Annotated in this window: 187 protein-coding genes, 1 tRNA gene and 2 pseudogenes (1 of these 190 running past the window's edge); 79 read left to right on the top strand and 111 right to left on the bottom strand. The window is 72.8% G+C overall.

From position 1 onward, the window contains the following. Positions 1 to 190 precede the first annotated feature (190 nt). Complete coding sequence (locus ACIBR0_RS10870; protein WP_396714324.1) at positions 191 to 481, top strand: hypothetical protein; 291 nt, start codon at positions 191 to 193, stop codon at positions 479 to 481. Between the two features lie 261 nt (positions 482 to 742). Here the strand turns inward: ACIBR0_RS10870 and ACIBR0_RS10865 are convergent, their stop codons facing one another. From ACIBR0_RS10865 to ACIBR0_RS10830, 8 genes are all read right to left on the bottom strand, one after another. Beyond that, on the bottom strand, positions 743 to 1,519 hold the full coding sequence (locus ACIBR0_RS10865) for a DUF559 domain-containing protein (protein WP_396714322.1): 777 nt from the start codon (positions 1,517 to 1,519) through the stop codon (positions 743 to 745). Positions 1,520 to 1,822: 303 nt separating this feature from the next. Beyond that, positions 1,823 to 2,818, bottom strand: a complete 996-nt coding sequence (speB, locus tag ACIBR0_RS10860; RefSeq protein WP_357040764.1) for an agmatinase — start codon at positions 2,816 to 2,818, stop codon at positions 1,823 to 1,825. A gap of 17 nt (positions 2,819 to 2,835) precedes the next feature. Beyond that, positions 2,836 to 4,038: a saccharopine dehydrogenase family protein gene (locus ACIBR0_RS10855; RefSeq protein WP_396714320.1), complete on the bottom strand. Its 1,203-nt coding sequence runs from the start codon at positions 4,036 to 4,038 to the stop codon at positions 2,836 to 2,838. Then, on the bottom strand, positions 4,038 to 5,465 hold the full coding sequence (locus ACIBR0_RS10850; protein ID WP_396714318.1) for an NAD(P)/FAD-dependent oxidoreductase: 1,428 nt from the start codon (positions 5,463 to 5,465) through the stop codon (positions 4,038 to 4,040). The genes ACIBR0_RS10855 and ACIBR0_RS10850 overlap by 1 nt, the downstream gene beginning before the upstream one ends. After that, entirely contained in the window at positions 5,462 to 6,301 is an 840-nt protein-coding gene (locus ACIBR0_RS10845) for an ABC transporter permease (protein ID WP_396714316.1), read from the bottom strand. The genes ACIBR0_RS10850 and ACIBR0_RS10845 overlap by 4 nt, the downstream gene beginning before the upstream one ends. Further along, positions 6,301 to 7,215: an ABC transporter permease gene (locus ACIBR0_RS10840; RefSeq protein ID WP_396714314.1), complete on the bottom strand. Its 915-nt coding sequence runs from the start codon at positions 7,213 to 7,215 to the stop codon at positions 6,301 to 6,303. Before ACIBR0_RS10840 ends, ACIBR0_RS10845 begins: the two co-directional genes overlap by 1 nt. Continuing rightward, positions 7,212 to 8,363: an ABC transporter ATP-binding protein gene (locus ACIBR0_RS10835; protein WP_396714312.1), complete on the bottom strand. Its 1,152-nt coding sequence runs from the start codon at positions 8,361 to 8,363 to the stop codon at positions 7,212 to 7,214. Before ACIBR0_RS10835 ends, ACIBR0_RS10840 begins: the two co-directional genes overlap by 4 nt. Positions 8,364 to 8,368: 5 nt before the next feature. Continuing rightward, positions 8,369 to 9,514: a spermidine/putrescine ABC transporter substrate-binding protein gene (locus tag ACIBR0_RS10830; protein WP_396714310.1), complete on the bottom strand. Its 1,146-nt coding sequence runs from the start codon at positions 9,512 to 9,514 to the stop codon at positions 8,369 to 8,371. A 246-nt stretch (positions 9,515 to 9,760) separates the two neighbouring features. On the opposite strand from ACIBR0_RS10830, the gene ACIBR0_RS10825 reads away from it, so the two are divergent. From ACIBR0_RS10825 to ACIBR0_RS10810, 4 genes are all read left to right on the top strand, one after another. Next, positions 9,761 to 10,273 (top strand): Lrp/AsnC family transcriptional regulator, encoded by a 513-nt coding sequence (locus ACIBR0_RS10825; protein WP_357035311.1) that lies wholly within the window; start codon positions 9,761 to 9,763, stop codon positions 10,271 to 10,273. 180 nt (positions 10,274 to 10,453) lie between these two features. After that, entirely contained in the window at positions 10,454 to 11,800 is a 1,347-nt protein-coding gene (locus ACIBR0_RS10820; RefSeq protein WP_396714308.1) for an aspartate aminotransferase family protein, read from the top strand. Beyond that, on the top strand, positions 11,785 to 12,441 hold the full coding sequence (locus tag ACIBR0_RS10815) for a pyridoxamine 5'-phosphate oxidase family protein (protein WP_396714306.1): 657 nt from the start codon (positions 11,785 to 11,787) through the stop codon (positions 12,439 to 12,441). Before ACIBR0_RS10820 ends, ACIBR0_RS10815 begins: the two co-directional genes overlap by 16 nt. Next, positions 12,441 to 13,817, top strand: coding sequence for an NAD(P)/FAD-dependent oxidoreductase (locus tag ACIBR0_RS10810; protein WP_396714304.1), 1,377 nt, complete (start codon positions 12,441 to 12,443; stop codon positions 13,815 to 13,817). The genes ACIBR0_RS10815 and ACIBR0_RS10810 overlap by 1 nt, the downstream gene beginning before the upstream one ends. 167 nt (positions 13,818 to 13,984) lie before the next feature. Here ACIBR0_RS10810 and ACIBR0_RS10805 read toward each other — a convergent pair whose 3' ends face one another. Continuing rightward, on the bottom strand, positions 13,985 to 14,353 hold the full coding sequence (locus ACIBR0_RS10805; protein WP_396714302.1) for a DUF3499 domain-containing protein: 369 nt from the start codon (positions 14,351 to 14,353) through the stop codon (positions 13,985 to 13,987). 156 nt (positions 14,354 to 14,509) lie between these two features. Between ACIBR0_RS10805 and ACIBR0_RS10800 the strand changes: the two genes are divergently transcribed. Further along, complete coding sequence (locus ACIBR0_RS10800) at positions 14,510 to 14,959, top strand: metallopeptidase family protein (RefSeq protein WP_120729946.1); 450 nt, start codon at positions 14,510 to 14,512, stop codon at positions 14,957 to 14,959. An 85-nt stretch (positions 14,960 to 15,044) separates the two neighbouring features. Here ACIBR0_RS10800 and ACIBR0_RS10795 read toward each other — a convergent pair whose 3' ends face one another. From ACIBR0_RS10795 to ACIBR0_RS10770, 6 genes are all read right to left on the bottom strand, one after another. Further along, the gene (locus ACIBR0_RS10795) at positions 15,045 to 15,302 is read right to left on the bottom strand and encodes a WhiB family transcriptional regulator (RefSeq protein ID WP_007455784.1); all 258 of its coding nucleotides are present in this window, start codon (positions 15,300 to 15,302) and stop codon (positions 15,045 to 15,047) included. Between the two features lie 469 nt (positions 15,303 to 15,771). Beyond that, positions 15,772 to 16,107 carry a phospholipase gene (locus ACIBR0_RS10790; RefSeq protein ID WP_396714300.1) on the bottom strand — a complete coding sequence of 112 codons (336 nt, stop codon included), beginning with the start codon at positions 16,105 to 16,107 and terminating at the stop codon, positions 15,772 to 15,774. 16 nt (positions 16,108 to 16,123) lie between these two features. Further along, positions 16,124 to 17,518, bottom strand: coding sequence for a DUF4331 domain-containing protein (locus ACIBR0_RS10785; RefSeq protein ID WP_396714298.1), 1,395 nt, complete (start codon positions 17,516 to 17,518; stop codon positions 16,124 to 16,126). Between the two features lie 93 nt (positions 17,519 to 17,611). Further along, positions 17,612 to 17,890, bottom strand: a complete 279-nt coding sequence (locus ACIBR0_RS10780; RefSeq protein WP_396714296.1) for a hypothetical protein — start codon at positions 17,888 to 17,890, stop codon at positions 17,612 to 17,614. A gap of 158 nt (positions 17,891 to 18,048) precedes the next feature. After that, positions 18,049 to 20,559: a bifunctional FO biosynthesis protein CofGH gene (locus ACIBR0_RS10775; RefSeq protein ID WP_396714294.1), complete on the bottom strand. Its 2,511-nt coding sequence runs from the start codon at positions 20,557 to 20,559 to the stop codon at positions 18,049 to 18,051. A gap of 199 nt (positions 20,560 to 20,758) precedes the next feature. After that, positions 20,759 to 21,646, bottom strand: coding sequence for a hypothetical protein (locus tag ACIBR0_RS10770; protein ID WP_396714292.1), 888 nt, complete (start codon positions 21,644 to 21,646; stop codon positions 20,759 to 20,761). A 98-nt stretch (positions 21,647 to 21,744) separates the two neighbouring features. On the opposite strand from ACIBR0_RS10770, the gene cofD reads away from it, so the two are divergent. Both cofD and ACIBR0_RS10760 read left to right on the top strand, forming a co-directional pair. Continuing rightward, positions 21,745 to 22,746, top strand: a complete 1,002-nt coding sequence (gene cofD / locus ACIBR0_RS10765) for a 2-phospho-L-lactate transferase (protein ID WP_396714290.1) — start codon at positions 21,745 to 21,747, stop codon at positions 22,744 to 22,746. Beyond that, on the top strand, positions 22,743 to 23,831 hold the full coding sequence (locus tag ACIBR0_RS10760) for a coenzyme F420-0:L-glutamate ligase (RefSeq protein ID WP_396714288.1): 1,089 nt from the start codon (positions 22,743 to 22,745) through the stop codon (positions 23,829 to 23,831). Before cofD ends, ACIBR0_RS10760 begins: the two co-directional genes overlap by 4 nt. Positions 23,832 to 23,849: 18 nt before the next feature. On the opposite strand, the gene ACIBR0_RS10755 is transcribed toward ACIBR0_RS10760, so the two are convergent. Continuing rightward, complete coding sequence (locus ACIBR0_RS10755; RefSeq protein WP_396714286.1) at positions 23,850 to 24,845, bottom strand: ArsR/SmtB family transcription factor; 996 nt, start codon at positions 24,843 to 24,845, stop codon at positions 23,850 to 23,852. Between the two features lie 280 nt (positions 24,846 to 25,125). Next, positions 25,126 to 26,160 carry a hypothetical protein gene (locus tag ACIBR0_RS10750; RefSeq protein ID WP_396714284.1) on the bottom strand — a complete coding sequence of 345 codons (1,035 nt, stop codon included), beginning with the start codon at positions 26,158 to 26,160 and terminating at the stop codon, positions 25,126 to 25,128. Positions 26,161 to 26,268: 108 nt separating this feature from the next. On the opposite strand from ACIBR0_RS10750, the gene ACIBR0_RS10745 reads away from it, so the two are divergent. Next, the gene (locus tag ACIBR0_RS10745) at positions 26,269 to 26,823 is read left to right on the top strand and encodes an NUDIX hydrolase (RefSeq protein ID WP_396714349.1); all 555 of its coding nucleotides are present in this window, start codon (positions 26,269 to 26,271) and stop codon (positions 26,821 to 26,823) included. Here ACIBR0_RS10745 and ACIBR0_RS10740 read toward each other — a convergent pair. Together ACIBR0_RS10740 and ACIBR0_RS10735 are read right to left on the bottom strand one after the other, a co-directional pair. Then, a complete protein-coding gene (locus tag ACIBR0_RS10740) occupies positions 26,792 to 27,883 on the bottom strand; it encodes a mannose-1-phosphate guanylyltransferase (protein ID WP_396714282.1) in 1,092 nt (363 codons plus the stop codon). The genes ACIBR0_RS10745 and ACIBR0_RS10740 overlap by 32 nt on opposite strands. Positions 27,884 to 27,942: 59 nt before the next feature. Next, on the bottom strand, positions 27,943 to 29,088 hold the full coding sequence (locus ACIBR0_RS10735) for a glycosyltransferase family 1 protein (RefSeq protein WP_357029947.1): 1,146 nt from the start codon (positions 29,086 to 29,088) through the stop codon (positions 27,943 to 27,945). Positions 29,089 to 29,240: 152 nt separating this feature from the next. On the opposite strand from ACIBR0_RS10735, the gene ACIBR0_RS10730 reads away from it, so the two are divergent. Next, entirely contained in the window at positions 29,241 to 29,921 is a 681-nt protein-coding gene (locus ACIBR0_RS10730; protein WP_396714280.1) for a TIGR03089 family protein, read from the top strand. Positions 29,922 to 29,962: 41 nt separating this feature from the next. Here the strand turns inward: ACIBR0_RS10730 and ACIBR0_RS10725 are convergent, their stop codons facing one another. Beyond that, entirely contained in the window at positions 29,963 to 31,951 is a 1,989-nt protein-coding gene (locus ACIBR0_RS10725; RefSeq protein WP_396714278.1) for an acetoacetate--CoA ligase, read from the bottom strand. A gap of 212 nt (positions 31,952 to 32,163) precedes the next feature. After that, positions 32,164 to 32,682 (bottom strand): hotdog domain-containing protein, encoded by a 519-nt coding sequence (locus tag ACIBR0_RS10720; protein ID WP_357029941.1) that lies wholly within the window; start codon positions 32,680 to 32,682, stop codon positions 32,164 to 32,166. Positions 32,683 to 32,705: 23 nt separating this feature from the next. Here ACIBR0_RS10720 and ACIBR0_RS10715 point away from each other — a divergent pair, with 23 nt between their 5' ends. Then, positions 32,706 to 33,335: a hypothetical protein gene (locus tag ACIBR0_RS10715; protein ID WP_396714276.1), complete on the top strand. Its 630-nt coding sequence runs from the start codon at positions 32,706 to 32,708 to the stop codon at positions 33,333 to 33,335. A gap of 58 nt (positions 33,336 to 33,393) precedes the next feature. Here ACIBR0_RS10715 and ACIBR0_RS10710 read toward each other — a convergent pair whose 3' ends face one another. After that, complete coding sequence (locus ACIBR0_RS10710) at positions 33,394 to 34,557, bottom strand: acyl-CoA dehydrogenase family protein (RefSeq protein WP_357029937.1); 1,164 nt, start codon at positions 34,555 to 34,557, stop codon at positions 33,394 to 33,396. A 252-nt stretch (positions 34,558 to 34,809) separates the two neighbouring features. Here ACIBR0_RS10710 and ACIBR0_RS10705 point away from each other — a divergent pair, with 252 nt between their 5' ends. Both ACIBR0_RS10705 and ACIBR0_RS10700 read left to right on the top strand, forming a co-directional pair. After that, on the top strand, positions 34,810 to 36,237 hold the full coding sequence (locus ACIBR0_RS10705; protein WP_396714275.1) for a UDP-glucose dehydrogenase family protein: 1,428 nt from the start codon (positions 34,810 to 34,812) through the stop codon (positions 36,235 to 36,237). Positions 36,238 to 36,411: 174 nt separating this feature from the next. After that, positions 36,412 to 41,364: an SCO7613 C-terminal domain-containing membrane protein gene (locus ACIBR0_RS10700; protein ID WP_396714273.1), complete on the top strand. Its 4,953-nt coding sequence runs from the start codon at positions 36,412 to 36,414 to the stop codon at positions 41,362 to 41,364. Between the two features lie 182 nt (positions 41,365 to 41,546). Here ACIBR0_RS10700 and purE read toward each other — a convergent pair whose 3' ends face one another. The 6 genes from purE to mca all read right to left on the bottom strand — a co-directional run bounded on the left by purE (position 41,547) and on the right by mca (position 49,293). Further along, entirely contained in the window at positions 41,547 to 42,038 is a 492-nt protein-coding gene (gene purE / locus ACIBR0_RS10695) for a 5-(carboxyamino)imidazole ribonucleotide mutase (protein ID WP_357033037.1), read from the bottom strand. Continuing rightward, on the bottom strand, positions 42,035 to 43,216 hold the full coding sequence (locus ACIBR0_RS10690) for a 5-(carboxyamino)imidazole ribonucleotide synthase (RefSeq protein ID WP_396714271.1): 1,182 nt from the start codon (positions 43,214 to 43,216) through the stop codon (positions 42,035 to 42,037). The genes purE and ACIBR0_RS10690 overlap by 4 nt, the downstream gene beginning before the upstream one ends. 38 nt (positions 43,217 to 43,254) lie before the next feature. Then, the gene (locus ACIBR0_RS10685) at positions 43,255 to 45,300 is read right to left on the bottom strand and encodes a thioredoxin domain-containing protein (RefSeq protein WP_396714269.1); all 2,046 of its coding nucleotides are present in this window, start codon (positions 45,298 to 45,300) and stop codon (positions 43,255 to 43,257) included. A 64-nt stretch (positions 45,301 to 45,364) separates the two neighbouring features. Beyond that, positions 45,365 to 47,890, bottom strand: a complete 2,526-nt coding sequence (locus ACIBR0_RS10680; protein WP_396714267.1) for a putative bifunctional diguanylate cyclase/phosphodiesterase — start codon at positions 47,888 to 47,890, stop codon at positions 45,365 to 45,367. A 179-nt stretch (positions 47,891 to 48,069) separates the two neighbouring features. Next, positions 48,070 to 48,363, bottom strand: coding sequence for a hypothetical protein (locus tag ACIBR0_RS10675; RefSeq protein WP_396714265.1), 294 nt, complete (start codon positions 48,361 to 48,363; stop codon positions 48,070 to 48,072). Positions 48,364 to 48,411: 48 nt separating this feature from the next. Further along, complete coding sequence (gene mca / locus ACIBR0_RS10670) at positions 48,412 to 49,293, bottom strand: mycothiol conjugate amidase Mca (protein WP_396714263.1); 882 nt, start codon at positions 49,291 to 49,293, stop codon at positions 48,412 to 48,414. A gap of 189 nt (positions 49,294 to 49,482) precedes the next feature. On the opposite strand from mca, the gene ACIBR0_RS10665 reads away from it, so the two are divergent. Further along, entirely contained in the window at positions 49,483 to 49,917 is a 435-nt protein-coding gene (locus tag ACIBR0_RS10665) for a DUF4307 domain-containing protein (protein ID WP_396714261.1), read from the top strand. A gap of 98 nt (positions 49,918 to 50,015) precedes the next feature. Then, positions 50,016 to 50,513: a transcription elongation factor GreA gene (gene greA, locus ACIBR0_RS10660; protein WP_396714259.1), complete on the top strand. Its 498-nt coding sequence runs from the start codon at positions 50,016 to 50,018 to the stop codon at positions 50,511 to 50,513. 91 nt (positions 50,514 to 50,604) lie between these two features. Here the strand turns inward: greA and ilvA are convergent, their stop codons facing one another. The 4 genes from ilvA to ACIBR0_RS10640 are packed head-to-tail and all read right to left on the bottom strand — an operon-like array spanning position 50,605 to position 55,292. Then, positions 50,605 to 51,825: a threonine ammonia-lyase gene (gene ilvA, locus ACIBR0_RS10655; RefSeq protein ID WP_396714257.1), complete on the bottom strand. Its 1,221-nt coding sequence runs from the start codon at positions 51,823 to 51,825 to the stop codon at positions 50,605 to 50,607. Continuing rightward, positions 51,822 to 52,682: a DUF4328 domain-containing protein gene (locus ACIBR0_RS10650; protein ID WP_396714255.1), complete on the bottom strand. Its 861-nt coding sequence runs from the start codon at positions 52,680 to 52,682 to the stop codon at positions 51,822 to 51,824. The genes ilvA and ACIBR0_RS10650 overlap by 4 nt, the downstream gene beginning before the upstream one ends. A 41-nt stretch (positions 52,683 to 52,723) precedes the next feature. Further along, positions 52,724 to 54,133, bottom strand: coding sequence for an amidase (locus ACIBR0_RS10645; protein WP_396714253.1), 1,410 nt, complete (start codon positions 54,131 to 54,133; stop codon positions 52,724 to 52,726). 16 nt (positions 54,134 to 54,149) lie between these two features. Further along, positions 54,150 to 55,292, bottom strand: a complete 1,143-nt coding sequence (locus ACIBR0_RS10640; RefSeq protein ID WP_357038688.1) for a cystathionine gamma-synthase — start codon at positions 55,290 to 55,292, stop codon at positions 54,150 to 54,152. A gap of 120 nt (positions 55,293 to 55,412) precedes the next feature. Here ACIBR0_RS10640 and ACIBR0_RS10635 point away from each other — a divergent pair, with 120 nt between their 5' ends. Further along, positions 55,413 to 55,832 carry an HIT family protein gene (locus tag ACIBR0_RS10635; protein ID WP_396714251.1) on the top strand — a complete coding sequence of 140 codons (420 nt, stop codon included), beginning with the start codon at positions 55,413 to 55,415 and terminating at the stop codon, positions 55,830 to 55,832. 99 nt (positions 55,833 to 55,931) lie between these two features. On the opposite strand, the gene ACIBR0_RS10630 is transcribed toward ACIBR0_RS10635, so the two are convergent. The 4 genes from ACIBR0_RS10630 to ACIBR0_RS10615 all read right to left on the bottom strand — a co-directional run bounded on the left by ACIBR0_RS10630 (position 55,932) and on the right by ACIBR0_RS10615 (position 58,704). Further along, complete coding sequence (locus ACIBR0_RS10630) at positions 55,932 to 57,530, bottom strand: PKD domain-containing protein (protein ID WP_396714249.1); 1,599 nt, start codon at positions 57,528 to 57,530, stop codon at positions 55,932 to 55,934. A gap of 221 nt (positions 57,531 to 57,751) precedes the next feature. Further along, complete coding sequence (locus ACIBR0_RS10625; RefSeq protein WP_396714247.1) at positions 57,752 to 58,228, bottom strand: GNAT family N-acetyltransferase; 477 nt, start codon at positions 58,226 to 58,228, stop codon at positions 57,752 to 57,754. Between the two features lie 3 nt (positions 58,229 to 58,231). Continuing rightward, positions 58,232 to 58,420: a DUF397 domain-containing protein gene (locus ACIBR0_RS10620; protein ID WP_396714245.1), complete on the bottom strand. Its 189-nt coding sequence runs from the start codon at positions 58,418 to 58,420 to the stop codon at positions 58,232 to 58,234. After that, a complete protein-coding gene (locus ACIBR0_RS10615; protein ID WP_396714243.1) occupies positions 58,411 to 58,704 on the bottom strand; it encodes a Scr1 family TA system antitoxin-like transcriptional regulator in 294 nt (97 codons plus the stop codon). The genes ACIBR0_RS10620 and ACIBR0_RS10615 overlap by 10 nt, the downstream gene beginning before the upstream one ends. Here ACIBR0_RS10615 and ACIBR0_RS10610 point away from each other — a divergent pair. The 8 genes from ACIBR0_RS10610 (at position 58,684) to ACIBR0_RS10575 (ending at position 67,699) form a co-directional block, all read left to right on the top strand. Beyond that, positions 58,684 to 58,815, top strand: coding sequence for a hypothetical protein (locus ACIBR0_RS10610; RefSeq protein WP_396714241.1), 132 nt, complete (start codon positions 58,684 to 58,686; stop codon positions 58,813 to 58,815). The two genes, ACIBR0_RS10615 and ACIBR0_RS10610, sit on opposite strands and share 21 nt — an antisense overlap. Before the next feature lie 74 nt (positions 58,816 to 58,889). Continuing rightward, the gene (msrA, locus tag ACIBR0_RS10605; RefSeq protein WP_396714239.1) at positions 58,890 to 59,552 is read left to right on the top strand and encodes a peptide-methionine (S)-S-oxide reductase MsrA; all 663 of its coding nucleotides are present in this window, start codon (positions 58,890 to 58,892) and stop codon (positions 59,550 to 59,552) included. Between the two features lie 201 nt (positions 59,553 to 59,753). Then, positions 59,754 to 61,538: an N-acetylglutaminylglutamine amidotransferase gene (locus ACIBR0_RS10600; RefSeq protein WP_396714237.1), complete on the top strand. Its 1,785-nt coding sequence runs from the start codon at positions 59,754 to 59,756 to the stop codon at positions 61,536 to 61,538. A gap of 2 nt (positions 61,539 to 61,540) precedes the next feature. Next, the gene (gene ngg, locus ACIBR0_RS10595) at positions 61,541 to 63,364 is read left to right on the top strand and encodes an N-acetylglutaminylglutamine synthetase (protein ID WP_396714235.1); all 1,824 of its coding nucleotides are present in this window, start codon (positions 61,541 to 61,543) and stop codon (positions 63,362 to 63,364) included. After that, positions 63,361 to 64,554 carry an osmoprotectant NAGGN system M42 family peptidase gene (locus ACIBR0_RS10590; RefSeq protein ID WP_396714233.1) on the top strand — a complete coding sequence of 398 codons (1,194 nt, stop codon included), beginning with the start codon at positions 63,361 to 63,363 and terminating at the stop codon, positions 64,552 to 64,554. Before ngg ends, ACIBR0_RS10590 begins: the two co-directional genes overlap by 4 nt. A gap of 321 nt (positions 64,555 to 64,875) precedes the next feature. After that, entirely contained in the window at positions 64,876 to 65,805 is a 930-nt protein-coding gene (locus ACIBR0_RS10585; protein WP_396714232.1) for a ribonuclease Z, read from the top strand. After that, positions 65,802 to 66,311 carry a GNAT family N-acetyltransferase gene (locus ACIBR0_RS10580; protein ID WP_396714230.1) on the top strand — a complete coding sequence of 170 codons (510 nt, stop codon included), beginning with the start codon at positions 65,802 to 65,804 and terminating at the stop codon, positions 66,309 to 66,311. Before ACIBR0_RS10585 ends, ACIBR0_RS10580 begins: the two co-directional genes overlap by 4 nt. A 431-nt stretch (positions 66,312 to 66,742) precedes the next feature. Next, positions 66,743 to 67,699 carry a S1C family serine protease gene (locus tag ACIBR0_RS10575; RefSeq protein WP_396714228.1) on the top strand — a complete coding sequence of 319 codons (957 nt, stop codon included), beginning with the start codon at positions 66,743 to 66,745 and terminating at the stop codon, positions 67,697 to 67,699. 43 nt (positions 67,700 to 67,742) lie between these two features. On the opposite strand, the gene ACIBR0_RS10570 is transcribed toward ACIBR0_RS10575, so the two are convergent. Both ACIBR0_RS10570 and ACIBR0_RS10565 read right to left on the bottom strand, forming a co-directional pair. After that, positions 67,743 to 69,113: a cystathionine beta-synthase gene (locus ACIBR0_RS10570; RefSeq protein WP_396714226.1), complete on the bottom strand. Its 1,371-nt coding sequence runs from the start codon at positions 69,111 to 69,113 to the stop codon at positions 67,743 to 67,745. Between the two features lie 76 nt (positions 69,114 to 69,189). Then, entirely contained in the window at positions 69,190 to 69,546 is a 357-nt protein-coding gene (locus ACIBR0_RS10565; RefSeq protein ID WP_396714224.1) for a YkvA family protein, read from the bottom strand. Between the two features lie 151 nt (positions 69,547 to 69,697). Between ACIBR0_RS10565 and ACIBR0_RS10560 the strand changes: the two are divergent. The 3 genes and pseudogenes from ACIBR0_RS10560 to ACIBR0_RS10550 all read left to right on the top strand — a co-directional run bounded on the left by ACIBR0_RS10560 (position 69,698) and on the right by ACIBR0_RS10550 (position 72,959). Further along, positions 69,698 to 70,815 (top strand): annotated as a pseudogene (locus ACIBR0_RS10560) (SGNH/GDSL hydrolase family protein). Next, positions 70,812 to 71,615: an SGNH/GDSL hydrolase family protein gene (locus tag ACIBR0_RS10555; RefSeq protein ID WP_396714222.1), complete on the top strand. Its 804-nt coding sequence runs from the start codon at positions 70,812 to 70,814 to the stop codon at positions 71,613 to 71,615. Before ACIBR0_RS10560 ends, ACIBR0_RS10555 begins: the two are co-directional and overlap by 4 nt. A gap of 81 nt (positions 71,616 to 71,696) precedes the next feature. Then, entirely contained in the window at positions 71,697 to 72,959 is a 1,263-nt protein-coding gene (locus tag ACIBR0_RS10550) for an acetyl-CoA C-acetyltransferase (RefSeq protein ID WP_396714220.1), read from the top strand. A 78-nt stretch (positions 72,960 to 73,037) separates the two neighbouring features. Here the strand turns inward: ACIBR0_RS10550 and ACIBR0_RS10545 are convergent, their stop codons facing one another. The 3 genes from ACIBR0_RS10545 to ACIBR0_RS10535 all read right to left on the bottom strand — a co-directional run bounded on the left by ACIBR0_RS10545 (position 73,038) and on the right by ACIBR0_RS10535 (position 74,543). Next, entirely contained in the window at positions 73,038 to 73,361 is a 324-nt protein-coding gene (locus ACIBR0_RS10545; protein ID WP_396714218.1) for a hypothetical protein, read from the bottom strand. 175 nt (positions 73,362 to 73,536) lie between these two features. Further along, a complete protein-coding gene (locus tag ACIBR0_RS10540) occupies positions 73,537 to 74,352 on the bottom strand; it encodes a Bax inhibitor-1/YccA family protein (RefSeq protein ID WP_396714216.1) in 816 nt (271 codons plus the stop codon). A 110-nt stretch (positions 74,353 to 74,462) separates the two neighbouring features. Continuing rightward, positions 74,463 to 74,543 (bottom strand) — tRNA-Leu (locus tag ACIBR0_RS10535). An 88-nt stretch (positions 74,544 to 74,631) separates the two neighbouring features. On the opposite strand from ACIBR0_RS10535, the gene ACIBR0_RS10530 reads away from it, so the two are divergent. Continuing rightward, entirely contained in the window at positions 74,632 to 76,449 is a 1,818-nt protein-coding gene (locus ACIBR0_RS10530) for a hypothetical protein (protein ID WP_396714214.1), read from the top strand. A gap of 68 nt (positions 76,450 to 76,517) precedes the next feature. Here the strand turns inward: ACIBR0_RS10530 and ACIBR0_RS10525 are convergent, their stop codons facing one another. The 13 genes from ACIBR0_RS10525 to ACIBR0_RS10465 form a co-directional block, all read right to left on the bottom strand. Then, complete coding sequence (locus ACIBR0_RS10525) at positions 76,518 to 77,849, bottom strand: NAD(P)/FAD-dependent oxidoreductase (RefSeq protein WP_357034729.1); 1,332 nt, start codon at positions 77,847 to 77,849, stop codon at positions 76,518 to 76,520. Between the two features lie 103 nt (positions 77,850 to 77,952). After that, positions 77,953 to 78,513 carry a hypothetical protein gene (locus ACIBR0_RS10520; RefSeq protein ID WP_396714347.1) on the bottom strand — a complete coding sequence of 187 codons (561 nt, stop codon included), beginning with the start codon at positions 78,511 to 78,513 and terminating at the stop codon, positions 77,953 to 77,955. Next, on the bottom strand, positions 78,513 to 79,907 hold the full coding sequence (locus ACIBR0_RS10515) for a DUF58 domain-containing protein (RefSeq protein ID WP_396714212.1): 1,395 nt from the start codon (positions 79,905 to 79,907) through the stop codon (positions 78,513 to 78,515). Before ACIBR0_RS10515 ends, ACIBR0_RS10520 begins: the two co-directional genes overlap by 1 nt. After that, a complete protein-coding gene (locus ACIBR0_RS10510) occupies positions 79,907 to 80,914 on the bottom strand; it encodes an AAA family ATPase (protein WP_396714210.1) in 1,008 nt (335 codons plus the stop codon). Before ACIBR0_RS10510 ends, ACIBR0_RS10515 begins: the two co-directional genes overlap by 1 nt. Next, positions 80,911 to 81,480 carry a hypothetical protein gene (locus tag ACIBR0_RS10505; RefSeq protein ID WP_396714208.1) on the bottom strand — a complete coding sequence of 190 codons (570 nt, stop codon included), beginning with the start codon at positions 81,478 to 81,480 and terminating at the stop codon, positions 80,911 to 80,913. Before ACIBR0_RS10505 ends, ACIBR0_RS10510 begins: the two co-directional genes overlap by 4 nt. Positions 81,481 to 81,493: 13 nt before the next feature. Beyond that, positions 81,494 to 82,279 carry a DUF4129 domain-containing protein gene (locus tag ACIBR0_RS10500; RefSeq protein WP_396714345.1) on the bottom strand — a complete coding sequence of 262 codons (786 nt, stop codon included), beginning with the start codon at positions 82,277 to 82,279 and terminating at the stop codon, positions 81,494 to 81,496. Between the two features lie 18 nt (positions 82,280 to 82,297). Continuing rightward, positions 82,298 to 83,038 (bottom strand): uracil-DNA glycosylase, encoded by a 741-nt coding sequence (locus tag ACIBR0_RS10495; RefSeq protein WP_396714206.1) that lies wholly within the window; start codon positions 83,036 to 83,038, stop codon positions 82,298 to 82,300. Continuing rightward, positions 83,031 to 83,714 (bottom strand): dienelactone hydrolase family protein, encoded by a 684-nt coding sequence (locus ACIBR0_RS10490; protein ID WP_396714205.1) that lies wholly within the window; start codon positions 83,712 to 83,714, stop codon positions 83,031 to 83,033. Before ACIBR0_RS10490 ends, ACIBR0_RS10495 begins: the two co-directional genes overlap by 8 nt. A 195-nt stretch (positions 83,715 to 83,909) precedes the next feature. After that, on the bottom strand, positions 83,910 to 84,392 hold the full coding sequence (locus ACIBR0_RS10485; RefSeq protein ID WP_396714203.1) for a hypothetical protein: 483 nt from the start codon (positions 84,390 to 84,392) through the stop codon (positions 83,910 to 83,912). A gap of 164 nt (positions 84,393 to 84,556) precedes the next feature. Next, a complete protein-coding gene (locus ACIBR0_RS10480) occupies positions 84,557 to 85,564 on the bottom strand; it encodes an HAAS signaling domain-containing protein (protein WP_396714201.1) in 1,008 nt (335 codons plus the stop codon). Beyond that, positions 85,561 to 85,893 (bottom strand): PadR family transcriptional regulator, encoded by a 333-nt coding sequence (locus tag ACIBR0_RS10475; RefSeq protein WP_357034836.1) that lies wholly within the window; start codon positions 85,891 to 85,893, stop codon positions 85,561 to 85,563. The genes ACIBR0_RS10480 and ACIBR0_RS10475 overlap by 4 nt, the downstream gene beginning before the upstream one ends. Positions 85,894 to 86,073: 180 nt before the next feature. Then, entirely contained in the window at positions 86,074 to 87,015 is a 942-nt protein-coding gene (locus ACIBR0_RS10470; RefSeq protein WP_396714199.1) for an exopolyphosphatase, read from the bottom strand. A gap of 436 nt (positions 87,016 to 87,451) precedes the next feature. Next, positions 87,452 to 88,495 carry an ArsR/SmtB family transcription factor gene (locus tag ACIBR0_RS10465; protein ID WP_396714197.1) on the bottom strand — a complete coding sequence of 348 codons (1,044 nt, stop codon included), beginning with the start codon at positions 88,493 to 88,495 and terminating at the stop codon, positions 87,452 to 87,454. Between the two features lie 95 nt (positions 88,496 to 88,590). On the opposite strand from ACIBR0_RS10465, the gene ACIBR0_RS10460 reads away from it, so the two are divergent. Then, on the top strand, positions 88,591 to 89,490 hold the full coding sequence (locus ACIBR0_RS10460; RefSeq protein WP_396714195.1) for an alpha/beta hydrolase family esterase: 900 nt from the start codon (positions 88,591 to 88,593) through the stop codon (positions 89,488 to 89,490). Between the two features lie 32 nt (positions 89,491 to 89,522). On the opposite strand, the gene ACIBR0_RS10455 is transcribed toward ACIBR0_RS10460, so the two are convergent. From ACIBR0_RS10455 to eno, 4 genes are read right to left on the bottom strand one after another with little or no spacing between them, the layout of a single operon-like run. Further along, positions 89,523 to 90,035, bottom strand: a complete 513-nt coding sequence (locus ACIBR0_RS10455; RefSeq protein ID WP_396714193.1) for an amino-acid N-acetyltransferase — start codon at positions 90,033 to 90,035, stop codon at positions 89,523 to 89,525. A gap of 2 nt (positions 90,036 to 90,037) precedes the next feature. Beyond that, on the bottom strand, positions 90,038 to 90,595 hold the full coding sequence (locus tag ACIBR0_RS10450) for a DUF501 domain-containing protein (RefSeq protein WP_396714191.1): 558 nt from the start codon (positions 90,593 to 90,595) through the stop codon (positions 90,038 to 90,040). 36 nt (positions 90,596 to 90,631) lie between these two features. Then, on the bottom strand, positions 90,632 to 91,270 hold the full coding sequence (locus ACIBR0_RS10445; RefSeq protein ID WP_396714189.1) for a septum formation initiator family protein: 639 nt from the start codon (positions 91,268 to 91,270) through the stop codon (positions 90,632 to 90,634). Positions 91,271 to 91,302: 32 nt separating this feature from the next. Next, entirely contained in the window at positions 91,303 to 92,586 is a 1,284-nt protein-coding gene (eno, locus tag ACIBR0_RS10440) for a phosphopyruvate hydratase (protein ID WP_396714187.1), read from the bottom strand. Between the two features lie 248 nt (positions 92,587 to 92,834). Here eno and ACIBR0_RS10435 point away from each other — a divergent pair, with 248 nt between their 5' ends. Both ACIBR0_RS10435 and nudC read left to right on the top strand, forming a co-directional pair. After that, entirely contained in the window at positions 92,835 to 93,527 is a 693-nt protein-coding gene (locus ACIBR0_RS10435; RefSeq protein ID WP_396714185.1) for a hypothetical protein, read from the top strand. Beyond that, positions 93,524 to 94,348 (top strand): NAD(+) diphosphatase, encoded by an 825-nt coding sequence (nudC, locus tag ACIBR0_RS10430; RefSeq protein WP_396714183.1) that lies wholly within the window; start codon positions 93,524 to 93,526, stop codon positions 94,346 to 94,348. The genes ACIBR0_RS10435 and nudC overlap by 4 nt, the downstream gene beginning before the upstream one ends. A 16-nt stretch (positions 94,349 to 94,364) precedes the next feature. Here nudC and ACIBR0_RS10425 read toward each other — a convergent pair whose 3' ends face one another. The 4 genes from ACIBR0_RS10425 to mfd form a co-directional block, all read right to left on the bottom strand. Then, complete coding sequence (locus tag ACIBR0_RS10425; RefSeq protein WP_396714182.1) at positions 94,365 to 95,984, bottom strand: DUF885 domain-containing protein; 1,620 nt, start codon at positions 95,982 to 95,984, stop codon at positions 94,365 to 94,367. A gap of 92 nt (positions 95,985 to 96,076) precedes the next feature. Beyond that, positions 96,077 to 97,060: a nucleoside triphosphate pyrophosphohydrolase gene (locus ACIBR0_RS10420; protein ID WP_396714181.1), complete on the bottom strand. Its 984-nt coding sequence runs from the start codon at positions 97,058 to 97,060 to the stop codon at positions 96,077 to 96,079. Between the two features lie 2 nt (positions 97,061 to 97,062). Beyond that, the gene (locus ACIBR0_RS10415) at positions 97,063 to 97,860 is read right to left on the bottom strand and encodes a hypothetical protein (protein WP_396714179.1); all 798 of its coding nucleotides are present in this window, start codon (positions 97,858 to 97,860) and stop codon (positions 97,063 to 97,065) included. A 51-nt stretch (positions 97,861 to 97,911) separates the two neighbouring features. Further along, on the bottom strand, positions 97,912 to 101,547 hold the full coding sequence (mfd, locus tag ACIBR0_RS10410) for a transcription-repair coupling factor (RefSeq protein ID WP_396714177.1): 3,636 nt from the start codon (positions 101,545 to 101,547) through the stop codon (positions 97,912 to 97,914). A gap of 153 nt (positions 101,548 to 101,700) precedes the next feature. Here mfd and ACIBR0_RS10405 point away from each other — a divergent pair, with 153 nt between their 5' ends. Next, the gene (locus ACIBR0_RS10405) at positions 101,701 to 102,606 is read left to right on the top strand and encodes a helix-turn-helix domain-containing protein (RefSeq protein ID WP_396714175.1); all 906 of its coding nucleotides are present in this window, start codon (positions 101,701 to 101,703) and stop codon (positions 102,604 to 102,606) included. A 271-nt stretch (positions 102,607 to 102,877) separates the two neighbouring features. Here the strand turns inward: ACIBR0_RS10405 and ACIBR0_RS10400 are convergent, their stop codons facing one another. Continuing rightward, positions 102,878 to 103,918, bottom strand: coding sequence for a S66 peptidase family protein (locus tag ACIBR0_RS10400; protein ID WP_396714173.1), 1,041 nt, complete (start codon positions 103,916 to 103,918; stop codon positions 102,878 to 102,880). Between the two features lie 106 nt (positions 103,919 to 104,024). Here ACIBR0_RS10400 and ACIBR0_RS10395 point away from each other — a divergent pair, with 106 nt between their 5' ends. Further along, positions 104,025 to 104,192 carry a hypothetical protein gene (locus ACIBR0_RS10395; RefSeq protein WP_396714171.1) on the top strand — a complete coding sequence of 56 codons (168 nt, stop codon included), beginning with the start codon at positions 104,025 to 104,027 and terminating at the stop codon, positions 104,190 to 104,192. A gap of 129 nt (positions 104,193 to 104,321) precedes the next feature. Beyond that, positions 104,322 to 107,108, top strand: coding sequence for a phosphoenolpyruvate carboxylase (gene ppc, locus ACIBR0_RS10390; protein ID WP_396714169.1), 2,787 nt, complete (start codon positions 104,322 to 104,324; stop codon positions 107,106 to 107,108). Between the two features lie 102 nt (positions 107,109 to 107,210). Here the strand turns inward: ppc and ACIBR0_RS10385 are convergent, their stop codons facing one another. Next, positions 107,211 to 108,035 carry a hypothetical protein gene (locus ACIBR0_RS10385; protein ID WP_396714167.1) on the bottom strand — a complete coding sequence of 275 codons (825 nt, stop codon included), beginning with the start codon at positions 108,033 to 108,035 and terminating at the stop codon, positions 107,211 to 107,213. Between the two features lie 55 nt (positions 108,036 to 108,090). Between ACIBR0_RS10385 and ACIBR0_RS10380 the strand changes: the two genes are divergently transcribed. The 3 genes from ACIBR0_RS10380 (at position 108,091) to ACIBR0_RS10370 (ending at position 116,186) form a co-directional block, all read left to right on the top strand. Next, complete coding sequence (locus ACIBR0_RS10380) at positions 108,091 to 109,275, top strand: DNA recombination protein RmuC (RefSeq protein ID WP_396714165.1); 1,185 nt, start codon at positions 108,091 to 108,093, stop codon at positions 109,273 to 109,275. Between the two features lie 134 nt (positions 109,276 to 109,409). After that, a complete protein-coding gene (locus ACIBR0_RS10375; protein ID WP_396714163.1) occupies positions 109,410 to 112,664 on the top strand; it encodes a S8 family serine peptidase in 3,255 nt (1,084 codons plus the stop codon). Between the two features lie 291 nt (positions 112,665 to 112,955). Then, positions 112,956 to 116,186: a S8 family serine peptidase gene (locus ACIBR0_RS10370; RefSeq protein WP_396714161.1), complete on the top strand. Its 3,231-nt coding sequence runs from the start codon at positions 112,956 to 112,958 to the stop codon at positions 116,184 to 116,186. 73 nt (positions 116,187 to 116,259) lie between these two features. Here ACIBR0_RS10370 and ACIBR0_RS10365 read toward each other — a convergent pair whose 3' ends face one another. Continuing rightward, positions 116,260 to 116,706, bottom strand: coding sequence for a hypothetical protein (locus ACIBR0_RS10365; protein ID WP_396714159.1), 447 nt, complete (start codon positions 116,704 to 116,706; stop codon positions 116,260 to 116,262). Positions 116,707 to 116,746: 40 nt separating this feature from the next. Continuing rightward, entirely contained in the window at positions 116,747 to 117,733 is a 987-nt protein-coding gene (locus tag ACIBR0_RS10360; protein WP_396714157.1) for a 4-hydroxy-3-methylbut-2-enyl diphosphate reductase, read from the bottom strand. Positions 117,734 to 117,859: 126 nt separating this feature from the next. On the opposite strand from ACIBR0_RS10360, the gene xseA reads away from it, so the two are divergent. After that, positions 117,860 to 119,026: an exodeoxyribonuclease VII large subunit gene (xseA, locus tag ACIBR0_RS10355; RefSeq protein WP_396714343.1), complete on the top strand. Its 1,167-nt coding sequence runs from the start codon at positions 117,860 to 117,862 to the stop codon at positions 119,024 to 119,026. A gap of 166 nt (positions 119,027 to 119,192) precedes the next feature. Continuing rightward, the gene (locus ACIBR0_RS10350; protein WP_357028478.1) at positions 119,193 to 119,405 is read left to right on the top strand and encodes an exodeoxyribonuclease VII small subunit; all 213 of its coding nucleotides are present in this window, start codon (positions 119,193 to 119,195) and stop codon (positions 119,403 to 119,405) included. Positions 119,406 to 119,526: 121 nt separating this feature from the next. Here the strand turns inward: ACIBR0_RS10350 and ACIBR0_RS10345 are convergent, their stop codons facing one another. The 3 genes from ACIBR0_RS10345 to ACIBR0_RS10335 all read right to left on the bottom strand — a co-directional run bounded on the left by ACIBR0_RS10345 (position 119,527) and on the right by ACIBR0_RS10335 (position 122,234). After that, complete coding sequence (locus tag ACIBR0_RS10345; RefSeq protein WP_396714155.1) at positions 119,527 to 120,363, bottom strand: hypothetical protein; 837 nt, start codon at positions 120,361 to 120,363, stop codon at positions 119,527 to 119,529. A 247-nt stretch (positions 120,364 to 120,610) separates the two neighbouring features. Next, the gene (locus tag ACIBR0_RS10340) at positions 120,611 to 121,405 is read right to left on the bottom strand and encodes a hypothetical protein (protein ID WP_396714153.1); all 795 of its coding nucleotides are present in this window, start codon (positions 121,403 to 121,405) and stop codon (positions 120,611 to 120,613) included. Between the two features lie 103 nt (positions 121,406 to 121,508). Further along, positions 121,509 to 122,234, bottom strand: a complete 726-nt coding sequence (locus tag ACIBR0_RS10335) for a DUF4245 family protein (RefSeq protein ID WP_396714151.1) — start codon at positions 122,232 to 122,234, stop codon at positions 121,509 to 121,511. Positions 122,235 to 122,391: 157 nt separating this feature from the next. On the opposite strand from ACIBR0_RS10335, the gene glpX reads away from it, so the two are divergent. Both glpX and ACIBR0_RS10325 read left to right on the top strand, forming a co-directional pair. After that, positions 122,392 to 123,426: a class II fructose-bisphosphatase gene (glpX, locus tag ACIBR0_RS10330; protein WP_357028491.1), complete on the top strand. Its 1,035-nt coding sequence runs from the start codon at positions 122,392 to 122,394 to the stop codon at positions 123,424 to 123,426. Further along, entirely contained in the window at positions 123,423 to 124,430 is a 1,008-nt protein-coding gene (locus tag ACIBR0_RS10325; protein ID WP_396714147.1) for a DMT family transporter, read from the top strand. The genes glpX and ACIBR0_RS10325 overlap by 4 nt, the downstream gene beginning before the upstream one ends. Before the next feature lie 3 nt (positions 124,431 to 124,433). On the opposite strand, the gene ACIBR0_RS10320 is transcribed toward ACIBR0_RS10325, so the two are convergent. Further along, on the bottom strand, positions 124,434 to 125,363 hold the full coding sequence (locus tag ACIBR0_RS10320; protein WP_396714146.1) for an NAD-dependent epimerase/dehydratase family protein: 930 nt from the start codon (positions 125,361 to 125,363) through the stop codon (positions 124,434 to 124,436). A 136-nt stretch (positions 125,364 to 125,499) separates the two neighbouring features. Here ACIBR0_RS10320 and ACIBR0_RS10315 point away from each other — a divergent pair, with 136 nt between their 5' ends. Next, the gene (locus ACIBR0_RS10315) at positions 125,500 to 126,189 is read left to right on the top strand and encodes a TetR/AcrR family transcriptional regulator (RefSeq protein ID WP_396714144.1); all 690 of its coding nucleotides are present in this window, start codon (positions 125,500 to 125,502) and stop codon (positions 126,187 to 126,189) included. A 21-nt stretch (positions 126,190 to 126,210) separates the two neighbouring features. Here ACIBR0_RS10315 and ACIBR0_RS10310 read toward each other — a convergent pair whose 3' ends face one another. The 6 genes from ACIBR0_RS10310 to ACIBR0_RS10285 form a co-directional block, all read right to left on the bottom strand. Then, the gene (locus ACIBR0_RS10310) at positions 126,211 to 127,179 is read right to left on the bottom strand and encodes an NAD(P)/FAD-dependent oxidoreductase (protein ID WP_396714142.1); all 969 of its coding nucleotides are present in this window, start codon (positions 127,177 to 127,179) and stop codon (positions 126,211 to 126,213) included. Between the two features lie 112 nt (positions 127,180 to 127,291). Then, positions 127,292 to 127,945 carry a rhomboid family intramembrane serine protease gene (locus tag ACIBR0_RS10305; RefSeq protein ID WP_396714140.1) on the bottom strand — a complete coding sequence of 218 codons (654 nt, stop codon included), beginning with the start codon at positions 127,943 to 127,945 and terminating at the stop codon, positions 127,292 to 127,294. A 112-nt stretch (positions 127,946 to 128,057) separates the two neighbouring features. After that, the gene (locus tag ACIBR0_RS10300) at positions 128,058 to 128,756 is read right to left on the bottom strand and encodes a lytic transglycosylase domain-containing protein (RefSeq protein ID WP_396714138.1); all 699 of its coding nucleotides are present in this window, start codon (positions 128,754 to 128,756) and stop codon (positions 128,058 to 128,060) included. Positions 128,757 to 129,023: 267 nt separating this feature from the next. Continuing rightward, positions 129,024 to 130,439 carry a PhoH family protein gene (locus tag ACIBR0_RS10295; protein ID WP_396714136.1) on the bottom strand — a complete coding sequence of 472 codons (1,416 nt, stop codon included), beginning with the start codon at positions 130,437 to 130,439 and terminating at the stop codon, positions 129,024 to 129,026. Between the two features lie 376 nt (positions 130,440 to 130,815). Next, on the bottom strand, positions 130,816 to 131,166 hold the full coding sequence (locus tag ACIBR0_RS10290; RefSeq protein ID WP_357028512.1) for a hypothetical protein: 351 nt from the start codon (positions 131,164 to 131,166) through the stop codon (positions 130,816 to 130,818). Positions 131,167 to 131,197: 31 nt separating this feature from the next. Next, positions 131,198 to 131,542, bottom strand: a complete 345-nt coding sequence (locus ACIBR0_RS10285) for a hypothetical protein (RefSeq protein WP_357028514.1) — start codon at positions 131,540 to 131,542, stop codon at positions 131,198 to 131,200. A 264-nt stretch (positions 131,543 to 131,806) separates the two neighbouring features. On the opposite strand from ACIBR0_RS10285, the gene ACIBR0_RS10280 reads away from it, so the two are divergent. The 3 genes from ACIBR0_RS10280 (at position 131,807) to otsB (ending at position 133,680) form a co-directional block, all read left to right on the top strand. Beyond that, positions 131,807 to 132,247, top strand: a complete 441-nt coding sequence (locus tag ACIBR0_RS10280) for a helix-turn-helix transcriptional regulator (RefSeq protein WP_357028517.1) — start codon at positions 131,807 to 131,809, stop codon at positions 132,245 to 132,247. A 160-nt stretch (positions 132,248 to 132,407) separates the two neighbouring features. After that, on the top strand, positions 132,408 to 132,761 hold the full coding sequence (locus ACIBR0_RS10275; RefSeq protein ID WP_396714134.1) for a hypothetical protein: 354 nt from the start codon (positions 132,408 to 132,410) through the stop codon (positions 132,759 to 132,761). Positions 132,762 to 132,855: 94 nt separating this feature from the next. Further along, positions 132,856 to 133,680: a trehalose-phosphatase gene (gene otsB / locus ACIBR0_RS10270; protein WP_396714132.1), complete on the top strand. Its 825-nt coding sequence runs from the start codon at positions 132,856 to 132,858 to the stop codon at positions 133,678 to 133,680. Between the two features lie 11 nt (positions 133,681 to 133,691). Here the strand turns inward: otsB and ACIBR0_RS10265 are convergent, their stop codons facing one another. From ACIBR0_RS10265 to ACIBR0_RS10250, 4 genes are all read right to left on the bottom strand, one after another. Then, positions 133,692 to 134,462, bottom strand: coding sequence for an isoprenyl transferase (locus tag ACIBR0_RS10265; RefSeq protein WP_357028526.1), 771 nt, complete (start codon positions 134,460 to 134,462; stop codon positions 133,692 to 133,694). 31 nt (positions 134,463 to 134,493) lie between these two features. Further along, a complete protein-coding gene (locus tag ACIBR0_RS10260) occupies positions 134,494 to 135,702 on the bottom strand; it encodes a geranylgeranyl reductase family protein (RefSeq protein WP_396714130.1) in 1,209 nt (402 codons plus the stop codon). Positions 135,703 to 135,840: 138 nt separating this feature from the next. Continuing rightward, positions 135,841 to 136,707: a hypothetical protein gene (locus ACIBR0_RS10255; RefSeq protein ID WP_396714128.1), complete on the bottom strand. Its 867-nt coding sequence runs from the start codon at positions 136,705 to 136,707 to the stop codon at positions 135,841 to 135,843. A 37-nt stretch (positions 136,708 to 136,744) separates the two neighbouring features. Beyond that, complete coding sequence (locus tag ACIBR0_RS10250) at positions 136,745 to 138,589, bottom strand: phosphoenolpyruvate carboxykinase (GTP) (RefSeq protein ID WP_396714126.1); 1,845 nt, start codon at positions 138,587 to 138,589, stop codon at positions 136,745 to 136,747. 135 nt (positions 138,590 to 138,724) lie between these two features. Here ACIBR0_RS10250 and ACIBR0_RS10245 point away from each other — a divergent pair, with 135 nt between their 5' ends. Continuing rightward, positions 138,725 to 139,537 carry a GtrA family protein gene (locus ACIBR0_RS10245; protein WP_396714124.1) on the top strand — a complete coding sequence of 271 codons (813 nt, stop codon included), beginning with the start codon at positions 138,725 to 138,727 and terminating at the stop codon, positions 139,535 to 139,537. 63 nt (positions 139,538 to 139,600) lie between these two features. Further along, on the top strand, positions 139,601 to 140,323 hold the full coding sequence (locus ACIBR0_RS10240; protein ID WP_396714122.1) for a GtrA family protein: 723 nt from the start codon (positions 139,601 to 139,603) through the stop codon (positions 140,321 to 140,323). A 19-nt stretch (positions 140,324 to 140,342) separates the two neighbouring features. On the opposite strand, the gene ACIBR0_RS10235 is transcribed toward ACIBR0_RS10240, so the two are convergent. Both ACIBR0_RS10235 and ACIBR0_RS10230 read right to left on the bottom strand, forming a co-directional pair. Then, positions 140,343 to 140,915 (bottom strand): PH domain-containing protein, encoded by a 573-nt coding sequence (locus ACIBR0_RS10235; protein WP_396714341.1) that lies wholly within the window; start codon positions 140,913 to 140,915, stop codon positions 140,343 to 140,345. A gap of 84 nt (positions 140,916 to 140,999) precedes the next feature. Next, the gene (locus ACIBR0_RS10230; RefSeq protein WP_396714120.1) at positions 141,000 to 141,875 is read right to left on the bottom strand and encodes a biotin--[acetyl-CoA-carboxylase] ligase; all 876 of its coding nucleotides are present in this window, start codon (positions 141,873 to 141,875) and stop codon (positions 141,000 to 141,002) included. Between the two features lie 86 nt (positions 141,876 to 141,961). Here ACIBR0_RS10230 and ACIBR0_RS10225 point away from each other — a divergent pair, with 86 nt between their 5' ends. Beyond that, entirely contained in the window at positions 141,962 to 143,545 is a 1,584-nt protein-coding gene (locus tag ACIBR0_RS10225) for an acyl-CoA carboxylase subunit beta (protein WP_396714118.1), read from the top strand. Between the two features lie 134 nt (positions 143,546 to 143,679). Here ACIBR0_RS10225 and ACIBR0_RS10220 read toward each other — a convergent pair whose 3' ends face one another. The 4 genes from ACIBR0_RS10220 to ACIBR0_RS10205 form a co-directional block, all read right to left on the bottom strand. Then, positions 143,680 to 144,555, bottom strand: coding sequence for a hypothetical protein (locus tag ACIBR0_RS10220; protein ID WP_396714116.1), 876 nt, complete (start codon positions 144,553 to 144,555; stop codon positions 143,680 to 143,682). Then, entirely contained in the window at positions 144,555 to 145,046 is a 492-nt protein-coding gene (locus ACIBR0_RS10215; protein ID WP_396714115.1) for a SigE family RNA polymerase sigma factor, read from the bottom strand. The genes ACIBR0_RS10220 and ACIBR0_RS10215 overlap by 1 nt, the downstream gene beginning before the upstream one ends. A 95-nt stretch (positions 145,047 to 145,141) precedes the next feature. Next, complete coding sequence (locus ACIBR0_RS10210; protein ID WP_396714113.1) at positions 145,142 to 146,125, bottom strand: ketopantoate reductase family protein; 984 nt, start codon at positions 146,123 to 146,125, stop codon at positions 145,142 to 145,144. Between the two features lie 56 nt (positions 146,126 to 146,181). Next, positions 146,182 to 146,925, bottom strand: a complete 744-nt coding sequence (locus ACIBR0_RS10205; RefSeq protein ID WP_396714111.1) for a M50 family metallopeptidase — start codon at positions 146,923 to 146,925, stop codon at positions 146,182 to 146,184. 230 nt (positions 146,926 to 147,155) lie between these two features. Here ACIBR0_RS10205 and ACIBR0_RS10200 point away from each other — a divergent pair, with 230 nt between their 5' ends. Further along, the gene (locus ACIBR0_RS10200; protein ID WP_396714109.1) at positions 147,156 to 147,911 is read left to right on the top strand and encodes a GH25 family lysozyme; all 756 of its coding nucleotides are present in this window, start codon (positions 147,156 to 147,158) and stop codon (positions 147,909 to 147,911) included. An 88-nt stretch (positions 147,912 to 147,999) separates the two neighbouring features. On the opposite strand, the gene ACIBR0_RS10195 is transcribed toward ACIBR0_RS10200, so the two are convergent. Further along, positions 148,000 to 148,230 (bottom strand): hypothetical protein, encoded by a 231-nt coding sequence (locus tag ACIBR0_RS10195; RefSeq protein ID WP_396714107.1) that lies wholly within the window; start codon positions 148,228 to 148,230, stop codon positions 148,000 to 148,002. 91 nt (positions 148,231 to 148,321) lie between these two features. After that, positions 148,322 to 150,274: a protein kinase gene (locus ACIBR0_RS10190; RefSeq protein WP_396714105.1), complete on the bottom strand. Its 1,953-nt coding sequence runs from the start codon at positions 150,272 to 150,274 to the stop codon at positions 148,322 to 148,324. Between the two features lie 91 nt (positions 150,275 to 150,365). Between ACIBR0_RS10190 and ACIBR0_RS10185 the strand changes: the two genes are divergently transcribed. The 5 genes from ACIBR0_RS10185 to ACIBR0_RS10165 all read left to right on the top strand — a co-directional run bounded on the left by ACIBR0_RS10185 (position 150,366) and on the right by ACIBR0_RS10165 (position 155,520). Then, a complete protein-coding gene (locus ACIBR0_RS10185; protein WP_396714103.1) occupies positions 150,366 to 150,578 on the top strand; it encodes an acyl-CoA carboxylase subunit epsilon in 213 nt (70 codons plus the stop codon). 134 nt (positions 150,579 to 150,712) lie between these two features. Further along, the gene (locus ACIBR0_RS10180) at positions 150,713 to 151,174 is read left to right on the top strand and encodes a hypothetical protein (RefSeq protein WP_396714101.1); all 462 of its coding nucleotides are present in this window, start codon (positions 150,713 to 150,715) and stop codon (positions 151,172 to 151,174) included. 1,435 nt (positions 151,175 to 152,609) lie between these two features. Then, a complete protein-coding gene (gene mycP / locus ACIBR0_RS10175; protein WP_396714339.1) occupies positions 152,610 to 153,707 on the top strand; it encodes a type VII secretion-associated serine protease mycosin in 1,098 nt (365 codons plus the stop codon). A 493-nt stretch (positions 153,708 to 154,200) separates the two neighbouring features. Further along, positions 154,201 to 154,857 (top strand): Maf family protein, encoded by a 657-nt coding sequence (locus ACIBR0_RS10170; protein ID WP_396714099.1) that lies wholly within the window; start codon positions 154,201 to 154,203, stop codon positions 154,855 to 154,857. Positions 154,858 to 154,866: 9 nt separating this feature from the next. Next, positions 154,867 to 155,520 (top strand): O-methyltransferase, encoded by a 654-nt coding sequence (locus tag ACIBR0_RS10165; RefSeq protein ID WP_357032990.1) that lies wholly within the window; start codon positions 154,867 to 154,869, stop codon positions 155,518 to 155,520. Between the two features lie 15 nt (positions 155,521 to 155,535). Here the strand turns inward: ACIBR0_RS10165 and ACIBR0_RS10160 are convergent, their stop codons facing one another. From ACIBR0_RS10160 to ACIBR0_RS10145, 4 genes are all read right to left on the bottom strand, one after another. After that, a complete protein-coding gene (locus ACIBR0_RS10160) occupies positions 155,536 to 156,837 on the bottom strand; it encodes an MFS transporter (protein WP_396714097.1) in 1,302 nt (433 codons plus the stop codon). Positions 156,838 to 156,897: 60 nt separating this feature from the next. Next, on the bottom strand, positions 156,898 to 157,653 hold the full coding sequence (locus ACIBR0_RS10155) for an ABC transporter permease (RefSeq protein ID WP_396714095.1): 756 nt from the start codon (positions 157,651 to 157,653) through the stop codon (positions 156,898 to 156,900). Between the two features lie 16 nt (positions 157,654 to 157,669). Continuing rightward, positions 157,670 to 158,629 carry an ATP-binding cassette domain-containing protein gene (locus ACIBR0_RS10150; RefSeq protein WP_396714093.1) on the bottom strand — a complete coding sequence of 320 codons (960 nt, stop codon included), beginning with the start codon at positions 158,627 to 158,629 and terminating at the stop codon, positions 157,670 to 157,672. Between the two features lie 136 nt (positions 158,630 to 158,765). Then, positions 158,766 to 159,374, bottom strand: a complete 609-nt coding sequence (locus ACIBR0_RS10145; protein WP_396714337.1) for a PadR family transcriptional regulator — start codon at positions 159,372 to 159,374, stop codon at positions 158,766 to 158,768. A gap of 147 nt (positions 159,375 to 159,521) precedes the next feature. On the opposite strand from ACIBR0_RS10145, the gene ACIBR0_RS10140 reads away from it, so the two are divergent. Next, positions 159,522 to 161,273, top strand: coding sequence for an acetyl/propionyl/methylcrotonyl-CoA carboxylase subunit alpha (locus tag ACIBR0_RS10140; RefSeq protein ID WP_396714091.1), 1,752 nt, complete (start codon positions 159,522 to 159,524; stop codon positions 161,271 to 161,273). Between the two features lie 60 nt (positions 161,274 to 161,333). Here ACIBR0_RS10140 and ACIBR0_RS10135 read toward each other — a convergent pair whose 3' ends face one another. After that, positions 161,334 to 162,230 carry a LysR family transcriptional regulator ArgP gene (locus tag ACIBR0_RS10135; RefSeq protein WP_396714089.1) on the bottom strand — a complete coding sequence of 299 codons (897 nt, stop codon included), beginning with the start codon at positions 162,228 to 162,230 and terminating at the stop codon, positions 161,334 to 161,336. A 78-nt stretch (positions 162,231 to 162,308) separates the two neighbouring features. Here ACIBR0_RS10135 and ACIBR0_RS10130 point away from each other — a divergent pair, with 78 nt between their 5' ends. Together ACIBR0_RS10130 and ACIBR0_RS10125 are read left to right on the top strand one after the other, a co-directional pair. Further along, positions 162,309 to 162,905: a LysE/ArgO family amino acid transporter gene (locus ACIBR0_RS10130; RefSeq protein ID WP_396714335.1), complete on the top strand. Its 597-nt coding sequence runs from the start codon at positions 162,309 to 162,311 to the stop codon at positions 162,903 to 162,905. A 66-nt stretch (positions 162,906 to 162,971) separates the two neighbouring features. Then, positions 162,972 to 164,411 carry a GuaB1 family IMP dehydrogenase-related protein gene (locus ACIBR0_RS10125; protein ID WP_357032972.1) on the top strand — a complete coding sequence of 480 codons (1,440 nt, stop codon included), beginning with the start codon at positions 162,972 to 162,974 and terminating at the stop codon, positions 164,409 to 164,411. Positions 164,412 to 164,925: 514 nt separating this feature from the next. Here the strand turns inward: ACIBR0_RS10125 and ACIBR0_RS10120 are convergent. Next, complete coding sequence (locus ACIBR0_RS10120; RefSeq protein ID WP_396714086.1) at positions 164,926 to 165,498, bottom strand: TetR/AcrR family transcriptional regulator; 573 nt, start codon at positions 165,496 to 165,498, stop codon at positions 164,926 to 164,928. Between the two features lie 74 nt (positions 165,499 to 165,572). On the opposite strand from ACIBR0_RS10120, the gene ACIBR0_RS10115 reads away from it, so the two are divergent. The 4 genes from ACIBR0_RS10115 to ACIBR0_RS10100 all read left to right on the top strand — a co-directional run bounded on the left by ACIBR0_RS10115 (position 165,573) and on the right by ACIBR0_RS10100 (position 170,253). Continuing rightward, complete coding sequence (locus ACIBR0_RS10115; protein ID WP_396714085.1) at positions 165,573 to 166,019, top strand: DoxX family membrane protein; 447 nt, start codon at positions 165,573 to 165,575, stop codon at positions 166,017 to 166,019. Positions 166,020 to 166,043: 24 nt separating this feature from the next. Beyond that, positions 166,044 to 166,511 carry a MarR family transcriptional regulator gene (locus ACIBR0_RS10110; RefSeq protein ID WP_357034008.1) on the top strand — a complete coding sequence of 156 codons (468 nt, stop codon included), beginning with the start codon at positions 166,044 to 166,046 and terminating at the stop codon, positions 166,509 to 166,511. Further along, positions 166,505 to 168,235, top strand: coding sequence for an ABC transporter ATP-binding protein (locus ACIBR0_RS10105; RefSeq protein ID WP_396714083.1), 1,731 nt, complete (start codon positions 166,505 to 166,507; stop codon positions 168,233 to 168,235). Before ACIBR0_RS10110 ends, ACIBR0_RS10105 begins: the two co-directional genes overlap by 7 nt. A 119-nt stretch (positions 168,236 to 168,354) precedes the next feature. Continuing rightward, positions 168,355 to 170,253 (top strand): ABC transporter ATP-binding protein, encoded by a 1,899-nt coding sequence (locus ACIBR0_RS10100; protein WP_396714333.1) that lies wholly within the window; start codon positions 168,355 to 168,357, stop codon positions 170,251 to 170,253. Here the strand turns inward: ACIBR0_RS10100 and ACIBR0_RS10095 are convergent. Continuing rightward, positions 170,250 to 170,854: pseudogene (locus tag ACIBR0_RS10095) on the bottom strand (His/Gly/Thr/Pro-type tRNA ligase C-terminal domain-containing protein). The gene ACIBR0_RS10100 and the pseudogene ACIBR0_RS10095 overlap by 4 nt on opposite strands. A gap of 514 nt (positions 170,855 to 171,368) precedes the next feature. Here ACIBR0_RS10095 and ACIBR0_RS10090 point away from each other — a divergent pair. Next, positions 171,369 to 172,004 carry a DedA family protein gene (locus ACIBR0_RS10090; protein ID WP_396714081.1) on the top strand — a complete coding sequence of 212 codons (636 nt, stop codon included), beginning with the start codon at positions 171,369 to 171,371 and terminating at the stop codon, positions 172,002 to 172,004. Between the two features lie 61 nt (positions 172,005 to 172,065). Here the strand turns inward: ACIBR0_RS10090 and ACIBR0_RS10085 are convergent, their stop codons facing one another. Continuing rightward, positions 172,066 to 173,469, bottom strand: a complete 1,404-nt coding sequence (locus ACIBR0_RS10085) for an NAD(P)H-quinone dehydrogenase (protein ID WP_396714079.1) — start codon at positions 173,467 to 173,469, stop codon at positions 172,066 to 172,068. Positions 173,470 to 173,634: 165 nt separating this feature from the next. On the opposite strand from ACIBR0_RS10085, the gene ACIBR0_RS10080 reads away from it, so the two are divergent. Continuing rightward, a complete protein-coding gene (locus tag ACIBR0_RS10080; protein WP_357033998.1) occupies positions 173,635 to 174,090 on the top strand; it encodes a gamma-glutamylcyclotransferase in 456 nt (151 codons plus the stop codon). Between the two features lie 72 nt (positions 174,091 to 174,162). Here the strand turns inward: ACIBR0_RS10080 and ACIBR0_RS10075 are convergent, their stop codons facing one another. The 4 genes from ACIBR0_RS10075 to ACIBR0_RS10060 all read right to left on the bottom strand — a co-directional run bounded on the left by ACIBR0_RS10075 (position 174,163) and on the right by ACIBR0_RS10060 (position 177,660). Then, on the bottom strand, positions 174,163 to 175,125 hold the full coding sequence (locus ACIBR0_RS10075; RefSeq protein ID WP_396714076.1) for a GNAT family N-acetyltransferase: 963 nt from the start codon (positions 175,123 to 175,125) through the stop codon (positions 174,163 to 174,165). A 184-nt stretch (positions 175,126 to 175,309) separates the two neighbouring features. Beyond that, complete coding sequence (locus ACIBR0_RS10070; RefSeq protein WP_396714075.1) at positions 175,310 to 176,059, bottom strand: hypothetical protein; 750 nt, start codon at positions 176,057 to 176,059, stop codon at positions 175,310 to 175,312. 29 nt (positions 176,060 to 176,088) lie between these two features. Continuing rightward, positions 176,089 to 177,024, bottom strand: coding sequence for a hypothetical protein (locus ACIBR0_RS10065; protein WP_396714073.1), 936 nt, complete (start codon positions 177,022 to 177,024; stop codon positions 176,089 to 176,091). Between the two features lie 6 nt (positions 177,025 to 177,030). After that, positions 177,031 to 177,660: an MBL fold metallo-hydrolase gene (locus tag ACIBR0_RS10060; RefSeq protein ID WP_396714071.1), complete on the bottom strand. Its 630-nt coding sequence runs from the start codon at positions 177,658 to 177,660 to the stop codon at positions 177,031 to 177,033. Positions 177,661 to 177,783: 123 nt separating this feature from the next. Between ACIBR0_RS10060 and ACIBR0_RS10055 the strand changes: the two genes are divergently transcribed. Beyond that, positions 177,784 to 178,764, top strand: a complete 981-nt coding sequence (locus ACIBR0_RS10055) for a DUF4349 domain-containing protein (protein ID WP_396714069.1) — start codon at positions 177,784 to 177,786, stop codon at positions 178,762 to 178,764. A 65-nt stretch (positions 178,765 to 178,829) separates the two neighbouring features. Here the strand turns inward: ACIBR0_RS10055 and ACIBR0_RS10050 are convergent, their stop codons facing one another. The 3 genes from ACIBR0_RS10050 to ACIBR0_RS10040 form a co-directional block, all read right to left on the bottom strand. After that, complete coding sequence (locus ACIBR0_RS10050; RefSeq protein WP_396714067.1) at positions 178,830 to 179,825, bottom strand: hypothetical protein; 996 nt, start codon at positions 179,823 to 179,825, stop codon at positions 178,830 to 178,832. Next, positions 179,822 to 181,096, bottom strand: coding sequence for an amidohydrolase (locus tag ACIBR0_RS10045; protein ID WP_396714066.1), 1,275 nt, complete (start codon positions 181,094 to 181,096; stop codon positions 179,822 to 179,824). The genes ACIBR0_RS10050 and ACIBR0_RS10045 overlap by 4 nt, the downstream gene beginning before the upstream one ends. Positions 181,097 to 181,756: 660 nt before the next feature. Further along, positions 181,757 to 183,340: a methylmalonyl-CoA mutase gene (locus tag ACIBR0_RS10040; RefSeq protein ID WP_396714064.1), complete on the bottom strand. Its 1,584-nt coding sequence runs from the start codon at positions 183,338 to 183,340 to the stop codon at positions 181,757 to 181,759. A gap of 205 nt (positions 183,341 to 183,545) precedes the next feature. Here ACIBR0_RS10040 and ACIBR0_RS10035 point away from each other — a divergent pair, with 205 nt between their 5' ends. Both ACIBR0_RS10035 and ACIBR0_RS10030 read left to right on the top strand, forming a co-directional pair. Next, a complete protein-coding gene (locus ACIBR0_RS10035; RefSeq protein ID WP_396714062.1) occupies positions 183,546 to 185,576 on the top strand; it encodes a serine/threonine-protein kinase in 2,031 nt (676 codons plus the stop codon). 48 nt (positions 185,577 to 185,624) lie between these two features. Then, a complete protein-coding gene (locus ACIBR0_RS10030) occupies positions 185,625 to 187,349 on the top strand; it encodes a phospho-sugar mutase (RefSeq protein WP_396714060.1) in 1,725 nt (574 codons plus the stop codon). Positions 187,350 to 187,456: 107 nt separating this feature from the next. On the opposite strand, the gene ACIBR0_RS10025 is transcribed toward ACIBR0_RS10030, so the two are convergent. Both ACIBR0_RS10025 and upp read right to left on the bottom strand, forming a co-directional pair. Continuing rightward, the gene (locus ACIBR0_RS10025; RefSeq protein WP_396714058.1) at positions 187,457 to 188,134 is read right to left on the bottom strand and encodes a GPP34 family phosphoprotein; all 678 of its coding nucleotides are present in this window, start codon (positions 188,132 to 188,134) and stop codon (positions 187,457 to 187,459) included. Between the two features lie 107 nt (positions 188,135 to 188,241). Continuing rightward, positions 188,242 to 188,874 (bottom strand): uracil phosphoribosyltransferase, encoded by a 633-nt coding sequence (gene upp / locus ACIBR0_RS10020; RefSeq protein WP_396714056.1) that lies wholly within the window; start codon positions 188,872 to 188,874, stop codon positions 188,242 to 188,244. A gap of 122 nt (positions 188,875 to 188,996) precedes the next feature. Between upp and deoC the strand changes: the two genes are divergently transcribed. The 10 genes from deoC (at position 188,997) to ACIBR0_RS09970 (ending at position 200,436) form a co-directional block, all read left to right on the top strand. Continuing rightward, positions 188,997 to 189,956, top strand: coding sequence for a deoxyribose-phosphate aldolase (gene deoC, locus ACIBR0_RS10015; RefSeq protein ID WP_396714054.1), 960 nt, complete (start codon positions 188,997 to 188,999; stop codon positions 189,954 to 189,956). 5 nt (positions 189,957 to 189,961) lie between these two features. Continuing rightward, positions 189,962 to 191,392 carry an aldehyde dehydrogenase family protein gene (locus ACIBR0_RS10010; protein ID WP_396714052.1) on the top strand — a complete coding sequence of 477 codons (1,431 nt, stop codon included), beginning with the start codon at positions 189,962 to 189,964 and terminating at the stop codon, positions 191,390 to 191,392. Beyond that, entirely contained in the window at positions 191,385 to 192,209 is an 825-nt protein-coding gene (locus ACIBR0_RS10005; protein ID WP_396714050.1) for an aldehyde dehydrogenase family protein, read from the top strand. The genes ACIBR0_RS10010 and ACIBR0_RS10005 overlap by 8 nt, the downstream gene beginning before the upstream one ends. 151 nt (positions 192,210 to 192,360) lie before the next feature. Then, positions 192,361 to 192,792 (top strand): BlaI/MecI/CopY family transcriptional regulator, encoded by a 432-nt coding sequence (locus tag ACIBR0_RS10000; protein ID WP_396714048.1) that lies wholly within the window; start codon positions 192,361 to 192,363, stop codon positions 192,790 to 192,792. A gap of 10 nt (positions 192,793 to 192,802) precedes the next feature. Continuing rightward, positions 192,803 to 193,708 carry a M48 family metalloprotease gene (locus tag ACIBR0_RS09995; protein WP_396714046.1) on the top strand — a complete coding sequence of 302 codons (906 nt, stop codon included), beginning with the start codon at positions 192,803 to 192,805 and terminating at the stop codon, positions 193,706 to 193,708. 196 nt (positions 193,709 to 193,904) lie between these two features. Continuing rightward, positions 193,905 to 195,158, top strand: a complete 1,254-nt coding sequence (locus ACIBR0_RS09990) for a cytochrome ubiquinol oxidase subunit I (RefSeq protein ID WP_396714044.1) — start codon at positions 193,905 to 193,907, stop codon at positions 195,156 to 195,158. A gap of 10 nt (positions 195,159 to 195,168) precedes the next feature. Further along, entirely contained in the window at positions 195,169 to 196,176 is a 1,008-nt protein-coding gene (locus ACIBR0_RS09985; protein WP_396714042.1) for a cytochrome d ubiquinol oxidase subunit II, read from the top strand. Next, positions 196,173 to 197,846, top strand: a complete 1,674-nt coding sequence (gene cydD, locus ACIBR0_RS09980; protein ID WP_396714040.1) for a thiol reductant ABC exporter subunit CydD — start codon at positions 196,173 to 196,175, stop codon at positions 197,844 to 197,846. The genes ACIBR0_RS09985 and cydD overlap by 4 nt, the downstream gene beginning before the upstream one ends. Continuing rightward, entirely contained in the window at positions 197,843 to 199,609 is a 1,767-nt protein-coding gene (gene cydC / locus ACIBR0_RS09975) for a thiol reductant ABC exporter subunit CydC (protein WP_396714038.1), read from the top strand. Before cydD ends, cydC begins: the two co-directional genes overlap by 4 nt. Positions 199,610 to 199,740: 131 nt before the next feature. Further along, positions 199,741 to 200,436 (top strand): permease prefix domain 1-containing protein, encoded by a 696-nt coding sequence (locus ACIBR0_RS09970; RefSeq protein ID WP_396714036.1) that lies wholly within the window; start codon positions 199,741 to 199,743, stop codon positions 200,434 to 200,436. A gap of 8 nt (positions 200,437 to 200,444) precedes the next feature. On the opposite strand, the gene ACIBR0_RS09965 is transcribed toward ACIBR0_RS09970, so the two are convergent. Next, complete coding sequence (locus ACIBR0_RS09965) at positions 200,445 to 200,786, bottom strand: helix-turn-helix transcriptional regulator (protein ID WP_357039876.1); 342 nt, start codon at positions 200,784 to 200,786, stop codon at positions 200,445 to 200,447. Positions 200,787 to 200,904: 118 nt separating this feature from the next. Between ACIBR0_RS09965 and ACIBR0_RS09960 the strand changes: the two genes are divergently transcribed. Together ACIBR0_RS09960 and ACIBR0_RS09955 are read left to right on the top strand one after the other, a co-directional pair. Then, the gene (locus tag ACIBR0_RS09960; RefSeq protein ID WP_396714034.1) at positions 200,905 to 201,840 is read left to right on the top strand and encodes a DNA primase; all 936 of its coding nucleotides are present in this window, start codon (positions 200,905 to 200,907) and stop codon (positions 201,838 to 201,840) included. Between the two features lie 39 nt (positions 201,841 to 201,879). Continuing rightward, complete coding sequence (locus ACIBR0_RS09955) at positions 201,880 to 204,276, top strand: transposase (protein ID WP_396714032.1); 2,397 nt, start codon at positions 201,880 to 201,882, stop codon at positions 204,274 to 204,276. A gap of 223 nt (positions 204,277 to 204,499) precedes the next feature. On the opposite strand, the gene ACIBR0_RS09950 is transcribed toward ACIBR0_RS09955, so the two are convergent. From ACIBR0_RS09950 to ACIBR0_RS09935, 4 genes are all read right to left on the bottom strand, one after another. Continuing rightward, entirely contained in the window at positions 204,500 to 205,093 is a 594-nt protein-coding gene (locus tag ACIBR0_RS09950) for a GTP-binding protein (protein WP_396714030.1), read from the bottom strand. Between the two features lies 1 nt (position 205,094). Beyond that, the gene (locus ACIBR0_RS09945) at positions 205,095 to 205,472 is read right to left on the bottom strand and encodes a DUF742 domain-containing protein (protein WP_357040254.1); all 378 of its coding nucleotides are present in this window, start codon (positions 205,470 to 205,472) and stop codon (positions 205,095 to 205,097) included. A gap of 101 nt (positions 205,473 to 205,573) precedes the next feature. Beyond that, entirely contained in the window at positions 205,574 to 205,978 is a 405-nt protein-coding gene (locus ACIBR0_RS09940; RefSeq protein WP_120730092.1) for a roadblock/LC7 domain-containing protein, read from the bottom strand. Beyond that, positions 205,975 to 209,556, bottom strand: a complete 3,582-nt coding sequence (locus ACIBR0_RS09935; protein ID WP_396714028.1) for a nitrate- and nitrite sensing domain-containing protein — start codon at positions 209,554 to 209,556, stop codon at positions 205,975 to 205,977. Before ACIBR0_RS09935 ends, ACIBR0_RS09940 begins: the two co-directional genes overlap by 4 nt. Positions 209,557 to 210,057: 501 nt before the next feature. Between ACIBR0_RS09935 and ACIBR0_RS09930 the strand changes: the two genes are divergently transcribed. Next, complete coding sequence (locus ACIBR0_RS09930) at positions 210,058 to 210,354, top strand: hypothetical protein (protein WP_396714026.1); 297 nt, start codon at positions 210,058 to 210,060, stop codon at positions 210,352 to 210,354. Between the two features lie 69 nt (positions 210,355 to 210,423). Here the strand turns inward: ACIBR0_RS09930 and ACIBR0_RS09925 are convergent, their stop codons facing one another. Beyond that, positions 210,424 to 210,541, bottom strand: the 3' portion of a protein-coding gene (locus ACIBR0_RS09925) for an adenosine deaminase (protein WP_396714024.1). Its footprint extends 962 nt past the window's final position; 118 of the gene's 1,080 nt are visible here — the last part of the coding sequence; its start codon lies beyond the right edge, outside the window; it ends in the stop codon at positions 210,424 to 210,426.

Below are 210,541 nucleotides of genomic sequence, written 5' to 3'. Positions count from 1 at the left end.
TCACCCGCTGCCTCAAGCGCTACATCGCCCGACAGCTCTACCGCACCATCACCACCCACCACCGAACCCCTTGACAACCCCCACTCACAGATCGCCGGGGGCGGGTGGGCTCAAATGGGGTATAGCTCTTTTTTGTCTGGCTTGGGGGTTGTGATGCTTCTGCGGTTCTTCCTGCCGACAGGGGTGTCTGATGCTGACCATTCGTTCCTCGTCACGGCTCGTCCTGGCCGGGGCAGTACTGCTCGCGGCGACCGCCGTCGCCGGCTGCGGCCTTCACGCCGGGCCGTCCGGCACGTCGGCGGGGCGGGCAGCTGAGGTATCCGCGACCACCGGACCGGACCGGCCGACCGACGTGCTGACCCGACTCCGCGACCAGCGGCAGGTGCGGCTGCTCCCCGACGATGCGCCGCGCACCTTCGCCGAGCCGTACGACCAGGTGCCACTGATCGAGAGACGCTCAGCGACGCCGCCTTCCTGGTAGCCCGCTACGGCCTCCTCCCGGGTGACCTGCCGAACCACTGCGAACGCACCCCGTCAGTCAACGGCCTGGGCTGACACCCCCACCCCACCCCACCCCACCCCCACCCCACCCCCACCCCACCCCCGCCCCCGCCCCCGCTCCCGCCCCCGCTCCCGCTCCCGCTCCCGCTCCCGCTCCCGCGATCTTGCACTTTCGGCCCTCGATATGCGGTGTATGAGGGAGATGCCGGGGCAGGAAGTGCAAGATCGCGGGGGCCGGGGATTAGGAGAGGGCGGCGCGGATCGTTGCGACGATGTGGGTAGGGCGGGCGTAGAGGTCCCGGTCGGTGAAGTAGCGCATTCGCCAACCGTTGGCGTCGAGCCAGTTGATGCGGCTCCGGTCGTACCGGAGACGATCGCGGTCCAGATGGGATCCGCCGTCGTACTCGATGCCGATCCGGCGCTCGCGATAGCCCAGGTCCAACCGGTAGCGCGGAATGCCGAGGCCGTCGTACACCCACAGCTGCGGCTCCGGAGGCGGCAGTCGCCCGTCGATGATGACCAACCTCAGTTGACTCTCCTGCCGACATTCGGCCCGACCGTCCGCCAGCGGTATCAGCTCCCTCGCCTGGCGCACCCCGCGCAGCGCCCGGTGAGCGCCCACCTCGGCGAGCAGTTCCTCAGCCGTGACCGCTCCCGCTCGGATGGCGGCGTCCAGGACCGGCAGGGCGTCCAACCGTCGTACGGTCCGGGCGAGGTCGATCGCACACCGGGCCGCCGGCACGCAGGGCAGCCCGCCAACGAGCACCGGATCCACCGGAAGGACCGAGTGGTGTACGACAAGCCCTGGCAGCCGGGGCTTCGGCACCGTGACCGGTAGCTGGACATGTACGACGTCGTCCCGCAGCACACCGAAGCCGTACCGGCGGGCCGCGCTCTGCCGGGTGAGCACCGCCTCCTTGGGCAGACACAGCAGGAGAGCCCGCAGTTCATCCTCGTCGTCGCAGGGCTGGTCGGCATAGACGCCCCTACGGACGCGGCGCAGTTCCTCCCGGTTCACGCGGGTCCTCAGCCGCTTCACCGTAAGCGTTCGCGTCAGAGAACCGATCCGCCACAGCCGCGTAGTCATGTGGGCAGGATCACGAAGCGAAACCCAGCGCACCGCCCCACCCGCCGCCCCTGTGGACAAGACCCACCCCTGTGGAGAACGCCCGCCCCAACCGGTGATCTGCTATGGCGCCCCCCACCCCCTCCCCCGCGATCTTGCACTTACGGCCCTCAATACAAGGCTTATGCCCGGAATGCCGGGGCAGAAAGTGCAAGATCGCGGGGGCGGGGGGTGGGGGCGGGGGCAGAAACGCGGTTAGCGGTTGTCGAGGAGGGGTTGGGTGGGGTTCCATGGGGGGCCGCCGGTCGCGTCCTTGCGGCGTCTGGCTATCGCGGACAGGGCCTCCAGCACCACCCGGTTGCCGAGGTACGCGGTGATGTCGGCGTGGTCGTACGGCGGGGCGACCTCGACGACGTCCACACCGACCACGGGCAGCTCGTAGCAGACGCGCCGGACGGCGTCGAGCAGTTGCCGGGAGGTGAGTCCGCCCGGTTCGGGGGTGCCGGTGCCGGGGGCCATGCCGGGGTCGACCACGTCGACGTCGACGGAGAGGAAGACGCCCTCGCACTCGTCGGTGGCGATCCCGAACGCCTCGGTCAGACAGGTGTCGAGTCCACGGGAGACCAACTCGGTCATCTCGTACGAGCGCATCCGCTGCTGCGCCATCCACTGCAACGTGTCCGGGCCGGGCCAGTAGCCGCGCAGGCCGATCTGGAGGAAACGGTCGCCGCGGACCGCACCGGACTCGATGAGCCGCCGCATCGGCTGGCCGTGCCCGTGCAGCGACCCGAACTCGACGTCCCCGGTGTCGGCGTGCGCGTCGAAGTGCACCAGCGACACCCGGCCGAGCCCGTGGTGGCGGGCCACCCCGGTGGCGTCGGGCAGGGCGATGGAGTGGTCACCGCCGAGCACCACCGGGATCGCCCCGGCGGACGCCACCGCGAAGACCGCCGATTCCAGGGCGGACAGCGATCGCTCGATGTCGCCGGAGAACATCTCGACGTCGCCGGCGTCGTACACGCAGAGGTCCTGCAACGCGTCGACGCGCAGCGCGAGGGACGGTCGGGAGCCGTCGTGCGGCAGGTAGCAGGCCTGGCGGATGGCCGACGGGCCGAACCGGGTGCCGGGGCGGTGCGAGGTGCCACCGTCGAAGGGTGCCCCGATGACGACGACGTCGGCGTCGGCGTACGTCACCGGCTCGCCGAGAGTGCACGGCGGCACCCCGAGGAAGGTCACGTCCGGACCGAACATCGGGCCGTAGCGCGTCGTCACCGCTCCTCCATTCCCCACGGCGAACCGTAGCTGTTCAGCAGGTCGAGGAAGGGTACCGGCGGCAGCGCCTCCGGACCCAGCACGCCGGCACCGGACCAGGGGCCGGTGGCGAGCAGTTCCAGGGCGACGACGGGGTTGACGGCGGTCTGCCAGACCACGGCCTGGTGCCCGTACTCGCGCATGGACCACTCGTTGTCGACCACGTGGTAGAGGTAGACCTCGCGCGGGCTCCCGTCGACGCCGACCCCGCGGACCCAGGTGCCCGCACAGGTCTTGCCGCGCATCCGGTCCCCGAGCGTGGCCGGGTCGGGGAGGCAGGCGGCGACCACGTCGCGGGGTGACACCGGGACGCCGCCCACCCGGACCGGGGCGGTCGAGTCGAGGCCGAGCTTGTGCAGCGTCCTCAGCACCTCGATGAACTCGTTGCCGAGGCCGTACTTGAAGGTGACCCGCTTCGCCTTCACCCAACGCGGGATCAGCAGCACCTCCTCGTGCTCCACGTTCACGCACTCGACCGGCCCGATGCCCTCGGGGAAGTGGAACACCTCCGGCTCGGAGAAGGGCGGCGTGGTGAACCAGCCCCGCCCGGCCTCCCACACGACCGGCGGGTTGAGGCACTCCTCGATGGTGGTCCAGATGGAGAACGACGGCGCGAAGTCGTACCCGTCGACGGTGAGGTTGGCGCCGTCGCGGACCCCGATCTCGTCGATCTCGGCGAACAGTTCGTCGGCGGCGTACCGGGCGAAGACGTCGGACAGGCCCGGCTCGACACCGATGCCGCACAGCGCCAGCCGGCCCGCGTCGGCCCACTGGTCGGCGACGGCGAACTGGTCGTCGCCCAGCTTCACGCCGGTCTCGGCGTGCGGCCGGTCGGGGTGCGGGTGGGACAGCGACATCGCCATGTCCAGGTAGTCCGCGCCGGCCGCGTACGCACCGTCGAAGATCGGCATGACGAAGCGCGGGTCGACGGCGTTGAGGACATGGGTGATGCGGTGCGCGCGGCACAGGTCGGCGACCGCGTCCGCGGAGGACGCGTCGACCTGCGCCGCGACGAAACGGGAGTCGTGGTCGGCGATCGCGCGCGACGCGCGGCCGAGGTCGTGGTCGGCGACGACCATGGTCTCGAAGAAGGAACGGCGGGCGGCGATGGCGACAGCGGCGGAGCCGACGCCGCCGGCGCCGACGAGCAGGATGCGCATCAGGAATCAAACCCCAAACCAAGACGGTCGAGCGTACGGAGCCACAGGTTCCGCCGGCCGTCCCGCGCGTCGGCGCGGGCCAGCGACCAGCGGGTGAGATGGATGCCGGCGGCCCGGACGGGCTCCGGCGGGAACGGCAACGGCTTGCGGTACACCAGGTCCAGCCGGGTCAGCGGGGTGTCCCCGCCACCGAGCAGGTCGAGCATCACCCGGGCGCCGAACCGGGTCGCGCCGACACCGAGGCCGGTGTAGCCGGCCGCGTACGCGAGCCGACCGTCGTACGCGGTGCCGAAGAACGGGCAGAACCGGGTGCAGGTGTCGATGACGCCACCCCACCGGTGGCTGAAACGCAGGCCGTCGAGCTGCGGGAACGTGGTGAAGAAGTGGTCGGCGAGGGCGGTGAAGGTGGCGTCCCGCTGTTCGAGCGACGGCGCGACCCGGTTGCCGTAGTGGTAGACCGCGTCGTAGCCGCCGAAGAGGATCCGCCCGTCGCCGGTGATGCGGTAGTAGTGGAACTGGTTGCCGGTGTCCGCGAGCCCCTGCCGGTTCGCCCAGCCGATCGACGTGCGCTGCGCGTCGGTCAGCGGTTCGGTCATCAGCGCGTAGTCGTACACCGGCACCAGCCAGGCCCGTAGCCGCCGCAGCAGAGGCGGGAAGGCGTTGGTGGCGAGCACGACCTGCCGGGCGCGCACCGAGCCGGGGATCGCGTCGGGCCCGCCGGCGGTCTCCGCCCGCAGCGCCGCGCCGTCGGCGCGCAGGCCGGTGACCCGGGTGTGCTCGTGGATCCGCACGCCGAGGCCGAGGGCGGCGCGGCGCAGGCCCCAGGCCAGTCGCGCCGGGTCGAGCATGGCGACCCGGTCGCGGTCCCAGAGCCCACCCAGGTACGTCGGGGAGTCCACCTCGGCGCGCACCTCGTCGGCGTCGAGCAGGCGTACGTCGTGGCCGTACCGCCGGGCCAGCGCCGCGTCCTCGGCCAGCGCGTCGAGCTGGTACGGCTCGACCGCCACCGCCAGCTCACCGGTGCGCTCGAAGTCGCAGTCGATCCCGAGGTCCGCCACGGCGGTGGCGATGGCGTCCAGGTTCTCCCGGCCGAGCCGTTCCAGCTGGTCGATCTCGTCCGGGAAACGGTCGACGCCGTTGGCCAGGCCGTGCGTGAGCGACGAGGCGCAGAAGCCGCCGTTGCGCCCGGAGGCGGCCCAGCCGCAGGTGCCGGCCTCGACCAGCAGCACGTCCCGGTCCGGGTCGTCCTGCTTGGCGAGCAGGGCGGTCCAGAGCCCGGAGTAGCCGCCCCCGACGACGAGCAGGTCGGTCCCGGTCGCGCCGTGCGACGGCGGGAGCGGGTCGGGGCGTTCCGGACGGTCCAGCCAGTAGGGCACGCGCACCGCGTCCGCCAGCGCGCGCGCCCGGCCGGTATGGGAGCCGGTCACGACCGCCCGCCGGCCTGCCCGGCGACCACGGGTGCCGCGACGGCGGCCCGGCTCGCCCGTCGCCCGCGCAGTGAGCTGGCCAGGACCAGCAGCAGCGCGATCACGAACATCGCCGTCCCGATGACGTTGACCTGCGGCGGGATGCCCCGCTGGGCGGCGCCCCAGACGTACATCGGGAACGTGACGGTGGTGCCGGAGTTGAAGTTCGTGATGATGAAGTCGTCGAACGACAGGGAGAACGCGAGCAGCGCGGCGGCCACGATGCCGGGCAGCACCAGCGGCAGGGTGATGCGGCGGAACGTCTGCCACTCGTTGGCGTAGAGGTCCATCGCGGCCTCCTCCAGTCGCCGGTCCATGCCGGCGAGGCGGGCCTTCACGGTGACCACCACGAACGACACGCAGAACATCACGTGCGCGATGACGACGGTCCAGAAGCCGAGCTGCACCCCGCCGGCGACGAAGAGGGCGAGCAGCGAGGTGCCCATCACCAGCTCCGGCGTCGCCATCGGCAGGAAGATCAGCACGTTGATCCCGGACCGGCCGCGGAAACGGTGCCGCACCAGGGCGAACGCCATCAGCGTGCCGAGCACGGTGGCAGCCACGGTGGCGATGAACCCGATCTGCACGCTGCGCACCACGGCGTCGCACATGTCGCTGGTGGCGCACGGCTGCCGCCAGTTGTCCAGGGTGAACTCGTTGAAGTCGTACGACAGGCGGCTGGACGGGCGGTTGAAGGACAGTGCGGCGACCACGGCGATCGGCAGGAACAGGTAGCCGAGGACCAGCAGGCCCACGCCCATCACCCAGCGGTCGGCCAGCCAACGGGAGAACCTCATCACAACACCTCGTCCGTGCCGGCCCGGCGCAGGTACACGAAGACCACCGCGAGGATCGCCGCCATCAGCAGGAAGGACAGCGCCGCGCCCTGCGGGTAGTCCAGCCGGACCAGGAAGGCCGAGTCGATGACGTTGCCGATCATGTACTCGTTCGGGGTGCCGAGCAGTTCGGCGTTGATGTAGTCGCCGCTGGCCGGGATGAAGAACAGCAGCGTGCCGGCGACCAGGCCGGGCATCGACAGCGGCAGGGTGACCCGCCGGAACGTCTGCACCGGGCTGGCGTACAGGTCGCTCGCCGCCTCCAGCATCCGGTAGTCCAGTCGCTCCAGGCTCGCGTACAGCGGCAGCACCAGGAACGGCAGGAAGTTGTACGTCAGGCCGAGGATCACCGCGACGGGAGTGGCGAGCAGCCGGCCGTCGGGACCGAGCAGGTGCACGTCGCGCAGCAGCCCGACGAGCCAGCCGTTGTCCGACAGGATCGTCTTCCACGCCAGCGTGCGGACCAGGAAGCTGGTGAACATCGGCGCGACCACGCACACCAGCAGCAGGTTCTTCCACCGGCCGGCCTTCTGCGCGATCGCGTACGCCAGCGGGTAGCCCATCAGCAGTGCCAGCACCAGCGCGATGCCGGCGTAGAGGAACGACCGGGCGAACTGCGGCCAGTACGCCTGCAGCGCGTCCGGGTAGTTGCCGAACGCCCAGGTCAGCGCGTAGCCGGTGGAGAGCGAGCCGCTCGGGTCGTAGAGGCTCGCGGCGGCGAGTTGGAGCAGCGGCAGGCCGAAGAACAGCAACAGCCAGGCCGCGCCGGGCAGCAGCAGCAGGTACGGCAGAAGGCGGTGCCGCCCGGACCGGGCCGCCGGCGGTGGGGCCGCCGACTGCCCGGATCCCGTGGGCACGTGGGCGAGGGCGGTCATGAGCTGACGCCCACCGGCTCGTCGAGCACCGGAGTCGTGCGGTCGTGCTCGCCCGGCTCGCGGTGCAGCAGGAACGCGTGCCGCGGATCCCAGTACGCCACGGCCTGTGTGCCGGGTGCGAGCTGACCGTGGGCGCCGCTGTTGGCGACGAACACCGACAGCTCGCTCCCCCAGGCCGTCCGCAGCAGGTACTGGGTGCTGACCCCGACGTACGAGGCGTCGGTGACGGTCCCGGTGACGTGGTGGTGTCCGGCGGGGACCTGGTCGGCGGAGCCGGCCAGGTGCAGCTTCTCCGGGCGTACGCCGAGGAAGACCGGACCCCGGTCGGCGCGTGCCCGGCCGACGGGCACCGAGAAGCGACCGCCGTGCGCCGAGACCGGCACCTCGCCTCCGGCGGCCCCGGCGGCCTCGGCGGCCAGGAGGTTGGACTGGCCGAGGAAGTTCGCGACGAAGGCGGTGGCCGGGAACTCGTAGATGTCGGCCGGCGCGCCGAGCTGCTCGATGCGCCCCGCGTTCATCACCGCGACCGTGTCGGCCATGGTCATGGCCTCCTCCTGGTCGTGGGTGACGTGCACGAAGGTGATGCCCACCTCGGTCTGGATGCGCTTGAGCTCGATCTGCATCTGCCGGCGCAGCTTCAGGTCGAGCGCGCCGAGCGGCTCGTCGAGCAGCAGCACCTGCGGGTGGTTGATCAGGGCGCGGGCCAGGGCGACCCGCTGTTGCTGCCCACCGGAGAGCTGGGCGGGTCGGCGCCGGTCGTAGCCGTCGAGCTGCACCAGCGACAGCATCCGGCGGACCTGGTCGTCCACCTTGCGGATGCCGCGCCGGCGCAGCCCGAACGCCACGTTCTCGGCGATGTCCAGGTGCGGGAAGAGCGCGTAGGACTGGAACACGGTGTTCACCGGCCGCTTGTACGGGCGCAGCCGGGCGATGTCCCGGTCGCCGAGCAGGACCTGCCCGCTCGTCGGCTCCTCCAGCCCCGCGATCATCCGCAGGGTGGTGGTCTTGCCGCAGCCGGACGCCCCGAGCAGGGCGAAGAACGAGCCCTGCGGGATGGTCAGGCTGAGGTCGTCCACCGCGGTGAAGACGCCGAACCGCTTGGTGAGGTCGGCCAGCCGCAGGTCACCGGCCGGTGCATCGTGTCCCATGGTTCTCACGCCCCGATTACCTGCTGGAACTTGCGCTCGTACTCGGTCTCCTGCTTCTCGTCCAGGGCCATGAACACCTTGGACTTCGACAGCATGGCCTCGTCGGGGAAGATCAGCGAGTTGGCCGCCAGTTCCGGGTCGATCTTCTCCATCTCGGCCTGGGCGCCCTTGACCGGGCAGATGTAGTTGACGTAGGCGGCGAGCCTCGCGGCGACCGCGGGGTCGTAGTAGTAGTTGATGAGCTGCTCGGCGTTCGCCTTGTGGGTGGCCTTGTTCGGCACCATCATGTTGTCCGACCAGAGCATGACGCCGGACTCCGGCACCACGAACTTGATCTTCTCGTCCTCGAAGCCGAGCTGGATGACGTCACCGGACCAGCCGATGCACGCGGCGATGTCGCCCTTGGCCAGGTCGGGGGCGTAGTCGTTGCCGGTGAACTTGCGGATCTGGCCGGAGTCGACGGCCTTCTTGAGCTTGTTGAGCGCGTCGTCGAACTGGGGTCCGGTGAAGTTCGCCGGGTCATGGCCGTTCGACTGGAGCAGCAGGCCCATCGTGTCGCGCATTTCCGACAGCGCGGTCACCTTCCCCTTGAGATCGGGGCGGGTGAGCAGCTCGTCGACCGTACGGATCTCCTTGGTCACCTTGCCGTTGTAGGCGAGGCCCGCGAGGCCCGACTGCCACGGGATCGCCAGCTGGTTCTCCGGGTCGAAGGAGCGGTTGCGCAGCGAGGGCAGGAGGTTCGCCTCGACGTTGGGCAGCTTCGACTTGTCGAGCTTCTGGATCCAGCCGAGCCGGATCATCCGGGCCGCCATCCAGTCGGTGACGGCGAACATGTCCCGGCCGGTGCTCTGACAGGCGGCGAGCTGGTTCTGCACCTTGCCGAAGAACTCGTTGTTGTCGTTGACGTCCTCGGTGTAGGTGACCTTGATGCCGGTCTTCGTGACGAACTCGTCGAGGGTGGGACGCTTCGACTCGTCCTTCTCGTCGACGTCCATGTACTGCGGCCAGTTGGAGAAGGCCAGGGTCTTCTCGGTGCCGGAGAGGTCGTCGCTGACGCAGCCGGCCTCGGTCTGGGTCGCGGCCTTCGTGCCGCAACCGGCCAGCGAGCCACCGGCGGCGAGCAGCGCTGCGGAACCCAGAGTGCCGGTCAACAGCCCACGTCGGGAAAGGGGGCGGAGGGGAGATCGCATATGACGACTCCTAAGGGGTCTTTCGTCGGCGGCGGGACGGGGGTGGCGCGCCGGCGGGAGGGTCAGGTCGCGGTGGACGACTGATCCTGACATGAGGTGACCTTCCTTACAAGGGATTCCGTTGCGGGAATAGCTCTCGACGACGAAATACGCCAGACTGCGCGATGGCACTAGGCTCAGGCCCGGGAACCGGCAAGGGGAGCGTCGATGACGAACCGGCACAACGACAACGGCAACGGCGGACGGCGCGTCACCGTCCGTGACGGGGCCAGCCACGCGCTGCTCGACGACGTGGCGAAGCAGATCATCGAGCAGCTCCAGGAGGACGGCCGGCGCCCGTACGCGACGATCGGCAAGGCCGTCGGGCTCTCCGAGGCGGCGGTACGCCAGCGGGTGCAGCGCCTGCTCGACGCGGGCGTCATGCAGATCGTCGCGGTCACCGACCCGCTCCAGCTCGGCTTCCCCCGGCAGGCCATGATCGGCCTGCGCACCAACGGCGACCTGGAGACCGTCGCCGACCGCCTCGCCGAGTTGGAGGAGGTCGACTACGTGGTCATCACCGCCGGATCGTTCGACCTGCTCACCGAGGTCGTGTGCCGCAACGACGACCACCTGCTGGAGATCCTGCAGCGGCTCCGGGCCGTCGAGGGCGTGCTGTCCACCGAGGCGTTCGTCTACCTCAAGCTGCGCAAGCAGACGTACACGTGGGGCACCGCCTGACCGCCGCTCGACGCGCATCGTGCGGAATCCGTTGCTCTGCCGACGCACTCTCGCTGAATCCGTCGCCATTGCCGCCCTTCACGACTGATACCACTTGCTTTCGGGCGTGCGGCTGTGGGATAACCGTGGGCAGAGCGGCCGGTGTCCACCCCTACCGGCCCGAAACCCGATGGGGCTGACATGGCCAACGCCACCGACCACCTCTGGATGCACTTCACCCGGATGGCGAGCTACTCCGCCGGCGAGGTGCCGACCATCGTGCGCGGCGAGGGCGCGTACGTCTGGGACTCGCAGGGCCGCCGCTACCTGGACGGGCTCGCCGGGCTCTTCGTCGTCAACGCCGGGCACGGCCGGACCGAGCTGGCCGAGGCGGCCGCCAAGCAGGCGGGCGAGCTGGCCTACTTCCCACTGTGGTCGTACGCCCACCCGACCGCCGTCGAGCTGGCCGAGAAGATCGCCTCGCTGACCCCCGGCGACCTGAACCGGGTCTTCTTCACCACCGGCGGCTCGGAGGCCGTCGAGGCGGCGTGGAAGCTGGCCCGGGCCTACTTCAAGCGCACCGGCCAGCCGAACAAGCACAAGGTGGTCAGCCGCTACATCGCCTACCACGGCACGTCGATGGGTGCGCTGTCGATCACCGGCCTGCCCGGCATCAAGAGCGACTTCGAGCCACTGGTGCCCGGCGGCATCAAGGTCCCGAACACGAACTTCTACCGCGCACCCGAGCACGGCGACTCCCCCGAGGCGTTCGGCCGCTGGGCCGCCGAGGAGATCGGTCGGGCCATCGAGCGGGAGGGGCCCGACACCGTCGCCGCCGTCTTCCTGGAGCCCGTACAGAACTCCGGCGGCTGCTTCCCGCCACCACCCGGCTACTTCGAGCGGGTCCGGGAGATCTGCGACGCGTACGACGTGCTGCTCGTCTCCGACGAGGTGATCTGCTCGTGGGGCCGGCTCGGCGAGTACTTCGGCGCCGTCCGCTACGGCTACCAGCCGGACATCATCACCACGGCCAAGGGCATCACGTCCGGCTACGCCCCGCTCGGCGCGATGATCGCCAGCGACCGGCTGATGGAGCCGTTCCTGACCGAGACCGGCATGTTCGCCCACGGGGTCACCTTCGGCGGCCACCCGGTCTCCTGCGCGGTGGCCCTGGCCAACCTGGAGGTCTTCGCCCGCGAGGACCTCATCGGGCACGTCCGCGCCAACGAGGGCGCCTTCCGGTCCACCCTGGAGAAGCTGCACGACCTGCCGATCGTCGGCGACGTCCGCGGCGACGGCTACTTCTACGGCATCGAACTGGTCAAGGACAAGACGACCCGGGAGACGTTCGACGAGGCGGAGTCCGAGCGGCTGCTGCGCGGGTTCCTCTCCACCGCGCTGTTCCAGGCCGGCCTCTACTGCCGCGCCGACGACCGGGGCGACCCCGTCGTGCAGCTCGCGCCGCCGCTGATCGCCGACCAGCAGCAGTTCGACGAGATCGAACAGATCCTGCGGGGCGTCCTCACCGAGGCATGGTCCCGGCTCTGAGCGGCGACGGGACCGAAGGGGTCGGGCGGACGGCACGCACCCGCGTACGCCGGCTGCCCGACCTCGCGGTGCACGACCGGGCGACGCTGTACGCGATCCTCGACGCCGGCCGGGTCGGCCACCTGGCGATCGTCGACGGCGACCAGCCGTACGCCGTGCCGGTGGCCTGCGCCCGCGACGGCGAGCGGGTTCTGGTCCACGGCTCCACGGGCAGCCGGCTCTTCCGGCACCTCGCCGCCGGGGCGCCGGCCTGCCTCACCGTCACCCTGCTCGACGGCCTGGTGCTCGCCCGCAGCGCCTTCGCCTCCTCGATGAACTACCGCTGCGCCATGGTGCTCGGTCGGGCGGCCACGCTCGACGACGAGGCGAAGCTCGCCGCGCTGGAGCGGATCACCGAGCATCTGCTGCCCGGACGCTGGGCGCAACTCCGCCCGCCGTCGGCGAAGGAGATGGCGGCCACGCTGGTGCTGGCGCTGCCACTCGCCGAGTGCTCCGTGAAGGTCAGCGCCGGCCCGCCGGACGACCCCGACGAGGACCTGGACCATGCGGTCTGGGCCGGTGTCGTGCCGGTGGTCGAGTCCCTCGGAGCTCCGGAGCCCGACCCGGCGCTCCGCTTCGACCTGCCGCCCCCGGAGTGGTGATGCGCTACCAGGACCTGTCGTACTGGTTTTCCACGGTGGACGAGGCGCTGACGCCGCGCCCACCGCTGCCGGGCGACGCCGACGCCGACGTGGTGATCGTCGGGGCGGGCTACACCGGGTTGTGGACGGCGTACTACCTGGCCGCCGCCGACCCTTCGCTGCGGATCGTGGTGCTGGAGGCGGAGATCGCCGGGTACGGCGCCTCCGGCCGCAACGGCGGCTGGTGCTCGGCGTTGTTCCCCACCTCGCTGCCCGCCTTGGCCCGCCGGCACGGCCGCGACGCGGCGATCGCCATGCAGCGGGCCATGCACGCCACGGTCGCCGAGGTCGGCCGGGTCGTCGCGGCCGAGGGCATCGACTGCGACTGGGCGTACGGCGGCACGGTCACGCTCGCCCGCACCGGCCCGCAGTTGGAGCGGGCCCGCGCGGCGGTGGCCGAGGCACGGGAGTTCGGCCTGGGGCCGGACGATCTCGCCCTCCTCGACGCCGACGAGGCCACCGCACGCTGCGCCGCCGAGGGGGTACGCGGTGGCACGTACACCCCGCACTGCGCGGCGGTGCACCCGGCCCGGCTGGTGCGCGGGCTGGCCGCGGCGGTCGAGCTCCGCGGGGTGACCATCCACGAGCGCACGCCGGTCACCCGGATCCGGGCCGGCGCGGCGGTGACCCCGGCCGGGACGGTCCGGGCGCCGGTGGTGGTCCGGGCGACCGAGGGGTACACGCCGGCGCTGCCCCGTCAGCGCCGCACGGTCGCCCCGGTCTACTCGCTGATGGTGGCGACCGAGCCGCTGTCCGCGTCGACGTGGGCCGAGATCGGGCTGGCCGCACGGGAGACGTTCTCCGACCACCGGCACGTGATCATCTACGGCCAGCGGACCGCCGACGGGCGGCTCGCCTTCGGCGGGCGGGGCGCGCCGTACCACTTCGGCTCCCGGGTCTCCCCCGCGTACGACCGGGAGCCACGGGTGTTCGCCGCGCTGCGCCGAACGCTCGGCGAGCTGTTCCCGGTGCTCGGCCCGGACGTGCCGGTGACGCACACCTGGGGCGGCCCGCTCGGGGTGGCGCGCGACTGGGCCGCCTCGGTCGGCCTCGACCGGGACAGCGGACTGGCCTGGGCGGGCGGCTACGTCGGCGACGGCGTCGGCACCAGCAACCTCGCCGGCCGCACGCTGGCCGACCTGATCCGCGGCGCCCGCACCGACCTGACCCGGCTCCCCTGGGTCAACCACCGCTCCCCGAGGTGGGAGCCGGAACCGCTGCGCTGGCTCGCGGTCAACGCCGGCCTCCGCGTGATGCTCACCGCCGACCGTGCGGAGCTACGCACCGGCCGCCCCTCCCGGCGCGCCACCCTGTTCACCCGCCTCCTGGGCCACTAACCCGCCCCCGTCCCCACCCCCAACGCGTTGATCAAGGGGTTTGGGTCAGGAGGCGCGCGGATTTCGACGCAAACCCCTTGATCAACGCGGGCAGTGGCCTGCGCGCGTGGGGAGAACTGGGGTGGGGGGGTGACCCGGGGGGTGACCCGGGGGGTGACCCGGGGGGGTTAGTGGTTGGGGGGGATTACGCGGAGGTGGCCGCGGCGGCCGGTCTGCGGGGAGCCGTGGTGGTGCTGGTCGTCCTCGGGGGGGCGGGGGGCGACCGGGCGGGCGGCCTCGCGGACCGCCTCGGCCAGGGCCACCAGGTCGTCCGTGGTGGGCGGCGGCGGCTCGAACTCGCCCTCGTGGCGGACCACGTCCCAGCCGCGCGGGGCGGTCAGGCTCCGGGCGTGCGGCTCGCAGAGGTCGTACGTGTGGGGCTCGGCGAAGGCCGCCAGCGGGCCCACGACCGCGGTCGACTCGTTGTAGACATAGGTCAATGTGGCGACCGCTTGCCGGGGGCAGCCGTTACGGGAGCAGCGCCGTGGTGACCTCACGTGCGGCAGGGTATCTCCATTACCGGGTCCGGCGCACCGCTTCGCGTTGCGACACGCCCGTCACGGTGATCACAAAATCCGGTCCCGCGGAACCCGGCACGCCAACCGGGCGGCGCTGCCGCAGGCCATGGCGTCGCGGGGGCTACCCTGTCCGTCATGGGAAGCCCGGAACACCGCCGCCCCGGCTCCGGTCGGCGCGTACGCCGCGACCGGCACGGCCGCGGTCTGCGCGGGCGGCTGGTGCCGGCGACGGTGCCGTTGGCGCGTACCAAGGCCGAGATCTTTGACGACCTGGTCCTGGACACCGTCGAGACCCTGGAGCGGCGGTTCGCCAAGGAGTTGGCGGGTGTCGAGTTCGCGGTCGAGGACGTGCCGCCGGACCTGAACGTGTACGACTCCGACGTGCTGGAGGACGGCGAGGTGCCGCTGGCCCGGCTGCTTCCGGGCCGGCCGGGTCGGCAGGAGGTGCCGCCCCGGATCGTGCTCTACCGTCGTCCGCTGGAGTTCCGGGCCATGGACCGCGAGGACCTGGCCGACCTCGTCCACGACGTGATCATCGAGCAGGTCGCGAACCTGCTCGGGGTCGATCCCGACGAACTGGCCTGAGCCGGCGCCCCCTGGGCGGCACATCGTCGGATCACCCCATCGGCCCGGACCGGGCGGCCCCCACCGCCCCGGCCCGGCACCGCGCTCAGGCGGCGCGCCGCTTGAGCTTGCGCCGCTCCCGCTCGGAGAGCCCACCCCAGATGCCGAACCGCTCGTCGTGCCCGAGAGCGTATTCGAGGCATTCGGTCTTGACCTCGCAACGCGAGCAGATGCGCTTCGCCTCGCGGGTCGAGCCGCCCTTCTCGGGAAAGAACGCCTCGGGGTCGGTCTGCGAGCACAGCGCCCGCTCCTGCCACTCCGGCGCGTTTCCGAGCAGGTCGGCCACCTCAAGCTGGCCGTCCATCAATTGCCTCCTTGTCGCGCACCGGCGTCATCGCCGCTGCAACCCCCCACGCGAAAGGCGTGCTTGTCCGTCCGGTACTGATTTGTTGCGTTCCGTGCGAACAACCCCATTCAAATTACACGCGTGTAATGCGTGCGCCGTCAAGCCAAACTTGATAATGGAGTCGCCCTCCCGACACGCCCCGGACAGCCATCCGGCCACCCGGCCTCGCAACCTGCCCTATCGATTCAGACCCCGGCCGGGTAACGCCCTCTCCGGCGAGTTGCCCGGCTTTTCTCCCGTGGCGGGTCACCGGCGACGTACCGTGACGGGTCGAGGACGACCCGGAGGAGCACCCACCGAGATCGGTTGATCTTGGTGGGCCACAGGTTAACGCGACTCGTGCCGTACCGCTCGTCGAGGCGGGGAACGCCGACCGCGCCCCGTCCACACTGTGGACAGGGCGCGGTCGTGGGCGGACTCGGGAAGCTCAGTCGGCTCCCCGGGGTGTGCTGGTCGGCCACACGAATTCGGCGATCACGCCACCGGTGACGGCGATCGTGCCGGCCGGCGTCCGGCCGTCCCACCAGACGGTATAGAAGCCGGCGGGCAGGTCCGGGTAGACGGCACTGTGGAACGTGCCGTCCTGCACGCGGCGCTCCCGCACCGCCGAGTGGGTACGCGGCTCGTCGTCGCGACTGATCTCGATCTCCTGGCCGTGCTGGTCCCGTCCCGCGTAGATGATCAGAGCGCCGGTGTCACCACCGATGTCGAGGACGACACTGCCGGTCTCCGACGGCCCGTACGTGTGCTCGTGCTCGTGCATGACGACCTCCGACGGGTCAGGCCGACGCGGGCGGGTTGTTGAACCCGTCGTACGGCGTACCGAGGTAGGGGAAGGCGGCGAGGAACGGCGCGGTCACGTCGGCGGCGCTCAGCCCCGGCGTCACCGCCGCCGCCGCGGCATCGGGACGGAAGGCGCGGTCGACCAAAGGCACGGTCAGTCCGGCGATCGCCCGCAACGAGATGCTGACCACGTCGTCGGCGACCCGGCGGCCGTTCGGGAAGCCGGCGAGGTCGCCGCCGAGCACCCCGAACCGGTCCGGCTTGCGCGTCGGCGGAATCGCGGTGTTCAGCCGCAGCATGTCGGCCTGGATGTCGCCGGTGGCGTTGGTGAAGCCGTCGATCAGGCCCTCCGGGATGCCCGTGAGCAGGATGGCCACCAGGTCCGTGCGGGCCTTCTTGGACTTGTTCAGCTTGTCCAGGTTGGGGAAGACGTCCGGGTAGAGCACCGGCAGCAGCGCGGCCAGCTCCGGCTGCTCGACGAACCTCGCGAACCGCTTGTCCTCCGACGGCGGCAGCGTGTTCCACTCGTCCTTCCTGGACATCGGCACGACGACCTCGTTGAACAGCGGGTTCCCCAGCCGGGACACCTGGGTGAAGGGGCCGGCGGCGGTGTCGGTCGCGCCCCGGTCACCGAGCACCCGCACCTGGCGACGGGACGCCGTCGTCCAGACCCCGATCACCGAGGCGGCGTCGCCGCCGGCGTACCGGTTGGCCTTGCGGCGCACCTTGGTCAGCGGCACCTGGAGGGCGATGCTGTGCACGTTCATCCGGTCGGTGGCGTTGACCGGTTCGCCCTCCGCCTTGAATATCTTCTTGCCGGCCACGTGGAGCTGCTGGAACGGCCGCAGCGTACCGAGGTCGAAGATGGCGCCGAGGTCCACGAAGAAGCCGTCGGCCCGCTGCCCGGCGAAGACCCGCTCCCCCGTGGAGAGCGTGTACGTCGCCTGCCGCACGAGGTCGGCGTACGTCGGGGTGGACAGCGGCCCGACGTTGCACGGGGGGCAGGGCAGCTTGTGGGCGAGCCGGTGCTCCCGGCCGTCCGCGATGCGGGTCAGGCTGTAGAACTGCCGGCGGTTCCAGTTCCTGCTGTCGAGCGAGTCGATGGGCCCGGTGTTGTAAAGAAAGCTGTTCGCATTCGTGATCTCGGTCGTGAATTCGAACCGGTACGTGACATCGGCCTGCCCGTCACCGTTGTTGTCGATATTGATCTCGTACCGCACGTCGTCGCCGAACTCGAAGAAGTTCGGACCGCCGGACGGCAACTGCAACGGCACGTAGTTGGCGATCAGCGTGACCGTGTCGGGCCGGTCGGGGCTGACGAAGGCGTACAGGTCGGATGAGTCGGCGACCGGATCCTTGGCGATTTCCGGCGCCTCACGGTGCGAAGACATGGCGGAGCCACCTCACTGTGCGAAAGAGGGTTCCTCGGACCGGCGTCGAGAGCCCCCGCCGGCCCGAGCGAGGAGAAAGGGGAGGAAGTGGCGTCAGCGCCGGGCGGCGCGCCGCAGCCGATCCGCCAGGCCGCGGTCGCGTACCTCGATGCGGGACGTGCCGACGAAGACGTCCATGGTCCCGGAGGCGGCGTCGCGCAGGTGGACGACGATCGGGTCGTCGGTGTTGGCCGCCGCACCCGGTGCGTTCTGCGCGGCGGACAGGCCCGGCACGGTGAGGGCGGCCGCGCCGAGCGTGGCGCTCGCCGCGGCGGTCAACGTCTGCCGGCGGGTCAGTCGCGGCCAGGGCCGCTTCCGCTGATCACTGGTCATGGGCAACCTTTCCGGCGGTGGCGCGAAGCGCCCGCGATGGCGGTCGCGGGCCGAGCCGGCTTCTTCTCGCCCGTCCCGCGAGGGATGCCGGCGGCGGCTCTCGCCGTAACCACCGCCGGCACGCACTGGTACGGCCCGCGACGGGAAAAGGTTCGACGCTACGCCGAGGCGTGACCGTACGCGGTCGTCCGCTTGCGCGCCGGACGCCCGGCGGCCGTCGCGATGGCGACCAACTGCTCCTCGGTACGGGCCGATCCGTTGCCGGAGCCGGCCATCCGGGAGATGGTCTCCTCCATCAGCGTGCCGCCGAGGTCGTTGCAGCCGCCCTGGAGCATCGCGACGGTGCCCTCGTCGCCCAGCTTCACCCAGGAGCACTGGATGTTGTCGATCCGGCCGTGCAGCAGCAGCCGGGACATCGCGTGCACCACCCGGTTCTCCCGCCAGGTGGGCCCCGGGCGGGCGATCCCGGCCAGGTAGATCGGGGCGTTGGTGTGCACGAACGGCAGCGCCACGAACTCGGTGAACCCGCCGGTGCGGTCCTGCACCCCGGCCAGCACCCGGTAGTGGGCGAGCCACTGGCCCGGGTGGTCGACGTGGCCGTACATCATCGTGGAGCTGGACCGGATGCCCAGCTCGTGGGCCGTGCTCACCACCTCGACCCAGGCGGCGGCGGGCAGCTTGCCCTTGGTGAGCACCCAGCGCACGTCGTCGTCGAGGATCTCCGCGGCGGTGCCCGGGATGGTGTCCAGACCGGCCTCGCGCAGGCCGGTCAGCCACTCGCGCACTCCTACGCCGGCCTTCGCGGCGGCGGTGACGATCTCCATCGGCGAGAAGGCGTGCACGTGCATGTCCGGCACCCGCGCCTTGATCGCCCGGACCAGGTCGGCGTAGACGGTGACCGGCAGCTTCGGGTCGATGCCGCCCTGGAGGCAGACCTCGGTCGCACCGGCCGCCGACGCCTCCTGGGCGCGGTCGGCGACCTGGTCCACCGACAGCCGGTACGCGTCGGCGTCCCGCTCCCGCTGGGCGAAGGCACAGAACCGGCAGCCGACGTAGCAGACGTTGCTGAAGTTGATGTTGCGGTTGACCACGTAGGTCACGTCGTCGCCGACGGTGTCCCGCCGGACGTCGTCGGCGAGCCGGCACAGCGTGTCCAGGGCCGGTCCGTCGGCGGCGAACAGCGCCAGCGCCGCCGCCTCGTACCGGGGGTCCAGCAGCGCCGCCGGGTCGTCGGCCGCCAGCCGCAGCCCGGCGCGCAGGTCGTCGTCGCCCGCACCGGCGCTCACCCCGGCGCTGACCTTGCCGGCCACCTCCGACCAGTCACCGTAGACGTGGTCGAAGTCGCCGCGGCGGTCCCCGGTGCGGCCGGTGGTGTCGATCGTGGCGTGCAGATCGGTCCGGCCGCCGTACGCCTCGTCGGGCTCCTGCCACGGCCGGCCCACCGGGCGGGCGTCGGCGACGGCGAGCCCGGTCTCCGGGTCGGCCAGCGCGGTGACGTGCGGCAGCAGGCGCGGGTCCAGCCACTCCTCGCCGGCCCGGACGTACTCCGGGTAGATCGTGAGCCGCTCCCGCAGCGTGAACCCGGCCGTCGCGGTGTGCGCGGTCAGCTCGTCGAGCTGCGGCCACGGGCGCTCGGGGTTCACGTGGTCCGGGGTCAGCGGGGACACACCGCCCCAGTCGTCGATGCCGGCGCGCAGCAGCAGGTCGTACTCGCCCTCGATGAGGTTCGGCGGGGCCTGGATCCGCGCCTTCGGACCGAGCAGCACCCGGGTCACCGCGACCGTCGCGGCCAGGTCGTGCAGCTCGGCGTCGGGCATGCCGCGCATGGCCGTGTCCGGCTTGGCGCGGAAGTTCTGCACGATCACCTCCTGGAGGTGGCCGTACTCCCGGTGCGCTCGGCGGATCGCGAAGATCGCGTCCACCCGCTCGGCCGGGGTCTCACCGATGCCGATGAGGATCCCGGTGGTGAACGGCACGTTCACCCGGCCGGCGTCCTCGATCACCCGCAGCCGGACCGCCGGCTCCTTGTCCGGCGAGCCGAAGTGCGGGCCGCCCGGCTCCGACCACAGCCGCGTCGCCGTGGTCTCCAGCATCATGCCCATGCTCGGCGCGACCGGCTTGAGCCGCTGCAACTCCGCCCAGGAGAGCACCCCCGGGTTGAGGTGCGGCAGCAGCCCGGTCTCCTCCAGCACCGCGACCGCGCAGGCGCGCAGGTAGTCCAGCGTGGAGTCGTAGCCCCGCTCGTCGAGCCACCGTCGGGCCGCCGGCCAGCGCTCCTCCGGGCGGTCGCCCAACGTGAACAGCGCCTCCTTGCAGCCCTGGGCGGCGCCGGCCCGGGCGATCGCCAGGACCTCGTCCTGCTCCAAGAACGCGGCCGGTAGGCGGTGCGGCACCGTCGCGAAGGTGCAGTAGTGGCAGCGGTCGCGGCAGAGCCGGGTGAGCGGGACGAAGACCTTCTTCGAGTACGTGACCACGCCCGGCCGCCCCGCCGCGAGCAGCCCGGCGTCCCGGACCGCACCGGCGACCGCCAGCAGCTCGTCCAACGCCCCACCGCGGGCGGCCAGCAGCGTGGTGGCCTCGTCGGCGTCCAGCGCCCGCCCGCTCGCGGCCCTTCGCAGGGCCCGCCGCACGCTCGCCTCGGTCGGGCCCGGCCCGGTGCGATCAACCATCCGCCCAGCCTAAGCGCTCACCCGCCACACCTGACCCGCCCCGGCCCGCCCGGTGGGAAACCCCACCGCCCTCCCCGCGCTCGACCCCGCCCCGTCCTGGACGCGCTGTTTCACGGAAAGAGTGGCTATCCGGCGCGGAATAGCCACTCTTTCCGTGAAAGTGCGCGGGCGGCGGGCGGGGGGCGGGGGGCGGGGGGGGTTAGCGGGGGTGGTGGGGGTCCTCGGGGTTGAGGCGCTGGGTGCGGTCGGGCTCACCCTCGCGGGGATCGGCGGGCTGGCGCGGGATCGCCTGCGTGGGATCGGCTGACGGCGGCGGGCCGAACGGCGGGGTGGGGTTGGCCGGCGGCGGGGTGGGGTTGGCCGGCGGCGGGGTGAACGGCGGAACCGGGCTGCCCTGCGGGCCGGGCTGCGGGACGCCCGGGTAGGGCTGGCCGTACTGGCTTCCCGGCCAACCGGGCTGGCCGGGCGGGTACGCACCGGGCTGGCCGGCACCCGGGTGGGCACCCGGTTGGCCGGGCACCGGCGGTCCGCCGGGCTGGCCGGGGACGGACCAGCCGGACGGCGTCCCCCAGCCCGGCTGCGGCTGGCCGTACACGCCGGGCTGCGGCTTGGGCTTCGGCACGTGGTAGAGGGTGCGCCAGATCGTGTACACCGCCCACGCGGCCACGGCGAGCACCGCCAGCCAGGCGAGGCGCACCAGCAGGCCGAGGAAGGCGTCGAGCGCCTCGCCCTCGGCCAGCCGGCCGAACGTCCAGATCAGGAAGGTCAGTGCGCCGAGCCCGGCGCTGGCCGCGTACTCGCCGAGGGCTACCTGGGTGATCAGTTTCGCCCGGGGGACCACCGGGCGCACGTGCGTGGCCAGCAACACCGCCAGCAGCGGCAGCACCACCGCCTCGATCCCGACGAACGCGAAGAAGGCGGCGCCGGCCCGGCCGGTGAAGGTGCCGTACCGGCTGGCCAGGAGCAGCTGGAGCAGCCCGACGAAGAGGAAGACCGCGTTCGCGCCGAGGAGCACGAGCGCGGCGGGCTCCCGCAGTGGACTGGTCAGGTGCCGCGCGTCGGTGGACGCGGGGTCGGGGCTGGTCACGGACTCCCCCTCGGGCGTGGGCGGACGGTTGCCGACGTGAGCCTAGTCTCCCGGGCCACCGGCGGACCGGAGGCGACGCGTGCGCGAGGATGGTCGACATGCGCATCGTGGTTCTGACGGGTGGCATCGGGGGCGCCCGGTTCCTGCTCGGCGTCCGGGCGTACGCCCGGGAGGTGGGTGCCGAGGTGACCGCCGTGGTGAACGTCGGCGACGACCTGCTCCTGCACGGGCTCAAGGTCTGCCCCGATCTGGACAGCGTCATGTACACCCTGGGCGGTGGGGCCGACCCGGACCGGGGCTGGGGACGCGTCGGCGAGAGCTGGACCGTCAAGGAGGAGCTGGCCGCGTACGGGGCGGAGCCGACCTGGTTCGGCCTCGGCGACAAGGACATCGCCACGCATCTGGTCCGCACCACGATGCTCAACGCCGGTTACCCCCTGTCCCAGGTCACCGAGGCGCTGGCGACGCGCTGGCAGCCCGGCGTACGCCTGCTGCCGGCGACCGACGACCGGCTGGAGACGCACGTCGTGGTGAGCGGGAGGAGTGAGCTTGCGAGCCCCGCAGTCGCGAACAGGGCCGGCACAGCGGACCTCGACGGCGGCCAGCGGGCGATCCACTTCCAGGAGTGGTGGGTGCGGTACCGCGCGGAGGTCCCCACCCACCGGTTCGTCTTCGTCGGCGCGGAGACGGCGAAGCCGGCTCCCGGCGTGGTCGAGGCGATCGCCGGGGCCGACGTGGTGCTGATCGCCCCGAGCAACCCGGTGGTGAGCGTCGCGCCGATCCTGGCGGTGCCGGGCCTGCGCGAGGCGGTCGCGGACGGCCGTGCGCCGGTGGTGGGCGTGTCGCCGATCATCGGTTCGGCGCCGGTACGCGGCATGGCCGACCGGTGCCTGTCGGTGCTCGACGTCGAGTGCAGCGCGGCCGGTGTGGGCCGGCTCTACGGCGGCCGGCCGGCCGGCGGCCTGCTCGACGGCTGGCTGGTGGCCGAGGAGGACGCGGGCGCGGTGGTGCCCGAGGTGACCGTCCGGGCGGTGCCGCTGCGGATGACCGACGAGGCGGCGACGGTGGCGATGGTTCGTGCCGCGATGGAGCTGACGTGAGGCTGGAGATCCTGCCGGTGCCGGGCATCGGCCACGTGTCCGAGGGCGATGACCTGGCCGCCATGATCGCCGGTGCCGCGCCGTGGCTGCGCGACGGCGACGTGCTGGTGGTCACCAGCAAGATCGTCTCGAAGGCGGAGGGACGGCTGGTCGACGTGCCCGCCGACGGGCCGGAGCGGCTCGCCGCACGGGACGAGGTGCTCGCCGCCGAGACCACCCGGGTGGTGGCCACCCGGGGTGCGACCCGCATCGTGCAGACCCGCCACGGTTTCGTGATGGCGTCCGCCGGCATCGACGCGTCGAACGTGGACAAGACCCGGCTGGTGCTGCTTCCGGAGGACCCGGACGCGTCGGCGCGGGCGCTGCGCGCCGACCTGCGGGAGCGCTTCGGCGTCGACGTGGCGGTGATCGTCAGCGACACCATGGGCCGGCCCTGGCGTAACGGGCTCACCGACGTGGCGCTCGGGGTGGCCGGGATGGACGCCATCCGTGACCACCGGGGTGAGATCGACCCGTACGGCAACGAGCTCGAACTGACCCAGATGGCCGTGGTCGACGAGCTGGCCGCGGCCGGTGAGCTGATCAAGGGCAAGTGTGACCAGGTGCCGGTCGCGGTGGTCCGGGGCTACCTGCGGGCGACCCGGCCGGACGACGGGCCGGGCGCGCGGGTGCTGGTCCGCGACGCGGAGCTGGACCTGTTCTCCCTCGGCACCGCCGAAGCGAGGGCCGCCGGGCTGAACGCCGCCGCCACCCTGCCCGAGGGACCCGTCGCCGCCCGGCCGGATGCGGAGGCGGTCACCCGGGCGATCGCCTCGGTGAGCCGGGCGGTCACGCCCGGCACGGTCTTCGCCCTGGTCGCTGACGAGGACGTACGCGCCGCACTGGTCGACACCGTGCCGGGCTGGCCGGCGGAGGCCACGACCCTGGTCCTGGGCTCGCCGGCCACACCGGTCGAGCCGTTCGACCTGGTCCGGTTCGGCGCCGACGTGCACCGCCTGCGGACCGCCCTGGCCGCCGAGGGCTTCCCCTCCGTTCTCCTCCCCCCGCCGCCGGGCACCACCGCCGTCGCCGCGCTGGCCCTCTGAGCGGGCGGAACGGAGCCGTCAGGCGTCGAGGACCGCCCGGCCCAGCGGGGTCAGGGTGTGCAGGATCGTGTTGCGGTCGCGATGACTGACCAGCAGGCCGGCGTTGCGGAGCACGGTGGCGTGCTGGCTGGCCGCCGCCGCCGAGATGTGCAGCCGGCGGGCGATCTCACCGGTGGTGCAGCCCTCCTCGCTCGCCTCCAGCACGGCCGCCCGCGTGCGTCCGACCAGTGCCGCGAGCGCCTCCCGGCCGGGCGGCGCGGCGGGCCGACCGTCGGTCGAGGGGGTCAGGCCACCCAGCCGGTCGACCGGATAGACCAGGACCGGGGGCAGCGCCGGGTCGAGCAGCGCCACCGGCGTACGGGCGCAGAAGAACGACGGCACCAGCAGCAGTCCCCGCCCGTCCAGGTGCAGCTCCCGGCTGCGCGGGTAGTCCTGGACCTCGAGCACGCCCGACTCCCAGCGCACGGCCGGCCGCAGGCTGGCGAGCAGCCCCTCGACACCGCCGTCGAGCAGGGCGCGGGAGCGCCGGGCCCGGTCGGCCCCCACCGCCGCCTGGATGCGATCCCAGTACGGGCCGACCGCCAGCGCGTGGTACTCCGTCATGGCCTCGGTCAGCGAGCGCAGCGCGCCGGGCTCCCCCCGGAACAGCGACCCGGCGCCGTCCGGCAGCCCGCCACCAGCGGCGAGCAGCGACAGGTCCCGGCGCAGGAGTGACACGGGGGTGCTGCGGACGGCCTCCATGCCCGCCTCGAAGCCCGCGACGCTCTCGTGCGGGGTGAGGAAGTCGGGAAAGTAGCCGCGGGGCGGGTTCAGGGCCATCAGCAGGCGCAGGCCCGCAGAGCGGCTCTGGCTGCGCAGGCCCCGGGTCACACCGCGTCGCCACCCCGCCAGCAGCGGGTCCCGACTGCGCCCCGGCAGCAGGTGCAGGCTGAGGACCAGTTCCCAGACCGGATCCGGCGCCGGCGCCACCCGGGTCCGGAGAATGTCCTCACCGGAAAAGTGGATCTTCAGCATGGAGCACTCCCGTGCCACGGGCAGAGGGGTATGCCCGACGGCCGTTCGACTGTACCGGGGGTTACGTACCTCCATCTTTAAGCGTGGACTGAAAGACCTCGACGCCCCTGGGCCCAACTCGGCATGCTTCCCCTGGCCACCGGGACCGACGCCGCACCAGCGTCCGGCCCCGAGGGGGCCCCGGGGGGCGGGGAGGATCGGCGTCCGGGTGGCACCACGAGGGTCTGCGGCTTCTCTTCCGCGGAGGTGCCACCCGTTCGCCGGTCCGCGCCGGCCCGGCTCAGCCCACCCAGAGCGCCACCCGGTGGTCCTCGTCGGTGACGTAGAAGCAGCTCCCGTCCAGCTCCGCCAGGCCCTCCACGTGGTGGAACGGGGCCAGGTCGGCCACCAGCTCACCCCGGACCAGGTGCCCCGCGCCGGGGGCCGGGAAGCGCACGTGCCGGGACGCCACGTCCCCGCCGGCCGGGTGGTCCTCCAGCAGCACCGACCCCTTGCCCAGCGCGTCGATCGAGCCCACGATCGCCGCGTACCCGCCGTCCGCGGTGGGGGTCACCGCGCGGAGGCCGGCCAGCACACCCGGCGGGGTCACCCCGGTCAGGACGTACGCCCCCAGCGCGTCCGGCCAGACCGGCGTGGCGTCGAACATGCCCGGCACCCCGGCCAGCTCCACGAGGATCGGCTCGCCGTCGGCCGTGACCGGGAACCTCAGCCCGAGCAGGACCGTGCCGGCCGGCGTGAACGTCGCCGCCTCGATGTTCAGCGGCAGGTCGTCGAGGACCAGCCTGCTCACCCAGCCCTTGGACCGGGCGGCGCCCCGGGCGACGGTCTCGCCGACGAACCGCGCCCGGACCCGGTCGCCCGGCGGCAGCGGCGTGAACGGAGCCTTCAGCAGGGCGTCGTTGACCGCCCGGTGCACCCGGAACCGGTTGCGCACCACCTGCACCGGCACGCGGCCGGTCGCGGCGTCGTCCTCGGAGAACCGGGCGACGAAGGCACGGCGCGGGCGCAGTGGTCCCGCCTTGGACCCGAAGTGGGAACCGAAGACGTACACCCAGCCGTCGTGGTGGGCGAGCGCCTCGCCGTCCTCGGTCCGGCCGTTCTCCGCTCCGGCGTCGGCGTCGACGTGGTGGGCGACCCACCGGTCGTCGTCCTGCTCGAGCAGCAGGGCGAGGCAGTGCTCGACCGGCCCCTCGTCCAGCACCGTCCAGAAACCGCGCCGGGCGCCGTACGCGCGCAACAGCGCCGCCGACCGCACCGGCAGCAGATCGCTGGCCTCGTTGCCGGCCACCACGAATTCGAGCAGTCGCAGAGTCACCCGCCCAGCCTACGAACGGGCCGCACGTACAGTATCCGCGTGCCAGACGAAAGGAAGGGCCCCCCGTTAACGCCTCGGGTTGTAGAAGGGCCCCTTCTTAACGCCGGACTGCACGCCGACGCCCTCGCCGTGCTGAGCGGCTGGACGCCCACCTCGCCGGAGTCGGCCACCGCCCGCGACCGGACGCTGGAGTTGCTGGCCGCCGGGCCGGTGGCGATGAGCCGGGAGCACCGCGCCGGCCACGTCACCGCCAGCGCGCTGGTCCTCGACGCGACCGGCACCCGGGTGCTGCTGTGCCTGCACGGCAAGTTCCACCGGTGGGTGCAACTCGGCGGGCACTGCGAGCCGACCGACCGCACGCTGGCCGCCGCCGCCCTGCGTGAGGCGACCGAGGAGTCCGGGATCGACGGCCTGCGGATCGACCCGGTGCCGATCGACGTCGACATCCACGCGGTGGGCTGCCAGGGCGGCTCGTTCCACCACGACGTACGCTTCGCCGTCCTCGCCCCGCCCGGCGCGGTCGGCGCGGCCAGCGACGAGTCGGAGGACCTGGGCTGGTTCCCGCCGGACCGGCTGCCGGAACCACTGGCCGGCGGGACCGCGAAGCTGGTCCCACCGGCCCTGGCAGCACTCAGACGAGCCCCTCTTCGCCCCGTTCCTTGAGCTCGTCGACGATCTTCTTGACGTCCTGGGCGCGGTCACGCGGGCACACCAGCAGCGCGTCCGGGGTGTCCACCACGATGAGGTCGCGGAGCCCGATCGTGGCGACCAGCCGCCCGGACTGCGGCACCACCACCAGGTCGTGGCTGTCCCGCAGCAGCACGGCCGGCTTGCCGTCGGCACCGAGCACCACGTTGCCGTGGGCGTCGGCCGGCAGCACCTCACCGAGAGTGTGGAAGTCGCCGACGTCGTTCCAGCCGAAGTCGCCGGGGACGGTCGCGACCCGGCCGGCGGTCGCCGCACCCTCCATCACCGCGTAGTCGACGGAGATCTTCGGCAGGGTCGGCCAGACCGTGCCGAGCACGTCGTCCTGCTCCTCGGTGCCCCACGCCGCGGCGATCGCCACGATGCCGGCGTGCAGTGCCGGCTGCTGGCGCGCCAGTTCGGCGAGGAAGACGTCCACGCGCCAGACGAACATGCTGGCGTTCCACAGGTGGCGCCCCGAGCGGACGTACGTCTCGGCGACGTCGGCGCTCGGCTTCTCCTTGAACTCGGCGACGGGCCGCAGCGGGTTGTCACCGCTCGACTCACCGGTCTCCAGGTAGCCGTAGCCGGTCTCGGCCCGGGTCGGGGTGATCCCGACCGTCATCAACAGGCCCTGTTCGGCGCCCCGGACGGCCTCGCGCACGACCTCCCGCCAGCGCTCCGGGTCACCGATCAGGTGGTCGGCGGCGAACGAGCCCATGACCGCCTCCGGATCCCGCTGCGCGATGACCGCCGCGGCGAGCGCGATCGCCGCACAGGAGTCCCGGGGCGACGGCTCGACCAGGAAGTTCTCCTCCGGGAGCCCGGTCAGCTGGCGCGCCACCGCCGCCACGTGCGCAGCCCCGGTCACCACCAGCGTCCGCTCGGGTGTGGTCAGCGGGCCCAACCGCTCCACCGTCGCCTGGAGCAGCGAGGCGGCCGAGCCGGTGAGCGGGTGGAGGAACTTGGGATGGCCCGCGCGGGACAGCGGCCACAACCTCGTGCCGCTGCCGCCCGCCGGGATGACGGCGTAAATCACCCGCACATCATGCCCGACCCACCTGAAAGGAAGGGCCCGGTCATCCCCCGCGTCGCGGCTCAGGCCCGCGCCCGGGTCCAGGCGGCGATGTGCACCTCGGCGCTGGACTCCCAGGTGAACTCCTTGGCCCGGTCGAAACCGGCCTTCGCGAGGGTCAGGCGGCGCTGCTCGTCGTCGAGCAGGGCCACCAGGTCCGTGGCGATCTGGTCGGGCGCCTCGCTGGTGTACGCCACCGCGTCGCCGCCCACCTCGGGCAGCGACAGGCGGGGCGTGGTCAGCACCGGGGCGGCGCACGCCATCGCCTCGAGGATCGGCAGGCCGAAGCCCTCACCGTAGGACGGGTACGCGGCGACGAGCGCCCCGCCGAGGAAGCCGGGCAGGTCGGCGTAGCGCAGGTAGCCGGGGCGCAGCAGACGCAGGTGCGACGGGACCTCCGCCACCGCCCGGTCGATGTCGTCGTCGTGGCCCTGGCCACCGGCGATCACCAGCGCCGGCGGGTCCTCCCGCTCGGCAACCGCGCGAGCCCAGCCCCGGATCAGGTTGGGGACGTTCTTGCGCGGCTCCTTCGCCCCGAGGAAGGCCACGTAGCTGGAGCTGCCGAGCCCGAGCCGGGCGCGTACCCGTGCCTTCTCCTCCTCGCTGGGCGCGTGGAAGGCGGTGTGGTCGACACCGTGGTAGGCCACGTCGATCTTGGTCGGGTCGGCGTCGAGCAGCCGGATCAGCTCGTCGCGGGTGGCCTTGCTGGGCACGATCACCCGGTCGGCCCTCCGCAGCGACGTCTTGATCGCGCTGCGGAAGAAGGTGCGCCGTGACTTGTCGTAGTGCTCCGGCTCGGTGAAGAAGGTCGCGTCGTGCACGGTCACCGTGACCGGGCATCCGGCGCGCAACGGGCACGTGTAGAAGGGCGAGTGCAGCACCTGGGCGCCGACCTGCTGGGCAAGCAACGGCAGGCCGGTCTGCTCCCAGGCGAGCCGGGCCGGACGGTGCGCCACGGCGGCCGGGGCGGGGATGATCTCGGCGCCCGGCAGCATCCGGGTGTAGCGCTCCAGGTCGGTGCGGAGGCTGACCACGGCCAGCTCCACTCCCGACCCGCACACCTTACCGAGGGCGCCGAGCAGGCCGTCGACGTATCGACCGACACCGCCACGGTCGGCGGGGACACTCGTGGCGTCGATGAGCACGCGGGGCGGGCGACCGGCGGTCACGGGGCGACTCCTTGAACTGGCGGGTCTGTGGGGAACAACACTCCTGGGCAAGCCTACGCCGCAGCCCCCGAAGGGCGGTGACTGCGACCCGACGGTACGCCGACTTGTCGCTGTCATCTCCTACGGCCGGCGGAGGCGTATCGTTCGCGCCGATGGCCGAGAACATTGCCCGGGTCTTCGCCGACGCGATCGCGCCCGACCCCACCCGACCGTTGCTGACCTGGTACGACGACGCCACCGGCGAGCGGACCGAGCTGTCCGGCGCGACGCTGGCGAACTGGGTGTCCAAGACCGCCAACCTGCTCGTCGACGAGTTGGGCCTCGGCACCGGCGACACCGCCGGCGTGCTGCTCCCGCCGCACTGGCAGACCGCGGCGGTGCTGCTCGGTTGCTGGTCGGCCGGGCTGACGGTGGCGGAGACGCCGGGCGAGGTGGACGTGCTCTTCGCCGCTGCCGACCGGGTGGGCCAGGCGGAGGCCTGGTCGGCCGGGGACCGGTACGCCCTCGCCCTCGACCCGTTCGCGCTGCCCATGCGGCAGGTGCCGCCGGGCTTCGCCGACTACGTGCTGGAGGTCCGCGCGCACGGCGACCACTTCACGCCGTACGCCTCCGGGGCTGAGGACCTGGTGGAACGCGCGCGGCGACGCGCGGACGAACTCGGCCTCGCCCCCGGCGACCGCGTCCTGATCGACGCGGCGGCACATCCCGACCCGCAAGACTGGCTCCTGGCCCCGCTGGCCACGGCCGCGACGGTGGTCCTCTGCGCCAACCTCGACCCGACGCGTCTCCCCAGCCGGACCGAGACCGAAAAAGTCACCCGAACCCTGACCTGACCCGCCCCGCGGGTGCGGCGGGACGGGGCCGGGGGGGTCGGTCAGGCTGGGGTGGGGTTGTCGGTCGGGGTGCGGCGTTGGGCGAAGGTGGCGAAGGCCGTGAGGGACTCGGGGTTGGCCAGCGCGCCCCTGGCCGCCGCCGAGTCCACCGGGGTGCCCGTCAGGATCTTCTTCACCGGGACCTCCAGCTTCTTCGCCGAGAGGGTGCGCGGGACCGCCCGCACCTGGTGGATCTCGTCCGGGACGTGCCGCGGCGACAGGGCGGTACGCAGCTCCCGGCAGATCTTCCGCCGCAGGTCGTCGTCCAGCTCCAGCCCCTCCGCCAGCACCACGAACAGCAGCAGCTCGCCGGCGCCACCCTCGTCGTCCTCCAGGTGCACGACGACCGAGTCGACGACCTCGTCCAAGCCCTCCACCACCGAGTAGAACTCGGCGGTGCCCAGCCGTACACCGCCCCGGTTCAGGGTGGCGTCGGAGCGGCCGGTGATCACACAGCCGCCCCGGGAGTTGATCGTGATCCAGTCGCCGTGCCGCCAGACGCCCGGGTACAGGTCGAAGTACGCCTCCCGGTAGCGGCTGCCGTCGGTGTCGTTCCAGAACGCGACCGGCATGCTCGGCATCGGCTCGGTGATCACCAGCTCGCCCAGCTCCCCGATGACCGGGGTGCCGTCGGCGGAGCGGGCCTCCACCTTCGCGCCCAGCGCCCGGCAGGTGATCTCCCCGGCGTGCACCGGCAGCAGCGGCACCCCGCCGACGAAACCGGTGCACACGTCGGTGCCGCCGGACAGCGACTGGAGCTGAAGGCGGTCACCGACCGTCTCGTACACCCAGGTGAAGCCCTCGGCCGGCAGCGGCGCACCGGTCGAGCCGAGCCCGCGCAGCGCGGACAGGTCGGCGATCTCCCTGGGCACCAACCCGGCCTTCCGGCAGGCCAGCAGGAACGGCGCGGAGGTCCCGAAGTACGTGGTGCCGGTCTTCTCCGCGAGCCGCCACAGCGCGCCCAGGTCCGGGTGGCCCGGGTTGCCGTCGAAGAGCACGATGGTCGCGCCCACGGCCGGCCCGGAGACCAGGAAGTTCCACATCATCCAGCCGGTCGTGGTGAACCAGAAGAAGCGGTCGGCCGGGCCCAGGTCATGGTGCAGGGCGAGCATCTTCAGGTGTTCCAGCAGGATGCCGCCGTGGCCGTGCACGATCGGCTTGGGCAGCCCGGTGGTGCCCGAGGAGTAGAGCACGTAGAGCGGGTGGTCGAAGGCGACCGGGGTGAAGGTCAGCGGCTCGTCGGTGTCCGCGGCCAGATCGCCCCAGGCGAGGGCCCCCTCCGGCGGCGGGCCGGCCGGGTCCAGGTACGCGATGCCGACGGTGTGCTCCAGCGACGGCAGGGCCGCCCGGATCGCGGCCACCTCGCCCCGGCGGTCCACCGGCTTGTCGCCGTAGCGGTAGCCGTCCACCGCGACCAGCACCTTCGGCGCGATCTGCTGCCAGCGGTCGGTGACGCTGCGGGTGCCGAACTCCGGCGCGCAGGACGAGAAGACCGCGCCCAGGCTGCTGGTGGCCAGCAGCAGCACGTACGTCTCTGGAATGTTCGGCGCGTACGCGGCCACCCGGTCGCCGGCGGTGACGCCCAGCCGGCGCAGACCGGCCGCCACCCGGCGGACCTGCTCCCGCAGCTCGGCGACGGTGAGGGTGACCGGGGGGCGGGTCTGGCCGTGCGCGATCACCACCGGGTCGTCGTCGGCGCGGCCCGGCATCCGCAGCACGTTCTCCGCGTAGTTGAGGGTGGCGCCGGGGAACCAGCGGGCACCGGGCATGCCGCGGTCGGCCAGCGTGGCCGTGGGCGGCGTGTGCGCCACCACGTCGAAGTGGTCCCAGATCGAGCGCCAGAACGCGTCGAGGTCGGTGACCGACCAGCGCCACAGCTCGTCGTAGTCGGCGAAGTCCAGCCCCCGGTGCTCCCGCAGCCAGCCCAGGTAGTCACCGATCCGCGACCGCTGGAGTACGTCCGCCGGCGGCGTCCACAGCACGTCACCCACTGCTCCACCCTCCCTCGCGCCCCGTCACCACACTGTGCATGGGCCGTGGCGCCATCTTGCCCTACCTCGAAGCGCCATTCTCCGCACCGGGTGCCGACCAGGGGGCGTGCGCGGTCCACATGCCCGCTCGCCGACCTGTGTGGGCCCGCGTTGGGAAGGGCCCCTTGTTAACGCCAGGCGTTAACAAGGGGCCCTTCCTTACACGGCGAGCGTCAGCCGGCCCGGTGCGCCTGGATGGCGCGGCGACGGGCGAGCCGGTGGGCGCGGCGGATCTCCGCCTCCCGGAAGCGTCGCTCGTCCTCCGGGGTCTCCGGCAGCACCGGCCGGATCATCCGCGGGGCGCCGCCCACGTCGACGCCGACGAAGACCAGGTACGCGGTGGCCACCCGCACCGGCTCGGTCTCGGCCGAGTCCCAGCGTTCGGCCACCACCCGCACCCCCACTTCCATCGAGGTCTGCCCGGTCCAGTTCACCTGGGCGTGCGCGTGCACCAGGTCGCCGACCCGGACCGCCTCGGAAAAGACGATCTCGTCGATCGCGGCGGTGACCGCGGTGCCCCCGCTGTGCCGGGCCGCCGCCGCGCCCGCCACGTCGTCGACGAACTTCATCAGCACCCCGCCGTGCACCGTGCCGTAGAGGTTGACGTCGACGGCGGTCATGATGCGGCTCAGCGTCACCCGGGAGTACGCGGTCGGCTTGCCCGGCGGTGTGGTCGAGGGGTGCTCGGTCATGCCGGAAACGGTACGGTGCGCGGATGCGTCATCTCTGGAGCTTCCTCGCCGGTGTGGTGGTGGCACCCGTCACGTGGGTGCTGGTCACCCTCGGGCAGGACGGGTCGGCCCGGACCGTCGACCGATGGGTGGAGATCGGTAAGTTCAACTCTGCGAACCTGATCGAGCCGGCCGTGTGGCTCGCCGTCGGCGGCATCCTGCTCGGCCTGATCGGCACACTGCGCACCTCGCCGCTCGGCCCGCTGGTCGCGGGGCTGCTGCTCGTCACCCCGTACGTGGGGGTGTTCGTCGCGCCGTTCGGCATGCGCGACCGCATCCCGGACGGCTGGGAGGTGCTCGGGGATCCGCTGCCCCTGCGCCTGCCGGTCGAGAACGGCACGCTGTTCCTGATCGGCGTGATGCTGCTGATGGCCACGGTCAGCGCGCAGCGCTGGCGGCGGTGGCCCCGGCCCGTGACCGAGGCGGAGCTGACCTCGGCCACCGGCCCGGAGCGGCAGGACTTCACCCTCACCGACTGGCCACCGGCCAACCCGGCCGAGCGGGACACCGCACCACTGAACCTGGGTTACCCGGACCCGACCCCGACCGAGCCGCTGCCGCGGCGCCCCGGCGGCGAATCGCCCTGGTCGGCGCCGCCGCGCAGCCCGCACTGACCGCAGGACACCTTGATCCGCGCGGGCGGGCCGGGAGACCGGCCCGCCCCCGAGCGGGTCAGCCCTTGAGCAGCTGGCGGGCCATGACGATCCGCTGCACCTGGTTGGTGCCCTCGTAGATCTGCGTGATCTTGGCGTCCCGCATCATCCGCTCGACCGGGTAGTCCCGGGTGTAGCCGTAACCGCCGAGCAGCTGCACCGCGTCGGTGGTGATCTCCATGGCGGCGTCCGAGGCGTAGCACTTGGCCGCCGCACCGAAGTAGGTCAGGTCGGCGTCGCCGCGCTCGGACTTGCCGGCCGCCGCGTACGTCAACTGCCGCGCCGCCTCCAGCTTCATGCCCATGTCGGCGAGCATGAACTGGATGCCCTGGAACTCGGCGACGGCCTTGCCGAACTGCCGGCGCTCCTGCACGTACGTCTTCGCGTAGTCGAGCGCGCCCTGCGCGATGCCGACGGCCTGCGCGGCGATGGTGACCCGGGTGTGGTCCAGGGTCTGCATCGCGGTGGCGAAGCCGGTGCCCTCCGCGCCGATCATCCGGTCCGCCGGGATCCGGACGTTGTCGAGGTAGACCTCGCGGGTGGGCGAGCCCTTGATGCCGAGCTTCTTCTCCGGAGCGCCGAAGCTGACCCCGGCGTCGGACTTCTCGACCACGAAGGCGGAGATGCCCCGGGACCGCGCGGACGGGTCGGTCACGGCGAAGACGGTGTAGAACTCGGACACCCCGGCGTTGGTGATCCAGCGCTTCACGCCGTTGAGCACCCAGTGGTCACCGTCACGGACCGCGCGGGTCGTCATCGACGCCGCGTCGCTGCCCGCCTCCGGCTCGGACAGGCAGTACGAGAACATCGCGTCACCCGAGGCCACCTGGGTCAGGTACTTACGCTTCAGCTCCTCCGAACCGGCCAGCAGCAGCGGCATGGTGCCGAGCTTGTTGACCGCCGGGATCAGCGAGGACGAGGCGCAGGCGCGCGCCACCTCCTCGATCACGATGGCTGTGGCCAGGGCGTCCGCGCCCGCGCCCCCGTACTCGACGGGGATGTGTGGGGCGTGGAAGTCGGCGGCCCGCAGGGCGTCGTACGACGCCTTCGGGAACTCACCGGTCTCGTCCGCCTCGGCGGCGTGCGGAGCCACCTTCGCCGCACAGACCTCACGGACCGCCTCCCGGATCGCCTCGTGCTCCTCGGGCAACCGGTAGACGTCGAACGACTGCTCTGCGGCCATGTCGGCCCCTCCCCTTCACCGCTATCATGCGCAGGTCTGTAGCGTGAACTGACCGCCGACCGCGCAGACTGAAGGATAGCGACCACCGTTCAGGCGATGTTACCGCCGCGTAGGCCCGGAGATCGACCGACCGCCGAGGCCGCTCGGTGACCATCTGAAGAAGCACCACCACCCCACACCGGTGCCCCCTCAGGCGCCGCAGCAGAATGCGACACGAAGTTGTGGTCGCCAGTGCGAGCGGAGAAGACAGGCGTGACGATCCCGTACCCGAACACCCAGCCGACGCCCGCCATCGCGGCGGTGACGCCCCCCTCGGGTGCCGCCCGCCCCCGGGTGACCTTCCTGGGTACCGGCTACCTCGGCGCGACGTACGCCATCTGCTACGCGGAGCTGGGCTACGAGGTGCTCGGTTTCGACGTGGACGCCGAGAAGATCGACATGCTGAACGCGGGCGAGGTGCCGATCCACGAGCCGGGCCTGGACGAGCTGCTCAAGCGCAATCTGGCCGCCGGCCGGCTGCGCTTCAGCACCGACATCGCCGAGACCGCCGACTTCGGCGACGTGCACTTCATCTGTGTCGGCACCCCGCAGCGGGCCGACGGCATGGGCGCCGACCTGTCGTACGTCGAGGCGTCCGTCACCAGCCTCGCCCAGCACCTGAACCGCAAGGCCCTCATCGTGGGCAAGTCGACCGTGCCGGTCGGCACCGCCGAGTGGGTGGAGCAGCTGGTCAGCAAGCACGCCCCGGCCGACCTGGGCGTCGAGGTGGCGTGGAGCCCGGAGTTCCTCCAGGAGGGCTTCGCCGTCGACGACGTGCTGCGCCCCAACCGGATCGTGGTGGGCGTCAAGAGCGAGTGGGCCAACGGCATGCTCTACGCCGCCCACAAGGGCGTCTTCGACCTGGCCGCCACCGAGGACCGCGAGGTCCCGCTGGTGGTCACCGACTTCGCCACCGCCGAGCTGGTCAAGGTCGCCGCGAACGCCTTCCTCGCCACCAAGATCTCCTTCATCAACGCGATGGCCGAGGTCTGCGAGGCCTCCGGCGGCGACGTCACCCACCTGGCCCGCGCGATCGGCTTCGACCCGCGCATCGGCAACCGGTTCCTCCAGGCCGGGCTCGGCTTCGGCGGCGCCTGCCTGCCGAAGGACATCCGGGCGTTCCAGGCCCGGGCGCAGGAGCTGGGCGCGGGCGAGGCGCTGCGCTTCCTGCACGAGGTCGACCTGATCAACCTGCGCCGCCGGACCCGGGTGGTCCAGCTCGCCGCGGAGCTGCTCGGCCGTCGATCCGGGCCCGCCGGCCCGGACCTCTCCGGCACCCGTATCGCGGTCCTGGGTGCGACCTTCAAGCCCAACACCGACGACGTACGCGACGCGCCCGCGCTCGCCGTCGCCGCGCTGCTGCGCAAGGCCGGCGCCGACGTGCACGTCTACGACCCGCAGGGCATGGAGCGGGCCCGCGCGGTGGCGCCCGAGCTGACCTACGAGCCGGGGATCAACGAGGCGGTCACCGGGGCGGACCTGGTCTGCGTGCTCACCGAGTGGGCCGACTTCCGCAACGCCGACCCGGTCGCCCTCGGCGAGCTGGCCGCCGGCCGCAAGGTCGTCGACGGCCGCAACTGCCTCGACTCGGCACTGTGGACGCAGGCCGGCTGGGAGTACCGCGGCATGGGCCGCCCCTGATCGCGCACCCCTGACGGACGAACGGCCGGCCGGCCGCGGAGCACCCTCCGCGACCGGCCGTTCGCCGTACGCGCCGGCGATCTTTGCGCCGGACCCGCCGACAACTGTCGAAATCCGCGCCCGTATTGGGCATGCTGCGACAGTGGGAGTCCACAGTGCGGGTGGAGGGCAGTCGTGGCGACGTTCAAGTGCTCCTCGTGCGGCCGGGAGATCAAGCCGGCCGCCAACTGCCCGCACTGCGGTGCCCACCAGCCGCAGTGGCTGGAACACCTGGCGGAGATCGAGCGCTCGATCGCGGAGATGAAGGCCCGGGAGGCCGCCATCGCCAGCGAGCAGCGTCAGCTCGCCGTCAAGATGCAGGCCGCCCTGTTCCAGCGGGACATCCTCGCGCACGCCGGTGAGGAACGCGTCAAGCAGGCCACCCGCCCGCGCCGGGTACTGCGCCGCCGGCCCGGCCGGCGCCCGCCGACGGCCACCACCGGCGCCCCGCCCCGGGTTCCCCGGCAGGGCACCACTCCCGGCCCGGACGACCCGCCCCCGCCGCCGTCCCAGACCGCCACCTGGCTGACCGCGGACGACCCGGAGCACCCGCCGGAGGCGTCCTCGCGGGAGGTGCAGAACATCCCGCTCGGCCTCGGCGCGCTGCTCCTCGGGGTCGCCGCGGTGGTCTTCGCCGCGGTGGCCACCAGCTCGATGGACGCGCTGGCCCGACTGGGCATCCTGCTGCTCGCCACGGCCCTGCTCCTGCTCGTCCCGCCGGTGCTGGCCCGGCGCGGTCTGACCTCCACCGCCGAGACGATCTCCGCCGTCGGCCTGCTGCTGGTGCCGCTGGCGGGGTACGCGCTCTGGGCCGTGGACACGATCGGCGGGGGCGGCGCGTCGGGCGCCGTCTTCGCCAGCATGATCTTCGCGGTCACCGCCGGCGTGTCCTTCGGGTACGCCCTCTGGACCGGCCTGCGCGCACCCCGCTTTGCGGCCGTGCTCGCCGCCCAGCCGGTGCTGCCGCTGCTGGCGTACGACCGGCTGAGTGGCCCGGGCGGTTGGGCGCTGGTGCTGACCGCGGTCGCCGTACTGGACCTGTGGCTGGCCCGGTCGCCGGTCACCGAGGAACGGCCGGTGCGCCGGGACGTTCCGGCGGCGCCGGAGGGTGCGGACACGTCCACCGCCCCGATACCACCCGCCGGGCCGGACGGGGCCGCCGGATCGACGACCGCGCCGCGGCAGCGACGGGGCGGGGATCGGCCGGAGGCCGCGCCGGAGGAGTCCGGCGAGGTCCTCGCCGGCACCACCGGGGAGGAGATGCCGCCCGCCGTCCGGCCGGTGCCGTGGCTCGCCGAGCTGACCATCTCGCTGCACGGGGTGGCGGTGGCACTCGCCCTCGCGTACGCCGTCTCCGCGCTGCTGCGGGCGACCACCGTGCCGGGCGCGACCGGTGCCGGCACGGTGCTGGTGCTGGCCGCCGCCGTGGGCCTGGCCGGGGCGCTGGGCGTGCGCCGGCCCCCGCTGCCGGACATCGGCGCGGCGGTCCTCACGCTGGCCGTGATCGGTGCGCTGAGCCGGATCGCCTCGGTCGCGCTGCCCGGCCGGTCGCTGCTGGCGATCGCGGCGGTCATCACGCTCACCGGGCTGGCCGTCCGGGCGGTCCCGGAGGCGGCCCGGCGCGGTCCCCAGTTCGCCTCGGCGATCGCCCTCACCGTCAGCGGCGTCGTGGTGGCCGGTGGGGCCCTGCGGGCCGGCGTCGCCCCGGTGCGCGCCGCCCTGCCGGCCTGGGCCGCGGACCTGGACCGGTACCCGGTCGAGCTGGCGGCGGCGGTCGGCCCCACCGCCTGGCAGCTCGCCGCGAGCGCGTTCCTGTTGACCGTCGCGGCGGTGCTGTCGCTGCCGCCCGAGATCCGTCGCGAGTTCGCGGTGGCCGGTGCGGCGCTGACCGCGCTCTCCGTGCCGGCGTCCCTCGGTCTCGGCTGGGCGGCGGCGCCGTGGCCGATGGTGCTCACCGCCATCGGCATCGGCGCGGCCGGCCTCTCCGCCCGGACCGGGCGGGCCGCCGTGGCGCACGCCGTCGGCGCCGCGGTGGTGGGCCTGTTCGGGGCGGGGGCCGGGCTGAGCCGGCCCGCGCTGACAGCCGCCGTCCTGATCGCCCTCTTCGTCGCCGGGGCGCTGGTGGCGGTGGCCCCGCGGGTCCGGCTGGCACCGGCCAGCGCCGACACCCTCTCCGCGTGGGCGGCGGGTGGCGCCGCGTTCGCACTGCCCGGCGCGGTCGCCGCCTTCGTGGCCGCCACCGTGCCGTCCGGCTCGGCACCCACCCCTGGCAACCTCCGCGAGGTCACCGTCCCGGTGCTGGCGGCGAGCTTCCTGGCGGTCTGCGTCACACTCGGGTACGCCGCTTTCGTGCAGGTGTCCGAGCGACACATCCCGGCACCGTTGGCGGTCGGCACCGGCCTGGGCGCACTCGTGGTCGCCTCGGCCGGCTTCGGCGCTCCCGGCGCGACCGCCGCCGACGCCTGGGTGAGCGCGCTGCTGCTGATCGCGGGTGCCCTGCTCCTCCTCGCACCCAACATCGACGCCGGGCGCCGATCGGACCTGACGCTGGACGGGTCCGACCTGGCCACCGCGGCGGTGACCACCGCCCTCATCGCCACGATGGTGCGGATCACCGCCGTCCTCGCCCCCGGCGGTCAGCTCGTCGTCGCCGCCGGGCTGGTGCTGGTGGTCGCTGTGGCCGCCCGGGCGATGCCGGTGGAGTGGCGGCGCGGCCCGATCCTCGGCGTCGCCATCGGCGGGGTGCTGATCGGGGTGCTCGCCGGCTGGTCGGCACTGCGCGGCGGGTTCGGCGTGCTGGCCACGCCCGGACCGATCTGGGCCGGGGACCTGACCGGGTGGCCGGCCGCGCCGACCGGCGGTTCGACGTGGCAGGGACCCGTCGCCCTGGTCCTGCTCGCCGTCGCCGCGGCGATCCTGCTGCCGCCGCCCTGGCGGTACGACGTGTCGGGCGCGGCTGCCGCCCTGGCCGCCATGGGTACGCCGGCGGCGTTCGACCTGCCCTGGTGGTCGCCCGTCCTGGTGGGCGCCGCCGTGGCCACCGGGTACGGCATGGCGGCGGTGGCCTCGGTGGATCCCCGCGCCGCGCTGTCCCGGGCCGTGGTGGCCGGTGTGGTCGCCCTGCACGCGGCCGGCACGGGCCTGGTCCGCCCGTGGACCACGGCGCTGGCGCTGGGCAGCATCGCGCTGATCGGCGTCGTGGTGGCCGCCCTGGCCCGGTCCTTCGCCCCGCCCCTGGTGGACGACATCGACACCGAGGGCATGCCACCGCACCTCGCCCAGATCGGTGGTGCCGCCACGGCGGCCGCGCTGCTCGCGCTCCCCGGTGCGGTGGCCGCCCTGGCCGCCGAGTTCGGCCGTACGCCGCAGGTCGTGGTGACCGCCGCGTTGGCCGCGTCCAGTCTGGGCCTGGCCGGGGTGGCCGCCGTCCGGCGGCAGGTGCCGCAGTACCTGCCCTGGGCGAGCGCGGCGGTCGTCGGCGGGGCGTCCGTGAGCGCGTTCGCGGCCGTCCCCACCGACCTGCCCGTCGGGGTGTACGCCGCCGCCGCGGCGCTGCTCGGCGTGCTCGCCGAGCTGGTCCGCGGCGCCACCGAGCCACCGGCCGACGCGGCGCAGCCGGTGCGCCGCTGGTCGGTGCTGCTCGACGGGGCACTGCGCCGCACGGACACCGGCGCCCGCCGCTGGCGGTTCAGCCCGGCCGCCGGTGCGCTCGCCGCGGCGAGCGTGCCGACCCTGCTGGCGCTGGTCTCCATCGCGCCGACGCTGTTCGTGGCGCTGGTGGAGCCGCACCGCACCCTGTCCCGGGTCTGGCAGGGGCCGCCGCCGGAGCTGCTCACCCCGCCGCCCGGCGCGGTCGACGCCACCCACGTGCTGACCGCGCTGCTGCTGACGGCTACCGCCGCCCTGGCCGCCGTCGGCTTCAGCGGTGGCCGGCGGTCCCGCGCGGTGCCGGTGATCCTGCCCGGCGCCGCGGTCACCGTGCTGATCACGCCGATCGCACTGGGCCAGGGGTGGCCGGGGAGCAGCCTCGCGGCGCTCGCGGTGTTCACCCTCTCGATGCTGGGCCTGGCGCTGACACCACCCCCGGCGCTGGTCGAGCGGGCCCGCTCGCTGCGGCTGGCCCGGGTGCTGGTCTTCGTGATCGGGCTGGCCGCCGGGGGCGCTGGTCTGTCCGGTTCCCTCGCCACCCGGGAGCTGACCCTGTTCACCCTGGGCGGCGCGGTCGGTGTCGGCACGGTCGCGGCGCTGTTCGGGACCACCCAGCGGGCGCGCATCCTGGGCTGGCTCTTCGCCTCCCTGATGGCGCAGCTCTTCGTCCTCACGGCCGGCCTCGTCGCCGGTCTCGCCGCCGTCTGGTCGGCGTTCGGTGTGCTGGCCGTGGGCGCGGCCCTCCAGGTGTTCGCCGCGATCCTTCCCCGGTTGCGGCGCCCGGAGGCGCAGCGCGAGGCGGCCACCGTCGAGTGGAGCGGGTACGCTGCCGCGCTCATCGCGCTGGCACTGGCGTTCGACTCACCCCGGCACATCGCGGCGCTGCTGGCCGCCTGGGGTGCGGTGCTCGGGGTGGCGGCGAGCCGCCCGGGCCGGCGGCCGGTGGAACGGCGCATCCTGTTCTGGGCCGTCGTCATCTGCGAGATCACCGCCTGGTGGATCCTGATGCGGGTGGCCGACGTGGCACTGCCCGAGGCGTACACGCTGCCGTTCGCGGCGCTCGCGCTGCTCGTCGGCGTACTGGAGCTGCGCCAGCGGCCCGACCTGAACAGCTGGGTGGCGTACGGGCCGGCCCTGGTCGCCGCCTTCGTACCCACCCTGGCGATCGTCCTGGCCACCGACTCCAGCACGCTGCGTCAGGTCCTCCTGCTGCTCGGCGCGGTGGCCGTACTGGTCTTCGGCTCGATGAGCCAGCAGCAGGCGCCGGTGATCGTCGGCGCCACCGTCACCGCCATCGCCGCCGTCCACGCCCTGTTCAGTCTGGGACCGTGGCTCGCCCTGATCCCGGTCGGCCTGCTGCTGCTGATCCTCGGGGCCAGCAACGAACGGCGCCGCCGGACCCAGGAACGGCTCCAGACCGCGCTGCGAGGGATGCGATGAGCGGTCGCTACAGGACGGCGGTGCCTCGCCGGCACGGCCGCGGCGACCGGCATGTGTCGCCGCCTCGGTATGTCACACAGACATATTCATGTCCGTGTGAGACACCGCGAGGATGCCCGTTGCCTCCCGGCCGCCGTCACCGACCGTGACAGCCGGCGCGCGGGACGGCCGGGGTAGGGCGCTCAGGCGAGGGAGGCGCGGAGCGCGGCGTCCTTCTCGGCCACCAACTGCTCCAGGTCGGCCTGGTAGGCCGCCATCCGGTCGAGCAGGTTCCGGTCGCTGGCCCCGAGGATCCGGACGGCGAGCAGGCCGGCGTTGCGGGCGTTGCCGATCGACACGGTGGCCACCGGCACGCCGGCCGGCATCTGCACGATCGAGAGCAGCGAGTCCATGCCGTCGAGGTGCTTCAGCGGCACCGGCACACCGATCACCGGCAGGGGCGTCACCGAGGCGACCATGCCGGGCAGCGCGGCGGCACCGCCGGCACCGGCGATGATCACCTTGAGGCCCCGGTCGGCGGCGGCACGCCCGTAGTCGATCATCTTGACCGGAGTGCGGTGCGCGGAGACCACCTCGACCTCGTACGGGATCTCGAACTCGCCGAGCACGTCGGCGGCGGCCTTCATGGTCGGCCAGTCCGAGTCACTTCCCATGATCAGTCCGACGGTGCTCACTGGTGTCCCTCCCGCAGCCAGCGGGCGGCTCGGGCGGCCCGCGTCCGTACCTGGTCCAGGTCCTCGCCGAGCACGGTCACGTGCCCGATCTTGCGGCCGGGGCGCACCTGCTTGCCATAGAGGTGCACCTTGGCGCCCGGCTCCGCCGCGAACAGGTGGTGCAGCCGCTCGTCGATCGAGATCCCGCCCGGCTCACCGCCGAGCACGTTCGCCATCACCACGGCCGGCGCGGTCAGCGAGGTGTCCCCCATCGGGTAGTCGAGCACCGCCCGCAGATGCTGCTCGAACTGGGAGGTGCGGGCACCCTCGATGGTCCAGTGCCCCGAGTTGTGGGGGCGCATGGCCAGTTCGTTGACCACGACGCGGGCACCACCGGGGACGGCCGGGTCGGCAACCTCGAACAGCTCCACGGCCAGCAGGCCCACCACGCCGAGCGCGGTCGCCAGGTCGATCGCGAGCTGCTGCGCGGCGACCGCCAGCTTCTCCGGCAGACCCGGCGCCGGGGCGAGCACCTCGACACAGATGCCGTCGCGCTGCACCGTCTCCACCACCGGGTAGACGGCGACCTGGCCGAACGGTGAGCGGGCCACCTGCACGGCCAGCTCCCGACGCAGCGCCACCCGCTCCTCCACGATCAGGGAGGTGCCGCCGGCGAGCAGGGTGGCCGCCAGCTCCGCGGCCTGCGCCGCGTCCGCGACCATCCAGACGCCGCGGCCGTCGTAGCCGCCCCGGGCCGCCTTCAGCACCACCGGCCAGCCCACCTCGTCCCCGAAGGTCACCAGGTCCGCCGGTGCCGTCACCGGACGCCACGCGGGGTTCGGGGCACCCAGCTCGCCGAGGCGCTCCCGCATGATCCGCTTGTCCTGCGCGTGGAGCAGGGCGTCGGCCGGCGGAAAGAGCTTCACCCCCTCGGCGGCCAGCGTGCGGATGTGCTCGGCCGGGACGTGCTCGTGGTCGAAGGTGACCACGTCACAGCCCTTCGCGAAGGTGCGCAGCGCGGCGAGGTCGGTGTGGTCGCCGTACTGGACGTCGGCCGCGACGAGTGCGGCACCGTCGTCCGGGGCGAGCGCGAGCACGCGCAGCGACTGGCCGAGGGCGATCGCGGACTGGTGGGTCATCCGGGCCAGCTGGCCGCCACCCACCATGCCGACAACGGGCAGACCGGTACGGGAATCCATAGCGGGCGCCAGCCTATCCGGCCTGCGGTACCCCGCCCCTACCGGCCGGTGAGCTGCGCGACCAGGTCGCCCTCGTCGGTCACCGGGCGTTCGCAGACGAAACCCCGGCAGACGTACGCGGTGGGGCGCCCGTCGACCATCGGCCGGTCGGCGAGCAGCGGGATCCCCGGTGCGCCGGACGGGCCCGCCACGATCACCGCGCCGGGCGGGGCGTGCCGGTGCGCCGCCACGAGCAGCGGGTCCCCGGCCGGGTCCTCGGTGACCACGGCGACCTCGTACGGCCCGGAGAGCACCGCCTCCCCGACGGTGGCCGCGTAGCCGGTGAAGCGGGCGTGCCGGCCGACGATGGGCGCCACGGTCGACAGGGCGGCCTCGGCCGCCTCCCGGTAGCGGGTCTCCCCGGTCAGCGCCGTGTACGCGACGAGCGCCGCGACGATCGCCGACCGGCCCGACGGGGTGGCGTTGTCGGTGGGGTCGGCCGGTCGCGCGACGAGCTGCTCGGCGTCGTCGGCGGTGTCGTAGAAGCCGCCACCCGGCGCGGCGAAGTGCTCCAGGGCGACGTCGAGCAGCCGCCCGGCCGCGGTGAGCCAGCGGCCCTCACCGGTGAGCTGGTGCATGGCGCAGAACGCCTCGGCGACGCAGCCGTAGTCCTCCAGCACCCCGGCGGACTCGCCGACCCGCCCGTCCCGGGAGGTACGGCGCAGCCGGCCGTCCACCACGTGCACCCGGGCGAGGTGCTCGGCGGCGTCCCGCATCGCGCCGTCGGCGACGATCGTGACGCCCTCCATGAGGTTCGCGTCCTCGGCCGGGCCGGCCAGCGCGTACGCGGCGGCGACCTGCTGGAACTCGGCGATCGCGGTGATCGCCAACCCGTTCCAGGCGGCGACCACCTTGTCGTCGCGGGCCGGCTGCGGGCGGTTGTCCCGGACCGCCAGCAGTCGACGTGACACGTCCTGCCAGCGGCTTCGCACCTCGGGGTCGGCGTCGTCGATGTCCCGGGCCAGGCGTAGCACGCTGCTGCCGTGCTCGAAGGTGCCGGATTCGGTGACCCCGAACAGGTCGGCGGCGAAGCGGCCGTCGTCCTCGCCCAGCGTCTCGACGAGCTGCGCCGGCGTCCACACGTAGGTCAGACCCTCGACCCCGTCGGTGTCGGCGTCCAGCGCGGAGGCGAAGCCCTCGCCGGGGCGGTGCAGCTCGTCGGCGAGGAACCGGGCCGTGTCCCGGGCGACCCTGCGCGCCAGCGGGTCGCCGGTCAGCCGCCACAGCTGCGTGTACGTCCGCAGCAGCAGCGCGTTGTCGTAGAGCATCTTCTCGAAGTGCGGCACGGTCCAGTGGCCGTCCACCGAGTACCGGGCGAATCCGCCGGCGAGCTGGTCGTGCAGGCCGCCCCGCGCCATCGCCTCGCAGGTGTGCCGGACGATCTCCAAGCTGCGCGGCGAGCCGGTGCGCTGGTGGTGCCGCAGCAGGAAGAGCAGATTCATGTGCGGCGGGAACTTCGGCGCGCCGCCGAACCCGCCGTTCGTCGCGTCGTACTCCCTCCAGAGCTGCTCGGCCGCCGCGTCGAGCACGGCGGCGTCGAGCGGTGCGGTGGGGCCGCCCACGGCCTGGGCACCGCCGATCGCCTCGACCACGGCGGACCCCTGCTTGAGTACCGCCTCGCGCTGGTCGCGCCAGGCGGTGGCGACGGACTGCAGCAGGCGGACGAAGTTCTCCCGGGGGAAGTAGGTGCCGCAGAAGAAGGGGGTGCCGTCCGGCGTGGCGAAGACGGTCATCGGCCAGCCGCCCTGCCCGGTCATCGCCTGCGTGGCGGTCATGTAGACGGCGTCGACGTCCGGGCGCTCCTCCCGGTCCACCTTGATGCACACGAAGTCGTCGTTCATCAGGGCGCCGACGTGCTCGTTCTCGAACGACTCGTGCGCCATGACGTGGCACCAGTGGCAGGCCGCGTACCCCACCGAGATGATCACGGGCACGTCCCGCCGCTTCGCCTCGGCGAACGCCTCGTCGCACCAGGGCCACCAGTCGACCGGGTTGTCGGCGTGCTGGAGCAGGTAGGGCGAGGTCGAGTCGGCAAGTCGGTTCACCCGACGACCATAACCATCCCGACCGGCACCCGCCGGAGGAGTCGACCGTGTTCGCGGGGTGGGGTCAGCCGGCACCGTCGGCGCGGAGGGGGAAGACGTTGGGGCGGGCCTCGTCGAGGAGGGTGTTGAGGACCGCCCCGATCTTGTCGGCCGGCATGGGCTTGAAGAAGTGGTAGCCCTGGGCGGCGGTGCAGCCCAGCTCGGCCAGCACGGACCGCTGCTCGGCCGTCTCCACGCCCTCGGCCACCACGCGCAGCCCCAGCTCATGAGCGAGACCCACGGTCGTTCGGACGATCGCCGCCGCCTCCGGTGAGTCGGCCATCCGGATCACGAAGGAACGGTCGACCTTCAACTCGTCCACCGCGATCCGGGTGAGGAACGTCAGCGACGAGAAGCCGGTGCCGAAGTCGTCGACCGCGAGCTGCACACCCATCGTCCGTAGCGTGGCGAGCACCTCGTCGATGACCTCCAGCTCGCTCATCACCACGGTTTCGGTGATCTCCAGGACCAGCCGGCCCGGCGGCACCTGGTGCCGGCGCAGCGCGTCCGCGATGTCGGTCGGGAGTTTCGGGTCGAGCAGGCTGCGGGCCGAGAGGTTCACCGAGATCGGCACGTCCACGCCGTCCCGGGCCCACCCCGCGGCGACCGCCAGCGCCTTGTCCAGCACGTACCGCGTGAACGTGCCGAGCTGCTCGCTGTTCTCCACCGGGCGGATGAAGTCGTGCGGGCCGAGCCAGCCCCGGCGCGGATGCCGCCACCGGATCAGGGCCTCCACACCGGTCGGCGCCCCGGTGGCGAGGTCCACGGCGGGCTGGAGCGCCAGCACCAGTTGGTCGTCGGCGGCCAGTGCCTCCCGCAGCTCCGCGAGCAGCGCCAGCTGGTCGGTGCTGGCCGCGTCCCGGGCCGCGTCGTACGCGGCGACGCTGCCGCCGCCCTCCTTGGCCTGGTACATGGCGATGTCGGCCCGGCGCAGCAGCTCGGTCATGTCGGCGGTGCCCGCGTCGGCGACGACCACCCCGACGGAGACCTCGACCGACATCCGCACCCCGGCCACCTCGGTGGGGGCGGCGAGCCGCTCGGCGATCTCACGGGCCTGGCGCAGCGCGTACGCCATCGGTGCCGTGCGGTCGCCGACCACCGGGACCGACGTGAGCAGCAGGGCGAACTCGTCGCCGCCCAGCCGCCCCAGCAGGTCGCCGGTGCGGGCCAGGACACCCAGGCGGCTCGCGGTCAGTCGCAGCAGCTGGTCGCCGGCCGCGTGCCCGAGGGTGTCGTTGACCTCCTTGAACTGGTCGATGTCGAGCAGCAGGAGGGCCACCGGGTGGTCGTGGGCGAGCTGCCGCAGCGTCTGGTCGCCCTTGCCGAGCATCGCCGCACGGTTGACCAGCCCGGTCAGCGGGTCGTGCACCGCCTCGTACGACGACCGGGCGGTGACCAGCCGCAGCTCCCGGTGGGTCGCGGCGTCGTGCAGGGCGGCGGCGAGGGCGTCGCCGAACGCGGCCACCGCGTCGTGCTCGCGGGCCGTCGGCGGCGACGACCGGGGCAGGCGTACGCGCAGCGCCCCCACCTGTGTGGCACCCACGGTGAGGGTGCGGACCAGCTCGTACTCCGCCGGTTCGTCGGCGGCGGGCGGACCGACCTCGCGGTCGACGACCTGGCCGCTCGGATCGCCCCGGTAACGCCGCCACCGGCCCTCGCCGCGCGCCACGTCCACCTCGACCAGCTCGGCGTGGAACAGGGCCAGCGCGCCGGTCACGGCGGCGGTCGCGACCCCTCGCTCGTCGAGCTGGTTGAGCGCGGCGGTCGCGTCGGCGAAGGCCCGCCAGGCCCGCCGTTCCTGGTCGGCCCGGAGCCGGTGCCGGTAGGTCTGCTGGAGCAGCCAGAGCGGCGGCGGGAGCAGCAGCAGCCAGCGCGCGTCCAGTTCCAGCAGCGCGACCACGACCACGCCGACCGCGACGTTGCCGACGAACATGAGCAGCTTGCCGCGCAGCGCCGCGAGCATGAGGGGCCCGACGGGTACGCCGTACCGCAGGGCCAGCGTGCCGGCGCCCAGCAGGGCGCTGACGAGGAGGTACGCGACGCAGCCGGCGAGCAGCGCGAGCGCGAGGGCCGGGGTGGGCGGGGTGAGCAGCGGCCGACCCAGCGCGCTGGTGACCGCGACGGCGAGCGCGGTGGCGGCCGACAGCGAGGCCGCGATCCGGACGATCTCCCACACCGGCCGGCGGTCGGAGAACATCGACATGGCGGCCCAGGCGAGCCCGGCGCCGCACAGGGTCGCCGCGGGAAGCCAGCCCGCCGGCGCCAGGTAGAGGCAGACGATGAGGGCGGCCTCGCCCCAGGTGATGCTCACCAGGCCGGCGGAGGTGCGGAACCGCAGTCGGGCCAGTTGGGCGAGGGCGACGACGCCGACGGCGAGACCGAAGCGGGCCGGCCCGCCCAGCGGGTCGTCCGCCGGGAGACCGGTCGGCAGGGTCGCACCGAGCGCGGAGGCGACCAGGGCGGTCAGCGTTACCGCGGCGGTGAGCAGGAGCAGTCGAGCCCGGACGCCGGGCACCTCCCGCCAGGGTTCGCCGGCCCCGGCGGAGGTCACCGAGCCCCTCCTGCCGCCGGCCGTCCGGAGGTACGACGAGCCGCCGCTGCTGTGACGGTCATCGGCGCCCCCTTCCGCGCACGGCTCGGGGACTTCTGGTCCCCCCGGCGGAAGGCTAAGCCAAACCCGGTGGCCGCAACAGGGGGCGACCACCGGGTTCGGCGTGATTCATGGCCGGACTAGCCGTTCCGGTGCTGCTGACGCCCGTCGGGTGCGTTCGAGGATGAATCCTGCTTTTCCATGCCGTCTGTCGGATCACCGACTGCCGCGTCGGCCCTGGTGTGGTCGGTCGACTGCGGCTGCTGCGGGAACCGGTCGGGCAGCCGTCGGAGCCGGGCGTTCATGTTGCGGATCAGCAGGACGGTGGCGGTCGCCAGGAGCAGGATGAGGAACAGGCCCATCGGCCCGGCCAGCCCGCCCGTGCGGGTGTCCCCGAAGTTGTTCTGGGCGAGCACCTGGGTCGCGGTCAGCATGGTGTTCCTCCGATGTGCGGTTGGAGACCAGAGTAGCCCCGTGCCCGGTCAGCGGGCATGGGCCGTCTCGCGCACACCGGCGAAGAGGTCCGACTCCGGCAGCGGACTGTCGACCAGCGACCGGACCAGCTCGAAGTCCTCCGTCGGCCAGGCCCGCCGCTGGAGGTCCATCGGCACGTGGAACCAGAAGCCGTCCGGGTCGATCTGGGTGGCGTGGGCGCGCAGGGCGTCGTCCCGGACCGGGAAGTAGTCGGCGCACTCGACGCGGGTGGTGATGCGCGGGCCCTTGTCCGGCCGGTCCTCCCACCGCTTGATCCACTCCCCGTACGGCGACTCCAGGCCGGCGGCGAGCATCCCCTCGTGCAGGGCCATGATCTTGCCCTTGGAGAACCCGATGTCGTAGTAGAGCTTGAGCGGCTGCCAGGGCTCCCCGAGGTCCGGGTAGCGCTCCGGGTCACCCGCCGCCTCGAACGCCTCGACGCTGATCTTGTGCGTCATGATGTGGTCGGGGTGCGGGTAACCGCCCTCCTCGTCGTACGTGGTGACGACGTGCGGACGGAACTGCCGCATCAGGCGCACCAGCGGCCCCGCCGCGTCCTCGACCGTCTGGAGGGCGAAGCAGCCCTCGGGCAGCGGCGGCAGCGGGTCACCCTCGGGCAGCCCCGAGTCGACGAAGCCCAGCCAGGCCTGCTCGACGCCGAGGATGGCGCGGGCGGCGTCCATCTCGGCGCGACGGATCTCCCCGATGTCGGCCCACACGTCCGGTCGATCCATCTTCGGGTTGAGCACACTTCCGCGCTCTCCCCCGGTGCACGTCACCACGAGGACGTCCACGCCCTCGGCCACGTACTTGGCGGTGGTAGCGGCACCCTTGCTGGACTCGTCGTCCGGATGCGCGTGCACGGCCATGAGTCGCAGTCGCTCTGCCACCTTTGGCGCTCCTCGTCTCTGCCCGCCGGCGGTCACCCCCGGACCGCCCGGCTGACCTGCCGTAATCCTGCCCCGTGCCCGGACCTGCCGGCGCCGACCTGTCATGCTTGACAGCAGGGCCGGCTGGGAGAATGGAACTCTGCCATTCTTGCCGATCCAGCCGACAACAACGCCAGGAGATACCCGCCGGTGACCGAGACGCACGCCACAACCGGAACGGACGCGCCGGTATTCCCGCCCGGCCGTTACGGCCGTCGCCGGCAGCCCGGCCGCCGCCGTCCGCTGCTGGTCGCGCTGCTGGCGGTCGCGCTGGTGGCCGCGCTGGGCGTGGTCAGCCTCCGGCTCTACCAGCAGTACGGCGATCCGACCTACCGGGCCGAGGTGATCACCTACACGGAGATCACCGACGAGCAGGTGCTGGTCGACTTCCGGGTGACCGTGCCGGAGGGCGGCCGGGCCGTGTGCGTGCTGCGGGCCCGGGACCGCGCCGGCGCTCAGGTCGGCCTGGAACAGGTGACCGTGACCGCGTCGCCCGGGCAGCGGCACGTCACCACGCGGCACCGCCTGGCGACCAGTGGCCGCGCGTTCATCGGCGAGGTCCTGCGCTGCCGGCCCGCCGCCTGACCGGACCGGGCGCTTGATCACCGGCAACGTGTGTCGTACGGCACTGGTAACTTGGAACTTCACCTGTCAGCCAGCACGCACATATGAGGAGAACGCCTGTGTCCACTGGCAACGAGGCGCCCGCCACCTGGCTGTCCCAGGACGCGTTCAACCGCCTCCAGGCTGAGCTCGACGAGCTGATCGCCAACCGGCCGGTCATCGCGGCCGAGATCAACGCCCGGCGCGAGGAGGGCGACCTGCGGGAGAACGGTGGCTACCACGCCGCCCGCGAGGAGCAGGGCAAGGCCGAGGGTCGCATCCTCTACCTGAAGGAGCTGCTCCGCACCGCCCAGGTCGGCGAGGCCCCCACCGCCGACACCGTGGCGCCCGGCATGGTCGTGACGATCTACTTCGACGACGACAAGGACGACACCGAGACCTTCCTGCTCGGTTCCCGGGAGATCTCGTCGACCACGGACCTGACGGTCTACAGCCCGGAGTCGGCGCTGGGCAAGTCGATCCTGCACTGCCGTCCCGGCCAGACCTGCACCTACACCGCCCCCAGCGGCGCGGACATCAAGGTGACCGTGGTCAGCTTCGAGCCGTTCTCCGGCTGAGTCCCACCTCCGGGCGCCCCACCGGCCGAGCCGGTCGGAGCGGAGCACGCGACGTGCGACATCGAGGACCGAGGCGTGACACCGACCGGTGTCACGCCTCGGCCGCGAAGACCACCTGGTAGCCGCTCGCCCGCAGGGCGCTGATCAGCGTGTCCGAGTGCTCCACACCGCGGGTCTCCACCGACAGCGCGACCTCCACCTCGCCCAGTCGCAGGTGCGGGTTGGCCCGCTGGTGCTCGACGTCCACCACGTTCGCCCGGTGCTCGGCGATCTCGCTGAGCAGCGACGCGAGCTGGCCCGGCCGGTCCGTGCAGCGCACCGTGACCCGCAGGTAGCGACCGGCGGCGGCGAGGCCGTGCTCGATGACCCGCATCATCAGCAGCGGGTCGATGTTGCCGCCGGAGAGCACCGCCACGACCGGGGCCTCCACCTCCACCGCGCCGGCCAGCAGCGCGGCCACACCGACCGCGCCGGCCGGCTCGACCACCTGCTTGCCGCGCTCCAGCAGCATCAGCAGCGCCCGGGAGATGTCCTCCTCGGAGACCGTCACCACCTCGTCGACGAGCTTGCGGACGTGGGTGAAGGTCAGCTCCCCCGGCCGCCCGACCGCGATGCCGTCGGCGATCGTGCTGAACGCCGGGAGGCGTACCGGTTCGCCGGCCACCAGTGAGGGTGGGAAGGCTGCGGCGCTGGCCGCCTGCACGCCCACCACGCGGACGTCGGGGCGCAGCGCCTTCGCCACCACCGCGATGCCGGACACCAGGCCACCACCGCCCACCCCGGTGATGATCGTCTTCACGTCGGGGCACTGTTCGAGGATTTCCAGCGCCACCGTGCCCTGGCCGGCGATAACGTCGGGGTGGTCGAAGGGGTGGATCAGCACCGCACCGGTCCGCTCGGCGAACGTCTGCGCCGCGACCAGCGACTCGTCGACCGTGTTGCCGACCAGTTCGACGCGCGCGCCGTACCCCTTGGTGGCCGCGACCTTCGGCAGCGGCGCGTTCACCGGCATGAAGACGGTGGCGTGCGTACCGACCAGACCGGCGGCGAGCGCCACCCCCTGCGCGTGGTTGCCGGCGCTCGCGGCCACCACGCCACCGGCCCGCTCCGCCTCCGACAGCCGGGAGATCCGCACGTACGCGCCGCGCACCTTGTAGGAGCCGGCCCGTTGCAGGTTCTCGCACTTGAGCCAGGCCGGGCCCCCCAACTGCGCGCTCAGCGGCCGGGAGGGCTCCAGCGGGGTGGTACGGACGACGCCCGCGAGCAGCTCACGCGCGGCGCGTACGTCGTCCAGGCCGACCAGTTCCGTCATGCCCCGATCGTGCCACCCGCCGCCGGCGCGGCCGGCGGCGACGCCAGGTACACGCCGATGGGAGCGGACACGGTCGAGCCGGGCAGGACGGGACCGCTCGACGCCCGGGCGATGCGCGCCTCCTGCGCGGCGGAGATCCGGTGGATCAGCACGATCAGCGAGGTCCCGGCCACCGCGCACGCCAGGCCGACGACGGCATACGGGCCGATCGCGGCTGTGAAGTAGTCGGTGTACGCCTGGAACTGGGCGGAGGTCCGGGGGGTCGAGGCCAGGGCAAGGTAGGCCCGGAGGTCGTTCCGCCCGACGTACCAGTCGCCGAACAGGAACACCAGCCAGGCGCCCCACCAGAGCTTGACCAGCCCGGGGGTGGACAGCCGCCACAGGCTGTCCCGGGCGATGTTGGCGACCACCCGGTACGGCACGACGAAGTTGGCGAACGGCACGAGCCACCCGGCAATCGCCCAGCCGTCGGAGAGTTGGCCGCCCGCGCCGGGGAAGGCGTCCAGGTTCTTGAAAGCCCGCCAGGTCCAGATGATCATGAGGACGGCGGCGGTCAGGACGCCGACCAGGTACGGCAGGCCCGCCGCCGTCTGCAGCAGGTCCGCCGTCAGCACGAGGTCAGCGTCGAGCCGGCGGCCCGCCTCCGCCGTGATCGCCGCGCTGACCGGCAGGGCCAGCACCGTCAGCAGGTAGCCCAGGGTGGCCACGCCGACGGCCACCGCGGTGGCCCGCCCGATTCCGCGCACCGGCCGGACCTGCACGTCGGGCCGGAGGACGGGCGCACCGACGGGGGTGTGGCAGGTCGGGCACTCCTGGATCGTCGCCGTGTTGTCGTGGTCGCAGGTGGGGCACCGCATGGCCGGCCGTCCTCGCTCGAAGGTACGGGCAGGCTAGTCGATCATGCGGTGGCCGGCGACCCCGTTCCGACGCGGGGGTAGCCGGGGGCGTGCCGGGCCCAGGGGGCCTCCATCTCGAACTGGCCGGCGACGCCGAGGAGCAGCAGCTCCGAGCCGGGCGGACCGACCAGTTGCACCGCCACCGGCAGCCCGTCCGGACGGCGGCCCACCGGAACCACGATGGCCGGCAAGCCGGCGATGTTCCACGGCGCCGCGTACGGGGCGTACCGGATGTTGGTGACCATGTTCGCCCGCCAGGACCGGCCCCACCAGCCGGCCGCCTCCGGCGGGGCGGTGGCCAACGCCGGGGTGAGCAGCAGGTCGACCGAGTGGTCGGTGAAGAAGCCGATCGACCGTTCGCGCCAGGCGGCCCGGTCGGCCTCCCGCACGTACCCACGGCGCTGCGCCCACTCGCCGAGCGCGACGTGCCGGCGGTTGCGGCGCTGGAGGCCGGCCCGGTCGATGCCGGCCGCGCGCACGTCGGCGGCGGCCGCGGCGAACCACGTGGCGATGCCCTGCAGGCCCAGCGCGGTCGGATAGACCGGATCGGCCGGCACGGTGTCGTGGCCGGCGGCGGCGAGCAGCCGGCCCGCGGCGGCGACGGCGTCCCGGTTCGGCTGGTCGGGCTGCACGCCCCGCACCGGCGACCGGAGCGACACCCCAACCCGCAGCCGCTGCGGCGGCACCAGCTTCTCCTGCCGGCGACCGGCGAGCACCTGGAAACCGACCGCCGCGTCGGCGACGGTGGTGGCGAGCATGCCGTGCTCGGTGAGGCCGAACCAGTCGTCCGCCCCCAACTGGCACGGGATCACGCCGCGGCCCGGCTTCAGGCCGACCAGGCCGCAGCAGGCCGCCGGGATCCGGATGGATCCGAGGCCGTCGTTGCCGTGCGCGAGCGGCACCAGGCCCGCGGCCACCGCGGCGGCCGCACCCCCGGAGGAGCCGCCGGGCGTACGCGTCGAGTCCCAGGGGTTACGGGTGACCGCCGTCTCGTCGTCGGTGATGCCCCACAGGCCGAGTTCCGGCATCCGGGTGACACCGAGGATCACCGCCCCCGCGCCGCGCAACCGGCGGACCACCTCGTGGTCGGCCTCGGCGATCGCCGTGCGGGCCGCTGCCGAGCCGTTCCACGTCGGCAGACCGGCGACGGGGGTGTTCTCCTTCACGGCCACCGGCACGCCCGCGAGGGGGAGGTTGGCCAGGTCCTCCTGCTCGTCGACCTTCTCGGCCTCGGTGATCGCCTCCCCGCCGCGTACCGCGCGGAACGCGGCGAGGTCGGCGTCGGCCCGGGCGATGTGGTCGAGGTGGTCGGCGACCACCTGGGTGGCCGACACGTCGCCGCGGCGTACACCCCGGGCGATCTGCTTCGCGGTCGCCCCGACCCAGGTCGGCATGATGTCCTGCACGGCCACCCTCCCCAGTGCGCGGTCAGCCCAGCGCCTGCTCCAGATCAGCGAGCAGGTCGTCGACCGTCTCGATGCCGACAGACAGTCGCACGAGATCGCCGGGAACTTCAAGCGGCGAGCCGGCGGCACTTGCGTGTGTCATCCGGCCCGGGTGCTCGATCAGGGACTCCACGCCCCCCAGCGACTCGGCGAGCACGAAGAGCCGGGCCCGGTTGCAGATCTCCACGGCGTGGTCCTCGCCGCCGGCCGCCCGGAACGAGATCATGCCGCCGAAGCGGCGCATCTGCTTCGCGGCGACCTCGTGGCCCGGGTGCGAGGGCAGCCCCGGGTAGATCACCTGACCGACCTTGGCGTGCCCCTCCAGGTACGCGGCGATCCGCTCGGCGTTGTCGCAGTGCCGGTCCATGCGTACGCCCAGGGTCTTGATGCCCCGCAGGGTGAGCCACGCGTCGAACGGACCGTTGACGGCGCCCATCGCGTTCTGGTGGTAGCGCAGTTCCTCGCCGAGGCCCTGGTCGGCCGCGACCAGCGCGCCGCCGACCACGTCGGAGTGCCCGCCGACGTACTTGGTGGTGGAGTGCACCACGACGTCCGCGCCGTGCGCGATGGGCTGCTGGAGGTACGGCGAGGCGAACGTGTTGTCGACCACCAGCAGCGCGCCGGCGTCGTGCGCGACGGCCGCCAGGGCCGCGATGTCGGCGATGCCCAGCAGCGGGTTGGTGGGCGTCTCCACCCACACGATCTTCGTCGTGCCCGGGCGGATCGCGGCCCGCACGGCGTCGGGGTCGGAGACCTTCGCCGGGGTGTACGCGAGACCCCAGCGCTCGGCCACCTTGGCGAAGAGCCGGTACGTGCCGCCGTACGCGTCGTCGGGGATGACCACGTGGTCACCCGGTGCGCAGACGGTCCGCAGGAGCGTGTCCTCGGCGGCCAGGCCGCTGGCGAAGGCGAGCGCGACCGGCCCGCCCTCCAGCGCGGCGAGGCACTCCTGGAGCGCGTCGCGGGTCGGGTTGCCCGAGCGGCTGTACTCGTAGCCCAGCCGGGGGGCGCCGACGGCGTCCTGGGCGTAGGTGCTGGTCTGGTAGATCGGTGGGATCACCGCGCCGGTGCGGGCCTCGGGGTCCTGGCCGGCGTGGATGGCGAGCGTCTCGAAGCCGTGACTCATTCCGCAGACGTTAGTCCAGTGCAAGGAAGGGCCCCCGCTTAACGCCTCCGGTAGAGGAAGGGCCCCCGCTTAACGCGCGCCGGCAGGCAATCCTTCGACCCACGGCTCTACCATCCGGACGTGGCAGGGTGTGTGTTCTGCGGGATCGTGGCGGGTGACGTGCCGGCGTTCCGGGTCGTCGACGAGCCGGACGGGGTGGCGTTCCTGGACACCCGGCCGGTGTTCAAGGGCCACGTGCTGGTGGTGCCCCGCACCCACCTGGTCACCCTCGCCGACCTGCCGCCCGAGTCGCTGGCCGGCCACTTCGGGCTGGTACGGCGGCTGGCCGTCGCGGTGGAGGCCGGGCTCGACGCCGGCGGCACGTTCGTGGCGATGAACAACAAGGTGTCGCAGTCGGTGCCGCACCTGCACACCCACGTGGTGCCCCGGACCAAGGGTGACGGCCTGCGGGGCTTCTTCTGGCCCCGCACCCGCTACGCCGATGACGCGGAGGCCCGGCGGTACGCCGACCGGGTCGCCGAGGCCCTGGCCGGCCGCTGACCCACGGCGTCGCCCCGGCGTACGGGGAGCCAACGGGACGGGTCGACCCGGTGCCGTCCCGGACCGGTCGAGGCGGACCGGCCCGGGACGGCACGGTGCTCATGGCTGGAGGATGACCGTCCAGGTCGTCGTGGTGGTGCTGGCCGCCGCCCCGACGGCCGCCAGGCCGCCGTAGGTGCCGGTCGGCACCGAACCGCCCGAGTCGGCCAGCAGGCCGGTCACCCGGCCGCCGCCGGTCTGCGAGCTGTTGCTGCGCACCTGGACGCCGGACGGGGCGACGAGCGAGGTGGAGACGCTGTCGCCGTGCATCCAGTACGACATTCCCCAGTTCCGCTCCGCCGTGACCGGGGCGTACGGGGTGACGCGGACGGCGGTGCTGGCGGTGTCCGTGGAGCGGTTGAACGCGGCCACCGGCTGGGTCGGGTCCGTGCCCCGGTAGGCGGCGAGGACCAGGTTGCCCTTCGACTGCGACCCGAGCGTCACCCGTACGGTGGATCCCGCGTCGGCCGCCTCCGCCACCTTCCACCAGGCTGTGGTGGCGCCGTTGCCGCCGGCCACCCGGTCGAGCGGGGTCCATCCGGCGACCCCGGTGGGCGCGCCGGTGGTGGCCGGGGTGTTCTGGCTCAGGAACAGCAGCAGGGCGTCGCCGGGCTGGACGGTGGACGGCACCGTCACGGCGTGGGTGAGGGCGTTGGTGTTGCCGGTGGCCTGCCCGACGAACGAGATCGCCTCCGCGACCGGCGCGACCGTGACCTGCGCGGTGGCCGTGTCGGTGGCACCCCGGTCGTCGGTGACGGTCAGCGTGACGGTGTACGTGCCGGCCTGCGCGAAGGTGTGCGAGGTCGTCGGCACGCTGCCGGTGCCGGTGGTCGTACCGTCGCCGAAGTTCCAGGTGTGGTTCTGGATCGCGCCGTCGGCGTCGGTGGAGCCCGCGGCGGACAGCGTGCAGACCAGACCGGAGCAGGTCGGGGCGAGGTCGGCGACCGGAGCCTGGTTGGCGGCGCCGCCCGCGCCCTTGAGGATCCTGATGTAGTCGATGTCCCCGGCGAAGTAGTCACAGGTGACGTTGACGCCGTCGCAGCTGCTCTTGCCGCCGATCGACAGCTGCCAGTTGTTCGCGATGGTGCCGGTGGGGCCGGTCAGCCGACTCGTCCGCACCCCGTCGACGTACATCTCGACGTAGGCCGAGGTGCGGACGCAGGTCACGGTGTGCCACTGACCGTCGGCGATGGACACTCCGGTGTAGCCGGTACGCGAGGCGCCGTTGCCGCCCCGGAACAGGCACTTGGGTTTGCCCGAGGGCGCCTCGAACTTCCAGTAGCCGCCGGCCGTGGCCCCCTGCCCCTTCTGCATGATGTTCCCGAAGGAGTACGTGGTGCGGTAGCGGATGGTGAACGAGAAATCGCCGGCGTCCGGGTTGAAGGCGGTGCTCGCCGGCACCAGGTTCACGTGCCCCGGCACGTACTCCTTCTCGACGGGGTTGTGGAAGGCGAAGCGGTGTCCGGTCGCGCCGTCGTACAGGGCGCCGGTGACCACCTCCGACCCGATGGTGCCGTTGCGTCCGTTGCCGCTGCTGTCCTTGAGCACGGTCGCGCCCGCCGGTTCGTCCATGCTCCAGAAGGCGACGGTCCCGGTGGCGTCCGCGTACGCCGGTGCTGATCCGGCGAGGACCCCCACCGCCGTGAGAAGGGTCGCCACGGCCAGTCGTCCGGCCGCTCGCACCCCCCGCCGTCCCATGATCGAACGCATGCGAACCGCCTCCTCCGTGGCTGGAGCCTCACCCTGTCACGGCAGGCAGTACGACTCCATGACCCGATGGGCTGAGCGGAAGGGGCCCCTGCGGCGTCCGGTGGAAGCCGGGCATCCGGGAGGTGATCCACCGTTTCGGGACACCGGCGGACGCAAGGACGGGGCCGGCGTCAGCTCGGCCGGGCGTACCGGGTGATCCAGAGACCGGGGACGACCTCCTCCTCGGTGGCCGCCGCGAAGCCGAGAGTCTCGTAGAGGCGGCGGGCGGGCCGGTTGGCGCGACCGGTGGCGACCAGGACGCGGCGCGAGCCGGCGCGGTCCAGCACCGCGGTCACCAGGGCCCGCCCGACGCCGCGCCGGTGGGCCGCCGGGTCGACCACCAGGCGGTCGATGTCGACGACGGCGGCGTCCTCGGTCCAGGCGATCGCGCCGAGCAGCCGCCCGTCGACGCGGGCGCCGAGCCAGCGCAGGGGCGCCGCGGACAGGTCGGCCAGGGTCTCGTGCAGCGGCGGGATGCGGTCGTCGCCGATGAGGGCGGCCTCGACGGCGTACGCGGCGTGCTGCACCGCGAGCAGCGACCGCGCCAGGGCCTCGTCGGTGTCCGGGCGGACGGGGGTGACCGCCGGCAGGGCGGACGGGAGGGACACCCGTCAGCGGGCGGGCGGCGCGGCAACGAAGGCGCACCAGGCGGCCGGCGGGAAGGTCAGCGCCGGCCCCTGCCGGTTCTTGCTGTCCCGTACGGCGACGACACCGGGCAGGTTGCGCGCCACCTCCACGCAGTCGCCGGAGTTCCCGCTGCTGCGCGTGCTCTTCACCCACACCGCCCCGGTCAGGTCCATGCCTGTGCCGCCTCCTCGATCAGCTCGGCGCTCTGCCGGGCGGACAACGCCTCGGCGCGCACCGACTCCCAGGTCCGCACCAGTGATAGTACGTCCGGGCCGTGCGACACCACGTGCCCCTGGAGTTGGTTGTCCAGATAGGCCACATCGTCGCCGTCCGGGGTGGTGGCGACGACGAACGCGCCGTTCAGACCGGGGTAGGAGCCGACGGCGGCCGGCACCACGTGCAGGTGGATGTGGTGCCGGCCGCTCATCTCCGCCAGGTGGCGGAGCTGATCCCGCATCACGTCGGTACCGCCGACCGGCCGGCGCAGCACGTACTCGTCGATGACGGCGACGACTCCCCGGCGAACAACTCCACCATCGGCGAACCCACCATCCGCACGCGCGCCTGAGTGTGGAGACGACGGGTAAGGAAGCGGGGCCCGGCGGCGTTGCACGCTGCGAAGCGTACGAAAGGAGTCCCATCGTGTTCCTGCGCCGCATGAAGGCCGACATGATCACCCCGGACCAGGCGATCCCGGGCCGTCCGATCGCGATGCCGATCGCCGACCGGCACGAGGTGCTGGGCACCCCGCTGAAGGGTCCGTTCCCGGAGGGCGCGCAGGTGGCCGTCTTCGGGATGGGTTGTTTCTGGGGCGCCGAGCGCCTGTTCTGGACCCTGCCGGGCGTCGTCACCACCTCCGCCGGCTACGCGGGCGGCTACACCGAGAACCCGACGTACGACGAGGTCTGCTCGGGTCGGACCGGGCACGCCGAGGTGGTCCAGGTCGTGTACGACCCGAAGGGGATCAGCTACGAGGACCTGCTCAAGGTCTTCTGGGAGAACCACGACCCCACCCAGGGCATGCGCCAGGGCAACGACGTGGGCACCCAGTACCGGTCGACGATCTACGTGACCACCGACGAGCAGCTCGCCACCGCGCAGGCGTCCCGGGACGCGTTCGCGCCGATCGTGGCGCGGGCCGGCAAGGGTGAGATCACCACGGAGATCGACCGGCTCGGGGAGTACTACTTCGCCGAGGACTACCACCAGCAGTACCTGGCGCCGACGAAGAACCCGAACGGGTACTGCAACCACGGCCCGAACGGGCTGAGCTGCCCGGTCGGCGTGGCCCGTACCGCCGGCTGACCACAGGCGACGGCGTTGCCGGGCCTGCGGTGTTTGTCACATCGCAGGCCCGGGTCGATTCGGGCACCGGTCACGCCGGGGCCGTAAGCCCGGCGCAGATCACGCAGCGTGAGCAAGAGGTGCGCATCCTAGCAACGACGTCACGCAATCGTCATCATCTCAACAGGCGAATCGCAACATCCTCTGGCACCATTGCCTGCCATGTGCGGACTTGCGGGAGAGTTTCGCCGTGACGGCTCACGCGCCGACGTAGCGGCGGTGGAACGCATGGCGGCCACGATGAGTGACCGGGGACCGGACGACAGCGGGGTGTGGGCCCAGGGGGCGACAGCCCTCGGGCACCGCCGCCTCAAGATCATCGACCTCTCCGCCGCGAGCGGGCAGCCGCTGGTGGACGCGGACGCCGGCCTCACCGGTGTCTTCAACGGGTGCATCTACAACTACCGCGAGCTGCGCGCGGAACTCCAGGCCAGGGGCCACCGCTTCTTCTCCTCCGGAGACAGCGAGGTCGTCGTCAAGGCGTACGCCGAGTGGGGCCTCGACTTCGTCGACCACCTGATCGGCATGTTCGCCGTGGCGATCAGCGAGCGGGACACCGGCCGCCTGGTGCTGGCCCGGGACCGCCTCGGCATCAAGCCGCTGTACGTGGCCGAGACGCCGGGCGTCGTGCGCTTCGCCAGCACCCTGCCCGCACTGCTGGCCGCCGGCGGGATCGACACCTCCATCGACCCGGTCGCGCTCGCCCACTACCTGAGCTTCCACAGCATCGTGCCGCCGCCCCGGACCATCCTGCGCGGCGTCGCCAAGCTGCCCCCGGCGACCGTTCGGGTGTACGAGCCCGACGGTTCGACCTCCGAGCGGGTCTACTGGGACCCGTCCTTCACCCGGGACGCCGGGCGGGCCGGCTGGTCGGAGAAGGACTGGCAGGACGCCCTGCTGGAGTCGCTGACCACCGCCGTACGCCGACGGATGGTCGCCGACGTGCCGGTCGGCGTCCTGCTCTCCGGTGGCCTGGACTCCAGCCTCGTCGTGGCCCTGCTCGCCGAAGAGGGACAGCGCGGCCTCTCCACCTTCTCGATCGGCTTCGACTCCGTCGGCGGCCGGGAGGGCGACGAGTTCCGCTACTCCGACCTGGTGGCGAAGACGTTCGACACCGACCACCACCAGATCAAGGTGCCCACCGGCGACCTCGTGCCGCCGCTGGAGGCCGCCGTCGCGGCCATGAGCGAGCCGATGGTCAGCCACGACTGCGTGGCCTTCTACCTGCTCAGCCAGGAGGTGGCGCGGCACGTCAAGGTGGTGCAGTCGGGGCAGGGCGCGGACGAGATCCTGGGCGGTTACCACTGGTACCCGCCGCTGGCGCGCATCGGTCGCGAGGAAGCCCTCGACACGTACGCCCGGGCCTTCTTCGACCGCGACGCGGCCGGACTGGCGCAGGTGCTCAACCCGGCCTGGCTGGCCGACGGCGACCCGGCGCGGGAGTTCGTGGCCGCGCACCTCGCGCGGGCCGGCGCGGAGACCGCCGTGGACGCGGGCCTGCGCATCGACACGCAGGTCATGCTGACCGACGACCCGGTCAAGCGGGTGGACAACATGACCATGGCGCACGGGCTGGAGGCACGTGTGCCGTTCCTCGACCACGAGTTCGTGGAGCTCGCCGCGAGCTGCCCGCCGGAGCTGAAGCTGGCCCAGGGCGGCAAGGGTGTGCTCAAGGAGATCGGGCGCCGCGTGCTGCCGCACGAGGTGATCGACCGGCCCAAGGGCTACTTCCCGGTCCCCGGCCTCACCCACCTGGAGGGCAAGCTCCTCGACCGGGTCCGGGATGCGCTCTCCGCGCCCGAGGCCCGCCGTCGCGACCTGTTCCGCACCGGGTACGTGGACGCGCTCGTCGCCGACCCGAACGCCGAACTGACCCCGTTGAACGGAAACAAGCTGTGGCAACTCGGACTCCTGGAAATGTGGCTCCAGAGCCACGGAATCGACTGACCGTGACCGAGACCCTCGCGACCGGGGTGGCCCGGGCGGACCAGGTACGCGGCCGGACCCGCCGCTACGAGCGGGTCGGCCCGGGCGGCGACCCGGTGGCCGCGACCACCGGACCGGCCACCGACACCGGGTCGGACGGCGGCGCCGGCGTGGTGCTGGACTGCGGCTGGGGCCGCCTGGTCTTCGGCCAGACCTTCGCCGACCAGGCCGCCGTCGCCGACGTGCTGCGCTCGGAGGCCGCCGGCTCCCGGGACATCTGCATCTACCTGCGGGATCCCCACGTGCTGGTGTCCCGGCTGCCCGACGAGTTGTTCATCGACCCGTCGCTGACGTACCGGCTGCCGCTGGACCACGAGCTGCCGGACGACGGCGCGATCCCCGGCCTGACGATCCGTGCGCTGCGGGACGCCGCCGACGCGGACGCCGTCAACCGCATCTACGCGGCGAACGGCATGGTCACCGCGCCGGTCGAGGTGCTGGTCGACAACGCCGGCACCGACCGGTTCCTGCACCTGGTCGCGGAGAACGTCACCGGCGAGATCGTCGGCACCATCACGGGCGTCGACCACGTCGCCGTCTTCGACGACCCGGACAACGGGGCCAGCCTCTGGTGTCTCACCGTCGACTTCAACGCCGCTCCACCCGGCACCGGCCAGGCGCTGATCACCGCGCTGGCGGCCCGGCTGGTCGAGCGCGGCCGCGCGTTCGTGGACCTGTCCGTGCTGGCGGAGAACGCCGGGGCGATCCGGCTCTACGAGCGGCTCGGCTTCTACCGGACGTCCACCCTGTGCGTGAAGCGGAAGAACCCGATCAACGAGCGGCTGTTCCTGCCCGCCATGCCGGAGGGGTACGACCGGCTCAACCCGTACGCGAAGATCGTCGCGGACGAGGCGATGCGGCGCGGCATCCGGGTGGACGTGACCGACCCCGCCTGGGGCGAGTTGCGGCTCACCGTCGGCGGCCGGACCGTCCTCACCCGCGAGTCGCTGTCCGAGCTCACCTCGGCGGTGGCGATGAGCCGGTGTGACGACAAGCGGGTCACCCGCCGGATCCTCGCCGAGGCGGGGCTGCGCGTGCCGCGCGGCCGCACCGCGACCGGCGACGGGGCCGACGCGGCGTTCCTCGCCGAGGTCGGCGCGCTGGTGGTCAAGCCGGCCCGGGGCGAGCAGGGCAACGGCATCACGGTGGGTGTGCGGACGCCCGAGGCGCTGACCGCCGCCGTGGAGCTGGCCGCCCGGTTCTGCCCGGAGGTGCTGCTGGAGGAGCTGTGCTCCGGCGAGGACCTGCGGGTCGTCGTCATCGACCACGAGGTGGTGGCCGCGGCGGTCCGCCGGCCGGCCGCCATCACCGGCGACGGGGTGCACGACGTCGCCGAGCTGATCGACCGGCAGAGCCGTCGCCGCGCCGCCGCCACGGGCGGCGAGTCGCGGATACCGGTCGACGACATGACCCGCGAGGTGGTCGCCGAGGCCGGGTACGGGATGGACGACGTGCTGCCCGAGGGCGAGGTCCTCGTCGTACGCCGGACCGCGAACCTGCACACCGGCGGCACGATCCACGACGTCACCGCGGAGCTGCACCCGGTGATCGCCGAGGCGTGCGTGACGGCGAGCCGGGCCCTGGACATCCCGGTCACCGGGCTGGACCTGCTGGTGCCCGCCCCGGGCCAGCCCGAGCACGTGTTCATCGAGGCGAACGAGCGGCCCGGCCTGGCCAACCACGAGCCGCAGCCGACCGCCGAGCGCTTCGTCGACCTGCTCTTCCCGGGCACGCGGGCACCTCAGCGTCTGTGGTCCCCCGCGGGTGCGGCAAGCTCAGGGGCATGACCGTACGCAAGCCCGCCCCGCTCCCGCTCGACATGGACTACCTGCGCCAGGTGCTGGTGGAGCTGCTGGAGATCCCGAGCCCGTCGGGGCGTACCGACCATGTGCAGCAGTACGTGGGCGAACGCCTCTCGGCGCTCGGGATCTCCTCCACGCTCACCCGGCGCGGGGCGCTCAGCGCCTGCCTGACCGGCCCCCGGTCCACCGGCGCCGACCGGGCGATCGTGGTGCACACCGACACGATCGGCGGCATGGTCAAGCGGCTCAAGGAGAACGGTCGGTTGGAGCTGAAGACCATCGGTACGCACAGCGCCCGGTTCGCCGAGGGCGCCCACGTACGGATCTTCACCGACGACCTGGAGCGGGTGATCACCGGCCAGGTGCTCCCGCTCAAGGCCAGCGGGCACCGCTACAACGAGGACGTCGACGTCCAGGGCGTCGGCTGGCAGCACGTCGAGGTCCGGGTGGACGAGCCGGTGGAGGACATCGCCGGCCTGCGGGCGCTGGGGATCGACGCCGGCGACTTCGTCGCGTTCCTGCCGAACCCGCAGATCACCCCAACCGGGTTCGTCAAGTCGCGGCACCTGGACGACAAGGCCGGCGTGGCGGCGGTGCTGACCGCGTTCAAGGCGATGGTCGACGCGGGCGTCACCCCGGCGGTCACCGCGCATCTGCTGGTGACCGTCACCGAGGAGATCGGCCACGGGGCGTCCCACGGCCTCGACCCCGACGTCGCGGAGATCGTCTCGGTGGACGCGGCGGTGGTCGCCCCCGGCCAGCAGTCCCGGGAGGACGCGGCCACCCTGGCGATGGGCGACGGCGTCGGCCCGTTCGACTACCACCTGACCCGCAACCTCGCCTCGATCGCCCGCGAGCACGGGGTGGACCTGGTCCGGGACGTCTTCGAGTACTACCGCTCGGACGTGGCGGCGGCGGTCGAGGCGGGCGCGCACGCCCGGGTGGCGTTGCTCGGCTTCGGCGTGGACGCCACCCACGGACACGAGCGCACCCACCTCGACGGGCTGCGGCACCTCACCCAACTGCTCTGCCTCTACCTCCAGAGCGACCTGGTGTTCCCCGAGTGGGACGCCGAGCCGGAGGGCGACCTGGCCGACTTCCCGTCCCTGGCGGTTCAGCCGGCAGTCGGAGACGGCCCCCGCGAGGGCCCGATCGGCATCGCCGTCGCCTCCTGACGGTGTTCCCGCCGGGCCTGTGATCGAAATCCGTTGCCGGAGCCGCCGGGGAGTGGATAGCGTGGCGGTACACGGGAAAGGAGGTGGTCCAGACTTGTATAGCAATCGGACTCGTGAGGTGGCTGTCCGCTAGCCGCTGTCCTCGACAGTGATAACTCGTCCGCCGCGAGGCGGGCATGAACGATCGTCGAGACCGTGTGGCAGCGGTGCGGCGAAACCACGACAGCCACCCGACCCCCGGGGTGCCGACCCAGTCCAGTCGGCCCGCGCGCGAGCGCGGAAGCCCCGGGGGTCGTTTCATATGCGCGGCCGGAGGTCACCGTGGCGATGCGCGAACTGGTGGTGCTGGGGACGGCCAGTCAGGCGCCGACCCGCCGGCGCAACCACAACGGGTACGTGCTGCGCTGGGACGACGAGGTGATCCTCTTCGACCCGGGTGAGGGCAGCCAGCGGCAACTGCTGCACACCACGGTCACCGCCACCGACCTGACCCGGATCTGCGTCACGCACTTCCACGGCGACCACTGCCTCGGCCTGCCCGGGACCATCCAGCGCCTCTCGCTGGACCGGGTGCCGCACACGGTGGCGGTGCACTTCCCCGCCGAGGGCGCCCAGTACTTCGCCCGGCTGCGGCACGCCAGCTCCTTCTACGAGACCGCCGAGCTGGCCGTGCAGCCCATCGAGACCGACGGGCAGCGGATCCCGCTGCGCCGCGGCACGCTGGAGGCCCGCCGGCTGCGACACCCCATCGACACGTACGGCTACCGGCTCATCGAGCCGGACGGTTGCCGGATGCTGCCGGAGAAGCTGTCCGCGTACGGCATCGCGGGTCCGGCGGTCGGGGAGCTGCTCCGCGTCGGCCACCTCGACGTCGGCGGGCGTCGCGTCACCCGGGACGAGGTGAGCGTTCCCCGGCCGGGGCAGCGGTTCGCCTTCGTGATGGACACCGGCCTCTGCGACGGGGTGTACGCCCTCGCCGAGCACGCCGACATGCTCGTCATCGAGTCGACCTTCCTCGACTCCGAGGCCGCGCTCGCCGCCGAGGTCGGCCACCTCACCGCGGCGCAGGCCGCGCGGGTGGCGACCGAGTCGGGCGTACGCCAGCTCGTGCTCACCCACTTCTCCCAGCGGTACGGGGACACGAGCCGCTTCGTCGACGAGGCTCGCGAACACTTCAACGGCGATCTGGTCATCGCCGAGGACCTGATCACGGTGCCGGTGCCGCCCCGCCGGGTAGCCTCGGCCGGGTGACCGTCACGCTGCGTCCCGGTGTACCGGCCGATCTGATGGCGGTGGGCGCGCTGCACCACCGCTCCCGGGTGGCCGCCTACTCGGCCTTCCTGCCTCCGGAGGCGCTGTCCGACCCGTCGCCGGAGATGATGGGCCTCTGGTGGACGGAACGGTGGGGCTGGGAGCGTGACGACCACGCGCTGACCGTGGCCGAGCGGGACGGCGGGCTGGCCGGCTTCAGCTACGTCGGCCCGGACGACGAGGGGGACCCGTCGACCGGAATCCTGCACGCCATCCACCTGGACCCGGCGGAGCGGGGACGCGGGGTGGGCCGTGCGCTGATGGTCGACGCCCTGGCCACGATGCGGACGCGGTCGTGGCGACGCGCGGTGCTCTGGGTGCTCCGGGACAACGCGCACGCCCGCCGCTTCTACGAGCGCGGCGGCTGGGCGCCCACCGGCGTGGTACGCGAGGACTGGATCGGTTCCAGCCCCACGCCCCAGCTTCGCTACGCCCGCGACCTGTGACCCACCGGCCCGACCCATCGCCCGGCCCCGCCACCCGACCCATCGCCCGGCCCGCCGCGTGCACCACTCAGCGCGATCGTCACCCTCCGCAACCCAACGACCGTCCCCCACCTCTCCCACTGCACCACTTTGCTCTGCACCCCCATATGCGCCAGTAACCCAAGGTGAGCGACCTGCCCCGGCGACGAGCGGCCCTCCTTGCCTACGCACGCAGGCCAGGACCCGGCGCGCATGAGGGTGCAGAGCAAAGTGGTCGGCCGGATGACATCGCCCGGCGGCCAGCAATCACGCACGGTGTTGACTGTCGCTCTCACTCACGGTGACTGTCGGTCGGCATCCGTGGCAACCGGCGAGGGCGGCCCGGTGACCGGGGGACGTTCGCTCTGAGCGGATCGGGGCATGGGTGTCGGTCCGGTGGCGTTGCCCGGGGCATGGACACCGATCACACGACGCCCGAGCCGGCCGAGGTCGCCGCGCTCGACGCGTACTCCCGGGTGGTCACGACGGTGGCGGCGCGGGTGCTGCCCAGCGTGGCCGCGCTGTCGGTCCCGACCCCGCGCGGAGCCGGCGCCGGCTCCGCCGTCCTGATCGGCGCCGACGGCCTGTTGCTGACCAGCGCGCACGTGGTGCGGGGCGCCCCGGGCGGGTCGGCGGAGTTCGGCGACGGCACCGAGACCCGGTTCCGGGTGGTCGGCGCCGACCCGCTCTCCGACCTCGCGGTGCTGCGGGTCGAGGGAGCCACCGTGCCGGCGGTCGAACTGGGCGACGCGGACCGGCTACGGATCGGCCAGCTGGTGGTGGCGGTCGGCAACCCGATGGGGCTGGCCGGGTCGGTCACCGCCGGGGTCGTCTCCGGGCTGGGCCGGTCGCTGCCGGCCCGGGACGGACGGGTCACCCGTCTCATCGAGGACGTCATCCAGACCGACGCCGCGCTGAACCCGGGCAACTCGGGTGGAGCGCTCGCCGACGCGGCGGGCCGGGTCGTCGGGGTGAACACCGCCGTCGCCGGCTACGGGCTCGGACTGGCCGTGCCGATCAACGCCACCACCCGGCGGATCGTCGCCGACCTCACCGCACACGGCCGGGTACGCCGCGCGTGGCTGGGCGTGGCCGGCGTACCGGTGCCGCTGCCGCCGGAGATCGTCGCGCGCACCGGCCAGCGGCGCGGCCTGCGGGTCGTGGAGGTCGTGCCGGGCAGCCCGGCCGGGGTGGCCGGCATCTACCTGGGCGACGTCATCCTCTCGGCCGGCGGCCGGCCGGTCAGCGACGGCCAGGGCCTGCAGCGGCTGATGCTCGGTGACGCCATCGGCAGCCGCCTCCCGGTCACCGTGCTGCGTAAGGGCGCGCTGGTCGACGCGGTCGCTGTGCCCACGGAGCTGTCCCGGTGAGCCGTTGAGAGGGGCCCCTGCGTACAGGGGCCCCTCTCACGTCTCAGCGGGCGCCGAGGTGGGCGAGCAGGTCCTGTCGGGTCAGCACGCCCTTCGGCTTGCCGTCGACCAGCACCAGGGCGGCGTCGGACTTCTCCAGCATCGCCACCGCCTCGCTCACCGGCTGACCCCCACCGATCATCGGCAGCGGGTCGCCCATGTGGCGCTCGATCGTGTCGTGCAGGTGCGCCTGCCCGGTGAACAGCGCGTCGAGCAGGTCCTTCTCCGCGATCGAGCCGGCGACCTCGCCGGTCACCACCGGGGGCTCGGCCTTCAGCACCGGGAGCTGGGAGACGCCGTACTCGCGCATGTAGTCGATCGCGTCGCGGACCGTCTCGGTCGGGTGCACGTGGACCAGCTCGGGCAGGCCGCCCGGCTTGCTGGCGAGCGCGTCGGCCACGGTCGGCTCGGTGCCCGAGTCGTCGAGGAAGCCGTACCGGGCCATCCACTTGTCATTGAAGATCTTCGACAGGTACCCCTTGCCGGAGTCCGGCAGGAGCACCACGACCACGTCCTCCGGGCCGGCCTTGCGGGCCACCTCCAGCGCCGCCACCACGGCCATGCCGCAGGAACCGCCGACCAGCAGGCCCTCCTCGCGGGCCAGCCGCCGGGTCATCTCGAACGACGCCTTGTCGGAGACCTCGATGATGTCGTCGGCGACACCCCGGTCGTACGTCGTCGGCCAGAAGTCCTCGCCGACGCCCTCGACGAGGTACGGGCGTCCGGTGCCGCCGGAGTAGACGGAGCCCTCCGGGTCCGCGCCGACGACCGTGACCCGGCCCTCGGACGCCTCCTTCAGGTAGCGGCCGATGCCGGAGATGGTGCCGCCCGTGCCGACGCCCGCCACGAAGTGGGTGATCTGGCCACCGGTCTGCTGCCACAGCTCGGGGCCGGTCGTCTCGTAGTGCGAGCGCGGGTTGGCCGGGTTGCTGTACTGGTCGGGCTTCCACGCGCCGGGGATCTCGCGGGCCAGCCGGTCGGAGACGTTGTAGTAGGAGCGCGGGTCCTCCGGCGCCACGGCGGTCGGGCAGACCACGACCTCGGCGCCGTACGCGCGCAGCACGTCCTGCTTGTCCTGGCTGACCTTGTCCGGGCAGACGAACACGCACTTGTAGCCCTTGAGCTGCGCCACCAGCGCCAGCCCGACCCCGGTGTTGCCGCTGGTCGGCTCGACGATGGTGCCGCCGGGCTTCAGGATCCCCGCAGCCTCGGCGTCCTCCACCATCCGCAGCGCGATCCGGTCCTTCACCGAACCACCCGGGTTGAGGTACTCCACCTTCGCCAGCACGGTCGCCTGGATGCCCTCGGTGACGCTACGCAGCCGTACCAGCGGGGTGTTGCCGATCATCTCGACGACGTTGTCGTAGTACTGCACGTGGTTGTGCCCTTCTCCTCCGGCGCCGCCGGAGGCGGCCGGGCAGACGAATACTCGCCGCCCAGCCTACGTGCCGTCAGCCGATCACCTGCCCCGGGACGACGGAGCTGCGACGCGCCTCCCACTCCAGGAACCGTTCGGTCTCCGACAGCACGCTGCCGGCCAGCCAGGTGACCATGACCGCGTCGTCGGCCAGCCCGAACAGCCCCAGCGGCAGCTCCGGGAGCAGGTCGACCGGCGAGACGACGTACGCCGCGGCGGCCGTCATCAGCGCCAGCCGCAGCCCGCCGTCGTACTCCCTCCGGGCCGTGGCCCGGACCATCCGCGGCAGTGCCGCCAGCCGCTTCCCCAGCGACGGGCCTCCCCGCGCCCCGGCCATCAGCGCCCGCGCGAGCGCGGTGAGCGCCGCGCTGCGTTGCAGTGTCTTCCCCATGGTCTCCAGCCCCTCTCCGTCCGTCAGCGTGGCGGGTCCGCGCAAGCCCGCCGTCACCGGGGACAGAGGTACCCAGAAGCGTCGTCTTCCAGGCACCCGGGCGCCGTGACGACCACAGCGGCATGTCGTGCCGGCGCGATAATGTCGGTTCATGGAGGTCGCTGGTTCCCTCGTCGGAGGTGGTCCGCGCTGGCAGCGCGTCCGACAGATCGCCCGGGTCGCGGCGATCGGCACGGGCGCGACCGCGGCGGCCGCCGTCGCGACCGGCGGCGTCCTCATCGGCCAGGCCCGCCAGGCCCGCCGCACCATCCCGATGGCCGAGGCCCCGCCGCCGCGCTGCGACGGGCTGTACGGCGCGAGGCTCCCCGGCCCGGCCATCACGATGGTGGTGCTCGGTGACTCCTCGGCCGCCGGTTACGGCGTGCACCGACGCCGGGAGACGCCCGGCGCGCTGCTCGCCACCGGCCTGTCCCGACGGCTGCAACGGCCGGTCCGGCTGCACCGGTTCGCCGTGGTCGGCGCCATCTCCGCCGTGCTGCGCCACCAGGTGGACGCCGCGCTGGAATGCCAGCCCGACATCGCGGTGATCCTCATCGGCGGCAACGACGTCACCAACCGCACCCCGCCCGTCCTCGCCGTGCGCTACCTGGTCGACGCGGTGAAGGCACTGCGTGCCGTCGGCTGCGAGGTGGTCGTCGGCACCTGCCCCGACCTGGGCGCGATCCGTCCCATCCAACCGCCGCTGCGGTGGCTGGCCCGGCGCTGGAGCCGGCAGCTCGCCGCCGCCCAGACGGTGGCCGTCGTCGAGGCCGGCGGCTGGACGGTCTCCCTGGGCAACCTCCTCGGGCCCCGCTTCGCCGCCGAGCCCACCCGGATGTTCGCCTGGGACCGGTTCCACCCCTCGGCGGAGGGCTACGCCGTGGCCGCCGCCGCGCTCCTGCCGACCGTGCTGTCCGCCCTCGGGGCAGCGCAGGAACGGCGGGCCGCGCCGGCCCGGGGCGAAGGCGTACGGTCACTGCCGGAGGCCGCACAGGAGGCGGCCCGGCACGCGGGCACGGAGGTCAGCGGCGTCCAGGTCCGGGGCCGCGACCGCGGTCCCGGCGGCCGGTGGGCGCAGTTGCGTCGCCGGGCGTTCTTCGGTGTCGGCGCCGTCGCCCCGTCCGGTCCGGCCACCGACTCACCGACAGTGGAGGGACTGGCATGAGCGAGCCAACCATCTGCGACGGCGCCCTCACCGCCGGCGCCGACCACACGGAGGCCGCGGCATGAGCGAGCACCTCTCCCCCTCGACGCTCGCGGGCCGGCTCGGCCGGACCGCGGCGCTCTCCCTGGTCGCCGGCACCGTCGGCGGCGCGGCCGTCCTGGCCGGCCAGGCCTTCGTCGCCCGCCACCGCCGGTACGCCCAGCCCGAGCTGGGCCTGGCCCTACGGGCCACCGTCGGCCGTGCCGGAGCGCCCCCGCTGCGGCTGGTGCTGCTCGGTGACTCGTCGGCCCTCGGCGTCGGCGTCGACCGGCTCGACGACACCATCGGCGGTCAGCTCGCCAACCTCCTCGCCGAGGGCCCCACCGGCCGGCAGGTGCACCTGTCCAGCGTCGGTGTCTCCGGCTCCCGCTCGACCGACCTGGCCACCCAGGTGGCCCGTGCCCTGCTCGGCGAGCGACCCGACGTGGCGGTGATCCTCATCGGCGCCAACGACGCGACCACCCTGCGCCGGCCCGCCGACGCCGCCGCGTACCTCGGGGCGGCCGTGCACCGACTGCGCGAGGCGCGGGTCGAGGTCGTCGTCGGCACCTGCCCGGACCTCGGGGCCGTCCGTTCGATCGCGCCGCCGCTGCGGCACCTCGTCGGCTGGTCGGGGCGGTGCGTCGCCCGGGCGCAGACCGCCGCGGTGCTCGACGCGGGCGGCACCGTGGTCGACCTGGCCGCCGAGACCGGCCCGGTCTTCCGCGCCGACGCGGGGACGCTCTGCCACGACGGCTTCCACCCCTCGGCCGACGGCTACCGGGTGTGGGCACACGCGCTGCTGCCCGCCGTCGCCGCCGCTGCGGCGGTCGCCCCCCGCCACTGACCCGCGCCGCGGTCGCCCGGGTGACATTTCCCGCCGCCGGCGCGGCTTCCGCGCATGTTACTGACGGGTTAACGTTGGTTCATGCCGACTGAGTCGTCCCGCGACGCCGTCATCGTCGCCACCGCCCGCTCCCCCATCGGCCGGGCGCACAAGGGGTCCCTGCGCGACGTCCGTCCGGACGATCTCGCCGCGACCATCGTGCAGGCCGCCCTCGACAAGATCCCGCAGCTCGACCCGACGGAGATCGAAGACCTCTACCTGGGCTGCGGCCTGCCCGGCGGCGAGCAGGGCTTCAACATGGCCCGTGTGGTCGCCACCCTCCTGGGCCTCGACGGCCTGCCGGGCGCCACCCTGACCCGGTACTGCGCCTCGTCGCTGCAGACCACCCGGATGGCGATGCACGCGATCCGGGCCGGCGAGGGCGACGTGTTCATCTCCGCCGGTGTGGAGACCGTCTCGCGGTACGCCCGGGGCAACTCCGACGGTCTGCCCCCGGAGGCGCAGGCGCTGGTCGGCGGCGGCTGGGAGAACCCCCGTTTCGCCGCCGCGCGCGAGCGTTCCGCGCGGCGGGCGCAGGGCGGCGCCGAGGTGTGGTCCGACCCGCGCGAGGCCGGCGAGCTGCCGGACATCTACCTGACCATGGGCCAGACCGCCGAGAACCTGGCCCAGGCGTACGACGTGAGCCGCGCCGACATGGACGAGTTCGGCGTACGCAGCCAGAACCTGGCCGAGAAGGCGATCGCCGACGGCTTCTGGGCCCGGGAGATCACCCCGGTCACCACGCCGGACGGCACCGTGGTCAGCACCGACGACGGCCCCCGGGCCGGTGTGACGCTGGAGGCGGTCACCGGGCTGAAGCCGGTGTTCCGTCCGGACGGGCGGATCACCGCCGGCAACTGCTGCCCGCTCAACGACGGCGCCGCCGCCGTGGTGATCATGAGCGCCCAGCGGGCGCGGGACCTGGGCCTGACCCCGCTGGCGCGGATCGTCTCCACCGGCGTGACCGCCCTCTCCCCGGAGATCATGGGCCTCGGTCCGGTCGAGGCCTCGAAGCAGGCGCTCAAGCGGGCCGGCATGACCATCGACGACGTGGACCTGGTGGAGATCAACGAGGCGTTCGCCGCCCAGGTGATCCCCTCCTACCGGCAGCTGGGCATCCCGGAGGAGAAGCTGAACGTGATGGGCGGCGCGATCGCGATCGGCCACCCGTTCGGCATGACCGGCGCCCGGATCACCGGCACCCTGCTCAACGCCCTCGACTGGCACGACAAGACCATCGGTCTGGAGACCATGTGCGTCGGCGGCGGCCAGGGCATGGCCATGGTTCTCGAACGCCTGAGCTGACGCTCGCCCGACGGCCCGCCCACCCGCTCCCGGGTCGGCGGGCCGTCGCGTACGCGGCGGCGCCCCCGGGGCTTCTGGTCAGAGGGCGGCGCGGGTGGCGGTCACCTCGTCGGCGGCCCGGGCCAGCACGTCGGCCGGTGCGCCGGCCGCCAGGAGGTCGGCGGCGACCACGCGGAGCTGGTCGGGCAGGGCGAGGTCGTTGTCTAGCCGAGGGACCGTACGGCGGGGCAGGCCCTCCACGTCCGCGACCAGGTTGGCGATCTCCTGCACCAACCGGTGCACGAGGTCCGCCCGCGACACGTTCCCGGTCTCGGCGGGAGCCGCCCACCGGGGCTGCTGCCAGTGCCCCACCTGCCGCACGAGCAGCTCCACCGCCTGCCCCAGCCCTCCAGGTTCACCCACCCCGCGAAGTCTACGCACCCCCGTCCCCCGCGATCTTGCACTTGAGGTCGCCGTTATGCCAGCTGTGACCGTTTTCGCCCGGGCACAAAGTGCAAGATCGCGAGGGTAGGTGGGGGACGCGACGGCGCCCGCCCCCTCCGGGGGCGGGCGCCGTCGGGTTGGTGCGGGTGGGCGGTCAGTCGTCGCCCTGGAAGTAGCTCAGCAGGCGCAGGATCTCGATGTAGAGCCAGACCAGGCTGACCAGGATGCCGAAGGCGGCGACCCAGGAGTAGCGCTGCGGCAGCCCCATCCGGACGCCGTCCTCGACCTCCTTGAAGCTGAGCACGAAGCTCAGCGAGGCCACCACGATGCAGACCAGGCTGAAGCCGATGGCCAGCGGGCTGCCGTCACGCAGGCCGGTGTTGACGCCGAACAGCGCCAGCACCAGGTTGATCAGCATGACGGCGAACAGGCCGGCCATCACGGCGATCATGCCCTTGACGAACGCCGGCGTCGCCCGGATGACCTTCGCCCGGTAGAGGACGGCCATCAGGAAGAACACGCCGAACGTCGCGGTCACCGCCTGGAGCACGATTCCGCTGTAGAGGGACTCGAAGTACTTGCTGACCATGCCGACGAAGACGCCCTCGACGACGGCGTACGCGACGACGAGCGCCGGGTTCGCCATCCGGGAGAACGAGATGATCAGGCCGAGCACGAGACCGACCACCGCCGCACCGATCCACGCGACGCCGAGCAGCGCGTCCGGGACCAGCACCCAGGCGGCCGCGGCGGACAGGCCGAGGATGCCGAGAAGCGTGACCGTCTTGACCACCACGTCGTCGATCGACATGGTGTTGACGGCCGGCGGAGCGGCCGGGTAGCCGGCCTCCGTCGGGTACTGCTGGGGGTAGCCGGGCTGTCCGTACGGCCCGGTCGGGGCGTACCCGGCGGAACGCTCCCGCTCGGCCGCCTGGCCGAGCCGGGCGAGCACCGGGTTCGAAGTCTTCACTGTCAGGCCTCCCTCAGGGGGTCAATGCACGTCAACGTGCACTGTCAAGAGTAAACGGCGATGCGACTCCCGTGGAGATCACAACCCTGAGCGGAAGCTGAAAGGTTCGGTGCCCGGGGCGGGGGTCGAACCCGCACGCCTTGCGGCAGCCGCTTTTAAGGCGGCCGTGTCTGCCGTTCCACCACCCGGGCGGGTGAACGCACGCACGTGCAGTGTCACCGTAGCGGGTCAGCCGCGACCCGACGTACCCCGAGGCGGTCCCGGCACTAGGGTCGAGCCGTGAGCAGCGCAGCCCCCACGGCCCCCGACGCCGCCCCTCACCAGGACGTACGCCGAGCCGACCGCTCGCCGCGGTGGGGCCGGCTGCGGGCGGTCGTCGGCCGCTCCCGGGCGGACCTGGCGGTCGTGCTGCTCTTCGTCGCCGCGGCCGCGTGGCTGACCCACGGGCTGTGGCCGAACCCCGGCTCCCGGACGCTCGCGCTCAATCCGGCGGACCAGGCCCTCTACGAGTGGTTCCTCGCCGTCGACGCCCGGGCGCTGCTCGGCGACTTCGACCTGCTCACCGACCGGCTCAACGCGCCGGACGGGGTGAACCTGATGGCCAACACCACGATCATCGCGCTCGGTGTGCTCCTCGCCCCGGTCACCCTGACACTCGGCGCGCCGGTCACGTTCGCCCTCCTGGCCGGGGCGAACCTGGCCGGCACGGCCGCCGCCTGGTACCTGCTGTTCACCCGGCTGCTGGGCGCCCGCCGGTTCGCCGCCGGGCTGGGCGCGGCCCTGTGCGGCTTCGGCCCCGGGATGGTCTCCCAGTCCAACAGCCACCTGCACATGACCGCGCAGTGGCTGGTCCCGGTGATCGTCTGGCTGGTCGTCCGGATGCTGCGCGCCGCCGATCCCGAACGCGGCGGTCCGGACCAGCGACGACTGCTCAGCTCGGCCGTGGGGCTCGCCGCGGCGGTCAGCGCGCAGGTGTTCGTCGGCGAGGAGGTGCTCTTCCTGACCTTCGTCACCCTGCTGGTGATGGCGGTCACCTATGCCGTGGTGGACCGGGACCTGGCGCGGCGCGCCCTGCCCAGCTTCGCCGGCGGGATGATGGTCGCCGCCGGGCTGGCCCTGCTGGTCATCGGGTGGCCCCTGTGGTTCCAGTTCCTGGGGCGGCAGGGCGTCGCCACGGGCATGTTCAGCCCGCACTACTTCTCGGCCGACCTGCGCAGCTGGTGGACGTTGTCACCGCTGTCCGTGGTCGGCGGCGACGACGCCGCCCGCCTGACCACCGGCCCGGCCGAGTACAACACGTTCCTCGGCTGGCCGCTGCTGCTGGTCACCGTCGGCTGCGCGTTCTGGCTGGGGCGCCGACCCCTGGTGGTCGCCTGCCTGGTCTCCGCGCTGGCGATGGGCACGCTCTCACTCGGCCCCCGGCTCGTGGTGGACGGGCAGCGCACCGGGGTGCCGGGGCCGTTCGCGCTGCTGGCCGACGTGCCGGTGGTCGACGGTGCGCTGCCGATACGCTTCGCGCTCGCGGTGCTCCCGCTGGTCGCCACGCTGCTGGTCCTGGCCGTCGACCGGGCCTCGGCGAGCACCGGACGGGCCCGGCGGCTGGTCCCGGCGGCGGTCGGCGCGGCGCTGCTGCCGCTGTTCCCCGTGCCACTGCCCACGAGCGGTCGCCCGCCGGTCCCGGAGTTCGTCACCGGAGGGCACTGGCGTCAGTGCGTACCGCCCGGCGGGGTGCTGGTCCCGGTGCCGCCGGCCACCCCGCGCGACCCGTGGCCGATGCGCTGGGCGACAGCCGCGGACGTCGCGTTCGGGATGCCGGAGGGCTTCTTCATCGGCCCGCACGGGAGAAACGGCTCGACGGCCATCGGCACGTTCAAGCAGCCCACGTCGGCACTGCTCGCCGAGGTCGCCAAGCGGGGCCTGCGGCCGGTCGTCGGAGAGGAACAGCGCCGCCAGGCGGTACGGGATGCCGACTTCTGGGGCGCGTCCTGCGTGGCGCTCACCGTGGACACCCCGTACGCGGACAGCCTCCGGGGCACCCTGGAGGACCTCTACGGCCCGTCCACCCGGATCGCCGACGCCTGGATCTGGCGCGTCTGAGACACCCCGGACGTTAAGAAGGGGCCCCTCCTCTACCGGAAACGGTAAGAAGGGGCCCTTGCTTACACCTATACCGCGCGGGCGCCGACCGGCTGGGAGGCCTCGACGAACTCCTCGCGCGGGTCGTGCAGCTGCCCCAGGGCGACCACCTCACGCTTGAGGAAGAACGCCAGCGACCAGTCGACCACGACCCGGACCTTCCGGTTGAACGACGGGATCCGGCTCATGTGGTACGTCCGGTGCATGAACCACGCCGGCCAGCCGGTCATCTTGATGCCGTAGACCTGCGCGACACCCTTGTGCAGGCCGAGGCTGGCGACGCTGCCGGCGTGCTTGTGCTTGTAGTCCACCGGCTCGCGGCCACGGATGACGTTGACGATGTTGTCGGCCATCCGGGCGGCCTGCCGGACCGCGTGCTGCGCGCTCGGCGAGCAGTAGTTGCCCGGCTCCTTGGTCAGGTCCGGCACGGCCGCGCAGTCACCGGCGCTCCACGCGCCCTCGACGACCCGGTCGCCGTCGACCACCTGCAGCGTGGGCAGGCAGGTGATGCGGCGCCGCTCGTCACGCGGGAAGTCGGTCGAGTCCAGCATCGGCGACGGCTTGACGCCCGCCGTCCAGACGATGGTGTCCGAGGCGAAGCTGTCTCCGTCGGAGAGCTTCACCACACCGTCGACGCACGACTCCAGCCGGGTGTCCAGCCGGATGTCCATGTTCCGCTTGAGGAGCTGCTGCACGGTGTAGGCGCCCATGTCCCGGTCGACCTCCGGCAGCACCCGCTGGGTCGCCTCGACCAGCACCCAGCGCATGTCCTCGGGCTTCAGCTCCGGGTAGTACTTCAGAGCGTCCCGGGCCATGTCCTCCATCTCGGCGAGGGCCTCGATGCCGGCGTAACCACCACCGACGAAGGTGAAGGTCAGCGCCGAGCGCCGGATCCGCGGGTCCGCCGTGGCAGCTGCCACGTCGAGCCGGTCCAGCACGTGGTTGCGCAGGTAGATGGCCTCGCCGATGGTCTTGAACCCGATGCCGTGCTCGTGCAGGCCGGGGATCGGCAGCGTCCGGGACACCGAGCCGGGGGCGACGACGACGTGGTCGTACGGAATCTCCCGGGCCGGACCGCTGATCGGCTGCACCACCGCGGTCTTGCGGTCGTGGTCGATCCGCTTCACCGCACCGGCCACGACCTTGCACTTGCGCAACTCACGGCGCAGCGGCACCACGGAGTGGCGCGGCGAGATGTTGCCGGCCGCCGCCTCGGGCAGGAAGGGCTGGTAGGTCATGTGGGGCTGGGGGTCGACCACGATGACCTCAGCCTCACGGGAGCTGAGCTTCTTCGACAGGCGCAGGGCCGCGTACAGGCCGACGTGGCCGGCACCCACCACAAGGATCCGCTTCGGATTCACGTCATCTATCTTTCCCCGCGCGGCTCCGCTAATCCCGATCGCGGCCCCCATCTGTGACGGAGCACAACACCTGTGAGCTGCGTAACTCCCCCCGTTTCGGCGCTCACTTGCGGCGCAGTAGCCAGCCCAGCAACGCCGTCACCACGGCGGCGAGGGCCAGGCCGGCAACCGTCGCCGCCTGGACTCCCCGGCCGTCGCCGACGGCGGCGAGTTCGACCAGCAGGACGCCGAGGACCGACGTGGCGAGCAGCACGGCACCCGCCCGCAGCAGCCAGCGGACGATCAGCTCGGGGTCCACCACCGCGTCGTACGGCAGTACGGCGGCGAGCGCGCAGACCGTGTGGGTGAGGTACAGCACCGCCGCCACGGCGAGCAGCCGCCACAGGGCGATCGGACGGCCGTACCCGTCGGTGGCGACCAGCCACCCACCCACGGTGACCAGCGCCGCGAAGGTCGGCCAGACCCGGCGAGGGCTGAGCGCGGGCAGCACCGCCACCAGCAGCAGGCCGCCGAACGACCGGCCGAGGAGCACCTCCGCCGGGTACGCGAGGACCATGCCGAGCAGCACGCTGAGGAAGATGCCCACGCGGACCAGCAGCGGCGTGAGGCTGACCCGGGTCAGCGCGGTCCGCGCCCCGCGCAGCCGGTCGGCGACGACGGTGATCACCGGCCACCCACCCGGGGGGCGATGGCCAGGCGGGCCACGTCGCGCAGCACCTGGTCGAGACTGCCGGTGCCGGCCCAGCGGACCACCGGCACGCCGTGCTCACGCAACTGGTCGATCATCGTGTCCCGGTCCAGCCGCCACAACCGGTACGCGACCTCGGCCCACCCCCGGTCCTTCGGCGGTGGGAGGTCGGCGGGCAGGGTGTCCACGGCCACCACGAACCGCCCGGAACGGGCGAGCCGGGCCAGCATCTGCGCGGACCGCTCGTCCAGCAGTGGGGTGAGGACCACCACCAGCGCGTCGGCGGAGAGCAGCTGCGGGCCGAACAGGTGGTCGTACGACTCCTGGGGCGAGGACTCCGCGCGCACGTCGAGCAGCCACTCCAGCACGGTCAGGTACTGCCGGCGGCCGGTGGCCGGGCGGAGCCGGCGAGCGGCCGGACCGTGCTCCAGCAGGGCGACCCGGTCACCCCGGTACAGGTAGTGCTCGGCGATCGCGGCGGCGGCCCGGACGGTGGTGTCCAACACCGACGCCGTCCCCTTCACCCCGCCGGAGCGGCCCGCCTCGGCCAGCACGTCGAGCAGGACGACCACCTCGGCGTCCCGGTCGGACAGGGTGGCCGCCACGTGCAGCTGCCGCGCCCGCAGGGAGACCCGCCAGTCGATGCGACGCAACCGGTCCCCGGGGGCGAAGACCCGCACACCGGCCAGCTCGCCGCCCTCGCCGGGCTTGCGGGAGTGGTGCGCGCCGACCAGCCCGGCCGCCCGGGGCATCGCCTCCACGGCCTCGAACGGCTCGGTCACCGGGTAGACGCGCACCCGGGCCGGCTCGGCGATGACCACGCGGGAGACCAGCAGGCCCTGCGCGGCGCACACCCGGACACCGGCCGGGCCGACCGGGTGCCGCCCCCAGCGCAGCGCGCCGCCGCCCAGGACCAGGTCGACGGCGGTGTCGCGCGGTACGCCCGTCACGAAGGGCCGGTCGATGGCCGGCGAAGAGTCGGAGCCGAGCCGTGTCACGGCACCGGCGATGGTGGCCCGGTCGACCCGCAGCCACGACGAGACGCGGGTCCGGAGGACCGCCAGGTCGTAGTCGACCACATCCGGGTTGCCGACGGTGACCGTCGCGGTCAGCTCGCCGCCCTCCACCAGGTGCTCGTCGTCGTGCGAGACCCACACCTGCGGCAGCGCGGCCGGCCGGCGCCGCAGGGCGTACGCGGTGCCGACCGCGAACGGGGTGGCGAGCACGATCAGGTCGACCCGGCCCAGCAGCACGCCCGCGACGAGGAGCAGACCGGTCAGCAGCACGGCGCGGCCCAGCGCCCGGGTCGGCGCCCAGCCGGCGGCCGGCTCCGACACGTCGCTCAGGGGTGACACGACGGGCGCGGCCATCAACGTCCGGGCCGACCGGCGGCGTAGCTGGGCAGCGCGCCGCTGGCCGGGGCCGGCGTGGCATCCAGCACCTCACCGACCAGGAAGGACGGATCGACCCGGCGCAGCCACATCTCGGGGCGCAGCGTGATGCGGTGCGCCAGCGCGGGCACCGCCACCTCCTTGACGTCCTCCGGCACCACGTAGTCACGGCCGGCCATCACCGCCCGTACGCGGGACAGCAGCAGCAGGGCCAGCGAACCACGGGGGGACGCGCCGACCAGCACCGACGGGTGCTCGCGGGTGGCGGCGGTCAGCGACACGATGTAGTGGCCGACGGAGTCCTCGACCACGACGTCCTCCAGCGCCGTCTGCATGGCACGGAGCGTGGCGGCGTCGACCACCGGCTTGATCTCCGCCTCCTCCCGGCGGCGGGCCATCCGCCGGCGCAGCACCTCCCACTCCTCGCCGTGCTCCGGGTAGCCGAAGGAGACCCGCAGGAGGAAACGGTCGAGCTGCGCCTCGGGCAGCGGGTAGGTGCCCTCGTACTCGATGGGGTTGGCGGTGGCCAGCACGTGGAACGGCTCGTCCAGCCGGTACGTGACACCCTCCACCGACACCTGCTTCTCCTGCATCGCCTCCAGCAGGGCCGACTGGGTCTTCGGCGGCGTCCGGTTGATCTCGTCGGCGAGCAGCAGGTTGGTGAAGACCGGGCCGGCCCGGAACGAGAAGTCACCGCTGCGCTGGTCGTACAGGAACGAGCCGGTGACATCGGCGGGGAGTAGGTCGGGGGTGAACTGGAGCCGGCGGAAGTCCAGCCCGAGGGCCTGCGCGAACGAGCGCGCGGTCAGCGTCTTGCCCAGACCGGGCAGGTCCTCCAGCAGCACGTGCCCACCGGCGAGGATCCCGGCGAGCACCAGCTCCAGCGCATCCCGCTTGCCGACGACGACCTGGCCGACCGCCTCCAGCACCGCCCGGGCGAGGTGGCCCACCTCCGTGGCGGGCATGCTGCGGTCCACGTCGTTCATATCTTCTCCAGTTCGGCGACGATCGCCGCGAGGTCGCGCGGCGGCGGGGTGCGACGGGGCGGGGTTTCCAGGAAGGTCCAGAGCCGCTCGCCCAGCAGGGCGCGCGCGCGTACCGGGTCCGAGTCGCGGTTGAGGCCGTGCCGCAGCCGCAGCCGCTCGTCGGCGAGGTCACCGAGGCGCGGCAGGATCACCTCGGTGAAGCGCTCGGGGCGGTTCGCCGCCCAGTCGAGCGGCACCTCCCACCCGTTGATGGCGGTCCGCACCGCGTCCCGCGGAGCGGGGCCGTCACCGGTGAAGGTGCGGGTGCCGGCGCGGGGTGGGGACGACGGCGCGAGGCCGGCGGTCACCCGCCGCACGGCGAGCACCGCGAGCACACCGGCGACCAGCACCACCAGCGAGACCCGCAACCCGACCGCGCGCAGGCCGGCGACCAGGACGACCACCACGGCCGCCGTGACGGCGAGCGTACGCAGCACCCGCCGGACCCGTCCGCCGCGCGGGCGCTCGGCGCGTGCCGGCCCCTCCTCGTACGAGCCGAGCAGGTCGTCGATGCTCGTGCTGCTCACGTCGCCACCCCGCTCACGCCGCCACGACGGCGGTCAGCTCGCCGCGCAGCCGGCGGAGGGCGGCACGGGCCTGGTCCCGGGTACGTTCGTCGACCGGCCGGGTGGCGTACCGAGCCTCCCGGAAGACGTGGGCGAACTCGGCCAGCACGTCGGCGCTCGCGATCGCCGGGACACCGGCCGACGGGTCGCCGCGCAGCAGGCGGGAGACGAGGTCGGTGGGTGTGTCGCCGGCCAGCCGGGGCACGCCCGCGCCGGCCGCGGCCTCCTCCAGGCGTACCCAGCAGGCGATCACCGCGACACGCGGGTCGGTGTCCGTGTCGTCCAACTCGACCAGGCTGGCGTCGAGTGCGGCGACCATCTCACGGGCGGTGCCCTCGGTGTCGCGGCGGGGAGCCCGGGATGGCAACGCCCGGGTGGTCCGCCGGATCGCACCGCGGACCAGCGTCCAGGCGAGCCAGCCGAACACGACGAGGACGGCGAGACCCAGCAGGACCAGGGCCGCCGTGGCGATCCATCCCGGAACGGAGGCCCCGGTCGTCTCCACCGCGTCCCGCGGCTCCACCGGGATCGACGGGACCGGCTCGGCGGTGGGGTACTCGGGAAGGAAGGGCACCTCCTCGACCGCCGTCGGGATGCGGCTCGCGCCGAGCGACGAGTGGGCGGCCGCCACCGTGACGACGGCGAGCAGCACGGCCACCGCCGCGACCGGCCACCACCTGCGCAGCACGTTGAGGTCCACTGCGGTCACCTCCGGGCCGCCGGGGCGTACGGGTCGGGCCGGCGCGTTCTCCTCCGTCATCGTCACCGCCCCGCAGCCTCAGTCCACCCCGGCCAACACTTTCGCCCGGGCGAACACGTCGTCCAGCATCCCTGGTGTGAGCCGCCCGGTGAAGGTGTTCTGCTGGCTGACGTGGTAGCAGCCGAGGAGTTCCGGTGCGGCCGTGCCGGAACAGTGTGCCCCATGCCCGAACGCGGGTCGCGGACTGGGCGGACGCACGTCGTACACGTGGCGGAGCACCGGCCACCACGCGGCCCAGGCGAAGGCACCCAGCGCGACCACGACGCGCAGGGTGGGCCGGATCAGCGAGATCTCCCGGTGCAGCCACGGCGCGCAGGTGTCGCGCTCGGCCGGGGTGGGCTTGTTGTCCGGCGGCGCGCAGCGCACGGCGGAGAAGATCCGGGTGTCCCGCAGGGCCAGGCCGTCGTCGACGGCCACGCTGGCCGGCTGGTTGGCCAGCCCGGCGCGGTGCAGGGCGGCGAAGAGGACGTCGCCGGAGCGGTCGCCGGTGAAGATGCGGCCGGTGCGGTTCCCCCCGTGCGCGGCCGGGGCCAGCCCGAGGACGGCGATCCGGGCGGCCGGTTCGCCGAAGCCGGGCACCGGCCGGCCCCAGTACTCCTGGTCCCGGAAGGCGGCCCGCCGGGTCCGCGCGACCTCCTCCCGCCAGGCGACCAGCCGGGGGCAGGCGAAGCAGTCACTGACCGCGCCGTCCAGGTCGGCGAGGTCGGTCGCCCGCGCGGCGCGGGCGACGACCTCACCGGGGGTACGCGGCTCAGCCAAGCTTGGCCCGGAACAGTTCGAGGGTGCGGGCCCAGGCGGTCGCGGCGGCACGCTGGTCGAAGTTCTCCGGCCGGTCCTCGTTGAAGAAGGCGTGGTTGGTGCCCGGGTAGTCGTAGGTCTGGCAGGTGCCACCGGAGACCTCGATGGCCCGGCGCGCAGCCTGCACGCCGTCGTCGGCGGAGAGGCCGTCGGCCTCCGAGCAGTGGATGACGGCGGCCTTGCCCGCGTAGTCGGGCCACTCGGCGCGCATGTCCTCCCAGGGCAGCCTCGGGTAGAAGGCCGCGGTGGCGACGATCCGCTCGGAGCGGGTGGCCGCCCAGAGGGCGAGGCTGGCGCCCGCGCAGAAGCCGGCGGCGCCCACCTTGCCGGCCACCTCGGTACGCCCGGTGAGGTACTCCGCGGCGGCGGCGATGTCCGCCGCGGCCTCGTCCATCTGCGCGGCGTTCAGCATCTGCCGGGGCTCACTCGGCTTGACCGCCGGGCCACGTCGGAAGTCCGGGGCGAGAGCGACGAACCCGGCGTCGGCGAAGCGGTCCACCACCGACCGGACGTGGGGTACGAGGCCCCACCAGTCCTGGATGACGATGACCGCCGGGCTGGCCGCACCGCCGGAGGGTATCGCGAGATACCCCTCGCTCGTACCTCCGTTACCGCGGTACCTCACCATCTCGCCCATGGGCCCGTCCTCCTAGCGGTCAGTCAACGTTGGCTGGTCGCCCAGTGGTCCTACGTGCCGGTAGCCTGCCACGCCGGACCCGCGCCGGGAAGACGCGGGAACAGTGGCATTCACCTCCTGTTTGCCGAAAGGAAGGGCCCCTCCTTAACGCCTGGCGTAGAGGAAGGGCCCCTTCTTAACGGCTTGCAGGTCGGCTCAGGCCTTCTTGGTCAGGCAGAGCACGTAGCCCGTCTTGCCCCGCTCGACGCTGGAGAAGACGTAGCCGTCCTGTCCCTCGGTGAAGTACTGCTCGCACGCCTCGCCGGTGCGGGCCTGCTCGGTGGTCTGCCCGTCGGCCCGGCCGACCACCGTGTAGGCGGCGTCGGTGGAGGTGCACTCGACGACCTTGGCGCCGTCGACCTTCTCCTCCTTCGCGCCGGTCACCTTGGGCAGCTCGGCGATGCAGTCGCCGGTCTTGGCCTCGGCCGTCTCATCCTTGTTCAGGAAGTTGCCGATCGCCGTACCGAGACCGAACTTGAGACCGGCGATGACGAGGAACACGACGATCGCGCCGATGATGCCGAGCGCCTTGCCCCGGCCGGACTTCTTCGCCGGCGGCTCGACGGGCGGCGGCGCCTGCACGCCGGGCTGGGGCTGCGCGGCGTCCGCGGCGGGGGGCGGTGCGACCTGCTCTGACACGGGTTTTCCTTCCGAGGGGTTGATGAGCAGACGACACCGTAACGATCATCGACGTGCGCCGCCGCCCCGCTCACCTCATCCGTTCAGCCATTTCCCAGGAACGAGGTGTGAGGAAGGGTCCCCTGTTAACGCCTCGTGTAGAGGAAGGGGCCCTTCCTAACACCTCAGGTGGCGGCCGGCGCGGGCGGCGCGGTGGCGGTCGGCGCTGGCGGCGGCGCGGTGGCGGTCGGCGCGGGCGGGGTGCCGGTGGGACCCGGCGTCGCGGTGGGGGCCGGAGTGGACAGTGGCGGCAGCCCGGGCGCCGGGGGCGTTACCGCCGGCGGGCGCGGGGCGAAGGGTGCGCCCTGCGGGCAGTACGGGTACGGGCGCAGCAGCGGGTTGCCGTTGCCGGTCGGGTCGAGCGGATCGGGGCACTCCGGGTAGCCGAGCCGGATCGGGTCGCCGTTCTGGTCGAAGAGCCGGGCGTTCTCCACCAGCCGGCCCTCGCTGTCGTACACGTAGACGTCCCGGACGTGCTCGTAGCGGCCGTCGACGGAGATCTGCTCGTACCCGAAGTCGTAGCCGGCCCGGTCCTCCAGGTCCGCCAGCCCCATGAGGGCGAACACGACCAGGACCGCGTTACCGATCTGGAGTGCCTGCCGCGGCCAGCCGCGCAGCCCGCCGCTGCGGCGTCCCAGCCACACGGAAACGAGCACGAGGCCGGCCAGCATGACCAGACCGGTGATGAGTTCACCACCGAATCGGGGCAGCAGACCGAACGTTCCACCCGTGGTGGCGACGGTGACGAACATTGCCGCCAGGTAGGCACGGAGCACCCACCACCCGGGGCGCAGCAGCCGGACGAACTCGCCCGCCGTCGCATAGCCGAGAGGAGGGCCGAGTTGCCGGTCCAGGATGCGGATCTGGTCACGTGCCCGGTGCACCGTCCTGGTGAGCCGGCGGACGCGGCCTCCCCCGGCGGTGCCGACGCCGGCGGCGGCGCGCAGTTCGAGGGCGTACGCCTCGGGCGCGCCGAGCCGGTCCGTCAGCGAGCCCCCGGCCTCGGCGGCGACCTCGGCGAGGTGCTCCGGCAGGTCCTCGGTCAACTCGTCGCGGACCTGCGGCGGCAGGTCGGCCAGCGCGGCACGGACCCGGCCGACGTAGTCCGTGATGTCCTGCTCCGTGACGGTCATGCCGCCATCCCCCGATCGTCGAGCAGCGTGTCCATGGTGGTGGCGAACGAGCGCCAGAGCTTGCCGGACCGGGTGAGCTGGTCCCGGCCGGCGGCGTTGAGCGCGTAGTACTTGCGGTGCGGCCCGGACTCGCTGGGCACGACGTAGGTCGTCAGCAGGCCGGCGGCGAAGAGTCGGCGCAGCGTCCCGTAGACGGAGGCGTCGCCGACCTCCTCCAGTCCGGCCTCGCGCAGCCGGCGCAGGATGTCGTAGCCGTAGCCGTCGGACTCGCGAAGCACGGCGAGGACCGCGAGGTCCAGGACGCCCTTCAGCAGTTGTGTGGTGTCCACGCGAAGCACAGTACTGCGCAATGCGTAGTAGCACCAGCGCTTCGGGGCATCCGGAATGGCGGCCGGACAGCCCGCCTCGGCGTTGATCCACTCGACGTCAGTGATGTCGGGCTGAAACCGTCACTCGGGCACCCCGACATCAATGAAGCCGAGTCGATCATGCCCCCGGAACCAGGAACGCTAGAGCAGGCTCCAGGCGATGCCGTCGAGGATGTCGTGCTCGGAGGCGACGACCGCGTCCATCCCGGCCCGCTCCATGATCACCCGCAGCACCAGGGCCCCGGCGCCGATCACGTCCGCCCGGCCGGGGTGCATCACGGGGATCACCAGCCGCTGCTCGCGCGTCTTCGCCAGCAGGTCGGCGGTCACGTCGGCCACCCGGTCGTACGGCACGCGGACGTGGTGGATGCGCTCCGGGTCGTACTCCCGCAGGTCCTGGGCGATCGCGACGACCGTCGTGACCGACCCGGCGAGCCCGACCAGCGTGGCGGCCTCCCGGCCCGGGACGGCCTCCAGCGCGCGGTCCACCGCCACCGCGATGTCGGCCTGCGCGGCGGCGATCTCGTCCAGGCCCGGCGGATCGCCGTGCAGGTGCCGCTCGGTCATCCGGACGCACCCGATGTCCATCGAGATCGCCGCCTGGACGCCGCCGGAGCGGGTGCCCACCACGAACTCGGTCGAGCCGCCCCCGATGTCGATGACCAGGTACGGCTCCCGGGCGTCGGCCGGCAGCCCGCGCACCGCGCCGGTGAAGGAGAGCCGTGCCTCCTCGTCCCCGGTCACCACCTCCGGGGCCACGCCCAGCGTCTGCTCCACCATCGCCCGGAAGTCACCCGCGTTGGAGGCGTCCCGGGAGGCCGAGGTCGCGCACATGCGGACCCGCTCGGCACCCAGCTTCGCGATCTCCTCGGCGTAGTCGGCGAGCGCCACCCGCGTCCGCTCGATCGCCTCCGGCGCGAGGCGGCCGGTCCTGTCCACGCCCTGGCCGAGGCGGACGATCTCCATCCGCCGGCTCAGGTCGGTCAGCGGCGCCTCCGGCCCGGCGTCGGCGTCGGGCAGGTCGGCGACCAGGAGGCGGATGGAGTTGGTGCCGCAGTCGATGGCGGCGACGCGCGTCGTCACCCGGTCAACCCTACGGCAGCGGGAACGGCGGGGCCGCGTCGACGAGCGCCACGGTCACGCCCACCGGTAGCGGCAGCAGGCCGGCTGGGAATGAGACCCCAGGGCGCACGGACAGTGACACCTGGCTCCGTCACCGTGAGCAACGCTCCGCAGCACCCCCCACGACGCCCCTTCGACCACTTTGCTCTGCAGCCGAATGTGCACCACGCCCCCGAGCTGGGCAGATGCCCAGACGGCCTACTGCCCTCCCGGACCCGAACCGTCACTGCCGGTGGGTGGCGCGCATGGGGCAGCAGTGCAAAGTGGTCAAGGGTGTGTGATGGTTGCCGGTCGCGTCGGCACGCACTGTGACGGCGGGGTTGAGGTGGCGCACATCCCGGCATGCTCGACACGCGGCTACCCGACGGCGGCGGCGCGGTCGACGGCGGCGGCGCAGTCAGCCCTGCGGCAGGTCGTCCCGGGCCGTACCGGTCGCCGGAGGGGCGACGCCGGCCACCGACGCCTCGGTGACCTCGCCGAGCAGGTGCGCGCCGAGCGGCGTCAGCCGGTGCCGGACCGCCCCGCCGTGCCGGTTACTGATGACGAGGCCGGCCGCCCGCAACGCCGTGGCGTGCTCGGACGCCGACGACAGACCCACCCCGGCGGCGTCGGCGAGCGCGGTGGTGCTCAGCCCGCCGGACTCCGCGAGCCGGCGCAACACCACCGCACGGGTGGCACCGAGGAGACGGCCGAGCGCATCGGCGGTCGGACCGGCGCCGCGGCGCGGCATCGGTACGGGATAGACCAGCAGGATCGGGCGCCCCGGCTGGACCAGCACCCGCGGAAGCGGACCGGCCAACGGTGTCGGCAGCAGGAGCATCCCGTGACCGGTGCCGGTCACCTCCCCGCTCCACCAGGTCCGCACCTCCAGCACCGGGGGCCGCCACCGGATCGCCGGGTGCAGCCCGGCGAACAGGACGCCCAGGCCGCCCATGGTCAACCGATGGGCGGCACCCGCCACGTGCTGCCGGTGCGCCGCCGTCAACTCGGCCCAGTGCGGCGCGAGCACGGCCCCGAACCAGGTGTCCACGGCCCGGCCGAACAGGTCCAGCGCCTCCGGGTCCGCCGCCGCGAACCGGCGTCGCAGCGGCGTCGCGGCCACGTCGGCGTACGCCGCGGTGACCTCGGCGCGGATCCGCCGGGTCGGGGTGGCCCGGATCGCGTCCAGGCCGGCCGTCACGGACTCCAGCCCGTCGAACGGCGTGAGGAAGTCCGGCAGTCGTCCCCGGGCGGGCAGCAGGTGCCGCAGCATCATGGCGGCCGCGCCCGCCACGTCGTCCGCCCCAGCCGCCACCGCGCGGTCGGCCAGGGCCGGCGCCATGACGGACCCGGTGGGACCGTGCAGTGCCTGGCCGGCCATCATCACCATGCCGACCGGGTGCAGCCGGTCGACGAACCGCACCCGGCACAGGTCCGCCGACCCGAGCTGAAGGCGAAGCATACGGACAGCCTGCCGGGCTTCGGCCTGAACCGAAAGGGTTGAACGGGCCTGCGGTCGGGCTCCAGAGTGGACCGGGGTCCACGAGGGGGGCGGGCGTGCGGCAGACGATGGCAGTGCTGACGGGGCTGGTCCTGATCCTGGCCGCCGGGGCGTGCGGGGCCTCCGGGCCCGCCCCGGCCGGTACCACCCCGTCCTCCTCGGTTCCGGCCGAACGACCCGCCGCCGGCGAGCACCTGTTGAGCCTGGAGCACGGTGGGGTGAAACGCACCTACCTGCTGTACGCCCCGCCCGGTTACGACCCGACCCGGCCCACCGCGCTGGTGATCGCCCTGCACTTCTACCCGGGCAGCGGCGCCCTGATCCGCGAGATGGTGGGGCTGGACGCGGTGGCCGACCGGGAGAACATCCTGGTCGCGTACCCGGACGGACGGCACACTGCCTTCAACGCGTTGATCTGCTGCGGGTCGGAGGACGACGTCGGGTTCCTCCGGGCCCTCACGGACCATCTGGTGAGAACCTGGCGGGCAGACCCGGACCGGGTCTACCTGACCGGGATCTCCAACGGCGGTGACATGAGCTTCCGGGCCGCCGTCGAGGCCGACGGGCTCTTCGCGGCGATCGGCGTGGTCAGCGGCGGCTACAGCGGTCCCCTGACCGCGCCGGAGGACTACGTCCCCGACACCCCGGTCTCGGTGATCACGTTCATCGGCGGGCAGGACATCTACGCCGAGACCTTCACCGAGGGCATACGGACCTGGCAGCGGCGACTCGGCTGCAAGTCGATCCCTGAGCCCGGGGCGGGTGGGGCCGCGCGGATCAGCCGGACCGACGCGACGTGCGCCGACGGCAGCGAGGTCACCGTCTACACCCTGCCGGACATGGGGCACTCGTGGCCCGGCGCGCGGAGCGGTCAACTCGCCGCCCCCGAGGCCGGCCTCGTCGCCACGGACCTGATCTGGGACTTCTTCGCCACCCACCCCCGGCGGCCGGCCTGACCGCGCCGCCGGTGCGGGTCACGCGGACGGCTCTACAGGCGGAGCAGCATGCGGGTGTTGCCGAGGGTGTTCGGCTTGACCCGCTCCAGGTCGAGGAACTCGGCGACACCCTCGTCGTACGAGCGCAGCAGCTGCTCGTACACCGGCTGCGGCACCGGCGCGCCGTCGATCTCCCGGAAGCCGAACGAGGCGAAGAACCGGGTCTCGAAGGTGAGCACGAAGATCCGCGCCACTCCCAGCTCCCGGGCCGCGTCGATCAGCTCGCCGACGATCCGGTGCCCGATCTTCCGCCCCCGGCAGACCGGGTCCACCGCCACCGTGCGGATCTCGGCGAGGTCCTCCCACATCACGTGCAGCGCGCCGCAGCCGACCACGGTGCCGTTCCCGGTCGCCGCGACCCGGAACTCCTGCACGTCCTCGTAGAGGGTGACCGTCGCCTTGCTGAGCAGCCGCCGGTCGTCGGTGTAGGTGTCGACCAGCCGCCGGATCCCCCGCACGTCGGAGGTCCGGGCCCGCCGCACCACGATCTCGTCGGCGCCCGTCATGGTCACTCGTCCGCCGGCACGTCCACGCACGGGCCGGCGGTCCACCACGGCTCCAGGACGTCCAGCACCTCGTCACCGAACGGGTTCACTCCCGGCCCGGCGCCCAGCGCGTGACCGAGGTGCACGTGCAGGCACTTCACCCGGCCGGGCATGCCGCCGGCCGAGATGCCGGCGATCTCCGGCACCTGCCCGATCGCGTCGCGGCGGGCCAGGTAGTCCTCGTGCGCCGCCCGGTAGTGGGCCGCCAGCTCCGGGTCCTCGGCGAGCCGGTCGGCCATCTCCTTCATCAGCCCGGCCGACTCCAGCCGGCTGCACGCGGCGGTCGCCCGCGGGCAGGTCAGGTAGAACAACGTCGGGAAGGGCGTGCCGTCGGCCAGGCGCGGGGTCGTCTCCACCACGTCGGGCAGGCCACAGGGGCAGCGGTGGGCCACCGCCCGCGTGCCGCGGGGCGGGCGCCCGAGCTGCGCGGCCACCGCGGCCAGGTCGGCCTCGCTGGCCGGCTCACGCTGCGGCAGAGGTACGGAGGCCGCCGCCGGCTCCTGCGGTGGTACGACAGTCACGGTGTTTCCATCTCTCGTCTGCTGCTCAGGTGGTGCTCACTGGTCGGGTTGGGCGGCGTTCGCGCCCTGCACGCTCGACCACAGGGTGTCGTACCAGGGATCGGGCTCGGCGGGCCGCCCCGACGGCGCGGACTTCCCCGCGTCCCGCGCGGCGCCCTCCGGGTCGTCGAGCACGATCAGCAGCTTCTCGCCCGGACGGCCCATCCCGAAGCGCTCCCGCGCCTGGATCTCGATGTACCTGTCGTCCTGCCACTTCGCCGCCCGGACGGACAGCTCCTCGATCGCCTGGCGCTGGGCGGCCTGGGCCGCCTCCATCCGCTCGATGTCGGCCTGCTGGTCCAGGTAGACACGGACCGGATAGGTGTAGCCGAGGGCGAGCGCGATCAGCACCGCGAACAGCACGGTGGCACGCCCGGTGAAGCCCCGGGGGTGGGGAGCGGACAGCCGCTTGACGGTGCCGGCCGCGGTCCGCCGGGCCGCGGCGGGGCGGTTCGTGGCGCGTACGCCCTCGGTCGCCCGGGTGGCACCCGGAGCGCGGCCGGGGGTCGCGCGCGGCTCCGCGCGGACACCGCCCTCCCGGGCCGGCGTCCGGGCGCCGCGGGCACCGCCCGGCCGGCCGGGCTGACCCGGCCGGCGGGCGGGACGCTGACCACCCGGTGTGCGGCGCTGCTGCATCGTCACACCCCTCCCCCGAGGCTTCGCGTGGCTCAGGCCGAACGGTAACGCGGGAACGCGCCGGCACCCGCGTAGCGCGCCGCGTCGGCCAGCTCCTCCTCGATCCGCAGGAGCTGGTTGTACTTCGCGACGCGGTCCGAGCGGGCCGGCGCGCCGGTCTTGATCTGGCCGCAGCCGGTGGCCACCGCCAGGTCGGCGATGGTGGTGTCCTCGGTCTCGCCGGAACGGTGGCTCATCATGCACTTGAAGCCGGCCCGGTGGGCGAGGTCCACCGCGTCCAGCGTCTCGGTGAGCGAACCGATCTGGTTGACCTTCACCAGCACGGCGTTGGCGGCGCTCTCGGCGATGCCCCGGGCGATCCGCTGCGGGTTGGTGACGAAGAGGTCGTCGCCGACGATCTGGATCCGGTCACCGATGGACGCGGTCAGGGTCTGCCAGCCGGACCAGTCGTCCTCCGCCAGCGGGTCCTCGATCGACACGATCGGGTACTCGTCGGCGAGCTTGGTGTAGTAGGTGCTCATCTCCTCGGCGGTCTTCGCGGCACCCTCGAACGTGTAGGTGCCGTTGTCGAAGAACTCCGTGGCCGCGACGTCCAGCGCGAAGACGATGTCGGTGCCGAGGCGGTAGCCGGCCTTCTCGACGGCCTCCGCGATCAGGTCCAGGGCCGCGGCGTTGGTCGGCAGGGTCGGGGCGAAACCGCCCTCGTCGCCCAGGCCGGTGGAGAGGCCCTTCTTCTTCAGCACCGACTTCAGCGCGTGGTACACCTCCGCGCCGGAGCGCAGCGCCTCCCGGAAGCTCGGCGCGCCGATCGGCGCGACCATGAACTCCTGGATGTCGACGTTCGAGTCGGCGTGCGCGCCACCGTTCAGGATGTTCATCATCGGCACCGGCAGCAGGTGCGCGTTCGGGCCACCCAGGTAGCGGAAGAGGCTCAGCTCGGCGCTGCCGGCCGCCGCCTTCGCCACCGCCAGGGAGACGCCCAGGATCGCGTTCGCGCCCAGCCCACCCTTGTTGTCGGTGCCGTCGATGTCCAGCATCTTCTGGTCGATCAGCCGCTGCTCGCTGGCCTCGTAGCCGATGAGCTGGTCGACGATCTTGTCCTCGATGTTGGAGACCGCGTTCTCGACACCCTTGCCCAGGTAGCGGTCCTTGTCACCGTCGCGCAGCTCGATCGCCTCGAAGGCGCCGGTGGAAGCGCCGGACGGCACCGCCGCACGGGCGATCGTGCCGTCGTCGAGCCCGACCTCGACCTCGACCGTCGGGTTGCCCCGCGAGTCGAGAATCTCCCGGGCGACGATTCCCTCGATGGTTGCCACTGAGTCGCTCCTCGTTTGTGTGTGCCGGTCCGTTATGGGCCGCGACGGTGCGGCTGAGGCAGGTGTTGCCACGCAGCGTATCGGGCGCCGGCCGCCCGCGCCGCGTCGCCCGCCGTACCCGGCGGTACGTCGGTTGCCCGTGCCCGACGTACCGAGACCCGTCCCGCACGACGGACATTCCCGTATTCTCGGGCGTCAACCGGCAACGGGTTTGCGCGCGGTTGATCCCATCGGCAAGGCTGGTCGCCATGCCCGCCGCCTCGACCACCCTCCGCCTGCTCGCCGTGTCGGTCATCGCGTCGTTCACCATCACCGGCTGCCAGACCCTCGACGACGCCGGCCGGGCCATCGGGCGGTCCGACCTCGTCAACGACCTCGCCACCCGGCTCGACCAGTCGCTGACCCTGACCTACTCGGCCGAGTACCAGCTCCCCGCCGGGCAGACCGCCACCATCGCCCAGGCACAGGACCCGGCCCGCTCCGCGTACACGTGGCCGGGCGGGAAGCTGACCGTCACCGAGGAGGCCACGGCCCGCTGCGAGACGACCGCCGCCCGTGCGGTCTGCACCCTGGAGGCGCCGCCGGCCGCCAACACCAAGCCGTCGGTCACCCTCTTCACCGAGGCCAAGGAGCACGGCCTGGTCACCCCGCCGGTGGTCATGCAGCTGCTGACCACCGCGGCGCTCGACCCCCAGGCCGTGATCACGCAGAGTGACACCACCCTGGCGGGTCGGCACGCCACGTGCGTCGACGTTCAGCAGTCGGCCGGCGACTTCTCCGCCTGCGTGACGACCGAGGGCGCGCTGGGCAGCTTCACCGGGGACGTCGACGGTGAGCGGGTCGAGCTGGCCATGACCGACTACCGGGACGCCGTCGACGGCGACGCGTTCGCGCTGCCGCCCGGCGCCGGCGTGGTGGACCGCCGTACGGCCACCCCGTGACCGCACCCGGCTTCGTCCCCGGAGCCGACGGTTCCACACCCCCCGCGCCGGCCGACCTCGCCCTGCCCGTCGCCGGGCGCAAGCTCCGCACCCGGGACGACGGCGGCCTGCTGCGGATCGCCGACCTGCCGGCCGACACCGCCTGGGTGCCCCTCGGCACGCTCGACGGGCGGCCCGCCTGGGCGACCGAGGTGCCGTCCGCCGAGGACCGGCCCGGCCGCTGGCGGAGCTGGGCCGGCATCGCCGCGGAGCTGCCCGAGCCGCTCGCCACGCTCGCCGGGCGGGCCCTCGCGGTGGTCACCTGGCGGCGTACGCACCGGTGGTGCGGCGCCTGCCGGGCCGAGCTGGCCGACGTGCCGGGCGAGTCCGCGCGGCGCTGCCCCGACTGCGACCTGTACGTGCCGATGCAGCTCTCCGCCGCCGTCCTGGTGGCGATCACCCGCCCAGGACCGGCCGGCCGCCCCGACGAGCTGCTCCTGGTCCGGCACGCGTACGGGCCGACCGGGCTGTGGGCCCTGGTGGCCGGGTTCGTGGACGCCGGGGAGACGCTGGAGGCGGCCGTACGGCGGGAGGTCGGCGAGGAGGTGGGGCTCACCGTCGACGGGCTGCGGTACTTCGGCAGCCAGCCGTGGGCGATGTCCGGCCCGGGCACGCTGCTGGTCGGCTTCACCGCCCGCTCTGTTGATGCTGCCGCCGGGCCGGTGGTGGACGGGAAGGAGCTGAGCGAGGCGCGGTTCTTCCCGCTGGACGCGCTGCCGGCGGAGCTGCCCCCGGCGTACTCGATCTCCCGCTGGCTGATCGACGCGACCGCGCCGGTCTGACCCGCGGCGCCCTTCCCTACACGCCGAGCAGGGTGCGCAGGTGGCGCGGCGGTGGGCAGTCGTGGGCGAGCATCGCGTCGTGCCAGTCCCGCACCGACACGCCGTCCGGCCGGGCCCGGGCGATGTCGGCCATCTCGCTCCACCCGACGAAGTACGTGGACAGCTGGGTCGAGGTGAGCAACGCCCGACGCCACTTGCCGGCCGCCTCGCCCTCCTCCTGGAAGCCGCGCCCGGTCATCAGCGCCATCGCGTCGGCCTCGGTCATGCCCTCGCAGTGCACCAACTGGTCGAGCAGCGCGTTGATGGTCATCCGTAGCTGCATCTTGAGCTGTTGCATCCGCACCGGCAGACCACCGAAGCCGAGGCCGGCCATCACCTCCTCGGCGTGCACCGCCCAGCCCTCGATGAACACGCCGGACTCGGTGAGCGGGCGGACCCGGGTCGAGCCGACGTACCGGCGGGCGTGCGCGAGCTGGAGGAAGTGCCCCGGCATCGCCTCGTGCACCGTCAGGTTCCGGATCATGTGGTCGTTGTACTCGCGGTAGAAGGACTCCACCCGGTGCGCCGGCCAGTCCTCCGGCGTCGGCGCGATGCAGTAGAAGGTCGGCAGGGCCGCGGTCTCCAACGGTCCCGGCGAGTCGCAGTAGGCGACCGCGACACCCCGTGCGAACTCCGGCATCTCCTGGATCACGCACGGGTCGTCGACAAGCGTCACCAGGTCGTGCGCCCGGACGAAGTCACTCGCCTCGTCGAGGGTGACCGAGGCGAGGTCCACGATGGTCCCGTTGTCGGGGTGCTCGGCGGCGAGCAGGTCCAGCGCCCGGCGTACCGTCTCGTCGTCGGCGGGACCACCGACCAGCTCGACGGCCGCCGCGCGGATCTCCTCGGTGACCCGGTCCAGGTTGGCCCAGGCGCGGCGCTGGATCTCGGCGGCCCCCAGCTCGGTGTCGAGGGTGTGCCAGAGCCGCGCCTCCCACCGGCGGCGGCCGAGGCGCGGCTCCGGCCCGGGGCCGGCGTCGGCGGCCAGCCCGGCGCGGAGCCAGGCGACGAACTCCTCGCACGCGGCGATCGCCGCCGTGGCGGCCGGCTCGACCCGGTCGTAGGCGGCCGGCGCCTGGGCGAGCAGCGCCGGCACCTCGTCGCGGATCAGCGCCGCCGTGCCGGTGAACTGCCCGACCGCCGTCTCCGCGTGGACCCGCGGCATGTCCCGCAGCGTCGCGCGGGCGGTGGCGAGTGCGTCCGGTACGGCGGCGAGCCGTCCGGCGAGGCTCTCCAGCCGCACCTCGGCGGGCGCGTACGGGCGGGCCACCAGCGCGTGCAGCAGCGGCCCCGGGTTGTGCGCCAGCGGGTTCCACTCGTACGACCGGATCTCGGTGGTCTCGAACAGCGCCCGGTCCACCAGCGCGGTCAGCAGGGCGTGGTCGACGGACTCCTCGACGGCCAGGGCGTCCGGGTCGATCTCGGCGAGCGCGTCACCGGCGTCCCGCAGCATCGCCCGGTCGGCCGCGACGGCGTCGGCCGAGAGGTCCGGCAGCCGGTCGTCGTACCGATGATCCCCGGCCGAGCCGGCCAACCCCGGCCGACTGACGAGCAGAGCCTCGACTATCCGCTCCGCGAGCGGCCCAAAGTCCTCCACCCGCCGAACCCTACCGGCCCACCCCCCAGCCGCCTCCGTTGATCAAGGGGTTTGCGCCGTCGAGCGCGCTGATCCTGGCCCAAACCCCTTGATCAACCGGAGGGGGTGGACCGTTCGGCGGTGCGGACGGACTCGGCGTAGGCCAGGGTGGCGCGGCGGAGGGCGGCTTCCGGGTCCAGTCCTGCCTGCCTTGCCGCGGCTACCGTGGTCAGGAGGCTTGCGCCCAGTCTTGCTTCGGCGTCGACCTGGGTGTCGGCCAGTGGGGGCGGCACCGCCAGGCCGACGCGGGCGGCCCGGTCCAGGATCTTGGCGGCCAGGGCGAGCGCCGGCTGGCTCAGCGCGACGCCGTCCAACACCGAGTCCCGTGCCTTCTCGGCCCGCTTGATCCGCTCCCAGTTCGCCTCGATCTCCTCCAACGTGCCGCCGGCACCGTCCGCGAAGACGTGCGGGTTGCGCCGGACCATCTTGTCGACCAGGTCACCGGCCACGTCGTCGACGGTCCACCGCTGCTCCTCCGGCAGCTCCTCGGCGAGCCGGGCGTGCAGCACCACCTGGAGCAGCACGTCCCCCAGCTCCTCGCGCAGCGCGTCGGTGTCCCCCGCGCTGATCGCGTCGTACGCCTCGTAGCACTCCTCCAGCAGGAACCCGGCGAGGCTGCGGTGGGTCTGCGCCCGCTTCCACGGGTCGCCGCCCGGCGACGCCAGGCGGTCCATCACCGCCACGGCGTCGAGGAGGCGCGCGCCGGGCGGGTCCCACGAGCCGTACATCAGCTCCAGCTCGGCCAGGCCGGGCTGGCGGGCCAACCGCAGCCCCAGCTCCCGCGCCAGGGACTCGTCGCCGGCCGGGCCGGACAGCCAGACCGCCGTGCCGTGCGCGGCCACCGTGTCCAGCAACGCCTGCGTCGCCGGACCGTCCACCACGGTCACCTCGGCGCCCGTCGAGCGGATCGCCGTGGTCAGCTCACTCTCCGCCCCGGCCAGCACCGGAGCCTGGCGTACGACGTCCCAGGCGGCCGCCGTCAGCAACCCGGCCGGCAGCCGGGGTGAGGTGACCAGCAGGACGATCCGCGCCGACATGCTCAGCTGTCGGCCGGCCCGGCCGGCTCGGTCGGCTCGGCCGGCTCGACCGACGGCAGCGGATCCGGGGTGGTGACGTCGGTGACCGCACTGTCGCCCTCGACGTACGGCAGGTTGTACTGCCGGAAGCCACTCTCGGTCTCCAGCAGCGCCGGGATCGCCAGCGCTCCGAAGCGCGGGTTGACGGTGACGTCGAGCTTCTCCACCTCGTCCTGCAGGGCGCTGCTCACCGCGGAGACCTGCCGGGTGAACGGAGCCTGCGCGAAGTTCTGGCGCTGCTCGTCGACCGACCAGCCGGCCGGGGCCACGCCGGCGTCCACCAGCGCCTGGTACAGCGTCTCGCGCGCGTCGTCGGTCGGCTCGGCTCCCGGCAGCCCGGCCTCCAGCGCCAGGTAGACGTCGTACCACTCGGCGGCGAGCGTCGCATACTCGGTGCCCGGCACGCCCAACTCCTGACCGAGCTGCTCCGCGGTCAGCTGGTCCTTCACCTGGATCTGCTTCTCCTCGACGACCCGCTTGCCGAGGTCGATGCCGACCAGCAGGTTGAGGATGTCCTCCCGCTCCACCTTCAGCCGCAGCTGCTCCGGGGTCGGCTCCGCGCCGCTCTGCTTGGCGGCGGCGCGGACCGACTCCTCGTACCTCGTCTGGGCCTCGTCATGAATGGCGGCCACCCGGTCGACGGAGTACCTCATGTCCCCCACGTAGGCGGCGACGTCCGGCGCGGACCGGCCGCACGCGGCGAGTGAGCTGACAGCGAGGACCGCGACGCTGGCGGCGACGGCAAGACGGCGAGCACGCATGACGGTCACTCTCTCACGCCATCCCACCGCTGATGTGACGCCCCCCACCCCTCACCGGGTGGCCCCGACGAGGGCCGCAGGCTCACCGAGGACGTCGGAGAGCAGTTGGGCGCACCACTGGAGCAGCGCCTGGTCGCGCAGGGGCTCACCACCCACCCGTCGGGTGCTCGGGCGCGGCACGCTGACCTGGTCGGTGGCCTGCTTGTAGACCGAGTCCGGGTGGTAGCGCTTGAGCCGCAGCTGCTTCGAGTCGGGCAGCGGCAGCGGGCCGAACCGGATGTGCTTGCCCTGCATGCTCACGTCGGTGAGGCCGTACCGGCGGGCCAGCAGGCGGAACCGGGCCACCGCGACCAGGTTCTGCACCGGGGCCGGCGGCTCGCCGTACCGGTCCGTCATCTCGGCGACGACCTCGCGCAGCCGCTCGTCGTCGCGCGCCTCGGCGAGCTTGCGGTACATCTCCAGGCGCAGCCGCTCCACGCCGACGTAGTCGTGCGGCAGGTGCGCGTCGATCGGCAGGTCGATCTTGACGTCGACCTCCTCCTCCTGACGCTCGCCCTTGAACGCCGAGACCGCCTCGCCGACCATGCGCACGTACAGGTCGAAGCCGACACCCTCGATGTGCCCGGACTGCTCGCCGCCGAGCAGGTTGCCCGCGCCCCGGATCTCCAGGTCCTTCATCGCCACGTACATGCCGGCACCCAGCTCGGTGTGCTGGGCGATGGTGGCCAGCCGCTCGTGGGCGTTCTCGGTCAGCGGCTTCTCCGGCGGGTAGAGGAAGTACGCGTACGCCCGCTCGCGGGCCCGGCCGACCCGGCCCCGGATCTGGTGCAGCTGCGCCAGCCCGAGCAGGTCGGCGCGCTCCACGATCAGGGTGTTGGCGTTCGGGATGTCGATGCCGGACTCCACGATCGTCGTGCAGACCAGGACGTCGAACTCCTTCTCCCAGAAGCCGACCATGACCTTCTCCAGGGCGTCCTCGCCCATCTGGCCGTGCGCCACCGCCACCCGCGCGTCGGGCACCAGCTCCCGCAGCTTCCGGGCGGTCCGGTCGATCGACTCCACCCGGTTGTGCAGGTAGAAGACCTGCCCGTCCCGCAGCAGCTCCCGGTGGATCGCGGCGGCGACCTGCCGGTCGTCGTACGCCCCGACGGCGGTCAGCACCGGGTGCCGCTCCTCCGGCGGGGTGGCGATGGTGGACATCTCCCGGATGCCGGTGATCGCCATCTCCAACGTCCGGGGGATCGGGGTGGCCGACATGCTCAGCACGTCGACCGAGGCCCGCATCGACTTCAGGTGCTCCTTGTGCTCGACGCCGAACCGCTGCTCCTCGTCGATGACCACCATGCCGAGCGACTTGAACCGGGTGGCCGCCTGGAGCAGCCGGTGGGTGCCGATGACGATGTCCGCGGTGCCGTCCGCCGCCATCGCCAGGGTCTGCTCGGCCTCCTTCGCGGTCTGGAAGCGGGACAGCTGCCGGATGGTCACCGGGAACTGGCTCATCCGCTCGGCGAAGGTGTTGTAGTGCTGCTGCACCAGCAGCGTGGTGGGCACCAGCACCGCGACCTGCTTGCCGTCCTGCACCGCCTTGAAGGCGGCCCGGACCGCGATCTCGGTCTTGCCGTAGCCCACGTCACCGCAGATCAACCGGTCCATCGGGACGGTCTGCTCCATGTCCCGCTTGACCTCGTCGATGGCGGCGAGCTGGTCCGGCGTCTCCTGCCACGGGAAGGCGTCCTCCAGCTCCCGCTGCCACGGCGTGTCCGGGCCGAACGAGTGACCCTTGGAGGCCTTGCGGGCCGCGTACAGCTGGATGAGCTGGGCGGCGATCTCCTTGACCGCCTTGCGGGCCCGGGCCTTGGACTTCTGCCAGTCCGAGCCGCCCATCTTGTGCAGGGTGGGCTGCTCGCCGCCGACGTAACGGGACAGCTGGTCGAGCTGGTCGGTGGGGACGAAGAGACGGTCGCCGGGCTGGCCGCGCTTGCTCGCGGCGTACTCGATGACCAGGTACTCCCGGCTGGCGCCGTTGACGGTGCGCTGCACCAGCTCGACGTACCGGCCGATGCCGTGCTGCTCGTGCACCACGAAGTCGCCGGCCTTCAGCTCCAGCGGATCGATGGTGTTGCGCCGCCGGCTCGGCATCTTGCGCATGTCGCGGGTGGAGGTGCCCCGCCCGCCGGTGACGTCGTTGCCGGTGAGCAGCACGAACCGGGACGCCTCGTCGACGAAGCCCGAGGTCAGGCAGCCACAGGAGACGAGCACCTCACCCGGGACGGGGGCCGTCGGCACCTCCTCGGTCATCCGGGCGCCGAGGCCGGCGTCGCGGAGCACCTCGACCGCCCGCTGGGCGGGACCGTGGCCCTCGAAGACCAGCGCGATCGACCAGCCCTCGCCGGCCCAGCGCTTCAGGTCGTCGACCACCCGCGCGGTCTCGCCGTGGTAGAGCGGGGCGGGCTGGGCGGCCAGGGTCACCGCGATCGCGTCGTCGGGGGTGACGTCGACCTCGGTCGGCTCGTCCTCCCAGGGCTGCCGGGCCGGCGTCGCGTCCGCCTCGGCCAGCCCGAACGGCGACAGCGTCCACCAGGGCTGGTGCAGGACACGTGCCCGCGCGCGTACGTCGGCGAGGGTCTTGAAGGCGGCGGCGCCGAGGTCGACCGGGGCCTGGGCGCCGACGGCGGCCGCGGCCCAGCTGGCCTGGAGGAACTCCTCGGAGGTACGCACCAGGTCGTGCGCCCGCGTGCGGATCCGCTCCGGGTCACAGAGCAGCACGTGGGTGCCGGCGGGCATGGTGTCGACCAGCAGCTCCAGGCTCTCGTTGCCGAGCAGCGCCGGAACCAGCGACTCCATCCCCTCGACCGGGATGCCCTCGGCCAGCTTGTCGAGGATCTCGGCCAGCTCCGGGTGCTCCTGCCCGAGCGCGGCGGCCCGCTGCCGCACCGAGGGGGTGAGCAGCAGCTCCCGGCAGGGCGGCGCCCACAGCTGCGGCACACCCTCGATGGTGCGCTGGTCGGCGACCGCGAAGGTGCGGATCTCCTCCACCTCGTCGCCCCAGAACTCGACCCGGGACGGGTGCTCGTCGGTGGGCGGGAACACGTCCAGGATGCCGCCGCGCACCGCGAACTCGCCGCGCTTGGTGACCAGGTCGACCCGGGCGTACGCCATGTCGGTCAACCGGCGGGCCACCTCCTCCAGGTCCGCCTCCTCGCCGGCGGCGAGCTGCACCGGCTCCAGGTCGCCAAGCCCCTTGAGCTGCGGTTGCAGCAGCGACCGGACGGGCGCGACGACGACCCGCAGCGGCCCGGTGCGGCCGTGCGCGTCCGCCGACCCCGGGTGCGCCAGCCGGCGCAGCACGGCCAGCCGCCGGCCGACGGTGTCGGAGCGGGGCGAGAGCCGCTCGTGGGGCAGCGTCTCCCAGGAGGGGAACACCGCCACCTGCTCCGGGGGAAGCAGGCTGCCCAGGGCCGAGGCGAGGTCGTCGGCCTCCCGGCTGGTGGCGGTGACCGCCAGCACCGGTCGGCCCGCGCCCCCGCCGGACTCGTCGGCCGCCACGGCCGCCAACGCGAACGGCCGTAGCGCCGCCGGGGCGGTCAGGTCGAGACCGTCGAGGCGCGCCGCACCGGAACGCGCCAGGTCACGGGCCCGGGCGAGGGCCGGGTCGGCGAGGGCGGCGGCGAAGAGTCCGGTCAGCATGTGATCTGCTCCAGTGCGACGGCACGACGATCACCCCTCGTCCGGGCTGGACGGGGGGTCCCACCAGTCGACACTATCTCTCCGGTAGGACGATCGACGCCCGTGTGGGCTGGATCGGCCCACGCGCCGGTGACGACGACCTGGGGAGGACGGATGCCGGAAGGCGTCGGCAGTGACCCGCGCCGGAAGACCTCGCCCGCCCGCTGGCGGGTGCTGGGCCACCCGGACGGAATCCTGGCGTACCAGGTGCGCTGCATCGTCGAGGACCATGGCTGGTCCCGGACGGCCGTGGAGACGGGGCACAAGGTCATGCTGGGCCGGTCCGGGGTGTACCGGCACCGGGTCAACGGCCGCACCGGCTTCTCCGACGCGACGTCGGTGCTGCTCCTGCGGCCGGGCGACGAGATGGCGGTGGCCCACCCGTTGGGCTGCGGCGACTCGTACACCTGCCTGGAGATCGACACGGAGGTGCTGGCCGAGCGGCCGGACACGGAACGCTGGTTGCACACCGCCGGCTGGCAGGGCTCCTCCGACGGCCCGCTCGACCTGGCCCACCGGATGCTGGTCGCGCAGTTCCGGCGTGGCCTGGACCGCTTCGAGATGGGCGAACGGCTGCACCGCTTCCTCGACCGGCTGCTCGGCCACGTCTCCGCGGACCGCGAGCTTCCCGGGGCGGTGGACCTGGACCGGGCCGTCGGCCGGCGCGCGGCCACGCTGGCCGCCCACCGGCACCTGGCCGACCGGGCGCGGGAGGTGCTCGCCGAAGGGGACTACTCGCTCAGCCTGGACGAGGTCGCCCGCGAGGTGGGGGCCTCTCCGCACCACCTCAGCCGGGTCTTCCAGCGGGTCACCGGGAGCAGCCTCACCGCCTGGCGCAACCGGGTCCGGGTACGGGCGGTGCTCGACATGCTCGCCGAGATCGACGGGCCTCCGCTGCGGGTGGTCGCGTCCGAGTACGGCTTCGCCGACCAGGCGCACCTCACCCGGGTGGTCCGGGAGCAGGTCGGCCACCCGCCCGCCCGCCTCCGCCGGCTCCTCACCCCCGACCAGGCCGCCTGAGGTGCAAGGAAGGGCCCCCCGTTAACGCCTGCGGTATAGCAAGGGCACCCTTTTAACCGGGAGCCACAACCGAGCAAGGATGTTCAAGACCCCGCCCCCCGGCCGCCCGCAGGATGGACGACGTCCCCCGGACACCGCCGACGCGGCGGACGCCGGAGTGGGCGGGCCTGTTCGGGGAGGCCCGCAGCTCGGCATCCGGGATCCACGCCGGCGACGACCCGACGCCGGTTCGGGGCCGGAGGTGCGGTACGGCCTCCGGCCCGCCGCTCGGTCAGTAGCGCACCGAGATGCGCCGCTGCGCCCCGTCCACCCGGACGGTGCCGCCGTACGGGACGACCACCTGCGGGTCGGTGTGGCCCAGGTCGACGTCGAAGACCACCACCGCCTCCGGGTTGTACGCGGCCAGCGCCCGCGTCACCGCGTCCCGCTGCTCGGCGGCGTAGACCTCCTTCTCCGCCGGGGACAGCGGCTTGTCGAAGTGCCACGCCTTGGCCCGGCCGACTAGGACCGCCGGGAAGGTCCCGAGCAATCCCCGCTCCCCCAGGTTGCGCAGGATGCGGAACACCTCGGTGGCCGACGGCAACTCCTCGGAGGTCTCCAGCACGAACACCGAGCCGGCGAGGTCCGCCACGGGGGCGACCCGGTCGGCGGCGAGCAGCCAGTTCAGCACCTCCAGGTTGCCGCCCCAGGCCGGGCCCTCGACCACCGCCGACCGGCCCTGCCAGCGCCAGCCCGCCCCGGAGACCATCAGCGGTTCCTGCGTCAGGCTGCTCGGGTCGTTCCAGTCGCCGGGCTCGTCGCCCCACTCGGTCGCCGGGGTGAGGTCGTACCAGCCGGTGGTGAACAGCGCCGCCCGTAGGGAGTCGGTGGTCAGCGGGTGCAGCCGGCCCGGCCGGCCGAGGTGCACCAGCACCGACCCGCCGTGGTAGCTGACGATCCCCAGCCGGTGCAGGTGGTTGAGGACGTTGGTGTTGTCCGAGTACCCGAAGTACGGCTTGGGGTTGGCCCGCAGCACCTCGTCGTCCACGTGCGGGGTGACGGTGACCAGGTCGTCCCCGCCGATGGTGGCAAGCACGGCGGTGACCGACGGGTCGGCGAAGGCGGCGGTGAGGTCCCGCGCCCGGTCGCGCGGGTCGGCGCCGGACACGCGCGTCGTCGGGTACTCCACCGGCTCCAGGCCGAACTCCTCGCGCAGCCGGCGCAGACCCAGCTCGTACACGTGGGGGAAGAGGGCCGGCAGCCCGGCGGAGGGTGAGACGACCGCGACCCGGTCGCCCGGCTTCGGCTTGGGGGGATACCTCAGCGACGTCATGCCTGGACGCTACCGACGGCGGCCAGCGGTTTTCGTATCGGCCGTCCACCGGATCCCGGGGGGCGAAATGCCCTGTAACAACACGGATCCTCCCTACGCTGGCGGTGTGCAGGTGGGCGCGGTCGGGGCGGCAGCCGGTCTCATCGTCTGGACACTGCTCGGCGTGACCGGTGTGCTCACCGCCACGATCTTCCACGCCCGTCGCCGGGCGGGTCGCGCTGCCCGCCGGCGCGTCGGCCCGCCCACCAGCGCAAACATCGAGCCCGACGACTGAGGTGATAAGAGGGGGCCCTTTTACAACGCCAGGCGTTAACAAGGGGCCCCTCCTTACATCGGGGGCGGCGCGGATACGATCCAGGGGATCGGACAGCGCTGTCCTTCGTACTCACGTAAGGAGCGCACCGTGACCGACCAGCACGACCACGACGGCCCCGACGCCGCACTGCGCGCCGACATCCGCCGCCTCGGCACCCTGCTCGGTCAGACCCTCGCCCGGCAGGAGGGTCGGCCCCTGCTCGACCTGGTCGAGGAGATCCGCGCCCAGGTCCGGTCCGACCCACCGGCCGCCGCCCAGCGGCTCGGCGGCCTCGACGTCACCACCGGCACGAAGCTGGCCCGCGCCTTCTCCACCTACTTCCACCTGGCCAACATCACCGAGCAGGTGCACCGGGCCCGGGACCTGCGGCGGCGGCGCGCCACGCACGGTGGCTGGCTCGACCAGGCGGCGAAGATGATCGCCGAACGCGGGGTGCCGGCCGAGGAGATCGCCGCCGCGGCCCGCCGGCTCGCCGTCCGGCCGGTCTTCACCGCCCACCCCACCGAGGCCGCCCGCCGGTCCATCCTGTCCAAGCTGCGCGCCATCGCCGACGAGTTGGACACCGAGACGGCCAACGCGATCCTGTACGGGGCCAGCGACGAGGGCCCGGCCAACCGCCGCCTCGCCGAACTGCTCGACCTCATGTGGCAGACCGACGAGCTGCGGCTGGACCGGCCCGACCCCACCGACGAGGCCCGCAACGCCATCTACTACCTGCGGGACCTGTTCGCCGAGGCCGCACCGCAGGTGCTCGACGACCTAGCCGACACGCTGCGCACCCTCGGGGTGGAGACGTCCCCCACGGCCCGGCCGCTCACCTTCGGCACCTGGATCGGCGGTGACCGCGACGGCAACCCGTTTGTCACCCCGACCGTCACCCGCGAGGTGCTGGTCATCCAGCACGAGCACGGCATCGCCGCCACCGAGAAGGCGATGGACCAGCTCATCAACGAGGTGTCCGTCTCCCGGCGGCTCCGCGCGGTCTCGCTGGACCTCTCCGCCAGCCTCGCCACCGACCTGGACGCGCTGCCGGAGGTCGCGCCCCGGTTCCGCCGGGTCAACGCCGAGGAGCCCTACCGGCTCAAGGCGCGCTGTGTGAAGGCCAAGCTGGCGAACACCCGGCAGCGACTGCGGCAGGGCACCGCGCACGTGCCCGGACGGGACTACCGGGGGGCGGGCGAGCTGATCGCCGACCTGGAGCTGCTGCGCGCCTCGCTGGCACGCAACGCCGGGCAGCTCACCGCGGTCGGCCGGCTGGCGTCCACCATCCGTACGGTCTCCGCGTTCGGCCTGCACCTGGCGACCATGGACGTCCGGGAGCACGCCGAGAAGCACCACGAGGTGCTCAGCCAGTTCTACGAGGCGGTCGGCGAGGTCTCCGACTACGCGGCGCTCAGCCGGCTGGAACGCACCAAGCTGCTCGCCGACGAGCTGACCGGCCGCCGGCCGCTCTCCACCGCCGACACCCCGCTGACCGAGGCGGCCCGGAAGACCTTCGACGTCTTCAGCACCATCCGCGAGGCGCAGGACCGGTTCGGTCCCGAGGTGATCGAGTCCTACATCATCTCGATGACGTTGGGCGTGGACGACGTCCTCGCCACCGTGGTGCTGGCCCGCGAGGCCGGCCTGGTCGACGTGCACGGCCGCCGGGCCCGGATCGGCATCGTGCCGCTGCTGGAGACCCCGGCCGAGCTGAACGCCGGCGGTGAACTGCTCGACGAGTTGCTCTCGCTGCCCGCGTACCGGGCGCTGGTGGCGGCGCGCGGCGACGTGCAGGAGGTCATGCTCGGCTACTCCGACTCCAACAAGGAGGCGGGCATCACCACCAGCCAGTGGTCCATCCACCGGGCCCAGCGGGCGCTGCGGGACGTGGCCGCCCGGCACGGGGTGCACCTGCGGCTCTTCCACGGCCGGGGCGGCACGGTGGGTCGCGGTGGCGGGCCGACGCACGACGCGATCCTGGCCCAGCCGTACGGCACGCTCGACGGTGCGATCAAGGTGACCGAGCAGGGCGAGGTCATCTCCGACAAGTACACCCTGCCGGCGCTGGCCCGGGAGAACCTGGAACTGACCGTGGCGGCGGTCCTCCAGGCCACCCTGCTGCACACCGCGCCCCGGCAGCCGGCCGAGATGCTGGAGCGCTGGGACGCGGCGATGGACGTGGTGTCCGAGTCGGCGTACCGGCGTTACCGGTCGCTGGTCGAGGACCCGGACCTGCCCGAGTACTTCTGGGCGTCGACGCCGACGGAGCTGCTCGGCGCGCTGAACATCGGCTCCCGACCGGCCAAGCGGCCGAACACCGGGGCGGGCCTGGGCGGGCTGCGCGCCATCCCGTGGGTGTTCGGCTGGACACAGACCCGGCAGATCGTGCCCGGCTGGTTCGGGGTGGGCACCGGACTGGCCGCCGCGCGGGAGGCGGGCCTGGCCGACGTGCTGTCCGAGATGAACCGCAACTGGCACTTCTTCCGGACGTTCCTGTCGAACGTCGAGATGATGCTGACGAAGACCGACCTGGGCATCGCCCGCCGGTACGTGGAGACGCTGGTGCCGAAGAAGCTGCACCCGATCTTCCACAAGATCGAGGAGGAGTACGAGCTGACCAGGCAGGAGGTGCTGGCGGTGACCGCCTCGCCGGCCCTGCTGGACAACTCCCCGGTGCTCCAGCGCACCCTCGCCGTGCGGGACACCTACCTGGAGCCGCTGCACCACCTCCAGGTGGCCCTGCTGCGGCAGTACCGGGACTCGGGTGCCGCCGGACGGGCGGTGGTGACCGCGCCGGGTGGTCGCCGAGCGCCGAGCGACGGCACCGCGCTGGAGCGGGCCCTGCTCACCACGGTCAACGGCATCGCCGCCGGCATGCGCAACACCGGCTGAGGTGTAAGGAAGGGCCCCCTGTTAACGCCTGGCGTAGAGGAAGGTCCCCTTCTTAACAGCGACTGTTAAGAAGGGGCCCTTCCTTGCACCGCAGGGCGGGGATCACCAGTCGCCGCCGCCGAAGTCGCCCCCGCCGAAGTCGCCCCCGCCGAAGTCGCCGCCACCGAAGCCGCCGCCGAAGTCACCGGCGCCGCCGAGATCGCCGGCCTGGTCACCGGCACCGACGTCGCCGGCCTGGTCGCCGGCGCCGACCTCGTCGCCGTACCCGGTGCCGTCCTGGAAGCCCTCCTGGTAGCCCTCGCCGTAGCCGTAGCCCGGGTCGCCCCAGCCGGGTGAGAAGAGGGCGTCGGCGATCAGCAGGCCGCCGACGACGCCCGCGCCGGCGCCCAGCGCCGTCTTCCACCACGGCGTCGAGTACCAGCCGGCCGGAACGGGCCGCCCCTGGAACCGCCCGCCGGGGTAGTAGTAGGGCGTGTCCCCTCCGGGCTGCGGGCCGGCCTTGAAGGTCTGTCCCTGCACGTCCACCTGACGCTCGCGGGTGAGCTGGCCGGCACCCCGGGCCGCCGCCAGCGGTGGCAGCTCCGGGCCGGGGTCGATGCCGAGCGCCGTCCGGGCCGCCCGGATGTACGCCAGCCCCTCCAGCGCGGTCTCCCGGGCAAGCGCGAACTGCTGCGGCGTACGCGCCTGCTCCAGCTGCGAACCGGCGGCGTTGTACCGCTCACCGGCGTCGGCCAGTGCCTGCCGCACCGCCGGCTGCTCGCCGTGCAGGTTCATCAACTGGCCGCCCAACCGCTCGTACCACCGCTGCGCCTCCGCGCGCGCGTCACCGAGTTCGTCACCCCGGCGGGCCCTCGTCTGGGCGCTGACGACCGCGATGGCGACCACCGCACCGATGGCGAGGATGCCGAGACACAGCAGAGTCTCCATGCCCCGGTACGTACCCACCGTTCGTAGGTCGTACCCGTTTGGCAAGCTCTGCGGCATGAGCTTCTCGACGCTGGCCGTGGTGGTCGTCTGCCTCGCCGTGGGCGGCGCGCTGGGCTGGCTCGCCGCGCGGTCCCGCACGGCGGCGGAGATCGCCCGCCTGGAGGCCACCCTGCAGGCGACCCGCGACGGCGAGGGCCGGCTGGAGCAGTCCATGCGCGCGCTGAGCTACGAGGCGACGGCCCAGTCCCAGGAGGCGGTCGCCCGCGCGGTCGCCCCGCTGCACGACACGCTGCGCCGCTACGAGCTGCGGGTCGCCGAGCTGGAGCGGGACCGCGTCGACGCGTACGCGGAGCTGCGTGAGCAGGTCCGCGCGATGTCCTCCGTCTCCGGTGAGCTGCGCACCGAGACGAAGCAGCTGGTGGCGGCGCTGCGGGCACCCCAGGTGCGGGGCCGCTGGGGCGAGCACCAGCTGCGGCGGATCGTGGAGGCGGCCGGCATGCTGGAGCACTGCGACTTCGACGAGCAGGTGACCGCGTCCACCGACCACCAGGGGGTCCGCCCCGATCTGGTGGTACGGCTGCACGGGGGCCGGTCGGTGGTGGTGGACGCGAAGGCGCCGTTCGACGCGTACCTGACCGCGATGGAGGCGCGCGACGAGCGCGGCCGGGACACCCACCTCGACGCGCACGCGCGGCACCTGCGCGCGCACGTGGACGCGCTGGCCGCGAAGTCGTACTGGTCCGCCTTCGACATCACGCCGGAGTTCGTGGTGCTCTTCGTGCCGGCCGACCCGTTCCTCGACGTGGCGCTGCAGCGGGACCCGACGCTGCTGGAGCACGCGTTCACCCGCAACGTCGTGCTGGCCACGCCGGCCACCCTGGTCGCCCTTCTGCGGACCGTCGCCTACTCCTGGCGGCAGGAGGTGCTGGCCCGGAACGCGGCCACCGTGCACCTGCTGGCCCGGGAGCTGTACGGGCGGCTGTCCACATTGGGCGAACACGTCGGCAAGCTCGGGGCGTCGCTGGGTGGCGCGGTCACCGCGTACAACCGGGCGGTCGGTTCGCTGGAGGCGCGGGTGCTGGTCAGCGCCCGCAAGCTCGCCGAGTTGGGCGTCTCCGACCAGGAGCTGGCGACGCCGGCCCAGATCGAGTTGGCACCCCGCCAGCCGCAGGCACCTGAGCTGCTCGAACAGTCCGAAGAGGCCGGTCCGGCGGCCTCCACAGTGGAGCATCACATGTGACAATGCGTGTATCCGCATGTCACGAGATGGTCACAACGAACTCGCCGGTAGTGACACCGCCCATCGACACCGCGAAGTATTTCGCTCACGCGTGCCCTGCATCTGAGGGCCCTGTTCTCTGGAGGAAAGAGAACGTGAGCAAACCCCGAAACCTGAGCCGGCGTACCTCCGCCGCGCTCTTCGCGTCGGTCATGGCGGCAAGCGCCGTGACCGTCGCGGGCGGTGCCGCAACCGCGAGCGCCGCACCTTCCGGACCCGACACCGCACCGGCCACCCCGGTCGAGGTGCTGGGATCGCACGACGCCAAGCTGCTCGCCGAGGCCGAGGCCGAGAAGGCCCCCACCGTCACCCTGATCGTCGCAACCGACAAGGGTGAGGCCAAGGACGTCGCCGAGGACCTGAAGGGCCTCGGCGCCGCCGTCACCGAGCGGTACGACACCATCGGCTACGTCCTGGCCAAGGTGCCCACCGACAAGGTCGTCAAGGCGGCCACGCTGCCCGGCGTCTCCGCGGTCGACCTGGACGAGAAGATCCAGCGGCCGGACCCGAAGCCGGAGGCCGCACCCTCCGGACGGAAGGCGGCGGAGCAGGGCACGACCCTCCCGGGGCCCAGCGACGCCACCCGCGCCGCCAACCCCTACATGCCGACCAACGAGACCGGTGCCGTCCGCTTCGTGGAGCAGCACCCGGAGTGGGACGGTCGGGGCGTCACCATCGGCATCATGGACTCCGGTGTGGACCTGGACCACCCGGCTCTCCAGACGACCACCACCGGCGAGCGCAAGATCGTCGACTGGGTCACCGCCACCGACCCGCTCGAGGACGCAACCTGGCGTGCGATGAACACCGAGGTGGCCGGCCCGTCCTTCACGATCGCCGGCGCCACCTGGACCGCCCCGGCGGGCACCTACCGCTTCAACCTGTTCCGTGAGTCGATCACCGCCGGCAGCGAGCCGGGTGGCGACGTCAACCGGGACGGCGACACGACCGACGCGTGGGGCGTGCTCTACAACCCCACCACGCACGACATCTGGGTCGACGTCAACCAGAACAACGACTTCACCGACGAGGCCCTGATGCGGCCCTACAAGGAGAAGTTCGACGTCGGGCACTTCGGCACCGACAACCCGGCGACCGAGGTCCGCGACCAGATGCCGTTCGTCGTGGAGTACCGCGAGGACGTGCCGACCTCTTCCGGCCCGATCGACTTCGTCAACATCGGCATCGTCGAGGACGCGCACGGCAGCCACGTCGCCGGCATCACCGCCGCCAACGACATGCTGGGCAACGACGCCTTCGACGGCGCGGCGCCCGGCGCCAAGCTGGTCTCCGCCCGCGCCTGCACCTGGGGCGGCGGCTGCACCTACGCGGCCCTCACCACCGGCATGGCCGACCTGGTGATCAACCGCAAGGTCGACGTGGTCAACATGTCGATCGGTGGCCTGCCGGCGCTGAACGACGGCAACAACGCCCGCGCGGAGCTGTACAACAACCTGATCACCACCTACGGCGTGCAGCTGGTCATCTCGGCCGGCAACAGCGGCCCGGGCCTCAACACGGTCGGCGACCCGTCGGTCGCGGCCAACGTGATCAGCACCGCGGCCAGCATCAGCAAGGACACCTGGCTGGCCAACTACGGCTCGGTGGTGCGGGCGAAGAACGCGCTGTTCAACTTCTCCTCGCGCGGCCCGCGTGAGGACGGCGGTTTCAAGCCGAACATCGCCGCTCCGGGCTCGGCCATCTCCACCATCCCGGCGTGGCAGCCGGGCGGCCCCGTCGCCGAGGCGGGCTACGGCCTGCCCGCCGGCTACGGCATGCTCAACGGCACCTCGATGGCCTCCCCGCAGGCCGCCGGCGCCGCCGCGCTGCTGCTGTCGGCCGCCAAGGCGACCGACAAGGGCGTCACCCCGGCCGCACTGCGCCGGGCCCTGTACAGCTCGGCCAAGCCGATCGCGGGCGTTCCGACATACGGCCAGGGCTACGGCATGGTCAACGTGCCGGGCGCCTGGAACCTGCTGCGCAAGGGTGTCGAGACCCGCTCGTACACCTCCGAGGCCCCGGTCTGCACGGTGCTGTCGGAGCAGTTGGGTACCCCGAACCGGGGCACGGGCGTCTACAACCGCTGCGCGTCGGCCGAGGGCGGCCAGACGGTCGGCCAGAGCAAGACCTACCAGGTCACGCTCACCCGCACCAGCGGTCCGGCCCGCGGCGTGAAGCACAACATCACGCTGCGGGGCAACGACGGCACCTTCACCGCCCCGAAGACGGTCTGGCTGCCGCTGAACAAGGCCGTCACCGTCACCGTCAAGGCCAAGCCGAAGACGGCCGGAGCGCACGGTGCCCTGATGCTGGTCGACGACCCGGCGACCAACACGGTCGACTTCGAGGTCTCGCTCGTGGTGGTCGCGTCCACCGACACCCGCAAGCCGGACTACGCGTTCTCGGCCCGGGGCTCGGTGGACCGCAACGGCTTCACGTCGTACTTCGTGACCGTGCCGGAGGGCGCGGGTGCGCTGCAGGTCAACCTGGCCGGCATCGCCACCGGCTCGCAGACCCGGTTCATCGCCTTCAACCCGTACGGCGTTCCGGTGGAGAGCACGTCCAGCCTGGTCTGCTACACCAACTTCTCCGACGCCAACGCCTGCAAGCCGCAGGAGCGGGACTACCAGAACCCGATCCCGGGCGTCTGGGAGATCGAGGTCGAGTCGCGCCGCACCTCGCCGTCGCTGAACAACCCGTTCCAGCTCATGGCGCGGATCCAGGGCGTCGCGGTCGAGCCGGCCGTGGTCGAGCTGCCGGCGGTCGACGCCGGCGAGGCGACCGCGGTCACGTGGAACGTGACCAACACCTTCGGCCCGGTCTCGGTGACGGGCCAGGGCGGCCCGCTCTCCAGCGTCCGTGACGAGCGGCCGACCATCGCCGAGGGTGCGTCCCAGGAGTACCTGGTCGAGGTGCCGGCGGATGCCTCGCAGTTCACCGCCCGGATCGGCAACCCGGCCAACGCCAGTGCCGACCTGGACCTGTACGTGTTCCTCGGCGCCACCCGGGTCGGCTTCGCCGCCGACGGTGACTCCGAGGAGGCTGTCACCCTCACCAACCCGGCGGCGGGCACCTACCGGGTGGTCGTCGAGGGGTACGCGGTGGACGGTGCCGGCGGCAGCACGGCGTACGACTACCGGGACTCGTTCTCGGCGGCGGCGCTGGGCTCCCTGGCGACCCCGGCCACCCCGCTCACCCTGGCCAACGGCGACACCGCGACCCTCACCGGCACGGTGACCGCCCTGTCCACCCCGGCCGCCGGCCGGAAACTGTACGGCGAGCTGGCCGTGGTGACCACGGAAGGCGCGGTCGTCGGCCGCGGCGCGGTCTCCATCGGCGCCGTGAACTGATCCGCCCGTAACATCCGCCGGAGCCCGTCCCCGAACCTCGGGGGCGGGCTCCCGCACGTCCGGGGGAACCGCCGGGCGCGTCGCCCGTCCGTACGACCGGGGCCGTCCGATCGAGGTGTCTACCGTGGCCGTTCATTGCCGCATGGCAATCATTCGGCTTGATGTTACGGAGGGGCTCGTCAGGCGTAACGGAAGCGTCATAGTTGTCGCTGAATGAGTGGCGACGTGGTGTGTCTCACGTCCGTCGCCGGGTACGCCCCGCAACCCTTGCTCTCCCCCGGAGGAAGAGACGTGACAAACCCCCACAGTCGGCGCGGCCGGACCTCGGCCGCGCTCCTGGCGTCGGCACTGGCCGCCGGCGCCCTGACCCTGACCGGCTCGGCCAACCCCGCCGCCGCCGGCCAGTCCACCGAGGTGAACGCCGTCAAGAGCGCCACCGCCGGTTGGAGCCCCACCGACGTCGACCGGCTGGCCGAGGCACGCGCCGCCGGCCGTAAGGACGTCACCGTCCTCATCGCCGCGAAGGCCGGTCAGGCCCGTGCCGTCGCCGACGGTCTCGCCGCCCTCGGCGCCGACGTCCGCTACCGCGACGACGACCTCGGCTACCTGCGGGCGAGCGTGCCCGTCGACAAGGCCGACCGGGTCGCGAAGCTGACCGGGGTGCAGACGGTCGAGATCGACGCCCCCGTCGACCTGCCCGACCCGCGCCCGGACGGCTCGGAGGCACCCGCCCCGCAGCCCGCCCCCGGCGCCGGCACCCCCGCCGACAACCCGTACATGCCGATCGGGGACACCGGCGCGGCCGGTTTCACCGCGGCGAACCCCACCCGGGACGGTCGCGGCACCACCGTCGCCATCATCGACACCGGCGTCGATCTCGGGCACCCGGCGCTGCAGAAGACCACCACCGGCGAGCGCAAGATCGTCGACTGGGTCACCGCCACCCACCCGACCGACGACGGCGACCCGACCTGGATCAGCATGTCCGCGGGCGTGTCCGGCCCGACCTTCACCGCCGGCGGCCGCACCTGGACCGCCCCGGGCACCGGCGCGTACCGCTTCGGCACCTTCGACGAGCGCAACCCCAACCTCGGCGGCGAGGTCGGCAACGACGTCAACCGTGACGGCAACCCGACGGGCAGCAGCGGCGTCTTCGGCGTCCTGTGGGACGGCGAGTCCACCGTGTGGGTCGACACCGACCAGGACGGTTCCTTCGCCGACCAGACCGCGATGACCGACTACAAGGTCCGCAACGACGTCGGCACCTTCGGCAGCGACAACCCGGCGACCGTCGTCGCCGAGTCGATGCCCTTCGTCGTGCAGGTCGACGGCAAGGGCAAGTTCGTCAACATCGGCATCGTCTCCGGTGCGCACGGCTCCCACGTGGCCGGCATCGTGGCCGCCAACGGCATGTTCGGCGGCGCGATGACCGGCGCCGCTCCGGGCGCCAAGCTGATCTCCGTCCGGACCTGCCTCTTCGTCGGCGGCTGCACCGCGCACGCCCTCATCGAGGGCATGATCTACGCGGCCAAGCAGGCCGACGCCGACGTCATCAACATGTCGATCGGTGGCCTGCCCGCCCTCAACGACGGCAACAACACCCGCGCCGTGCTCTACAACCGCCTCATCGAGCAGTACGAGGTCCAGATGTTCTTCTCGGCCGGCAACAGCGGGCCGGGCACCAACACCGTCGGCGACCCTTCGGTGGCCGAGAACGTGGTCAGCGTCGGGTCGTACATCACCGACGCCACCTGGCGGTCGAACTACGGCTCCAGCTCCCCGTACGCGGAGAGCCTGCACTACTACAGCTCGCGCGGCCCGCGTGAGGACGGCGGCTTCAAGCCGAACGTGATCGCACCGGGTTCGGCCATCTCCACCGTGCCCACCTGGCAGTTGGGCGGCCCGGTCCCGGGCACCTACACCCTGCCCCCGGGCTACGCCATGTTCAACGGCACCTCGATGGCCGCCCCGCAGGCCGCCGGTGTCGGCGCGCTGCTGGTCGGCGCCGCCAAGGCGGAAGGCTTCCAGTCCCAGCCGGCGCAGATCCGGCAGGCCCTGATGTCCTCGGCGCGGTTCATCGACAACACCGGCGCGTACGAGCAGGGCGCCGGCCTGATCGACGTCAAGGGCGCGTACGACCTGCTGCGCACCAACCTCAAGCCGGTCGACATCAGCTCGTCGGTGGCGGTCAACACCGTCCTGTCCGGGTTCCTCGCGAAGCCGGGCGTGGGCGTCGGCATCTACGACCGGGAGGGCGTGACCGTCGGTACCGCCTACACCCGCACCTACACCTTCACCCGCACCAGCGGCGGGTCGAAGGCGACCACGTACAACCTGACCTGGGTGGGCAACGACGGCACCTTCTCCGCGCCGTCGTCGGTGTCGCTGCCGCTGAACAAGCCGGTCACCGTGGCGGTGCGGGTGAACCCGGCGACGCCGGGCGCCCACTCGGCGGTCCTGCGGCTCGACGACCCGGCCACCGCCGGCGTCGACCACCAGACCCTGAACACCGTCATCGCCCCGTACACCTTCGAGGCGTCGGCGAACCACCAGGTGAGCATCGACGGCACGGTCGGCCGCAACCAGTCCCTGCACTACTTCGTCCGGGTGCCGGCCGGCACCCCGGCGCTGAAGGTGGACTTCGCCGGCCCGACCGGCGCGGCGGGCACCGGCCAGGCCCGGTTCCTCCGCTACCACCCGTACGGGCTGGGGATCGACAGCAACGCGTCGACCTCCTGCTACGTCCCGGCGGCCGGGGCCTGCGCCACCGGTTCGCCGAACAGCCGGACGGTCTCCGACCCGTTCACCGGCGTCTGGGAGATCACGGTGGACGGTCGGCGCACCTCCGACGCGGCGTGGACGCCCTTCACCCTGACCGCCTCGGTGCTCGGTGCCACCGTCACCCCGAACCCGGACGACATCGCCGCCGCCACGGCGAACGTGCCGGTCAACCGGTCGTACACCCTGACCAGCACGCTGGGCTCGTTCACCGGTCGGGCGACCGGCACCACGCTGGGCAGCGCCCGGCAGGGTCCGTTCACCATCGCCAACCTGGAGACCAAGGAGTACGACCTGACGGTCACCCCGGGCTCGACCCAGCTCCGGGCGACCATCGGCGGCACCTCCGACCCGGGTGCCGACCTCGACCTGTACCTGCTCAACTGCACCTCCGGCACCTGTGTGGCGGCCGGGCAGAGCGCGGACGGCGACTCGGAGGAGTCGGTGACCGTGGCGAACCCGGCGGCGGGTGCCTGGAAGGTCCGCGTCGACGGCTACGCGGTGCCGGCCGGGTCGACGTCCTACCGGTACATCGACGTCTTCACCAACCCGGCCTTCGGGTCGGTGGCGGTGACCGACGCCAACGCGCTGCGGGCCAGTGGCGCGACCTGGACGGTCCCCGGCACGGTCACCGCGAAGGTGGCGCCGGCCGAGGACCGGGTGCTCTACGGCAACGTCCAGGTCCGCACCGACACGAACATCCTGATCGGCAGCGGCGACGTGGTGGTCCGCGCGGTCAACTGACCGGCGGCCATCACGAGCGGAGGCCCGCTCCCCGTCCGGGGGGCGGGCCTCCTGCCGTCGTGGGTGGGGCCGGTCAGGACCGGCGGGCACTCTCCACCAGGAACGGGGTGCCCTGCTGGCAGGTGGTCATCATGTCGGGCTGCACCCGGCCGAAGACGGTGACTCTCGTGCCGGGGGTCAGCACGTCACGCGGACCGCCGATCAGCAGGAAGTTGTCGAGGAGCACGCAGTTCGGTTCCACACCGGCCGTGACGGTGCCGGTGAGCTCGGTGGCTCCGACCGGCGGGGGCTTGGTCGGCCCGCCCGGCTTCGGGCTCGGGGGCAGGGCGGTCGGCGGGGGTGGGGTGGGCCCGGTCGACGGGACCTCCGAGTCGGTCGGGTCGGGCGAGGGTGCGCTGGTCACCGGCTGGGCTCCCGTCGGGGTCGGGGTGGGGGTGCCGTCGCCGCCGCCCTGGCCGCCGCAGGCGCTCAGCGCCATGCAGACGGCCAGCGCGGGGACGGCGAGCCGAAGGTTCCTCATACCGTCTCTGACGTGTGCGGGGCGGATGCCGTTCCCGTCGTCAGCCGCGCGCCGCCGCGGCCTTCATGTCCCGCTTCAGCTCCTGCGGGAGCGAGAAGGTGAGCCGCTCGTTCGCGGTGACCACCTCGTCGACGTCGGCGAAGCCGCGCGCGGCCAGGTACGCCAGCACGTCCTGCACCAACTCGTCCGGGACGCTGGCGCCGGAGGTCAGGCCGACCGTCGTGGCCCCCTCCAGCCACGCGTCATCGATCTCGTGGGCGAAGTCGACCAGGTGGCCGGCGCGGGCGCCGGCGTCCAGGGCGACCTCGACGAGCCGGACCGAGTTGGAGGAGTTGCGCGACCCGACGACGATCACCACGTCGCAGTCCGGCGCGATCTCCTTCATCACGTGCTGACGGTTGGAGGTGGCGTAGCAGATGTCGTCGCTGGGCGGCGACTGGAGCATCGGCAGGCGCTTCTTGAGCCGGGCGACGGTCTCCAGCGTCTCGTCGACCGACAGGGTGGTCTGGGAGAGCCAGACGACCTTGTTCGGGTCGCGGACGGTGATCCGGTCGGCGTCCTCGGGACCGTCGACGAGCTGGATGTGCTCGGGGGCCTCGCCGGAGGTGCCGATGACCTCCTCGTGCCCCTCGTGCCCGATGAGTAGGATGTCGTAGTCCTCGGCGGCGAACCGCTTCGCCTCCTGGTGCACCTTGGTCACCAGCGGGCAGGTGGCGTCGATCGCCTTCAGCGACCGCTCCTTCGCCTGCTCGTACACCTCGGGCGCGACGCCGTGTGCGGAGAAGATGACGGTGGCGCCCTCCGGCACCTCCTCGTTCTCCTCCACGAAGATGGCGCCCTGGGCCTCCAGGGTCTGCACCACGTGCTTGTTGTGCACGATCTGCTTACGCACGTAGATCGGGGCGCCGTAGAGCTTGAGCGCCTCCTCGACGGTCTGCACCGCGCGGTCGACGCCAGCACAGTAGCCGCGGGGCTTCGCCAGGAGCACGCGCTTGCCGGTCCGGGGGGTCGCCTCAGCCTGAGTCACCCGCCCATCGTACGTGCAGGCTCCCGAGGGGGCAGCGGCTGCGACCGTCGCCACAGCGTCCCGGCATAGGGTGGGCGGGTGACCGACGTCCCGCGCAGTACCTCCGAGGAGCCGTGGCCGGTCCGGGTGGTCAGCCAGAAGGTGGGGGCCTGGATCGCCCGGCTCGGCTGGGTGTGGGTGGACGGGCAGGTGGCGCAGATCAGCCGCCGCCCCGGCGCCACCACCGTCTTCCTGACTCTGCGGGACCCCTCGGCGGACCTGAGCCTCACCGTCACCACGAACCGCGACGTGCTCGACGCCGGGGCGCCGGAGCTGCGTGAGGGCGCCCGGGTGGTGCTGCACGCCAAGCCGGAGTTCTACGCCGCCCGGGGCACCCTCAGCCTGCGCGCCGACGAGATCCGCCAGGTGGGGCTGGGTGAGCTGCTGGCCCGCCTGGAGAAGCTGAAGAAGCTGCTGGCCGCCGAGGGGCTGTTCGACCGGGCGCGCAAGCGCCGGCCCCCGTTCCTGCCCCAGCGGATCGGGCTGATCACCGGCCGCGCCTCGGCCGCGGAACGGGACGTGCTCACCAACGCCCGGCGGCGCTGGCCGGCGGTGGAGTTCCGCACGGTCAACGTGGCGGTGCAGGGCTCGGGCGCGGTCCCACAGATCATGGACGCGCTCAAGGTGCTCGACGCCGACCCGACCATCGACGTCATCGTCATCGCCCGGGGCGGCGGCAGCATCGAGGACCTGCTGCCCTTCTCCGACGAGGCGCTGTGCCGGGCCGTCTTCGCCTGCCGTACCCCGGTGGTCAGCGCGATCGGTCACGAGACCGACGCGCCGCTGCTGGACTACGTCGCGGACGTACGCGCGTCCACCCCCACCGACGCGGCCAAGCGGATCGTCCCGGACCTCACCGAGGAGGTACGCCTCATCCGGCAGGCCCGGTCCCGGCTGGAACGCGCGGTCCGCAACCTTGTGGACCGGGAGTCGCACCGCCTCGACCTGCTCCGCTCCCGCCCCGTGCTGTCGCGACCGCAGGTGATGGTCGACCAGCGGGCCACCGAGCTGGCCGCACTGCGCCAGCGGGCGGACCGGTGCCTGGACCACCGGCTGACCGCCGGCGGCGAGGACCTGCGGCACACTCTCGCCCGGCTCCGCGCGCTCTCCCCCGCGGCGACCCTCGATCGGGGGTACGCGATCGTGCAGCGCGCCGACGGCCACGTGGTCCGTGCGGCGTCCGAGGTCGCCAAGGGCGACCCGCTGCGCGTACGCCTCGCCGACGGGGAACTGGCCGCGACCGTCGACGGCTGAAAGCCCGACGCCCGACGCTCATGATCGCGCTGGATCCACGAAGTAGTGGCCTCCCTGCGGCGTCGATGCCACTACTTCCCGGATCGAGCACGATCATGGACGCCGGTGAGCGGAGGCCGGTGAGCGGACGCCGGCGGCGTCCGGCCGGTGTGGTGGGATGGGTGTGATGACTGACGAGACGAAGGACGACCGGCCCAGCTACGAGCAGGCCCGCGCCGAGCTGGCTTCGGTGGTGGAGCGGCTGGAGGCCGGCGGGACGACGCTGGAGGAGTCGCTGGCGCTCTGGGAGCGCGGCGAGAAGCTGGCCGAGATCTGTCAGCAGTGGCTCGACGGGGCCCGCGCCCGCATCGACGCGGCCCGGCAGAACGGCGAGTCCTGACCCGTCCCCGTCGAGCAGGCGGCGACGGGGACGACCGGAGCGGCGCAGCCACGGGGACGACCGGACCGGCACAGCCACGGGTGCGGGCGGGTGGCCGGAGCCGCCCCGCCCGCCCGTCGCGTCAGTTGAAGAGGTTGTACAGCTCGGCCGGCGCCTCGACGACCTGGTCCGCCGGCGGCTTCTGGGCGGCGGTGGCGTTGCCGTAGTCCGAGTAGGTGATCCGGATCTCCTGGGCGGCGGTCTGACCGGCGGCCGGGATCTGGACGACCATCTCGTTGAGCCGCCCCTGCGGGTCCAGCTTCGCGGTGAACGGCACCGACTTGGCCTGCGGGCCGAGCGCGGTGACCACGGTCGGGTCGACCGACCCGGCGTCGGCCGCCTTCGACACGTCCAGCGCGCCCGCGTACGTGCCGGCGCCGGTGTCACGGACCTCGGTGATGCCCTGCGTGAGCACGGCGCTGCCGGCCGGGTCGACCTGGTCGAAGTCGAAGCCCAGGTTGCGGTTGCCCTTGATCCGGGTCTGGTCGAGGTGCTGGTACTTGCCGAGATTGAGCTTCTGCACGCCCGGCACGCTGGTGGCGGTCTTCCCGCCGAGCTCCAGCTTGACCCAGCTGTCCGGTTTGGCGTGGATCAGGTCGAGCTTCATCGACAGGTCGTCGGTGGGCTGACCGATGCTCACCCGCATCTCGGCGCTCTGGCTGGGCTCGTGCACCTGCCCCTCGGCGGTGGAGCCGGCGCCGGACATGGTGAACCGGAAGTTGCCCTTGCTGATCTCGCGAGTCGAGTCGAGCAGGGCCTGCTTGGCGTCGCCGGACACCGGGGCGCCGGTGCCGGACGCGGAGGCGGTCGGGCTGGCGGAGGAGCCCGCCTGCGGGGTCCCGGCGGCGTTGCAGGCGACGAGGCCGGGCGTGAACAACGCGGCGGCCACCAGGCCGGCGCTCAGGCGTCGAACAGTCATCTGTGTCTCCCGTGGGGGTCACCCGACGCGCCGGGGTGGCGGCCGGAAACCGGGCGACGCGGCAGTTGTCGGCTGCGCCGCACGAGCGCCGTCCGTTCGCCGTGGCAGCGCCGGTCGGGTCGCACGTACCTAGTTCCCTGCCGTCACGCCGCACAATCACCGGTTCGTCCGGTTCCCTCGCCAGGGGGACCCGCACAGCCACGAGAAAGGGGGCGGCCGGCCGGCCGCCCCCTTTCCGTGGTCGGTCCTACTGGAACATCTCGTACGTCTCGGGGGACGCCTCGATGACCTTGTCCGCCGGCGGCTTCTGTGCGGCGGTGGCCTTGCCGTAGTCGGCGTAGGTGACCTTGATCTCGTGCGCCTTGGTCTCGCCGGCGGCCGGGACCGGGATCGCCAGCTCGACGAGGCGACCCTGGTCGTCCAGCTTGGCGGTGAACGGCAGCGCCTTGGCCTGGTCGCCCAGCGCCTTGACCAGGTCGCTGTCGATGGCGCCGGCGTCGGTCACGCCGGAGGCGTCCAGCTTGCCGGTGTAGGTGTTCTCACCGGTCTTCTGCACGTCCGTCACGGCCTTGAACAGCTCCTCGGCGCCGGCCGGGTCCGGGTTCTCCAGGTCGACGGCGAGGGCGTCCGAGTCCTTGATCTTGGACTGGTCGATGTGCTGGAACTTGTCCTTGAGCTTGGCGAACTGCGGGACGGACTCGGCCAGCTCGCCGAAGTCGATCCGCACCCAGCTGTCCTTCTCGATCATGACCATCTCCATGGCCATCGACGAGCCGGAGCCGTCGTCGAAGGCCATGTCGAACTGGACGCTGTTGCTGGGCTTGTGCACCAGACCCTTACCGGTGAGGCCGTCACCGGCCATGGTGAAGGTGAAGTTGCCCGCGGCGAGCTCCTTGGTGGAGGCGCGCAGCGCCTCCTTCGGGTCGGCCGGGGCGGAGGAGGCGGCGGCGGTCGGCTCGGCCGACTCGGAGTTGCACGCGGCCAGGCCGGGCACGAACAGGGCGGCGGCGAGGACGCCGACGGTCCACCGTCGAATGTTCACAGTTGTCTCTCTTCACAAACAGGCAACACCAGGCCGGGAGGTACCGGCCGGGCACGAGCCGGGGCAGCCTAACGGATACCTCCGACGCCTGGGGGGCACGGGTTCAGCCGAGCGCCCCCGCCAACGCCCGAAGCTCGTTGTCCCGCGCGTCGCCGATCACGATCACCGTCCGGGTCGGTTCCAGCAGCACCAGCGCCTGCTCGTTGCCCCGCGCCGTGTACCGCTGCCAGGTCCGTCCGTCCAGGTCGGCCTGTCCCTGCGGCTGCCCCTCGTCGGTCAGTTCGACCGGCAGCAGCCGTTCCGGTGGGACGCTGCTCTGCACGACCTGCACCGCGCGACCCTCGGGCGTCAGGTAGCCGATCCGCAGGCTGGCGCCTCCCTCGACGGTCTGGAAGGTCGCGTTGACCGTGCGCCAGCCGTCGCCCAGTCCGCGTGGTTCGGAGACCGGGAAGGCGTCGGCGGCCCGGGCGGACTCGATCGCCGGTGCCGGGTCGACCGTCGTCGGCTGGTCGCCACCGAGGAAGCCCCGGTAGAACGCGAGCAGCAGCGCGATCGGGACCAGCAGCACCAGCAGCGAGACGGCCATGTCCTTGGGCGACCGCTCCGACCGGGCGGCCTCCTTCGAGGCCGGCGGCGCCGGCCGCTCCCCGGTCTCGGCCCCGGCGTCGGTGGGCGCGGCCGTGGGCGGGCCGGCGGGCTCGACCAGTGCCGGTTCTCCGGCGGGTACGGCCGGCTCGGCGGGGCCGGTGCGGCTGGGGGCCACCGGCGGCTGGCCGTCCGGTGGCGTCTGGTCGGCGGGTACGCGGTCAGCGGGCTGTGCGGGTTCCACCCCGCCATCTTCGCAGCCGCCGGATGTGGCGTATCGGGGCCATCACCGCCCCGCCACCGCGCCGTGTCCGTCATCGTGTGAGGATCAGCGACAAAGCCGGCAGCGGCGACGCCGCACACTGCCGGTCCACCCCGCAACGCCGCGAGGAGGAGCCGTCATGACGACGAACACCAGGACGCGCATCCCACAGGATCTTGACCGCAACCTTGCCCTCGACCTCGTCCGGGTCACCGAGGCGGCGGCGATGGCCGCCGGCCGCTGGGTCGGCCGCGGCGACAAGGAGGGCGGCGACGGCGCGGCCGTCGACGCCATGCGCAAGCTGATCAACTCGATCCAGATGCGCGGCATCGTCGTGATCGGGGAGGGCGAGAAGGACAACGCCCCGATGCTCTTCAACGGCGAGGAGGTCGGCGACGGCACCGGCCCGGAGGTGGACGTCGCGGTCGACCCGGTCGACGGCACCACGCTGATGAGCAAGGGGATGCCGAACGCTCTCGCCGTGCTCGCCGTCTCCGAGCGGGGCGCGATGTTCGACCCGAGCGCCGTCTTCTACATGGAGAAGCTCGCCGTCGGCCCGGCCTACGCCGACGTGATCGACATCAACGCCGGCCCGGCGGAGAACATCCGCCGGATCGCCAAGGTCAAGGGCACCGACGTCTCCGAGGTCACGGTCTGCGTCCTGGACCGCTCCCGCCACGAGGACCTGGTCAAGCAGATCCGGCGCACCGGAGCGGGTATCCGGTTCATCTCCGACGGCGACATCGCCGGCTCGATCGCCGCCGCCCGGGGCGAATCCGACGTCGACGTCCTGATGGGCATCGGCGGTACGCCGGAGGGCATCATCTCCGCCTGCGCGCTCAAGTGCATGGGCGGGGCGATGCAGGCCAAGCTCTGGCCGCGCGACCCCGAGGAGCGGGAGAAGGCGCTGGCGGCCGGGCACGACCTGGACCGGGTGCTGGGCACCGACGACCTGGTCACCGGGGACAACTGCTTCTTCGTGGCGACCGGGGTCACCTCCGGCGACCTGCTGCGTGGTGTGCGCTACCGCGCCGGTGGGGCGTACACGCAGTCGATCGTGATGCGGTCCAAGAGCGGCACCATCCGGGTGATCGACTCGTACCACCGCCTGGAGAAGCTGGCCCTCTACTCGGCGGTGGACTTCGACGGGCGGCCGCTGGCCGAACAGGAGTGAGCGCGACCGGGACGACGGCACCCCCCACCCTGTCGACCACGCGGCGGGCCACCGGCATCGGGCTGGCGGTCGCCTCCGGGGTCGCGGTGGCCGTGCAGTCCCGGATCAACGGCGAGCTGGGCGTACGGCTGGCCGACGGGATCGCCGCCGCGGTGGTCTCGTTCGGCCTCGGCCTGCTGGTGCTGCTGGTGCTGGTCCCGGCCACCCCGGGCGGCCGGCGGGGGCTGGTCGCCCTGCGGGCCGCCCTCCGGGAGGGGACGCTGCGGCCCTGGCAGTGCCTGGGCGGGGTGTGCGGCGCGTTCCTGGTGGCCACCCAGGGATTGACGGTGGGGACGCTCGGGGTGGCCGTCTTCACCGTGGCGGTGGTGGCCGGGCAGTCCGGCAGCAGCCTGCTCGTGGACCGGGCCGGCGTCGGTCCCCTCGGCCGACAGCCGGTCACCCCCGCCCGGCTGGTCGGCGCGGCACTGACCGTGCTGGCGGTGCTCCTCGCCGTCAGCGACCGGCTCGGCGACCCGGACGCCCTGGCGCTGGCCGTGCTCCCGCTGCTGGCCGGGGTGGGCATCGCCTGGCAGCAGGCCGTCAACGGGCGGGTCCGGGGCGCCGCCGGCAGCGCCCTCACCGCCACCCTGGTCAACTTCACCGTGGGCACGCTGGCGCTGCTGGCCACGTTCGCCGTGGAGGTGGCGGTCCGGGGCCGCCCGACCGGCAACGTCCCGGGCGAGCCGTGGCTGTACCTGGGCGGCCCGATCGGCATCCTCTTCATCGCCCTGGCCGCCGCCATCGTCCGCTTCACCGGCGTACTGCTGCTCGGCCTGGCCACCATCGCCGGGCAGATCATCGGTGCGGTCCTGCTCGACCTGGCGCTGCCCACCGCCGCCGCGCGCCCCGGCCCGGCCACCCTGACGGGCGCGGCGCTGACCCTGGTCGCCGTCCTCGTCGCCGCCGCAAGCGGTAAGGAAGGGCCCCTTCTTAACGCCTCCGGTAGAGAAAGGGCCCCCGGTTAACAACTAGCGGCGGGACGCGCCGCCGAGGGACGTGACCGTGGCCGCGAGGGCGTCGTCGACCGGGGTCGGCGCGATGCCGAGGGTCTCCGTCGCGGGCCGGGAGTCCATCACGAACGGCCGGTCGAACTGGTACGCGGTCTCCCGCAGCTCGCGCGCGAACGGGTTGACCAGCCCGCCCAGCCACAGCCCCGCGTACGGCAGCCGGGTGAGCTTCGGTGCCGGCGCCCCGGTCAGGGCCGCGGCCCGGGTCGCCAGGTGCCGTGCCGACACGGCCGGCGCGCTGGGCACGTGCCAGGCCCGTCCCCATGCCCGCTCGTCGGTGGCGGCCACGACGAGCGTACGGGCGACGTCGTCGATGTACGTCCAGGTGTGCGGGGCGTCGAAGTCGATCGGCAGCACCACCCGCCGCCCGGCGAGCACCCCGGGCAGCATCAGCATCGGCAGTGAGGTGCCACCGGCCCCCAGGTAGTCGGAGCCGCGCACCTCGGTGACCCGTGCCCGCCCGGCCCGGTGGGCGGCCAGCGCGTCGGCCCACATCCGGTTGCGGACCCGCCCCTTGACGCCGGTCGCCGCGAGCGGGGTGTCCTCGGTCATCGGTCCGTCGACCGGCCCGTAGCCGTAGAGGTTGCCCACGGTGGCGAGCACCGCTCCGGTGCGCTCGGCGGCGGTGAGCAGCGCGCCGGCCAGCGGTGGCCAGTCGATCGGCCACCGGTGGTACGCCGGATTGGCGCAGTTGTAGAGGGCCGTGGCCCCGTCGGTGAGTGCGATGAGGTGGTCGGCGTCGGACGCGTCGGCGGCCACCCGCTCGACACCCGGCAGGTCGGGACCGGTGCCGCGCCGGGTGACGAGCCGGACCTTCTCGCCGGCGGCGGTGAGGCGGTGGGCGGTGGCGGTGCCGACGGGACCGGCGCCGACGATGACGTGCAGGGACATCAGGAATCACCTTTCGGATCAGGGCTAGCTTTTGAGAGCACCGCTCTCGCAATGAGAGTGACATCCTCGACGCCCCCGCGTCAAGAGCACTGCTCTCGAATTTGATGTCCGCTCTCTCTCGTGGCAGGGTGGAGGCATGCCGGCTTCCTCCATCCGCGCCCGGGTCCGCGCCGAGATGATCGACGAGATCAAGGCGGTGGCTCGGCGGCACCTCTCCACCGACGGCGCCAACCTGTCCCTGCGGGCGGTCGCCCGCGACATGGGCATGGTCTCGTCGGCGATCTACCGCTACTTCCCGAGCCGCGACGAGCTGCTCACCGCGCTGATCATCGAGGCGTACGACGCGCTGGGTGACGCCGTGGCGGCGGCGGACGCCGGGCGCGACCGGCTCGACCTGCGCGGACGCTGGCACGCGGCCTGCCGCGCGGCCCGGGACTGGGCGCTGGCCCACCCGGCGGAGTACGCGCTGCTCTACGGCAGTCCGGTGCCCGGGTACGCGGCACCGGACGCCACCGTCGAACCGGCGCAACGGCCGCCGGTGACCCTGGTCGGCATCCTGCGCGACGGGCTCGCCGCCGGGCGGCTCGACCCGCCGGCCGAGGAACTGCCCGAGCCGGTCCGGGAGGACCTGGCGGTGATCGGTGCCGCGCTCTTCCCCGGACTGCCCGAGTCGCTCCTCGCCCGGGGCATGGCCGGCTGGACCCACCTCTTCGGGCTGATCAGCTTCGAGCTGTTCGGGCGGCTCAACCGGGCGGTGCCGCACCGCGACGAGTACTTCGACCACCAGACCGCCCTGATGGCCGACCTGATCGGCCTGCCGGCCTGATCGGGCCGGGAGGGGCGGCGCTCAGGTGCCGTCGGAGGAGTGCCCGGGGAACAGGTGCGCGGACGGGTCGATGGCCACGGCCGCGTTGTTCACGGCGGTCGCCGCCTCGCCGAAGCCGGTGGCGATCAGGCGCACCTTGCCCGGGTACTCGGTGATGTCACCGGCGGCGAAGACCCGGGGAAGGTTGGTGGCCATGGCGCTGTCGACGACGATGTGCCGCCGGTCCAGGTGCAGCCCCCACTCGGCCAGCGGCCCGAGATCGGCGGTGAAGCCGAGCGCCGCGATCACCGTGTCGACCGGCAGCAGCTCGGCCGCACCGCCGCGCACGGTGATCTCGGCGCCGTCGACGGCGCCGTCGCCGTGCAGCCGTGTCACCTCGGCGTTCACCACCACCCGCACCGGCGTGGCCAGCACCCGCGCGACCGTGCCGGCGTGCGCCCGGAACCGCTCACGGCGGTGCACCAGGGTCACCGAGCGGGCCAGCGGCTGCAGGGTGGACGCCCAGTCGAAGGCGGAGTCACCGCCCCCGACGATCAGCACGTCCCGGTCGGCGAGCTCGGCCGGCTGCGGTACGAAGTAGACGATCCCGGTGCCGGTGAAGTGCTCCGCGACCGGGAGCGGCCGGGGGGTGAAGCTGCCCAGCCCACCGGTGACGATCACCGCGCCGCAGGTCAGCTGCTCGCCGCCGGCCAGACCGAGCACCGGTCGCCCGTCGGCGTAGGACAGCTTCTCCGCCCGGGTGCCGAGCAGGTAGCAGGGGTCGTACGGCGCGGCCTGCGCGACCAGGTTGGCCACCAGGTCCCGCCCCTTGACCGCGGGGAAGCCGGCCACGTCGTGGATCAGCTTCTCCGGGTACATGGCGGTGATCTGGCCGCCGGGCTCGGGCAGCGCGTCGACCACCGCGACGGAGAGCCCGCGGAACCCGGCGTAGTAGGCGGCGAACAGACCGGCGGGGCCGGCCCCGATCACCGCGACGTCAACCTCGCGCATGCATCCACCGCCGCTTTCCGCTCACGGACCAACGCGTGTGGCCCCTGACGGTAGGGCGGCCGGGGCGACCGGGCAAGGACGTCCCACGCGCGGCGGCGAGCCGCCTCCGGCGTCAGGGCAGCGTCAGGGTGGACTCCGGGCGGTACGGCCCGTCGAGGTCCCGCCGGCGGCGCCGGAAGAGGATGGCGGCCACGACCCCGCCGAGGAGCCCGAAGAGGTGGCCCTGCCAGGAGATCCGCTCGTCGGTGGGGAGGATGCCGACCAGTTGCCAGCCGTAGAGGAGACCGACCAGCAGGAAGACGGCGAAGTTCCACCAGCTCCGCTCGACGATGCCGCGGGTGAGCAGGATGCCGAGGTACCCGAAGATGACGCCGCTGGCCCCGACCACGATCGAGTTCGACGAGCCGGTGAACCAGACGCCCAGGCCGCTGACCAGGACGATGATCAGGGTCGACCACAGGAACCGGCGGGCGCCGGCGGCGAGCACGAACGTGCCGAGCAGGATCAGCGGGATGCTGTTGCTGTAGAGGTGGTCGAACCCGTGGTGCAGGAACGGCGAGAAGAAGACGCCGTCGAGCCCCTCGATGCGCTGCGGGATGATGCCCGCCGCGGCGTCGAGACCGAACGCCAGACCCTGGTCGACGGCCTCGATGAGGAAGAGGAACGGAACCACCGCGCACATCGCGACGAAGGCGCGGCCGAGCGCGGCGTAGAACGCCTCGGTGCCGAACCGGTTCGGGTCGCCGCTTCCCGGGAGCAGGGTCACCCGTCAAGAGCTATCAGGTGTGGGCGACAGCCGCCACTCGGGCGGCCCTTCGGCGTACCGGCGACGGCGGCGGGGTGTGTGGACTCCCACACGCCCCGCAGCCGCTCGCCGATCAGTACCAGCCCACGTCCTGCGAGTGGGCCCACGCCTTGCACGGGGTGCCGTACCGGCCCTCGATGTAGCCGAGGCCCCACGTGATCTGGGTGGTCGGGTTGGTCTCCCAGTCGTCCGCGACCGAGCCCATCTTGCTGCCGGGCAGCGCCTGCGGGATGCCGTACGCCCCGGAGGAGGGGTTGCGGGCCTTGTGGTTCCAGCCGCTCTCCTTGTCCCAGAGCTTGTCCAGGCACGGGAACTGGTCGATCGCGAAGCCCTTCTCGAGCATGAGGGCGCAGCCGATCTTCCGGTTGCCGCTGAACTCGGCGCAGGAGGCGGGAATCGGCCCGTCGTACGGCTTGCTGACGGTCTTCTCCTCCTCGGCCTCGACGGCCGCCGCGGCCTTGGCGGCGGCCTCCTCGGCCTTCTTCCGGGACGCGGCGGCGACCTTGGCCCGGCGCGCGCGCTCCGCGGCCGCCTCGGCTGCCGCGGCGGACCGCAGCTTCGCGTGGTACTCGGCGGTCCGCTGCTGGACGGACTGCACGCCGGAGGCGGTCTGCTGGTCGTTCACGGCCTGTTCGGCCGCCACACCGACCCGTGCGGTCGGGTCCTGCCGGGTCTCGCGGTCGTCGCCCAGGTAGAAGCCGCCGGCAACGCCCACGGAGAGCAGCGCGACAGCAGCCGTGCGGGCGCCCAACCGGCTCCACAGCCGACTCACGAAGTGGTCCCTTCGTCGGGGGCACGGACACACGACGCGGAACCGCGGAGGACCCCGCGTCGTGAGCGCCCCGACCCTGCCGGTCGCAGCCGACGCACCGGTGGTCACCGATGCCGTCCGCCGGGTGACGAACGATCACCAACGATCTCTTCGGTGCGTGGGCGCCGTGGGACACCATCGCGCACAGTGAGGCTCTTGGGAAACCAAGGGATCAAATTGTGATCTGTGCCACACGAATTATGCGCATGAAGCCGCTCTAAACGGTCATCAAAGTGAGTTGTCCTCCAGAAGATCCGTCACCATGGCGGCGATCGGAGAACGCTCCGAACGGGTGAGGGTGACGTGGGCGAAGAGCGGATGACCCTTCAACGCCTCGATCACCGCCGTGACACCGTCGTGCCGGCCGACCCGTAGGTTGTCCCGCTGGGCGACGTCGTGCGTGAGCACCACCCGCGAGCCCTGACCGATCCGCGAGAGCACCGTCAACAGCACCCCGCGCTCCAGCGACTGCGCCTCGTCGACGATCACGAAGGCGTCGTGCAGGCTGCGCCCCCGGATGTGGGTGAGCGGCAGCACCTCCAGCAGGCCGCGCGAGGTCACCTCTTCCAGCACGTTCTCGTGCACCACCGCGCCGAGGGTGTCGAAGACGGCCTGCGCCCAGGGCGACATCTTCTCCGACTCCGAACCCGGCAGGTAGCCCAGTTCCTGACCGCCGACAGCGTACAGCGGGCGGAACACGATGACCTTCTTGTGCCGGCGGCGCTCCATGGCCGCCTCCAGGCCGGCGCAGAGCGCCAGGGCGGACTTGCCGGTGCCCGCCCGGCCACCGAGGGACACGATGCCCACCGAGTCGTCCAGCAGCAGGTCGAGGGCGATCCGCTGCTCGGCCGAGCGGCCGTGCAGGCCGAACGCCTCCCGGTCACCGCGGACCAGCCGTACCGTCTTGTCGGGCAGCACCCGGCCGAGCGCCGAGCCCCGGCTGGAGTGCAGCACCAGGCCGGTGTGGCAGGGCAGACCGGCCGCCTCGTCCAGGTCGAGCGCCTCACCGCCGTACAGCCGGCTGATCTGCTCCTCGCTCAGCTCCAGTTCGGACATGCCCGTCCAGGTCGGGTCGCTGGCCTGCCCGTGCCGGTACTCGTCGGCGTGCAGGCCGACCGAGGCGGCCTTGACCCGCAGCGGCATGTCCTTGCTGACCAGGGTGACCTGACGTCCCTCCGCGGCGAGGTTCAACGCCACCGAGAGGATCCGGGCGTCGTTGGACTCGGTGCGGAAGCCCGGCGGCAGCACCCCGTCGTCGGTGTGGTTCAGCTCGACTCGCAGGGTGCCGCCCTGGTCGTTGGCCGGAACCGGTCGGTCCAGCCGGCCGTTCAGGACCCGCAGGTCGTCCAGGAGGCGCAGGGACTGGCGGGCGAACCAGCCCAGCTCGGGGTGGTGGCGCTTGCCCTCCAACTCGGTGATGACCACCAGCGGCAGCACCACCTCGTGCTCGGCGAACCGGTGGAAGGCCGCCGGGTCGGAGAGCAGGACCGAGGTGTCCAGGACGAATGCCTGGCCGGATGGTCGGGGCTCCTGGGTCTCGACCGGCGCGGCGGCCGCGGCACGGCGGCCGCGGGTGGTCCGGCGGGTCGTGGCAGTCGCGGCCGGGGTCGGGTCGGCACCGGCAGAGGTACGGCGAGTCGTCACAGGCCTGCTCCGACGGATGGGCACCCGCCACCCGTGTTCCGCCTCGTCCGGTGCCCGGGTGGACACGGGGTCGGATGCAAACCCCGTGCGCGAGGTCGCAGGTCCGGGCGGGCCGGCTGGCCCGGGACAACCCCGCGCCATGCCTAGACGCTAGCGGCGTCCGCCCGTCCCGGCTAGAGGGCGATCGTGGATCTCCGGGGTCCGGCGTGTGAACGCACGGCGGAACCGGCCGGGATGCATGCCCCCTGCGCGCATCCCGGCCGGTGGGGACCCCCGTCACCGGTCTGACGTGGTCCCGACGGTGCGCGTCCGCCGCGGACGGCGCACCGCGTCATGGGTACGGCCGGCGGGTTCTCGGGTCACCCGCCGGCCGGGCTCAACCGGTCCGCCGGACCAGGGTCCCGGCCGGGTGCCGGCCGGCGACCGGGGCATCCGAGGTCGTGAAGGACGATCCGGTGTACGTCGTGCCGACCCGCGCCGCGGCCCCGGTGGTCCGGTCGGCCTTCGTGGTCGTCTCCACGACGGGAGGGCCGGCGAGCGCGGACGCGATGGCCGCCTGGGCGTCGCGCCGTCGCCGGTTCCACGCGCCCCGGTCCCCGTCGAAGTAGCCCTGCCGGTAGCCGAACCGGTAGCCGATGCGGTAGCTGAGCTGCCCGTGCAGCCGCCCCGCCGCGTAGCTCGTCGCGCCGAGCACGAGGACGAGGAAGACCGCGAGGAAGGGGCTCATCCGTCGACTCCGGTCCGCCGCGCGCGCCGTGTCATCGCTCCTCCGGCTCGGCCGAGGTCGGATCGACCACCAGGAGGCGGTCCAGGTCGTCCGTGCTGACCTCCTCGACCAGCTCGACGCTGATCCGGCAGCAGTCCAGGACGACCTCGGCGACCGAGGAGCGACGGATCTCGCCGCCCGCGTCGTACACCCGGACGCTGAGCTCCGGGCAGCCGAGGTGGGTACGCCAGGCGTTCCACTCGGCACGGTCGCCGACGCTGAGAGAGAGGTAACGACAGCCCCGGGCCAGGTAGAGGCGCCATGGCGCGCTCAGGCCGGCGGCGACCCCCTCCGCGATCAGGCCGAAGGCCTGGGCACGGGTGGCGAGCTCGGTCACCGCACCTCCTCCGCACCACTGGCGTGACGCATATGAGCACTGATCGTCTCCTGCACGTGACACACCGTAGATTGTCCCACGAGCGTGACAGTATCAGCTTTTCGTCCGCTTACCCCCGCACCTACGGCCATCTATTCTGCCCAGGTGACACCCCTCAGAAAGGCCGCCGGATCGTTTACCGGCGCACCGGAAACTACGTCTCGTTCACGTGACACCCGCGTGCCACCGGAGCCGGTCGCCGGCTCCTGGCCTTACGGTCGCGGGGTGACCGAGACCGCCAACGCACGGAAGATCGCCTTCGCCACCTTCGTCCGCCGCGCGCTCGACGAGGCACGGGCCACCCGGGCCTGGAGCGGCACCGAGGTGTCGCGCCGCACCGGCGTGTCCCGGCAGACGATCAACCGATGGGTGCGCGGCGACTGGGCCAGCGACCCGGAGGCCGAGCGCGTGGTCGCCTTCTGCGAGGGCCTCGGCCTGAATCCGGCGATCGCCTTCGCCGCGCTGGGCTGGGACCGGGCGACCTCCCCCCGCACCGCCCCGCCGCCCCCACCGATGGACCCGGACGTGGAGGCACTGCTGCGCCGCCTGGTCGACCCCACGGTGTCCGACGCCGAGAAGTTCCACATCCGCGAGACCATTCGCTACCTCGCATATCGGCCGACTCTGCCGGTCGAGGTCCGAAAACGAGGTAAAGAAGCCAGCTAGTTCCTCAGATGGCGAAAGAACGGCAGGTCAGACTCATTCGTTTCGCTCCCGGGCCCGAATCCGCGCGCTAGCGTCCGTTTGTACTGCTTGGGCTCGTCATCGGCGGGGGGACGGGACAAGGCCGAACCCAGCCCTGCGGGACAGAAGGAGGGGTCTGTCCATGACCCTGAAGTGGTTGGCAGTGATGGTCGCCACCGTGTCCCTGACACTGTGCGCGACCGGGAACGCGGTGACGCTGGCGGTCGACGGTGGGGAACTACCCCTGCTCGTCAACCTCCTCGCGCTCACCACCGCCGGCACCGCGGTCGTCCTGGCCGTGGTCGCCGAACTGCACGACCGGCTCAACGACCGGGTCAGCGCGCTCACCGAGTTCCTGGTGGCGCGGCTCAACGAGATCGAGACGCACACCGGCGACCGGAACAGCGGCTTCGTGGAGGGGTACCTGCTCAGCCAGGGCCAGGAAGCCGCCGTGGTGCCGTTCGGCCGGCGCGGACGCGGAGCCGCCGAACGCTGACCCTGCACCGACGCCGCACACCGACCGAACCGTCGGCCGGACGTCACTTTCGCGCTCGGGAATGGGCCGCCATCCCCGGGGTACGCTGTCGCGCGTGCCGCCGTTGAATCTGCGCAACCAACAGCCGGGGACTCCGTTGAACGCCGACCACGCCTGGCGAACGACCGCCGCCCGCGCGGCGGGGACCGTGCTCTTCTTCGACTTCGACGGCACGCTGGCGCCGGTCGACGACGACCCGACCGCGGTGCAGCCCGCACCGAAGGTGCTGGACGCGATCGAGGCGCTCGCCCCGGTCGTCCGCCGGGTGGCGATCGTCTCCGCCCGACCGGTGGAGTTCCTGCGCGACCACCTCGGCGGCCTTGGCGGCGTCGACCTCTACGGCCTCTACGGCCTGGAGCACAGCCACTCGGGCGGGGAGACCGTCACCGAGCCGGCGGCGTTGCCCTGGGTGCCCACCATGGCGGAGCTGGCCGACCTGGCCCGGGCCGAGCTACCCGCCGGCACGCTGGTCGAGTTCAAGCGGCTCTCCGTGGCACTGCACTGGCGCACCGCTCCCCGGCTGGGCGGGACGATCGAGGCGTGGGGCCGGGCACAGGCCGAGCGGCTCGGGCTGCGGGTCCAGGCCGGGAGGATGGTGCTGGAGCTGAAGCCCCCCGTCGACCGGGACAAGGGCATGGTGATCGACGAGGTGATCCGGGACGCCGAGGCCGCCTGGTACTTCGGCGACGACGTCTCCGACATCAAGGCGTTCGCGGCGCTGCGCGCGCGGGCCGCCGCCGATCCGCACTTCTTCGGCGTGTGCGTCGCCGTCGCCAATCCGGAGACCGGCCAGGAGGTCGCCGACGCGGCCGACCTGACCATCGACTCCCCCGCCGCGCTGGGTGACTTCCTCACCGCCGCGCTGCCCCGCCTGACCTGAGCCGACCGGGCTCAGCTGCCGAAGCGGCGGTGCCGGTTGGCGTACGCGCGCAGCGCCCGGAGGAAGTCGATGTGCCGGAAGTCCGGCCAGTTGAGTTCGCAGAAGTAGAACTCCGAGTGCGCGGACTGCCAGAGCATGAACCCGGACAGGCGCTGCTCGCCGCTGGTCCGGATGATCAGGTCCGGGTCCGGCAGGCCCCGGGTGTAGAGGTGCTCGGAGATGTGGTCGACGTCGAGCACCTCGGCCAGTTCCTCGATGCTGGTGCCGGCCCGGGCGTGTTCGTGCAGGAGCGAGCGCACCGCGTCGGCGATCTCCCGCCGGCCGCCGTACCCCACCGCGATGTTGACCTGGGCGCCACCGCTGCGCTCCTGGGTGCGCTCCTCCGCCGCCTTCAGCGCCGCCGCGTGGTGCGCCGGCAGGACGTCGAGCGCGCCGACCATGCGCAGCCGCCAGGGGTTGCCCTCCTCGGCGAGCTCGGTGGTGAGGTCCTCGATGATCTGGAGCAACGGGTCGAGCTCCGCCGCCGGCCGGGAGAGGTTGTCGGTGGAGAGCAGCCAGAGGGTCACGTGCCCGACGCCGGCCGCATCGCACCAGCGCAGCAGCTCCTTGATCCGCTCCGCACCGACCCGGTGCCCGTCGTTGGGGTCGACGAAGCCCATCTCCCTGGCCCATCGGCGATTTCCGTCACACATCACGCCGACGTGACGGGGCACCGGCTTGCCGGCGAGCTTCGCCGTGAGCCGTCGCTCGTACACCGAGTAGACAAGGTCCCGCAGAGTCATCACCTAGCAGCGTAGCGACCGGGGTCGCGCATCATCGGCGGGGAGGCCGATCCCGGGTCGCGAGTCCGAAGCCGATCATGCCCAGCGTGCGGGCGTCGAGCCGCCCGTCACCGAGCCCCAGCTCCACCACCGTCCGGTAGACCCGGTCGTCACGCCGGGCCGCCCGGACCGCCGCGTCCACCACCAACCGCCGGCGGGCCAGCCACGCCGCGGTCGAGCTGTGCCGCAGGTGTACGCCGAGCCGACGACGCAACGCGTCGGTGTAGCGCCGGCCGGCGTGCTCGGGCGAACGGGCCGCCGCCGCGCCGGCCAGCGCCCCGGACAGCAGGGCGTAGAAGATCCCCTCCCCGGTGAACGGGTTGATGAGGGAGAGCGCGTCACCGGCGAGCGCCACGCGACCCCGCCCCGGCGCCGGACGGTGGGTGGACAGCGGCAGGTGGTGGGCGCGTAGATCGGTGACCGTGGCCGGGTCGGTGCCGGGCAGCAGCGCGGCGAGCCGGTCGACCAGGTGCGCCCGGGTCAGCGGCTCACCCCGCAGGACCTCCCCGTACCCGACGTTCGCCCGCCCGTCACCGATGGGGAACGACCAGGCGTACGCCGGCCAGCGTGGCGCCGACGTGACGATGAGCTGTTCGGGTGGCCCGGGCCGGGCCGGCGCGTACCCCCGCAGGGCCAGCGCCAGGTGACGGTCCGGGTTCACCGGATGCCCGAGCGCCCGCCGGACCACCGATCCGGCCCCGTCCGCCCCGACCACCGCCGCGGCGGTGACCGCACCGTCCAGCACGACCCGGTCGGCGCGGACCTCGACCCGGCGTACGGCGTGCCGCCGCAGCTGCGCGCCGGCCGCGACCGCCGCCGCCACCAGGCGGGCGTCGAAGACGGTACGGGGCACCGTGTATGCCGGTCGGGGCAGCGTCCGGGCGACCTCGTCGCCTCCCGGGCTGACCATGCGCAGGGCGGGCAGTGGCGGGTAGCCGGCCACCGCGTCCGGTACGCCCAACTCGTCGAGCACGTCCAGCGCGTGCGCGGCGATGCCGTCACCGCACGCCTTGTCCCGGGGAAAGTCGGCCCGGTCCAGCAGCAGCACACGCGCACCGGCCCGCCGGGCCGCCAGCGCGGCGGCCGACCCGGCCGGCCCCGCACCGACCACCACCACGTCGAACTCGTCCCCTGCCCCGCCCTGCTCCCCTACCCCGACCTGCTCCACTGCCCCGCCCTGCTCCACGCCGCCGTCCGTCATGGCGTCCCCTCCCCGCGAGCCGGTCCGGGGCCGTGCCCGCGTCCGTCATCCTGCCTGGGACGAAAGATCGACTCGACTTCACTGAGGTCGGGGTGTCGGAGTCACTCGGATGGCCCGACTTCAAGGAAGCCGAGTCGATCATGCGCTTGGGGTGGGGGTGGGGGGATCGGCCCTGGTAGCGCGGTGGAGGGCGTAGAGGGTCACGGCGGCGGCGGTTGCCAGCGGGGCGCCGTCCCGGACGAGGCCGTCCCAGTCGAGCAGCCACCAGCAGAGCGGCAGGTCGACGGCGAGCACGACCAGGGTCACCACGACGAGCAGGCGGCGGGCCCAGTGCCGGCCGCGCAGCAGGAAGGCGGTGCAGAAGAGGACGGCGTAACTGGTGACGACCCCGGCGCCGAACCAGAACAGCACGGCGGGCACGGCGGCCAGCCGGTCGTCGAGCACGGCCGCTCCGGCGACCAGCGCGGGCACCAGCATGAGCGGGCTGTACGTGAAGGCGGCCACCCGGGCGGTGAGCAGCCACCCGCTGACCTCGGGCCGGCGCGGCGGGGTCTCCCGCCAGGAGATGCCCCGGCCGTCGATGACCAGGCGCGGGCGGTGCCTCCTCAGGTGGGACGCCACGGCCGGCGAGCGGTAGAGCAGCCACACCACGGCCACGCAGAGCGCGGTGAGCACGGCGAAGCCGAGCAGGCCGGGCAGCGGCGGCGTCCCCTGCCGGGGCACGATCAGCCGGCCGACGGCGAAGACCGTGGTCACCGCGAGGATCAGGCCGAACGGGCGGGCCACCGTACGGCCGCGCCGGACGTTCCCGATGAGCAGCAGGAAACCGAGTGAGCGGAGCAGCGCCCAGCCGGTGCGGACGGCCAGCGCGAAACCCTGCTCCGGGGCGTACACCCAGTTGAGCAGCTCGACCACGACGGTGGCCGCCGCGGTCGTCGCCAGCAGCGTGGTGAGCGCCCGGACGGCGGACGGCCGCCGGACCTCGGTCTCGGCGGCCGTCCTCATGGAATCCCGTGTTCCCCCGCGCGGGCGGGCGTCACACCTACTTCTGCGGCTGGGCCGCGTCGAGCCGCGCGCGCAGCGCGTCCAGCTCGGCCCACAGAACACCCGGCAGCTTGTCGCCGAACTTCTCGAACCACTCGGTGACCAGCGGCAGCTCGTTGCGCCACTCGTCGGCGTCGACCTTGAGCGCGATCCGGACGTCTTCCGGGGTCATGTCCAGACCCTCGACGTCCAGCGCGTCCTGGGCCGGGACCATGCCGATCGGGGTCTCGACGGCGTCGGCGCGACCCTCGAGCCGCTCGATGACCCACTTGAGTACGCGGGAGTTCTCGCCGAAGCCCGGCCAGAGGAAGTTGCCCTCGGCGTCCTTGCGGAACCAGTTGACGTAGTAGATCTTGGGCAGCTTGGACTCGTCGCCGTCGGCGCCCTTGCCCATCTCGATCCAGTGCCGGAAGTAGTCACCGGCGTGGTAGCCGATGAACGGCAGCATGGCCATCGGGTCGCGGCGGACGACACCGACCGCGCCGGAGGCGGCGGCGGTCGTCTCCGAGGAGAGCGTGGCACCCATGTAGACGCCGTGCACCCAGTCCCGGGCCTCGGTCACCAGCGGGATGGTGTCCCGGCGGCGGCCACCGAAGAGGATGGCGTCGATCGGCACGCCGTTCGGGTCGTAGTAGTCCTCGGCGAGGATCGGGCACTGGGTGATCGGGGTGCAGAACCGGCTGTTCGCGTGCGAGGAGAGGTTGTCGCTCTCCGGCGTCCAGTCGTTGCCCTTCCAGTCGATCAGGTGCGCCGGCGGCTCGCCCATGCCCTCCCACCAGATGTCCCCGTCGTCGGTGAGGGCCACGTTGGTGAAGATGGAGTTGCCGCGGTCAAGCGTCCGCATCGCGTTGGCGTTGGTCTTCCAGTCGGTGCCCGGGGCGACGCCGAAGAGGCCGTACTCCGGGTTGACCGCGTAGAGGCGGCCGTCCTCGCCGAAGCGCATCCAGGCGATGTCGTCGCCGATGGTCTCGACCTTCCAGCCCGGGATGGTCGGCTCCAGCATGGCCAGGTTGGTCTTGCCGCACGCCGACGGGAACGCGCCGGCGACGTGGTAGACCCGACCCTCCGGCGAGGTGATCTTGAGGATCAGCATGTGCTCGGCCAGCCAGCCCTCGTCGCGCCCCATGACGCTGGCGATACGCAGGGAGTAGCACTTCTTGCCGAGCAGCGAGTTGCCGCCGTAGCCGGAGCCGAAGGACCAGATCTCCCGGGTCTCCGGGAAGTGCGAGATGTACTTCGTCTCGTTGCACGGCCAGGCGACGTCCTGCTGGCCGGGGGCGAGCGGGGCGCCGATCGAGTGCAGCGCGTGCACGAAGTCGGCATCGTCGCCCATGGCCTCCAGGACCGTGGCGCCCATCCGGGTCATGATCCGCATGGACGCGACGACGTACGGGCTGTCGGTGATCTCGACGCCGAACATCGGGCTCTCGGCCTCGACCGGACCCATGCAGAACGGGATGACGTACATGGTGCGCCCGCGCATGCTGCCGCGGTACAGCTCCGTCATCGTCTGCTTCATCTCGGCCGGCGCCATCCAGTTGTTGGTGGGGCCGGCGTCCGCCTCGTCGACGGAGCAGATGTAGGTGCGCTCCTCGACCCGGGCGACGTCCGTCGGGTCCGTGCGCGCGTAGAAGGAGTTGGGCTTCTTCTCCGGGTTCAGGCGGATCAGGGTGCCGGCCTCGACCAGCTCGTCGGTGAGGCGGCGCCACTCCTCGTCGGACCCGTCCACCCAGACCACCCGGTCGGGGGTGGTCAGTTCGGCGACCTCACGGACCCAGGCGAGCAGTTTGGGGTGGGACGTCGGGGCCTGATCGATACCCCGAACAGTAGCCGGAGCAACCATGACACATCTCCTTGGTGGTCGACGCTGACCGATCTATGGGATGCACGAGTCTTGACGACTATGCGCCGCCTTCGTGGAAACCTGGGATTGGCCTCAGCGTAAACCGGGCGGCGTCGCCAGTCAGTGGGACTGGTTGTGAAGAACTGCACAAGGTACGGCCTCGCTGCGGCATCACGATCTGATACCCGCTTTCGCGCGCAGTTTCACGCAAATCTTGTCGCGGACCTCCCGGGCGGGGAACGTCGGGCCCGTCCGCCGGTGCGCGACGCGACCCGATCGCGGTTCGGAGGAAACGACTCCGGATCTCGTCACCGCCGGTTACGCTCCGCTCATCACCGTCTCCACCGCCCGCGCCCTCCGCCGTTGCTACCCGTACGGTGCGGCGGCAACCGGTACGCTCGCGGGGTGGCCGCCACAATGACCGGGGAGCCTGACTCCCGGCAGACCCGTCCGGGCCTGCTCCGCTCCCTGATCGACCGGTTCGGTCACCTCGTACGGGAGCTCAGCAAGTTCGCCACCGTGGGTGGCATCGCCTTCCTCATCGACTTCGCGCTGTTCAACTACATGACCGCCGCGCAGGACGTCGAGCAGGTGACCGCCAAGACCATCTCCACGGTGATCGCGGCGAGCTTCGCGTTCCTCGGCAACCGGTTCTGGACCTGGCGGCACCGCCGCGGCTCCAACCCGGCCCGCGAGTACGCACTGTTCTTCTTCTTCAACGGGGTCGGCCTGGGCATCACGGTGGCGTGCCTGGCCATCAGCAGGTACGGGCTGGGCAGTGTCTGGCCGGAGGTCTTCCAGACCCCGGTGGCGGACAACGTCGCCAGCTACCTCGTCGGCACCGGCCTGGCGACCCTCTTCCGCTTCTGGTCCTACCGACGGTTCGTCTTCGTCGAAGGGGGAACCCAGCCGGTTCCGGAAGTGAAGCAGGACCGACACGGGGCGTGAGCTGACGCCCACCTCGTCCAGTCGGGGCCGGCCGGTCCCGCCCACTGCCCTAAGGTGTTCCGCATGCGTCTTGTCCGTCTGCTGCCTGAGCGTTGGCAGAAGTTCATCCACGAGGCGCTCAAATTCGGCATCGTCGGTGGCATCAACACCGTCATCAATTACGCGGTGTTCAATGCTCTGGCACTCACCGTTTTTGTCGACGGCCAACTGAAGGCAACGGTCATCGCGACCGTCGTGGCGACGATCACGTCGTATCTAATGAATCGTCACTGGACGTACCGAGATCGCCCGAAATCGGCGATGAGACGCGAATACGTCCTCTTCTTCCTTTTCAACGGCGCGGGTCTGCTCATCGAGCTGGGCGTGCTGGCCGCCGCGAAGTACGGCCTCGGCCTGACCGGCCTGCTGGCCCTGAACGTGGCCAAGACCTTCGGCGTACTGCTGGCCACGCTCTTCCGGTTCTGGTCGTACCGGACCTTCGTCTTCCAGCCGGCGCCCGCCCACGCGGCGCCGACCTGGCACAGCATCCCGCGCGACGAGTGGGACACGATGGCCGAGATGGACCCGGTGGCGGAGCTGGCCGAGTCGGTCTCCGAGCTGGAGGAGGCCCAGGGTCAACCCGGTGAGCCCCGGGCCCGCCCGGCGGTGGCACCGGTGACCGGACCACCCGCACAGGGCCGCCCCGCGCCGCTCGACGCGGCGCTCGGCGAGTCGCTCGACCGGGAGCTGGCGGCCGAACTCGCCGCCGAACTCCAGGCCACCACCCGCCGCTCCCCCCACCGCTGACCGGCCCCGCCACCGGCGGTCAGGTGCTCGGATCGCGCAGCGGCTTGCCCTCGTTCATGTCGGCGAGGATGTCCCGCATCTCGGCGTCACCCAGCGAGTGCTTGTCGTGGTGGGCCTCCACCAGCTCGTAGAGCCTGGTCTGGACCTGACCGACCCGCGGCACGTCGTGCAGGACCGACTGGCCACGCTCCCCGGCCGACTCGATCGTCAGCGTGCCGCAGCCGAGCAGCCGCTCCATGACGCCCTGGCGCATCGCGTGGTCGTTGATCCGGGTGAGCGGGATGTCCCGCCGGTCCCGGGAGAACAGGCCCTCCTGGAGCAGCACCCGCTCGTTCGTGAAGAGGTAGTGGGTGCTCCGCCAGGCCAGGTACGGCCGGAGCGTCAGCCACAGCACCGCGACCAGCGCCAGCCCACCGATCACGGCCAGCGCCACCGAGCCGCCCCCGCCGGACGGGAGCAGGACCACGCCGGCCACCACCGCGGCGACGGCGAACACCAGCACCACGACCGGGCCGACGAGGGCCCTCCAGTGCGGGTGCAGGTGCAGCACGACATGCTCGTCCTCGGTGAGCACGTCCTCGGGAAACGCCACGGGTACCTCCATCGCGAGAAGCGGACGGGCAGACCGTAACGCCCCGTCGCCACCGAGGGGATCAGCCGCGCGGGGCCCTTCCTCTCACCTCAGGTGGAGGACGTCGCCGGCGGTGAGGCGGTGTTCGCCCGTCGCGGTGGCGACCAGGAGGTGGCCGTCGGCGTCCACGCCGGTGGCCGTCCCGGTCAGCTCGTCGCCCCCGGGCAGCAGCACGCGTACCTTCCGGCCGACCGTGGCGCAGGCGGCCAGGTAGGCGTCGCGCAGCCCGCAGGTGACCGCGTCCCCACCGGCGGACCGCCAGCGGTCGTACCAGTCGGCGACACCGCGGAGCAGGGCGCGCAGCAGCGGATCCCGGTCGGTGGCGGCGGCACCGGCCAGTTGCAGCGAGGTGGCCGGCAGTCCGGTGGGGTTCTCCGGCAGCTCGTCCGCGCGGAGGGTCACGTTCAGGCCGATGCCGAGAACGATCGCGGGCATCTCACCGGCCCGGGTCGGTGGGACGGCCTCGGCCAGGATGCCGGCGCACTTCGCCTCGTCGACCAGCAGGTCGTTCGGCCACTTCAGGCCCGCCTCCAGCTCCGCCAGCAGGGCCACCGCCTCCACCAGCGCGACGCCGGCGAGCAACGGCAGCCAGCCGTACCCCGACGCGGGAGCCGGCGGCCAGCCGCGGTCCGGGTCGGCCACGCCGGGCCGGAGCAGCACGCTGGTCGCGATGCCCGCGCGGGCCGGCGACTGCCAGGCCCGACCCCGCCGCCCCCGGCCGGCGGTCTGGCGCTCGGCGACCACGACGAGGCCCTCCGGCTCACCCGCCCGCGCGGCCTCCGCGACGTCCGCGTTGGTCGAGCCGGTCTCGGCACGCAGCTCCAGCCGGGCCCACGGGCCGTTCGGGGCGACCAGCGCGCGCCGCAGCCGCGCCACCGACAGCGGCGGGCGGTCGAGATCGGTGTACGGGGACCCCGGCATCCCGTCAGCCTACGGGCCACGCCGACGGAGGGTACTGAGGTGTACTGCACAGCAGCACCGGCCTGAACCATCGTTATATTCCCTGGGTGACTACCGAGACCGGGATCAACATCCACAGCACCGCGGGCAAGCTGGCGGACCTGGAGCGACGGGTCGACGAGGCGGTGCACGCCGGGTCGGCGCGCGCCGTGGAGAAGCAGCACGCGAGGGGCAAGAAGACCGCACGGGAGCGGATCGAGCTGCTGCTCGACGAGGGCTCCTTCGTCGAGCTGGACGAGCTGGCCCGGCACCGGTCCACGGCCTTCGGGCTGGAGCGGAACCGGCCGTACGGCGACGGCGTGATCACCGGCTACGGCACCATCGACGGCCGGCAGGTCTGCGTCTTCGCGCAGGACTTCACGGTCTTCGGCGGCTCCCTCGGCGAGGTCTTCGGCGAGAAGATCGTCAAGGTGATGGACCTGGCGATGAAGATCGGCTGCCCCGTCATCGGGATCAACGACTCCGGTGGCGCGCGTATCCAGGAGGGCGTCGCGTCGCTCGGCCTCTACGGCGAGATCTTCTTCCGCAACGTCCGCGCCAGCGGCGTCATCCCGCAGATCTCCCTCATCATGGGCCCGTGCGCGGGCGGCGCGGTCTACTCCCCCGCCGTCACCGACTTCACCGTGATGGTCGACCAGACCTCGCACATGTTCATCACCGGCCCGGACGTCATCAAGACCGTCACCGGCGAGGACGTGGCGATGGAGGAGCTGGGCGGCGCCCGCACCCACAACTCGCGCAGCGGCAACGCGCACTACCTCGCCACCGACGAGTCCGACGCGATCGACTACGTGAAGGCGCTGCTGTCGTACCTGCCGTCGAACAACCTCGACGAGCCGGTCGTGTTCGAGGCGCCCGCCGACCTCGCCGTGACCGACGAGGACCGGGAGCTGGACACGCTCATCCCCGACTCGGCCAACCAGCCGTACGACATGCACCGGGTCATCGAGCACGTCCTCGACGACGGCGAGTTCCTGGAGGTCCAGCCGCTCTACGCGCAGAACCTCCTGATCGGCTACGGCCGCGTCGAGGGCCGCCCGGTGGGCGTGGTCGCCAACCAGCCGATGCACTTCGCCGGCACGCTCGACATCGCCGCCTCCGAGAAGGCGGCCCGGTTCGTCCGTACCTGCGACGCCTTCAACATCCCGGTGCTGACCTTCGTGGACGTCCCCGGCTTCCTGCCCGGCACCGGGCAGGAGTGGGACGGCATCATCCGCCGGGGCGCGAAGCTCATCTACGCGTACGCCGAGGCCACCGTCCCGAAGGTCACCGTCATCACCCGGAAGGCGTACGGCGGAGCGTACGACGTCATGGGGTCGAAGCACCTCGGCGCGGACCTGAACTTCGCGTGGCCGACCGCGCAGATCGCGGTGATGGGCGCCCAGGGCGCGGTGAACATCCTGTACCGGTCGGACCTGGCGAACGCGGAGGACCCGGCGGCCGTGCGGGCCGAGAAGATCGCCGAGTACGAGGACACCCTGGCCAACCCGTACATCGCCGCGGAGCGCGGGTACGTGGACTCGGTCATCCCGCCGCACGAGACCCGGGCGCAGATCGTCCGCGCCCTGCGCGTGCTGCGCACCAAGCGCGAGACCCTGCCTCCGAAGAAGCACGGCAACATCCCCCTCTGATCGCCCGCTCCGCGGCGGGATCGCGCCCTGCTTCTCGGCTGGGTCCGGGGCCTGATCCGCGCGACTTCGGGGAAGTTGACCCCTCCCGACAGTGGGAAGGCGGCATCTTCCCCGAAGTCGCGCGGATCTTCGGGTCAGCAGGGCGGGTCGGCCACGGCGACGCAGAGCCGGGCGGCGGCGGTACGGGCGAGGTCACGCAGCTCCGCCTGGGTCAACAGCGGCGGGAAGTCGTCCGGGGCGGTCAGCTGGTAGCCCGCCGGCGTGAGCACCGTGACGAGGTCCCCGACCTGCACGACCGCCCGCAACGTCTCCGCGTGCGGCACGGCGACCCGCTCGCCGGGGACGGGCGACTCCCGGTAGCGCACCACCACGGACCGGTCACCGGCGAAGTTCCGGTCCAGCACCGTCCAGCTTCGCTGGATGGCCACCGGAACGATCTGGTCCCGCCATTCCGCCATCGCCGTGTCCCGCACGGTCGGACAGGCCCGGATCGCCCGGTCGAGGCCGTCGAAGACCTCACCGGCCGCCTCCGGCCGGATGCGGTAGAGCTCCTGACGGAGCAGCGGCTCCCCCGCGGGGTCGCCCGCCGGCCGGCTGCGCAGCACCGTCTGTGAGCGGGAGTACCGGGAGGTCGCCCACTCGGCGGCGATCCCCTTGCCCTTCAGGCACGCCATCAGCATGTCGTCCAGGCGGACCGGTTCACCGATCCCCGACTGGATGAGCGGCGGTTCAGCCGGCTCGGGAAGGTCGGCCGCGGGCACCAGGGCCTCCAGCGGTATCTCCGCCCGGCTCGGGCCGGCCGCCGGCCGCCCGCTGGCCGCCACCGGCTCCCTGATCCGCCCGGCCGTCAGGGCGGCGGAGCCCGACACCACGACCAGCACGGCGGCCGCCGCCAGCGCCGCCCTACGCCGACTGCGCCCGCGGGCCCGGGCCCGCAGCTCGGCCGCTTCGGGCCAGCGGACCCCGCTCAGCTCCCGGTGCACCCGCTCAAAGGTCAGGTGCTCGGACATCAGGCCTCCTCCAGGTCAGAGACGGCGAGCAGGCCGGCGAGCGCGGTGCGCCCCCGGGAAAGTCGGGCCTTGACCGTGCCGACGGGCGCCTCGGTCTCCCGGGCCACCTCCGCCACCGGCATGCCGAGCAGGTAGTACAGGGCCAGCGCGGTGCGCTGCTCCTCGGGCAGCCGGCGCAGTGCGGCGACCACCTCGACGGTGTCGGTGCCGGGACCGGGCGCGCTCGGTTCTGCCCCGTGCCGCAGGTAGGCGCGGGACCGGCTGCGCAGGCTCCGCCAGCGGCTCACCGCGATCCGGCTCGCCACCACCCGCACCCACGCCTCCGGGTCGTCGTACCCGCCCACCGTCGACCAGCGCTGCCATGCCCGGATGTACGCCTCCTGCACGGCGTCCTGGGCCTCGGCCAGGTCGCCGGTGAGCACGTAGACGTACCCGAGCAGCCGTTGCCGGCTGCCCCGGTAGAAATCGTCGAACCCGTCGACATCCGGCACCTGCTACCTCCCCCGTGGCGGTCGCAGGGGACACGCGCCGGCCGACCGGTCCGGTTGCCGGTGACGCGACGTTTCTCGCGCGTCTCGGCGGGCGGTCAGGCGAGCAGCTTCTCCACCTCGGCGAGCGGGAACTCACCGGCGGGGATGCCCTCGCGCAGCGCGCGGCGTACCCCGAGCTGCACGGCGGCGTTCGCCGGCGTCGGCACCCCGTGCAGCCGGCCGAGCAGCACGACCTCGCCGTTCAGGTGGTCGGCCTCGGCCGAGCCGGCCCCCCGGGCCAGGCTCTGCCAGGTGGAACCGCCGGCCCGGTCCGCACCACCCACCGGACGGTGCCCGACGAGGCCACCCCGCTCGGCGGCCTCCTCGGCCCGGCTGGTGTGCGGGATGCCGGCCGCCGCCAGCACCGCCTCGCCCTCGGCGCGTACCCGATCCTGCAGGTCGGCGGGGACGTCACGGCCCAGCAGCGCCTGGAGTCCGTTGCCGAGGTTGGCCAGTAGCTTGCCGTACTTCCAGCGCATCACGTCGTCCCGCACCGGAGCGACGAATCCGGCGGTGGTGAGGTCGGCGGCGACCGCCCGGTCGACGTCGTCCACTCCGGACGGATACCGGCCGAGGTGCAGCATCCCCGGGTGCGGATGACCGTTGGCCACCACCACGCCCGGGTCCAGGTGGGTGGCGGGCAGCCACACGCAGACCCCGTGCACGTCGGCGAAGAGCCGCAGCGCGGCGGCCTCGTTGGCCACCCCGTTCTGCGCGGTGAACAGGGGCAGCCGCTGTGCCGCCGTACCGCCGCCGGCCACCGGCGCGTCCGCCCACGCCGCCAGGGCGGCGTCGGTGTCCTGCGACTTCACGGTCAGCACCAGCACGGTGTCCGCCGGCAACGGCTCGGCGCCCGGCCCGTCGACCGCCGACCCCCGCCAGGTGGTATCGCCGTCCGGCCGGCGCAGGGTCAGACCCCGCCGACGGATCGCGTCCAGGTGCGCGCCGCGCGCCACCAGGGTCACGTCGTGGCCGCTCTCCCCCAGGCGTACGCCGATGGTCCCGCCGACCGCACCCGCCCCGATGATCACGTATCGCACGGGCCCATTCTGCCCTCTGGTCCCGCCCGTGCCCGCGCCCGTCCGGTCCGGACCGGTCAGACGGTGATGCCCGCGTCGGTGAGCAGCGGGCCGGCGAGCAGCAGGGCTCCGGCGACCAGGGCGACCAGGTTGACCAGGGCGAAGACGGTCACCCAGAAGAACGCCGGCAGCGGCGTGATGCCGGCGAGCTGGTCGGCGTCGGAGGCCGGCATGCGGCCCCGGGCCCGCAGCCGCTGCAGCTCCACCACCGGCCGCACGCCACCGAGCAGCAGGAACCACACCCCGGTGTACGCGAACGCGGCCTGGACCTGCGGGCTCGCGTACCAGGAGACGGCGAGGACGATCCCGCCGGTGACCAGCAGCGACAGCACTCCGTAGACGTTGCGGATCAGCACCAGCATGGCGAGCAGCAGCGCCACGGCGACCCAGAGCAGCAGGGTGATCCGGTTGCCGCCGAGCAGCCACGCGCCGGCGAGCCCCACGAGAGGTGGCGCGACGTAGCCCGCGAGCAGGGTGAGGATCATTCCGGGGCCGGTGGGCCGGCCGGCGGAGAGGGTCAGGCCGGAGGTGTCCGAGTGCAGCCGGATGCCGTGCAGCCGGCGACCGGTCAGCAGGGCGGCCAGCGCGTGCCCGCCCTCGTGGGCGATGGTCACCGCGTTGCGGGCGACCCGCCACGGCAGCCGGGCGGAGACCACCACCAGCGCGGCGAGCCCGGTCAGCAGCACCAGCAGCGGGGGTGGGTCGGGCTGTGCGCTGAGGAGGCGGTTCCAGAGGTCGGAGAGCCCGTCGATCGACACCATGGGGCGCGAGCCTACCGGCATGATCCGTGTCGGTCCGGGGCCACCGCCTCGTATCGTGTGAGGCTGACCGGGTGGCGAAGGCCGGCGAGGAGCTGAGCATGGCCGAGCCCTTCCGGTGGCGGCTCGATCCCGCAACCCTGCGCTGAAAGTTTTCTCAGCACCCCTTGCGGTGACAGGCACCTTCCTTCAAAGATAGGCGTCAATAGATGTCTGTCTCTCGGGAGGTTCTCGTGACCCGTACCCGATCATCCCTGCGTCGACTGCTCGCCGGCGGCCTCGCGGCCCTGGCCGCCGCGGCGGCGGCGCTCGTCGCCACCGCCACCCCCGCCGCCGCCGCCACCACGCCCGGCATCGACGTCTCGCGCTACCAGGGCACCATCAACTGGACGAGCGTCCGCAACGCCGGCATCCAGTTCGCGTTCATCAAGGCCACCGAGGGTACGAGCTACCGGGACCCGAACTTCAACAGCAACTACACCAACGCCTACTACGCCGGGGTGATCCGCGGGGCGTACCACTTCGCCCGGCCCAACATCTCCTCCGGGGCGACCCAGGCCAACTACCTGGCCTCCAACGGCGGTGCCTGGTCGGCGGACAGCCGCACCCTCCCGGCGGCCCTGGACATCGAGGCCAACCCGTACAGCGGCGGATACTGCTACGGACTCAGCACGAGCGGGATGCGGAGCTGGATCCAGGACTTCCTGAGCACCTACCGCTCGCGCACCGGCCGGTACGCGGTCATCTACACCACCACGAGCTGGTGGAACCAGTGCACCGGAAGCTGGACCGGCCCGTGGGCGAACCACCCGCTCTGGCTGGCCCGCTGGTCGAGCACGCCCGGCGCCCTGCCGGCCGGTGCCTCGGTGTGGAGCTTCTGGCAGTACACGGCGACCGGCCGGGTCTCCGGCATCAGCGGGGACGTGGACCGCAACTACTGGAACGGCGACCGCAGCCGGCTGATCGCCCTGGCGAACAACACCGCCTGACGCAGTTGGCGGCAGCGGGATCGGCTGTCACCGTACGGTCGACAACTGGTCCGGCTGCCGCCACGCAACCTGCCGGGCGGAAAGCGCCTCAGGCTCGTCGTCGCGCCACCACCGGAACGGCCACCGCGTCGTTCGACGTGAGCGCGCCACGTCGCGTCATCCGCCGGACGCCGAGCCCGCCGAGCGTGACCGTCACGACGCTGAGCAGCGCCACCAACAGCGGCATTCCCACGCTGGCCAGCAGGAGGACGATGTCGCCGAGGGCGACCAGCATCCACAGTGCCACCCGGGGTCGGGCGTTCTTCCGTCGATAACCCATGTCGAACCCTCCCTTCCGTCGTGACGTACAGGTACCCCGTACGACGGAAGGACATGCGAACGAATCTCGCAGGAGGCGCGAATCCCGGGTGTCAGTCCTGGCGGTCGGGCTTGAACCTGCTGGCGATCAGGTCGAAGCCGGCGAGGTTGGCCTGCCAGTCGGCGTCGGCGACCTCCCACCGCAGGGCGTACCCCCGGTTGCTGGCGGTGGCGAAGCCGCGGTTGCGGACGCGGATCCGGGTGTTCTCCCGGGTTTCCCGCCACTCCCAGTCGGCGCAGGTCTTCCAGAAGTCGCAGCGCTCGATGCTGATGAGCTCGTAGTCGTTGACGCGGCTCTTCCGCCCCGGCTCGATCCGCTTCCAGTCGGCGTACGCGTCCGGCTGCGGCGTGTCGGTCCACTGGACGAGCAGTTCGCGCACCCCGTCCGGCTCGTCGAAGACGACAGTCTCGCCGTCCACCTGCCGACGGACCCAGCCCTCCGGGATCGGCAGTTCGAACCCGCGCGCGTCCTTGTGGATCTTCCAGCCGGCGGGCAGCGCACCGGTCGACGGGGGCGCGGACGCGGACGCCGACGCCGACGCGCTCGGCGCGGCGCTGGTCGGAGCCGGTGCAACGGGCTCCGAGGCCGACGGTGCGGGTGCGGACGTCCCGGCGTCGCTGGTCGCACCGGCCTGCGGAGTGTCGGCACCGCCCTCGTCGCCGCCGCGGTTGAGCAGCGGCACGACCACGATCAGGGCGAGGAGCAGCAGCGCGACCAGCACGCCGATGAGCACGTTACGGCGGGTGCGGTCGGGTTTCGAACCGTCGCCGGCGATCACCGTCGCCCGACCGGACGGCGGGCTGACCGGCGCGGGCATTACCGAGGTCGGGTTGACCGGTGCCGGCTTCGCGGCGGCGGCCGGCTTCGGCGCGTCGACCTTCGCCGTCGGCGCGGTGTCCGACGTGGGCGCGGGGGCGTCGACCCGGGCGGTCGGCGCGGAGTCCGACGTGCTCGGTGTCGGGTCGGCCGGGGCATCCGGCGTCGGGTCGGCCGCGTTCGCGGCAGCGGCCCCCGCAGCGGCGGCGGCGCCGGCCGCGGCGGCATGCGGCGTCCGCTGGGCGGGCGGCGTGGCCGGCTTGGACACCTCCGCGGGCCGTGGCGCCGGCACCAGCGGTGGGCGCGGCTCACGCGGCCCGTTCGGCCCCGGCCGGCGTACGCCGTCGAGCAGCGAGATCCCGCGTGCCCGCTTGCCCCCCGCGCGGCGCAGCAGACGCTCCGCCTGCTCGGCGGTGATCCGCTCGTTCGGGTCCTTGTTGAGCAGCCCGGTCAGCACCGGCTTGAGCGGCCCGGCGTTCTTCGGCGGGGGCATCGGCTCGGTGGCCAGCGCCGCGAGGGTGGCGATCGCGGACGGTCGCGCGTACGGCGACTTGCCTTCGACCGCCGCGTAGAGGGTGGCGCCCAGCGACCAGAGGTCGGCCTCCGGCCCGGCGGTGCCGTCCCGGGCCCGCTCCGGCGAGATGTACGCCGGGGAGCCCAGCACCATGCCGGTGCGGGTCACGTTGGGATCGCCCGGGATGGTGGCGAGACCGAAATCGGTCAGCACCACACGGCCGTCGTCGCCGAGCAGCACATTGCCCGGCTTGACGTCGCGGTGCATGACGCCCGCCTTGTGCGCCGCCTTCAGCGCGCCGAGCACGCCCAGCCCGATCTCCACCGCGCGCGCCACCGGCACCGGGCCGTCCTCGGCGAGGGTGTCCTGAAGGGACTTCGACGGCACGTACTCCATGACGATCCATGGGTCGCCGTCGGTGCGCAGCACGTCGAAGATGCGGACGACGTTGATGTGGTTGAGCCGGGCGATGGCCCGCGCCTCCCGCAACGAGCGCTCCCGCATCTCGCGGCGCTCCTCGTCGGTGAGGCTGGGCGGGGGAACGAGTTCCTTGATCGCCACATCCCGGTGCAGCACCTCGTCGCGCGCCTTCCACACCCGACCCATGCCGCCCTGACCGAGCGGCGAAAGAAGCCGGTATCGGTCAGCGACGAGTTGGGGAAGCGCGTTCGACATCGCTGAGACGGTACCCGCAGCGCCCGGCGCTCACACCGCCGGCACGCCACTGTGCGGCGAAGGTCAAGTTCTGGACGCGTACCCTGACGGCATGTCTGCCGAAGAGCCGCTGTTCCGGGTCGTCCGCGGCGTACCCACCGCCGAGGAACTGGCCGCCCTGGTGGGCGTGATCGCCGTCCGGTCCCGACCGGCCGCCGCGCCCACCCCGGTCGCGACGTCGACGTGGGCGCGCAGCGCCCGCGCGGGCGGCGCGGCCAACGCCGCCGGACCGGGCGCGTGGCGCGCCTCCGGCCTGCCCCGCTGATTTTCTGGGGTACGGATCACCGCAGGTGACCCCCCACGGGGGCGGCTGCCGCGCCGGGGTGGGGGCTGCCCACATCGTCGGGGAGCCATTAACCTCACTCAGGGAAACGGTGCGGTGACGGGTAGGGAGGGACGATGATCCCCGAGGAGGACCGCCCAGCGGCGTGGCTCCGCGGCTACGGCGGCATCGAGGCCGACATCCGTCAGCTGCGCGAATTCGCCGACAGGTTGCAGGCCGAGGTGGAGCGGAACTACGCCCCGCACCTGTCGTACATCGCGGAGGACCTGAAGACACCCCTGCCCAACCCGGCCGACGCGTTCATCGAGCTGGTCGAGTTCCTGCGTGCCCACCACGAGACCCAGCAGGCCACCGCCGACACGGTCTGGGGCGTACGCGGAGCCACCGGCCACCTCGCTGCGGCTGCCGGGCAGGTCGCCGACCGCTACCACGACTCCGACGCCTTCTCGTCCGCCCGCGTGGTCGACGTCGAACGGGCACTCGCCACCCCGGCACCGGTCACGCCCCCCGGCCCCCCGCTCGTGCTCCGCGACCCGACCGGCACCGAGGGCGCACCGGGGCCGGTGGTGCTGCCGTGAACGAAGCAGGCGTCGGCCGCTCGGGCGGCCTCACCAACTGGCACCTGATGGACGTGGCCAGCATGTGGGCCTGCCTCGCCGACCAGGACACCACCAACCACTGGCGGCAGGTCGCCGGCTGGCGGAAGATCTGCGACCTCGCCCAGACACACCTGGGCCGGCTCCAGGAGTACCGGCGCGGCCTCGCCGAGGCGTGGCCACCGGAGACCAACGAGGCATCCCGCGCGTACGTCGCCGAACTGGACCAGCTGATCGATCAGGTTCGGCGCACCCACGACGCGGCCGCCACCAACTACACCGCGCTGTCCGCCGCCACCCAGGCCATCGGCACCACCCGCGAGACGCTGCGGAGCATCTACGACGAGTACGCGGTCAAGCTTCAGCAGAGGCGCGCGTACGAGGCGACGGCAGCGGACCCGAAGGCGGTCATGGGCAGTCGCGTGACCCAGCCTCCGGTGACGGACGTCGATCTGGAACGGCTGAACGTGCAGGCGCGCGGGATCATGTACGGGTTGAGCAGCGAACTCCAACAGGCGCAGGTCATGCTCCGCCAGCCCCCACCCGCGAAGCCTCTGGTTCGAGACCCCGCTGATCCCGACGTCTATGGCGCGGGGGTGGGGGCGCCAATAATCCCGCCAATTTTGCCGATAGCTGTAGCTGCCACGTCTGCACAGTCAGGCACTCGTACCTCGTCCCCCGCCCAGCCGCCACTACCGTCTCCCGTAACTGGAGTCGGACCCGTGCTTGGCGGAGCCAGTACAGGACTTGTCCAGACACCCGTCAACCTCGGCCAGCCGACCACTTCATCGAGTCCGGTGGCCGCACCGGGAAGCATTAGCAACCTGCCGACGCCCATGGCGGGCACTGGGCGAGCGACCGGGTCCGCTCCCCCACAACCCGCGAAGCCAGTCGCAGGAAGCGCTAGCAAGTTGCCGCAAGCGCCTGCACCCTCGTCACGAGCGCTGCCGCCTGGCGGCCTAATCGGCGGGCTGCCCGGGGCAGGTCTAGGTCAGCCCGCACCGAGCAACTCTCAGCCTCGCCGAGTCAACCCGATCGGTGGAGTCATTGGGGGCGGGGGCGCGGGTACTGCACCAACCGGAGGGGCAGGCTCTCGCCCTGGTGTCGGTAGAGGCATCGCAGGAGCCCACGCCGTGCCGCCCATCGGTGGCGCACCCTCCTTTGGCCTTCCGGGGTTGGGAGGAACTGCCCCAGCACCTGGGAGGGCAGTTCGGCGAGGTGGTACAGAGCCAGAAACCCGCCGCTGGGATCCCGATAGTCCTTGGGAGACAGATCGGGGTGTTGACCCGGTTGTTCGTCCACCAGACGACGAAGGACCGATCGACCCGGGACCTGCCATCGGTTGGAATAGGTGATCCGGTACAGATTGCGGAAATTCGCAGCACCTCTGGTCGCGTTTGCCGCACTCACCCATCCCATGCCAGTGACCAATGCTGGCCCAGCCCCGTCACCCGATGGCGCCCTTCGCATTAGGACAGACCAGTGGCATCTCCAATATTTGAAGGTTTTTGAAGCGCATAAGGTAAGCCAGGGCGAGGGAGTAACGGTTGCAGTCCTAGATACCGGCGTAGATCCTCACCCAGATCTCCGCGTCAACCTACTGCCGGGCGTGAGTCTAATTCCTGACGAGCCAGGAGACGGCCGATCAGATTCCGATAGTCACGGAACGGGCATGGCTGGCATCATCGCTGCCCATGGAGGCGTCGGCGAAACCGGGGCGCTCGGCATTGCACCTAAGGCGCAGATACTGCCAATTAAAGCCTTCGAGAACGACAGAGAAGGCGATAACGACCGCTTGGCCCGAGCGATCGAATACTCGATCTCAGAAGGCGCAGACGTGATCAGCATTTCAGCTGGTGGGGGTTTTAGTCAACGCCTCTCACGCGCCCTCGCTGCTGCCCGCTCGGCGAACGTCGTTGTTGTCGCAGCTGCCGGCAATCGCCCGGACGACATCGACGTCATTTACCCAGCATCGTCGGATGGGGTTATTGCTGTTGGGGGAGTCGACCGTGGCGGCCGCTACGCAAGCTTCTCTGTTACAGGCCCGGCGGTAAGTATTGTCGCGCCCGCTGTCGACATTTACAGCACGAGTTCTAGGGGCAGGTACCGCAAGGGAACCGGAACCTCTGACTCCACGGCCATTGTTGCGGGCGCGGCCGCTCTCGTACGGTCGAAGTACCCCGACCTGCCCGCATCCGAGGTGGTCCATCGCCTGACCGCCACCGCCGTCGACAAGGGACCTCCCGGCCGCGACGACCAGTACGGCTACGGCGTCATTGATCTGGTTGCGGCGCTGAGTGCTGACGTCCCGCCGCTCGGCTTCAACTCTTCGCCATCCGTACCCACCGCCGCGCAGTCATCGGCGGCTCAACCAGACACCGGCTCGGAGGATGGCGAGTCCACGGTTCGTGGGCTCCTGACGCTTGGCGTTCTGCTGGCGGTCGGAGGCGTGTGGGCAGCGGTTGCTCGGCGACGGCGTCACAGTGACGACCCACCCCCACGCATCAGCCGCTGATCGGACTTTTCGTCACAGATTTCGCTCGGGCGCCGTCGCGGCTACTTGATCCACTCGATGTCATTGAAGTCGGGGTGTCAAGGCGCGCAGGATGGCCCGACTTCAATGAAGGCGAGTCGATCAAGGTCTTCGCCCGGGATCAGTCGTCGAGACGTACGAGCAGGCTCACTCCACCCCAGCCGGGCCTTGCGACCCAGCGGACGGGTTGGCCCGTGACCTTGGCGATCTGGTTGAAGTCGCGGTCGTAGCGCAGCAGCGACGGGCCGTGGTACTCGGCGGTGGCCGATCAGTCGTTGTCCTGGCGGTGGACAGGAACTCCAACTTCACGAGCGGGCACACGGCGAGCCGGCCGGCGGTCAGGGCCGGCTCCCAGCGTGACCGCAGCGACTCGTCTCCAGGTTGTCGACGTCCGGCGCGAAACAACGGCGCGAAACAATGGGAGGACGCGCGGGGTGTACCGCGGAGGCACCGGTGGCCCGGTAACGTCGGCGACGTGCCTGAATCCATGCCCCTTCGTCTCGTGCTCGCGTCGGCGAGCCCCGCCCGCCGCAAGACCCTCCAGGCCGCCGGCATCGAGCCGGACGTGCTGGTGAGCGGCGTAGACGAGTCCCTGGTGGTCACCGACCGGGCCGAGGATCTGTGCCTGGAACTGGCGCGGCTCAAGACTCAGGCGGTGCTGACCCGGCTGCGTCCCGCCGACGACCAGCGCACGTTGGTGATCGGTTGTGACTCGGTGCTGGCCTTCGACGGCGAGATCCTGGGCAAGCCGGCGGACGCGGCGGATGCCGTCCGGCGGTGGGAGCGTATGCGTGGGCGCAGCGGCGTCCTGCACAGCGGGCACTGTCTGATCGACATCGAGGCGGGGCGGCGGGCCGAGGCGGTGGCCTCGACGACCGTGCACTTCGCCGACATCGACGATGACGAGATCGCCAGGTACGTGGGCACGGGCGAGCCGTTGGCGGTGGCGGGCGCCTTCACGATCGACGGGCTGGGTGGGCCGTTCGTGGAGCGGATCGAGGGTGACCCGGGGACGGTGGTGGGTCTGAGCCTGCCGTTGCTGCGTCGTCTCCTCGCCGAGTTGGACCTGCGGATCACCGATCTGTGGACGAAGGTCGCGCCGGGCAACCAGTCCGTCGATCCGCTGGGCTAGCGTCCGGTCATGACCACCAAGTCGATTCCGCTCACCGAGGACCTGCACGCGTACCTCGTCGCGCACGGCTCGCCACCGGACCAGATCATGCGGGAGCTGATCGAGGAGACGCGGGCGGCCCTGCCGGACGACGCGCAGATGCAGGTCGCCCCGGAGCAGGCCGCTTTCCTGACCTTCCTCACCCGGCTGCTCGGTGCCCGGCGGGCGGTCGAGGTGGGCACCTTCACCGGGTTGTCCTCGCTGGCGATCGCCCGGGGCCTGGTCGACGGTGGGCGGCTGACCTGCTTCGACATCTCCGAGGAGTACACCGGCATCGCCCGGCGGTACTGGACCCGCGCGGGGGTGGACGACCGCATCGACCTGCGGATCGGGCCGGCCGGGGAGACGCTGCGCGAGCTGCCGTACGAGCGGGAGATCGACGTCGCGTTCATCGACGCGGACAAGACCGGCTACCCCATCTACTGGTCGGAGCTGGTGCCGCGGATGCGCCCGGGCGGGGTGATCGCGGTGGACAACGTGTTGCGGGGTGGCCGGGTGATCGCGCCGGGGAACGCCGACGACCGGGCGATCGCGGCGTTCAACGACGAGGTCCTGGCCGACGTCCGGGTCGACGCGGTGATGCTGCCGATCGCCGACGGCCTCACCCTCGCGCGGGTGCACTGACACCACCGGAGTGGATCAACCGGCGCCAACCGGGGTGGGCTGGAGGTCGTCGGCCGGGGTGCCGGCGTGCAGCGCGCGGCCGAGTCGCGTGGCGAGCACCGCCGCCGCCGCGATGAAGCCCGGCAGCAGCAGGAAGGCCAGGTACGGTCCGACGCCGTCGGCCAACCAGCCCAGGGCCACCGGCGCGATGCCGAAGCCGACCCCCATCGAGTACGACGCCCAGCCCGCCGCCTTGTCCGCGGCCGGTCCGGCGACGGCGAGCGCGATGGAGATGGCCAGCGGGTAGTGCAGCGCGTTGCCGAGGCCGAGCACGACCAGCCCGACGACGGCGAGCCAGCCCACCGGTGCGGTCCAGAAGATCGTGAACCCGGCCAGCGACACGCCCAGTGCTCCGAGCAGCAGGGGCACCGGCCGGTACCGCAGGGCGAACCGTCCGCCGACCAGCCGCCCGACGAACATCCCACCGACGATCGCGGCCACGGCGGCGGAGGCGGCCCCGGCGTCGAGGCCGGAGTGGTCGCGCAGCACGTCGGCCGTCCACAGCGACAGGCACACCTCGATCGAGCCGGTCACGGCCATGAGGGTCCAGGCGATCCAGTACGCCCGTGGCAGCCGCTGCGAAAGGAAGGGCCCCCGCTTAACGCCTGGTGCATAGGAAGGGTCCCTTCCTAACACGGGGCTGGTGGGCGCGGAACGGCTCGTGACGGTCGGGGGCGCGGGCGCGGCGACCGGGCCGCCGGGAGCCGCGGCAGCGGGGGCGGTCTGCCGCGGGCGTACCCCGAAAGCAAGCGCGACCAGCGCGATCAGGCCGACCTCGACGGCCATCACCGGTCGCCAGCCCCAGCCGGCGTCCACGCTGGCCCCGATGACCACCGGGGCGAGGATGCCGAGGCCGGCGCAGGCGGCGTTGGCCTCGGTCAGCGCGGCCGGCGCGGCAGGCCCGTGCCGCGCGGTGAGCACGACGGCGACGCCGCTGATGACGATCATGCCGAAGGTGGCGATCACCACGACCGCGGCGATGGTGGCCGGCAGGGGACGCGCCACGCCGAAGGCGGTGACGCCGACGGCGACGCCCGCGAGGCCGGTCCAGATGGCCGCGCCGCGGCCGACGCGGCGCGCGAGCGGCGCGAAGAGCGCACCGCCGAGCAGCGATCCGACGGCGATGCCGGTGCTGTGCAGGCCCGCGACCGCCGCGGAGGTGCCCTGTTCGTCGCGGAGCAGCGGGACCACCGGGCCGAAGCCGTAGAGGAAGAAACCCCAGAGACCCAGCTGGGCGTACGCCAGCCAGGTGGTCCGGTCACGGGTGAAGCGGGGCACGCGCCTTACGCTACAAGCGCTCGATGCGTACCCCGCTCCTGGTGAGAGGCAGCTCTCCCGTCAGCGGACGCTGCGGGCGAACTGGCGGGCGGCCCAGAAGACGCCGGCGGCGGCGAGCACCGCGATGATGGTCAGCCCCTGCCAGACCTTGTCGTCGCCGAGGTCACCGGCGAACAGCGCGCGGGTGCCGTCGACCGCCCAGGAGAACGGGTTCCAGTCCGCGATGCCCTGCAACCAGCCGGGCGCGAAGGTCAGCGGGAGCAGGATGCCGGAGAGCAGGAGCACCGGCTGGGCGACGGTGTTCATCAGCGGTGCGAGGGCGTCCTCGCTCTTGACCTTGAGGGCGACCCCGTAGGAGACGGCGGAGGTCATCAGCGCGATGAGGGCCAGCATCAGGTACGCCAGGAGCAGGTCACCGATGAAGACCCGCAGGTCGAACAGGAGCGCGAGCAGGGTGATGATGATCGCCTGCACGATCAGCGAGACGACGTCGCGCAGGGAGCGACCGAGCAGCAGGGCCAGACGGCTGACCGGGGTGACCCGGGAGCGTTCGATGACCCCGGCGCGCAGCTCGGCGATCAGGCCGAAGCCCTGGAACAGGCCACCGAAGATGGCCAGCAGGACCAGCAGGCCGGGTACGAAGATCTTGTAGGCCTCGGCCTGGGTGGGCGCGTTGAGGGCCGGCTTGAGCAGCGGGGCGAAGAGGAGCAGGTACATCACCGGCTGGAAGACGCCGACGAAGACCCAGACCGGGTTGCGCAGGAGCAGTTGGAGCTGCCGCTCGAAGATCAGCCACGTGTCGCGGGCGAGTTTCACGATGTCTCCGGTGGTCTCAGGACTCGCGCAGCGAGCGGCCGGTCTTGGTCAGGAAGACGTCGTCGAGGCTGGGACGGTGCAGCTCGATCGAGGTGAGCGTGAGGCCGGCGCTGTCGACCCGGCGGAGGATCTGCGGGATGGCGGTAGCGCCCTCGTCGACGTAGAGGCGCAGGCCGCCCTCGTCGGCGGTCTCCAGCTTGTTGACGTACGGCTCGGTGTCGAGCAGCTCGGCGGCCTGCGGCGTGGCGACGGCGTCCAGCCCCACCAGGACCACGTCGCCGGAGATCTCCCGCTTGAGGTCGGCCGGGGTGCCCTCGGCGACGACCTCGCCGTGGTCCATGATCGCGATCCGGTCGCAGAGGGCGTCGGCTTCGTCCAGATAGTGCGTGGTGATGAAGACCGTCATCCCGTCGGTGCGCAGCCGCCGGATCTCGTCCCACATGTGGGCGCGGCTCTGCGGGTCGAGGCCGGTGGTCGGCTCGTCCAGGAAGACGATCCTCGGCTCGTGGATGATGCCGAGCGCGATCTCCACCCGGCGGCGTTGGCCGCCGGAGTAGGTCTTGCACTTGCGGTCGGCGTACTCGGTGAGCTGGAAGGCGTCCAGCGCACCGGCCGCGCGCCGGTGCGCCTCGGCCTTGGAGATGCCGTACATCCGCGCGTGCAGCACCAGCTCCTCGCGGGCGGTCGACTCGTCCCAGGTGCTGCCACCCTGGGCGACGTAACCGATGCGGCGGCGCACCTCGGCCGGGTCCTTGCGCAGGTCGGCGCCGGCGATGGTGGCCTCGCCGCCGTCCGGCTCGATCAGCGTGGCGAGCATCCGCAGAGTGGTGGTCTTGCCGGCACCGTTGGGGCCGAGGAAGCCGAAGATCTCCCCCTCGGTGACCTGGAGGTCGACCCCGCGCACGGCGTCGACCGTCTTCGTCTCCCGACCGGTGCGGGTGCGGAACGACTTCCGCAACCCTCTGGTCTCGATCATGTCTGGCTCCTGGTCGCCCCGGGCCGGCGACGGCCGGCCATCTCTCTGTCCACAGAAGACGGCACCGGACGGCGCGCTTCCCCGTTGTGCCGCGGTAAGGCTAACGCGATATAGCTCTTATGGTCAACGTTGATTATTAGGGGCCCGAGGTACGCGGTGGCAGACGCTCCTCCCACCCGGACCACCCGTCCGCACGCTCCAGCCCATCAGGCAGGTACGACATCCCTTCGTCGATCCGGTCGGCGATCCGCTCGCACCAGGCGATCTCCACCTCGGCGCGGTCCGACCAGAGCTCGAACATCCAGCCCACGTGCACCGGCTTGGTGGACCGCAGCCAATCCGAGTTCAACGACGTACGCATCCATCCGACACCGGCGCGGAGCTGGTTCGCCCGGTTGCGCAGGGCCGCCGAGGCTTCCTCGCGGGGCAGCGCCGGCAGGAAGGAGAAGGCCGCCGCGAAGGGATCGGCCGGCTCGTGCAGCCGCCACCACAACCCACGCAGGAGCGTCTCGAACTCGTCCTCGCCCTTCGGCGTGATCTCGTAGGTGGTGCGAGCCGGACGGGCACCCACCTGCTCGGTCGCGACCTCGCGCAGCAGTCCCTCCTGGGTCAGCTTGCGCAGGGCGTGGTAGATCGAGCCGGGCTGGACGTTGGCCCACTTGTCGGCGTTCCAGCTCAGCAGCTCGCGGCGGACGTCGTAGCCGTGCACCGGCTGCATCCAGCGGACCAGTCCCAGGATCATCATTCGCGTGGCGGACACAGGCACAAGCGTATTAGACAAGTTTGACTAGAACCCGGTGGGACAGTGCCACATCCCACACTGAGCGATCGTTAGGGACATCAGGGTGGCCGATACACTCCCGGTCAACGACCTCCCGGGAGGAGCCACAAGGTGCGCAAGGTACTCATCGCCAACCGCGGCGAGATCGCCGTCCGCGTCATCCGCGCCTGCCGCGACGCCGGCCTCGGCAGCGTCGCCGTCTACGCGGACTCCGACCGGGACGCCCTGCACGCGACGCTCGCCGACGAGGCGTACGCGCTGGGCGGCGACACGGCGGCCGAGAGCTACCTGCGCATCGACAAGCTGATCGACGTCGCCGCGAAGGCCGGCGCCGACGCCGTCCACCCCGGGTACGGCTTCCTCTCCGAGAACGCCGACTTCGCCCAGGCGGTCATCGACGCCGGGCTGACCTGGATCGGCCCCACCCCGCAGGCCATCCGCGACCTCGGCGACAAGGTGACCGCCCGGCACATCGCCCAGCGGGCCGGCGCACCCCTGGTCCCCGGCACCCCCGACCCGGTGGGCAACGCCGACGAGGTGATCGCCTTCGCCGTCGACCACGGCCTGCCGGTCGCCATCAAGGCGGCCTTCGGCGGCGGCGGTCGCGGCCTCAAGGTGGCGCGCACGATGGAGGAGATCCCGCACCTGTTCGAGTCGGCCACCCGCGAGGCGGTCGCCGCGTTCGGCCGGGGCGAGTGCTTCGTCGAGCGCTACCTGGACAAGCCCCGGCACGTCGAGGCGCAGGTCCTCGCCGACCAGCACGGCAACGTGATCGTCGTCGGCACCCGGGACTGCTCGCTGCAGCGCCGGCACCAGAAGCTGGTCGAGGAGGCCCCCGCGCCGTTCCTCACCGACGCGCAGCGCGCGCAGATCCACGACAGCGCCAAGGCGATCTGCCGGGAGGCCGGCTACCACGGCGCCGGCACGGTGGAGTACCTGGTCGGCGCGGACGGCACCATCTCCTTCCTGGAGGTCAACACCCGCCTCCAGGTGGAGCACCCGGTGACCGAGGAGACGGCCGGCGTCGACCTGGTCCGTGAGCAGTTCCGGATCGCCGACGGCGAGAAGCTGCGCTTCAGCGAGGATCCGACCCCGCGCGGGCACGCCATCGAGTTCCGGATCAACGGCGAGGACCCGGGCCGCAACTTCCTGCCCGCCCCCGGCACGATCACCGCGCTGCGGCTGCCCAGCGGCCCGGGCGTCCGGGTGGACACCGGCGTCTCGGCCGGCGACGTGATCGGCGGCAACTTCGACTCTCTGCTGGCGAAGGTGATCATCACCGGCGAGACGCGTACCGAGGCGATCGAGCGGGCCCGCCGCGCACTCGACGAGATGGTGGTCGAGGGCATGGCCACCGCGCTGCCGTTCCACCGCCTCGTGGTGCGGGACGAGGCGTTCACGTCCGAGCCGTTCCACGTGCACACCCGCTGGATCGAGACCGAGTTCGACAACACCGTGCCGGCCTTCACCGCCGCCGCCGGCGCCGCCGAGGGCCCGGCCGAGCGCGAGACCGTCGTGGTCGAGGTGGGTGGCAAGCGGCTCGAGGTGGTCCTGCCCGCCGGCCTCGGCGCGGGTACGGCCACCGCCGCGCCGGCCACCAGGAAGCCGGGCCGCCGGGGCGGCTCCGCGAAGGCCGGCGCCGCCGTCGGCGGTGACGCCCTCACCTCGCCCATGCAGGGCACCATCGTCAAGATCGCCGTCGCCGACGGGGACACCGTCGCGGAGGGCGACCTGGTCGTGGTGCTGGAGGCGATGAAGATGGAGCAGCCGCTGCACGCGCACAAGGCCGGCACGGTCAGCGGCCTCTCCGCCGAGGTCGGCGCGGTCATCACCGCCGGTGCCGCCATCTGCACCATCGCCTGAGGTGTAAGGAAGGGCCCCTTCTTAACGCCTGGTGCATAGGAAGGGTCCCCTCCTAACACTTCAGCGCAGCACGACCGCCGCCTCGGCGCGGACGGCGGCGGTCAGCGCACCCAGCACGGTCGAGTCCAGGCGCCAGTGCTGCCAGTACAGCGGCACGTCGACGTACCGGCCGGGCGCCAGGTCGACACACGTGCCGTCGGCCAGGTCGGCGGCGGCCAACTGCTCGGGCACCACGCCCCAGCCGAGCCCCCGGCGGATCGCCTCGCCGAACGCCGGCACCGACGGCACGTGGTGCACCGGCGGGTCCAGGTGCCGCCCCGTCACCGACCGCAGGAAACGGTGCTGCACGCGGTCCTTGCGGTCGAACGCGACCATCGGCGCCGCCGCCAGCGCCGAGGCGGTCAGCCCGTCGGGGAACCACCGTCCGGCCCGACCGGACGCTGCCAACGCGCGGTAGCGCATCGCGCCGAGCGGCATCGCCCGGCAGCCCTGCACCGCCTCCCGCTGCGCGGTCACCGCCGCCATGACGGCGCCGTCGCGCAGCAGGTCCGCCGTGTGGTCCTGGTCGTCCTGGCGTACGTCGAAGCGGACCGCCAGGTCGTCGGGCACCCGGGCCAGCGCGGCGACGAACCAGGTGGCCAGGGAGTCTGCGTTCACGACCACGGCCAGCCGGGTGCCCAGGCGGTCCCCGGTCAGCGCCCCGCGCGCGTCGGCCAGCGCCTCCCGTTCCAGCAGGTCCAGTTGTCCCGCCAGACGCAGCAGGGGCCGGCCCGCCTCGGTGGCCCGGCACGGCCGCGTACGCCGCACGAGGACCTGCCCGACCGCCTCCTCCAGCGCCCGGATCCGCTGGCTCACCGCGGACGGGGTCACGTGCAGGATCCGGGCCGCCGCGTCGAAGCTTCCCTCGGCCACCACGGCCGTCAGCGTGCGGAGCTGTGCCGAATCGAGTCCCTCCATAAGCTGAGCTTACGGAGCATCAGAAACGTGAGCTGGACTGGCCCAGGCGGACGACCATAGCCTCGTGATGTGCCTGATCTGCTGCCCTCGGCCCTCGCCGGGTTCTCCGTGTCCCTCGCCCTCATCGTCGCCATCGGCGCGCAGAACGCCTTCGTGCTGCGTCAGGGCCTGCGCCGGGAGCACGTCGTACCGGTGGTGGTGGCGTGTGCCGCCTCCGACGCCCTGCTCATCGCGGCCGGGATCGCCGGTCTCGGCACCGTCGTCTCCGGGCATCCGACACTGCTCACCGCCGTCCGCTGGGGCGGCGCGGTCTTCCTGTTCTCCTACGCGCTCCTCGCGGCCCGGCGCGCACTGCGCCCCGGCACGCTGGCGCCGACCGACCGACCGCCGGCCCCCCTGCGGGCGACCGTCCTCGCCTGCCTCGCGTTCACCTACCTCAACCCGCACGTGTACCTGGACACGGTGCTGCTCATCGGCGGGATCGCGCAGCAGCACGAGGACCGCTGGGCCTTCGGCGGGGGCGCCGTGCTGGCCAGCGTCGTCTGGTTCAGCGCGCTCGGCGCCGGGGCGCACCGGCTCGCGCCCCTGCTGGCGCGTACCCGGGCGTGGCGGGTGTTGGACGGGGCCGTCGCCGTCGTGATGGCCGCGGTGGGCGCGGCCCTGCTCCTGGGGTGAGCGTGCGGGAGGTGTTTTCCGTGACCACCGGCGGCGGTCCCGGCGGTTGCCAGGAATGATGGCCGGGTGCGGTTCCTACATGGCGCGGTCCCCGCGCACGACCTGACCTACAACGACGTCTTCATGGCGCCGGCCCGCTCCGAGGTGGGCTCGCGACTCGACGTCGACCTGGCCACCAGCGACGGTACGGGCACCACCATCCCGCTGGTGGTGTCGAACATGACCGCGGTGGCCGGACGGCGGATGGCCGAGACGGTCGCCCGCCGGGGCGCCATCGCGGTCATCCCGCAGGACATCCCCATCGAGGTCGTGGCGAACGTCGTCGCCTGGGTGAAGCAACGGCACCTCGTGCACGACACGGCCATCACCCTCGGCCCGACCGACACCGTCGGCGACGCCATCCACCTGCTGCCGAAGCGCTCGCACGGCGCGGTGATCGTGGTCGACCCGGAGAGCCGCCCCCTCGGCGTGGTGACCGAGGCGGACACCGTGGGCGTGGACCGGTTCGCCCAGCTCCGGCACGTGATGTCGACCGAGCTGCACACGGTGCCGGCCGACGCGGACCCGCGTACCGGCTTCGACCGGCTGTCGGCCGGGCGTCGGCGGCTCGCCCCGGTGGTGGACGCCGACGGGCGGCTGGTCGGTGTGCTCACCCGGCAGGGCGCCCTGCGGGCGACCCTCTACAAGCCGGCCGTCGACGACCGGGGCCGGCTGCGCATCGCCGCCGCCGTCGGCATCAACGGCGACGTGGCGGGCAAGGCCGCCGCGCTGCTCCAGGCCGGGGTGGACACCCTGGTCGTGGACACCGCGCACGGCCACCAGGAGCGGATGATCTCCGCGTTGCGGAGGGTCCGCGAGGTCGATCCGCACGTCCCGGTGGCGGCCGGAAACGTCGTCACCGCCGAGGGCGTACGCGACCTGGTCGAGGCCGGCGCGGACATCATCAAGGTGGGCGTCGGCCCGGGAGCGATGTGCACCACCCGGATGATGACCGGGGTCGGTCGGCCGCAGTTCTCCGCCGTCCTGGACTGCGCGGCGGCGGCTCGCGAGCTGGGTCGGCACGTGTGGGCCGACGGCGGCGTACGGCACCCGCGCGACGTCGCGCTCGCCCTGGCCGCCGGCGCGTCCAACGTGATGATCGGTTCCTGGTTCGCGGGGACCTACGAGTCCCCCGGCGACCTCTACACCGACGCCGACGGGCGGCGCTACAAGGAGAGCTTCGGCATGGCGTCGGCGCGCGCGGTCAGCGCCCGTACCGCCGACGACAGCGCCTTCGACCGGGCCCGCAAGGCGATCTTCGAGGAGGGCATCTCCTCGGCCCGGATGTACCTCGACCCGACCCGACCCGGTGTGGAGGACCTCATCGACGAGATCATCTCCGGGGTGCGCAGCGCCTTCACCTACGCGGGCGCGCGGAACCTGGACGAGTTCCACGAGCGGGCGCTGGTCGGCGTGCAGAGCGCGGCCGGCTACACCGAGGGGATGCCGCTGCCCACGAGCTGGTGACCGGCGGGAGGTCGGGACCGGCACCGCTGCTCGCCGGAGCCGTCCGTGCGCGCCCTCCCGGCCGGCATCCTCCTCTGCCCGACGCCCGTCCGTCCCGCGTCCTTCCGTCCCGCGCCCTCCCGTTCCGCGCCCTCCCGTCCCGCGCCCTCCCGTCCCGCGCTGTCGAGCTGCCCCGTCTGTGGGGCAGGGCATCCACCGTGACGCGCTGGCGCGGATGGGCCGGCGGGCGGCCGCGTTCAGCGGCGCGGGCCGGTTGGGCCGGGCAGATCGACTGCGGGTGCGACTTCCCGGCCGGGACGCACGGGGGCGGGGAAAGGGGTAGCCCCGCCCCACTGGTGGGGCAGGTCGACAGCACTCACGGTGGACGGGCGACCGGGTCCACCACGAACGCTGGCTGAGTCATCGACGACATCACCTCGACAGCGGGTGCGACTGCTACCGGCGATGGTCGGACGACGGGCCGGAGCCCCGCGCCGAGTGCCGGGCGTCGGTCCGCCGGACCGTTCCCCGCCCGTCAGTTCCGGGGGAAGAGGCGGTGGATGACGGCGCGGGCGGCTGCCCGGGGGTCGTCGCCGACCTCGGCGGGCAGGGCGCCGGCCAGCCACAGGGTGGCGAAGCCGTGCACGATCGACCAGGCGGCGAGGGCGTCCCCCTGGGGATCGGACGCCGTGGGGCGGTCGGCGGGCAGGCCGGCCACGCTGGCGTGCAGAGCGGCGCCGGAGCGCTCCTGGGCGGCCAGCAGCTCCGGGTCGTCGGCCCGGAGCAGGTCGGAGCGGAACATCACCTCGAAGTGCGCCCGGTGCTCCACGGCGAAGCCCACGTACGCCACGCCGACCTCCAGCAGTCCGCCGTCGGCGGCACGCAACGCGTCGGCCAGCAGGTCGAAGCCCTGGGCGGCGACCGCGGTGAGCAGGCCCGCCTTGTCCCCGAAGTGGTGTGCCGGCGCGGCGTGCGACACGCCCGCCCGGCGGGCCAGGTCGCGCAGGCTCAGGGCACCCGGCCCGGCTTCCCCGATCGCCTCGACGGCTGCCGCGAGCAGCGCCCGCCGCAGGTCGCCGTGATGGTAGCCACGCGTTCCGGAGGACATGCCCCACTCTAACTTGCCATTGACAAGATAAGCACCGAGGGGCCAATCTTGCCAATGACTAGATAGGAGAGGTCATGATCCCCCTGCTCGCCCTCGTGATCGGCGCCGCGCTCGCCCGGCTGGCCGGCCTGGCCGGCGTCGACGCCCTGGACGGGTGGCATCCCGCCCTCCGGGTGGGACTCGCCCTGATGCTCGTACTCACCGGCACCGCCCACTTCTCGCGGACCCGGCGGGCGGACCTCGTCGCGATGGTCCCGCCCGGGCTCCCCCGGCCGGACCTGCTCGTCACCGTCACCGGCGCCCTGGAGCTGGCCGGCGCGGCGGCGCTGCTCGTCCCGGCGACCGCGCGCTGGGCCGCCGCCGGCCTGGCCCTGCTGATGCTGGCGATGTTCCCGGCGAACGTCTCCGCCGCCCGGCGGGGGCTCACCCTCGCCGGCCGGCCGGTCACGCCGATCGGCACGCGGACGGTGCTCCAGATCGTGTTCGTCGCCACGGCCGCCGTAATTTCGTTTGGCCCCTGACGGTCTTGAGCTAACCTGTTCCGCGTGGATCTGGTGACCCTCTCGGACGTGCCGCTCGGTCGGCTGCTGGTGGTGGCCGGGCACGTCACCGGCCAGCGGTGGAACCGCTACCTGGCCGAGGAGCACGGGCTCACCCAGGCCGGCATGGTGGCCCTCATGACGCTCGCGCAGCACGGCGAGCTGCCGCACCGGGCGGTCGCCGAACGGTGCTTCGTCCGGCCGGCGACCCTCACCGGCATCGTCGACACGCTGGAGAAGGACGGCCTGGTCGAGCGGCAGCGCGACGAGACGGACCGCCGGAGCGTACGACTCACGCTCACCGACGCCGGACGCGCCCGGGCGGCGGCGCTCACCGCACTGATCCACTCGAAGCGCCCGCTCACCTCCGTCGACGCGGACCCCGCGAAGGCGGCGGTGATCCGGGAGTTCCTCCTGGAGGTCATCGCCGCCGGGGACGAGCCGAGTCCGACCCTGGAGGCCCCCACATGCTGATGCGGTTGCTGCGCACGTTCCTGCGCCCGTACCAGCGACCGCTGGCGGCGGTGGTGCTGCTCCAGTTCGTCGGCACGATCGCCTCGCTCTACCTGCCCAGCCTCAACGCCGACATCATCGACCTCGGGGTGGCCCGGGGCGACACCGGCTACATCGTGCGGACCGGTGGGTGGATGCTCGCGGTCAGCCTGGTGCAGATCGTCTGCTCGATCGCCGCCGTGTACCTCGGCGCGCGGACCGCCATGGGGTTCGGGCGGGACGTCCGGGCCGCGGTGTTCCGGCACGTCAACCGGTTCTCGGCCCGCGAGGTGGCCCGGTTCGGGGCACCGTCGCTGATCACCCGCAACACCAACGACGTGCAGCAGGTGCAGATGCTCGTCCTGATGAGCTGCACGATGCTGGTCGCCGCACCGATCATGAGCGTGGGCGGCGTCGTGATGGCCCTGCGCGAGGACGTCGGGCTGTCCTGGCTGATGCTCGTCAGCGTCCCGGTGCTCGCCGTCGCCCTCGGACTGATCATCCGGCGGATGGTGCCGCAGTTCCGCCTGATGCAGACGCGCATCGACACCGTCAACCGGGTGCTGCGCGAGCAGATCACCGGCATACGCGTCGTCCGGGCGTTCGTGCGCGAGCCGTACGAGACGGAACGCTTCTCCGGCGCGAACGCCGACCTGACCGCGACCGCCCTGCGCACCGGCCGGCTGATGGCCCTGATCTTCCCCGTCGTGATGCTGGTGCTCAACGTCTCCAGCGTCGCGGTGCTGTGGTTCGGCGCGCAGCGGGTGGACGAGGGGGCGATCCAGGTCGGCGCGCTCACCGCCTTCCTCCAGTACCTGATGCAGATCCTGATGGCGGTCATGATGGCCACCTTCATGCTGATGATGGTGCCCCGCGCGGCGGTCTGCGCCGAGCGGATCACCGAGGTGCTGGACACCGACTCCTCCGTGGTGCCCGCCGCCCGACCCGTGACCGACGTGCCGGGCCGGGCCGACCTGGAGCTGCGGGACGTGCGGTTTCAGTACCCGGGGGCCGCCGAGGCGGTGCTGCGGGACATCTCCTTCCGGGTGCGCGCCGGTACGACCACCGCGATCGTCGGCAGCACCGGCGCCGGCAAGACCACCCTGCTGTCGCTGATCCCCCGGCTGGTCGACGTGACCGCCGGCGCGGTCCTGGTCGACGGGGTGGACGTGCGGGAGCTGGCACCGGACGAGCTGTGGCGCCGGATCGGCCTGGTGCCGCAGAAGCCGTACCTGTTCACGGGCACGGTGGCGAGCAACCTGCGCTACGGCAATCCCGACGCCACCGACGCCGAGCTGTGGACGGCCCTGGAGATCGCCCAGGCGCGCGACTTCGTCGAGGCGATGCCGGAGGGGCTCGACGCGCCGATCGCGCAGGGCGGCACCAACGTCTCCGGTGGCCAGCGGCAGCGGCTGGCGATCGCGCGGGCCCTGGTCCGGCGACCGGAGATCTACCTCTTCGACGACTCGTTCTCGGCGCTGGACCTCGGCACCGACGCCCGGCTGCGGGCGGCGCTGCGACCGGTCACCGCGGACGCGGCGGTGGTGATCGTGGCCCAGCGGGTCTCCACGGTCGCCGACGCCGACCAGATCATCGTGCTGGAGAACGGAGGCGTGGTCGGGATGGGCCGACACGACGACCTGCTGGTCGACTGTCCGACGTACGCCGAGATCGTCGCGTCCCAGCAGACCGGGGTGGCGGCGTGACCGGGCGGGATGGGACGGCTCCCGCCGTACCGGAGCAGAAGTCGGCGGGCGAGACGGGAACGCCGAAACGGCTGCCGCCCGGAGGGCAGCGCGGCGGCCCGCCGTGGATGTCCGCCGGGATGCCCGCCGAGCGGTCGATGACCTTCGTGCCGTCGGCCCGGCGGCTGCTCGGCCGGCTCCGGCCGCACCGGGCGCACCTGGTCGCGATCATCGCGCTGGCGCTGCTCAGCGTGGGCTTCAGCGTGATCGGGCCGTTGATCCTGGGCCGTGCCACCGACATCATCTTCAGCGGCGTGATCGGCCGACAGCTTCCCGCCGGCACCACCGCCGACCAGGCCGTCCAGGCGGCGCGGGCGGCCGGTGACGACAGCTTCGCCGACATGCTCGCCCGGATGGACGTGGTGCCCGGCGTCGGCATCGACGTCGACGCGCTGGGCCGGGTCCTGCTGCTCGCCCTGGCGCTCTACCTCGGGGCGAGCCTGTTGATGTGGTGGCAGGGCTGGCTGCTCAACGGCGTGGTGCAGCGGACCGTCTACCAGCTGCGCGCCGACGTCGAGGCCAAACTCAACCGGCTGTCGCTGCCCTACTTCGACCGGCAGCCGCGCGGTGAGCTGCTCAGCCGGGTCACCAACGACATCGACAACATCTCCACCAGTCTCCAGCAGACCCTCAGCCAGTTGCTGACGTCGGTGCTCACCGTCGTCGGCGTCCTGGCCGCGATGTTCTGGATCTCGCCGCTGCTGGCCCTGGTGGCGCTGGTCGCCGTACCGCTGTCGGTCGCCGTCACCGGGCAGATCGCCAAGCGGTCGCAGAAGCAGTTCATCGCGCAGTGGACGCACACCGGCGAGCTGAACGGCCACATCGAGGAGGCGTTCACCGGCCACGAGCTGGTCAAGGTCTTCGGCCGGCAGCGCGAGGTGGAGGCCGCCTTCACGGCCCGGAACGACGAGCTGTTCCGGGCCAGCTTCGGGGCGCAGTTCATCTCCGGGATCATCATGCCGGCGATGATGTTCATCGGGAACCTCAGCTACGTGGCCATCGCCGTGGTCGGCGGCCTGCGGGTCGCCACCGGCGCGATGAGCCTCGGCGACGTGCAGGCCTTCATCCAGTACTCGCGGCAGTTCACGCAGCCGCTGACCCAGGTGGCCTCGATGGCTAACCTGCTCCAGTCCGGGGTGGCCTCGGCCGAGCGGGTCTTCGCGGTGCTCGACGCGCGGGAACAGAGCCCGGACCCGGAGCCGCCGGCCCGGGTGACCGAGCCGCACGGCCGGGTCGAGTTCGAGAACGTCTCCTTCCGGTACGCGGAGGACAAGCCCCTCATCGAGGACCTGTCCCTGATCGCCGAGCCGGGGCACACCGTGGCGATCGTCGGGCCGACCGGGGCCGGCAAGACCACCCTGGTCAACCTGGTCATGCGCTTCTACGAACTGGACGCCGGCCGGATCACGCTCGACGGGGTGGACGTCACCACGATGAGCCGCGACGACCTGCGCGGCCGGATCGGCATGGTGCTCCAGGACACCTGGCTCTTCGGCGGCACCATCCGGGACAACATCGCCTACGGGCGGCCGGGCGCGAGCGAGGAGGAGATCGTCGCCGCCGCCCGGGCCACCTTCGTGGACCGGTTCGTCCGCAGCCTGCCCGACGGGTACGACACCGTCATCGACGAGGAGGGCAGCAACGTCAGCGCGGGGGAGAAGCAGCTCATCACCATCGCACGGGCGTTCCTCGCCGAGCCGTCGCTGCTGATCCTGGACGAGGCGACCAGCTCCGTGGACACCCGTACCGAGGTGCTGCTCCAGCGCGCGATGGCGGCCCTGCGGTCGGACCGGACCAGCTTCGTCATCGCCCACCGCCTCTCCACCATCCGCGACGCCGACCTGATCCTGATGATGGAGAACGGCCGGATCGTCGAGCAGGGCACCCACGAGGACCTGCTCGCCGCGAAGGGCCCCTACCACCGCCTCCACGAATCCCAGTTCACCGCCGCGGCGTCCCCGACCCCCGCGTCGGTCTAGGGCAGCGGGACATGGGAGCGGGAACCGACCACGCCGCGGATCAACGCCACGGCGTCGGCGGCGGGCATCGGATCCAGGCCGCGGCCCCCGCGCAGGCGCAGCGAGACCGCGCCGGCCGCGGCCTCGCGGGGGCCGACCACTCCGACGTACGGCACGCGTCTCCGGGCGGCGTCGCGGATCCGGGCACCCAGCGACCCGGCCCGCTCCACCTCCACCCGCAGTCCGCCGGCCAGGGCGTCCGCGGCGAGGGCGTCGGCCCGCGCCCACCGGGCGTCGTCACCCACGTACTTCTCCCCCGGCCCGCGCAGCGACAGGCGGAAACCCGCCGGCCGTACGCCGAGAGCGGCGTGCGCCTGGTGGATCAGCCGCAGGATGTCGCGTACCTCCTCGCCGACCTGCTCCAGCGCGCAGAAGTTGTGCGAGTCGTTGAGCGAGATCGCGCGTACCCGGGACAGGCCGCCGAGCACCCCCGACCGACGTACTCCTCGACGGCGTGGCGGGCGGCGGCGCCGGCCGGCAGCCAGAGCGGCAGGCCCGCGCCGGCCAGCGGGTCGGAGACGAAGAGGTCCAGCTCGCGGCCGAGCCTACGGTGGTCGATCATGTCGCGCTCCTTGATCGGGTACGACCCGGGAGCGACCGGCGTCCGGAAAGCCGCGAGGCCCCGGGGCGGATCGCCCGGGGCCTCGTCGACGGATTCGTCAGTGCGGCGCGCCGGGGTTCCCCGGCGTCGTGGTCCGTTCCGCACTGTGCATGGGGCGACGGTACGCACGTGTCGCCACGTCGGGCATCCGAATTTCCGGCACGCCCGGAGAAAGGGGCGGGCCGCCGGCACGGGACCTGCCGACGGCCCGCGGCGGCCCGCTCGTCGAGAACGGGGGACCCGACGGTCGTGGGGCCGCGCGCCGACAACGGTACGCCGATGAACGCCGATCCGGCGACCGTCCGGCGTACGGGGTTCATCGATGACACCCGCAACCCCGGGCACCCCTCGCTCGTTGATCTCTGGTGGCCCTGTCGTGTCGGCGGTCACCACCGGCCAGGGCCGTCCCCGGTGACCCGGGCCACGTCGTCAGGCTCTGCAACATCCGATCGGCCCGTCCGGTGAGGTGGCAGCCGTGCCCGAACTACTGACCGAGGTCGCGTCCCCCATGTGGGCGTACCTGGCGCTGCTCGGCCTCCTCGTCGTCGACGCCTTCGTGCCGGTGGTGCCCACCCAGGTCCTGATGATCACCGGTGGAGCGCTCACCGTGTACGGCGGGCTGAACCTTCCGGTCACCATCGCGGTCGGGGCGCTCGGCGTCTTCGCCGGGGACCTGGCCTGCTACCTGCTCGGTCGCCGGGCCCCGACGTCGCGGCTCGCGGCCCGGCTCCGTGGCAGCCGCCGCCGGCTGCTCCGGTCCCGTGAACCGGGTCGAGCCCGCCGCGTCGCGGGACGGGTAACGGAGGGCCTGCGGCGTCCCGGCCCGCTGGTGATCCTGCTCTGCCGTTTCGTGCCCGGCGGCCGGATGGCGGCCTGCTTCTCCGCCGGACGCCGCGGTTACCCGTACCGGCTCTTCCTGCTCTACGAGTCGATGGCGGCGCTCGGGTGGGCGGCGTACGGCGCGCTGGTCGGCCACCTGGGCGGGACCGCGCTGACCGAGTCGACGTGGCGGCTGGCGTTGATCGCCGGCGCCGCCGCGGTGGGCTTCGCCGCCGCCGGCTGGGTGATGACGCTGGTCAACACCCGCACCGTACGCCCCACCGCCGAGTGACCAGGAGCGCTTGACCTGTCCGTCCCGGCCGGTGTACGGACCGGCCGGGACGACGGGCGGGTCACTCCAGTTCGTGGAGCATGAGCTGGCGGGCCGCCTCGGTGATCGACCCGGACAGGCTCGGGTAGATGGTGATGGTCTGGGCCAGCTCGTTGACCGTGAGGTTGTTCTCCACGGCCATGGTGATCGGCAGGATCAGCTCGCTCGCCTTCGGTGCGACCACCACGCCGCCGATGACCTGCCCGCTGGCCGGCCGGCAGAAGAGCTTCACGAAGCCGTCGGAGACCTCGTCCATCTTGGCCCGGGCGTTGCCGCCCAGCGTCAGCATGACCTGCCGCGCGGGCACCTTGCCGGCGTCGACCTCGTCCTGGGAGACGCCGACGGTGGCCAGCTCCGGGTCGGTGAAGACGTTCGCCGCGACGGTACGCAGCCGCAGCGGCCGGACCGCCTCCCCGAGCGCGTGCCACATCGCGATCCGGCCCTGCATGGCGGCGACGCTGGCCAGCGGCAGCACGCCGGTGCAGTCGCCGGCGGCGTAGATACCGGGGACGTTGGTGCGGGAGACCCGGTCGACGGTGACGTACCCGCCCCGGGCCAGCTCGACGCCGTACTCGGCCAGGCCCAGGTCCGCGGTGTTCGGGATCGAGCCGACCGCGATGAGCGCGTGCGAGCCGGTCACCGTACGGCCGTCGGACAGCTCGACCTCGACGCCGTCGGCGGTGCGGCGGACGGCGTCGGCGCGGGAGTTGTTGAGGATGCTCATGCCCCGGCTGCGGAAGACCCGCTCGATGGCCATCGCCGCGTCGGCGTCCTCGTGCGGCATCACCCGGTCGCGGCTGGAGACCAGGGTGACCTGGACGCCCATGGCGAGGTATGCGCTGGCGAACTCGGCGCCGGTGACACCGGAACCCACCACGATCAGGTGCTCGGGCAACTCGGGCAGGTCGTACACCTGCCGCCAGGTCAGGATCCGCTCGCCGTCGGGTACGGCGGTGGGGAGCTGGCGCGGGGTGGCTCCGGTGGCGACCAGGACGGTGGACGCGGCGATCGAGTACTCCTCGCCGCCCTCGGCCGGTGTGACGATCACCCGGTGGGTGTGCCCGAGGGTGTCCTCGCCGAGCCGGGCACTGCCCGCGACGAAGGTCACCCCGGCCTTCACCAGCTTGGCGTGGATGTCGCCGGACTGCGCGAGGGCGAGCCGCTTGACCCGCCCGTTGACGGCGGTGGCGTCGACCGTGACGGCCTCCAGGCCGTCGGAGTGCACCCCGAACTCCTCGGTGTCCCGGTATCCGGTGACCACCTGGGAGCTGGCGATGAAGGTCTTCGACGGTACGCAGTCCGACAGCACGCACGCCCCGCCGGCACCCTCGGCTTCGACGACGGTGACGTCCGCGTCCAGCTGGGCGGCGACCAGGGCCGCCTCGTAGCCGGCCGGCCCCCCGCCGATGATCACGATCCGGCTCACAGTGCCGTCCTTTCGTTCGCGACTGCGGGGCTCCGCTCCGCTGCACTCCTCGCGCTCACCGCGCTCGCCCCCGACCAATCCTCACAGTGACTTTCTTCTCCCGAACGCGTCCGACACGCACCGTCGTATTCTCCCCCACCCACCGGGCGGACTATCGTCATCGCCGTGCGTCATTACGCCGCCTACGGCTCAAATCTCGACCCTGCCCGGATGCGCGCCTACTGCCCGCATTCGCCGATGGTGGGCACCGGCTGGCTGGAGGGCTGGCGGCTCACCTTCGCCGGCGAGGACGTCATCGGCTGGGAAGGTGCCGTGAGCACCGTCGTCGAGTCCCCGGGCGACCGGGTGTTCGTGGCGATCTACGACATCCACCCGTACGACGCCGCCCAGCTCGACGAGATCGAGGGCGTGACCGCCGGGACGTACCGCAAGCTGCACGTGCGGATCTCCACCCTCGACGGGGACGTCACCGCCTGGATCTACGTCTTCGACGGGTACGAGGGTGGGCTGCCCACCTCGTGGTACCTGTCGGAGATCGCGAACGCCGCCGAGAAGGCGGGCGCGCCGGACGACTACGTCACCGAGCTGCGGTCCCGCCCGACCAGCACGGCGTCGGCGTAGGGCGTGTCGCACGCCCCCAGTCTGCTACCGCCCCGGCGGTGACCACTGTCCGGGATGGCTCGGCGTCGTCAATCACACACCGGCGGCGGGGACGACCAGCTCGTACATGTCGGCCCAGTACACCTCATTCAGCCCGACCGAGCGGTAGAGGGTGACCGGGGCGGTCGGGTTGCTCAGGTCGACGCCGAGCCCGACGGACTCCCGCCCCTTGGCGGCGTAGACCGCGAAGGCCCGGCGCAGCAGCGCCGCACCCACCCCGCGCCGCCGGTACGCGGGCAGCACGGACAGGCTCCGGACGAACCCCTCGTTCTGCTCCAGCGCCTGGTCGGAGGACTGGAGGGTGCCGGCGGTGGCACCGTCGACCTCGGCGACGAACCACTCGTCCCAGGTGGTGCCGTGCAGGTGGAGCCGGTCACGCCAGAGGTCGAAGCCGTACGGTTCGTAGTCGGGTGTGTCCCGGAACGCGGTGTCGACGATCCGGTGGAACTCGCGCAGGTCGGCCTCGTCGCCGGGGCGCAGCGGACGGACGGTCACCCCGGCCGGCAGCGGTGGCTCGGGGGGCAGGTCGGCCAGCGGACGGTGCATCCGCACGTACCGCTTGACCCGGGTGAAGCCGGCGGCGGCCACCTCGGCCGCCCAGCCGGTCTCCGGGGCGAACACCGCGGTCCGGACGGTGAGCGCCGGCAGGCCCCGCTCGGCGGCCCGCTCGGCGATCCGGTCGAGCATCCGCGCCAGGAGCGGGGCGCGCAGGTCCTCGCCGCGCTCCGGGTCGACGTAGACCTCCACGTACTCCCGGCCCACCCCGGTCGGGTTGTCCACGGTCGCCCAGGCCACGATCGTGCCGTCCGGGTCGGTGACCACCCAGGCGTCGCGGGTCGGGTCGGTGAACGGCGCGGTGAGGGCGGCCTCGACGTCGGCCGCGTCGAAGTCCGGGTATCCGACGGCGAACGTGTCGGCCGCGTGCACGACCGCGAGGATCGCCGACACGTCGTCCAGGGTGGGTCGGCGGGCGGTCCAGCCGGCGGGGAGAGTCACGGGGCGATCCTGGCAGGCGGGCCCGGCGTCGCGCTGCTGATTTTTCCGTCCGGGCTCGGCCGCAACCCGGTGGCCGGGCGTGGTTGTCCGATCGCGTCTGATGTCTGTGCGACATATTGATGTCACAGAGACATCAGGCACGCCGAGGTCCGTGCCTTCGCCCGCGCCCCCGTCGTGTGCGGCCTCACCCGGCGCGGTTCAGGTGGGCGCGGGCGGCGGTGAGCAGGTCCAGCAGCTCGGCGCCGCCCGCCGGACCGAGCGCCGCGAAGGCTGAGGCGGTCAGGCGGTCGGTCACCGCCTCGGCCCACAACCGGCGGCGGACCAGAGGCGCGGCCGGCGGGTACGGTGGCGGCCAGCCGCAGGCCAGCGCGCCGGCCTCCCCCTCGGGCCCCGTCAGCACCGCCTCCAGCGGCGTCATCCCGCTGGCCCGTACGGCGAGCAGATGGGCGCCGGCGAAGTGTTCCCGCAGCAACCGCAGGCCGACGGCGGCGCGTGCTCCGGGTGTCCGTGTCCGGCCCGGCAGCGGCATGGCCCGCCAGGCGGCGAACAGCGGCATGCCGGTGGCGTCGGCCGCCTCGACGGCGTGCCCGAGCAGGACCGCCAGGCGGCCGACGTCCGGCACGGGTCCGAGACGATCGTCGCCCCAGCGGCAGCACTCGTCGAGGGTGGCGGCGGCCACCTCCACCGGCGGGACGACCCGCAGGGCGGCGTCCCACCCGTCGGCGACCGCGTCCGGTGCGAGGAAGCCGAGCACGGCGGCCACCGTCTCCGCCCGGACGTCGCCGAGCGCGCCGGCCCGGCCGGCGACGTAGAAGGCCCAGCCGGAGATGCCGAGCAGTCGCGCCCGGCGCAGCGTGGTCGGGCACCGGGTGAACGCGTCGCCCAGTTCGAGAACAGCCGGTTTGCTGGCCGCGGCGACCTGCTCCGGGGTCATCCGACGCCGTTCCGTCCGTCCATAGGGGATCAGTCTGCCGTGCCACCCTCGGAGCCGACATCCCCCTCTTCGGCGTCCAGCGCCTCGACGGCCGCCTCGACCTCGCCGGCACGGCGGCGGGCGGCGGTGACCGTCCGCTCGGCGGCCCGCCGGGCGAGCTTCGCGCGGCTCAGCTCCTGCTCGGCGACCGCCCGGCGGCGCTCCAGCTCGGCCAGTTCCGCCTCGACGGCGTCCAGGGCGGCGGCGCCGTCGTGCTCGGCGGCCGTCGCCCCGGCCAGGTCCGCCTCCGCCCGTTCCTGGTCGGTACGCGCCCGCGCCAGCTCCTTCTCCAGCGCCCGGCGACGGCGGGCGCGTTCGGCTCGGGCGGCCCGTTCGGCCTGCTCCGCGCGGAGCGCGGCCCGGTCCGGGCGACGGGGTGCGGGCTCGGCCGGTGCCGCCTCGTCGGCGCCTCCGGTGACCAGCCGCAGGTGCGGCCTCGGCACCTCGCCGAAGCCGGAGTGACTGGCGGCGCGGAGCAGCCGGCCGGTGCGCACCTGCTCGGCCACGTCGGTGTCGGAGAGCGCGGCGTTGAGCGTCGCCTCCACCTCGGCCAGCGGCAGCTTCCCGGCCGACGGGGCTCCCTCGGTCTCGCGCGCCAGCTTGCGGACCTCGGCGACGAGGGCGCCGACCACGGCCCGCCGCTGGGCGGAGAGCTCGCGCAGCCGGGGACCGCTCAGCTCCCGCTGGGCGGTGCGCAGCGCCTCGGCGAGCTGCACCAGGTCGGCGACCAGTTCGGGACGCTCCAGGGCGAGCAGGTTGACCAGCCAGGCGGCCACGGTGGGGCGGCGCAGGCGGGCGATGTCCCGGGCGGCCTTCGGGTCACCGGCGCGGCGCGCGTCGGCGACCGCCCCGTCACGTGCGGCGACGAACCGGTCGGGTGGCGTGCGGTAGAGCTGCCGCACCAGGTCTCGGGGCGGGTCGGGCATCGCGCGTCAGGCGTTGACCCGGGTGCCCGGCTCGAGCCGGCGGTAGTCCACATCGGCCATGCGGGTGAAGTTGCTGTTCAGCACCGACAGCCCGTTGTCGTTGAGCAGACCGTCGTGCAGCGCGTACGCCCGACGCGGCGCCACCGCCCGCAGGAAGTCCAGCGACTCGGAGAACTTCGTCCACGGGGCGTGGATCGGCAGGAAGAGCGTGTCGACGCGGACGTCGTCGGGAACCACCAGCGAGTCGCCGGGATGGTAGACCCGGTCGTCGACGAGGTACGCCAGGTTGTCGATCACCGGGATGTCCGGGTGGATCACGGCGTGCCGCCCGCCGTACGCCCGGACGGGAACACCGGCGGCGGTGAACTCGGCGCCCGCCTCGACCGGAGCCAGCACGTCGGCCAGGCCGTCCAGCATGGAGGCCAGCGAGGCCGGCCCGTACAGGGCGAAGGGACGGTCCTCGTGCCGCTCGGCGAGGGCCGGCACGTTCACGTGGTCCGGGTGCTCGTGGGTGATCAGCACGGCGTCCACCCCGTCCAGGGCCTCCGGCTCGCTGAACACCCCCGGGTCGATCACCAGCACTCCCCCGTCGTGCTCGACGCGTACGCAGGAGTGGCCGTACTTCGTCAGCCGCATTCGTGACTCCTCGATTATCGAATCGTGATGTCCTCAGCGCAGTCTGCCGGAACGGGCGCGGCACCGCGCCTCGTCTGACCGATCGCCCCGATCCTCGGGGCCACGGAGGATCGGAGCGGGGACATGGACGGAACGGGACGACGGCGTCGGGGCGTACTGCTCGCGGCGGCGGGACTGGCGGCGGTGCTCGCGGCGGCAGGCTGCGGCGCGTCCGGCGGTGACGAGGCCGGGACGAACGACAGCGCGGCGCGCGGGCCGGCCGCGGCACCGGAGGGCGCCGACCTGGCCGGTGAGGCACCGGCCGGGGCCGGACAGCCCGCCGAGGGGAAGGCCGGGGCGGGGGCACCGGACCTCCGGGTGGACAAACGCTCCATCGTCTACACCGGCTCCATGCGGGTGCAGGTGCGGAACGTGGACCAGGCGGCCCGGGACGCGATCACGCTCGCCACCACGGCGGGCGGGTTCGTCGGCGGCGACCAGCGACGCAGCGCCGGCGGGGACGCCACCGCCGACCTGACGCTCCGGGTGCCGGCGGCGAAGTTCACCGGGGTCGTCGACGAGTTGGCCAAGCTCGGCACCCGGCAGCAACAGGAGATCAACACCGAGGACGTCACCGAGGAGACCGTCGACCTGGACGCCCGCATCACCACCCAGCGCGCCCGGGTCGACAACGCCCGCCGCCTGCTCTCCCGGGCCACCTCCATCGGCGACCTGGTGTCGCTGGAGAACGAGCTGGCCCGGCGGGAGGCCGACCTGGCGTCCCTGGAGGCGAAGAAGCGCCGGTTGGCCGACCTGACCGCGCTGTCGACGATCACCGTGTCCCTGGTGGGCCCGGACGCCCGACCGATCGACGACTCCGACGAGGCCGGCTTCCTCGTCGGGCTGAAGGGTGGCTGGAAGGTCTTCCTGACCTCGATGACCGTGCTGCTGACCGTGCTCGGGGCGATCCTGCCGTGGCTGGTCACGTTCGGCGTACCGCTGGGGTTGCTCTGGTGGTTCGCCCGCCGTCGCCGGCAGCGGCGGCCGGCCCTGGTCGCCCCGGCGGCACCCGGTCCGGCGGTCGCCACGTCGCCGGCCGTGCCGGGGGCGCGGTCCGGGACCTGACGTCGTGCGTCTGGTGGCCCTTCGTCCCGCGACGAACGGCCACCAGACGTCGAGGACGGGCTCAGCTAAGGGAAACGCCAGGGCGCGGTGTCCACCCAGGACCGGATCTGCCGGTCGGTGGCGAGCAGGTCCTTGCGCAGGTCGTACACGAGGTGCCGGGGAGAATCGGCGGGATCGCCCCGTCGGGTCCCCCGGAACGGCAGCACCGGCAGCAACAGCGGATAGTCGATCTGCCCCGTGCCGTTGCCCACCCCGATCTCGCGCTCCAGGAAGTCGCGGATCCCGTTGCGCACGTCCTCGACGTCCTCGAGGCGGGCGAGCCCCGGATCGCCGTCGGCCACGTGATCACCGGCGCGGTCCACCGGCGGCCGCCGCCAGATCAGCTGGAACGCCGGCCGCTTCGCGGTGAAGCCGCGGTCCCAGGGCCGTGGGCTGAGCGAGTACACGTCGTACGTGTGGTGGTGGTAGACCGAGCCCCACTCGCCCATGTCCCGCAGCACCTCGTCGACCGCCGCCAGCCAGGGCAGCAGCTGCTCCTCGCGCAGCCGGGACCCCTCGCTGAGGTGGTACTCCCGGTACAGGCCGGCGCTGCCGGCGTACGGGGCCGGGGGAACCTGCTCGTGCACGTGGACCCGGTTGGCGTCGAGCAGGATCCGGGAGAGGTGGAAGCCGGCGACCGCCACGCCGGGGGCGCGCCCCGCGACGATGTCCTCGACCAGGTGCCGGTAGATGGCGGCGGTCCCCAGGTCCAGGTTGTCGTGCACCAGCTGGGCCAGGTTCGTGAAGTCGACCGGGTCGGTGGCGGCGAGCAGGTCCGGCGTCAGTTCCGTACCGCAGTGCGGCAGGATGTGCAGCTCGCGGAGCGGGCCGTCGGTGCTGGCGACGATCGTGCCACCGCCGACCCGGAGCCACCGGGCGTGCGCTCCGGCCGTCCCCGGGTCCGCGTCGAGGTAGGAGTGACCGCAGTCGGAGCAGTCGTGCTGCCGCTGGTGCTTGAGGAACAGGCCGTCATCGACCAGGTCAGCCGTCGTCACCAGCGCGGCCGGCGCCGGCCGGCTCACCCCGCCGACCCGAAGGTCTCGTCGGCGAGAGCCGCCAGCGCGGTGTGCGCCAGGACGCGGACGCCGTACTCGATGGCCCGCTCGTCCACGTCGAACCCGGGCCGGTGGAGGTCACGCTGGTCGGTCGCGCCGGGCGGCGAGACCCCGAGCCGGATCATCGCGCCGGGAACCCGCTCCAGGTAGAAGGAGAAGTCCTCGCCGCCCATGCTGGTCTCGGCCTCGAAGACGTTCTCGTGGCCCAGCGCCCGGGCCGCCGCCGCGCCGATAATGTCGGCCGCGTGCTTGTCGTTGACGACGGGCGGCGTGCCGCGGACGTACTCGACGTCGATCTCGGCGCCGGTCCCGCTGACCAGGTCCGGGACCAGCTTCATGATGATCTCGCCGGCGTCGTACCACGCCTCCCGGTGCAGGGAGCGGACCGTCCCCCGGATGTACCCGAGCGAGGGGATGGTGTTGGACGCCTCGCCGGCGTGCACCGCACCCCAGACCAGCGAGACCGGCCAGCGGGGGTCCATCCGCCGGGCGAGCTGGGCCGGCAGGTCGGTGACCAGTCGGCCGAGGAGGTCGACCAGGTCGGTGGTGAGGTGCGGGCGGGCGGTGTGCCCGCCCGGGCCGCCGACCCGGATCTCCAGGCTGGCGGCGGCCGCGGTCAGCGGACCGGAGCGCACCCCGACGACGCCGACCGGGTACTGCGGCGCGCAGTGCACCGCGAAGATGCACGAGACACCGTCGAGGCCGCCGGCCGCGATGACCTCCGGCGCCCCGGACGGCATCGCCTCCTCGGCCGGTTGGAAGATCAGCCGCACCCTTCCGGGCAGCCGCCCGCGGTCGGCGAGCCGGGCGAGCAGCGGGGCCAGCCCCAGCAGGATGGTGGTGTGCACGTCGTGACCGCAGGCGTGGCACACGCCCGGCACGGTGGACCGGTAGGAGGCGTCCTTGATGTCGGTCAGCGGCAGGGCGTCGAGGTCGGCGCGGAAGGCGACCAGCGGCCCGGCCGAGGAGCCGATGTCGCAGATGACGCCGTTGCCCTTGGGCAGCAGTCGTGGACGCAGGCCGAGCGCGGCGAGCTGGTGCGCGACGAGGGCGGTGGTCTCGAACTCGTCACCGGACAGCTCGGGATGCGCGTGGATGTGCCGGCGGGTGGCGACGAGTTCGGGTACCCGCAGGGTCAGGAGGTCGTCCAGGCCGTCGGGCAGCGGCTGGGGCGGGGGAGACGCCTCCAGCGGGGATGACGCCGGGCCGCCGGTCGGCGGCGTCAACGCAGTCGTCACGTCGGTTTCTCGATCGCTAGAAAGGCATGGATCTTCCGGGACAGCAGACAGACTAGACCGCCGACGGTGACGCTGCGCAACCTCGTTACGGTGATCATCGAAGCGCACAGTGTCACGATTGCCCTGCTCGGGGCGCTCGGCCAAGAGCGGGACAGCAGGTAGATCGCGGTTCGACGCCGTCATCCGCCCCACACCTCCTACAACGCGTAACCAATTCAGCAGTCGCGAGACAATGCCGAAGGCAGGCCCATCTTTCCGAATTGTCGCATTGGTCGTTTCGGTAAACTGCCACTCCGGCAATCACCCGACCACGCTCAGCAACGGGGCTCCGCAGACGTTCACACCATCGGCCGCTCACTGACCGCACACCGTGTGCGTCCCGAACACACCGGGTTGCGGAGTTCACCCCGTCCGGTTACCCGTAAACCTCTGCGGCACACGCCGCCGCCGGTGGGCCGCGCCGCCCCCGGAGGCGGACGAGCGGGCTCCGGCGTCGTCGCCCGGCCCGCTCAGCATCCGCGCCGCCGTCGGCGACGGGACCTGTCTCGACTGTAGCTCTGCCGGCGACACCCGCGCTCACCAGCGAAAACGTCCGATCAGTCGGAAGCACGACGGCCACCGTGCCCCCTGCCGGGGACCGGTGGCCGTGACGTACGTGGGTCAGAAGCGGTCGGTCGGCCGGTACAGCCCCCAGACCTGGCGCAGCGTGCCGCACACCTCGCCCACCGTCGCCCGCTCCCGCAGGGCCTGCTTCATCGGGTGCAGCACGTTCTCCGTGCCCTCGGCGGCGGCCCGCAACGCCGCCAGAGCCCGCTCGACCGCCCCGTTGTCCCGCTCGGCGCGCAGCTTGGCCAGCCGCTCGCCCTGGGCCGCCTCGATCGTCGGGTCCACCCGCAACGGCTCGTACGGCTCCTCGGCGTCGATGGCGAACCGGTTGAGCCCGACCACCACCCGCTCCCCCGAGTCGATCTCCTGCGCGATCCGGTACGCGGACTGCTCGATCTCCCGCTTCTGGAAGCCCGCCTCGATCGCATCCACCGCCGAGCCGTGCTCGAAGACCCGCTCCATCAGCTCGTTGGCCGCCGCCTCGACCTCGGCGGTCATCGCCTCCACCACGTACGAGCCGGCGAACGGGTCCACGGTGGCGGTCAGGTCCGTCTCGTACGCCAGGACCTGCTGGGTACGCAACGCGAGCCGGGCCGCCTTCTCGGTGGGCAGCGCGATCGCCTCGTCGAAGCTGTTGGTGTGCAGCGACTGGGTGCCGCCGAGCACCGCGCCGAGCCCCTGGACCGCCACCCGGACCAGGTTGACCTCGGGCTGCTGGGCGGTGAGCTGCACACCGGCGGTCTGGGTGTGGAACCGCAGCATCAGGGACTTCGGGTTCTGCGCGCCGAACTCGTCGCGCATCAGCCGGGCCCAGATCCGTCGGGCGGCGCGGAACTTCGCGACCTCCTCCAGCAGGGTGGTCCGGGCGACGAAGAAGAACGACAGCCGGGGCGCGAAGTCGTCGACCGCGAGCCCGGCGGCGAGCGCGGCGCGGACGTACTCGACGCCGTTGGCGAGGGTGAACGCGATCTCCTGCGCGGGCGTCGCGCCGGCCTCGGCCATGTGGTACCCGGAGATGGAGATGGTGTTCCACTTCGGCACCTCCGCCCGGCAGTAGGCGAAGGTGTCGGCGACCAGCCGCAGCGAGGGCTTCGGCGGGAAGATGTACGTCCCGCGGGCGATGTACTCCTTGAGGATGTCGTTCTGGATCGTGCCGTTCAGCGCCGACCCAGGTACGCCGTTCTCCTCCGCGACCAGTTGGTAGAGCAGGAGCAGCACCGAGCCGGGCGCGTTGATCGTCATCGAGGTGGAGACCTTGTCCAGCGGGATGCCGTCGAAGAGCAGCCGCATGTCCTCGATGGAGTCGATGGCGACGCCGACCTTGCCCACCTCGCCGTGCGCGATCGGGTCGTCGGAGTCGTAGCCCATCTGGGTCGGCAGGTCGAAGGCGACGGAGAGGCCCATCGTGCCGGCCCGCAGCAGCTGGTGGTAGCGCGCGTTGGACTCGGTGGCGGTGCCGAAGCCGGCGTACTGCCGCATGGTCCAGGGGCGGGAGGTGTACATGGTGGGGTAGACCCCCCGGGTGTACGGGTACTCGCCGGGACCACCCAGCCGGGAGTCCAGGTCCTCCGGAAGGTCGGCCGCCGTGTAGACGCCCTTGATCGGGAAACCGGACTCGCTTGACCGCCGTTCGCTCATCACCGGATGGTAGGACGAGGCGACGCGTCGACGGGTGAGGGATTCCGCACAGTCCGTCCGCGAAGGTCGACGAGAGGTGAACGGTTGGGCACGTACTGTCGAGTTCGGTAAACGTCCGCCGCGTCGGCTTTCGCATCGGGCGTCGGAACCAGCAAGATAGGGGGGTTGTGTCCCAGCCCCCTCGATTTCCCCCGGTGGCTTTTCTGTGACTCAGATCCCGACGTGGAGCGGCGGACCAGTCAGTCCCCCCAACGGACGCGCGACACCCGGCACCACCATCGGTGGTCGGTACTCGTTGCGCTCCTCCGTGGGCAACGGGGGCATGGGCACGGTCTGGCGTGCCACAGACACGCTGCTGCGTCGTGACGTGGCGGTCAAGGAGGTCGTGCTGCCGCCGGGGCTCGCCCCGAGCGACCGCGACGCCATGTACGAGCGCACGCTCCGCGAGGCGCGCGCCGCCGCCGCGATCCAGCACCCGGCCGTGGTGCAGGTGTACGACGTGGTCACCGAGGGCGGGCGGCCGTGGATCGTGATGGAGCTGCTGGACGCCCGCAGCCTCGCCGACATGGTGATCGAGGACGGCCCGGTCGCGCAACGGGTGGTGGCCAAGATCGGCATCGCCCTGCTGGGCGCGCTGGAGGTGGCGCACGCGATCGGCGTGCTGCACCGCGACGTCAAGCCGGCCAACGTGCTGATCTGCTCCGACGGCCGCTGCGTGCTGACCGACTTCGGCGTCGCCCGGATGCCCACCGACGTGCAGCTCACCACCCCCGGGATGGTGCTCGGCTCGCCGCACTTCATCTCACCGGAGCGGGCGATGGGCCAGGACTTCGGGCCCCCCAGCGACCTGTTCTCCCTCGGCGTGACCCTCTACACGGCGGTGGAGGGCCGGCCCCCGTTCGACAAGGGCGACCCGATCGAGACGATGCACGCCGTCGTCGAGGACCCGCCGGCCCCGCCGCAGCGCAGCGGCCCGCTGACGCGCGTGCTCATGGGCCTGCTGGAGAAGGATCCGGCTCGCCGGCTTGACGTGCACACCGCCCGGGCCATGCTCCGTGAGCTGCTGGCCGGCCCGCTGACCAGCACCGCCGCCGCGGTCAACTCGGTGACCGACCCCTACTCGGTGGTGCCGGTGCAGCGGCCGGTGTCGACCCCGCCGCCGGCCGCGCCGGAGCCGAAGCCAGGCGGCCAGATCGGCGGTCGCGCGATGCTCGCCGCGGGCGAGTCGCTGACCGACCGGCTGGCCGCGCTGCGCCGCGGAGAGCGGCCGAAGCCCGCCGCGGGCACGAGCGCGATGGACGACACCAGCGCCGACGCGCTGGCCGGCCCGCTGCACACGCCCACCGGCGCGATACCGGCACCGCCCGGCCCGGCCGCACCGACCACCGGCCGCACCTACGGCGGGGCCGACGCCACCCAGCGCATCGGCGCCGGCCGGCCGGACGCCCCCCAGCCGGTGACCTACGGGCAGCCGGAGGCCACCCAGCGGATGGGCGGCGCGTACGGCGGCGGCCAGTGGTCGGTGCCGGGCACCGGCCAGGCGTGGACCGCGCCGGCCGCCGCGTCCGCCCCGGCCGGTTCCGGCGGCGGGACCGTCGACCGCCTGCGTGGCGCCGGCGGCCGTCTGGTCACCACCGTCCGGGGCTGGCCGCGCAAGGTCCAGCTCGCCGCGGCCGGCGGCCTGGCCGTCCTGCTGCTGCTCGTGTCGGTGGCCCTGCTCAGCGACGACGACCCGACCCCGCCCGCGCCACTGGCCGCCCCGACCACGGCGGCCCCGGCGACCGGCCTGCCGGAGATGGCGGAGCACTCCGGCAAGGGCGTCCGGGTGCTGGTGCCCAAGGGCTGGCAGCGCAAGAGCGCCGGCGACTGGGTCGACTACGTCGACCCCGCCGACGAAGGCCGCAAGGTGCGGATCCTGGTGGAGAAGTTCAGCACCACCTCGGTGCGCTGGTCCGAGGTCGCGGAGGAGGGGCTGCAGAGCCGCTCGAAGTCCTGCACCAAGCCATACGCCCAGGTAGCACGCAAGGACGACGCGGACCTGGCGGGCATGCCGGCCGCCGAATTCGAGTACACCTGCGGCGAGGGCGACGCCAAGCGGCACGGCGTGTGGCGGGGCGTCGTGCACGACGGCCGGGCGTACTCCTTCTACCTGACCTCGACCGATACGAAGTTCGAGGAGAGCCGGCCGATCTTCGACGAGATGGTGCGGTCCTTCCAGCTCACCGCCGCCGGCTGAGTCGAGGTCGGGCGGACGTGGTGCCCCGGCGGCGTGCTATCAAGAGGCATGCCGGCGGACACGACTGACATTGACGACATTCGCGAGCAGGCCCGACGCTGGGTCGAGGACGACCCCGACCCGGCCAGCCGGGAGGAGCTGCGGGCGGTGCTCGACCGGCTGCCGGCGAGCGCCCCGGAGCTCGCCGACCGCTTCGCCGGTCCGCTGACCTTCGGCACCGCCGGGCTGCGCGGCCCGCTCCGGGCCGGCCCGAACGGGATGAACCTGGCGGTGGTCACGCAGGCCGCCGCCGGGCTCGTCGGCTGGCTCAACGCCCAGGGCGGTTCCGGTCCGCTGGTGATCGGGTACGACGCCCGGCGCGGCTCGCGGGAGTTCGCCGAGCGCACCGCCCAGGTGGCCACCGGGGCGGGACGGCCGGCGCTGCTGCTGCCCCGACCGCTGCCCACGCCGGTGCTCGCGTACGCGGTGCGCAAGCTCGACGCGGTCGCCGGCGTGATGGTGACGGCCAGCCACAACCCGCCGCAGGACAACGGCTACAAGGTCTACCTCGGCGCCCAGCTGGGCGGTGCGCTGGGGGCGGGAGCGCAGATCGTGCCGCCGGCCGACGCCGGCATCGAGGCCGCGATCCGGGCCGTCGGCGCACTGGCCGAGGTGCCGCTCGGCCCGCCCGGGCAGGTGCTCGGCGACGACCTGGCCACGTCGTACGTGGAGCGCGCCGTCGCGGTGATCGACCCGGGCGGCCCGCGTGACCTGAACGTCGCGTACACGCCGTTGCACGGCGTCGGCGCGGCCGTGCTCACCGCCGCGTTCACCCGGGCCGGCTTTCCGGTCCCCGGAGTGGTGCCCGAGCAGGCCGAGCCGGACCCGCGTTTCCCCACCGTCTCCTTCCCCAACCCGGAGGAGCCGGGGGCGGTGGACCGCCTCGTCGCGCTCGCCGAAGCCACCGGCGCGGACCTCGCCATCGCCAACGACCCGGACGCGGACCGGTGTGCGGTGGTGGTCCGGGAGACCGACGGCGCGGCCAGCGCGGCCGGCGAGGTCGCCGGTCCGGGCGGTACGGACCCGGCCGGTCGCGGGTGGCGGATGCTGCGCGGCGACGAGGTGGGCGTGCTGCTGGCCGACCACCTGATGCGACGTGGTGTCACCGGCCTGTACGCCACCACGATCGTGTCGTCGTCCCTGCTGCGCGCGATGTGCGCCGCCCGGGGCCTGCCGTACGACGAGACCCTGACCGGGTTCAAGTGGATCGTGCGGGCCGGCGGCGGGGCCGAGCCGCTGGTCTTCGGCTACGAGGAGGCGCTCGGCTACTGCGTCGCCCCGGACCACGTCCGGGACAAGGACGGCATCACCGCCGCGCTGACCGTGGCCGAGCTGGCCGCCGGCCTCAAGGCGCGCGGTCGCACGCTCACCCACCGGCTGGACGAGTTGGCCGCCGAGTTCGGCGTGCACCTCACCGACCAGTTGTCGGTACGGGTGGACGACCTGCGCGTGATCGCCGACGCGATGGCCCGTGTCCGCGCCGCCACGCCGACCGCCCTGCTCGGGCAGCCGGTCACCGAGGCACAGGACCTGCTCCCCGAGGCGGACGTGGTGATCCTCCGTACCGGGGCGGCCCGTGTGGTGATCCGCCCGTCGGGCACCGAGCCGAAGCTCAAGGCGTACCTGGAGGTGGTGGAGCCGGTCGCGGACGGCGACGTGGCCGCTGCCCGCCGCCGCGCGGAGGCCGCCGTCGCCGCGCTGCGCACCGAGATCGCCACCACCCTGGGCCTGTAAGGAAGGGCCCCCTCTTAACGCCTGCGGTAGAGGAAGGGCCCCTTCTTAACACCGGAGTGTTAAGAAGGGGCCCTTCCTTGCACCACGGGCAGGCGGGGCGGGGTGGGTCAGGGGCGCTTGCCCAGGGCCTGGTCGACGGCCTGGGCGAGAGCGGCGACGACCAGGCCGACGCTGGGACGGACCACGGAGTCGTCGAGGCTGACGTTGCCGGAGAAGCCGGCGCCGCCGGCGATCTCCTCCAGCCGGCGGCGGGCGTCGACCGCGGCCTCGCCGGTCAGGCCGAGCGCCGGCTCCATCCGCAGCACCGCGACCAGGGTGGCCAGTGCGGCGGTCCGCTCGTCGGGAAGCTGCCCGTCGGCGAGCGCCTCCCCGAGCCGGCGCCGGCTGTCCTCCTCCACCGACGGGTCGGCCGCCGGGTAACGGTGCACCACGATGAAGCCCAGTTCGGTCTCCTCGACGTCGCGGACCGCGCCACGCCGCACCAGGTCACCGAGGATGCGGTCGCGCAGGCCGTGGCGCAGCCGCTGCACCCACGAGGACGGGCTGTGCGGAGTGTCGTCGGCGATCCGGGCGAGGACCGCGTCCAGGATCGGCTCGCCGACCGGCGTCGGGTCGACCGCCGCCAGGGAGCCGTCGGCGTACGCGATCCGGCCGGCCAGCGCCAACTCCACCAGCACGGCCGCGGCCATGCCCAGGTCGAGGCTGATCCGGGGCATGGTCGCCTTGCCGGTCTCATCGTCGTACGCCAACAGCAGCAGCTCTTCGGCGAGCGCAACACCAGTCATGGCCCGAGACGGTAGCGGGTGCCGGCATCTTCCCGCGCGGCAACGCGCCTGACCGCCCGGGCACGACGGCGGCCCGCCGGGGTGGACCGGCGGGCCGTGGGCCGGTGTCAGAACCGGGGCATGCCGCCGAACTGCCGGTCGCCGGCGTCGCCGAGGCCGGGGACGATGAACATCCGGTCGTTCAGGCCCTCGTCGATGGAGGCGGTGACCAGGCGCAACGGCAGCCCGGACCGCTCCAGGCGCTCGATGCCGACCGGCGCGGCGAGCACGCACAGCACGGTGATGTCGGTGCAGCCCCGGTCGGCCAGCAGCCGGCAGCAGTGCTCCAGCGAGCCGCCGGTGGCGAGCATCGGGTCGAGCACCAGCACCGGCAGGCCGGACAGGTCGCGGGGCAGCGACTCCATGTACGCGCGCGGCTCGTACGTCTCCTCGTCGCGGGCGAGGCCGACGAAGCCCATCGACGACTCCGGCAGCAGACCCAGTGCGGCGTCGGCCATGCCGAGACCCGCCCGCAGCACCGGCACCAGCAGCGGCGGGTTGGCCAGCCGGGTGCCGTGGGTGCCGGTGACGGGAGTCTGCACCGGGTACGTCTCGATCGGGAAGAAGCGGGCGGCCTCGTACACCAGCATGGTGGTGAGTTCGTGCAGCGCCGCCCGGAACGAGGAGGAATCGGTGCGCGCGTCCCGCATGGCGGTCAGCCGCGACTGGGCCAGCGGATGGTCAATGACGTGTACGTCCACGGTCGCCCAACCTACCCGCCCGTCGCCCGGGGCACGGCCGGTGTGGCCGGACCAGCGACATCGCTCACCGGCAGCCGAAGTGACCAAGATCACCTGCCCGGTGGATGCGTAGACTTCGGGGCATGACGGCGACAGCGACGTCGGCCCGGTCGGAGCTCTCCGAGCTGGGACGATCCGAGACCGCTCTGCGGACCTTCCTGCACGGCCTGCCCGGCGTGGACCAGGTCGGCGCGGAGCAGCGGGCGGCACAGCTCAGCACCCGCTCCATCAAGACCACCGCCAAGGCCCAGGCCATCGAGCTGGCCATCCGGATGGTCGACCTGACCACGCTGGAGGGGGCGGACACCCCCGGCAAGGTGCGGGCGCTCGCGGCGAAGGCGCTGCGCCCCGACCCGGCCGACCCGAGCTGCCCGCACGTCGGCGCGGTCTGTGTCTACCCGGCGATGGTCCCGTACGTGGCCGAGGTGCTGCGGGGCAGCGGTGTCCACCTGGCCAGCGTGGCGACCGCCTTCCCGTCCGGGCAGGCCCCGCTGGAGATCAAGCTGGCCGACACCCGGGCCGCCGTCGAGGCCGGCGCCGACGAGATCGACATGGTCATCAACCGGGGCGCGTTCCTGGCCGGGCGTTACAAGGAGGTCTACGACGAGATCGTGGCCACCAAGTCCGCCTGCGGGGACGCCCACCTCAAGGTGATCCTGGAGACCGGCGAGCTGGCCACGTACGACAACGTGCGCCGCGCCTCCTGGCTGGCGATGCTGGCCGGCGGCGACTTCATCAAGACCTCCACCGGCAAGGTCCCGGTGGCCGCGACGCTCCCGGTGACCCTGGTGATGCTGGAGGCGGTCCGCGACTTCCGCGCCGCCACCGGCGTGCAGGTCGGCGTGAAGCCGGCCGGCGGCATCAAGACCACCAAGGACGCGATCAAGTACCTGGTGATGGTCAACGAGACCGTCGGCGCGGACTGGCTGGACCCGGCCTGGTTCCGGTTCGGTGCGTCCAGCCTGCTCAACGACCTGCTCATGCAGCGCACCAAGCTGACGACCGGCGTCTACTCCGGTCCCGACTACTTCACCCTGGACTGAGAGTGATGTTCGAATACGCGCCCGCCCCCGAGTCCCGCTCGGTGGTGGATCTCAAGCCCTCCTACGGACTGTTCATCGACGGGCAGTTCGTCGACCCGACCGACGGCGGCTCCTTCAAGTCGGTCAACCCCGCCTCCGAGGAGGTCCTGGCCGAGATCGCCGAGGGCGGCGGCCAGGACGTCGACCGCGCGGTCCGCGCGGCCCGTCAGGCGTACGAGACGGTGTGGGGCCCGATGGCGGGCCGGGACCGGGCCAAGTACCTGTTCCGGATCGCCCGGATCATCCAGGAGCGCTCCCGCGAGCTGGCCGTGCTGGAGTCCCTGGACAACGGCAAGCCGATCAGGGAGTCCCGCGACGTCGACCTGCCGCTGGTCGCCGCGCACTTCTTCTACTACGCCGGCTGGGCGGACAAGCTGGAGCACGCCGGCTTCGGTGCGAACCCGCGCCCGATCGGTGTGGCCGCGCAGGTCATCCCGTGGAACTTCCCGCTGCTGATGCTGGCCTGGAAGATCGCCCCGGCGCTCGCCGCCGGCAACACGGTGGTGCTCAAGCCCGCCGAGACCACCCCGCTGACCGCGCTGCTCTTCGCCGAGATCTGCCAGCAGGCCGACCTGCCGGCCGGCGTGGTCAACATCGTCACCGGCGCCGGCGACACCGGCCGCGCGCTGGTCGAGCACCCGGGCGTGGACAAGGTCGCCTTCACCGGCTCCACCGAGGTCGGCCGGGCCATCGCCCGCTCGGTCGCCGGCACCCGCAAGAAGCTCACCCTGGAGCTGGGCGGCAAGGCCGCCAACATCGTCTTCGACGACGCCCCGATCGACCAGGCCGTCGAGGGCATCGTCAACGGCATCTTCTTCAACCAGGGCCACGTCTGCTGCGCCGGCTCCCGGCTGCTGATCCAGGAGTCGGTCGCCGACCGGGTGCTGGAGTCGCTCAAGCGCCGGATGGCGCAGCTGCGCGTCGGCGACCCGCTGGACAAGAACACCGACATCGGCGCGATCAACTCGGCCGCCCAGCTGGAGCGGATCCGCGAGCTGTCCGACGCCGGGTCCGCCGAGGGCGCCGAGCGCTGGTCGCCACCGTGCGAGCTGCCCGAGCGCGGGTTCTGGTTCGCGCCGACCATCTTCACCGGGGTGACGCAGGCCCACCGCATCGCCCGCGAGGAGATCTTCGGCCCGGTGCTGTCCGTGCTGACCTTCCGCACCCCGGCCGAGGCCGTGGAGAAGGCCAACAACACGCCGTACGGGTTGTCGGCCGGCATCTGGACCGACAAGGGCTCCCGGATCCTGTGGACGGCCGACCGGCTCCGCGCCGGGGTGGTCTGGGCCAACACGTTCAACAAGTTCGACCCCACCTCGCCGTTCGGCGGCTACAAGGAGTCGGGCTACGGTCGCGAGGGCGGCCGGCACGGGCTGGAGGGTTACCTCAATGTCTGAGCGCGTCGCGGTACGCAAGACGTACAAGCTCTTCATCGGCGGGAAGTTCCCGCGCAGCGAGTCGGGACGGTCGTATCTCGTGCAGGACGCGAATGTCTCCCTGGCCTCCCGCAAGGACGCGCGGGACGCCGTCGTCGCCGCCCGGGCCGCCGTGAAGGGGTGGGCCGGGGCGACCGCGTACAACCGGGGTCAGATCCTCTACCGGGTGGCCGAGATGCTGGAGGGCCGCCGCGCGCAGTTCGTGGCCCTGGGCGCGCCCGCCGACGAGGTCGACGCGGCGATCGACCGCTGGGTCTGGTACGCGGGCTGGTCGGACAAGCTCGCGCAGGTGTACGGCGGCGCGAACCCGGTCGCCGGCCCGTACTTCAACCTGTCCGCGCCCGAGCCGACCGGCGTGGTGGCCGCGGTGGCCCCGGAGTCCCCGGCGCTGCTCGGCCTGGTCAGCGTGATCGCCCCGGCGATCGTCACCGGCAACACGGTGGTCGTGGCGGCCTCGCCGTCGGCGCCGCTGGCGGCGGTCACCCTGGCCGAGGTGCTGGCCACCTCCGACCTGCCCGGCGGGGTGGTCAACATCCTGACCGGTCACCTGCGGGAGACGGTGCCGACGCTGGCCGCGCACATGGACGTCAACGCGATCGACCTGTCCGGGGTGACCGACGCCGAACTGGCGGCGGACCTGGAGGTGAAGGCCGCGGAGAACCTCAAGCGGGTGCTCCGGCCGGCCCCGGCCGACCACGACTGGACCGCCGACCCGGGGATCACCCGCATGACGACCCTCCTGGAGACGAAGACCGTCTGGCACCCCAAGGGCGTGTGACCCCGCCGCCCACCCCAAGATCCGCACAATGTCACGGAAAGAGTGGTCATCCGGCGCCCGGAGGCCGCTCTTTCCGTGAAAGAGCACCCTGGCGAAGGCAGGCAGGGTTCCCCGGGACGGGTTCTCTACTACGAGGGGTAGGATTGACGGCGTGACTCGGTTGGGCGATCTTGAGCGTGCGGTGATGGACGTGCTGTGGGACTCGGTCCCGGGCACGTCGGACGGTGTCACCGTGCGGGAGGTCGCGGACGCCCTGGACGGGCGGGAGCTGGCGTACACCACCGTCATGACGGTGCTGGACCGGCTCGCCGGCAAGGGCATGGTCCAGCGCGAACGCGAGGGCCGCGCGTGGCGGTACCGGGCGGCGGCCAGCCGCGAGGCGTACATCGCCCAGCTCATGCTCGACGCGCTCGACCTCGGCGGCAGCCGGGACGCGGCGCTCGTCCGCTTCGCCCGGTCGGTGACCGGGACCGAGGCGGACGTGCTCCGCGCGGCACTCGGCGCCGAGGCGGGGTTGACCGACCGGGTCGAGGACCCGCACGGCGGCCGGGTCCGGCGCACCGACGAGGCAGTGGACCGGTAGGGCGGCGGCCATGGCCTTCGCGGTGCACTTCGGCGTCACGATGTTGGCCTGCTGGCTGGTCGCCCAGGTGCTGGCCCGGTCCACCTGGACCTGGCGTGCCCCGCGGGTGGCGATCGTCTGCTGGCAGGCGGTCGGGCTGGCGCTCGGCCTGTCCGCGATGGGGCTGCCCATGGCGCTGGGGCTGGCCGCGTACGACCGGCCGACCGGGAGCGCCCTGGTGGCCCTCGCCACCGACCTGGGCCACGGCACCCTCCCCGTCGGGGTGGGCGCCGCGCACCTCGGGCTGGTCGGCGTCGGCTTCGGCATCGGCGCGGTGCTGCTGACCACGACCGTCCGCAGCATCCACTCCGCCGTCCGGGCCCAGCGCCGGCATCGCGACCTGCTCAGCCTGGTCGCCCGGCAGGACCCCACGGTCCCCGGCGCGCTGGTGCTCGACCACCCGAGCGCGGCGGCGTACTGCCTGCCGGGCGTGAAGCCACGGGTGGTGGTCAGCGCGGGGACCCTCGACCTGCTGGACCGCGCCGAACTGGACGCCGTGCTCACCCACGAGCGGGCACACGCGCAGGAGCGTCACGACCTGGTACTGCTGCCCTTCACGGCGCTCTGCCGGGCCCTTCCCTGGTTCCGCTGGGTGCGTGAGGCGCACGAGCGGGTGGCGCTGCTGGTGGAGATGCGGGCCGACGACAAGGCGCGCGAGGTGCACGCCGAGGCCCCCCTGGCCGGGGCGCTGCGCCGGTTCGCCGCCGCCGGCAACCGGATCACTCCGGCCGGCGCGCTCGGCATGGGCGACCGGGACCTGGACGTCCGGGTGCAGCGGCTCCTGGTCGCCGACCGCCCGCCGCGCCTGCTCGGCGCCGCCGCGCTCGCGGTGACGGGCACCCTGGTCGCCCTCCCCATCTCGCTCTTCCTGAGCTGAGCCACCGGCCGCGGCCCCAACGGGCGCGTCGCCGCGCCCGCGCTCCGCATGATCACGCTCGATCCCTGACGTAGTGGCCTCCCGCAGCGAGGGAGGCCACTACTTCCGTGTTCGGGGGCGATCTTGCGCATGGCATACGTAGGTAAGCTACGTGTAGGCTGGCTACGACAAGCGAGCCAACTTCTGGAGAGCGGTCATGGACACCCTGCTCCTCGCGCGCCTGCAGTTCGCCACCACGACCTCGATCCACTTCCTGTTCGTGGTCGTCACCCTCGGCCTGGTGACCCTGCTGGTGGGCCTGCACACCACCTGGTTCCTCACCCGCGACCAGAAGTGGGAGCGCCTGACCCGCTTCTGGGGCCAGCTCTACGTGATCAACTACGTGCTCGGCATCGCCACCGGCATCGTCATGGAGTTCCAGTTCGGACTGAACTGGAGCGGCCTCTCGCGCTACGTGGGCAACGTCTTCGGGGCGCCGCTGGCCATCGAGACCCTGGTCGCCTTCTTCCTGGAGTCGACGTTCCTCGGCATGTGGATCTTCGGATGGCATCGGCTCCGCCCCGTCGTCCACGTCGCCCTGCTCTGGGGCGTCGCCATCACCGCGTACGCGTCGGCGTTCTGGATCATGGTGGCCAACGCCTGGTTGCAGAACCCGGTCGGGTACGAGGTCCGGGACGGGATCGCACACCTCACCGACTTCTCCGCGCTGGTCACCAACCCGACCTTCGGCATGGCCTTCGGGCACGTGGTCGCGGCCTCCCTGCTGGTCGGCGGGATGCTGATGGCCGCGGTCAGCTCCTGGCACCTGATCCGCCGCACGCCGGACCACGCGCTGTTCCGCACCTCGCTGCGGATCGGCCTGGTCACCGCCGCCCTCGCGATCACCGCGGTGCAGGGCTTCGGCTTCGCCCAGTTCGGCCCGGTCGGTGAGGTCCAGCCCACCAAGTTCGGCGGCACGCCCGCCGCCGACGCGCTGGTCGCCGAGTGGACCGCCCGCTTCGGCCCGGGCAACTACGAACCACCGGTGCTGTCCAGCGTCGGCCTCGGCTTCATGATCCTGATCGGCTTCGGTCTGGGCCTGCTGTGGCTGCTGCTCCCGCTGCTCTGGCGGGACTGGATCGTCCGGTTGCGCTTCCCGCTCTGGCTGCTCCTGCTGGCCCTGCCCCTGCCGTTCGTCGCGGTGATCCTCGGCTGGATCGCCCGCGAGGTCGGCCGTCAGCCCTGGGTGGCCTACGGGCTGCTCCCCACCGAGCGGGCGGTCAGCGGCGTCGACCCCGGGGTGATGCTCGCCTCCCTCATCGGCTTCACGCTGCTGCTCGGCACCCTCGCGGTCACCAACTGGGTGCTGCTCGCCAAACACGCCGCCCGCGGCGCCGACGATCCCGCTCTCGGCCGTCGACCCGACGACCAGCCCGCCGACCCCCGCCCCGAACCCGCCCTCGCCGGATAGGACACGCACCGTGGAACTCGCCTGGTACGCCCTGCTCGGGGCCTTCTTCGCCGCGTACCTCGTGCTCGGCGGTTACGACTACGGCGTCGGCCTGCTGCTGGCCCGGCGGACCACCCCCGCCGCCCGGCGCGCCACCCTGAACGCGGTCGGCCCGTTCTTCCTCGGCAACGAGGTCTGGCTGGTCGCGGCCGTCGGCATCCTCTTCGGAGCCTTCCCGACGCTGGAGGGGGAACTGCTCTCCGGCCTCTACCCGGCGGTCGTCGGCGCGCTGGTCGGGGTGATCCTGGTGACCGCCGGGGTGCAGTTGCGCAGCCGGCCGTCCGGTGCGGGTGCCCAGGCCGCCTGGGACCGGGTCGTCGTGGTGGGCAGCCTGCTCGCCGCGACCGGCTGGGGCTTCGTGCTCGCCGGGCTGCTCCAGGGCGTACCGCTGGACGCCGACGGCCACGTCTCCGGGGTGACCCACCTCTTCACCCCGTTCGCGGCCGCCGCCGGGCTCGCCGTGGTCGCGCTGGTCGCCGCGCACGGTGCGACGTTCCTCACCCTCCGCCTGCCGGACCCCGACGCCGGCGCGGCCGGGCGGCTGGCCCGCCGGCTGATCCCGGTGGCGCTCGCCGCGGTCGGCGCGGCCACCGCGCTGGGCCTGCTCTCCGAGGGCGTACGCGCTGCCGCGCAGCGGCCGGCGGTCGGCGTACTCCTGCTGGTGGCGCTGGTCGCGGCGCTGCTGGGCGCCCGGGTGGCCCTCGCCCGACGGCGGCCGGGCCTCGCCTTCGCCGCCACCTCGGCGGCGCTGGCGCTGCCGGTGGTGCTCGTCGGGGCGACCCTCTGGCCCTACGCGCTGGTGTCCACCGTCGATCCCGCCGCCTCCCTGACCGTGGCCGACGCGGCGGCCAGCGAGCCCACCCTGCGGCTGCTGGGCTGGCTGACGGTGCCACTCGTTCCGGCCCTACTAGGCTTCCAGGCGATGTGCTGGTGGGTTTTCCGGGGACGGACCGACGGCAGGGCACCGGTGTACTGGTGAACCGCCGTCCCTTCGACCCGCGTCTGCTGCGCCGGGTCCCCGCGGCCCGGCGCGACCTCGCCGTGCTCGCGGTCCTCGGCGTGCTCGCCGCCGGACTGGTCGTGGCGCAGGCCACCGCACTGGCCGCGCTGCTCGCCACCGCGTTCGACGGCCGGCTGGACCGGCCGGCACTGGCCGGGTTCGTGGCGGCGGTGGCCGCCCGGTCGCTGCTGGTGTGGGCGCAGGGCACGGTGTCGGCGCGGGTCGCGGCGACCGTCAAGGCGGCGCTGCGGGTGCAGTTGCTCGACGCGGTCGGACGGCACGGGCCGGGCTGGGTCGCCGGGCAGCGGGCCGGCCAGCTCGCCACCCTCGCCGGGCGCGGGCTGGACGCGCTGGACGCCTACTTCACCGGCTACCTGCCGCAACTCGTGCTCAGCGTGACCGTGCCGGTGGCGGTGCTGGCCCGGATCTTCGTCGCCGACTGGAGCTCGGCGCTGATCATCGCGGCCACCCTGCCGCTCATCCCGATCTTCGGCGCGCTGCTCGGCTGGCAGGCGCAGGCCGCCACGGAACGCCAATGGCGGCGGCTCTCCCTGCTCGGCGGGCACTTCCTCGACATGATCGCCGGGCTGCCCACGCTGCGGACGTTCGGCCGCGCCCGCGCCCAGACGGACGTGGTCCGCCGGATGGCCGACGGGCACCGCCGGGCCACCATGAAGACCCTGCGGATCGCGTTCCTGTCGGCGCTGGTGCTGGAGCTGGTCGCCACCCTGTCGGTGGCGCTGGTCGCGGTGCCGGTGGGCATCCGGCTGCTCTCCGGCGGGCTCACCCTCTCCACCGCGCTGCTGGTGCTGCTGCTCACCCCGGAGGCGTACCTGCCGCTCCGCACCGCCGGCAGCCGCTTCCACGCCAGCATGGAGGGCCTCACCGCACTCAACGACGCCTTCGAGGTCATCGAGGGCGCGCCCGCCGCCGTCGGCCGGGGCAGCCGTCCGGTGCCGGACGGGCGGGGCGAGATCCGGTTCGAGTCGGTCACCGTCGCGTACGAGCGGACGACCGCCCTCCGCGACGTCACGCTGACCATCCGGCCGGGCGAGCGGATCGCCGTGGTGGGCCCGAGCGGCGCCGGCAAGAGCACCCTGATCAACCTGCTGCTCGGCTTCGTGACGCCGACCGCCGGCCGCGTCACCGTGGACGGGCTCGACCTCGCCGACGCCGACCCGGACGGCTGGCGTCGGCAGGTCGCCTGGGTGCCGCAGCGGGCCCACCTCTTCGCGGCCACGCTGGCCGACAACATCCGTCTCGGCGCCGGCGACACACCGGACGACGCGCTGGCCGGCGCGGTCGGAGACGCCGCGCTGGACGAGGTGGTCGCCGGCCTGCCCGAGGGGCTCGCCACCGTCCTCGGCGAGCGCGGCCACGGCCTGTCCAGCGGCCAGCGGCAGCGGGTCGCCCTGGCCCGCGCGTTCCTGCGGGACGCGCCGGTGGTGCTGCTCGACGAACCGACCGCCCGACTGGACAGCGCCTCGGAGGCGGTCGTGCTGGAGGCCACCCGCCGGCTGGTCGCCGGCCGCACCGCGCTGCTGGTGGCACACCGGCCCGCGCTGCTCGCCGACGCCGACCGCGTCCTGCGGGTGGACGACGGCCGGGTCACCGAACTCACCCCGACCCCGGCCGGGGAGGCCCGATGACCGGCCGGACCCCTGCGCCGGAACGCACGGTGCTGCGGCTCGCGAGGCCCTACCTGAACCGGCTGGTCGGCGCGGGGCTGCTGGCCGCCGCCACCGAGTTCGCCGCACTGGCGCTGATGGCCACCGCCACCTGGTTGTTGATGAGCGCCGCCGGACGCCCTCCGCTGGACCGGCTCACCGTCGCGATCGTGGCGGTCCGGGCGCTGGCGATCGGGCGGGGCGTGCTGCGCTACACCGAACGGCTGGCTGGTCACGACGCCGTGCTGCGGCTGGTGACCGACGTCCGGACCCGGGTCTTCGCCACGCTCGCCGCACGGCGCGACAGCCTCGGCCAGCGCTCGGGCGACGCGCTGAGCCGGCTCGTCTCCGACGTGGAGGCGGTCCAGGACCTGCTGCTGCGGGTGCTCGTACCGGCCTCGGGGGCCGTGCTGGTCAGCCTCGTCGCGATCGGCGGTGCCGCCCTGATCTCACCGGCGGCCGCCGCCGCGCTCGCCGTCGGGCTGCTGGTCGCGGGGGTGGCGCTGCCCGCCCTCGCCACCGCGCTGACCCGGCGTGCCGCCGCCGAGCTGGCACCGCTGCGGGGTGCGCTGGCCACCGACGCGGTCGACCTCACCCACGGTGCCGCCGACCTCGCCGCGTTCGGTGCCACCGGAGACGCGCTACGGGCCGCCGAGGGCCGTGCCCGGCGCCTCGCCCGGCTGGAACGCCGTCTCGCCGCCGCCGGCTTCGCGGTGGACGCGACCGGCGTGCTGGTGGCCGGACTGACCGCCGGCGCGGTGGTGCTGACCGCCCTGTCCGCCGGGGTGGACGGGGTGCTGGTCGGTGTCCTGGCGGTCGGCACCCTCGCCGCCGTGGAGATCGCCCTGGCACTGGTCGGGGCCGCCCGGCAGTGGACCGGCCTGCGCGCCGGCCTGACCCGGGTCGCCGCCCTGCTGACGACGACTACGGCACCCGGGACCGACACCGGACCCGGCCCCGTCGCCGGGGTGCCGCTGGACGAGCCGCACCACGTCCGGTTCGAGGACGTCACCGTCCGGTACCGGACCGGCGCCGCACCCGCCCTGGACGCCTTCAGCCTCGACCTGCCGCCGGGCCGGCGGGTCGCCGTGGTCGGGCCGAGCGGCGCCGGCAAGAGCACCCTGGCGGCCGTGCTGACCGGCGCGGTGCGACCGGAGGGCGGCCGGGTCGTGCTGGACGGTCGGGACCTGTCGACGTACCCGGCCGAGGAACTGCCCCGCGCCGTCGGCGGTCTGCTCGCCGAGGCGTACGTCTTCCACGCCACGGTCCGGGAGAACCTGCTGCTCGGGCGGTCCGGCGCGGGCGAGGACGACCTGGCGGCGGCGACCGCCGCCGCCGGCCTGCTGGACTGGGTACGCGAGCAGCCCGAGGGCTGGGAGACCGTGGTCGGCGAGCAGGGCGGACAGCTCTCCGGCGGCCAACGGCAACGGCTGGCCCTGGCCCGGGCGCTCCTCGCCGCGCCACCGGTGCTGGTGCTCGACGAGCCGACCGAGGGCCTCGACCCGGCGGCGGCCGACGCGGTCCTCGCCACGGCCCTCGCCGCCACCCCGGTCGACCACTCCGTTCTGCTGATCAGCCACCGGCTGCACGGGCTCGACGGGCTGGACGAGATCGTGGTGCTCGACGCCGGCCGGGTGGTGCAGCGGGGCCGGCACGCCGACCTGGTGACCACCCCCGGCTGGTACCGGGACCAGTGGCAGCTCCAGGAGGCCGCCGAGCGCGGCTACCTCGCCCTGGGCACGTAAGGAAGGGCCCCTTCTTAACGCCTCCGGTAGAGGAAGGGTCCCTTCTTAACGCCGTCGGGGGGGCACACGTCGGGGTCCGGCCAGGGTTGTCCCGGACGTCGGCGGGTCGCGTCCCGTGACAGGGTGGGGTCATGCGGGGCGGGGACGACGTACTGGTGGAGGAGCGCCTGCGGGCGCTGGCGGAGCGGCTGCACGGACCGCGGCGGTTGAAGGCCGACCTGTTGACCGAGGCCCGGCACGGGCTGCTGGACGCCGTCGAGGCGTACCGGGAGGGTGGTCTCTCGACCGCGGAGGCCCACCGCCGCGCGGTGGCCGAGTTCGGCACACCCGGCGAGCTGGCCCGGGCCTACCAGACGGAACTGGCGGCCGGGGCCCTGCGTGGGCTGTCGCTGCGGGTCCTGGCGGTGGCGGTGACCCTGACCGTCGCGGGCGACCTCACCTGGCGGGGGTCGAGCTGGAGCGAGGGTCCCCGGCCGCCGGCGGGCTACCAGTTGCTCTCGTCGTCGATCAACTGGATCTGGCTGGCCGCCGCCGTGCTCGCCGCTGTCGGGATGCTGCTGGCCGGGCGTCGCGCGACACCCGGCGGCCAGGTGCTCGACGCGGTGGTGGGCGCCGGCCTGACCGGCGTGCTCGCCGTCGGGGTGGTCACCGGAGCGGCGCTCCTCGGCTGGTCGTTCGGGATGTGGGACGCCGCGCTGACCTGGCCGCCGTTGCTGATCGGCACGGTGCTGATCGGCGCCGGCCACCTCTGGCTGGGTCGGGCCGCGAGCTGCTGGATCCGCGCCGTCCGGCCGGTACGCGCCGACGGCGCCCGGCTCGCCGTCTGAGGGCGGGCTCAGGCGGGTGCGGTGGACGCCGACCCGGTGTCGAGGAAGCGGCCGACGGTGCTGCTGAACTCCTGCCACCCGGAGCGCTCCCCCGCGAGCGCCCGCCGGCCCTCGTCGGTGAGCTGGTACGTCCGCCGTTCCCGGCCGTTGACCGTGCTCCACGTGCTGGCGACGTGCCCGGCCCGCTCCAGCCGGCGCAGGGCCGGGTAGACGGTGCCGGTGGGCAGGTCGAGCTGACCGTCACTGCGGATGCGCAGCGCGTCGATGACGGCGTAGCCGTGCAGGGGGCCCTGCTCCAGCACGGCGAGCAGCAGCGCGTCGAGGTGTCCGTGCAGCGCCTGGGCCTTCATACGTAGCAAGACTACTTGTCATCCGGAGGGTCCGCCACCGGGGTGCGGGGTCCGCACCTTCAGGATCGCCCACTAGGGTATGTGCCCGTAGTCACTCGTCGGCGGCGGAGACCGGCGGGTGGGCAACCCGAAGCACACGGAGGTCAGCGTGGCCCGTCAGTCGTCCCCACGGCCCGACGCCGACGAGCCCGAGCTCGACGACGCCAGCGGTCCGGCCGAGTCCGACACCGGAACCGCGTCGGCCGAGGCCGCGCGCGCGCTCTGGGACGAGCTGCGCATCGATCCGGTGGAGATCGCCCTGCCGTCCGGCACCGGCTACACGTTGCGGGCGTACCGGCCGGCGCGGGAGCTGACCCCGACCGACGTCACCGAGCGCGACCAGGACGACCCGTTCCTGGCCCGCCGCCAGGTGGTCGAGGCCGAGGACGCCGACGACGAGGCCGTGGTCATCCTCGACGAGGACGTGGCACAGGAGTTCGCCGAGAGCAACGAGGAAGAGGCGAAGGCCCGCCGCGGGGACAGCGCCGACGACGAGGACTCCGACGTCGCCGAGGAGGACGCGGGTGACGAGGAGGTGCCCGTCTTCCTGAGCCACCGGGGTCGCCTGCTGCTCTTCAAGACGCCCGAGTCGCTGGTCAGTTTCGTCCGTTCCGGCGCGCCGAACGACCTCTCCCAACTGGACAGCTGGAATGAATTGTCCGAACGGGTGGAACCGGCCGACATCGCTCCGCTGGACGAGGACATCTACGAACTCGACCTGGTCGTGGAAAACCTGCGCGGCGGTCACGACACCTGGGATTCCACCCTGCTCGTCGAGGCCGGCGAGGTGGCCCGCGACGTGGCGTACGCATTGCGCCTGCCCGCGGTGCTGGACATGCTCTCCGCCGGCTCCAGCCTCGACGACCTGGACGAGGCACTGCGCGCGACGATGGGCGGCGGCATCGGCGGATTCCTCGGCCGGCGACGGCTCAAGAAAATCGGGGCACAAACCGCAAGTTTGGGTTGGCGCACCATTGTCGGCAAGATCTCTGCTGTCGTGGACTGGCGCGACTGACCGCTACCAGGGAGCATCAGTCTCTGGCAGAAAAGACCTGTGTCCCGGGAGGAGGACGACGCCGTGGCGCTCGTGCGCGTGTACTGCGGTCTGGCCTCGGCGGACCCGGCCGACCGACCGGCTTCGGCCGGTTCGAGGCTGACGTCCGCTGTGGTCGACGACGCAGGCCGTCTGCTGCATGTCCGCGAGATCGGTGACGACCCCGCCGGCTACGCCCGGCTGGTCGCGCTGCTCGTGGAGCGCTCGGGCGGGCCGAGCGGTGCCGCGATCGCCGCCGACAGCGACGACCACACCGTCACCTCGCTGCTCAGCGCCGCCGGTCGTCCCCTCGCGATCGCCGACGACGACTCCGTCGACGACTTCGCCGAACGGTTCGCCGACGACGACTCCCTTGAGGAGATGCAGTCCCCGGCGGTCGAGCGCCGGGCCGTCGGCCTCGCCCGCGCCCTCCAGGCGGGCGCCCTCTCCGCGGTGACCCTGCCCGCGCCCCGCGACCTGGCCGGCTACAAGCAGGTGCTGGCCGCCCACGCCGCCCTGGCCACCGGCCGGCACTCCGCCGCCGTCGCGCTCCGCGAGGTGCTCCGCGAGCTCTACCCGGCCGCGCTGCGCGCGTATCCGGACCCGGCCGAACCCGTCTCGCTGGCCGTCCTGGACGCCCTTCCCGAGCCCGGCATGCTCGGCGGCACCTCCGCACATGGTCGCGACGGATCCGTGGCCGCCGACGCCGTCTCGGCGCACCTGGCCACGGAGGGCGTCGGGAACGCGGACGAGATCGACGCGGCGGTGACCGCGCTGCGGGTCGCCATCTCCGAGACTCCCCGACGCGCCGCCGTCAACCGCTCGCTGACCGCCGCCGTGGCCGAGACCGTACGCCAGGCGGTCGCCTCCGTTCGGGCCTGCGACGCGGGCTGCGACGCCCTGGTCGGAGCGCTCGCCGACCGGGTGGGTGGTCCGACGGCGCTTCCCGGTCGCCGGGCCGCCGCCCGTCGTGGCGAACCGGTGGCCGAGCTGACCACCGCGCCGCCGGCCCCGGGTGGTCTCCGGGCGGTCCGCCCCACCGAGGCCGAGCCGGCACCCCGGTCCCGATCGGTCCGCCCGACCGAGACCGAGCCGGTTCCCTCCGGCGGTCGCCGCAGCCGCCCCGAGCCGGTCTCCGGCAGCACACCGCCGGCGGTGCCCCGGCCCCTCGGCCCGCCGCCGGTCGCGCCGGCCCCGGTGGCCCCACCGCCCGTGGCGCCCGCACCGCTGACCCCTGCGGCGATGGCCGGTCCTCCGGTCTCCGCGCCGCCGTCACGCCCCGAGGCGATGCCCAGCCGGATCGACGGCCCGACCAACCGTCCGGTCTCGTCGCCGCCGCCCCCGCCGCCCGGCATCACGCCGATCCCACCGGCGCAGCGCGGCAGCGTGCCTCCCGCCGAGGCGGGCGAGCCGTTCCGTCCCACCCTGACCACCGCGGCCATCAACAGCGCGCGCGCCGAGCGGCAGCGCACCGTGATCCCGCCCCGGCCCAAGGTCACCAGCGAGCCGCCCGCCCCGACCGGCGGGTTCCGCGCCACCGACCTCAGCGTGCCGTTGCCCACCCCCCGGCCCGACCAGGATTCGGCCGCGCCCGGGTCCCGGGCCAACTGGCCCCTGGTCAACAACCTTGAGGACCCGGCCGACAGCTCGGCCCGGAACCCGGTCGTCGGCTCGTACGGCGGGCGGGGCGTGGACGCCCCGACCGACCCCGGTGCCGAGCGCCGGGTCACGCCGCCGTGGCTCGCGGACGACCTGCCCCCGGAGCCGCCGATGCTGCGCCTGGTGGAGCCGCCGCCGCCGCTGGCGGACCGCGCGCTCCGGAACGGGCTGGCCGCGTCGTCCGACCCGCACCTGGACACTCCTCCGCTGCGGCTCGTCGACCGCGAGGACGCCGCCCGCAACGGTCGGCCGGCTCCCCGTACCGAGCGGCTCGTGGAGCACCGTCCGGCTCCGCCGGTCGAGCACCGACCGCCGCCGGTCTCTGACGAGGGCGACGGTGACCTGCTGATCTTCGCGCAGGCGAAGTCCGCCTGGTTCGTCGGGCACGGCGACGAGAGCGACCTGGAGTGGTCGTCCACGGCCGACTCGGGCTGGCAGGCGGCCGAGAAGGTCGCCCGTCCGGAGGTCGGGGCGGAGACGACCGCCGGCCTGCCGAAGCGGGTTCCGCAGGCCAACCTCGTGCCGGGGTCCCCGCTGCGCGAGGAGCGTCCCCTGCGGATCGTCCGGGACGCGGCCAGCCTCGCCGAGAACACCACCGGCTACTTCCGCGGTTGGCGCCGTGGGCAGGAGATCGGCGGGTTCGCGGTGGGTGGTCGTCCGGGCCGGGAGTCGGCGGGCGGGTGGGACTTCACCCGCGACACCGGCGACCGGGACGACGACCGTGAGTACGAGTACCGCTCCGCCGGCTACCGCTCCTGAACTGCGCCGATCTGTTCCCGGTCGCGGCCTGCTGGCCGCGACCGGCGAGGAGCGGATGGTGGTGCGAGCCGTCTGACCCGACCGCGACGTCGACGTCGACGTCGACGGGCCGCTTCGGGACCGAGCGTCATGCCCGGCACCGTGCTGCCCGGACCGGTACCCGGACAGCAGAACGCGCCCGGTGACGGCCACAGGGCCATCACCGGGCGCGGTGCGTCGTCGGTCAGGCCGGGGCGACGGCGCGGGTGCGCCGCATCGTCAGCACGTACTCGACGAGCGAGATCAGTACGTGCTTGGTCGACTCCCGGTTCCGGGCGTCGCAGGCCACCACCGGTACGTCGTGGGAGATCGCGAGCGCGTCCCGGACGTCCTGCGGATCGTGGTACTGCATCCCGTCGAAGCAGTTGATGGCCACCAGGTACGGCAGCCGCCGGTGCTCGAAGAAGTCGATCGCCGCGAAGCAGTCGGCCAGTCGGCGGGTGTCCACCAGCACGACGGCCCCGATCGCGCCGCGCACCAGTTCGTCCCACATGAACCAGAACCGCGTCTGACCCGGCGTACCGAACAGGTACAGGATCAGGTCCCGGTCGATCGAGATACGACCGAAGTCCATGGCGACCGTGGTCGTCGTCTTGCCCGGCACCTGCCGGGTGTCGTCGACGCCCACGCCGGCGGAGGTCATGATGGCCTCCGTGGTCAGCGGCGTGATCTCCGAGACCGAGCCGACCAGCGTCGTCTTGCCGACGCGGAAACCACCGGCGATAACGATCTTCGCCGACGTCACTCGCCCGCTCGGGGTCGGCGGCCGGTGCGACATGTCAGAGCCTGCGAAGTCCACTCAGCACCCTCTCCAGCAGTTCAGTGCCCACCGCGTCGTCAGAGTCGTCCAGGATGGTCGGCTCGTGGACCGCGACCAGGCCGTCCGTCGCCATGTCGGCGATGAGCACCCGGGCCACACCGAGCGGAAGCTGCATCCGCGCCGCGATCTCGGCAAGCGACTGCACACGTCCGTCACACAGCGCGGCGATGTACTGGTGTTCGCGGCCTCCCCCACTGCCGTTGGCAGCAGTGGCTCGGCCGCGCACCGTCGTCTCGACGAGCGCCTCCAGCGCGATGTCGAGTCGTGGGCGGGTACGACCGCGGGTCACGGCGTATGGACGGACCAACGCTCCGGTCGGTTCGTCACGATCGACCATGTCGCCGCTCACCTCCTTCGTACCCGGCACCGGCTTCCGCCGGTGGCACCCTGTGTTGTTCTCGTTCCGGTCGTTCCGCCGACCCAGCGGTCAGCAGGACGTCAGCCCAGCATCCCCGCGGCCGCGCGCGGCTGCGGGGTCAGGGCGTCGCCGACCCGGTCGACGAGCAGCGCCATCTCGTAGCCGACCTGCCCCACGTCGCAGCTGCGGGCGGCGAGCACGGCGAACGACGAGCCGTCCGAGATGGACATCAGGAACAGGAAGCCGTTGTCCATCTCCACCACCGTCTGCAGCACCGCTCCACCCTCGAAGCAGCGTGCCGCACCCTGGGTGAGGCTGACCAGACCGGACGCGATGGCGGCCAGCTGGTCGGCCCGGTCACGCGGGAGGTCCCGCGAGGACGCGAGGAGCAGGCCGTCCGCCGAGACGGCGACCGCGTGGGCGACACCCGGTACCCGGTCGGCGAAGTTGGCCAGCAGCCAGCCGAGATCCTGCGTACTTGTCATCGTTCTTGCTCCTTCTGCCCGCTCCCGGCCACCGGGCCTGAGCCAGACTGCGAGGATTGCTGCCCTCCCGGAGTCTCCTCCGGGCTGGTCGGGTTGCCGTCCGAGGGGTTGGTCGTCCGGCCACGCTGGACACCACGGTGGTAGGCGGAGAGCAGGCCGCGGACCGACTCCGGCGTACGGCGCTGCACCGAGGGGGTGGGCTTCTCCACCGCGCCCGGCACCAGCTGGGCCATCGGGGTGCGCTTCGGCAGACCCGTGGGGGTGGTGGCTTCCACCGGCACGTCGCTGGCCTTGGAGGCAGCGCGCCAGCCGTCGTCGGCGGCGGTCTGCCAGCCGCTGGTGGTCTGTGGGGTTCGGCGGGGGAAGCTGTCGGCGGCACCGGGGCGGGCGCCTCCGTTCGCCGTCACGCCGGTCTCGCGCGGCGTGCCTCCGGCTGTCGGGGTGTCTGCCATCGGTGCGTTACCTGTCGTCCCGGGTGGTGTCTGCTGCACGGCACGGCCAGCGGTGTCGACCTTGGCGAACTGCTGGGTCGCGGCACCGTTGTTCGCCGGGGTGGCGGCACCGGCCGCCTCCTCCGGACCGGGCCGGCGGGTACGGAACCAGGCCGACTCCAGCTCCCGGAAGATCGGCAGCTCCATCGTCTCGTCCGCGTACCGCTGCCGGCTCTGGGCCTGCTGCGGCGTCGTCGGCCGGTTCGGGGCCGGCGGGGTCGCCGGTGCGGGCGTCGGCCGGACGGCCGGCGCGGCCGGTGCCGGGGTGGCCGCTGCCGGCGGTGTGGCCGGCGACTCCGTGCCGGGCCGGGTGACGCGCGGCAGCTCGGTGGTCATGTCCAGGGCGGCGGCGAGGCGCTCGGGCACCGCCGGGGTGACGGTCTCCCGGTTCGCCCCGGCGACCGGGGGCCAGGCCGGCGGCGCGGCCGCGGCCGGCGTGGACGTCGGGGTCACCGGGCGCTGCGGCAGCGACGTGGCCGGCGGCGCGGAGTACGGCTGGCCGGAGACCGGCTGACCGGAGACTGGCGTCGCCGAGACCGGCGAGGCGGAGACCGGCATGCCGGAGACCGGCGGGCTGGACACCGGCGGTCCCGCGTACGCCGACGGCGGCGACGACACCGGCGGCGCCGAGTAGGGGCGGGCCTCGGGGCTGCTGGGCAGCTGCCGGGGGATGGTCGGCTGCTGCCCGGTGGTGCCCGGGTCACCGTCACCGGCGGCGCGCCGCTGCGGCAGCGGGTCGATCGGCTGGCCGTTGGCGCTGCGCGGTGCGTAGCCGTCGCCGTTGGCCGGACGCGGGCCGAAGGCGTCGCCGTTGGCCGGATGCGTCGGGAAGGCCCCGCCGTCGGGGGTGCCGTTGCGAGTGCTCGCGCCGGTCAGGTCGGACCAGGCCGGCATCGACCGGGCCGGGCCGGTGGGGGATCCCGAGCCGTTCCGGTGGGCCGGGTCGAACGGTCGGCCGCCCAGGGTGACCTGGTTGCCGGACTCGCCGGACCGGGGGGCCGGGGCGACGGGGCCGTTGCCGAGCGCGGGCAGCGCGCCGAACACCGGCGCCGGGCCGGACGACTGCGGTGCGGGCAACGCCGGCATGTGCTGACCGCGGCCGGTGAGCGCCCTGGGCACCAGCACCGAGGTGGGCATGGTGACCTCGGCGACGGTGCCGCGGTCGGCGCCGGGTCGCAGCTCCACCCTGACGCCGTGCCGGGACGCCAGACGGGCGACCACGACCAGACCCATCATCCGGGAGACGGCCACGTCCACCTGTGGCGGCGTGGCGAGCCGCTCGTTGAGGTCGGTGAGCTGATCGGCGCTGATACCGATGCCCCGGTCCTCGACGTAGAGCGACGCGCGGTCGCCGATGCGGCGGGCCTCCACCATGACCTGCGAGTCCGGCGGGGAGAACGCGGTGGCGTTGTCGAACAGCTCGGCGACGAGGTGGACCATGTCGTTGACGGCGTGGGCGGCGACCTCGATGTCCCGGTCGATGATCCCGAACTCGATCCGGGTGTAGTGCTCGACCTCGGACTGGGCGGCGCGGAGCACGTCGATCAGCGCGGCCGGCTCCCGCTGCACGCGGGTGGAGTCGGCACCGGCGAGCACCAGCAGGTTCTCGTCGTTACGGCGCATCCGGGTGGCCAGGTGGTCGAGCTGGAACAGCTCGGCCAGCCGGTCCGGGTCCTCCTCGCCGCGCTCGAGCCGGTCCAGGTGGCCGATGAGCCGGTCGACCAGGATCTGCGACCGGCGGGCCAGGTTGACGAACATGGTGGCGACGGAGGCGCGCAGCGCGGCCTGCTCGGCGGCGGTACGCACGGCCTCCAGGTGGACCGCGTTGAACGCCTCGGTCACCTGCCCGAACTCGTCCTTGCTGCGCACCGGCAGCGGCTCGGCGATCTGGTTGGCGAGCTGCACCGGGGTGAGCTGACCGGTGACCTGCGGGTCACGCAGCCGCGCCACCGCCTGGGGCAGGCCGTACTGGGCGATCGAGAGGGCGCCCTGCCGAAGATCGCGCAGCGAGCGGGCCATCGAGCGGGCCACCAGGTACGCGAAGAGGATGGCGAGCAGCAGCATGATCAGCAGCAGGCCGGTCTCCAGGAACACCTGGCGCTGCACGTCCGAGCGGAGGTCGTCGGCGAGCCGGACGGCGTCGTTGTCGAGGCCCGCCTCCACCTTCCGCATCAGGTCGGCCTCGGCAACCATCGCGTTGTCCCACTGGTTGGCGTTGAAGCCCGCCTGGTTCAGGTTGGCGGCGCTCGACAGGCCCTTCAGGTTGCTCTTGTAGCCGGCGGCCTCCCGCAGGTCGGCGCCCGCGACCGTCTGCTGGTAGCGCTCCTGGTCGGAACGATCGGCGACGCTGCCGAAGGTCTCCAGCCACTGCCGCTGAGCGGTGAACGTCGAGATGTAGAGGTCGCGCAGGTTGGGCGTGAGCTGGCGCTGGATCAGCGAGATGTGCACCACGTAGCGTTCCTGGGAGTGGTACTCCTTGTGGCGGGCCAGGGCAGTCGCGGCGCGCATCTGCTCGCTCAGCTCGATGTCCCCGGCGAGCTGCGTGGCGGAGTCGCGCACGTTGAGCAGATTGGCGATCACGTCGTCGTACTGCTGGTACACCTGGGCGGTGTTGAGCCGGTAGTTGAGGACCTGGCTCCGGATGCCCGGCAGGTCGGTCAGCGACCGGTCGATGTAGCGCAGGTCGTTCTCGAGGGCGGTCGGCAGGTCCTCGACCTCGGCGCGCTGCCGCGAGTACGGGGTCTTCGCCGCCTCGACGCGGGCGGTGGCCTGCTCGAACGCGGTGCGGGAGGTCCCGGAGGAGTCCTTCGTGCCCACCAGCCGGATCGCGTTGGTCCGCTCGTCCTGGAGGGTGTCGACCAGCTCACCCGAGTAGCCGACGAGGTTGGCGAGGTCGCCGGCCCGGTTGGCGTTGTTGAGCGTCTGCAGGTGGTCGACGAGACCGCTCGTACCCACGACGACCGTGGCGATGGTCGGCACGATCATGATGAGACCGAGCTTGGACCAGATCGGCATGTCGCGGAGCCGGCCGGCCGGCCGGCGCAGACGCGACAGGAAGGAGCCTGCCGTCTTTGGCCGTTTGCTCACGTCACCGCCCTCGTGATTTCAGCGTCGCGTTACCCCAGGGCAACGCCCAGCGGCCGACCCGGCGGGTCGGACCATCCGAGATTCCATCACGCCTCCTCGGAAAGAGAAAGCCCAGGTTGGCCGTCGATCTGGGTGTGATGAGATGTTGATGCGATTTGATAGCAGTCCGTCTGGCCGGAGTAACTGAAGGTTATGGAACACCCCTACCGCGTCATCCTCCTCGCCGGCCCTTCCGGCTCCGGAAAGTCGTACATAGCGGAGCGAACTGGCCTGCCAGTGCTCTGTCTGGACGACTTCTACAAGGACGGCGATGACCCTACGTTGCCGCGACAGAACGGCCTGGTCGACTGGGAATCGCCCCTGTCCTGGGACGCCGATTCGGCCGTGGAGACGATTGCCCGACTGGCCCGCGAAGGTCGGGCCGAAGTACCGGTCTATGCGATCGATCAGGACCGACGGGTGGCCACCCGGCCATTCGACCTGGCCGGATCGCCACTTTTCGTGGCCGAAGGGATTTTCGCCGCCGAGATCGTCGCCGAGTGCCACCGGCGCGGCCTGGTCGCCGGGGCGTACGCGCTGCGGCGACCCCGTGGGGCGACCTTCGTCCGCCGGCTCGCCCGGGACCTCGCCGAACAGCGCAAGGCACCCCGGGTGCTGCTCCGCCGGGGGGTGGAGTTGCTGCGGGCGGAGCCGGCGGTGCTGCGCCGGCAGACCGGCCTCGGCGCGGAGGCGGCCCGCGCCGGCGAGGTGCTGCGCCGCGTGGCGGGCCTGCTCGCCGGCCACCCGCACCGTCCCTGATCCGGCACGACACGCCGGCCGTCGGGGTGTGAGATCGGACACCCGGCGGGACGGCGGCGCCCGTACGGCTCAGCCCAGCAGCTTGGCGTACGCCGGTTTGATCACCTCGTCGATGATCCGCAGCCGCTCGTCGAACGGGATGAACGCGCTCTTCATCGCGTTGATCGTGAACCACCGGAGTTCGGCC

Source organism: Micromonospora sp. NPDC049497, from assembly GCF_044465805.1.
In the GTDB taxonomy this organism is placed as follows: domain Bacteria; phylum Actinomycetota; class Actinomycetes; order Mycobacteriales; family Micromonosporaceae; genus Micromonospora.
Note: the sequence above shows the minus strand (reverse complement) of the source record. Positions and strands in the feature narration are given on the sequence as shown.

Bases quoted from the DNA above. Each gene is read 5' to 3' on its own strand.
- ACIBR0_RS10870 (WP_396714324.1), top strand. From the start codon at position 191: ATGCTGACCATTCGTTCCTCGTCACGGCTCGTCCTGGCCGGGGCAGTA.
- speB (WP_357040764.1), bottom strand. From the start codon at position 2,818: ATGTTCGGTCCGGACGTGACCTTCCTCGGGGTGCCGCCGTGCACTCTC.
- ACIBR0_RS10855 (WP_396714320.1), bottom strand. From the start codon at position 4,038: ATGCGCATCCTGCTCGTCGGCGCCGGCGGCGTCGGCTCCGCCGCTGTC.
- ACIBR0_RS10845 (WP_396714316.1), bottom strand. From the start codon at position 6,301: ATGAGGTTCTCCCGTTGGCTGGCCGACCGCTGGGTGATGGGCGTGGGC.
- ACIBR0_RS10840 (WP_396714314.1), bottom strand. From the start codon at position 7,215: ATGACCGCCCTCGCCCACGTGCCCACGGGATCCGGGCAGTCGGCGGCC.
- ACIBR0_RS10835 (WP_396714312.1), bottom strand. From the start codon at position 8,363: ATGGGACACGATGCACCGGCCGGTGACCTGCGGCTGGCCGACCTCACC.
- ACIBR0_RS10825 (WP_357035311.1), top strand. From the start codon at position 9,761: ATGACGAACCGGCACAACGACAACGGCAACGGCGGACGGCGCGTCACC.
- ACIBR0_RS10820 (WP_396714308.1), top strand. From the start codon at position 10,454: ATGGCCAACGCCACCGACCACCTCTGGATGCACTTCACCCGGATGGCG.
- ACIBR0_RS10815 (WP_396714306.1), top strand. From the start codon at position 11,785: ATGGTCCCGGCTCTGAGCGGCGACGGGACCGAAGGGGTCGGGCGGACG.
- ACIBR0_RS10810 (WP_396714304.1), top strand. From the start codon at position 12,441: ATGCGCTACCAGGACCTGTCGTACTGGTTTTCCACGGTGGACGAGGCG.
- ACIBR0_RS10800 (WP_120729946.1), top strand. From the start codon at position 14,510: ATGGGAAGCCCGGAACACCGCCGCCCCGGCTCCGGTCGGCGCGTACGC.
- ACIBR0_RS10795 (WP_007455784.1), bottom strand. From the start codon at position 15,302: ATGGACGGCCAGCTTGAGGTGGCCGACCTGCTCGGAAACGCGCCGGAG.
- ACIBR0_RS10790 (WP_396714300.1), bottom strand. From the start codon at position 16,107: ATGCACGAGCACGAGCACACGTACGGGCCGTCGGAGACCGGCAGTGTC.
- ACIBR0_RS10785 (WP_396714298.1), bottom strand. From the start codon at position 17,518: ATGTCTTCGCACCGTGAGGCGCCGGAAATCGCCAAGGATCCGGTCGCC.
- ACIBR0_RS10780 (WP_396714296.1), bottom strand. From the start codon at position 17,890: ATGACCAGTGATCAGCGGAAGCGGCCCTGGCCGCGACTGACCCGCCGG.
- ACIBR0_RS10775 (WP_396714294.1), bottom strand. From the start codon at position 20,559: ATGGTTGATCGCACCGGGCCGGGCCCGACCGAGGCGAGCGTGCGGCGG.
- cofD (WP_396714290.1), top strand. From the start codon at position 21,745: ATGCGCATCGTGGTTCTGACGGGTGGCATCGGGGGCGCCCGGTTCCTG.
- ACIBR0_RS10755 (WP_396714286.1), bottom strand. From the start codon at position 24,845: ATGCTGAAGATCCACTTTTCCGGTGAGGACATTCTCCGGACCCGGGTG.
- ACIBR0_RS10730 (WP_396714280.1), top strand. From the start codon at position 29,241: ATGGCCGAGAACATTGCCCGGGTCTTCGCCGACGCGATCGCGCCCGAC.
- ACIBR0_RS10720 (WP_357029941.1), bottom strand. From the start codon at position 32,682: ATGACCGAGCACCCCTCGACCACACCGCCGGGCAAGCCGACCGCGTAC.
- ACIBR0_RS10715 (WP_396714276.1), top strand. From the start codon at position 32,706: ATGCGTCATCTCTGGAGCTTCCTCGCCGGTGTGGTGGTGGCACCCGTC.
- ACIBR0_RS10710 (WP_357029937.1), bottom strand. From the start codon at position 34,557: ATGGCCGCAGAGCAGTCGTTCGACGTCTACCGGTTGCCCGAGGAGCAC.
- ACIBR0_RS10690 (WP_396714271.1), bottom strand. From the start codon at position 43,216: ATGGATTCCCGTACCGGTCTGCCCGTTGTCGGCATGGTGGGTGGCGGC.
- ACIBR0_RS10675 (WP_396714265.1), bottom strand. From the start codon at position 48,363: ATGCTGACCGCGACCCAGGTGCTCGCCCAGAACAACTTCGGGGACACC.
- ilvA (WP_396714257.1), bottom strand. From the start codon at position 51,825: ATGACGGAACTGGTCGGCCTGGACGACGTACGCGCCGCGCGTGAGCTG.
- ACIBR0_RS10650 (WP_396714255.1), bottom strand. From the start codon at position 52,682: ATGCGGTGCCCCACCTGCGACCACGACAACACGGCGACGATCCAGGAG.
- ACIBR0_RS10640 (WP_357038688.1), bottom strand. From the start codon at position 55,292: ATGAGTCACGGCTTCGAGACGCTCGCCATCCACGCCGGCCAGGACCCC.
- ACIBR0_RS10620 (WP_396714245.1), bottom strand. From the start codon at position 58,420: ATGGACCTGACCGGGGCGGTGTGGGTGAAGAGCACGCGCAGCAGCGGG.
- ACIBR0_RS10615 (WP_396714243.1), bottom strand. From the start codon at position 58,704: ATGCGGGATCAGCTCCGCCACCTGGCGGAGATGAGCGGCCGGCACCAC.
- ACIBR0_RS10600 (WP_396714237.1), top strand. From the start codon at position 59,754: ATGTGCGGACTTGCGGGAGAGTTTCGCCGTGACGGCTCACGCGCCGAC.
- ACIBR0_RS10590 (WP_396714233.1), top strand. From the start codon at position 63,361: ATGACCGTACGCAAGCCCGCCCCGCTCCCGCTCGACATGGACTACCTG.
- ACIBR0_RS10575 (WP_396714228.1), top strand. From the start codon at position 66,743: ATGGACACCGATCACACGACGCCCGAGCCGGCCGAGGTCGCCGCGCTC.
- ACIBR0_RS10565 (WP_396714224.1), bottom strand. From the start codon at position 69,546: ATGGGGAAGACACTGCAACGCAGCGCGGCGCTCACCGCGCTCGCGCGG.
- ACIBR0_RS10555 (WP_396714222.1), top strand. From the start codon at position 70,812: ATGAGCGAGCACCTCTCCCCCTCGACGCTCGCGGGCCGGCTCGGCCGG.
- ACIBR0_RS10550 (WP_396714220.1), top strand. From the start codon at position 71,697: ATGCCGACTGAGTCGTCCCGCGACGCCGTCATCGTCGCCACCGCCCGC.
- ACIBR0_RS10515 (WP_396714212.1), bottom strand. From the start codon at position 79,907: ATGGCCGCGCCCGTCGTGTCACCCCTGAGCGACGTGTCGGAGCCGGCC.
- ACIBR0_RS10510 (WP_396714210.1), bottom strand. From the start codon at position 80,914: ATGAACGACGTGGACCGCAGCATGCCCGCCACGGAGGTGGGCCACCTC.
- ACIBR0_RS10500 (WP_396714345.1), bottom strand. From the start codon at position 82,279: ATGACGGAGGAGAACGCGCCGGCCCGACCCGTACGCCCCGGCGGCCCG.
- ACIBR0_RS10490 (WP_396714205.1), bottom strand. From the start codon at position 83,714: ATGGGCGAGATGGTGAGGTACCGCGGTAACGGAGGTACGAGCGAGGGG.
- ACIBR0_RS10480 (WP_396714201.1), bottom strand. From the start codon at position 85,564: ATGACCGTCACGGAGCAGGACATCACGGACTACGTCGGCCGGGTCCGT.
- ACIBR0_RS10465 (WP_396714197.1), bottom strand. From the start codon at position 88,495: ATGCTTCGCCTTCAGCTCGGGTCGGCGGACCTGTGCCGGGTGCGGTTC.
- ACIBR0_RS10455 (WP_396714193.1), bottom strand. From the start codon at position 90,035: ATGACGGGCGCCGACGAGATCGTGGTGCGGCGGGCCCGGACCTCCGAC.
- ACIBR0_RS10445 (WP_396714189.1), bottom strand. From the start codon at position 91,270: ATGCAGCAGCGCCGCACACCGGGTGGTCAGCGTCCCGCCCGCCGGCCG.
- ACIBR0_RS10435 (WP_396714185.1), top strand. From the start codon at position 92,835: ATGCCCGCCGCCTCGACCACCCTCCGCCTGCTCGCCGTGTCGGTCATC.
- ACIBR0_RS10420 (WP_396714181.1), bottom strand. From the start codon at position 97,060: ATGTCGGCGCGGATCGTCCTGCTGGTCACCTCACCCCGGCTGCCGGCC.
- ACIBR0_RS10415 (WP_396714179.1), bottom strand. From the start codon at position 97,860: ATGCGTGCTCGCCGTCTTGCCGTCGCCGCCAGCGTCGCGGTCCTCGCT.
- mfd (WP_396714177.1), bottom strand. From the start codon at position 101,547: ATGCTGACCGGACTCTTCGCCGCCGCCCTCGCCGACCCGGCCCTCGCC.
- ACIBR0_RS10405 (WP_396714175.1), top strand. From the start codon at position 101,701: ATGCCGGAAGGCGTCGGCAGTGACCCGCGCCGGAAGACCTCGCCCGCC.
- ACIBR0_RS10400 (WP_396714173.1), bottom strand. From the start codon at position 103,918: ATGACGTCGCTGAGGTATCCCCCCAAGCCGAAGCCGGGCGACCGGGTC.
- ACIBR0_RS10385 (WP_396714167.1), bottom strand. From the start codon at position 108,035: ATGGAGACTCTGCTGTGTCTCGGCATCCTCGCCATCGGTGCGGTGGTC.
- ACIBR0_RS10380 (WP_396714165.1), top strand. From the start codon at position 108,091: ATGAGCTTCTCGACGCTGGCCGTGGTGGTCGTCTGCCTCGCCGTGGGC.
- ACIBR0_RS10365 (WP_396714159.1), bottom strand. From the start codon at position 116,706: ATGAGGAACCTTCGGCTCGCCGTCCCCGCGCTGGCCGTCTGCATGGCG.
- ACIBR0_RS10350 (WP_357028478.1), top strand. From the start codon at position 119,193: ATGACTGACGAGACGAAGGACGACCGGCCCAGCTACGAGCAGGCCCGC.
- ACIBR0_RS10345 (WP_396714155.1), bottom strand. From the start codon at position 120,363: ATGACTGTTCGACGCCTGAGCGCCGGCCTGGTGGCCGCCGCGTTGTTC.
- glpX (WP_357028491.1), top strand. From the start codon at position 122,392: ATGACGACGAACACCAGGACGCGCATCCCACAGGATCTTGACCGCAAC.
- ACIBR0_RS10320 (WP_396714146.1), bottom strand. From the start codon at position 125,363: ATGTCCCTGCACGTCATCGTCGGCGCCGGTCCCGTCGGCACCGCCACC.
- ACIBR0_RS10315 (WP_396714144.1), top strand. From the start codon at position 125,500: ATGCCGGCTTCCTCCATCCGCGCCCGGGTCCGCGCCGAGATGATCGAC.
- ACIBR0_RS10310 (WP_396714142.1), bottom strand. From the start codon at position 127,179: ATGCGCGAGGTTGACGTCGCGGTGATCGGGGCCGGCCCCGCCGGTCTG.
- ACIBR0_RS10290 (WP_357028512.1), bottom strand. From the start codon at position 131,166: ATGAGCCCCTTCCTCGCGGTCTTCCTCGTCCTCGTGCTCGGCGCGACG.
- ACIBR0_RS10275 (WP_396714134.1), top strand. From the start codon at position 132,408: ATGACCCTGAAGTGGTTGGCAGTGATGGTCGCCACCGTGTCCCTGACA.
- ACIBR0_RS10265 (WP_357028526.1), bottom strand. From the start codon at position 134,462: ATGACTCTGCGGGACCTTGTCTACTCGGTGTACGAGCGACGGCTCACG.
- ACIBR0_RS10260 (WP_396714130.1), bottom strand. From the start codon at position 135,702: ATGACGGACGGCGGCGTGGAGCAGGGCGGGGCAGTGGAGCAGGTCGGG.
- ACIBR0_RS10255 (WP_396714128.1), bottom strand. From the start codon at position 136,707: ATGAGGACGGCCGCCGAGACCGAGGTCCGGCGGCCGTCCGCCGTCCGG.
- ACIBR0_RS10250 (WP_396714126.1), bottom strand. From the start codon at position 138,589: ATGGTTGCTCCGGCTACTGTTCGGGGTATCGATCAGGCCCCGACGTCC.
- ACIBR0_RS10240 (WP_396714122.1), top strand. From the start codon at position 139,601: ATGCGTCTTGTCCGTCTGCTGCCTGAGCGTTGGCAGAAGTTCATCCAC.
- ACIBR0_RS10230 (WP_396714120.1), bottom strand. From the start codon at position 141,875: ATGCCGGGGTCCCCGTACACCGATCTCGACCGCCCGCCGCTGTCGGTG.
- ACIBR0_RS10220 (WP_396714116.1), bottom strand. From the start codon at position 144,555: ATGTCCGAGCACCTGACCTTTGAGCGGGTGCACCGGGAGCTGAGCGGG.
- ACIBR0_RS10205 (WP_396714111.1), bottom strand. From the start codon at position 146,925: ATGGTGTCGATCGACGGGCTCTCCGACCTCTGGAACCGCCTCCTCAGC.
- ACIBR0_RS10195 (WP_396714107.1), bottom strand. From the start codon at position 148,230: ATGGGTTATCGACGGAAGAACGCCCGACCCCGGGTGGCACTGTGGATG.
- ACIBR0_RS10190 (WP_396714105.1), bottom strand. From the start codon at position 150,274: ATGTCGAACGCGCTTCCCCAACTCGTCGCTGACCGATACCGGCTTCTT.
- ACIBR0_RS10185 (WP_396714103.1), top strand. From the start codon at position 150,366: ATGTCTGCCGAAGAGCCGCTGTTCCGGGTCGTCCGCGGCGTACCCACC.
- ACIBR0_RS10180 (WP_396714101.1), top strand. From the start codon at position 150,713: ATGATCCCCGAGGAGGACCGCCCAGCGGCGTGGCTCCGCGGCTACGGC.
- mycP (WP_396714339.1), top strand. From the start codon at position 152,610: ATGCCAGTGACCAATGCTGGCCCAGCCCCGTCACCCGATGGCGCCCTT.
- ACIBR0_RS10165 (WP_357032990.1), top strand. From the start codon at position 154,867: ATGACCACCAAGTCGATTCCGCTCACCGAGGACCTGCACGCGTACCTC.
- ACIBR0_RS10150 (WP_396714093.1), bottom strand. From the start codon at position 158,629: ATGATCGAGACCAGAGGGTTGCGGAAGTCGTTCCGCACCCGCACCGGT.
- ACIBR0_RS10145 (WP_396714337.1), bottom strand. From the start codon at position 159,374: ATGATGATCCTGGGACTGGTCCGCTGGATGCAGCCGGTGCACGGCTAC.
- ACIBR0_RS10135 (WP_396714089.1), bottom strand. From the start codon at position 162,230: ATGGAGGGACTCGATTCGGCACAGCTCCGCACGCTGACGGCCGTGGTG.
- ACIBR0_RS10120 (WP_396714086.1), bottom strand. From the start codon at position 165,498: ATGTCCTCCGGAACGCGTGGCTACCATCACGGCGACCTGCGGCGGGCG.
- ACIBR0_RS10115 (WP_396714085.1), top strand. From the start codon at position 165,573: ATGATCCCCCTGCTCGCCCTCGTGATCGGCGCCGCGCTCGCCCGGCTG.
- ACIBR0_RS10105 (WP_396714083.1), top strand. From the start codon at position 166,505: ATGCTGATGCGGTTGCTGCGCACGTTCCTGCGCCCGTACCAGCGACCG.
- ACIBR0_RS10100 (WP_396714333.1), top strand. From the start codon at position 168,355: ATGCCCGCCGAGCGGTCGATGACCTTCGTGCCGTCGGCCCGGCGGCTG.
- ACIBR0_RS10070 (WP_396714075.1), bottom strand. From the start codon at position 176,059: ATGACCCCGGAGCAGGTCGCCGCGGCCAGCAAACCGGCTGTTCTCGAA.
- ACIBR0_RS10065 (WP_396714073.1), bottom strand. From the start codon at position 177,024: ATGCCCGACCCGCCCCGAGACCTGGTGCGGCAGCTCTACCGCACGCCA.
- ACIBR0_RS10060 (WP_396714071.1), bottom strand. From the start codon at position 177,660: ATGCGGCTGACGAAGTACGGCCACTCCTGCGTACGCGTCGAGCACGAC.
- ACIBR0_RS10055 (WP_396714069.1), top strand. From the start codon at position 177,784: ATGGACGGAACGGGACGACGGCGTCGGGGCGTACTGCTCGCGGCGGCG.
- ACIBR0_RS10040 (WP_396714064.1), bottom strand. From the start codon at position 183,340: ATGAGCGAACGGCGGTCAAGCGAGTCCGGTTTCCCGATCAAGGGCGTC.
- ACIBR0_RS10030 (WP_396714060.1), top strand. From the start codon at position 185,625: ATGCCGGCGGACACGACTGACATTGACGACATTCGCGAGCAGGCCCGA.
- ACIBR0_RS10025 (WP_396714058.1), bottom strand. From the start codon at position 188,134: ATGACTGGTGTTGCGCTCGCCGAAGAGCTGCTGCTGTTGGCGTACGAC.
- deoC (WP_396714054.1), top strand. From the start codon at position 188,997: ATGACGGCGACAGCGACGTCGGCCCGGTCGGAGCTCTCCGAGCTGGGA.
- ACIBR0_RS10010 (WP_396714052.1), top strand. From the start codon at position 189,962: ATGTTCGAATACGCGCCCGCCCCCGAGTCCCGCTCGGTGGTGGATCTC.
- ACIBR0_RS10005 (WP_396714050.1), top strand. From the start codon at position 191,385: ATGTCTGAGCGCGTCGCGGTACGCAAGACGTACAAGCTCTTCATCGGC.
- ACIBR0_RS09995 (WP_396714046.1), top strand. From the start codon at position 192,803: ATGGCCTTCGCGGTGCACTTCGGCGTCACGATGTTGGCCTGCTGGCTG.
- ACIBR0_RS09990 (WP_396714044.1), top strand. From the start codon at position 193,905: ATGGACACCCTGCTCCTCGCGCGCCTGCAGTTCGCCACCACGACCTCG.
- cydC (WP_396714038.1), top strand. From the start codon at position 197,843: ATGACCGGCCGGACCCCTGCGCCGGAACGCACGGTGCTGCGGCTCGCG.
- ACIBR0_RS09970 (WP_396714036.1), top strand. From the start codon at position 199,741: ATGCGGGGCGGGGACGACGTACTGGTGGAGGAGCGCCTGCGGGCGCTG.
- ACIBR0_RS09965 (WP_357039876.1), bottom strand. From the start codon at position 200,786: ATGAAGGCCCAGGCGCTGCACGGACACCTCGACGCGCTGCTGCTCGCC.
- ACIBR0_RS09950 (WP_396714030.1), bottom strand. From the start codon at position 205,093: ATGTCGCACCGGCCGCCGACCCCGAGCGGGCGAGTGACGTCGGCGAAG.
- ACIBR0_RS09945 (WP_357040254.1), bottom strand. From the start codon at position 205,472: ATGGTCGATCGTGACGAACCGACCGGAGCGTTGGTCCGTCCATACGCC.
- ACIBR0_RS09940 (WP_120730092.1), bottom strand. From the start codon at position 205,978: ATGACAAGTACGCAGGATCTCGGCTGGCTGCTGGCCAACTTCGCCGAC.